Source organism: Arundinibacter roseus, from assembly GCF_004348825.1.
Classification (GTDB): Bacteria; Bacteroidota; Bacteroidia; order Cytophagales; family Spirosomataceae; genus Arundinibacter; species Arundinibacter roseus.
Map to the genome: position 1 here is coordinate 115,343 of NZ_SMJU01000006.1, position 230,686 is coordinate 346,028.

Here is a 230,686-nt window from a genome sequence, read left to right on the forward strand (position 1 = left end):
AAATCTTGAAATTGGATATTTATTTGAGGTACAGCCTTTTCTTTTAGCAAAATATGACCTGTCGTCACTTTCTGTGGAAGGTGGAGCAAGCGTGACTTATAATCAACGCTTTTGGGCCGGAGCTTCGTTTCGGCAGGAAGATGCTATCATCGCTATGGGAGGAGTAAACTTGCTGGCCGATCAGTCGATGCGACTTTCAGCCGCCTATGACGTGGTTTCGTTTGGAACTACCGCAAAATCGCCTTCGTCATACGAAATATTACTTTCGTATCGACTACCTGCTCCGAAAATGGGTAAGAAAACGATTGTACGGACACCAAGATTTAGATTTTAACCAGAAAGCGGGATTTTGCCAGGTGTATTTTTACTTTTGGCGTAATTGTTGTTAGTCACTTTAAAAAGCAAGTCCTATATTTGAAGGATTTATTAAAAAAAATGCATTTTCATACCAAAAAAAGGCACAATGCGTTAAAGACGAATAACTTTGTACTGGAAATGCATTCTTTAAAAAACAGGAATTTTTCTAATATACTATACCACAAGCAGTAATCGTTTTTATACGGATATTAATCAAAAACATAGCACAAGCCATCATGAATGTTAACGTGTTCTATCGTAATGGAGTCAGGAGTCTGCTCGTAGTATCCTCAATAATGCTCATGCAAAGTTGCGGATTCATAAAAGAGCGCTTCGGCAAAGGGAAAGGGGAAGAAACCGGCGTAGCCAACGGTGAAGTTGTTGCTACTGCCCGAAAAGGATACCGGCAAACAACACCTGCCGGGATGGTGATGATTCCCTCAGGTTCTTTTGTGATGGGGCAGGCCGATGAAGATTTGGCCGCGACAATGGTCAACATGAACAAGCGGGTTACGATTAGCTCTTTTTACATGGACGATACCGAAATTACCAATCATGAGTATCGTCAGTTTGTTACTGCCCTTCTCATGGATTCAATTTCCGTCCTTGGAGAAGAAGAAATTATGACCAAATACTACCCTGATACAACTGTCTGGAAAAAGGATTTTGCTTATTCCAATGGAGATCCGATGGTAGAGTATTATTACATGCATCCATCATTCGATACTTATCCCGTAGTTGGAGTAAGCTGGACAGCTGCGAAATATTTTACTGAGTGGCGTTCCAATTTGTACAATGACTATCGTTCCAAAGAAGGTATGTTTAACTCTCCAAATTTCAGGTTACCTACCGAAGCTGAATGGGAATGGGCAGCTCGAGGTGGTCGTGCCGGTGCAAAATATCCCTGGGGAAATCCGTATACAATGAATGGTAAAGGCTGCTTCCTGGCAAACTTTAAACCACAAAGAGGAAATTACGATGCGGATGGCTATCCGTATACTGCTCCTGCAAATGCCTACAATCCAAATGAATACGGCCTTTATAATATGTCAGGCAACGTCTCAGAATGGACGCTTGATGCTTTTGCTGACAATGCCAATACGATTCTTTGGGATATGAACCCAGAAAATGACGATCCCAACGAGCCACGAAAAGTAATTAAGGGTGGTTCGTGGAAAGATGTGGCTTACTACCTCCAAACCGGTACCCGTTCTTACGAGTTTGAAAATCAGCGACGCGCCTTTATTGGATTCCGTTGTGTGATGGACAACTTTGACGGACGCCGGGGCGCCACGGGCCGGAGACGATAAACATTAGATTTTACACCCAGGTGAAGCAGCGAAAGAGGCTGCTTCTTTTTTACCCTGTAAGCTTGAAAACCCAACTTTAAATAAACCAATAATTAACTGTAAACAATCAGAATTTGTATGGCTCAGAAAAACGGCTCTAATTTTTTCTTTGATAAAGTATTGCCAACTTTATTTAGTGCTGGTGCGGTTCCGGTAATTTTAGGAGCATTATTCAAGATTCAGCACTGGGATGGCGGAAGTGAAATGCTTACGATCGGACTTGGTACGGAAGCGGTTATTTTCGCCCTATATGCCTTCCAATCGTTCGTACAACCTGTCGAGAAACAACCTGCCTGGGAACGAGTGTACCCCGAACTGGCTGATGATTATAATGGACCTGTTGCTTCAAGAGCATCCGGCCCCGCTGCCAATGGCTTAACTGCCGGAATGGATTCGATGCTGGCAAATGCTAAAATCACTCCTGATATATTTGATAGCCTTGGAAAAGGGTTCCGTAATCTTACGGAGTCGGTAAGCAAAATTGGTGAAATTACTGATGCTGCCGTTGCTACAAACGACTATGCCAAGAATGTTAAAAGTGCCTCGAATGCCATCAATGATATGAACAAATCGTACGGTGTTGCCATCAATGCTATGTCTTCTATGGCAGACGCTACCAAAGATGCACAGGCGTATCGGGATCAGTTCCAGCAAATTACCAAAAACATGGGCGCACTTAATGCCGTGTATGAAATGGAATTGCAGGACACTACTAAGCATTTGAAAGCAATGAACGCTTTTTATGGTAACCTAACGGTAGCTATGGAGAATATGTCTGATGCTACCAAGGAATCTCAGATCTTCAAAGGTGAGATGACCAAGTTGACAAAAAATATCACATCGCTCAACAGCGTATATGGTAATATGTTAACCGCAATGCGTGGCAACGCCTAATCTCTTAAAACAACTAACTAAATAAATCCTCACACGATAACCGATCACTGAATTCTATGGCAGGTGGAAAAGAAACGCCCCGTCAGAAGATGATTGGGATGATGTATCTCGTACTGACCGCTATGCTTGCCTTACAGGTAAGTTCAGCCATCATCGAGAAGTTTGTCCTTTTGAACAATTCATTAGAATTATCTTCCGGAGCAGCCAACAAAATAAATCAGGAAACCGTCTTAAAAATTAAAGCAGCGGTTGAAAAGTCCGGAAATCGGGCTGCTGATGTAGCCGTAATCAAACAAGCGGAAGAGGTTCGTAAATTGTCCGCTGACATTGTTAACGAATTGAATAGTCTCAAACAAGAGATTATTACCGTAGCTGGTTCTGGCCTTACCGAAGACGGAAGCATCAAAAACCCTCAGGAAGAAGAAAAAGTGGCGCAACTCATGATTGGCGGTCAAAAGAACGGTAAAGCTTACGCTTTGAAAAACCGCCTGAATGATTTCACCCAAAAATTGAACGGGTACAGCGAACAGAAATTTCAGCCTCTGGCATTGGACGCAAAGGATGATCCTATTTCCCAAAAGAAAGCTGATCAGCGGAACAAGGATTTTGCTGAACTGAACTTTGCTCAAACTCCGGTTGCTGCGGCATTAGCCGTTTTGAGTCAAAAACAAACCGATATTCGCCGGATGGAAGGTGAAGTTTTGAATTACCTCGCCGGTAAGGTTGGTGCGGCCGATATTAAATTTGACCGGATACTTGCCATGATTTCTTCTGAATCACGGGTAGTGGCAGCAGGTACCAAGTTCAAAGGTGAAATGTTTATCGCAGCTTCTGCCTCAGGCATTACTCCTCGTATGAGTCTAAACGGTTCACCAATCCGGGTTGAAAACGGCAAAGGACTTATTGAATTTATCGCTCAGGGCGGTGGCTACAATGCCGAGGGGTTGGCACGTCGGGTTTTGCAGGGAGTTATTTCGTTTCCAACACCCGCCGGTCGTGATACTACGGTTCGTTTGGAGCAGGAATATTTTGTAGCTAAGCCTACTTACCAAATCGAAACTGGAACACTTCCTCCCTTGTATCTTGGATGTTCTAATAAATTGAGCATTCAGAGCCCGGCTTTGGGAGCTTTGTGGGCACCTAATTTCTCTGCCGACGGCGCTGAAGTTATTCCAAGCGGACAAAAAGGACGGATTACGATTGTACCTAGCAAGGCGCAGGTGAACCTGACAGTAAGCAATCAGGGCAATGTACTCGGTACTGAAACTTTTAGAGTTCAACGTGTACCAAAACCTACACTTGAATTGCGTGTAAATGGCGCAGCATACGACGGACGCCGGGGTACTGCAGCAGCGGGGGCTCGCTCGATTCAGGTAGTAGCAGTTTCGGACGAGAGTTTCAAGAATTTCTCGCCCGAAGATGCTAATTTCAGGGTAGCCCAAATTCAGGTTTCTTTGGCCCGCGGTTCTCGTCGGGTAGCTGGTCCGTTGTCGCTTGCAGGCGGTGGTTCTATCTCGTCGTTGGCAACTAATGCAGAGCCGGGAGATCGCTATGTAGTTGAAATATTAAGCGTTCAGCGCCGCAACTTTAAAGGTCAGGTAAGTGACGTGGAAGTTGGTAAACAAACTCTTGAAGTAAGTTTGAACTGATCCTGTTAGAATATACTGAGTTAGAGCTTGTAAGCGTTATAAAGGAAATTATTAAACACAAAGTGTTATGAGAATGAACGGAAAAGTGGTGGCCTTATCAATTGTGTCTCTGGCATTGGGGGCAACCTCGGTCTACGCTCAGGAACGTGATGAGTCCAAGATGAACGAGCTTTCGGCACGTCCCATTGACGATCATGATGTCATGATGAAGCGTACCTTGTGGCGAAGAATGGATCTGAATGAGAAGCAGAATCTGCCGATGTTTTCAAAGAATAACGAAATCACCCGTTATCTTTTGGAAGCAACCAAAGCAGGCCTGCTCGATGCGTACGAGAATGATTCCTGCACAACCAAACTTACACCGGAGATTCTCCGCAAAAAACTCCTGATACCGAATCAGGAAGGTGGATTGTCGGCAGAAGAAATTGCGGCAGGTTTTGGGCAGCCTGCAACCACCGGTGGTGGATGGGATGATCCTGCTCCAAAAGCGGCCGCAAAGACAGAAACCGAGGATGATGGATGGGGAGCGCCAAAAAAAGATACCAAGAAAACAGCCGCCGTGGAAGATGATGGCTGGGGACCGCCTGTGAAAAAGACAACTTCAAAGACACCTGCCAAGAAAGGTGCTAAAACGGAAGTAGCGGCCGCAGAACCCGTTGTGGAAGAACAAAAGCCCGATGAGTTTTCACAGCAACTTTCCACGCTTGTTCCAGAGGAGGAGTTTTATCCAAATCAACTTAGCATCATGGAAGTGAAAGAAGACTGGACCTTTGACAAGAAACGGTCAAGACTTTATATGGACATCCAAACCCTGACTATTTATCTCCCCGCTGATCAAAATACAAGTACAGGATTGGAGATTCCAATCGCTTCTTTTAAGTACAAGGATGTAGAGCGGCTATTCCGGAGCGATAGTAAAAAGTATATTTGGTATAACACACAAAACGTGGCACAGCATAAAAATCTCGCTGACGCCTTTGATTTGCGTTTGCCATATGGCCGCATTACCAAATATTCTAATCCAGAAGACAAGTCTTTCATAGACATCTACAAAGGTGAAAAGCAAGGTTTGATGAAGTCGGCTCAGTACGAGCAGGAACTTCTGGAACTGGAACACGGTCTTTGGGAATATTAATATCTCGTCGATTACAGTTTTTCAATACACTAAAAAAGGAACGCTCAGGCGTTCCTTTTTTAGTGTATATTACCTTGTCAGAATTAATTTTCGGAAGTCATATTGTCAAAATACAGCTTCACTTTTCGGGCTTTATCAGGTCCAACTACTGCGGCCAATGTTTCGAGTGAACTCTCCCGAATTGCTTTTACTCCCCGAAAATGTTTAAGCAGAACCGCGGCTGTTTTTTTTCCAATTCCTTCCACATTTTCCAGTTCACTTACGAGGCTGTAACGACTCCGTTTATCGCGGTGGTAGGTAATGGCAAATCGGTGTGCTTCATCCCTAATTTGTTGAATTAACTTCAATGATTCTGACTTTTTATCGATATATAAGGGCAGCGAATCTTCGGGGTAGTATATTTCTTCAAGTCTTTTGGCAATTCCAATGATTGGAATCTGACCGTACAAATTCAGCTCTTTTAGGGCATCACATGCCGCGCTCAGCTGCCCTTTTCCTCCGTCGACTACAATTAGATCCGGCAACGGCTCATTTTCCTGCAACAAACGGGCATATCGCCTTCCTACAACTTCATTCATGGAAGCAAAGTCGTTGGGACCAATGACGGTTTTTATGGTGTAATGCCGATAATCTTTTTTGGACGGTTTTCCTTCTTTAAAACAAACCATGGCAGCGACTGGATTTGTGCCCTGAATATTGGAATTATCAAAACATTCTATGTGTCGTGGCAGGCTTTTGAGTTGTAAATCGGCTTTCATTTTTATCAGAATCCGGTCACGCTTTGAAGTTGTGGCTGAGGCTTCAACGGCCCTGCGTTCGGCTTTCTCCCGACGAAAAAACAGAACATTCTTCAAGGACATATCAAGCAATTTTTTCTTATCGCCAATTTGTGGAATCACCACCTCAATTTTCAGATCTAAATCAGGTTTCAGATTTGAAATCAACTCCTTGGCCTCACTTCCGTAGGTTTCACGCATTTCCACAAGCATCATTGCCAAAAGCTCTTCGTCGGGTTCATCCAGCTTTTTCTTGATATCAAACGTTTGGGTTGCTACCACATAGCCGTTGGTAATCTTCATGAAATTGAGGTAGGCTGCTTCCTCATCCGAGACAATCGTCAGCACATCAATATCCCCCATACGAGGATTTACGACAGTGGCTTTGCTTTGAAAATTTGAAAGGAGCTCAATCTTCGTTTTCCATTCGTGTGCCGCTTCAAACGCCATTTTTTCGGCAGCCTGTACCATTTGTTCTTTAAAATACTGCTGCGGCAGCGTCAAATTCCCTTTCAGGATTGATTGTATCTGATCGATTTCTATATCATATTCATTTTCCGAAACCCGACCTTCGCAAGGCCCTTTGCAATTGCCCAAATGAAATTCCAGGCAAACTTTAAACTTCTGACTTTCAATATTCTCAGGTGAAAGATTCAGGTGACAGGAGCGCACCGTAAATAGCTCCCGGAACATATCCAATAAGGCATACATTGCCCGCTGATTGGCAAAAGGCCCAAAATAGGTTCCCAATTTTCGGTCCACCCGGCGGACAGTCAGTACTCGGGGAAAGGGTTCGTGCGTGATACAAATAAAGGGATAAGATTTATCGTCCTTTAAAAGGATATTGAACTTCGGCTGAAACCGTTTGATCAGTTGATTTTCCAGCAAAAGTGCGTCCCATTCGGTGGGTACGATGGTAAATTCCAATCGATTGATCTGACTTACCAATCGTTTTGTCTTACGGTCGTGTTGGTTAGACTTGGCAAAATAACTACTGACCCGATTGCGCAAATCCTTGGCTTTCCCTACATAAATCACCTCTCCAAGTTCATCAAAATACCGGTAAACTCCGGGCTCATGCGGTATTTTTGAGAGCTCAACCTTCGCGTCAAAATCAGCCATTTTTCTTATTCCTTAATCATTTTTTTATGGTGGAAGAACAAGCTCACCAACTGAAAAGTTGCTTCCCGTACCAGGGGAAAAGTTTCCTTTTGAGCTTGTTCCAGGCTCATGGGCCGGTTTATGGCTGACATTGCAAAACTCAGACCAACCTTCTTTATGTCTTCGGAAGAAATAGCCAATGTGCCACAAACCGCAGCCACAGGGACCTCATATTTTTGACAGATTTCTGCCAAACCTTTGACAAGCTTTCCCTGTAAGGTCTGTTTATCCATTTTACCTTCTCCGGTGATGACCAAATCTGCTTCCTTAATATAGTCTTCAATTCGGGTTTGCGTAAGCACAATGGATGCTCCGGGTTGGAGAGTTGCGTTCAGGAACCAACGTGCTCCGGCCCCTACTCCACCAGCCGCACCGGAACCCGGCTCCTGACTTACGTCGAAGCCAAATGTTTTGGTAGCAATTTTTGCCAAAATAAATAACCCTTTGTCCAACAGCTGAATCTTTTCCATCGTGGCCCCTTTTTGTGGTGCATACACGTAGGAGGCGCCTTCGTGACCGTACAACGGATTCGTCACATCGCAAGCCACCGTAATTTTTGCATAGTCGAGGCACGGGTTCGCATTGGCGCAATCAATGGAATGGATATTGATCAAATTCTCGCCGTTTGGTGGGAGTTCCTGTCCGGTGCTATTCAAAAAACGATATCCTAATGCAGCGGCCATTCCAATACCGGCGTCGTTCGTAGCACTCCCACCAATGCCAAGAATTATTTTCTTCACACCCCGACGAAGCGCATCGGCAATTAATTGGCCGGTTCCATAAGAAGTAGTTTGGGTTGGGTCTCGTTCATCGAGATCAAGCAACCAAAGACCGGAAGCAGAGGCCATTTCTATAAAAGCAGTGGAATGGTCCGGGGAAAGTCCGTACGTTGCGTCGATTGGTCTTCCAAGGGGATCAAAAACAGGAATGGTAATAAATTCTCCCTTAGCCTGAAGAGTCAGAGCTTTGGCGGTACCTTCGCCACCATCCGCCAACGGAACGGATAGTACTTCCGCATCAGGAAATGCTCCCAAAATACCTTCTTTCATGGCTTTACAAACTTCATCGGCTTCCAGCGAACCTCGGAATTTATCAGGAGCAACAACAATTTTCATTTAATTGGTCTAAGGTAAGATTCAAAAAAAAGGTTGTATATACAAAAGGGTTGTGTAGCACAACCCTTTTGTAGTTTTATTAATTTATAATCATTTAAAACAAAACTCCTTCGTCATCTGACAATGAAGGGGGGACATAGGTATCGGTACTATCGGTATACACTCCTCCACAATTGAGGCTAAAATTGGCAGGCATATTGAATTTTCCTTTCCGGTATTGCAACAACGTTGGATCGGCATAAACTTTTTGCATATAAAGCCCCCACGCAGGCATCGCTATCCGCCCCCCTTGCCCGTAGGCCATCGTGCGAAAATGTATGCTTCGATCTTCACCGCCTACCCAAATACCCGTCACAAGACTGTGCGTCATACCCATAAACCACCCATCCGAATAGTTAGAGGTTGTTCCCGTTTTAGCAGCAATTTCATTGCCTTCAGTTACGCCATACTGCCGAAGCCGGCCAGCCGTTCCACCGGGGTCCTCTACGGCACCTTTCATGAGGTAAATCATGCTGTAAGCCATATTTTCACTTAATTCCTGATTGGCTTTTGGAAAAAATTCCTGCAACAGATTTCCGTCCCGGTCTTCAATCCGAACGATAGCCATGGGCTCAGTACGGTGCCCGCTATTGACAAATGCACAGTATGCGCCTACCATTTCATAAACCGACACATCACTCACACCCAGGCAAAGGGCTGGTTTAGCGTCCAGTTTGCTGGTAATACCCAGTTTGTGGGCATATTCAACCACGGTGTTAGGTCGTACCATTTTCATGATGTGTGCACTCACCGAATTGACTGATTTTCCAATTGCCTGCCGTAGGGAGAGTGATTGGTACGAATACTTTCCATTTGCGTTTTTGGGTGTCCAGCCACCGGGCACGCCATCAGCTAAAGTAAAGGTAACGGGCCGATCAACGACATGATCGCAGGGAGTCAGGAAATTTTTATCCAGAGCAGAAACATACACAAATGGCTTGAAAGTTGAGCCCGGCTGCCGGGCTCCCTGCCGTACGTGATCGTATTTGAAATATTTAAAATTAATACCGCCAACCCAGGCTTTTACGTGACCGTTTCGCGGATCCATTGATACCATGCCGGTTCGCAAAAAGTGTTTGTAATATTTAATGGAATCGATGGGGCTCATCATCATTTCTTTTTCTCCTTCCCAGCTGAACACCTTCATTTTGTAGGGGGTACGCATTACTTTCCAGGCTTCTTCCTCACCAACTTCTTTTACTAAGGCCCGATAACGGGGAGAAATTCTGACCGCACGCTCCACAAATCCTTCGATTTCTTTTCCATTCATATCCGTCCATGGATTTCGGTCTTTCCAATGCTCAAAGAATAGTTTTTGCTGCGTTTTCATATGCTCCGTTACTGCTTCTTCTGCATACCGCTGCATACGAGAATCAATGGTCGTATAAATCCGTAAACCGCTGGTATAGAGATCATACTCCGTTCCGTTATCTTCATTATACTCTTCTACCCAATTTTTCAAATAGTTCCGCATAGACTCCCTAAAATAGGGAGCAGGGCCAGTATTATGGCTTTCGATCGTAAATTTCAAGCTCAACGGCAACTTTCTTAATTCCTGATGTTTTTCAGCCGTAATAAACTCATATTTATGCAACTGATCCAACACAGTATTCCGGCGATTGAGAGCATTCGTCGGCAATCGAAGGGGATTGTAAAGCGTTGGATTTTGAAGCATCCCAACAAGCAATGCTGCTTCGTGCACCTCCAAATCCCAGGCTTCCTTATCAAAATAGGTCTTGGAAGCCACCTTAATTCCGTAGGTATTATTTCCAAAAGACACCGTGTTCAGGTACATCATCAGAATTTCCCGTTTGGTATACTTTCGTTCAAGTATCACCGCCAAAATCCATTCCTTCGTTTTGGCAATCACCGTGCGCACCAAAGGAATATGGCCAAGTATGCCACGGTATTTTTCAGATCGTGTCTGAAATAAATTTTTTGCTACCTGTTGTGTAAGTGTACTTCCCCCACCCGAGCCAGTATTTCCAGTTATAATCCCCTTGGCAACCCGAAACAAACTTCGCAGGTCAATGCCGGAATGTTTGACAAATCGGGCATCTTCGGTTGCAATGAGAGCTTCAAAAAGTCGGGGTGAAACCTGATCGAACTCAATACGAGCCCGGTTCTCAACGATATACTTACCCAAAGATTTTCCATCCTGTGAAATCAACTCAGAGGCAAGCACACTCTTGGGATTTTCAAGTGTTTTCAAATCCGGCATTTCTCCGAAGAGCCAAAAGAAATTAAAGCTAACGGCGACAATATAAAAAATGAATAATCCCAGGCCGAGTGCGGCAAATCGCCAAAGACGGATAATCTTCTTTCGGTATTTTCCTGGCTGCAATTCTATCATAAGTTTCTTTTTTTTAAACTATTAGTGGTTAGGGAAAGGTAGTAAATGAACGATGACGCAAGTTGCAAGGTACTATTTACAAGGCTGACGTCCAGAGTTTCATCGGGAATTGATTCCCGCAATTTGCAAATATATAAAATTTCAAAATTTGCGTGGAAGAGAGGCTTGGCCCGTCACTTCCAACATTTCCTGCACCCGCGGAAGAAACTGACTTTCAGGATATAAACGAATAAATTCATTGATTGCCTGCAAGTAGGCATCTCGTCCCCGAACTTTCCCGATGAGAAAAATACGCAGGAGTGCAAATTTGTCAATCAGTGCATGATCGCGAAAGTAAGGAAGCACATTTTCAATTTGCGCAAGGGCCTCTGTATAATTTCCGCTATCATAGAGAGCATACAACCCTTCGTAAGACTTGCCTGCGTTCGTTGGTTTCCCAGCAGTCGGGACATTTGTCTCACCGAATGTTCCCTGATTCAGAAGTCGGGCATAGGTTGCATTGGGAAATTCCGTCATGAGTTTTTCTTTCCAAAGCGGTTTGTTCTTATTGGAATCGTCGAGTGATAAATATATCAGATAGTACGCTTCTTCGCGGTAGTCCGTTTTGGGGAATTCTTTTAGTAAATGCGTGAACGTGGTTACGGCTTTTTCAGGTTCTTTAAGATCAAACCGGTAAATTTTACCTAGTCTGTACAATGCATCCTCTTCTCTTTTTTGTGAACTGGCAAATGCAGCTCCGCTAAGAGGAACCGATTTGCGCAATTCCTCCCGTCTGCTCCGCCATTCTTCCGAGTCTTTTTTCATCGGTTCAAGTACACCCGTTGCAAAGGAAACACCACTCAGGGAATCGGGCGTCCCGGCGGTTGTTTGAGCAACACTCGCAAACGAAGAATTATCCTTAACTACCCGGCGCCAGTTATCTTCCAAAGGGCGATTTCCCCAAATCCGGACAAACTCCATTTTTGCCTGACTTATCAGGGAGGGATCATATAGCTCCCACCGACGTCCATTTCCTGACAGGTTCGGCACGCCAATATCTGCCGCTGATGGGCGATTGGCATTGGCAAGGGCTTCTTTGGCAGCCAGCAGAAGCTGTTGTTTTTCATCTTCCTCGGCTTCAATGATTGCATCCAATTTTCGATCCAAAGCAGCCGGATTCATCTGTGCCAATTGTTGCAGACTATCTTCGGTACGCACGATATTGATTTGGGTTACGAACTCATCAAGTGCCTTTTTGCGGTCGTTAGCAGACAGAAATTCTTCGGATTGAGGTGGCAGGCTTACCAGTGCGCTATCGTAATAAGCCTTGGCAAGTTCATAATTTTCCAACCTGTCGTACTGAATGCGGGCAAGTTCGAGATAAGTATACGGAACCTGAACTGTGTTCGCTCCCGCAGTTTGAATTGATTTTTGTAAAAAGCCAATTGCCTCCGGATAACGTTCCCGACGCTCCGCCAGCAAACCCATTGTGTAATAGATACGGTCCCTCAGATCATTATTCTTTCGATCCCTAAGCATTTTATCAAAACCAACCCGGGTCAAATCTACTTTGGGATCAAGCAGTACCTGATTTTGCAGGGAACTCATCGTTGCATAAAACGACAGATCGTAGGTGGGCTTATTTTTTCCAACTGCCTTGTAATGATCGTTCGCAAGTGCAAATTGTCCCAGTCGGTCATACAACTGCCCGGCAATGTAATGCAAACGAGCGGCTTGTTGATTTTTTTTCAGTAATGGAAAAACCTGCTCCAAAATAGCAACGGCGGTCAGGTACTCGCCCTGTTCCTGATGAATGTATGCTTTCGCAAGATAAAACTCCCGGGTAGCTACTTTATTTAAAGGCTGTTGCCGAAGGTACTCAGCTACATTAAGGGCGTTGGAATAATCCTTTTTTTGGGTATAAGCACGCATGAGCCACACAAGAGCGATATTTTTATCATCCTCATCCCGACCATTCGTAAATACATAGCGCAGGGCTTCCACGCCGTCATCGTATTGTCCCAAATACAAACGAGCTTTTCCGAGTAGCGTATAACTATCATCGAGCCATTTACTGTTTTGGTGTCTTTCAGCAACGATAGACGCTTTTTTTATTCCATTTTCCAGCTGTGGCCGCACCTGACTGCCCATAGTCGAATCCAGCGGCATCAAAATTGGTAACCGTTGCGTATACAAATCACGATATTTCTTTTTCATCGCAGCTTCTGCCGAAGAAATTTCGGATTGGGCGATGTAATAGGCATTAAACCGTGCGGTTAGGTTGTGAAAGGCAATACTTCCCGGACGATTGCTATATTGCGAGCAACCAAGGCTCATGCCAAGAATTGACACAACCATACAACTACGGATAAAAGGGAATAGAAGTCGGGTTAGCACAAACGAAGCCTTTGATGGGTAATAGGTTAAAAAGTATGACGCTTTCGTAAAAACGTTTGATCCACTATTTACGTATCGAATATAGTGCCATTTCATTAATTTGGGACAAAATTAGCATAAATTCACGTACAGGGCCTATTCCTTTTTTTATGAGCAAGCCAAAACCCAATCCCCAAAAAAGCAGTGGCCGCCCTGCCAATTCCTATGCACGCTATTCAGGGCTTGCTTTTCAGATGCTGGGCACCATCCTGCTTTTTACGTATGCAGGTTATAAGCTCGATGAGTGGCAGGAAAATCAAATTCCGCTTTGGACCCTTCTTTTTTCTCTTGGTTCAATAGCTGCCTCACTCTACATGTTTATACGTTCTATATCTAAGGAAGAATAGTTGCGGGAAATCCGGCCTTTGACAAAACAGTAGAATAATCGGTCATTTCTCCAAAACTCCGTACCTTTGTGCACCAAAATCACAGTTTTCATAACTTTATCAATGCTTCGAAGTTTGCTTGCAACCGTGCTACTCGGAATTGCATTTTTTTTAGCCCGTCATTACCATATTGACCAATGGTTTCATGCATTTGTTCCGTATATGCTGGTCTTTTTCCTGGCTGTTTCTTTCCTCATTCACCGACTCATGGAATTTGGATTTAGGGATAAGCGGGATAAATTCGTACAATTTTACCTTTCTACCGTTGTTGTTCGTCTGTTATTGTGTATTGTTTTTGTAGGTATAAGTCTCTATATAGGAATTGAAAATGTAAAGATATTTATAGCTAACTTTTTTGCACTCTATTTATTTTACACAATTTTTGAAATATACGGTTTGTATCGTAACTTGCGCCGCGATTCGTAACGCCTAGTACACTTTACAATTATGTTGACATACATACGCCGCATTTCTACCTATTTTTTCGTTGCTGCCTCACTCTCATTCAGTGCTGTTTATGCTGATGATCAACCCGATCACGACGGGCATTCGGGCGCAGACAAAATCAACGAAACCGAGCATGCTATCGAAAACAACCTCGAAGCGCACGAAGAAGAATTCAATATTGGCCAAATGATTATGCATCACATTGCCGACTCGCACGAGTGGGAATTTGCGCATGGAGTTGTTTTGCCTTTACCCGTGATTTTGTACTCACAGGATCGTGGTCTTGAAGTATTCTCTTCGGCCAATTTCCACAACGAACATCATGAATATAACGGATATCATTTGGTTCATGGCGATGCTGAAACTATCGAGCCGGTAGATCAATCTCGTACAGTGTATGATTTTTCTATCACCAAAAACGTAGCCTCGATGTTCATCAGTGCTATTCTTTTGCTGCTTATTTTTACCAGCGTGGCCAAGTCCTACTCTACACGTCAGGGCAAAGCGCCGAAAGGTTTGCAATCGGCCATGGAGGTTTTAATTCTGTTTATTCGGGATGAAGTGGTGAAACCAAACATTGGCCCTGGCTACCAGAAATACCTTCCGTACATGCTCACGTTGTTTTTCTTTATTCTGATCAACAACCTGCTGGGATTATTGCCAGGTGCTGCCAACGTAACCGGAAATATCGCCATCACAATGACACTTGCGGTTATCACCTTTATCATCGTGCATATTAATTCCAACAAACATTATTGGATGCACCTTGTAAAGCCCACCGGTGTGCCGGTAGCCCTGCTTCCCATTATGATTCCTGTTGAAATCGTGGGCGTTTTCATGAAGCCATTTTCACTCATGATTCGTCTTTTTGCCAATATGACAGCCGGTCACATTATTCTACTGAGCTTGTTCGGGCTGATCTTTATATTCAAAAGCATCGCCATTGCTCCGGTTATTTCCGGCTTTGCGCTTTTCATGAACTTCATCGAAATCATGGTGGCCTTTATTCAGGCATTCATTTTCACCCTGCTTTCGTCGATGTACATTGGCAGTGCCATTGAAGATCATCACGAAGCCGATCACGGTCATTGATAATTTTTTTGCAATCTTTTGTTCTCTTTATTTTTTAAATTTAAACTGTTTTTAAGTTATGTTATTTCAACTATTGCTTCAAGCTGCTGAACAAAGCGGTGCAGGTTTAGCTGTTATGGGTGCTGGTATTGGTGCAGGTCTTGCTGCAATCGGCGCAGGTATGGGTATCGGTCGCATCGGCGGCAGCGCCATGGAAGGTATCGCCCGTCAGCCAGAAGCAGCCGGTCGTATCCAAACTGCCATGCTTATCATCGCAGCTCTTATCGAGGCGGTTGCACTTTTTGCAGCGGTAATTTGTCTGCTTATTTCTTTCAAGTTGTAATAGACTTGCAACGAGAACCTATGATTTGGGCCGCATGAGGCAGTCCGAGGAGGTTAAAAAAACATTCCGGGAAAGCATTAGGTTTTCCCGGGCTTTTTTCAAAAGATTGACCCCAAACGGGAAACTACATTTCCTGCTTATAAAGACTTTAAAACAAATTATCTTACAAACTCATGGCACTACTTACTCCTGCCCTCGGACTTATTTTCTGGATGCTGGTGGTATTCTTACTGCTGGTCTTTATCCTGCGTAAGTTCGCCTGGAAACCTATTATTGACGGCCTGAATGCCCGTGAAAAAGAAATTCAGGGTGCACTTGACCTGGCTGAGCAAACCAAAGCCGAAATGGCCAAAATGCAATCGGACAACCAAAAGCTTATTGCAGAAGCAAACGCTGCCCGCGATCAGATTATCCGTGAAGCGAAAGAAGCATCTGAACGTATGATTGCTGAATCCAAAGATAAAGCAATTGCCGAAGGTCAGAAAATGATCGATAGCGCCCGCGAAACTATTCGCAACGAACAACAGGCAGCTATCGCAACGATGAAAAAAGAGGTAGCTACGCTATCGCTTCAAATTGCTGAGCAAGTGCTCCGTCGCGAACTTTCGGACAAAGCCTCTCAGGAAAAATTAATTGCTGAGCTTGCCTCCGGCGCTCGCCTGAATTGATTCTTTTATACTTTTTAGATAAACACTCATGTCGATAGGAACTGTCGCTTCCCGCTATGCCAAATCATTAATTGAACTGGCTCAGGAAAAGAAAGTAGTGGAAGAAGTATATCAGGATATGGTTTTATTCAAATCTGTGGCTACCCAAAATCGGGGAGTAATGCTGGCTCTTTCCAGCCCCGTGATTCGCCACGAGAAAAAACTCGGTATCCTTAAAGCTATTTTTCAAGATAAAGTAAATCCGGTTTCGTATACCATCTTTACCATTATCACCAAAAAAAATCGGGAAGCTATTCTCGAAAGTATTGCAGATGAATTTGTTAAACAATACAACCTGCTAAAAGGCATTCAAAAGGCTGTCGTTACCACTAGTATTCCACTTGATGCCGCGCTGCGTGCTCAGTTCAATGCGATGGTGAATAAAATGACGGGGATGACTGTTGAACTGGAAGAAAAGGTAGACGAAAAACTCATCGGTGGCTATATTCTGAGGGTTCAGGATCAACAAATTGACGCCTCTTTGAAAAGCCGTCTGAATAATCTGAAACTTGAATTACTCAATTAAAGACTTTACTTTTTATCTGTATATTTTGAAAGACTTTGCGGCTTTGCGGCAAAGTCTTTTTCTTTATACGGGAATTAGCCAACATTCAGGTATTCTTATTTCTTCATGATAAATATATTACAGGAGACTCGTAAAGTTGACATTGTTCAGGTTGTTCAGGATTTGGGTCTTGATATACACGAACATCGAAAAATCCTGTGCCCTTTTCATGAAGAAAAAACACCTTCCCTATACTTATATCCGGGTACCAATACCTACTATTGCTTTGGCTGTGGTAAACACGGAGACGTTATTCATTTTTATGCAGGATTTGCTTCTATTGAGTATAAAACTGCCATGCACGAATTGGCTCATTTGTACGTACAAGGCTACATTCGGAAAGGTAATACGCCCCCGCCTCGCGCTGGTAAAAGGCCAGAAATAGCCGCAGACAATCTGCCTGATACCAAAGAATATGTGTATCAATCGATACATTCAGAGATTTACGAATCTTTCAAAACATACTGTGAAACTCAACCTGACACAGAGACCAGTCAACAAGGTCTTGCGTATCTTCACCAAAGAGGATTTTCGGAGCCGACGTTGAGAAGTTTTGGTATTTTTGTAATAAAGGATTACCATTCAGCCAATTACTTTCTACGTTCGCAGTATGCATTGGCTGATCTACGTGAATGTGGACTGTATAATGAAAAAGATAATTTGGTGTTTTATAGGCATTGCCTGATTATCCCCTACTACAAACAAAACAGAATTGTCTTTTTGCAGGGACGGATTATTGGTTCTCCGGTCGACAAAACACCCCGCTATCAGTTTCTAAGCGGCGTACCGATTCCTTTATTCAATAGCGACATGCTTGCCCGAATCCGAACCGGTAAGGTTGTATACGTTACCGAAGGCGCATTGGACTGCATGACGCTTGTGCAACAAGGCCTACCTGCTGTTAGTTTGGGCAGTGTAACGATGTTTAAGAAAGAATGGGCCAAACTTTTTCAGCGTTTTGAAGTCTGTTTTTGGTTCGATAATGACAAAGCCGGGCAACAAGCTGCCAAATCCTATCAGATGCTTTTTGAAGAAGCAGGAATCAGCAGCCATGAGCGTAAGGTAAAAGACGGCTTTAAAGATGTCAATGATTATTTCAGCAAGCGGGATCAAGGTGAACTATTTGGCTAGTATTTTTCTTAACTCCTTGACATTTCCAAGTAATATCAAGTGATCGCCCGGCTGTAATTCACGATCAATGCCAGCTTCAAGTTCGAGTTTCTTTACTTTTCGGGTATATCCTACAATACTTTTCTCATTTTCTACGTGTACGTAAGCCACCACTTTCAAGCCCGGTGAGCGAGTGAGACCGGTTTCAGAAAGTTTTTTATAGTAAAAACGCTGTGGAATCCGAAGCTCCATCATGGCCGATTCTTCACAAATTTCGTAGGAGTTTACGAGCTCGGGAATAGTCAGACGCTTGGCCACTTTTTCTGCTGAATCCTGCTCGGGCAGCAGCAGCTCATCCACTCCCAATGCTTCCATAACGGTACGGTGTAGATCGTTAAAAGCCCGACCAAGCAGCTTTTTGACTTTCATCTGCTTCAAAATAGCCGTTACGAGCACCGAGGCCGCAAAGTCTTCACCAATGGCCACCACCACAATATCCATCTCCCGCAAGGGAATCGTATTGAGGTTGTGAATGTCGGTACAGTCCATACACACGGTGTGCGTAATCCGGTTTTTGAGGGAATCAATTTTATTCATATCGACATCAGCCCCGATTACTTCGTGGCCCATTGCCGTGAGTTTCACTGAAAGGGTGGCGCCAAAATTGCCTAGCCCAACTACAAAAAATTTCATAAAAATACCTTAGTTAATAAAGATTGTTTCGCTGGGATAGCGATAGTTTATCGCCTTGGTTTGCCGGATAAACGCAACAAACAAGGTAAAGCTGCCTACCCTGCCAATAAACATAATAATGACTAAAACAATTTTTGCTCCCTCAGAAAGCTCCGACGTAATGCCCAACGTTAGACCGACGGTACTAAACGCCGAGAAACATTCAAAAGCTATGCTGATCAGTTGCTTGTCTGGTTCAAGAACGGTAATAATCAGAATTGCCGGACCGATAATCAGGAGTGAAAGGCTAATGGTTGAAAATGCCCGACGAACGGACTCCGAGGGGATTTGCCGCCGCCGGAATTCCACGCGGTCGCTGCCCTTGGCCAAGCTCAGAATATTGAGAATAGCTACCGCAAAGGTGGAGGTTTTGATACCGCCGCCTGTTGACGCTGGCGAAGCACCGATCCACATCAGGAGAAGATAAATCAGGATGGTAGCCGGCTGCATGAGGGTCATATCAAAGGTGTTAAACCCGGCGGTTCGTGGGGTGACTGAGGCAAAAAAGGACGTAATAAGTTTGCCGTACCAGGTCGTGTGCTGATACAATATGCCGTAATACTCAGTAATAAAGAAAGTAACTATGCCTACGACAAGCAACAGAAAGGTCGTCAGTAGAACAATAGACGAATTGGCACTTACCGTCCGGGGTAAGTGACGAATCGGCTTGCGCCTGATTACCCAGGCTCCGAGCTGAACTACATAATGCTTACCATAGTAATATATATCGGTCAAAATCGGAAAACCCAGACCTCCAATGATGATGAGAAAGCAAATGACGAGCTGAAAATCATAGTCCATTCGTAGGTACGAATTAAATAGTCCATTGGGAACGGTAGAAAATCCGGCGTTACAAAAGGCAGAAATTGAATGAAAAATTGAAAAACGCAACCGCTGCCCCCAGGTAGCAAAGGCCTCATCTCCAACGGTGAAATAGATCCCGACCACGCCGATAATTTCGACCAGCAACGTAATGACAATAATTTGAGAAAGTGATTTAAATGTATCGCTTACTTTTTCGGCGGTAACGAAATCTTTTAGAAACAGCTGATTTTCAATTGAAAAACCACCTTTGTACAAATAACCAAAGAAACTTGTAAATGATAGCACGCCCAATCCTCCAAGTTGGATCAGCATGAGAATGAAGAATTTCCCTAAACGAGTAAATTCGGTAGCTGTATCAAGCGTACTAAGGCCTGTTACACATACAGCACTAACGGCAGTGAAAAGAGCATCTGTAAATGAAATACCATTGACCGTAGCGCGTGGCAACATGAGTAACCCGCAGCCCATCAACGACAGCATGACAAAACTTAGGATAAAAGCCAAAGCCGGGTTGAATCGCTTGGTATAAATTTGGAGAACCTTACGCGATGAATCCAGCAGTATCAATACAAAGCATAGAACAAGGCCACCGTAATAGGAATAGGATTTAAAGTCAGGCTTTAATTGTAAAACTGTAAATTTATAGTAACAGAATCCGGCTAGTAAAAGAACCGGAATCCACTGCAAAATCTTGTTTACTACGCCTGAAGGCGGATAGCGTAACGTTCGCAGGGAAAGGGTAATGGCAAACGAAGCGAGATAAATAAGATAAATTGCTCCAAAATACAGATACTTGATAACGTGCGGAAAGCCAACATCATACACTACCAGCAACAAGACAAACAGGCCAAAATAAAAGGAGAAATCTTCAAAAAAATCGTGCAGTCGACGCACAATCCGTTCCTTCACCTGACTAAAATTCCAATATTTTTTGCGTGTGTTGCTCATGAATTAAAAAGAGGATTTGTCTAAAAAAGTGTTGAATCACCTTTTGTAAACCTTTCGCCGAAAACTTAGTAGTGCCATTTTTCATTACCTTCCAGAGGTTTCCATGCATAGCGAGGTTCAAAGTGATTCCATAAAATGGCCGACAAGGTACGCAAAAGTACGTAACCTTCATTATCGGCTTTCCAGCGTTCATCTTTTTGGTTTTTGGTGGTAATGCAAAAAACGTAGTCGCCATGAGGGGCATGTACATACACTACTTCTGACTTGGCCCGATTGACTGCGCCGTTTTTTGCCGCAACTTTAATTTCGGGAGGAAGCTGAGAAAGCGCCTGCCCATCCCAAAACTGCCGGCCCAGCAAGCGATACATCCGTTCGCTAACATCAGGGCTTATTGCTCCACCAAACCGAATCAAAGTCATCAGTTCCGCCATTTCCCGCGGTGTCGTTTGGCCCCATCCGTAAGTTCTCTGCGCATCCGCACGACCCGGCGTCCGTGAGTTCACACGCGTATGTACAAAACCCTGTTTCTGCAGCCAATTATTAATTGTTGCACCACCACCGGCCAATGCCTGCATCCACAAACTACCCGTATTATCTGAAATCGTCTCCATGAGCATCAGCACATAGCTCAAAGGGATTTTGGCACTATCCCGCAAAGAACCCACAATTCCATCGTCGTACCGTAGCGAATCTCGATAAATCAGGACGCTGTCATAGGCAAGTTGGCCACTGTGAAGCTTGTCGAAAAGACCACAAAGTATCGGAATTTTGACCATACTTGCCGTAGGAAAAACTGTATCAGCCTGAATCTCAACTACTCTATTTTTCTTTATATGATGAACGTATACGCCCACATCACCACCAAATCCGGCAATTGCCTGTTCTATTTTTCGGGTAAGTTCACGATCCGTTTTTGGCTTAACTTCTGCTTTTTGGGCAAATGAACCGGTCGCAAATAGCGAGCAGATTATAAACAATAAGAAACTACACGGATTTTTCTTAAAACACAGTAAACCTGAAAACATATGTAAAGCGGTTTGATTATCAATTCTTTGAATTAAATAAATAGGTTGGTGTGTAGATTTACGAAATGCAACTTTAAACAAAAAAAATCAGAGAGGAAAATCCTGCGGATGTGCTCGCAGGTAAATTGCCATCAATGATTTCTTTTCAAAGTTTAAGCAACAAAATAACCCGTACTTATTCTAACTTTTTCATGAAAAAACTCTTTTCAATACTTTTCATTTTCTGTTTTTCATTCGTATCTGCCCAACAAAGCCCCAATACCCGATGGACAGAAGCGCAGGCTGACGCATGGTACGCAAAGCAGCCATGGCTGTTTGGCTCCAACTATAATCCGGCAAGCGCAATCAATCAATTGGAGATGTTTCAGGAAGATACATTTTCACCCGAAGAAATAGATAAAGAATTGGGCTGGGCCGAAGATATGGGTGTAAATACGGCACGAGTGTATTTACATGACCTCTTATGGGCTGATTCAGAAGGCTTCAAAAACCGTCTCAATCAATTTTTGGATATTTGTGCCAAACACAACATTCGTCCGGTGCTGGTACTTTTTGATTCCTGCTGGGACCCTCACCCAAAATCAGGCCCTCAGCGAGCTCCTCAACCCGGAATTCATAATTCGGGGTGGCTGCAAAGTCCGGGCGCAAGTGCGCTAAACGATCCGTCGCAACACCCCCGTCTGGAAGCCTACGTAACAGGTGTGGTGGGTGCTTTTGCCAACGATTCGCGCATCTTGATGTGGGATGTCTGGAATGAACCCGACAATACGAATGACAACAGTTATGGTAAAAATCACCTGAAACAGGAGCCTGAAAACAAACGAGAAAAAGTTGCCATGCTCCTGCCCCGCGTCTTTGCCTGGGCTCGGGCGGCGCAGCCTTCTCAGCCGCTGACCTCCGGCCTATGGATTTTTAATAAAAATCGTGATATGAGTATCCCTGAAAATTGGAGTACAACGGAGAAAATACAGGTTGAGAATTCTGACATTCTTACGTTTCATCACTATTCAGATGCAGAATCCTTTGAAGGCGTAATCAAACAACTACAAACGCTGAAACGCCCGATGATTTGTACGGAGTTTATGGCTCGTGGAGCCAATAGTTTGTTCCAGACGCATTTGCCAATCGCCAGAAAATACAACGTCGGTATGATCAATTGGGGATTTGTGGCGGGAAAAACGCAGACCTATTTGCCCTGGGATAGCTGGCAAAAACCCTATATAAATGGCCGGGTGCCAAAAATCTGGTTCCATGAAATTCTAAAAACGGACGGAACGCCTATCGATCCGGCTGAGATTGCGGCAATTAAAGCAGCAACCGGAAAAACAAAGTAATCAGGAAAAGTAACACATAAGAAATGGTCTGAATTTTAACTTTCTGGAAGTTTAAATTCAGACCATTTTATTTTCTTGACTGCTGGTCAAAAACTTATAGCTGACGTGTGAAAAATTTTACTCCTTTGTGAGGATTGTAGTTATAAGGTTGCGTTTCCAGAAATCCGTAACGCTCGTATAACTTCACGGCTCGCGGCATTTTATAACCAATCGTATCCAATTTCATCGTGGAATAGCCAAGTGCTTGCGCAGTTTCGATCGCCTTTTCCATGAGCGCACGTCCTATGCCAATACCTTGAAACGGAGGTTTAATATACATCCTTTTCAACTCACAGGTTTGGTCATTTTCAATTTGTCGCACACCTGCACATCCGATAAAATCCTGCCCGGATTGTACCAGAAAGAAACATCCCGTGGGCCTACCATACATCGTAGGTAAAAGCGACCGCTCCTGCTCGACATTTTGAAAGCTCAGATCAAAATCGAGCGATGAAATGTACTCTGAGAATAACTCCATAGCTGCCTCAAAATGAGCTGGTTCGGTGGCTTCCAGAATTTTCCAGTCCACCAGCAAATTATCCAATCCAGCTGAACTCATAGCTCAATTCAGGGACTTTGGTTCGATCTGCAACCCGACGTAAACGCGCAGGCAATGCCAGCAAATAATCCCTGGCTTTTTCGGCTTTTTCGTTCAAATCGCGCATGTGCTCAATCTGCCATTCATCCAAAAGTGAATCCAGAATTTCGATATAATCGTTGGTAGTGTACACGCCTAACCGCTGCGCAGCGTCGGAAAAATGGGAGAAAGTATCTCCCATACGAACGCCGGTTTCGCGTAAAAAATGAGCAGGCATAACAATCTTCTTTCGCATCATATCTTCCAGAGCAAGCATCATTTCGGACGCGTCAACCTCAAAGATCCTACTTACAAATGACTTATAGGCCTTGGCATGACGCATTTCGTCCGCAGCAATGACCCCGCAAATTTTTGAAAGATGCGGATTTCCAAACTGCTTGGCCAACGTGGCCGTCCGGCGGTGCGATACGTTGGTGGCGAGTTCCTGAAACGAGGTATACACGAAATTACGGTAGGGATCGCGGCCGGTTCCAATATCAAATCCATCAGCGATAAGGTATTGTGTAGAAACCTCCATCGCCCGCATATTTACCCGCCCTGACAGGTACAGGTATTTGTTCAATAAATCACCGTGGCGGTTTTCCTCGGCAGTCCAGGCCCGCACCCACTGAGCCCATCCTTTGGGATCATGAACCTGATCAACGCCGATTACGTCCATCAGCCAGGATTCATAGGTTGGCAAAGCTTCTTCGGTAATTGTATCACCGATCAAAACGGCTACATAATCATAGGGAAGTTCACGGGCACTTTCTTTGAGCAGTTTTACCTCCTCCACAAAATTTTCCTTCGAGAAATCCGGCAGGAAATCAGAGGGTTGCCAGTTTTCCTCAATAGGTTTGAGGTAATCTGTAAGAACTGAATCAAGTTTCTGACCAATAAACTGCATCACCTCGATACGTAAGGCTGAGAGTTCTTTATGCATGAGAATAAGAGTTAAAGTAGTAAAGACAAAGTTCGTGATATTACTTTAAGATACGTAATAAATAGCGAATTTCGTAATCTGCTATCCTTTTGAGTACTTTTGCAAAAAAAATTGAACCCGATGAAAAAAATCCTTGACTACGTTTTAAGTATCCTATATTTACTCTATTTTGGTCTAACCCTCCTGCTGTTTCACGCCGTTCAAATTGTTTGTTTCAATTTATTTGGGCCCAAGATTCATCAAAAATCGGTTGAGGTTTTTAACTTTTTCATAGCTTACGGCTGGTATCTCACCGGCAGCAGTATTTCGTTTTCATCGCTCGCAAGCCTACCCGACAATCGTCCATTGATCTTTACTGCCAATCATCAGAGTATGTTTGATATTCCGGGCTTAATATGGTTTTTACGAAAATACCATCCCCTTTTTGTGTCAAAAATAGAACTTGCGCGTGGCATTCCGGGGATTTCCTATAATCTTAGAAAAGGCGGCGCTGCCCTGATTAATCGCAAAGACAGCAAGCAGGCCATCATGGAAATTGCGAAATTGGGCAAACGCATTCATGATACCAAAGGTGCGGCGGCCATATTTCCGGAAGGCACCCGAACGGCCTCCGGTACCATGCGCCCTTTTGCGGCAGGCGGGCTGTCGGCGCTGTTAAAAAAAGCTCCCGATTCACTCGTTGTACCCGTAGCAATTCAGGGAACGGGGCATTTCAATCCCAAAGGTCTTTTTCCACTTCGGTCATTTTCCAGGATGTCGTGGACGGTTCTGCCGGGTGTTGAACCTGCGGGCAAAACACCTGATGAGGTTGCCCGGCTTGCCCAGGAAGCAATTCAGGATTTTCTCAATACGTAAAAGAAATGAATTAAAATTCTAACTTAAACTAACTCTCATTGGCTCTAAACGAGCTTTTTCACCCGTTAACACTCGTTAACATATCTCCATTTAAACCAATGATTGGCGTGGCTCTCTAACCAACGAAAACCATAAAATTATAAGAGCCATGAAAAATACCATCACAGTAGCCGCCTTTTTCTTATTGTTTGCAACCGGTGCTTTCGCCCAGGGATACGGTAAATCTCAGTATCCCGATAGAGGGCGGGAAAACTCACGAATTGATCCACGCGATCGGCAGGATCTTCGGCAGATTAACGACTTAAAACGGCAGGCTCGCCTTCGAATTTCTGACGGAATTGCGAACGGTACACTCACCAACCGGGAGTCGATCCGATTGCTGAATGAACTCGAACGTATACAGATTAAGGAACGCCGGTACTTGTCTAACCGCTCGCTGAACAACCGCGAAACCCGGGAATTAACACAGGATTTACATATTCTGATCAGGGGCATTCATTACGAAAAAGCGGACTCGGAGTACGAAAGAAATCGCTATTCTCAGCGCCGTAATTATTAGAAGAAAATAGTTAGTTGAAGGTTTAGGGTAATTGGAAAGGATACTTCATTTTGAGGTATCCTTTTTTATGTTTAGCCTTTCTTGAGATAAAACCGAACCACCCGTGGTTGCTCAATTTTCATGATCAGAAAACGACAGCACAAGCTTAAAGTGAGATTTAAGAAAGCCTTCGCGCTCGTAAAAACGATGCGTTTCCAGGCGAAGGCGATTGGTTGTAACTTCCAACTGAATGCCGTTATGTGAAAGAACAAACTTTTGGATTTCGTGAATAAGTGCCCTGCCAATGCCTTGTGAACGTACAGAGGGCTGCACATACATTTCCTGAATTTCTCCCACCGGGCCCGCATGATGTAACAATAATTGTACATGACAGCTCGCCATACCCACAATTCTCCCTGCCTGCTCAGCTATGAAATAGCGGATTTGGGGTTGGGTAAGATTTTTTTCAAAAACAGACGTAAAACTCTTCTTGTTAAGCTGTTCATTTTCAAGATCGCACAGCATTTGATACAGTTCGTCACGATCAGAAGCACGTGCAAGTCGAATTTTTAGTCCATTTTCAGAATTTTTGTAACTCATCTGACGTATGGAAGAATACCCCTTTATGTGGTTTTTGTGCCAAAGCGAACATCGCCCGGGCGACTTTAACAGAATCAATTGCCCGGTATTTCAGGAGCGGACCAACCATAAGTGGTCCAACTGCTTTCATCACTACCTCTCCTATCTTCTCCCCTAGTCTTCGTTCGGTACGATCGCCCAACAATAGGGAAGGCTGTAAAATATGTAAGGTTTCAAATTGCAAGGCCCGCAAATCTTCTTCAATTTCGCCTTTAACCCGATTATAAAAAAAAGTGGATGATGCATTTGCTCCCATCGCAGTCACGATCAAAAACTTTTCGGCACCATTCAGGAGCGATAATCTCGCTATTTGGAGTGGATATTCGTAGTCAACCGTGAAAAATGCTTCTTTGGAACCTGCTTTTTTCATAGTTGTACCCAAACAACAATAAATATCCTGAGCTTTTACCAGAGAGGCATCCGGCTTATCAAAATCATACCGAATTTCCCGCAAACGGGGATGAACTATTTTTAGCGAACTCCGGACCAAAACCTGCACTTCACTATAATAGCCTGACTCTATCAGCAGTTGTGTCAGCTGTTTACCAATCAAACCGCTGGCACCGACGACTAAGGCCGTTTTCTTTTCATCGTTTTTCATACCTTTCAAAAGGTTGTGTCAAAATTTGTAAGGTCTAATTTAGGGTTATTTTTTTAGTAAAATTTGTAGCCTTCTTCTATTTTGTAAAATCTTTCAATAGTTGTCATTACATTTATAGTCTACCTAATTATATCATTCAATTAAAAACCCTTTATGCAAAAAAGAAAATACTACCTGCTTCTCCTTCTTAGTCTGAATCTATGTTTACCGGGACTTGCCCAGAAAAAAGACAAAAAGGACAAAAAGAAGGAAGAAACTACCACTCCCGCAAAACCTGCCGCCGCTGCTGCGAGTAAAGGACCCAAGCCCTATAAAGAAGTAATTACAAATAAAGCCAAATCTGATTCCGGCTTGTTTGTTGTGCACAAAGTTGAAGACTCCTATTTCTACGAAATTCCCGACTCACTTTTTAATCGTGAGATGTTACTTGTGACCCGTATCGCCAAAACTGCCGATAACATCGGCTATGGTGGGGAGGAAATTAATACATCGGTAGTACGCTGGGAATTGAAAGATAAAAAAGTTTTGCTTCGGGTGGTTTCTTATCGCAATGTAGCAAGCGAAGAACTGCCAATTTATCAGGCAGTTAAAAATTCCAATTTTGAACCCATTGTGGCTTCATTTGATGTAAAAGCTGTCAAAACCGACAGTACAAATACGGTCATTGAAGTAAATGATCTTTTCATTACCGATGTAAAAATGCTTGGGCTGGAACAACGTCGCCGGACGCAATACAAAGTGACAGCGCTGGACAGCAAACGTACATTTCTGGACACCATTCGGAGTTATCCGCTCAATGTAGAAGCAAGAAACATCCTGACCTACAACGCCTCCGAGCCGCCCTCTACCAGCGAAACGGGTTCTATTTCGCTGGAAATGAATCATTCGTTGATTCTGCTTCCTAAAAAACCAATGATGCCTCGTATTAAGGATACACGGGTAGGATATTTTTCAATACGTCAGAATGATTATGGTTTGGATGAACAAAAAGCCGACAAAAGGGAATATATCGTTCGGTGGCGGCTGGAACCCAAAGACAAAGCAGCCTTTGAGCGGGGCGAACTCGTAGAGCCCGTTAAGCCGATTGTGTACTATATTGATCCGGCGACTCCTGAAAAATGGCGGCCTTATATCAAGCAAGGTGTGGAAGACTGGCAGGCGGCATTTGAAAAAGCTGGTTTTAAAAATGCCATTATTTGCAAATATCCACCAACTCCCGAAGAAGATCCCGAGTTTAGTCCGGAAGATATACGGTACTCCGTAGTACGGTACTTCGCATCCGATATTCAGAATGCCTACGGCCCCAATGTACACGATCCCCGATCGGGCGAAATTCTGGACAGTGATATCGGCTGGTACCACAACGTGATGAACCTGATTCGTAACTGGTTTTTTGTACAAACCGCGGCCATTAATCCTGATGCCCGTTCTCCAAAATTTAAGGACGAAGTAATGGGCCGATTGATTCGGTTTGTTTCCTCACATGAGGTTGGCCACACCCTTGGCCTGCCGCACAATATGGGTTCAAGTGCTGCTTATCCCGTAGATTCTCTGCGTTCGGCAAGCTTTACGACGGCCAATAACGTCTCACCTTCCATCATGGACTACGCACGATTCAACTACGTAGCGCAGCCGGAAGATGCAGGGGTTTCGTTGATGCCAAATGTAGGAACGTATGATAAATACGCCATTGCATGGGGCTATCGGCCTATTTTGAGTGCTACTAAACCTGAGGATGAAAAAGAAACGCTGGATTCCTGGATTATGGCACATAGCGGCGACCCGGTGTATCGCTATGGTCGGCAGACGGCCAACCCGGTGGATCCTCGCTCGCAAACCGAAGATTTGGGCGACGACGCCATGAAGTCGAGTGCGTACGGAATCGAAAATCTGAAACGCATTGTTCCGAATTTAATGACCTGGACAACCGCCAAAGGCAAAGATTATGCTGATCTGGAAGAATTATATGGACAGGTACTCGGACAGTGGAATCGCTACATGGGACACGTGGCCAGTAACGTAGGCGGGATTTATGAAACCTACAAAACCTTTGATGAAGAAGGCGCGGTATACACGCACGTAGAAAAAGAAAAGCAGGAACGCGCCGTTGACTTCATTACGCAACAGGCCTTTAAAACTCCAACCTGGATGATCGATACGGATCTGCTGAGCCGTTTCGAAGGTGTAGGCATGATTGAACGAATTCGTGGCGCACAGGAACGCGTACTGAACAATTTGCTTGATCCGGGCCGGATGGCTCGCCTCATTGAAAATCAAACGCTTAACGGCCCCAAAGCGTACACAATGCTGGATCTGATGGGCGATTTAAGAACCGGAATCTGGACGGAGTTAAAAGGTGGACAAGTAGCTGATACGTACCGTAGAAATTTACAACGGGCCTACCTCGAACGTATGGAATTTTTGATGACCAAAGAACCCGCAACGGTACCTGCCGGAGCGCGGGCATTTGTCAACTACGTTCCGGTGCGTGTGGGGCAATCGGACATTCGTGCGGTCGTTCGCGGAGAATTGATGCAGCTTCAAACAGAAATCAAAAAGGCAATTCCAACGACAAAAGATACGCTGATGAAGTATCATTTGCAGGATGCGCTCGTTCGGGTTGAAAAAATACTTGACCCAAAAGAATAAGTTTCTATTGATCATCTTGAAAAAGCCTTCTGACTCAGTTTTGAATCAGAAGGCTTTTCTTTATGACAGCTTCCATGTTGATTTATGTCCGAGTTTTTCAGCGCCCCCCGTTTACCGCTTATTCCCAACTGAATCATATACAACCACTTTCTCCCATAGATGCGCGTAGTCTTCCACAAATTTTAGGTGAATCGGGTCGGTCTGATACATTTCTTCTTCAATCAGATTCTTAAAAAAACAGAGCCAGGAAACAGCATATCCTTTTTCGATAACCGAGCGGTTGGTAGATGCCGGTCTTCCGATATGTACCATTTGGATGGTAGAAACTTTACTCAATTTTTCGAGTCCTTCCAGCAACTTTGCTTCGTCCTGTGCGCTATCGGGGTTTTTGAGGTAGAAAAAAACGTGATGAACAAATAGTTCTTTTTTCTTTTCGGGTTGTGTAAATAAGCTCGGCCCGGCTGCTGCGGCTAGACCGGCTTTTTGTAAAAAGGAACGACGTGATGCTTTTTTCATATATTTGCTTTAAGTAGTAATACCACCGAATATACAGACTTTGGAGTTCGTGCCTACCTTATCAAGTAAATTAACTTCATTTTTTACTACCTTTTCAGGTAATATTCACAGCTACCTTTTTCGACTTTCTTCCCCAATCCAGCTCATGATTGTTTCGACCACCCGAGCCGTCAACAGCACGGCACTCCCATAGGGGCGGTTTTGTGGTTTTGCATGACAGGATGCGGCATTGCCCGAAACGTGAATTCCGACAAGCTGCATGCCGGTGTTGTGCTCCGCCCAAATAGGGGACCCGCTGTTCCGTTTAGTAGTAGTGAAAGAGTGCAACAGGCATTGACTTGTAATTTCTACAATATGTCCCCGCTCTTCCCAAAGTTCAAAATCAGGTTTATCAATCGGATAGCCGGCCATTCGGATAAGGTCATTTTCTTTCACCCCGGTATGCCCCGGCTCAAAGGGCTGCCAGTCAAAATGAAAGGTATCTGGTGAAATAATTTTATCTTTTTTCAGGAAAATAATCCCAAAATCATCCTTTACGTAGCAAAACGGATTGTCATATTCAGGCACTTTTCGGATGACAAAATCTGTGGATTCCACTCGGACCTTGCGTTCTGATTTCTGAGGAGAATTTTGATAAGGATATATTTCTATGCGCTCAATGACCGTATCTTTTTCACTCAAAGAATGCCCGGCAGTGACAAGCACATTGTCAGCAATTAAAAATCCGGTAGACCGATTGACGAAAGAAACGGCATCTCCGCTCTTGCTTTTTCGGTACATTTCCAGCAGACATATGGAAGAAAATGGAGCATGATGTGCATGAAGAACACGATTTCTGGACATAGTTTACCTTTGGTTCCTTGACGAAATACCGAAACGTCAGCCTATTCGTTATGGTTCATAAATTAATTCTCCTAACATTTTACAACATGCAAAAAACAATTTTTCTGTGGGCTATCAGCTTAGGTTTGTCCGTCGGTTTTTGTTCCTCAGTTCAGGCTCAGAACCGGGAGGTTGAAACTGAAATCAGTCTTGAATTTAACGAACGGCAACTTGAAAAGCATTTAACTACGTATAAAGAACAGCTGAACCTGAGCCGCCGTCAGGAACGGAAAATTAAGGCCGTACAGAAGCGCTATACTAAAAAAGAGGAAAAATTAGCCCAGGAAAAAGGCTTGAAATTGGGACAGAAACGAGCCTTACAAAAAGAGAAGGCGGAAGCGCTGTTGTTTATTCTGGATGAAGAGCAGATTGAAAAACTCAACTCACTTGCCGGAAGGAAAGGACTTTTCAAGAGAATTATTTAGAAACAGGATTAAAAAAAACTACGCCCCGAATGTTTCGGGGCGTAGCAGGTGCGGAATATGAACGAGTCAAAGAATGCCAATAGGCCAGGGATTACTCGCACTTGTCCAGAATTTTGCGTACTAATTTTTTTGCCATTTCCTGGTTTGAAGCCGAATCCTCACTTAGCTCGGCATATACTTTAAACTCCGTTTTACCAACCAATACAATCAGGGCATTATCGGTAGCATCCCATGCAGCCGCATCGCCAATTCCATCAACCGAATCAATTTTAATATTGTCCATCAAACCGCCTGAAACCCCTTTGCCTACGTTTTTTTGAGTTTCCGTTAGTTTTTCACCTTCCTTGTTTTCATACTTATCCAACTCTTTGTCCAGGTATTCTCTGGTTTTTTGAATCTCTTCTTTTGTCGGGGTACGATACGACATTTTAAACAACTTTAACGCATCCTGATCCTCCTTATATTGTTTCATACTCCCTATTGCAATTCGATTGCTGACGGGCACATCTATATTCATATTTCCAACTTTCAATTTTTTTATCCGGTCGGTTTTCCAGCTATATTCCATTTTATGATAGCCTTTTACAACTTTACTATATTCCTTTTTGGCCTCAGCCGGCAAGGCATATACCTCGTCGATCATCTCTTTTGTGAGCAACTCATCTAATTTCAGGTCATAGTCAAACAGACATTCTCCGGCTTTTTCTGAACCAGCACCGATCAGGGCAGATGCCTGTGCAACTGTCGCATTTCCTTCACTTTCAGTATTTTCTGATTTACCACAGGCCGACATTAATCCCACGCCCACTAAAAAGAGGTACTTTTTCATTGTATTTTCTGGTTTAAATTAAATCTTTTTCAAGTCCAAATAAATACAAAAGACCCATTAAATTGAACTGGAAATTATTCCTTCGTTCAATCGAATGAGTCTGTATAACTTCTGACCGGATAACCGGTAGTATTACTGACGGATTACCGTTTCTTCCAAAATTTTGCTGCTCAATCGCAGCAGTTCAACTTCTGCAAGTTTGGCGCTATATTCTGCTTCAATCAAGCGGGTTTCGGCAGCCACGGTGTTGCGCTGTACTTCGCGAAACTCGTAGGCTGTAGCATTTCCAACGCGATAGCGCTCAAAGGCAATATCAACATTTTGTCGGGCAATTTTGAAATTCGCTTCTTCAATTGTAACCAATTGAAGGCTATTTCGATAAGTCAAATAAGCCCGGTCAAATAAAGCCATCAACTGATTGCGCACATCCGCTTCCTGATCTTCAAAAATAAGTGCGTTAATTCGGGCATTCTGAATTCGGCGGCGTTGGTTAAGACCATCAAAAATATTGACGGACACCCGCGCTCCGTAGCTCCACACATCGTTTCGGGCTCTTCGCACCCCAAATCCTGCCTGATTGTTGGTAGTATTATAGTTAAAGCCTCCCAAAAGGTCCACCTGCGGGTATTGTTGGGCAGACAGAGCTTTTACATCCAATTCGGCAATACGCCGTTGCTGAGCAGCAAGTACTAAATTAGGGTTTTGTGCCATCAGGCTCTGACGCAACTCATCAGGCTGAATATCACGACGGGTGATGATGGTATCAGGTACGGTAAAAGCAATATCGGGATCTCGGGAAAGAAGCGAATTCAGATCAATTTTAGCATTTTGCAACACTTGTTCCTGAGCAATGTAAGCGGCAGTATCACCATTATAATCGACTTGTGCATTGATGTAGTCAACCTTTGAGCCATTTCCAACATCATAAAAAGCTTTGGACAATTCGAGCCGATCTTTTGAAATATCGAGAGCGTTGCGCAGCGCACGTACGCGCTGATACTGCCGGATGATTTCGTAGTAAGCCGTGCTAACCTGAGCTACGGTATTCTCAATGGTAATTTTTGCGTTAGTTCGTCCGGCAGCTTCCAGCTCCCGAAGCCGATCCTGAGATATAAACATCCCTAAACCATTAAAAATAGTCCAGTTCATGGCTATTCCTGAATTGGAGTTGTTGTTATTGACCCCCGATCGATCAAGAGGCGCCTGAAGGGCGTTAAAAAAGTCCTGACGCAAATGGCTGGACGTGTAGTTTTTTTGGGCTGCCGCTGTAATAGTTGGCAAAAACCCAGCATTGCCATAGGTGTTTTCATTTTTGGCAATTTCAATTCTTTTTTCGGCAATCCGAATGGAGTAATTTTTTTCCAGGGCAATGCTGATAGCCTGTTGAAGGGTTAGGGGTTCCTGAGCGTGGGTAGTAGCGGCAATAAGACTCAGTAGCAGAGTGATCGTAGCAAAACTTGTGACCTTTCTACGAATTTGAGTAGTCATTTTTAATAACATGTATTTGTTTTTGTGCGTTAACTGCGATTAATTTAACATTCCCTTCACAACATTACTTAATTGTTTCAACAATTTACTACCAAAGCTACAACCAACTTATGTGTAAGCCCTTTTTTTCTGCCCTTCTTTTTCTCTTTTTATTAAATTTTTTTTCTAACTGTCAGACTAGTACCCAAGTTGACCTTATTGTGCACAATGGCACGGTCTATTCTGTGGATTCCACGTTTACGGTACATGAGGCATTTGCCGTGAAAGATGGAAAGTTTGTAGCAATCGGCAGTTCGGAGGAAATCCTCGCCCGCTTTTCGGCGGACTCTGTGCTTGACGCCAAAGGAAAGGCAATTTTTCCCGGATTCTACGATCCCCACAGTCACTTTTTTGGCCTTGGTTCCAAGCTTAATTCAGCCGATCTCGTAGGTACTTCATCCTATGAAGACATCATTTCCCAACTAAAAGCATTTCGTGCCAAACATCCCGACCGAGCCTGGCTAATCGGTCGGGGCTGGGATCAGAACGATTGGGAAGATACCCGTTTTCCTGATAAATCACTTCTGGATCAGGCTTTTCCAGATATTCCCGTTTTTCTTACCCGAATTGATGGGCATGCAGCACTTGTTAATTCCAAAGCACTTGAACTGGCAAATGTGTCTACAAACAGCACCATAGAAGGTGGTCTTGTGGAAGTCAAAGGTGGACAATTAACGGGAATTTTGGTAGACAAAGCTCAGGGCTTAGTACAGAAGGTTATTCCGGAAAGTTCGGAAAAAGAGAAAATGGACATGCTGTTAGCGGCTCAAAAAGAGTGTTTATCACTTGGGTTAACCACTGTTTCGGATGCAGGTTTAAGCCGAAGCACGATTGAACTAGTCGAAAATATGCAAAAAGAAGGTTCGCTGAAAATCAGAAATTACATTATGATTAGCGCCACGCCCGAAAATCTCGATTACTATTTGGCAAAAGGACCGATTCAAACAGAGCGTCTGTCTGTCTGCTCCTTTAAAGTATATGCGGATGGCGCTTTGGGCTCGCGGGGCGCTTGTCTTTTGGAGCCATATGCTGACGCACCAACTTCTGGTTTTCTTTTGTCTAATGCTAAAACGCTTGAAACTATTACGGCCCGCATTGCCGAAAGCAGGTTTCAGGCAAATACGCACTGCATTGGCGATTCTGCCAATCGGTTGATCCTGGATTTTTACGGAAAATACCTGAAAAGTAAAAACAACCGTCGTTGGCGAATTGAACACGCACAGATCGTTTCAAAAGCGGATGTACCTAAATTTGGAAAATACTCCATCATCCCATCGGTTCAGCCAACGCACGCCACCTCAGACATGTATTGGGCGGAGCAACGCCTGGGGCCGGATCGCGTCAGAACCGCTTATGCATTTAAACACCTGCTGGATCAAAACGGGCTCATTGCCCTTGGGAGCGATTTTCCCGTTGAATCGGTCAATCCACTGTATGGATTTCATGCAGCCATAGCTCGTGTTGACGCCAAAGGTTTTCCGCCCGGCGGCTATCAAATGGAGAATGTCCTGACCCGCGAAGAGGCCTTGCGCGGAATGACGATTTGGGCAGCCTACGCTAATTTTGAAGATAAAAACAGGGGAAGTATTGAACCCGGCAAGTTGGCCGATTTTGTGTTACTCAACAGTGACATTATGAAAATACCGCTGGATGAAATTCGTGATGTAAAAGTGCTCAGAACGGTCATTGGCGGCGAAAGTCTGCACGTTGTAGCTCCCTAACCTAACCCTCATGAATACCTTCCGAAAACAAGTACATTATGCACTTGCCATAAGTCATAAAAAGAAAAGGGGAATACCTTTGGCAATCAATCTGTTTATTTTCAGTTTGATCGCCCTGAATTCTTTGGCCATTGTGTTGCATTCCGTACCGGAATATCAAACACATTCTGAACTATCGTCGTTTTTTTCAAGCTTTGAATTTTTCTCAGTAATTCTGTTTTCGATTGAATACATTTTTCGGGTATGGTCCTGTGTAGAACAGGAAGAATACAGACATCCTTTTTGGGGTAGAATCAGGTACATGCTTTCAGCCTGGGCGCTTATCGATCTGTTGGCAATTTTCCCGTATTATCTGACATTTTTCACCACCGACTTCGGTTTAATTCGTATGCTGAGAATCCTGCGCATTGTTCGTTTATATCGATTTAGCCGATACTCACATGCATTACGTATGATTCAAAAAGCCATACTTTATACCAAGGAAGAATTGATTTTGAGCTATACCTTCGTTTTGTTTGCGCTGATGATTGCATCAAGTATTATTTATTTTCTTGAAAATCCAGCTCAACCCGAAGCTTTCCCGAGCATTCCGGCATCAATTTGGTGGGGAATAGTAACAATGACTACCGTAGGATACGGAGATGTATACCCAATTACTGCTTTAGGTAAAATTTTCGGTGGTTTTCTGGCAGTGTTGGGAGTCGCTTTATTTAGCTTGCCTACGGGTATTTTGGCTTCGGGGTTTATAGAACAAATCAACGAAACCAAGCGGAAGAGAAAGGCTTCAACCCCGACCAAATGCCCGCATTGTGGTCAGGAGATTGAACACGAACACTAGTTGCGGTACTTTGCAATAGATGCTTTAATTTGTTCGGTACGATTAGCCGGACTTGGGTGCGTGCTGGAAAATTCTGCGGGACTATTTCCACCTGAGGCGGCTTCCAGCATGTTCATTACATCCAGCAATGCCTCCGGCTGATAGCCGGTTTGAATCATATATTTTACCCCAAAGTCATCTGATTCCAGCTCATCATCCCGGCCATATTTTAGATTGACCATGTTGGCAATATACTGCGCCATGTAAGCACCGCTCGCACCGGAATTGGGATCCGAAACGGCAACGGAAGCCGCGCCAGCCAGGCCCTTAAGCATTTCCTGTTTGGCCATTTGCTCCGCCGAATGACGACCGATCACATGTCCGATTTCGTGGCCTAGAACACCCGCAAGCTGATCTTCCGTTTTGAGTTGTTTGAGCAAACCTAAGGTAATAAATATTTGACCACCCGGCACCGCAAAGGCATTAATCGTAGTTGGATCCGCCAACACGTGAAAGTCAAATTGATAAGGAGAACGCGCAGCATCCGAATTTTTCACGAGCTTATGCCCGATCCGCTTGATGAGTTGCTGGGTTTCCGGGTCGCGGTAAAGCCCGCCAAACTCAGCAGCCATTTGCGAAGCACTTTGCAGACCAAGCGCAATTTCTTCCTCAGGTGTAAGATTTACCTGCTGTTTTTCACCCGTTACAGGATTTACCTGAGTTTTGCTAAAATATCCAAATAGCGTTACTACCACCAAAACAAGGGCAATAAGCAAGCGTCCGCCGGTCCGTCTCATAGGTTGTATTGAATTAGAAAAAAGGAAATTTATACATTAATTTCCAATAAAATTAAATCCGAAATAATTATCCGACGCAACCATTCAGGCGGGTTGTAACTTCCCCTTGTTTTCCTGCCAGGCGCGGATCACTTGTGATAATTGCTTGTATTCAATCAAAAAACCATCGTGACCATAAAGCGAGTCAATTTCCTGATAATCAGCCACTGGAATATGTCGGGCCTGAAACTGCTGCTCAACAACCGGAAAAAGCATGTCGGATTTTATTCCCAACACCAGCGTTCGGGCTTTGACCTGATTGAGCGTATGCACAATGCCGCCACGGTTTCGACCTACATTGTGTGAATCCATGACTTTGGATAAAATCCAGTACGAATACGCGTTGAAACGTTTCATGAACTTGTCTCCCTGATACTGCTGATACGATGACGCCCGGAACTCATCCGTCTGATCAGGATTATCACGGGCCTGGGTAAAATTGTAGGTGTCATAGTTCCGGTACGATAGCAGCGCAATCGAACGAGCCGCACGCATACCCATGATCCCCGCCTCCGGATTCGACTGTTTCCAGGAAGCATCAGCCGCAATCGCCATGCGTTGAGATTCATTAAAGGCAATGCCCCAGGAAGAATGTACGGCATTGGAAGCAATCAGAATCAACTCTTCAAAAAGATCCGGTTCCTGAATCGCCCATTCCAGCGCCTGCTGTCCGCCGAGTGAGCCGCCCAGGCAAATGCTGATTTTGGTAATTTCAAGCTCCTGCCGAAGCAAATCAAGCGCACCGACCACATCCCGAACCGTCAATACCGGAAAATCATGATAGTACGGTTCCTGCGTCAAAGGATTTATGGACAGTGGCCCCGTAGAGCCATAGGCCGACCCTAGGACGTTGGCACAAACAATGAAATGACGGGCAGGATCAAAATACATGCCTGACCCGACAAGCCCATCCCACCATTCGGCAGCATTGGCGCTTCCGGTCAGGGCGTGACACACCCACACAATGTTATCGTCGTCAGCGGAGCGTGTTCCGAAGGTTGTATACGCCAATTCAAAGCCGGGTAATTCCCGACCTGATTCAAGGGAATACGTATATGGATATTTAAATATTTTTTTTTCGGGTTGCATACGTGCCCTGGCACTTGGAAGTAAATACTAAAAATAGATGACTCCGGCCACTGCCGGAGTCGTGACAAACCTATCAGAGCGGTTTAGAGTTGGGCAAAGGCCTGCTCAAAATCTCCTTTAATATCATCAATATGTTCGATGCCCACAGACACACGAAGCTGTCCGGCAATTACACCGGCAGACTCCTGTTCAGCGGCAGACAGCTGCGAGTGCGTGGTGCTTGCCGGATGTATAATAAGCGTTTTTGAATCTCCAACATTGGCCAGGTGGCTCACCATTTGGAGTGAATTTACCACTTGATCGGCGGCTTCTTTTCCTGCTTTTAGTTTAAAGGAAAGAACGGCACCGTATCCTCTTGTCAGATACTTTTCGGCTTTTCCCTTATATGGGCTTGAATCCAGACCCAAATAGTTAACAAACTCAACGGCCGGGTGCTGTTCGAGCCACTGCGCCAGCGCAAGGGCATTTTCGCACGCTCTCTCTACCCGCAGGGTCAGGGTTTCTAGGCCCTGAATGAGCATAAAAGAGTTAAACGGACTTTGGCTCGGGCCCCAGTCACGCAGGCCTTCTACACGAGCGCGAATGATGAACTGAATATTTCCGAAAGGTCCATTCACACCAAAAACATCATTCAGTACCAGCCCATGGTAACTTGGAGAAGGCTCCGTGAACTGTGGATATTTTCCATTGCCCCAATCAAAAGTACCGGCATCAACGATAACCCCTCCCATCGTGGTTCCATGTCCACCAATCCATTTGGTAGCAGACTCCACCACGATATGAGCGCCCCATTTGATGGGCTGGCAAATTGCTCCACCGGCACCAAAAGTATTATCCACGATAATGGGCAAATCATGCTTTTTGGCCAACTCGGCAAACGCCTCAAAATCGGGAACGCTAAAACTTGGGTTTCCGATGGTTTCGAGGTATATGGCCTTGGTGCGATCATCAATCAATTTTTCAAAACTCGACACATCGTCCCCGTCCGCAAAGCGCGCCTCAACGCCAATATTCTTGAACGAATTCTTGAATTGATTGTAGCTACCGCCATACAGAAAAGAAGTAGTTACAAAGTTATCACCAACGGTTGTGATATTGTTGATAGCCAGAAACTGAGCGGCGTGGCCCGAAGCCGTGGCCAAAGCAGCCACTCCACCTTCAAGAGCAGCTACACGCTTTTCAAAAACATCATTCGTAGGATTCATGATTCGGGTATAGATATTTCCGAATTCTTTCAGCGCAAATAGATTTGCGCCATGCTCCGAATCATTAAAAGTGTAGGAAGTTGTTTGGTAGATAGGTACCGCCCGTGACTTGGTGACCGGGTCGACTTCCTGACCTGCATGCAGCTGCAGGGTTTCAAAACGTAACGTTTCTTGTGACATGGTAGTTGAGTTAAATAGGGTAAGAGTGTAAATTGGAATACTAAATGGAATCATCCGACGACACAAAACCGGGCTTCGTGCACACAGTTTCGGGAAAGATCAGATTACCTGCACATTCGGCACCAAAGGCCAAAGCAATTGGCAGGAGCCGAAAATGAACGGTACTGAACGAGTGGGCTGACAGCGACAGCTCCGAAAACGGATGATGAGTTCTTTTTTTTCATGCGCGTTTGAGTTTATATTTCCTAAATTGATTTAGGTGGGAGTTAGCACCTTGTCCCGGTTGCGCTTGGGATAGGTTGCCAGAGGTTCTATGAGCCCATTCTCTAGCCTCTTCTTTATAAATCAACCGCTGAAACGAGAAGCAATTGACTTGATGACGCAATATTAAGGCCCATTCCATGGAATTGCAAATACTGATTCTATTTTTTTAGGAAATGGTTTCCGACCTAATTTGGGACATTTCCCATCAGCTTGTTTTTTTGACCCTAAAAAGAACTGATGTTGGCCGGTGGCAAGGTTATTTATCCAAACACATATTCTGTATATTTGTGTAAAGCAAAAAATCCAATGGCTCAGTATTACAAATTTGACAAAGCAAAAGCATCCCGCAAACCTGGCATAACTCCGCTCAAAGAAGCTATTGAGCAGATGTTTAACTCCTACAAAATCAAAAACAGGTTTGATGAAACCTACCTTTCGGCGCATTGGGCCAACATCATGGGGCACACGATTGCTTCCCGAACTCAGAAGGTATACGTGCGGGATCGCGTCCTTTATCTGCAAATAGAATCGGCTCCTCTACGCAGTGAGCTGGTGCATGCCCAAAAGAAAATAATCGAACTGATTAACCGCGAAATGCAAACAGACCTGATCGAGGAGGTGGTATTTATTTAATGGTTCATTCTCTCAACAACAGCGATTTGCGTCCTGAATACATTTTTATGTCAAAATCTTTGATTGCTCCTCCCTTCTTAAAAGCAGGTGATACCGTGGGTGTGCTGGCACCGGCTAGCAAAATTGACTACGAGGACTGTTTGGAAGGGCTCCGAATTTTGCGGGAAGACTGGAAATTAAATGTGGTAGAAGGTGCTACCTTAAAAAGTCAATTCTACCAGTTTTCGGGAACCGATGAACTTCGCCGGCAAGACCTGCAAAGCATGCTTGATAATCCCGAAATAAAAGCCATTCTGGCCGTTCGTGGTGGCTACGGCTGCTCCCGCATGATGGATCAACTTGATTTTTCGGCCTTTCGCCAATCGCCCAAATGGCTGGTAGGTTTTAGTGATTTGACTGCGCTTCTTGCTCATTTTTATACCATTGGCTATGCTTCAATACACGGGCCAATGGTCAAACTTTTTGCCAAAGAAAATGGTGAAATCGCTTTGGAAAGTTTGCGAAAAGCTTTGTTTGGCGAGCCAATTTCCTATGTACTTCCCGCTCATGCCTTCAACCGTTTGGGAGAAGGTTTTGGTCCGGTGGTTGGTGGAAATCTTTGCTTGCTTGCGCATCTGACGGGTTCGGTTTGGGAGGTTGATATGGCTGGAAAAATTCTGTTTATTGAAGATATTAACGAATACCTCTACTCCATTGACCGCATGATGATTCAGCTAAAACGGGCCGGGCAACTAGAAAACCTGAGCGGATTGCTCGTCGGTCAGTTTAGCGATGTGCGGGATAATCCTGAGCCTGTTTTTGGAAAAGAAGCCTACGAAATCATACAGGAACACACAAGTAATTACAACTATCCGATCTGTTATGATTTTCCAACCGGACACGTTGCTGACAACCGGGCGTTGCCCATCGGGCTCACCGCTTCGTTGGCGGTTTTGCCGGGCGAAGTTCGACTCGACTATTCTCTAATTCCCAAACCGATTCTCTTCTAAACCAGACATTTTTTGCATGACGTATTTTACCAATAAAGTAGTTTGGATTACGGGCGCTTCCTCAGGCATTGGCGAGGCATTGGCTCTTGAACTTGCGCTTCAAGGTGCAAAATTAGTGTTGAGTGCCCGAAGGCAGGATGAACTTGAACGCGTGAAAAAACTTACAAATCTTGCCGCTGATGCGGTACTTGTATTGCCTTACGATGTCACAGATTTCTCTATTGCCGAATCAAAAACTTCACAGGTTTTGGCCCATTTTGGCAGGCTCGACTGTGTCGTACACAATGCCGGAATCAGTCAGCGCTCACGGGTTAGCGACACCCCGCTTGATGTTTATAAACGATTGATGGACGTGGATTTTTTTAGCACCGTAGCCCTGACCAAAGCTGTATTGCCCGGAATGATTCAGCAAAAAAGCGGGCAGTTTATTGTGATCAGCAGCGTAGCCGGAAAAGTGGGTACTCCGCTACGCTCAGGCTATAACGCTGCCAAACATGCTTTGCACGGTTTCTATGACTCCCTGCGCTCCGAAGTATTTGACGATAACATTCGGGTAAATGTCGTTTGTCCGGGATATATCCGAACCAACGTATCGGTGAATGCCATCACCGAAAAAGGCGAGAAGTTTGGCCAAATGGATGCCAATCAGGCCAAAGGAATGCCGGCGGACGAGTGCGCCAAAAAGATTTTGGCGGCTGCGGCGAAGGATAAAAAAGAAACCTTTATTGGTGGAACCACCGAAATGGCGGCCGTTTTTCTTCGGAGATTCTGGCCGTCGTTACTTTTCAAAATGGTTCGTAAAAATACGCCTAAGTAGTAGTTAGGGCCGCTCATCCGGCCCTAACTATTTTCCTGTTCTTATTTTTTTACAGGGTGTTTTTCCATGTAATCGACCGTCAGGCGGCTTAGTGCTTTTACGCCCAAAAGCATCCCGCTTTCATCAATATAGAAATCGGGTGTGTGATGAGGTGCGGCTTCGGACGGTTTTTTCCCTTTGGGCATTCCCCCCAGAAAAAAGAAAAAACCGGGGACTTTTTCCTGAAAAAATGAAAAATCCTCGGCACCCGTTTGTGCCGGAGTCAACACTACTTTATCAACACCTGCGAGTTCACGCAGCGTCGGAATCATCTCTTCGGTCAACGTTGGGTCGTTATAAGTAATCGGATACAGCACATCAATCTTTACATCAGCGGTTGCGCCTGCGCTCTCGGCAATGTTTGTGGCAACTTCCCGGATTCGGGTATGTACTTTTTGGTGCATCGCCTCGTCCAAAGTCCGAATCGTACCAATCATTTTTACTTCTTCCGGGATAATATTCTGTCGAATTCCGCCATGAATTGCTCCAATTGTGATGACCGCCGGAGCCGTTGTAAGTTCCAGATTGCGACTCACGATAGTTTGCAGACCGGTGATGATTTGAGCAGAAGTAACAATCGGATCTACGCCCGACCAGGGTGCTGCCCCATGAGTTTGCTTGCCTTTCACATCAATTGACAACCAATCCACCGCAGCCATTGTAGCACCGGGCCGGTATTTAATACTACCTACTTCGGTTTGTGAATTGATATGGAGTCCAAAAATGACATCAACATCCGGATTTTTCAGCACATTTTCTTTCACCATCAGCTTGGCTCCCCCCTCTTCTCCGTCAGGTGCACCTTCTTCGGCGGGCTGAAAAATAAACTTAACGGTACCATTCAAATCCTTCTGAATCCCCGCCAAGACCTCTGCAACAGCGAGTAAGATGGATACATGTGTATCGTGCCCACAAGCATGCATGACTCCGGTTTTCTGGCCGTTATACTCAGTCGTTACCGTTGATTTAAATGGTATGTCAACTCGCTCAGTTACAGGCAGTCCGTCCATATCGGCCCGTAAAGCGACAACGGGTCCGGGCTTGGCACCTTTCAAAACCCCGACAACACCCGTATGCGCCACGCCCGTAATCACCTCAATACCAAGAGATTTCAAATGATTTTCAATGATTTTGGCAGTTCTAAATTCCCGATTCCCGAGTTCGGGATGTTGGTGAAAATCACGACGCCAGTCGATTACCTTGTTTTCCAGGTCATTTGAACGTTTGTCAATGATCTCAGGAATCGAGGTTTGGGCAGAAGCTGTGACAACGAATAAAAAGTTCGCAAAAAGTACTGAAAAGGATACATTTTTCATAGAGGAAATTTTGTAAAATTTGAAAAAAACAACACAATATAGCTGTCAATTAATTAATTGCTAAAACAAATTTTATTAATATTGCGGTCAAATAAGTAATCGTTCGTTTACAATTAGAAAAACCAATCAATCAACTAAAACCAACTAAACATGAGGAAACTATTACTTTCACTCATTGGAACCTGGCTATTTGTCGGAATGGCAATTGCTCAGGAGAAAATGGTAAGCGGGACCGTTACCGACGAATCTGGTTCAACCTTGCCCGGAGTTAGCGTGCAGGTCAAAAACTCGACCCGTGGAACTACCACGGACGCAAGTGGCACCTACCGTATCAGCACTGCTACTAACGAGGTGCTTGTTTTCAGCTTTGTGGGCTTTGGCGCCAAAGAAGAAACCGTTGGCAACAGCAACACAGTAAACGTAAGCCTAACGCCTGACGTGCGTCAGCTTCAGGAGGCAGTTGTCGTGGGCTATGGTACTCAATCTAAAAAGAGTATTACAGGTTCGCAGACGCAAGTTTCGAGCGAACAGATTGAAAACACCCCCCTTCCTTCGGTAGATCAGGCGTTGCAGGGAAAAGTGGCTGGTTTACAGTCAATTTCTTCCTCGGGTCAGCCGGGCGCCAATCAGCAGGTTCGTATTCGCGGAATTGGCTCAATCAACGCAAGCTCACAACCTTTGTACGTAGTTGACGGTGTACCCATCAACGCTGGTGATGCTTCACGGCTTACTACCTCGGCCAATACACTTGCGGGCCTAAACCCAACGGATATCGAATCGATTACCGTATTGAAAGATGCCGCTTCGGCTTCTATCTATGGGTCAAGAGGTGGTAATGGCGTTATTCTGATTACTACCAAGAAAGGTCGTTCGGGAAAAACCAAATTCCGTTTTGATATGGAAACTGGTACTACGGACATCGCTCTTAGCGATCAGGCTCGCCCGTTGAGCCGGGATGAATATCTGGAACTTACCCGCGAGGGTCTGGTCAATATCGGTCGTACTGAAGCCAACATTACTTCGGTTCTTAATTCTTTGGGAGCTAACTCTGGCGCTTCTACCGACTGGTACGACGAAGTTACCCGCAAAGGGACTCAGCAACAGTACAACATTTCGGCCTCAGGCGGCGATAACAAAACTCAGTTTTTTGTTTCAGGTGGCTACTATCAGCAAATGGCTCCTGTAATTGGCTCTGAATTCAGCCGTTTAACCGGAAACCTGAACGTAAGTCATAACGCTACCAAGAAGTTATCTTTCAAGGTCGGCTTAAATGTTGGACATACAGAAGCCAATGCCCCAAGTACGGGTGGTGCTTTTGCAAACCCAATTTTATCTTCGTTCTTTCTGTTGCCTACCCGTCCTGCGTACGATGCTGAGGGAAGAGCCAACTTTTCACTCGCTGATTTCCCAAGCATTTACAACCCTGTTGCGTTAGTTGAATACAATAAGCGCGAGTTTGCTTCACTCCGCGGTTTGGCAAACATTGGCGCCGATTACCGGATCATGAACAACCTGACGTTTAGCACCAAACTGGGTATCGATGCCAATAATCTGGAAGAACTTACTTACGACAACCCGTTTTTTGGTGATGGTCGTAACTCCAACGGACGTTCATTTACCTATTATACCCGATTGTTCAACTGGAACTGGACTAATATCCTGGACTATCGTCTGGACTTCAACGAAGCGAAAGACATGTACCTGGATTTAAAACTAGGATACGAATCACAAAAATCAACAACTTATGGTATCTCTGCCCGTGGCGATGGATTTCCACCTACTACGGCTTTATACTTGCCAAACGTAGCCGCAACGCCCGTGACGGCATCCGCTTTTGGGAGTGATTACGCATTTAACTCCATCCTAAGCAGCGCGGCTTTCAATTACAAAGATCGCTATTCAGTAAGTGGTAGTTTCCGTCGCGATGGTTCTTCCCGATTTGGATCAAATAATCGCTATGGTAATTTCTGGTCCGTAGGTGCTGCCTGGAACCTGGATGAAGAAGCTTTTCTGAAAGACAATAATATCATCACTGCCGCCAAACTACGTACATCCTACGGTGTAAACGGAAATGCCGGCATCAACAACTACGAGTGGCAGGCAACCTATGGCTACGGCGCCAACTACAATCGTCAGCCCGGTAGCGTACCCTCAGGAATTGGTAACAACAACTTAACCTGGGAGCAGAACAAACCATTTGACGTAGGACTGGATTTTGGTATTTTCAATAACCGTCTATCGTTTGTTATTGACTATTACGTACGTAAAACCGACCGTCTATTGTTGCAGGTTCCTTTGTCACGGACATCTGGTTTTTCTTCCATTCTTGATAACGTAGGTGCGATGGAAAACCGTGGATGGGAATTTACGGTCAATGCGGTTCCGTTTGAAGGAGAATTCAAATGGGATATCAACTTCAATATTGCGTTCAACAAGAACAAGATATTGAACCTCGCCGACGGACAGGATGAATATATCGACGGCGTGTTTATTCGTCGGGTTGGCGAAAACTTCACAAGCTTCTATGCGCGCGACTGGGCAGGAGTAGATCCTCAGACAGGTGCGCCACAGTGGTGGAGAGATGCGGCAAGAACTGAAAAAACTTCTAACTACAATCAGGCGGAGCGTGTAATTATTGGTAGGGCAACGCCCGACGCTTTTGGTGGATTCTCTAACGTGCTTTCATTTAAAGGCATTACCCTTGATGCGCAGCTGAACTACGTGTTCGGAAACTCAATCAATAGCATTTGGGCTCGTTACACCGAAAGTGATGGCTGGAACCCCGGATTCAACAAATCACGAAAAATGCTGGAACGTTGGCAGCAACCGGGCGACATTACGAACGTTCCAAAGTATACCTACAACAATACGACTCTATCGCAGGAATATTCAAGCCGCTTTATTTATGATGGTGATTACCTGCGTCTGCGTACATTGACGCTCTCCTATGAACTGCCTAAGGTAATAACCTCACGTATCAAAATGGACAAAGTAAGTTTCTTTGCCCGTGGTTTGAACCTCTGGACCTACACCTTCGACAAGGAAGTTACATTCGATCCCGAGGTTGGTGTAAACAGTCAGGAAAACCTTGGTGTGTTCATTCCTAAGTCATTAACATTTGGACTAAACCTTGGATTTTGATTTTCTGAGTAGTTGAGTTATCCTTTAATTTTGAAGAAATAGTATATGAAACATAAATTAATTGCCTCAGTTAGTCTTGCAGCCCTTCTTTCGCTGGGCTCCTGCAAAGATTCTTTTCTGGAATTAAGTCCCTACGACGCCCTACCCGCGGCCACTGCAATCTCTACGGCTGCTGACATGGGCGTAGCTGCCAACGGGATGTACTCAGGTATGCGAAACATTGGGCTATATGGCCGCACGCTGCCTTTGTCAAATGATTTAATGGCCGACAACGTGTACCTTTCCGTACAAAATTCGGGTCGGTATCTGGCACAGTTCAACTATTCCATCAATTCCCAAAATGGTGACGTGACGGGTACGTGGAACGCTGGCTATGTAGTCATTCTGAGAGCTAATAATATCATTAACTCTACCGTAGCTCAATCTACCGAATCAGATCAGTTCCGTGGAGAGGCACTTACTGCCCGGGCTCTCATGTATTTTGAACTGGTACGGGCTTTTGCTAAACCCTACACAGTAGATGCAAACGCTCCCGGCGTTCCGATTGTACTCGAATTTGATCCTTTACTGAAACCGGCGCGCAATTCTGTACAGGAAGTGTATGCCCAAATAATCTCTGACTTGAATCAGGCATTCGGATTGATGACCAATACTTCCAAAAATTCATCGTATTTCACGAAGTATGTAGCAAAAGCGCTTCTATCCAAAGTGTATTTTTACATGGGAGATTATCCAAAAGCCATTCAGGAAAGCCTGGCCGTGGTAAACGAAGGAGGCTATAAACTGGTACCGGCCGCAGATTACGGAGCGTACTATCGCAATCCAGCTCCGGTTGCGAACAAAGTTGAAACCATTTTTGAGGTAGCTTCGGACGGAACAAACAACGCTGGTTTTGATGCACTCGTGAATATGTATGCGCAGGCAGGCTATGGAGATGCGTTGGTTGCAGACGATTTGTTTGGTCTCTATGCTGATACCGACATCCGGAAATCAGTAATTATTCCCGGAACCCGTGCTGGCGAAAGCGTGAATATTGTTAACAAGTATCAGAACATTGCCAATGCGGATGATAAAGATGACACCAAGGTGTTGCGGTATGCGGAGATTTTGCTCCAATTGGCCGAAAGCTATGCACGCACGGGTGATGAAACCAATGCTTTGAATTATCTGAATCAGGTAGCCCAAACGCGCGACTCTGAGTTTCTTGGCTTTACCTCCACAGGTGCCGAACTCCTTGAAGACATAATCACGGAACGACGTAAAGAACTGGCTTTTGAAGGAAACCGTTTTGCTGACCTAAATCGTCTGGGCCGGGCAATAACCCGGAATGAGCAATTCCCCGCAGCAGCTCGTACAGTTGAGTTAACGGACTCACGACGGCAGGCTCCAATTCCTCAGGTTGAGCTTGACGCCAATAAAAACATCAACCAAAACCCTGGATATTAGAAAAATCATATTTAGTTAGAAACGCAAAACGCTTCCAGAGTTACTGGAAGCGTTTTGCGTTTTATAGATATACAAAACAATATCTGTCACTTTTATATACTAAATAGCTACATATAATATAATATTTTACGAAAAGAATATAACTCAAAATATTATTTTGGAAATAATGTATTACATGATTGTTACAACAACATAAACAAGTATATTTGCAACTTTAATTAATTCATAATAATCACATAACCTAATCGTATGAGGAAGTTTCTAGGACTACTACTGGGCGGTCTGTTTCTTTTGGGAACACAGACTTTTGCGCAGGACAAAATCGTGACCGGGAAGGTCACTGCTGACGATGGCTCGGCCTTGCCGGGTGTGAACATCTCGATTCAGGGTACTACTCGTGGTACCTCCACTAACGGAGATGGTGAATACCAAATCTCCGCTTCATCAACTTCAACATTGGTTTTCAGTTTCATTGGATTTACATCCACCGAAATCGCCGTTGGAAATCAGACAATCATCAACGTAACACTGCAATCGGACGTTCAGCAATTGAATGAAGCCATCGTGGTTGGTATTGCCGGTACCCGTGACAGCAAAACGGTAGGCCACGCCCTGCAGCAAATTGGCTCTGACAAGCTGACGTTTTCCAAAGAAACGAACCTTGCGAACTCTCTTGCCGGTAAAATCGCCGGTGTACAGATTCAGGGAGCACCATCTTCTTCTTTCCGTAGCGCCAACATCCGTATTCGGGGTGTAAACGGTCTGTCGATCTATGCAAACCCGCTGTATATTGTGGATGGTACACCCATCGACAATCTGGATGCGGTTAACATGGACAATGTCGAAACTATTACTGTTCTTAAAGGTGCCTCTGCAACAGCGATCTACGGACAGCGTGCTGCCGAGGGTGTAGTTGTGGTAACTTCAAAGAAATCAGTAAAAGGCAGAATTCAGGTAGATATCAACTCAGCTATCACCCTGGATAAAGTTTCTAACCTGCCCAACTATCAGAACGAATACGGTGGAGGTTACTCTCAGGAATTTGCCAAGTTTGAATACAATCCGGCGATTCACCCTGCTGCATGGCAGGCGTTCGAAGGCCAAAACCTGCCCGACTATTCTGCCGATGAAAGCTGGGGTCCAAAAATGGACGGAACGCTGTATCGTCCGTATTATAGCTGGTTCCCATCAAATCCTGCGTTCGGACAGTTGGCACCTTTCAACCCAAATCCTGACAATGTAAAGAATTTCTTCGATACCGGTCGTACGTACAACAACAACGTTTCGATCAGCGGTGGTAGCGACAAAGCTAATTTCCGGGCATCTGTTACCAACCTTTCCCGTAATTTGATCATCCCAAATACAAAGCAGGATCGTACGTACATTAACCTGGGCGGCAGTTACGAAATATCTAAAAAACTGACTTTCTCAACCAATATCAATGTCGTAAACGAAGATCAAACAGGACGTCCACTTGAAGGATACGGACAAGGTTTGACGGGTAGCTTTAACCAATGGTTTCAGCGCCAAATCGACATGGATATTCTCCGCGATTACAAAAATCCGGACGGATCGTATAATTCATGGAACATCAACGGCCCTGAAAATACAAAGCCTTTGTACTGGGATAACCCCTTCACCGATGTATACGAAAACCTTTTCCACAGCAATTCCGATCGTATTTTTGGTGATATTAGCCTGGCCTATAAAGTGGCTCCCGGCATTACCCTTACCGGTTGGGTACGCGACAACGTAGTAACAAGCCGTTACGATTTCCGTATTGCCTCAGGTACGTTGAATCAGGATGGTTTCTTTACCGGATTTAATAGAAACCGCGAACGCAACTACGAATTTTTGGGTACCTACAACAAAACGTTTGGTGAATTCAGCTTTGATGCAAACCTGGGTGCAAACATTCGTCGCAATACCTCGCAAGTGGTCAATCAAAGTACTAACGGTGGGTTGAGCATTCCGGATTTTTACAACATTGCGGCTTCCAAAGATCGGCCAAATGTTAATAACTCAACCTTTGAAAGAGAAGTACGCAGTATCTATGGTACCGCTTCTATTGGCTACAAAGGATTCATCTATCTGGACGGATCGTTGCGTAACGACTGGTCATCTACCCTGCCCGCTGCCAACAATTCATACCTCTATCCTTCGGTATCAGGTAGTTTTGTATTCAGTGAATTTTTGCAGGGACAAAATATCCTGTCATTTGGTAAGTTAAAGGCAGGTTGGGCACAAGTTGGTAGCGATACTGGTCCTTATCAAATCTTTAATACTTACGCGGTTGGAAACCCTTATGGTTCTTTGCCTACTCAAAATCTACCTGACCTATTACCAAATTCAGTTTTAAAACCAACGCTATCTACGTCATACGATTTAGGTGCTGAGGTTAAATTCCTGGATAACCGTATAGGACTGGACTTTACGGTATATAGCCGTAGAAATACCGATCAGATTCTACCACTTAGTGTATCAGCAGCTAGTGGCTATACACAGGCAATGGTAAACGCCGGTGAAATCACCAATAAAGGAATTGAAATAGCTGCCACTTTTGTACCTGTCCGTGCGAACGATTTTGACTGGACTGTAAACTTTAACCTTGCAAGAGCTCGTACAGAAGTAGTTGAACTTGCTGATGGATTGAACAACTACGTATTGCCAAACTTTGCTGTGTACTCAGCTGGTTCAAACGTATCAGGATCAAGCGTAGCTTTCGGACCTACGGTAAACGCCAAAGTTGGTGAGCCTTTCGGTATGCTTGTGGGCCGTGCGTTCCGTCGTGATGAAAACGGTAACCGCCTTGTCGGTGCCAACGGTGCATTCCTTTTTGACGATAACGTAAATCTGGGATCGTATTTGCCCGATTGGTCAGGTGGTGTTATTAACACCTTGACTTACAAAGGTTTCACCATGAATTTCAGCATTGATTTCCAGAAAGGTGGTAAAATCTATTCTGTAACGCAGATGTTTAATGCCTATTCAGGTTTGGGTGAAGCAACAGTTGGAGACAACGATCGTGGGGTTGCTCAGCGTGATCCAGTAGCTGATGGCGGCGGTATTCGGGCTGACGGTGTATTGGCAGATGGCACCCCAAACCAGAATTATGTAGAAGCAATTAACTATTACAAGTCACTGTTCCGTTTGCACGAAGCCTGGCTATATGATGCGAGCTATGCGAAACTACGTGAATTGAGCATTGGCTACCAATTGCCAAGCGCACTGTTGAAAAAAGCTAAAATTCGTTCGGCTTACGTTGCTTTGGTTGGTCGTAACCTGTGGCGTATCTCTCAGCCTGTGCAAGGTATTGATCCTTCTGAAATCGAAGGCGTATGGTCGGAAGGTGGTCAGCTACCCGGCACTACTACTTTTGGTGTGAACGTTAAGCTTGGATTTTAAGTAACATTCTCTTAAAAGAACAATTATTATGAAAAAGAATATAAAAATCTCCCTGATGGGTGCTCTAATGGCTACTGCGCTCGTTGCGTGCGAGCCGAGTGACTTTGGGGACATGAACATCGACCCAAACCGTCCATCGGTACCCGTAACGTCCAATCTGCTTACTGCATCTCAGCAAGGATTGATCGGACCAATCACTGATTCACAACCAACGCTGTATTCACAACAGATTTCAGAGAAGTTTTATACTGAAAACTCTCGCTATGGAACAGCGCAGTTTAGCTTCAATGGTTTTTATTCAGGCCCTTTGGCTAACCTTGAACTGATTATTCAGCTCAATACCGATGAAGCTACCAAAGCTGTAGCGGCTCAAAATGGCGCCAATAACAACCAAATTGCCGTAGCACGTATCCTGAAAGCGTTTATGTACTGGCACATGACTGACCGTTGGGGCGATATTCCCTACTCTCAGGCTTTGTTGGGAAGAGAGAACTTTACTCCTGTTTACGATTCTCAGGAAGCTATTTACAATAGCCTTTTTACCGAATTGAAAGAAGCTTCTGCCCAAATCACATCTGGTACAATTGCCGGAGACATGCTATTGAAAGGCAATTTGAATTTGTGGAAGAAATTTGCCAACACCATTCGTCTGAACATGGCTTTGCGTCTTTCGGAGGTTAGTCCTGCAAAAGCAAGAACCGAATTTGCAAGTGCCTTTGCAGATGGTGTTATTTCCAGCAATGCTGATAACGTGGTGTTTGCTTTCCTTGCTGATGAAAATAACGATAATCCCTGGGAAGATCGTTTTCAGACCCGTCTGGATTTTAACGTAAGTAAGCCTATGGTTGACTTGCTTAAAGCTAACAACGATCCACGTTTGCCCATTTTTGCTGATAAAGCAGTATTAACACAGGAGTATGTGGGTATGCCTTACGGACTGGAACAAGGTGCTGCCGGTGCGATCCCCAACGGACAGGTTTCCTTTTTAGGTATAGCTATGCGTCGTCAAACGTCACCCGGCTACCTGATGACCTACTCGCAAACTCAGTTCATGCTGGCCGAAGGTGCTCTGCGTAACTGGATCTCGGGTGATGCTGAAACATTCTATAATGAGGCTATTAAAGCTTCGTTTGACCAATATGGCGTAAACTCAGGTACAGTACATGCGGATTACATTGCTCAGTCGGGTGTTGCATTTGATGCATCCAAAGGCCTCGAACAAATCATTACTCAGAAATGGGTGGCTTTGTTCCTGAATGGCTACGAGGCTTGGGCCGAATGGCGTCGGACAGGGTTCCCGGTTCTGACTCCTCCTGCAAGCACTATTTCGCCTAGCGGTATCATCCCAACCCGTCAGGGCTACCCAACTACGGAGCGTGACCTGAATGGTATAAACTACAACGCCGCTCTGCAAGGATTAGGCGGAAAAGATGACCTCGACGGAAAAGTTTGGTGGGATAAGTAATCGTCTTATTAGACTTTCATCCATAAAAAAATCACCCGGAGACTCCGGGTGATTTTTTTAATTTTCGGGTAGGTTTTCACCTTTTTAAACTTCTTTAAAAACCTGCTTGTTCTAACAAGTAATGCCGTAAATTTGCCAGATCAAACCAAGTTCTCCTTTTCCTTTTTTCATGAACAAACTTACTAAACGCTTACTAACCGCCCTGATCATTCTGGTGATTTTAGGGCTTGTATTTTCACCCCGAATCAAAGAATATCTGGCATCCAAAGACCAACCGGGCAATTCTGCCGAAACATCAGGCCCTAAACCCGGCGGCAAAACGGTTGTATCCGTAATGGTGATCGAAGCCACAAATCTAAATGATATTGTCAAAACCACCGGCACCGTTCTGGCCAATGAAGAAGTCGAAATCAGAAGTGAAGTTTCCGGGAGAATTACCAGGCTTTTCTTCAAAGAAGGACAAGTAGTACAGAAAGGAACCGTACTGTTCCAAACCAACGACGATGACCTTCAGGCGCAATTAAAAAAATTGGAACTAAGTAAAAAACTCGCCGAACAAAACGAATTTCGTCAGCGGCAGTTATTGGATAAAGAGGCGATCAGCCAACGCGAATATGACATCAGCCTTACGTCGGTAAAAACGATTGACGCTGATATTGAAAATATCAAAGCCCTGCTCGACAAAACCACCGTGCGTGCTCCATTTTCAGGAAGACTCGGATTACGGTACGTGAGTGAAGGCAGCTACATTACTCCTGCTTCCCGCATCAGCACTCTCACAAACACCAATCCTGCCAAGGTTGAATTTTCTGTTCCTGCCAAATATTCTGAAAAAATCAAGGTAGGGAGCATTTTACAATATGTGACCGAAAGCTCAGCGGCTGAACATACTGGCAAAGTGTATGCAATAGATCCAAAAATAGACCCTCAAACCCGGACCTTGCAAATGCGCGCCACAAGCCCCAATCCAAATGGAGCGCTTCTACCCGGCGCCTTTGCACGCATTGAACTCATTATCGGTAGCAAAGGAACGGCGATTACGGTACCTAACGAGGCCGTGATTCCGGAGGTGGACGGGCACAAAGTTTTTTTGGTAAAAGGTGGTAAGGCAACTCCTCAAATGGTGAAGGTCGGCCTTCGTGGTGCTACCGACATGGAAATCATGGGGGGCCTCGCCGTTGGCGATACGCTGATCACGACCGGAATTTTACAGGTAAAACCCGGCGGACCAGTTGATGTACGAAACATTAGAAACAGTGCAGGAGTTGAAGTGGCGGCAAAACCCACTGAATAAAGTAATTTATTTTACATTCATTTTACAGGTTTAAGTATGGCAAGTTTATCGGATGTAAGTATTAAAAGGCCTGTGCTCGCGATTGTGATGTCATTGGTCATCATTCTTTTTGGCGTCATTGGATTTCTGTACCTTGGCGTCAGAGAATTTCCGAGTGTCGATCCTCCCGTGGTTACGGTTAGTACAACCTATACAGGGGCGAATGCCGAAATTATTGAATCTCAAATTACCGAGCCACTCGAAGAATCCATTAACGGAATTGCCGGGATTCGCTCCCTTTCGTCGTCAAGCCGCGACGGACGAAGCAGCATTACCGTAGAGTTTAATCTAGGGGTTGACATGGAAGCAGCCGCTAACGATGTACGCGACCGCGTTTCAGGTGCACAGCGAAATCTCCCACCTGATGTAGATCCGCCAAACGTAGCCAAGGCCGATGCGGATGCCTCACCGATCTGGTTTATCAACGTAAAAAGCGAAACCCGACCGTTGTTGGATCTGAATGATATTGTGACGCGGCAGATTAAAGAAAAATTTCAAACCATTGAGGGCGTGAGTAGCGTACAAATGTGGGGCGAGCAAAAATATGCCATGCGCCTGCGTATCGATCCGGCAAAATTAGCCGCCTATCGCCTCACTTCCATTGACGTGTCACAGGCCTTGGCCCGTCAGAATGTAGAGTTGCCTTCGGGTAGCATCGAAGGTCAAAACATGGAACTTACCGTTCGCACGCTGGGTCGCCTGCGTACCGTGGAGGATTTTGACAACATGATTGTTAAAGAAGAATCAAATCGTATCGTCCGGTTCAAAGATGTTGGTTTTGCGGAATTAGCCTCCGAAAACGAGCGGACTTCCTTCAAAAGAGACGGAATTCCGATGGTAGCGGTAGCCGTAATTCCACAACCCGGTGCGAACCACATTGCCATTGTAGACAATCTGAACGTTCGTCTGGAACAAATTAAAAAGGATTTGCCTGCGGATATTCAGGTTGAACTAGGTACAGACTATACTCGTTTTGTGCGGGCCTCTATTGCCGAAGTAGAAGAAACCATCCTGATTGCGTTTATTCTGGTAGCCCTGATCATTTTCGTTTTTCTCCGCGACTGGCGCTCCACGCTCATCCCGCTTACGGCAATTCCTATTTCGCTGATTGGTACCTTTTTTATCATGTACCTGTTCGGTTTTTCGATTAACGTACTCACGCTTTTAGGAATTGTACTGGCCATCGGTCTTGTGGTGGATGATGCCATTGTGGTACTTGAAAATATTTATGCAAAAGTGGAAGAAGGCATGAGCCCCGTTCAGGCTGCTTTTGCAGGTGCCCGTGAAATTTACTTTGCTGTTATTTCTACAACCATAACATTGGCCGCGGTATTTTTGCCCGTAATTTTTCTTGAAGGAGTTACAGGAAGGCTATTCCGGGAATTCGGCATTGTGGTAGCTGGTTCGGTGATCATTTCGGCATTCGTGTCGCTTACGTTGACCCCAATGCTCAGTTCCAAGCTACTAAAAACCAGAGCCCGGCAGCCGTGGCTTTACCGTAAAACTGAACCATTTTTTATATGGCTGACCGATGGATACAAATCTTCACTTGAAGGATTCATGAGTGTTCGTTGGGTGGCATGGGTGTTGATGATTGGCTTTGTTGGTATTGTATTTTACCTCATGACCGGCAAACGGATTCCTTCTGAACTTGCTCCTCTCGAAGACCGAAGTAATTTACGAGTAAACAGTACAGCTCAGGAAGGCGCTACTTTTGAATATATGCAGGCGTATATGGATCAAGTGGGGCAGTTTGTATACGACTATCTCGAACCTAACGAACGCGCCGGGGTAGTGACGATTACATCTCCGGGCTTCGGTTCAGCGTCCAGCAACTCCGGTTTTACGCGCGTCACCTTAACACCCCCTGATCAGCGGACACGGTCGCAACAGGAAATTGTGGACGATTTAACAATTAAGCTGAAACAATTTACTGGCGCACGTACAATTGTTTCTCAGGATCAAACCATTAATGCCGGACGGTCGAGAGGTCAGCCTATTCAGTATGTGATTCAGGCTCAAAACTTTGATAAGCTGAAAGAATTTTTACCCAAGGTTTTGGAAAAAGCGCAGGCAAGTTCCAAACTGGAAGGTGTAGATGCTAACCTGAAATTTACTAAACCGGAAATTCGGGTAGAAATTGATCGTGAAAAAGCGCAAAGCCTGGGGGTCTCGATTCAGGACGTAGGACAAACACTACAACTCGGGCTAAGTGGCCGTCGCTTTGGCTATTTTATTCAGGATGGCAAGCAGTATCAGGTCATCGGCCAAATCGAACGAACCGACCGCAATGACCTGACGGATTTGAAATCGTTGTATTTGAAAAGCAGTACTGGTGAAATGGTTCAGCTGGATAACCTTGTGAAACTTACCGAGCAAAGCACTCCGCCGCAGCTACTTCGTTTCAATCGCTATATTTCAGCTACGATTTCGGCCAATACCGCCAAAGGAGTAACGTTGGGAGAAGGCATCAGCGAAATCGAACAAATTGGGAAAGAAGTACTCGACGATACTTTTACCACGGCTCTTGATGGAAACTCCCGTGAATTTCGTGAAAGCTCCAATAGCCTTTTGTTTGCTTTTGTACTTTCCCTGGTACTAATTTTTCTGATTTTGGCCGCTCAGTTTGAAAGTTTTATTGACCCAATTATCATCCTGCTTACCGTACCACTTGCGGTTTGCGGGGCCTTACTATCCTTGTGGGATTTTGGTCAGACGATGAATATTTTTAGCCAAATCGGGATTATCGTTCTTGTGGGTTTGGTGACTAAAAACGGGATTTTGATCGTGGAATTTGCCAATCAGCGCAAGGAAGAAGGTTTCAATAAAAAAGACGCCGCAATTGACGCCGCAGTTTCGCGTTTCCGGCCCATTTTGATGACTAGCCTTTGTACGATTCTTGGTATTTTACCCATTGCATTAGCACTTGGTGCTGGCTCTGAAAGCCGGGTTTCTATGGGTATTGCGGTAGTTGGCGGCATGCTGTTTTCGACCGTTCTGACGCTCTACGTCATTCCGGCGGTTTATTCCTACATGTCTCGTAAATACGTGGCACCACCCGTAGAAGAACCACACGAACCTGCAATGGTCGAAGCTTAATTAGTTTAACACAGATTCAAAACAAACGGACAGGCAGTGGTGCCTGTCCGTTTTTGGTTTTTTGAAATAGGATAAATTATCTTGAAAAGCACCAAAAATTGATTTTAACAAAGAAGAGAACTTGCGGGCCTGTTAAATTTTCAAGGATTATCTTTCATGTGTACCTCATAATAAACCAAAGGTGTTAATTTTGCCTTTTGTCTGACACTAAAAATACAACTAATGGAATTGATTAAAGAGTTTGATAAGCAGGGAAACTGGCTTTTCAAATACCGGGGAATTCTACCACTTATTATACTGGTCCTGGGATTGGCCGTTTACGCTTACATGGTTTGGGAACATAGTCGGGTTTCACCTTCTTCAACGCCCTACTCATCAGATACCTATCAATTTCTCTGTCTTGCGGTAGCCCTCTTTGGTCAGGTAATCCGTATTCTGACGGTAGGCTTTACGCCCAAAAACACCTCCGGTCGCAATACCGAAACGCAGGTTGCAGATACGCTCAATACTTCCGGGATTTATTCAGTAGTACGGCATCCGCTGTATGTTGGCAATTTTTTTATGTGGCTGGGCGTAGCTATGCTTACCCAAAATACCTGGTTTATTGTAGCTTTTGTGTTGATGTACTGGATGTACTACGAGCGGATTATGTATACCGAAGAGCGGTTTATTGAGGGCAAATTTGGCGATGCGTTCCGCACATGGGCAGCCCGTACTCCGGCAATTATTCCTTATTTGAGTCAATGGAAAAACCCGAATTTAGAATTCAGTTTAAAGAAAGTATTGCGTCAGGAGAAAAACGGATTTGCTGCTATTTTCCTGCTTTTCCTGCTCTTTGATGTGACAGGCGAGTATATTCTTTTTGGCGATGTTGCGTTCAGAAACCAGCATTGGGCCATTTTGGGTGTAGCAAGCGGAATCCTTTACCTTATTTTAAAGGTATTGAAAAATAACACCACGGTACTTTCCGGGGATGGCCGGTAGTTTTCCTGCCACTAAAATCTATCGGGATTAAAAGGGGCAATATCCATGCTCCTTTTTTTTCCGGAAACAATCTCAGATACCAATTTTCCCGTAGCAGGTCCCAGGCTTACACCCATCATGCCGTGCCCCGTGGCGAGCGTCAGATTTGACAGGTGCTTTACCCGCCCGATATACGGCAAACCATCGGGTGAGCAAGGCCGAAGCCCCCGCCAAACAGATTCTTTCTCCGGAAATGGGATTGATAACTCGGGATAGTAGTTTTGAATAGAGGAGTGAATCCCACGTACCCGGTTCATGTTGACAGACGTATCGGTTCCGGCGATTTCGAGCGTGCCGGCAAACCGCAGTCCTCCTCCCATAGGCGTTGCCGTGGCCCGGGCTTCCAGCAAAATTGATGGAATCTGAATGCTTTGCGACTCTGGTTTTGCCATGAAACTATACCCTTTGCCGCCTTGTAAGGGTAAACTAATGCCAAGCTTTTGGGTCAAATCTGCTGACCACGCCCCGGCAGCCACTACCACTTCGTCAAAACAATACCTCCCATTCGACGTGTCGACGGCCTGCACTTTTTTATTCTGTATATCAAAATCCTGTACCGCAACATTTTCCAATATCCTGACTCCTTTGGCTTTAAGGACTGCCAATAAATTCCTGACCAATTGATTGGGATAAATATGAGCATCTCCCGGATAGTACAAACCGCCGGCTACATCAACCCGGACGTTGGGTTCGAGTGCCTGCACTTCATTACCAGAAAGAAGCTGAGCTTCCAACCCGGCCTGTTGCGCCAAATGTGCTTCTTCTTTCATTTCGGGCAGGGCGTGGGCATCTTTAAACAACATGAGTAAACCTTTTTCTTTCCACCCAAAAGCCACTTCGTGTTCCATGGCAAGTTCCTGAAACAACCTTTTACTCAATAAACTAATGTCCCGAAGTACCGGAATGGAATAGCGTACGTGCTGCTCGGTAGAGTGTTTCCAGAAAAGGTATCCCCACTTGACCAAGGACCCACTCAAACGAGGTTTAACGTAAAAAGGGCTATCAGAGCGAAGCATCCAACGCAGGCCCTTCGCAATCATTCCCGGTTGCGCCAATGGAATAATATGGCTCGGCACTATCATGCCTGCATTGCCAAAGGAACACCCATCCTCAAAATTCCCTTCTTCTAGAATTGTTACCTCTACATTTTCCTTAGCCAGATAATAGGCCGAAAACAAACCACTTACTCCCCCACCAATAATTCCTACGCTTTTCATTTGTTGTTGATTTTTAAATCTGTGACTTTGGTTGGCAACCACACCTGCATAGGGGTTTTGCCACGGTTGCACCAGCTATAATACGGAATCGCCGTAATCGTAGCTTTTTCTGAAACAACTTCTGTTCCATCATTACTTGCCCGAAAACGAATGGCATCAGATTTTATATTCATAACTGGCTCTTGATCAACCATAAATGAATTAATTGTAAACTTCGGATTGGGTGCCATAATGAAGTTCCAGGCTTGCCCCCCATTGTCTACGCCTTCTACACAATAGACTAGTGGCCCGCGCTGAATCGCTACGCGTTGCTGATTGTAGGTAAGTTCAGGTCGCGATTTTACCGTACGAACCTCCATTGGAAGCGTAAAGGTAACCACATCGCCCTTTTTCCAGGTTCGCTCAATGACTGCATATCCCGATTTACGATCAAAGGCAACGGAATTACCATTCACAAGTACAGTCACTTTTTGGGTAGGTTCGGCAGTAAAATCATAGAGATTACCCGGTGCCGCGGAGTTCTCGGCCCAGCCCGGAATGCGCAGATGAAGTGCAAATTTTTGCTGTTTTTCAGGTGAAACCGACAGTTCGACAGCACCCTCCCAGGGATAGGCCGTCTTTTGACGAAGGTTTACTGCACCAGCGGTCAACGGTAGATTAGTTTCGCTTTCAACAAAAAGATTGACCCAAATGGCCTCGTCAGAATTTCCGTAGATATAGTCGCCCAAAGATGCCACCAATCGGGCAATATTGGACGGACAACAGGCCGTTCCAAACCACTCGCGCCGCTCATGCGTGCCTTGTGAAGCCAGCGGATTTCCATAAAAGAAATGATCGCCGCTGAGCGATAATCCGTCCAAAGCACCATTGTACAGGCTCCGTTCCAGCACATCTACGTACTGACTTTCGCCCGTCAGGAGATTCATCCGCTGATTCCAGAATACCATTCCGACAGAAGCGCAGGTTTCGCAGTAAGCCTGCTCATTCGGCAGATCGTAATCCAGCCCAAAGCCTTCGTTTCTACCCGAAGCACCAATGCCGCCGGTGATGTACATATTTCTAAATACAACGTCCTGCCACACGGTTTTCATTGCATTCATATAGGCCTGATCGCCCGTCAGGGCGGCTACGTCGGCGGCTCCCGTGTACAAATACATCGCCCGCACCGCATGACCGGTTATTTCTTTCTGATCTTTAACCGGCACAAAATCCTGAGCGTAGGCGGGGTCTTTCCAATCGTCCCAAATATAACCTTTGCCGTGGCCGTGGCCGCGCTCTTCCAGCAGCCAATGCGCCAGAGTTACGTATTTTTTATCCTGCGTGATGCGATACAATTTTATTAGCGCCAGTTCCAACTCCTGATGCCCCGTGACCCAATGCCGCTTGTTTGGCCCAAAAAGGGAATCAAAATGGTTGGCCCATTTGGTAGCTACATCCAGCAATTTTCGTTTACCGGTAGCGTCAAAATAAGCAACGCCTGCTTCAATTAAGTGCCCGCCCATGTAGGCTTCGTGCATACCCATGTCGGTCCAGCGCTTACTCAGATCCGTCAGCGAATAGTAGGTACTCAGGTAACCGTCGGGTTCCTGTGCTGCGGCAATCTTGTCGATCCAATCATCCGCTTTTTTTTCCAGCGCAGCATCCGGTTTGTTTTTCAGGGAATAGGCAATTGCTTCCAGCGCCTTATACACGTCCGAGTCGTCGTAATAAATACCCTCATGTTTTTCGCCCTGTTTTCGTGCTGTTTTTTCAAAATTGCGGATACGGCCGGTTTTTTCTTCCGTTTGGAAAATGCAGGCCTGTAATGTAGCCGTGGCTACTTTTTCCATTTTTGGTTTCCAGAAAGCATCGGTAATGTTGACTTTGGAAAAATTGACGGGTTCAAAATGCCGCTTTACCTGTTGTGCCTGAATTTGAAAAGTCAGGAAAAATGCACTAGTCAGAACAAATAGCTTTTTCATAGGGTCAGGAATAGTCAGTATTTTAAGAAAAGGATTCGGGTACGCTATATTACCTGAAATCCATGGACATACGGATCTTCTTCATCAAAAATCAAATGATTGTAGCCATGAATAATCGCCCAGCCTTCAATCGATGGAATGATGGCCAGTTGACCATTTAGGGTGGTTTCCTGTTCGATTCTTCCAATAAATTTTGACCCGATAATACTTTCATGAATGAAGGTATCCGTTGGTGTAAGTTTTCCCTGTGCGTGCCACTGCGCCATGCGCGCCGAAGTTCCCGTCCCGCAAGGCGAACGATCAATTGCTTTGTCGCCATAAAAAACGGCATTTCGGGCGGTGGAAGTGGTATCGAGCGGTTCGCCTGTCCACAAAATATGGCTCAGGCCCTGAATCGACGGATTTTCGGGATGCACAAACGTGTGCGTTTCGTTGAGTCGTTGGCGCATACTCCTGGACCAGGCAATGAGCTGTTCGGCCTTGAAATGCTGCAACCCTGGAAAATTGGTTTGCGGGTCCACAATCGCATAAAAATTTCCGCCGTAGGCAACATCAACGGTAAGAATGCCCAGATCCGGGCATTCGACCGAAATATTTTCAGCCGCCAGGTACGATTTGATATTCGTGATTTTTACTGACTTCACTTTTTTCCCCACTTGCGTATATTCAGCCGTAATGACTCCGGCGGGAACTTCCAGGGACAGTTTGCCAGGGGTTTTTGGGGTAATAAGGCCTTGTTCAATAGCTACCGTTACGGTACCAATAGTTCCGTGGCCGCACATAGGCAAACAGCCGGACGTTTCGATAAACAGAATCCCCATGTCATTGGCAGGATCGGTCGGTGGGTACAAAATACTCCCCGACATCATGTCGTGGCCGCGAGGCTCGTACATTAGTCCCTGCCTGATCCAGTCATACTCACGCATGAAGTGCAGACGCTTTTCGCTCATGGTAGCTCCGCTCAACTGCGGAATGGAACCGCCCGTTACTACCCGCACCGGATTGCCGCACGTATGGGCATCGATGCAAAAGAAATGCTGATCAGCCATGGAATTATAAAGAAAGGTAGTCGGGCAACTCAGGCCGAATGGAAATTCCATGTTCGATCAACGTTCGGATGCGCTGACGTTCTTCACCGACGAGTGGTAAGCGTGGCAAACGTACCTGTTCGGTACCAATTCCGCACAAAGCTTCCGCCAGTTTGATGTATTGCACCAGTTTGGAGTGAAGGTCAAGTTCGAGCAAAGGCATAAACCAACGATATATTTCACGTGCTTCTTCCAACCTTCCAGCTTTTACCAGACGGTAAATTGCAACTGTTTCGCGAGGGAAAGCGCACACCAACCCGGCTACCCAACCATCTGCACCCATCACAAGTTCTTCCATAGCAAGCGTATCTACGCCACAAAGAATGCTGAGACGATTGCCGAAGCGATTGCGCAGGCGCGTCACATTTGAAATATCGCGGGTCGATTCCTTAACAGCCTGAATGTTGTCCAACTTCAATAATTCTTCAAACATATCGGCCGTTACATCAATTTTATAATCCACCGGATTGTTGTAAATCATGATCGGAAGGTGCGTCGAGTGGGCTATATCCTTGAAAAAAGCCACCGTTTCGCGGTCGTCGGCTTTGTAACGCATGGGGGGTAGCAGCATCAGCCCACTCGCTCCAAACTCAGAAGCCGCCTGAGCCAAATGAACCGCCTCACGAGTAGAGCCTTCGGCAATGTTCAAAATCACCGGTACTTTGCCATCCACTTGCTCAACAGCATATTTTACCAGCATTTCCCGCTCAGCGTTGGTCAGCGTGCTTGCTTCTCCAAGAGAACCACCCAGAATAATGCCATCGACGCCAGCGGCCAGTTGAGCCTGCAAATTGAGATTAAACGTTGCTAAATCCAGGGTATCATCCTGGGTAAATTTAGTTGTAAGGGCCGGAAAAACCCCTTGCCAGGTTACATTCATGACTTTTTGATGTTTATAGGAAAAACCGAAATTGTATACTCTCTTTATTTACAACAAAGGTAGCTTTCAAAAAAAGCGTTTGTTTGTCAAAATTAGGTGAGTATTGATGGTATATTGACCTAATTTCTTTTATTTAGAGTTTATTTTCGTATAAATCACATCAATTGAAGCCAATTTCATTTCATATTCCACGCACCCAACGGGAAGTTTTCAGGATTCAGGCCGAACGCCTGCCGCATTTTTACGATCGGCTGCACCTGCACGATGAAATTCAGTTTACGCTTATTGTGAATGGAGCCGGAACGCTCATTGCGGGTGATTTTGTGGGGCGTTTTGAGCCGGGCGATGTATTCATGATTGGCAAGCAACTCCCCCACGTGTTTCGCTGCGACCGAAGGTTTTATGAAAGTCCGGAAGAAGTCGAAAGCATTTCGGTGTTTTTTGATGAAAGCTACGCGGGAACAGATTTTTGGGAAACGGCAGAACTGCAACTAACCCGGGAGTGGCTGCAAAGACTAGGTCAGGGAGGCCGTTTGACGGAACCTTCCCGAACGCAGGCTGCGAGTTATCTTCAAAATCTCGCCAATCTGCAAGGACTTGACAAGTTGATTGAAGGATTTCGGTTGTTGAAATATATGGAAGAAAGTACGGATTCAGAACCGCTGTCTGTACAGGAAGGGGGGCAATTTTCGAAGGAATTACTTGGAGACCGAATGAATAAAATCGTGAGTTTCACTTTTCATGAAAGTCATCGGGCAATCTCTATTGAAGAGGTAGCCGATTTAGTGGCCCTAACCCCCTCCGCCTTTTGTCGCTTTTTTAAGCTAAGAACCCGCAAAACGTATTTCACTTTTTTGAATGAAATCAGGATCAGCCATGCGTGTCGACTTTTGCTGACGACCGATTGGCCCGTAGGAACAATTTGTATGGAAAGTGGCTTTTCAAACCTCTCTCATTTTAATGTGTCGTTCCGAAAATCTACGGGTGTTACACCCAAAGCCTACCGAATGAAGGTTCGGTAAATAGTGTTTCTGGAAATTAATGAATTTGCCCGGATCGCAACTGACGCGAAAGTCGCAGCATTTTTTCAGAGATGGCAGACGTAGTAATTTTTGTTTCTGATTTTGGAAATTCTTTGGATAAACCGAGTTTTCCTTCCACGTAGTAAGCAGCGAAAATCCCCCCAAATAGGCTGATAAAGAAAAATAGCAAGAGTTCCATATTTTTATGTCAGGTTAGGTATACGGTCTATTAGACAAATGTTATACCTGACAGGTCACACCATTTTTCACAAAAAAACACCTCAAAAAAGAGGTGCTGTTTCCACAATTTTTAATACAGACACTTATCATTGATGATTTTTATCACAGGCTCTCCTGCGTTATCTCCAACGGAAAGCTCAGCGTAAATACCGTTCCGATTCCTTCTTCCGACTGAACATCAATACGTCCTTTGTGCGACTGTACAATGTTAAGCGTACTTGCCAGACCGATGCCCATCCCGGATTTTTTTACTGTAAAATAAGGCTCAAAAATTTTAGTCATATTGGCCTCACTTATGCCCGAGCCATTGTCCGCAATCAGAACCTGCACTTCCTGATCTGTCTGTCGGGTGATGATCCGAAGTGTACCTTTACCATTTTCCATTGCTTCTATGGCATTGGTAATCAGGTTTAGCAGGGCTATTTTAAATGTATTTTCATCCAGTAAAATAACCGCATCTTTTTCATGGTAATGCTTTTCAACCTGAATCGATTTCAGTTGCAGTCGATCGATAGCAGAATCAAGAGTTTGGTCCAGAATAGCATGTAGTGACCCGGGACTTAAATTTAATTCCTCTGAACGAGACGATTGCAGAAGCTGCGTAATCAGGTCGTTGATCCGGCTACAATTTCGCTTAATGATGTCAATGTAGAAGATTAGGCCTTCGTCTTCGATTTCGGATTCGAGTTGCTCTGCCGATAGATTTACGTTGGTTAATGGATTCCGAACTTCGTGCGCCAGCATTCGCACCAACCGGCTGGTAACGGCGAGTTTTTCAGAAAAAAGTCGCTCACGTTCCGATTGTTTTTGGAGCGTTACGTCATGAAAGCGTCCCTGAACGTAGGTAAATTCGAGATCCTTTTCGATGGTGGCCGAAAAAATCCCGAACCTCTTTTCTCCCTGCTTAGTCACTAAGCGCACCTCCTGATCGATCAGATCTTTTTGTTCGCGAATATTTTCCCAGAGAGTTTGCATTTCGCCTTCTTCGAAAAAATCCGGGATGGTTTTAGACTGTAATTCTGCTTCCGAAAAACCCGTCAGAGAAAGAGACGCGGCATTGAAATCGAGAATATTTCCCTGTAAATCGGAGATAAACAACATATCCTTGGATTCTTCAAAAATCCGTCGGTAACGTCGTTCGCTTTTGCGCAAGGCTTTTATAACCTTCGTCCGTTCGAGAGCGTAGCGCAGGCTTCGTTCCAGAATCGTGACTTCCAGCTCACTTTTCACGAGGTAGTCGGCTGCTCCTACGCGTAAAGCTTCCAGGGCGATTTTTTCATCGCCTTTGCCGGTAAGTAAAATGATCGGTTCCTGGCAATTTTGGGCGACTGCCTCTTCAATCAGGTCGATTCCTGTGCGCGACCCCAGCAGATAATCAAAAATGTAGATGTCGTGTCGGCAGTTGGTCAGATAATCTACCGCGCGCTCGTAGGTGGGGCACCATTGGATTTTAAAATTCCAATTTGTTAAATCCTTAAAATACTCGCTTGTCAGCAAAAAATCGTCTTCGTCGTCATCAACGAGCAGGACATGAAGAGGTTCATCCTGATTCATGAATTGGTAGGGTTAAGTCGTGTTAGTATGAATTAGTCAGGAAGAGGAAACAGGTAAAATTCAGAAGAAATTTCAGGACACCCGGATTCCCTGTGAAATCGGAAATACCATCGTAAACGAAGCTCCTTCGCTAGGTTTTCCGTAAGCCATAATAATTCCGGAATGATTTTCTGCTACTTTCTTACAAACTGCCAGTCCGATGCCCGCTCCTTCATATTCTGATCTGCCGCGCAGACGCTGAAAGAGAGTGAAAATTTTACTGGATTCGTTGTTTTCAAACCCAATGCCATTGTCTGAAACCGTAATTCGGACGTATTCCCTGTTGGCAGGCAATCCGTAATTCAATTGATCACTTTTCGATAATCGATCCGACTGTATGGTAATTAACGGAGTTTGATCTTCGTTGGTAAATTTCAGGGAATTTGATAATAGATTCATGAACAACTGCGACATCTGACTTGGAATTGCATCAATAACGGGCAGATCTTCTACCTCAATTTGTGCATTCTGCCGTTGAATGGCAATTTCCAGATCGCTCATGGTACTTTTCAGAATCTGGTTCAAATCCGTTTTTTTGAATCCTTCCCGAGAGCGGGTTACGCGCGAATATTCCAGCAGGTTATTGATCATGTCCTGCATCCGACGGGTTGCATTCAGAATTCGATCCAGATATAGCCCCATTTCCTCATTGAGTGCGCCTTTGGAGCGCAGTTCAAGCCGTTCACCGAAAGACACGATTTTGCGGAGCGGCTCCTGCAAATCGTGCGATGCAACGTAGGCAAATTGTTCCAGATCAAAATTGGAACGATTTAAGTCAGCAACTTTCCGTTCAAGTTCGTTCTGAATACTTTTTATGGAAGTCAGGTCAAACGCACAACCGATGGAGGTAGCGGCGCGGGTATGATCACCATCGTTAAATTGTCCACGACTGACCAGGTATTTTTCTTCCCCCTGCACCGTCATGATGCGGTATTCAACGCTAAAAGAAGCTTTGGTTTTAAATGAGTTTTTTACTGCTTCGTCGAGCTGTTGTACATCATCCGGATGTACGTGCGTCAGATACAACGGGTAGGATGCCTCCATTGTAGCCATTTCGGCAGGCGAATAGCCAAGTATAGAAAAAATACCGTCTGACCATTCCAGTTTGTCATTTTCGAGGTCCCACACCCAACTTCCAAACTGCATGGTTTGCTCGGCATCATGCAGAATATTTTTCACCAGCGCTTCCCGCTTTTCCAGTTCTTTGCGGGGGGTGATGTTGGTAAGCGTACACATAAAATGGTGCGCATCCACCGGCACATTACTTGCCCGGCACCAGGTATTGGACTGTTTGAAATAAATTTCAAGATCCTGGCGGGGCAGCAATTCTTCATTCAATAATTCTACATCGGCAATATCGTCCCAATTTTTCCCCGCAAGACTCTCCCAACCCGTGAGAGATTTGGCCGCGGCATTATCTACCGTGCAGACATACTTAACTCCTCCACCTGTATTGGACCGATCCTCTTTGAAAAGGAGCAGCCCGCTGGTGGAAGCGTTAAGGAGATCATTGATCCCAAATGAATGAAATATTTTTTTCAAATCAGTCATTATGTCAAGCGTGTTTATTGCATATCAAACTGCTTCATCTTATTGTAGAGGGTTTTTCTATCAATATTCAGAAGACGAGCAGCCTTACTTTTATTATAATTTACCTGCCGAAGCACCTGCATAATCATGTCGTACTCTGCTTCATTGGCTACCGTTTTCAGGCTTGGGTTCAAATCCAGGTCTTGTACGGGCATGGTGATTGGCATGGTGGTAAACTCCTCATCCATTTCTTTCAGTTTCTGGAAATTGGCAATTTCAAATGGCAACGCTTTCTCTTCCAGGTATTCTGTATTGGATAAAAGCGTAGCACGTTTAATCACATTTTTCAGTTCTCTGAGGTTACCCGGCCAATCATAATTCATAAAATCCTGTACCACTTCATCCGAAAACCCCTTGATATTCTTGGCAAGTTCTACATTTGTGGCTTGCAGGAAGGTCTCGGCAAAGAGCATAATATCCGCTTTCCGGTTTCGCAGGGCGGGTACTTCCATACTAAATTCGTTGAAGCGATAGTATAAATCTTCTCTGAATTTCCCTTTTTTTGCTGCTTCCAGCAGGCGTTCATTACTCGCTACAATGATGCGTACGTCCAGATCTATTTCTTTATTTCCGCCGATTCGGCGTACTTTTCGCTCCTGCACTACGCGCAAAAGAGCCATCTGAATCTCGTAGGACAGGTTCGCAACTTCGTCCAGAAAGAGCGTGCCGCCATTGGCCATTTCAAAATGTCCGATTTTGGTTTGAAGAGCTCCCGTAAACGATCCCTTTTCGTGGCCAAATAGCTCACTTCCGGCCAGTTCTTTGGAAATTGCTCCACAGTCCATAGCCACAAACGGTTTGTTGCGGCGGTTCGATCGGTTATGAATCTCATGGGCGATTGCTTCTTTTCCGGAGCCACTTTCGCCGTACAGAATCACACTGAAATTGGTAGGAGCCACGAGGTCAATCTGACGATAGAGTTCGTCCGAAACGGCACTTTGGCCAATCACATATCCCGACGCCGACTTGGGAGCTTTGCGGGTAGCCGGACTTCCATTTTGAGAGGGCTGCGTGGTTTCGGTATAATTGAAACTAACCTCAGGAGTGTTTTGAGCATCGGCAAGCGCTTTACGTACGGTCACCAAAATTTCATCAGGAAACAACGGCTTTGTGATATAATCGTAGGCTCCTTGCTTCATCACGTTTATCGCCGTCTTGATATCCGAGTAACCCGTGATGATGAGTACCGGTACATGCGGTAATTTTTTCTTTATACTTACCAGGAGTTCAGAACCTGTCAAATCTCCAAGCCGAAAATCTGTCATAACCAGATCGGGCTTAAACTCATCTACCAGCAGCAAGCCTCGCTTTCCGGTTTGCGCTGTTTCTACTTCAAAGCCATTCTTGGACAAAAACCGCTTCAACAGCATACAAATATCGCCTTCATCATCAACTACGAGTATTTTTTCCATTAAGATGCTAGTGCTTTTAGGTTCAAATCTGTATTCATAGCCAGTACCAGGAATACTTTACTTTTGTACTAATTATTTTTTCAACCAATCTCTACTCTCAGGCGCGAAGTAGGGATATTCAACTGTTCGCGGTACTTGGCCACTGTCCGGCGCGCCACCAGATAATCACGTTCGGCCAGCAGGTCTGTTATCTGCTGATCGTTCAGAGGATGTCGTTTGTCTTCCGCTTCTACAATCTCGCGGATCGCTTCCTGAATCGCCCGATTTGACACCTCCGTGCCGTCTTCACGGGCTACTCCCTCTGTAAATAGGTCTTTTAATAAAACAATGCCAAAAGGAGTCTGCACATATTTATTAGTGGTTACTCTTGACACTGTCGAAATATCCATATCAATTATTTCGGCAACATCTTTCAGAATCATCGGTTTCAGCTTTTTGATATTTCCTGTTTGAAAATAATCAAACTGCAACTTCACGATTGCCCGCATCGTATTGAGCATCGTATTTTCGCGCTGCTTGATGGCGTCGATAAACCACTTGGCCGAATTGATCTTGTTTTTTAAAAATTGACGGGTAGCCCGGTCATTTTTTTCTTCCGCCATTTGCGTAAAAACCTTGTTCATCCGCAGTGCAGGGCTATTTCCCCAGGCTAGCTGTACCTCAATATTGTCATCATCAAGGTATCTCAGCAAAAAATCCGGCTTGATACTTTCATTAATCGTGCTATCGTTTCGCAGTCCGGATGCCGGTTTGGGATTCAGTGAAACAATGCAGTGCAACGCTTCTTTCAAGTGCTCTTCATCAATTTCCAGCACGCGCATGATTTTATCATAGTTGCGTGCACCTAGCTCATCAAAACAATCCGTGAGTATGCGGTTGGCGAGGTTCCAGGATTCAGGACGGTTACTCATGCGATTGAGCTGAATGCGCAGACTTTCCTGCAAATCGCGGGCGGCGATGCCGGCGGGTTCCAATTGCTGAATCACTTTCAGCATCTCTTCCACGTCAGCTGCGTCAATAAAAATGCTGTTGGCGAAGGAAATATCGTCGGCGATAATGTCGCAATCTCTTCTCAAAAAACCGTCTTCATCCAGCGAATCCAGGATAAAATCGGCGATAAGTTGCTGCCTTTCACTCAAACGCAGAAAATGAATTTGTTCTTTGAGCTCATCTCTAAACGAAACCGTTTCAACCACGGGCCGTGTATAAAGCTCATCGTCAGGCGTATAGTTGTTAGAGTAGGTTTTGTAATCAGGTACATCATTATCTCTGAACTCGTCCCAATCGTAGTAATCCTGCATGGAAGGCGCCTCGTCGTCGCCTACCCCAACAGTTTCTCCTTTGTCCAAAAAATCCTCCACACGCTCACTTTCTGCGGGCTCCTCATCCTTGTCTTTTCCCTCTTCCAAAACCGGATTTTCCTCCATTTCCTCCTTGATCCGATGTTCCAGTTCAAGCGTTGTCAGGTGCAGCAAATTGAGCATCTGAATTTGTAAAGGGGAGTATTTCAACGTTTGACGTTGAACTTGGGCTTGTCTCTGCATGTGCTAACTTTTGTTCTTAGAGTGTAATTTCACACTAGTTGTTAAAAAAACTGATTCCAGGCTTGCATACTTGTCACACGAATGGTCCTGATTATCTTACACAGGCTTGCTTTTTATAGGAAGTGTAGGGCTAATTCTATCGTTCTCAACATATATAGCAAGGAAAATGAGCAATATTTATCTACTATCAGAAAGTAAACGGATTAGGCATCCTTTTATCAACAATCGCACCCGCGTTAAAATTTCCCCAATCTGTGGAAAAATATCCACCCTAATCACTGTGTGAAGTTTTCTCTATGAAGAATCTTTCTTCTGTCCGCATGTTGACTCGTATATTGAACGAAGGGCAACTATCGTGGGCCATTCGTTTGCTGTTTATCGTTTCCATATTCCTGATTATTATTCTTTCATTCAGCTACCATTCCATTAATCGGGAATTAATTTTCTATTCCGAACGCGTGGATCACACGCATGATGTTTTGGATAAAATTAAGGATATAAATTCGAAATTACACGAGGTGACATACTACGGACGGGGTTTTCTTATCATGGGCGATTCGTCGAACAAAGAACAGATGTTGCATAAATTAGGCGTAATGCCTGCAATGGTCGATGAACTAATGCAGCTTTCGGAGGATAACGTTGTTCAGCAGGAAAAAACCAAATTACTCAGGCAGGCAATTGAAACCTTCGGTAATCGGGTCAGAATTTATGCTCAGGAAAATCCCCTGATTTACACAAATGAACAAAAAAAGAGCCTGTTGATGGCAGGCTCGACACGCACACTGGAAGTAGTGAGGATTTTGAATGAAATGTCAGAGACAGAAACCAAGCTGATGGCCAATCGGTTGCAAAGCCGAAATAATTACAAACAACAGATTTTTCGATTCAATTGGGTAATCATGGGCGTTGCGCTCATTTTTCTGGTTTCTGCCTTTATCTTACTCGAACGTGAGCTTGCCCAAAACAAGATGTATAAGGCTGAACTTGAAAACAAGGTTGATAATCTGAACCGTTCCAACAGCGAACTGGAACAGTTTGCGTACGTTGCGTCGCATGATTTACAGGAACCTTTGCGAAAAATTCGATCATTTACCAATCTTCTGGTTACACGAAATAGTTCGCATCTCAATCAGGATACCATGCAATTATTGGAGAAAATTGATCGATCAGCCAATCGGATGCAATTGTTGATTGATGATCTGCTGGCGTTTTCCCGGGTAATTGATATGTCACAAAATGCCGAAGAAATTGATTTGAACGATATTATGGACGAAGTAAAGACCAATTTGTCGTCTATCATTCGGGAAAAATCGGCGCAAATCAATCAGCAAATTTTACCTACTATTGTGGGGTATAATATTCAAATTTTGCAACTTTTCCAGAATCTCATTTCTAATTCATTGAAATATAGCAAGCTGAATGAGAGGCCGGTTATTGATATTTTTGTTCAGGAAGTTTGGGGATATGAAATTCCGGGGGTAAAAGAATCACAGCAGGACTTGCCTTTTTACTGCATCAAAATTTTTGATAACGGAATTGGATTTAAAAAAGAATATGCTGAGAAAATTTTTGTAATTTTCCAGCGGCTACACGGTCAGGAGAAATTCCAGGGATCAGGCATTGGTCTGGCAATTTGCCGGAAGGTCATTTCAAATCATAACGGCTACATTATCGCAGATGGGAAAGAGCAGCAGGGGGCCAGTTTTTTTGTATATTTGCCCAAGCAAACACTTCAATCGTAATCCAGACGACATAACATGCTAAGTCAAAATATTATCATGGCAGACGACGATGCTGATGATCGTTTTCTGGTTCAGGCTGCGTTTGAAGATAATAAAATAAATCAGAAAATTTTATTATTTGAAGACGGAGAACAACTTCTCGAACACCTTTATAATCAATCAACTTTGGGAGATACCCGGTTCATTTTATTGGACCTGAATATGCCTAAGCGTGATGGTCGTGAAGTACTTCGAACGCTTAAATCAAACAAAGAGCTAAGCAAAATACCCATCATTGTATTTAGTACATCCAAAGCTCCTGACGACATTAATTCCTCCTATCAACTCGGTGCCAATAGTTACGTGGTAAAGCCATCAAGCTATGAACATTTGAAAGAGGTAATTCAGAAAATCAGTGATTTCTGGCTTGATACTGCTGTCTCGCCCTATTAAGCAGAATCAGGAAACTGTGCCGGGATTGGCTGGCACCACAGGTATTATTTCTTCCTGTCTGCTGTCAAATTCACCCATAGAGGCAGCTTCCTTTTCAATCAGCTTCACTTCGGGTTCTTTTTCATCGGTCACTTTTTTGACCCATTTCAGCCCGGCAATCAGCCAATCTCTGCCATTTTTTTGAGTATAGTTGATCGCCACATTTTCGAGCACATGCGGCAAAAGAATGTTCAAAGGCATTGGCAGCCGGCGTAAAGCCGTGCGCCCGATCAAGGTATTCAACCCAAGTTGCAGCCCATTGCCGAGCAACCCTTTCTTTCCACTGCCGACCAATTTATTTGTAAACATCTGCCGGGCAACCGATGAAACCAACCGCAGAGGTTTTACTTCTTCCTGCCAATTGCGGGAGTCAGCTATAAGTCTTGACTTCGCCACCTGTAAATCGTTGTGGGCCTGTGCGCGCTGCGCTTTCAGATCATCATACGAGTTTATCATCCTGATTTCGATATAATAGTTTTAGAAAATGATTCATTATGGGCATAAAAAGCAGCTTTTTACGGTTTGCATACAGCACACCGCCAACGATGCCATACAGCGCTGAGACAATTAGAAAACCCAACGGATAGCTTACGAGCAACTCTCCTACCCAAAGTGCGAGTGAAACACTGATAAAGAATAGAAAAAATATTGCTAAAATAGCCAGGCAGAGAGACATAACTACGGTAGTGGCAATGTTGGCCGTACGATCAGACACTTCCAGTGCAATCATATTCCAGCGCGCCTCTACATAATCTATCAAATGTTGATAGGTCTGTTCAGCCCTTTCTTTTGCGTCTTGTAGTAACATAGTTTCAAATAGTTAAGGGTAAGGTGATGGATAAATTTTATGGAAAGAGGTAACACTAACAAAATTAAGTAGCATTACCTCTCTCCTGAAACTAAGAAATATCCTACTCTTAGTTCATTTTATTTATCTTAGTTCGAGCATCGCCCAGTCTTTCGTCGGCTGTTTCGACAGCTTCATCTTTAAGAGCGGCACCATTTTTAACCAAACGGTCGGCGGCATCCTGCACTTTTACCTTACCTTTTTCCAGTGAATCAAGTACGTCGGAAGCCCAGTCATTCGCCGATTTCTTGATTTTTTTGCGAGTTTGATCTCCTTGTTCAGGAGCAAAAAGCATCCCGATGGCGGCTCCCGCTGCTGCTGCAGTCAATATGCTCCAAAATACTTTGCTATTTGTCATGATTAAATGGTTTTAGTTAATTGAAATTGATTTAACGTATATTATGGTCTTATGTAAACAGTAGTAAAAAAGACTGTTCCAAAGGCTGTATGGCCATTTGCAGCAAAAAAACGGAAAGATTGCGTGCAGGGTTTTCTACACCCTGTGGAATCTGCTTCTAAAAAAAAACAGATATTAAAAAAAAATAGAAAATAGTGTCATCCGTGGCAAGGTTCTTTTAAATGCTCATTTTGCAAGCAGTTAACATGTTTACACATATAGCAACTCACTGCGAGTAATAAGTTACTTTAACATCTTTATAGTCATGTTAACACACTGAATTCAGTATGAGAATTGTAATAATTGAGGATGAAATCGAATTGGGTCATTTGATACAGAACTTTTTACGTAAAAAAATTCCGGGAAAAGATCCTAATCAGATCAAAATTGCGACTAACATTCGGGATGGTTTGCACTTTATAGAAGAGATGCATCCGGATTGGATTTTTCTGGATAATAATTTGCCCGATGGCAAAGGCATTAATATTATTGAAAATATCAAGCAGTTTGGTACTTCCCGCGTCATTATGATGAGCGCTATGAGTAATCTGAAAGAAGAAGCCCTGAAACGCGGCGTTGATTACTTTATGGATAAACCCATAAGTTTTGTAGAAATTCAAAAGATTTTGAATGAAAACAATGGCTTTACTCCTTCATTATCCTAACTTCCATTGGAGTCGGTAAGCCTTTGATTACAAGTGAATTCGTGGCTCCAAGCCTTGGGGAAGTGGCTCAATCTGAGCATCTTTCAGGGCTGTTACTATTGGTTCTTCGTCCTTATTTACGGCCTGTTCAATAGCCTCTTCTTCCTGATCAGAAAATACAAACGGTGGTTCGTCGGGTGAAGGTTCGCCCAAAATATAACCAAAGGCTTTTAACCGCTCTGAATGATCGAGAATCACCTTCAATATAGCGATCATTGGAAGCGCAAGCACCATACCGGCAATTCCCCAAAGCATTCCCCCGAGAAGTAAAGCCAAGATTGCCATCAATGGATTGATGCTGATTTTGGATCCGACGATATAGGGCGTTATGAAATTTCCTTCCAGAAACTGTATCAATAAAAAGGAAGCTCCCACTCCTACGGCGTACATGGGCGATTCTTTGGTAACAAGCGCCATCATGATGGGCAACGAGGAGCCAATCATGACTCCAATGTAGGGAATCAATAGTAGCAATGCTGCGAAAAATCCAAAAAATACGGCATACTGAATCCCGAGTACCAACAGACTGATGGTGTTGAGCGCACCTACAATAACCATGACAATGAAGAGCCCCGCCAGGTAATTGTGGACGACATCATAGATTCGGAAAAGTATCCGATTAATTCGCTTTTTTTCGTCTTTACCGAGAAGCCTATACAGAAACGTACAAAAGAAGTTTCGGTAATACAGCATAAAGAACATGTAGAGCGGAATGAGTACCAAATCGGCCAGGATAGAAGTAGTTTTGAGCAAAGCCGTGGAGCCATTGTCTTGTAAAATCCGGGCAGACATATTCCCTAAATCGTTGACGGCTGAGGGCGATTTGAAGCCAAATGTTTGACCAATCCATACCCTAAACTCCTGAAACATGCGCTCTGCCTTGATCCGGAAACCAGGCCACATATCAATCATGTCTGAAATCTGTATAAAGGATATATACAGGATTCCGGCAATAAGACCTAAGAAAAGAATGAGCGTAAACAAGATCGAAGGGACCTTGCCAAAACCTTTGCTTTCAAAGTGAAAATTGATCGGAGAAACCAGAATTGAAAGCAAAACTGAGACTAAAACCGGAACTAAAAAGGGTCGCAAAATAACCAACCAATAGACACCAATTGTAACCACAATCATCGTAATACACGTGCGGATAAGTTTGGCATTGGCTGACACAATCGGCTGATTCATACGGGCGGTTATTCTCCTTTAATAATACAATTTTCTGATGTGCCGAAAGGCTTGTAAAGATAACGTGATTTGCAGGATTCTATTGAGTCAAAAAATCTACAAATTGTTGACTTTGATGAATTTTATACAAATGCTTTAGGACAGGTCACAATAAATGATCGGACGAGCTGTCCGATCATTTACTCTCCTTAACCATAAACCACCACATCATACATAGTGAAAAGTTGAATATTTTCGGTAGTAAGTATGCGATAAGAAGAGTTGCTAAATAGTCGTACCAAACAAAACGTTGCAATATTGCCTGACAATCACCGTGTCAAAATGTATTTTGTGAATTTCTGTTCCCTACTTGCTCAACAGTCGGGCATCCATTTCTACAATCAGTTTTTTGCGGGGTCGGGTCTTTATTAAAGGCAAAAAAGCAAACGCTGACCCTATACGTTTGGCTAAGTTTAAAATTTTTGTTTTCAAAAACATACACAGGTATTGTTCTTTTAGAACTATTGGTAATAAACAGAAAATTTGCACAAAAATTAACACGTCAATTATGAAGAAGATCACATTAACCGGAATATCACTCATTTGCGCAGGTTTCCTCTTCCTGTCGTCCTGCACCCCACAAGATCGTAATCAGGCAGAAAACTCTGCCGAGCGAGTTGAGAATGAGATGGAAGAAGGGTATGATGAAACCAAGAGTGATATAAATCAGGCTTCCAACGAGTTTAAGGCAAATTGGAAGGAAGATAAGGCCAAGCTCCAGGCAGAAGTGAACCAGACGATTGACAGGCTTGACCGTAAAATCGAGGAAACCGATGCGAAATTGAAAGAAGCTACAAAGGAAGAAAAAGCTCGCTGGCAGGAGCGCAAAAAGGAATTGCGTGAAGAACGGGACGAGTTGAAGTCTTCGCTGGCAAATGTTAAGGATGAATCTGAGGAAGATTGGACGGCATTTAAGAATAAAGTCCGCAGCAGTGTCAATAAGATCGAAGCTGATCTTGAAGATTAATCCTGAAACAAAATTAGGATGGGTTCATCCAGGCGTGAGCCCATCTTTTTAGTCAACTATATCCAACTATTTATTCTTCAATAGATTAACTTGCGAAAGCAGGAATAAAAATGATACGCAGATGAATTCTTTATTTTCAAGAAAACCGATTCGTATTTTTCTCATTTCCTTGTTTGTGATCATTATGGGAATGACCGTTTTGTTACATCAATACTCCAACCGGCAACCTACCCCAACCAATATGCAGGGCGTAGTGGCATCGGACACGATTTCAGGGGACATAATAAAATCTGAACAATCAAAACTTCAACAGTAGCGTCCAACCATCAATTTATGGTGGTTGGACGCTACCAACTTTTCAGCTCTGCGTGTACAGGCAGGCAGAATAAGGCGGCAGGCCTAGACTTGCAAACTGCGGTTTTTGATCGCGGGAACCTTCCGCTGTATGTACAGAACCGATCATTTTATCAGTAAATTCTGCATCATAACCTTTCCAATCGCTATTGAAACGGGCATGCCACTCGCCGGGATGTGGAAAACCAACTTCGTAATGATCGTACGCCTGCGCTGAAAAATTGAGCGCAACCACCACATCGTCGCCAGGGCCACCTTCTTTCCACCGATGATAAATCAGAATCTTTTTCTCCTCATCTATCCGCAAAATTTCCACATGCTGCCCCATGAGCCCAGCTGTATTTCCATCAAAATTGCGACGCAGCCGAATCAGATCCCGGTGCAGATTGACAAAACCGCTGAACTTGTCCAACCGGCTCCAATCCAACGGATCCGTATCCGAAAACCATTTATCTTCCAGCGAAGGTTGCCCCTGAAAAATCATAGGAATGCCGGGAGTCGTCAGGACAAGAGCCATGCCGAGTGCAGCCCTTTTTTTGGAATAATAGTTATTGACATCGTCAAATGCGATTTCTTCGGCAACCCTCGCCTTCCCATTTGCTACTTCATCGTGAGACTCCGTGTACACGATCCGCTCAAAAGCATCTGAATTATAGCGATGCAAAACCGCCTCAGCAACGGCAGTCATGCTACGGTCCTGATCGTGGGCAGTAATAATTGCTTCGCGTACCGGATGCACAAACTCAGCGTCCCACTGTGCGCCATATCCCCAGCCACCATTGCTGATTTTTTCAGTAATGGCTTCCAGCGAATGCATGTCTTCGGCAATCGTCAATTTGTGAGGGTATTTCTCCCGAATCTCACCGTTGATCCACTGAATCAGGTCCTTGCCTTCCGGAATATCATTTCCGGGATTACCATCGGCCTTTACGTTCCGAATATAAGGTACCATGTCCATGCGGAGTCCATCCACACGATATTCCTCAATCCACATCATCGCATTGTCCCGAATGTAGCGCCGCACCTCTTCGCGGCCAAAGTCCGGTCGGGTATTTCCCCAGGGAGTTTCTGAACGCCAGTCGTTATAAAAATAAATGCCGCCACCGTCATTTTCAGACCAGCCGTCAAACTGCCAGAGATCCATGTCTGAGGGGCCAAAATGATTATAAACCACATCCAGAATCACGGCAATACCATGCGCATGTGCTGCTTTAACGAAGGCCTTGAAGCCATCAGGCCCGCCGTAATCTGACTCAATAGAAAACGGAAAAGCGGGATTGTAACCCCAGGAGGTTGAACCTGGAAATTCAAATACAGGCATTAATTCAATGGCATTGATACCGAGTTCCTGCAAATAGGGAAGTTTATCAATCGCTGAATAAAAATTCCCCGTAGGTTCATTTTCACGAACATGAAAAGTACCTACGTGCATCTCATAAATTACGAGCTCGTTCCAGGAAGGCATCACATAATCATCATCTTCCCAATCAAAAGCCGATTGATCATAAATAACACCGTTGCCGATTGAATTGGTGAGTTTTAGTGCATATGGATCATTTTTGTATAGATCACCCGAGGGAGTTTTAAGTAAAAACTTATACTCATCGCCTGGTTTTGCTTCATCTACCTGCCCGGCCCAATAGCCTCCGCCTTCCGACATCAAGAGATGCTTATCGGTATCCCAATTTGAAAAACTTCCAATAACCTGCACTGATTTGGCATGAGGTGCCCACACTCTGAAAAAAACACCTGACGAATGTGGAAGCGCTCCCATACCGGGAATTGAAATTTGATGGTCTTTTTCCTTTTTTTTACTGGTACTAATAGTCGTTGAAGCCATATATAACTTAGTGGTTTTTTTAATGGTTAAATACGTTATTTTAAAACGAAGCAAGGGACGATCCGCAGACCCTCCCTTTCTTTATGGTTTTTGTACTATTGCTTTATTAATCGGCATGCGCATGTAAAACCGCAATGCGATTTTTGGCCGCACGCAATTCTTCCAATTGATTGGTAAGCACAGCATACAGAGCATCCGGGATGCGAACATCATCGTCGTCAAATTTCAGCGCGTCCTCATACGATCCGACGATTGTCTGCTCACCAAATTCGCAGGAACTGAGCACTGTTTCGCGGTCTTTCCCGGTTACGGCAGCTTTCAAATCCATCCATGCTTTGTGGATATCGCCCAAAAATGTATTATCAGAAGGCAATTCGCCGCCATATTTTACAATCTCAGCATTCAGATCTGCCCGAAACTGCCGGCTTTGCTGTGCATAAAAACTAAATAGTGCCAGCAAATCTGCATCTGTGGTGTCGTCCTTAGCACGCTCATACCCCTCAATTCTGTCATAGTGCAGCTTTATAAGCCGCTTCAACACGCTTTGCGCTTTCTCCATTGTATTTTTCATGATAAGGATTTATTTATTGATGAATTATTTTTTCAGGGAAAATAAAAAAGCCTTACCAAATCGCTTTTGACATTATTTGGGGAATAGCCCGGCTAATTTATACCTTATGGGAAAGTGAATTGAGCACAATTTTCTACAAGATTTGATGTGCAAGGCTATACGTTATAGTCTCTTTAAAGTACAGCTGATTCTACTTTCCAGGGTATAAATCAAAAAAGTCACCTTCGTAACTAACCGAAGATGACTTTAAAAAAAATAACGTAAGGTCTCTTTTTGTTCTATTTCAAAGGCAAATGAATTTCAGCCATCATGCAGCGGGCCGAGCCACCACCATTTCCTTCAATTACTGACAAATCAGCGTGAACCAATGCGGCATAATCGTCCAGAGCATCCCGCTGCTGTTCAGTTAAAGCATGAAATGCTCTTGACGACATCATGAGCACTTTTGTCTCTTTTTGGGTACGAACCAGCAGCATGTTCCCGGCAAAAGCGGCCATTTGATCCAGTGTAATTTCAACAATATACTTTCCAGTTTCTTCCAAAACTGACCGCACCAGATTTCTTTCATCGGGATTTTTTATGGCTTCCAGGCATATCACTGCAAACACGTCGCCCACACACATGAGTACATTTGTATGGTAAATAGGTACGTTCCTGCTGTCGACGGCTTCAAACTGAACAATCTCGTAGCCCGTAGCGTCGGCAAATGCCTGCAATACTTCCGGGTGTGTGCGGGGCGAAAGACAGGCGTAGGCAATCTTAAACCGTCGGTCGAGCACCATACTGCCGGTGCCTTCGAGGTACTTTCCTTCCTGCTCAAAGTGTGTCAGATCAATGATTTCTTCTACATGATAGGTTTTTCGCAACTCGTCGATAATATCCATGCGACGCTCTGCCCGGCGGTTTAGAGCCATCATGGGATACAGCACAACTTTTCCGCTTTGATGCAGCGAAATCCAGTTGTTGGGAAATATCGAGTCCGGCGTAAAGGGCTGTGGGGTATCATCAAAGACAGTGAGCTGCACACCCGTAGATGTAAGCACATGAACCATTTGTTCAAACTCCTCGGCAGCTTTTTGATGGGCTATTTCTGCCGTAGATTCGGCAAACTGTACATCCTGAAACTCGTTGCTCCCGGCTGTTTCGTCATTAAACGTAAAGCGAACCGGACGAATCATCAGGATCCGGGAGGTCGACTGCGGCTGCACGTGCGTGGACGTATGAATAACTCGCATAGGTAATATATATTAAAGTTGTATGGTCAGGTTTTGCTAATTTACTAGTCAGATCAATGGATTACAACTCAATCTTTATCAGATCTTTACCAGGCTATATGTGTATTTAAAGTTGCTCGCGAAAAATCGGCATGCTCATGCAGTGCGATCCGCCGCGGGCGCGCGAGAGTTCAGCCGATGGCAACATAATGAACGTATCTGTCAGAGTATCCGGGGAAAGTTCATCAGCCTCAAATTTTTGTAGCAGATCAGCCGCCTTAATGACCCGAAACCCCTGTTCCCGAAAGGCGTCGAGAGTTTTGTCATTACGGTCGTAGCCAATAACCACACCATCTTTAAGAGCCAGCAAATTGCAGGAATCAGTCCACTGTTCGCGGTCGCCAAAAGGGAATTCGTTATTTCCGGAATAAATAAACTTTACTTCCTCGCGGCATTCCAGGTCATTTCGGCTAATATCTGCCAGCAAATCTTCCAGATTTTCAATCTCAATGGGCTTGTGTTCCAGCCCCTTAATAAACTGTAATATTTTCAGATCCTGATCAATGGCTTTGGGGGCAAAAAAATGGAGCACATCTTTTTTCCTCGAATCATCGCCCACCCGGCCCAGGGTACTGAGCAAAACCCACATATTTTTCTTAACCTGAGTAAAAATCGTGTCAATATGCATATAATCACGTTTCTTCGGGATTTTGACAATCGTGATGGTATCAACAACATTTTTCTCAAAAAGTATTTTCATGGTTTGCTGTGCAGCGTAGAGTGTCGTCCGCTCGCTGCACCCGATCAGCAGGTGCCGGGGTGCCACCATCATTACGTCGCCGCCTTCCAGCGTTGAACGGTTATAATCGCTGTGCTTTTCGTCTTCGGGCAGCAAAAAATGCTTTTCATTATCCGGAATCTCAATGATTTTATCCCGGTAAGATTCAAAGACAGGATGGTAAAAGAAAATGTACTGCGCCAGTAAAGACTCCCTTGTGCGGGCAGTTTTCGCCGGTTTGTTGAGCAGAATGTGATCATTAATTATGATACCGATGTCGCGTGTAAATATCAGGTTGGGAAGCGGTGCAAAGAGCATCTGTTTATTTGGAAGCGAACCTGAAATAAAGATCATGGAAAGTGTAGCCGGTTCGACGCTCTTTAATTCCTGCTGCGTACGAAAAGAACAGCGCTCAATGCCACATATGGCTGCAATCAGCTGCGTGCGAATACCTTCATCTTCCAGAATGTAGGTGAGCATACTTTGCAGATCCATGACCTTGTCAGAATTAAAATAGCCTTCTCCGCCAGGTTTGTAGAATGCCCTCGTTGGGTCAGCATCAATAGACGCAATTTTTCCCCGAACTTTGTCAGGATCCAGAAAATAGAGCAGCAATTTTACGTAATAATCGTATTCATCACGACGCATCGTGTCCAAATGCACAATATCTTCAAACAGCCAATCCTGCGCTTTGGATGGTACAACTTTGCCCAAACCACCGTCGGGGCTATGGATCAGCAGACGCCTGAGCCGTCCTACTTCTGACGAAACATTGATTTTTTCTGAGGTATTATCCAGGTTTATCATAGGGTTTTTAGTTGCAATGGATGTGTCTACAAAATAAACAGTTTTTTATTTAGGAATCAGGATAAGCGCCTGAACCACGCTACACGTAAACAAAGCGCTTTCACAGGGAACAACCGCACGCTCATATTAGTTATAGAACATGGAACAGTTGTTTAGAAAGGTTCTAATCACAATTTCTTTTAACGGGCAAAGCTTAGTACTTTTGCGCAAATTACTACCCATCTATTTTTAATATTTCATGATGCTCAAAATTAACGACTTACGCGCCTCAATTGAAGGCAAAGAAATACTTAGAGGAATAAATCTGGAAGTTAAAGCCGGAGAAGTACACGCCATCATGGGTCCCAACGGATCAGGAAAGAGTACATTGGCTTCTGTATTGGCTGGCCGGGAAGAATACGAAGTAACAGGCGGCGAAGTACTTTTTGATGAAAAAGACCTGCTGGACCTCGCCCCCGAAGCACGGGCGGCAGAAGGCATTTTTCTGGCTTTTCAATATCCTGTTGAAATCCCAGGCGTTACCACAATCAATTTTCTCAAAACTGCGGTTAACGAAATCCGTAAATATAAAGGTCAGCCACCTCTGGACGCTGCTCAGTTTTTGAAAATGGTTCGTGAAAAGGCCAAACTTGTCAGTATGAATGATTCTCTGCTAAAAAGAGCACTCAACGAAGGATTTTCGGGTGGAGAGAAAAAAAGAAATGAGATTTTTCAAATGGCAGTTCTCGAACCCAAATTGGCCATTTTGGACGAAACAGATTCAGGACTCGATATTGATGCCCTGCGCATTGTGGCCGAAGGTGTAAACACGCTGCGCTCACCCGAGCGTGCTACAATCGTGGTTACGCACTATCAGCGCCTGCTTGATTATATAGTACCCGACTACGTTCACGTACTATACAAAGGTCGTATCGTAAAATCGGGCACCAAAGAACTGGCTCTCGAACTGGAAGAAAAAGGCTACGACTGGATCAAAGCCGAAGTAGACGCTACAATGGCCTGATTTTCTTTTTTTTCTATTTACTTTTCTCCGATTTGACATGAGTACCGAAACCATAGATCTTAAATCACAGCTTATTGCCGATTTTAATAGTCGGGAGAAAGCTATAAACGGGAAGGCTCAAACGTCCTTTCATCAAGCCAAACGCAAGGCTTTACATACATTTGAAACGCTCGGATTTCCAACTCCCCGAAACGAAGAATGGAAATACAGCAACGTCAAGAATCTGATTAGTCAGACTTATGATTTTGAGGCTGCACATGCCATTACTGCCGACTTGCTGAACGATGTCCGCATTCCAAATCTAAGCGGAAACGTACTTTTTTTTATTAATGGAAAATACGAAGCCGGACTTTCAACGATCGTTTCTCCTGCCGAACAGCTAACTATTTTGCCGTTACAGGAAGCGGTCGAAACACAAGCGGAGGTATTTGAGGCTCATTTTGGGACGCTTGCCGATGCTACCACCGAAGCCTTCACGGCACTCAATACGGCTTTTGCCGGCGAGGGCTTGTTTCTTCACGTTCCGGCAGGAGCAGTGGTTGAACAACCCGTGATCCTGCATTTTATTAATGATACCCGGCAGCAAAATGTCGGCACGCAGCCTCGAAATCTGTTTATCATTGAGAAAAATGCCGAACTCCTCATCACCGAAACCTTCATGACCGTTGGCGATGCGCATTCGTTTACCAACAGTGTGACCGAAATTCACATGGCGCCCGAAGCGCGTGTACAGTACTATAAGGTACAAAACGAAAGCGATCAGGCGTATCACGTCGGAACGACGCAGGTGCGGGTTTCGGACAATGGACATTTTTATGCCGCAACAGTTTCGCTGAACGGTGGGTTTATCCGGAATAACCTCAATATTGCTCTGGACGGTGAGCATTGCGAGGCTTTTATGTACGGACTTTATTTCCCAGACGGCAAGCAACATATTGACAATCACACAATTGCTGATCACCGCAAGCCAAACTCCCAAAGCAACGAGTTGTACAAAGGGGTTTTGAGAGGCAAATCGACGGGAGTGTTTAATGGTAAAATCTTCGTGCGTGAAGACGCTCAGAAAACCAACGCTTTTCAATCCTGCAAAAACGTGGTCCTTTCTACGGAAGCAACGATGAATACAAAACCTCAGCTGGAAATTTTTGCGGATGATGTAAAATGTTCACACGGTACAACTACCGGACAGCTGGATGAGGAAGCGCTGTTTTACATGCGTTCGCGGGGAATTTCAAAACCAGAAGCGCTTAGCCTGCTGATGTTTGCCTTTTGCGAGGACGTGATCAGCCAAATAAAGATCGAATCCATTCGGGAATATCTCGAAGGAATAATTCTAAAAAAACTTTCCTGAACCTGTTGAGAATCAGGCCGGGAATACTCCTTGAACAGGATCTGAAACATGTCAGAAAACTTGAATATTCAACAAATCAGAGCGGACTTTCCGATTCTGAATGAAGTTATAAACGGGAAACCGCTGGTCTATTTTGACAACGCAGCTACTACCCAAAAACCCCGGCAGGTGCTCGACGCCCTGCTGGGTTATTACGAGCACAGCAACGCCAATATTCACCGCGGCATTCATCATTTGGCCGAAAAAGCCACGTCTGAATTTGAAGCCACACGGCGTCGCATTCAGGAATTTTTAAATGCCCGGCTTTCGGAGGAAATTATCTTTACCTACGGCACAACCGACAGCATAAATCTGGTGGCGCAGACCTACGGCAGAGCATTCCTGAAAGCTGGTGATGAAGTGATTATCAGTACGATGGAACATCATTCCAATATTGTACCCTGGCAAATGGTCTGTGAAGAAACCGGCGCCGTTCTACGGGTCATTCCCATTAATGACGAAGGGGAATTGCTTATGGACGAATACGAAAATATGCTTTCTGAGCGCACTAAATTTGTGTCAGTAGTACATGTATCCAACGCATTGGGCACCATAAATCCTGTGGCTGAGATTATCCAAAAAGCGCATGCAGTTGGTGCCAAAGTACTGATTGACGGGGCGCAGGCAACGGCACACATTGATTTGGATGTGCAGGCGCTTGATTGTGATTTTTATACATTTTCGCTTCACAAACTGTACGGCCCCACAGGCATGGGTACGTTATATGGCAAAAAGGAATTGCTGGACGCTATGCCGCCGTATCGGGGTGGCGGAGAAATGATTAAGGAGGTTACGTTTGAAAAAACTACCTACAACGAACTTCCTTATAAGTTTGAAGCCGGTACGCCTAACATTGCGGACGTAGTGGCAGCCAAAGCCGCTTTTGATTATGTAGATACGCTTGGCAAACCACACATTGCTGCTTACGAACACGAATTGCTCACCTATGCCACGGATGCCCTGCAAGACATTGACGGTCTGCGGATTGTGGGACAGGCAAAGCAAAAAGTAAGTGTCGTTTCCTTTGTTATGGAAGGTATTCATCATCAGGACATTGGTGTTTTACTCGATCAGCAGGGAATTGCCGTCCGTACGGGACATCATTGTACGCAGCCACTCATGCAACGATTTGGGATTGCCGGAACCACCCGTGCCTCGTTTGCTGTTTACAACACAACCGAAGAAATCGATCGGTTGGTGCAGGGCCTGCACAAAGTTAAAAAGATGCTGGGCTGAGTTTCATTGCCCTTTGAGTACAATAGTTGACTAAAAAATCATGCAGATAAACGAAATTCAGGACGAGTTAATCGAGGACTTTTCGCTCTTTGACGAGTGGGAAAGCAAATACGAGTACATCATTGATATGGGCAAACAGCTCGCTCCCCTGAATGAAGCGTACAAAACCGAAGAAAATATCATCAAAGGCTGTCAGTCACGTGTATGGCTGCATGCCTATATTGAAGATGACGTGTTAAAATTTGAAGCGGATAGCGATGCTATTATCGTAAAAGGGCTCGTGAGTATGCTTGTGAAAGTACTTTCAGGACATAAACCCGAAGAAATTGCTCAGGCAGATCTATACTTTATGGAGCGTATCGGCCTGCATCAACACCTGGCTCAAACCCGATCAAACGGTTTGGCGAGCATGGTTAAACAAATGAAAACCTATGGCCTTGCCTATCAAAGTATTAACCAATAGAACCTATACCTATGGAAAATAGCACCCTGACCGAAGCGGAATTGAAGGAGGAAATTGTGAAGGCAATCAAGTCGGTCTACGACCCCGAAATTCCGGTGGATGTATACGAGCTTGGGCTGATTTATGACCTCAAAATTTTCCCAATTAATAATGTATACGTTTCTATGACCCTTACATCGCCTTCGTGCCCTTCCGCTGGAAGTTTGCCGGGTGAAGTAGAACAGAAAATCCGGGAAGTACCGGGCGTCAACGATGTAAGCCTCGAACTGACCTTTGACCCGCCCTACTCTACCGAAATGATGTCAGAAGAGGCAAAGCTCGAATTAGGATTTATGTAATCCCCTAGTAATCCTTTATTTATACTTTATAAATTTTTCATTTTACTTCAACCTTAAACAAACATACTATGTATCCTCCCCACTTAGTGGCTCCTATGAAGGCCGAACTAACAAGCGTAGGTTTTACCGAACTGCTTTCTGCCGAAGACGTAGACAACTACATGGCCAAAGCTGAGGGCACGACTCTCGTGATGATTAACTCCGTATGCGGATGCGCAGCCGGGGCGGCTCGTCCGGGTGTGAAAGCCGCACTTTCCCGTAGCGAAATTAAGCCTGATCATCTGGTAACCGTTTTTGCCGGTGTTGATGGAGAAGCCGTTAGCAAAATGCGCGAGTATACCTTACCGTATCCTCCCTCGTCGCCTGCAATTGCGCTTTTCAAAGACGATGAACTGATTCATTTCATTGAGCGTCATCATATTGAAGGTCGCTCAGCCGAAATGATCGCTCAGCATCTTCAAATGGCATTTGAAGAGTTTTGTGGAGAAAAAGCCTGATTTTACTTATGTTTAGTGGTAGAAAGGCGACCTTTGAGGTTGCCTTTCTGCTTTTTGAAGCATGGGTTTTTGCTTGAACAAAATCTTGTGTAAACCAAACAAGTAGTAAATTCGTTAAAAAACGAAGAACATCTCACCTGATCCAAATCTCTACGAATACTATGCTTGGACATCATTTTTCAAAATATATTCCCGAAGAACAAGGCGCCAATAGCAAGTTTGATCAACTGCTGTCCATTTTTCAGCAACTGCTCCTGATGTCGTCCGGCAACGTGTCTGACGCTATGTCGTGGCTAAGCGAACTGGATCGCCGCTACAATCTGACGAGTGACCAATACGGAATTGGCGATTTTTATGATGAACTGAAACGAAAAGGGTACATTACCGAAAAGGATGGCGAAGGGCAGGTATCAATGACCGCCAAAAGTGAACAAAGTATTCGTAAAAGTGCTTTGGAAGAAATTTTTGGTAAATTAAAACGCTCAAAATCCGGCGGAAATCATCACACACCATTTACCGGTGCTGGCGATGAGCTAAGCAGCGATGTACGATCCTATCAATTCGGAGATACACTCGATCAGATTTCTATGACGGAATCTATCAAAAATGCACAGGTAAATCACGGCATTGGCGATTTTACTCTTATGGAAAATGATTTGGAAGTAGTTGAAAAAGAGCAGAAAACAACTACATCAACCGTGATGATGATTGACATTAGTCATTCCATGATTTTGTATGGAGAAGATCGCATCACTCCGGCAAAAAAAGTAGCGTTGGCACTGGCAGAGCTGATCAAAACGAAATATCCGAAAGACTCACTCGAAATAATTGTTTTTGGAAATGACGCCTGGCAAATTCAGATTAAAGATCTTCCTTTCCTGGAAGTTGGGCCTTATCATACCAATACCGTAGCCGGAATTGAGCTGGCAATGGATTTGCTCCGGCGAAAGAAAACCCGAAACAAACAGATTTTTATGATTACGGACGGCAAGCCGACCTGTCTGAAAGAAGGGATTCGTTACTACAAAAACAGCTTTGGACTGGATCGCAAAATTGTCAGCAAAACGCTTACACTGGCCGCCCAATGTCGCCGTCTTGATATTCCGGTTACGACCTTCATGATTGCGTCTGATCCTTATCTGAAAGAATTTGTACAGAAGTTCACCAAAGTAAATAACGGTCGGGCCTATTATAGCAATTTGCAGGGATTGGGGGGATTTGTACTGGAAGATTTTCAACGAAACCGACGGAAGAATTTTAAGAACTGATTTTTTACCATTAAAAAAGGGCTTTGCACGAATGCAAAGCCCTTTTTTAATGCCTGTTACTCTACTTCTTACAAAGCAGGAATACGCAAAACCTGACCCGGATAAATCTTGTCAGGATGCGAAAGCATAGGCTTGTTTGCTTCAAAAATGACCGGATATTTCATCATATCATTGTAGTATGTTTTCGCAATTTTAGAAAGCGTATCGCCTTTTTCAACCGTATGATACTGCGCTTCGGGAGCAGGTTCGGCAACGGTCATGCGGTTGTCCACAACGGCAACTCCTTCTACATTTCCAACGGCCAACGCAATTTTCTCTGAATCTTCCTGCTTAGCGGTTTCACCTTCCAGAATTACTGTATCGCCTGCCGTTTTTACGGCAATTGTATTATAAGGCAAACCAAGTGCTTTTACGTGAGCAAGCAAGGCACTGGCCCGTAGGGGTTCAACTTCGGGAGTAGCCGCAACGACTTCTTCCTTCTTGAATATTTTTTCTCCTACTCCTTTAAAAAATGACATCAATCCCATGAGTTCTTTGTTTTTAGTGTATTATTAGAAAATGTTTTTCCAAATCTAGGTCTTTTCAGGTGCCCTACAATTCCTTAGACTAAAAAAAAACAAATCGTCACAGATAAATTACATCTTTATGTAATTTCCAGTGCGGCTGCAAAAGACCGAAAATCTTTTTTGAATTGCCGGTAATTCTGATCGTAATAAAACATTTCTTCCCGTAAATACTTAAAATCTTCCTTCAATTCGTTTTTGGGTACAGGTTCAGCTCTAACTTCCATACACATCAGCTTTTCATTGGATGAAATTTCGGCCAGAAGATTATTGACCAAACGAACAAAGTGGTGGAGTTCACCGACTAATTCCGCCCGTTTATGAGGCAGGATTTTTTCTTCTCTTTGGGTTAAAAAACGCTCAAAAATGGCAAGTTCGCGGCGGTTAAATTCCAGCTGATTTTGCCAGAGCATGTGCTCAAAATGCATGTTTTTAATGGTTTTCATCGTTTCCATACGCTGTTGATGTTAAAGTAATTCCCATTCACTTGACGGTAATTCTTCCGACGAATCGGAGACGTTCTCAGTAAGCACCAAAAGGGGTACTTCGGCCTGATAGGCAAGAATTCTGCTTGTGCTTCGATTTAACAGTACATCCCACAGACTCCGGTTATGAGAAACTGTTACCAGTAGATCAGTATGATGATTCGACAAATATTCTTCGATTCCTTCCAGGGTCGAGTCATCTTTCATAAAAAAATGAAGAGGTTCAAAATCTTCAAAGTATTGATTTAAAAGCGCTTGCCTTTCCTGATCTACCTCTTTTGCAGACTGTTCAGGTTCCAGAATGCTCAAAAAAACCAGCTTTGATTTTCCAGCCTCCAACACCTCCGCCACAGGCTTAAACAAGGTTTGCGATTTGAAATTGGAATAGTCCGTTGCAATTACAAAATCCTGAAGCGGCCGCAGTGCAGCAGATATTGGCACCACCAAAACCGGACAAGGAGCCGTTCGGATGATTTCGGTTGCCACACTTCCCAGCCAAATACTATCACCATTGCCCGTAGCTCCCACAACGACAAGTTCGCTTGGCTGCTTGGCGTACAATTCACTAACGGCAATGTATATATTACCTCCAATAGCCGTTCCCGAAAGTGCGTGGTACGGATTTAGTTCATATTCTTTCTTGAACCCTTCTACATAGTCGTTCATCATCGCCTGAGCATCTCTGCCAATCTGATCGTCCAGAAAATCTGAGGCTTCGGGAAGCTGCGCATAGCTATGCAGGAGGCTGAACTCACACGCCTGTGCGTGGTACATGTGCATGGCAAACAACAGCGCATGACGGGCTGCCGCAGAATAGTCGGTCAGTACTAGTATTTTTTTCATGAGTTAAGTTCGTCCAAAATTTTAGTAAGGACTTCTGTTTAGGAATAAAGAATAATAACTTTACCCAAGATACATTTTTTTAGTATCCGTAAAGCCTGATGCCTTTTCAAAGCTACCTTTTGCCTACTTTTTTTTTCATGATGCCCCTCAATTAGAGGACTGAAATTTATCATTCTTATGAAAATCGCACTTTTTAGTACCAAGTCTTACGACCGCGAATATTTTGATCGCTATGGCCAAGACTACCCGCATGAGATCACATACTTTGACAATCGGCTCACAAGTCAATCGGTCCCGCTTGCGGAGGGATTTCGGGCAGTTTGTGCGTTTGTGAACGACTCGCTCGATGCCGAAGTCATCGAAAAACTTTCTGCACTAGGCGTTGAATTGCTCGTACTTCGCTGCGCAGGCTACAATCATGTAGACCTTGATGCCGCCAAGAAAGCCAAAATGGCCATTGTACGAGTGCCGGCGTACTCGCCTCACGCTGTGGCCGAACACGCCGTGGCGTTAATTTTGACTTTGAATCGAAAAACCCACAAAGCCTACAACCGGGTTCGGGAGGGGAATTTTTCGTTGGATCGGCTGGATGGTTTTGATTTGTATCAGAAAACCATTGGAGTGATTGGTACGGGTAAGATCGGTCAGGTTTTTTGTAAAATTATGCAGGGATTTGGCTGCAAAGTACTGGCCTATGACCCATTTCCGAACAAAGAATTAATTGCGCAGGGCATCGTTTACAGTTCGATGGAAGAGTTACTTAAAACATCTGATATTGTTTCTCTACATTGCCCGCTGACTCCGGAAAACTATCATCTGATTCAGGCCGATACGTTAGATAAAATGAAAGAGGGTGTAATGATTATCAATTCCAGCCGGGGTGCGTTGATTGATACCAAAGCCATTATTAAGGCCTTAAAATCTAGGAAAGTAGGGTACTTGGGAATTGACGTGTATGAGCAGGAAGCCGATTTTTTCTTTCAGGATCATTCTGAAACGATCATTACTGACGATACACTGATGCGTTTGATGAGTTTTCCGAATGTATTGATTACTTCTCATCAGGGATTTTTTACGGATGAAGCCCTTGCCCAAATTGCAATTACCTCGCTCGAAAACCTGACTGCATTTGAAAAAGGCGAATTTATTGAAGAAAACACAGTATTACGAGCCTAAGGGTGTAAGGGGTTTCTTTCTAAACAGGAGAAGCCCCACACCTACCAATAAGACCACACTAGTTATTAAAGTAGCACCCCATTTGATCTGATTGGCAGCAGATGTAAGCCAAACTACCGGATCGGAAAAGTTAGGAAAAGTAGTAATGAGCGTTATAATCCCTACGTTTTCCAGGTAATCAGCTAACAAAATAAACAATGGTACGAGGTTAATCCATCGCCAGTAACTTGCCGGAAACAAAATCTTTTTATAAATAAGGGATAAAATAGATAAAAAAAGCAGCGTGTAGAGAATTGGATATATACCGTCTGCCAGTAGCTCCGTCCAAAGATATATTTGCCGTCCATTTTCACCCAATATAGTTAGAACTTCCATTGCCTCCGCTTTGGTAAATCCAATGTGTAAATCAAGAACATCAGCTGCGGCTCCCTGCCCCATTTTAGTTTGGAGAGCCGGAAATAAAAGTACGTTAATCCCGATTACCAAAACGAGGAACAGCAGCATTCTCCGGGTAGTGAGGTGCGTATAACACCAATCAGAAAGGATAAAAAGTGTTTTCATGAATGCACGTTTGAAATATTTAAGTACTGTAAATCAGAAAGTTCAAAAAATCTACTTTCCATGAATACAGAATAAATAGTTTGATTCAAAGACCCGATTGTTCAACCTTCCCCTTAACCTAAAAAAACTCCACGATGTCTGAAACCTATCGCTATCCACACGGCGACCGGCTGTTGGTTGCCATTGACTGTATCATTTTTGGCTACGACGAAACCGGCCTGAAAGTTTTGCTCGTCAAACGACACATTGAGCCTGGAAAAGGTCAGTGGGCGCTGATGGGTGGACTGCTCAATGCACAGGAAACGCTGGACGAAGCTGCCCGGAGAATTTTGATTATATTAACCGGTATGCACGATGTGTATCTGGAAGAATTGAAGGTTTTCAGTGAGGTAGATCGGGATCCCGTAGAGCGCACAATTTCGGTAACTTATTTTGCATTAATTAATATTCATAATTACGAGCATCAGATTTCGACAGACTACGAAGCCCGGTGGTTTTCGATCTCACATTTACCTGAACTTCTGTTTGATCATGCACATATGATCACCTATGCCAAGAATAAGTTGAAGTATAAAGCAGCACTTCATCCCATTGGTTTTGAATTACTTCCTGAAAAATTTACCCTGACACAACTGCGAAATCTATACGATTCCATTTTTGAGACCGAATTGGATAAAGGTAATTTTCGACGTATGATTCTTGCCTCAGGCCTTCTGATTCAATTATGGGAAAAAGACAAAAGTGCGTCCAAAAAAGGCGCTTACTTTTATCAGCTAGACGAAAAAAAATACAAAGAAAAATTCAATAGCTTCCTGAATCTGACGCCGAACAGCAAAACAATATCCTGGCAATAAATGCTCGATTTTTGCAAAAAAAGAGCCTGTTTCCAATGACTTTTGTAATCTTTTTATCTTTATTTTTTGAATTTGGTTTTTAAAAGTTATTTTTACTTTTAAATCCTTAATTATGCTGATTCAAGATTTTTTCTCATAGGTTAATTGATAATGGTTAGACGCTCCCGAATTTGTCGGGGGCGCTCTTTTTTTTGTTGTGAAAATATTGACAATCGTCACCTAATCCATGCAATCAGTTCTTAAACCAGAAGATCTCATACTTTGGAAAGACTTCAAAAACAGCAGTTCAGAAGCTTTCTCACTCCTATATTCTACCTATTTCCCTATTCTCATAACCTACGGAAAACGGCTGGGTGCTGATCCAATGGCAGTTCAGGATGCTGTTCATGACCTTTTTCTGGATTTGTGGCGCATGCGGGAAAATCTTTCTGATTCGGTGTCAATACAATTTTATTTATGCCGTTCCCTGCGACGCAGGCTGCATATACAGGCAAAAATGCTGTTGCCAATACTTGAAGAATCGCCGGAGAGGCAGCCACAGACCGAGTGTTTTGAATCTGCGCTGATTCGGGAAGAAGCGGCGCAATATGCCTGCTTGTTTTTGGATAAAATGCTGGAAGTACTTTCCCGTCGGGAAAAAGAAGTTGTTTTATTGAAATACTACAAAAACAATTCCGTACGTGAAGTAGCTAATTTGCTGGCTATAAAAGAGCAAACTGTTCGAAATCTGATGCATCGGGCTATGCTCAAATTAAGGAAACAATCATTTAACGCATCATCTCTATACGTTTAACTTTGAACGTTCCTCCCCGATCGCTTCTTTTTTTTGCACTTTAAAAGAGTGTAAATTTGTGGCTTACTCCTGCTTTGCTCATTTACTGCATATCTATGAATCGCCCCAAAAATGTAACGCAACTCTCCACTGAAACATTCGACATTTGTATTATCGGCGGAGGAGCGAGCGGGGCCGGATGTGCCCTCGATGCTGCGCTCAGAGGCTACAAAGTGGCTTTAATAGACCGTAAAGATTTTGCGTCAGAAACCTCTTCCCGATCTACCAAACTCATACATGGCGGCGTACGCTATTTGGAGCAAGCCTTTATGAAACTGGATTTAGGTCAGTTAAAGCAAGTTCGGCATGGGCTGGAAGAACGCCGGATTGTATTAAAAAATGCCCCGCATCTAGCGCATCCTCTGGCTTTACTTACACCAGTATTCTCCTGGTTTGAAGGACTTTATTATGGCATTGGATTAAAAATATACGATTGGTTTGCCAATGATTCTACGCTCCCCAAAGGAAAATGGCTTACCAAAAAGGAAGTACTGAAACGTATGCCTACACTTCGTAAAGAAACCCTGCACAGCGCGGTATTGTACTACGACGGTCAGCTGGATGACGCTCGCTACTGCCTGGCGCTTGCACAATCGGCCTCCGAAAAAGGTGTTGTGGTAGCCAATTATGTAGAAGTAACTGGTTTTGTAAAAAATGAAGATTCACAGCTTTCGTCTGCATTGGTCACGGATACACTTTCCGATCAATCCTTTGCTATCCAATCACGTATATTTATTAACTGTACAGGTACATTTGCCGATACCATTCGACACATGGCCAATCCAAAGCTTCCTGTTCGTATGCGGCCAAGTAAAGGCGTGCATGTGGTACTGCCATTTGAAACGCTGAACAGCACCGATGCGATGCTGATTCCAAAAACGAGCGATGGTCGGGTGGTGTTTGCGATTCCATTTGAGGGAAAACTGCTGGTTGGTACTACTGATACAGAGTACAAAAACCCTGAACTGGAACCGATATTGATTGAGGAAGAAGTCGATTTCTTGTTGGAAACATTACGACCTTATGTAAAAAAACTACCGGAACGACAAGACGTACAGGCGGGATTTGGCGGGTTGCGACCCTTGTTGGCGGCTGACCCCACAAAATCGACCAAAAGATTGACGAGAGATCATGAAGTGGAGCACGACGACGTTTCAAATTTGGTAAGTTTATTAGGTGGAAAATGGACTACCTACCGCCTGATGGCGAAAGATACGCTGGATAAAGTTGATGAATTATTTGGCGAAAATAAGGCTTGCCTTACAGCAGACTACCCGCTTGCCGGGAGCATTGGCTACGAGCCGGAAGCCTGGAAATTGATTAAAGAACAAACTGCCCTGAGCGAGGAAACCTGCCGACAGATCAATGGAAGGTATGGTTCGCGGTATCCCGAAATTATAACTTTGATCACTCAAAACCCGGATTTGGCGCAGCGATTAGTACCTGCTTATCCGTATCTGTGGGCAGAGGTTATATACGCAGTTCAGCATGAAATGGCGGTCTCGCCGCGTGACATCCTTGCCCGTAGGCTGCGACTGGAAATTACCGACTGGCAAGCCACGCTACAATGCCTGCCTGTGGTGTGTGATCTGATGGAAAAAGAACTGAACTGGTCCTCCGAAACCCGCGAAAAAATGGAAAAAACCTACGCAGAGCAACTCCAAGTATACTGTAAAAGTGCCGGACTTTTGTAGCCTGAAAATCTATTTCATTAGTTCAGTCAGGATTTTTTGAGCAGCAATGGAAATTATGGTTCCAGGCCCAAAAACACCTTTAACTCCGGCATCGTACAAGAACTGATAATCCTGCGCGGGAATCACTCCTCCCGCAATGACCATAATATCTTCCCGACCGAGTATTTTCAATTCCTCAATCAGCTGAGGAACAAGGGTTTTGTGTCCTGCTGCCAAACTGGAAGCACCAACTACGTGAACGTCATTTTCGGTAGCCTGTCGCGCCACCTCAGCAGGTGTCTGAAAAAGCGGCCCCATATCCACATCAAATCCTACGTCAGCAAAACTCGTAGCGATAATGTGTGCGCCCCGGTCGTGGCCGTCCTGCCCCATTTTCGCAACCATGATTCGGGGTCTGCGACCTTCCAATTCGGTAAATTGATCAGCCATTTCTTTGGCCAATCTGAAATTTTCGTCGTCTGAAATCTCTGCTTTATACACGCCTGAAATGGATCTGATTGTTGCTTTATACCGACTAAAAACGCTTTCCATGGCATCGGAAATTTCTCCCAAAGTTGCCCGACAACGGGCAGCTTCGACGGCCAAAGCCAGCAAATTGGTTTCAAGCTGCGTGCCGCCTTCGCCAGTGCAGGCATCGGTAAGTGCACGCAATGCTTCTTGTACTTTTTCTACGTCGCGGCTTGCTTTTATTTGCTGCAACCGCTCAATTTGAGACATTCGAACAGCCTGATTATCTATGGACAATACGTCAATTTCTTCTTCACTATCTGGTCGGTATTTATTTACACCCACACAAATACTTTTTCCCGCATCAAGCCGCGCCTGTTTGCGGGCGGCCGCTTCTTCAATTCTCATTTTAGGCAATCCCGTTTCGATCGCTTTCGCCATCCCTCCAAGTGCCTCTACTTCTTCAATGAGCTCAGTAGCTTTTTTTATTAGCTCATCTGTCAAATATTCTACATAGTATGAACCACCCCAGGGATCGACGGAACGGCAAACGTCGGTTTCATGCTGTAAAAAGAGTTGCGTATTGCGAGCAATTGCCGCCGAAAAATCTGTGGGCAAAGCCATGGCTTCGTCCAGCGAATTGGTATGCAGAGACTGCGTGTGCCCCTGCACGGCAGCGAGGGCTTCCAGAGTTGTTCGGGCAATATTATTAAATGGATCCTGTTCTGTCAGGCTATATCCACTCGTTTGGCAGTGTGCCCGCAAAGCCAGCGACTTATCATTAGTTGCACCCAGAGATTTTACCAGTTGTGCCCACAAAACCCGTCCGGCACGAAGCTTGGCAATTTCCATAAAATAGTTCATGCCAATTCCCCAGAAAAACGAAAGACGAGGCGCAAACTGATCAATCTGCATCCCGGCCCGCAACCCGGTACGGAGGTATTCCAGCCCATCTGCCAGCGTATAGGCCAACTCCAAATGAGCCGGCGCACCTGCCTCGTGCATGTGATACCCGCTGATACTAATGGAATTGAATTTTGGCATGAATTGGGCGGTATATGAAAAAATATCGCCAATAATGCGCATCGAAGGTTCGGGTGGATAGATGTACGTATTGCGCACCATGAACTCCTTCAAAATATCGTTCTGAATAGTACCCGCTAATTTTTCGGGAGAAACACCCTGTTCTTCGGCCGCAACGATATAAAATGCCATAATCGGGATCACGGCTCCGTTCATGGTCATGGAAACCGACATTTCGTCCAGCGGAATCTGATCAAACAAAATTTTCATATCTTCCACCGAATCAATGGCAACACCCGCTTTGCCAACGTCGCCTTCCACGCGCGGATGATCCGAGTCGTAGCCGCGGTGCGTCGCCAGATCGAAAGCCACGGAAAGACCTTTTTGGCCTGCCGCCAAATTGCGTCGATAAAAAGCGTTGGATTCTTCGGCGGTTGAAAAACCAGCGTATTGCCGAATCGTCCAGGGCCGCTGCAGGTACATGCTCGCATAGGGTCCGCGCAAAAATGGCGGAATACCCGCTCCAAATCCAAGGTGACTGGCATTTAGAGTATCATTTCCAGCATACCATGTTTTCAGTTTGATTCCTTCGGATGTTGGAAATGGTTTTTCTGAATTATTTCCGCCATCATTTTTTTGTTGATCACCCGGAAAAAGAGGTTTAAATAGTGGTTTCATAGCCGAAAGGTTAGGCAAAAAGGTCATCCAGTGTATAGGATGGAAGAAGGTTTAGTGTAGAAATCAGAACCGAAGATCTTTTATTTTCCTTACGCTCCGGCAATCCTGTTTCCGACAAAGTGTGCTGTTTGGGTTGGCCAACGATTCGTTTTTCGGTTGATTGATAGGCAGCTTTTTGGTCAGTCCAGGCAACAGCTAGCCTATCCTGAATAAAATTTTCCTGGAATGCAGGTACCAAACCGCCTTTTTCTTCTATTTCTAAAAATAAATCCCAGCTCGCAGTAGCTATTTTTTGGGTAAGGAGTTCCAGGTAATACGCACCGCCGGCGGGGTCAGCCACTTTTTCCAGATAACTTTCATGTTTCAAAACCAGCGAAATATTGCGGGCGATACGTTCTGAAAACTCACTGGGCTCGGACGAAGCCTGATCAAACGGCAAAATCGTGAGGGCATCGCAACCGCCCGAAACTGCGCTCATGGCCTCGGCGGTGTGCCGCACCAGGTTTGTATGCGGGGCATGTACAGACTGATAGAACCGCGAGCTCTGAGCCTGTATAAATGCCTGACAAAGTTCGTCAGGCAAGCCGTATGCCCTCGTAACCTGCCGATACAGATAGCGCAGGGCACGTAGTTTAGCTAGTTCGGTCAGGTAGTTTGTGCCGATAGCTATTGAAAACACCACTCGGTTTGCCGCCAATAGAGCTGAAACTCCCTGCCCGGTGAGCAAATCCATATACGTCACAAAAGAGGCCATGGTAAAGGCCAGCTCCTGCACTACATCAGCGCCTGCTTCATGAAACACATGACTTTCAACTTTATAGGATCGAAATTCTTTCATCGCTTTGGTGAGCGACATTCCTTCTGCCACGGCTTGCACAGCTGCTTCGTAGGGTTTGCCGTGCTTCATCCAGTTGGCTAATGGATCATACACAAGACCGCCTTTGAGGTAATAAGCAGAATTACGGCTAAGTTCGGCTATAAGTTGTGAGGGGTTTTCGGATGAATCCAGAAAAATGGGTGTATCCGTCAGGCGGATAGTGTGTAGGGTTTTTGAAAGTTCTAAATTCAGGAGGCCGGTTTCACTGGCTGAGATCCACATCCCGTCTGCCCCACGGTCAAGTTGATAGCGCATCAACTCATTGGTAACTTTTGGATCATTGAATCGGATGGATGGAATAGTCAACCAACCCGGATTTTTCTTCTGACAAGCCCGAATATCCGCAATTAAGGAGTTGTTTTCAGTTTCATCGGCGACAAAATAGGGTTCGAGGGACACATTTTTTGCCGGTTTGTACCACGTGTCTTCGTAGGTTCTGCCGCGCAGTTCCTGTTCTACCTGCTTTTTCCAGGAAGATTTATCTGCTTTTCCAAAATCGGACACTAACGAAAAACTCATAAAAAAGTAAGAAAAAATTGCACCAACTATTCATCCAGACAAATCTACAAATTTGATATTACATTTTTTTGATTGCCTCCTAGGCCGATTTTGATTTGGCCTTTTACCATGTTGGATTATTCCGTTAGTTTTAGGGAGAGGCTTGATTTAGGAAAAAGGGAATGTTAAATTCATGGCAGTTTTGAGAGACACTTGATCTATTTACTATCTTTGCGCTCCCTAAAATTGAACATGACACCAGACCAGCTAAGTATCACCTTGGAAAGAGTTGCACCTCCGCGCGAAGTGGACCTTGTATGGGGTAAGTGCCTCCATGTAATTCAGGAGAATATACCGGATCAAAGCTTCAAAACGTGGTTTGAGCCGATTCGTCCCCTGAAATTAAATGGGAAGGTACTTACTATTCAGGTACCTAGTCAGTTCTTTTACGAGTGGCTGGAAGATAATTACGTACACCTTTTACGGAAAGCACTCGACTTTTCGATCGGGCGTGATGGCCTGCTCGAATATTCCATCATCGTTGATCCGGGGACAGAGCGGCACAAGCCCCGTACAGTTAATGTGCCAACCGTAAAAACTCCCCAAAACTCCAAACCTGATAATTTTCAGACAGATCCGCGACTTGGTTCAACTGCACCCAAAGATCAGGACTCGCTGCAACTCGATACGTATCTAAATCCTAACTACTCGTTCGACAATTTTATTGAAGGAGATTGCAACCGATTGGCCCGTTCGGCAGGCTTTGCCGTAGCCCAACGGCCTGGTTTGACATCATTTAATCCATTGATGGTTTATGGTGGTGTCGGTTTGGGAAAAACACACCTTGTGCAGGCAATCGGCAATTATATCCGAAATCATTTTGAGGATAAGGTGGTGATGTACGTTTCTTCCGAAAAATTCACGAATCAGTTTATCAACTCTATTCGGAATAATGTTTTGCAGGATTTTACCGACTTCTACATGAAGGTAGACGTGTTGGTGATTGATGACGTGCAGTTTTTATCAGGAAAAGAAAAAACGCAGGATACGTTTTTCCATATTTTCAATCACCTGCATCAACTTGGTAAACAGATAATCATGACAAGCGACCGCCCTCCCCGCGAATTGCAGGGATTGCAGGATCGTCTTTTGTCGCGCTTCAAATGGGGATTAACGGCAGATTTGCAAACTCCTGATTTTGAAACCCGGATTGCTATTATCCAGAAAAAATTACAGGCAGAAGGTATTTTTATTGAATACGATGTAATTGAGTACGTGGCACATAGCGTCAACACTAACGTGCGGGAACTTGAAGGTGTCATTATTTCGCTGATGGCACAAGCATCCCTTACGCGTCAGAATATCGACGTGGAGCTCGCAAAAAATACGCTCAAAAACATTGTGATGAATGAGGAAAAAGAAGTCACAATTGATACCATTCAGGAAATCGTAGCCGACTTTTTTACCATCAGTATTGCCGATTTGAAGAGTAAAAGCCGGAAAAAAGAGAATGTGTATCCGCGCCAACTAGCCATGTTTTTGGCCAAAGAATTTACGGATCTGCCCTTAAAATCCATCGGCTACCACTTTGGCGGTCGCGACCACAGCACGGTTATTCACTCGATTCAGTGCGTCAATGAACTGATGGGTTCGGATTCGGATGTGGAAGAAACAATTCTGAAACTACGCAGCTATTTCAAATAGTGACGGAGCCCATTTTGTTGAAGCGGCAGGAAATAAATGACCACGCCTGGAATTCGCTTTTGACAAAATCCGTCTATCAATCTCCCTACGCATATACTGGTTACCTAGACTGTGTATCACCCAATTGGCAGGCACTTGTGTGGCCTTCGACCACGCAATACAAGATAATTCTACCACTTCCGATCAAAAAAAAATGGGGAATTACCGTCATTCAACAGCCGCTGTTTTGCCAGTTTTTGGGTTTTTTTTCTGAAAAAGATCTGGAAGTAGAACAAGTACTTTCATTTTTGAAAGTACTGCACAGGCATTTCAGATATATCTCGCTGTATGCATTTCATCCCTTGCAAACCAACCTGCTCGCTACTATTTTACCATCTTATCCATTTACGCAGGTTGGTTTATTCTCTACACACTGGCTATCATTAAATCAATCCTATGATGATATATATCAAAACTATAAACCGGATCGTAGAAAAAACCTGACACGGGCGGTTCGCTGGGATTGGCATTCAGAAGTTTCGGAGGATATTGAACCGTTGATTGCACTATTTGAGCAAAACCACGCCGAAAAACTCCCCTCGGGGGTTCATCCCGAAGCGTATCACATACTCCGTACACTTTCAGAGTATCTTTTATCAAACGGAATTGGGAGGCTTTTGTATGTAAGAAAAAATGGGGAAGTATGTGCCGGAATTTTACTAATTGAGACAGCGACCTGTGGGATTTATATCTTTAATGCTGCCGACAACTCGGGAAGAAAAGGAAATGCCCGTTCTTATTTATTAAATGAGTACTTTAAAGAAAAGGAGAATTTAAATCTGATTTTTGACTTTGAAACTCCTGAAATAGAGAACATTGCGAATTTTTACGAAAGTTTTGGCGCAAAGAAAATGGAGTACTTAACGCTCAAAAAAAATAATCTGCCGTTTCCTTTCCGACAGATTCAGGAATTAAGAAAATGGATTATTTCTGAATAATAAATTCATTTCGCAAACCGCGGTACGATTTAAGATCCATTTCCAGCGCACCGATCCACAAGTCTACTTCGGCTTTTACAGGCACTTTGTTTTCATCATCCGATACCCAAATCCGAATGGAATTCTCGCCTTTAAACAACTTATTCTCAGGCATTACCGGATTCAGTTTTAACACTTTCATCCTTCCAAACTTAGTTTTTATTACTTCTTTTCCACGGTATCGCACCCGCATTGGAAACACCTCATCCGAAAAGAACGTAGGAAGTTCTACAATTTGCCCTTCACTAATCTTGTCAAAATTTATGGTTCTAAGAAAATAGTAGCCGCTGATGACATCATGTATATTGTCGGGAACTTTATACGATTTCTTTTCCCCTTTTTCTTCTGCATAAACCACGTCGCTGCCGTGATTAAATGTCAGGGTTTCTTCTTTGCGGTAGCTATTTTCCTGAATATTCCGGTAAAACATTTGTGGTAAAATCGCCGAAGTATCAATGTACGATCGCCACTGATCACGTACACGCGAGACAAGATCAAACGCACCTACCGTACGACCGGTCACATTGACGCGGTAGCAGGGGCGATTGTTTACCTTCACAATCGAATTGCTCACTTCTACCTTAGCTTCAGCCGCATTGATAAAACCATAGTGTACCCTATATTCGAGCCGTTCGCCTTTACCAAAGCTATTGTTGGGCACGCGCCGGTAGCTGTCGCGCATGGTAAAAGCCATGACGCTAAGGCCAGCCATAATCAGGAGTACCAACAGGTAAAAACGACGATTATTATTTACTTTGGAAATACTCATAGAGAAGGATATTTTTCCTTTAAATACAATAAATACTTTCTAAAGTCACGATTAAATTTGTTCTCAAACTCATCCCGAAAGATATTCTGCCTGGATTTATATGTCTTGTACGCAATAAAATACGCATTATTAGGCAGTTTGGTTTCTTCCGATGGCTTTTTCTTATTCAACGTCAGCGTTCCCCCAAGTAGTGTATCGGCCGAAGTCACAATCTGTTGGATGAGTCGGTATTTGAGTGAATCTTTCTTCGACAAACTATCAACTCCTGGCAGACGTTTGTATAAGCTATCAAGTTGCCGGGCACCGCGCAGCACATGCTGTGCGTAAGCATCGTTATATTTTTTAGAAAATTCATATTTTTTCAATTGAACCGATTCGGCACCGTATTTCTGCGTCAAAAACCGAATTGCGCCCCAATCGCCGACAAAGCTTGCCAGGTTTTCATTGAGTTCGAGGTTGTCTTTGACGAAAAGCGTTCCGTGAGTCAATTCGTGCAAAATAAGGTTGGCCAAACTACCTTCCGAACGGGCAAGCATGCTGGACAGAATGGGATCTTTAAGGTAGCCGAGGGTCGACCATGCCGAAACTTCACTAATTTCAGTATCAAGTCCTTCGGCCATAAGCGCTTTTTCTTCCTGTACGGCTCGGGTTGAGTCAAAAAAGCCTTTATAAGAAAATGTGCCAATAATTGGAAATTTCCATTCCCGGGCTTGCAACTGATACTTTTCCGAAGCAGTTAGTACCCACAAAATTGGTTTTCCGTGCTGATTATAGAATGTGGTGTAATTTTTTGAAGGATTCAGACCAAGCGAATCAACGCCAAATTGTTTGATTTCTTCAATGAGTCGAATTTTCTGTTTAAGCGAATCCGGGAAAGAGGCATCATGTAAAACATCCTCAACATCCGTTACATTCATCAGTATTTTTACCTGCCCGCTTGCCTGCATCCATGCATAACTAACGAGGTTGCGGTAAAATAAGCCTACTAAAAACAGCACGAGCAAGAGAACTGCTATGGTTTTTTTTATCATAAAAAATCGTTTTGAAAGCCAGGAAAGGCCTGTGCGTTTGGGTAAAAATTAATTTTTTAACCCTTGCACAAGCCTTTATCCCCTTGCTCAAAACGATAGATGTGGGTGTACTTGTTCCCCACCAAATAAAATCAGATACTAATACTCCTGGAAACTACATATAGTGTAGATCGTTATTAGGCTTTAATCGAATGATTTTCAGGGCATGAAGTAATTTTATGAATGGATACGTAGGATCAAATTCAAACCAGCGAACACCGAAATTTGCCCTTCCACCAAACTTATGATGATTGTTGTGATAAGATTCGCCCATCATCAAAAAATCAAAAGGAAGCAGGTTTTTGGCCGTATCGTCTACTTTAAAGTTAACGTATCCATACCGGTGCGCATACCAGTTAATAATAACTCCATGTACGGGCCCCATCAAAAAATGAATGGGCAACAGCAAAAACATCCACCACTCAGTGGCAAATTGTACATAAAACCAGATGTAAAAAACACCCCAACCAAGCCGTGACAACCAATTATCGCCAATTTTTTCAATAAATGCCCAATGAGGAACACCCTTCTTGAACTTTGCTTCAATGGAATCGCGGTGATGCAGGATATTGTTGTAATAATTCTTCGTTTTCCACATCATATCAAACAAACTACTCGAAAAACTGGGAGAATGCGGATCTTCTTCGGTATCTGCGTGAGCATGATGCAGGCGATGCATGACGCCGTAAGCATAAGGGCTCAAAAAGGATGATCCCTGAAAAATCCATGTTAGGGTGTAAAAGATTTTTTCCCAGGTTGGGCTCATCGTAAACATTTTGTGAGCCGCATAACGATGCAGAAAAAAGGTTTGCATCAGTAAAGAAAGATACCAATGCGCAACAAAAAAGAGGAAGATTTCCATTTAAATTAACATTTTTTGACTACTAATTTTTAGCAAAAGTACGGGGCTTTAATTTTGCAAAAGATGAGCAGGATCAGTTTTGGAGGTTTTTTTGTTCTTTCAGGAGATTTTCTTTGAGTGTATAGTGCAGGTAAATACCTTCGGAATGTTCTATTTTTCGAGTTTGCAGATCCAGCGTAGGTTCCAGACGGGCAGTAAGGCTCAGGCCTCCGCCAAGTTCAACAGTTTTTGAGAAACGCAGCATGAGCCAATTTCGGTGCGGTTGCCAAAATGAAGGCGAATTAAGTCGTCGGGAATCTGAAATAAACAAATCACCGCCGTAGTCGGAGCGGTAACGGGTACCGTTCCAGTAACTCAGCATGAGGTCTACCCATCGGGTTTTAAGTGACGAATTTATGTAAAACGCTTGTCCATTTCTATGAGTGGTAGTTCCATCCAAATTCCCCAGCAAGTAAGGTTCCAGATCAAGTGAAGAAAAAAGTGGCGATGAGAAAAAACGCCTGCAACGAAAACCGATGGCACCTTGTGTAGTTGTACGGACCGGAAGATTGGTACGAATGCCCTGACCGCCGGCATGGAAAACTGTCACGTGCGGTAACACCAAAAACTCCCAGGCTGTATATTTTACAAGCGGAATCTGAGCTGATAATCCTCCCCAAAAATGTTCCTGACGCACATAGCCCGGAAGCGTGTTTTGCGGATAGCTGATCCAAAAATCAAAAAACGAAGCAGGACTCACATAATTAATTTGCAGACCGTTTTCAATGGGTGACGTCAACCCTCTCTCAAAATTATATAGAGGTTCCGGCAATCGGTGACTAAGATTACCTTCCAGCGTCCCAAAGAGGAAATTCCAATTGGAATGAGAAAGCTTGAATGTCAGCAGTGGTTGAAGGACAGGACGACTAGTTTCACCAAAATCATTTCGCCAAAAAACACCACCTTTCAGTAAGATTGCAGGAGAAATGCGGTATACAAAAGCTGGTGAAAGCTGTGTTCCCCAAAGCGTGTAGCCGTCCTGATGCGAATTAAAATATTCGTTGTTTTTTACAAAACCCAGCATATCCACCTGAACATCTAAACGCCGGGTAGAATCAAGGGAAAGGCGATTTTCAAACGCCCGATTGTCAGGCTGAGCACGCGCAGGCAGTGAACCTCGATACCCTATCAGAAGGAAAATAAGCACAAGTAGGAATGGTATTTGCAAGGGATCTTTCACAGCCAAAAAGTGTTGATTATAATACAAAAAGCAGTTGCCTATATCAAAAATAAATCATATATTTACACTATAATAAAGAAGCAAACAAGGCTGTTAAGCCATTACTTGATTGACCAACAAAAATAACTTTTCAAACTTCCTTTATGGCACAAACTGTTGATGCAGACAGCAAATTAAAGGCGCTGCAAACTACACTCGAAAAACTAGACAAAACCTACGGTAAAGGTACCGTCATGCGTCTCAGTGACAGCAAAGTACTGGACGTTCCCACAATTTCAACCGGCTCTCTTGGCCTTGATTTGGCCCTCGGAATCGGTGGTGTGCCCAGGGGAAGAATCGTAGAAATTTATGGTCCGGAATCTTCCGGAAAAACGACGCTTGCCATGCACTGCATTGCGGAGGCTCAAAAAAGAGGCGGCCTTGCGGCTATCGTAGATGCAGAGCACGCATTTGACCGCTCCTATGCGGAAAAGCTGGGCATTGATACCAAAAATCTGCTGATTTCTCAGCCTGATAGCGGCGAACAGGCTCTTGAAATTACCGAGCATTTGATCAGCAGCGGCGCCCTTGATATTATCGTAATTGACTCCGTTGCGGCTCTTGTTCCGCGGGCTGAGCTTGAAGGCGAAATGGGCGATAGCAAAATGGGTTTGCAGGCACGTTTGATGTCTCAGGCACTGCGTAAACTTACCGGTGTTATCAGTAAAACGGGTTGCTGCTGTATTTTTATCAATCAGTTGCGTGAAAAAATCGGAGTTATGTTCGGGAATCCTGAAACAACTACCGGTGGAAACGCCCTGAAATACTATTGCTCCATCCGTCTTGACATTCGTCGGGTAGGTCAGATCAAGGAAAGTGCTGACAATATTCTTGGAAACCGCACGCGAGTGAAGGTTGTCAAAAATAAGCTCGCACCTCCTTTCAAAGTAATTGAGTTTGACATCATGTATGGTGAAGGTATTTCCAAGGCCGGAGAAATAATTGACCTTGCGGTTGAGCTGGAAATTGTAAAAAAATCCGGTTCCTGGTTCAGTTACGACGGAAATCGGCTTGGGCAGGGACGTGATGCGGTGAAAGCGCTCATCAAAGACAACCCCGAGTTGATGGAAGAGCTCGAAGCCAAAATCAAGCTTAAAGTAAATGGTGATCCCGATGCGTTGATTGATACGAGCGAACCAAATAAAGTAGATGATGGTGCTCCGGAATAGTTGTTAAAAAAATGTTATTACAAGAAATGCCCGACCAAATTTTGGTCGGGCATTTCTTGTAATTGAACTATCAAATCATCTTTCTATTGAGCCGTCGAACCGACAAATCATTTAAAACGGACGGTTGGTATCGTCATCGTCGTCATCATCAAAGTCAAATCCAAATTGATCGTCATCGTCTTCATCATCAGGTCCGGAAAACATACTGCTTACCAAATCTTTAAAATGCATGCCCCGATCCAGAGCCTGCTTGCCAATCAGCGAATATTCGGCCATGCCATGAAGCGCAAACTCCATCATAAAAAGTTTTTCTTCCTTGCCCAAACGCGACGTAAACTCGTCCACAAAATCGTCCAATCCTTCAATAGTTTTCAGACGTGCTTCATATTCCCGGTTACTCATGTCGCTCATGAGATCCATTTCATTGGAAGCTCCAAACCAATCGACTACTTTTCCAAATGGATTTTTCTTTGCTTTCTTGGCTTTTTCGGGATTTGGGAAAAAGTTTAAAAACTGAGTACGAATAGCTTTCCCAATCAAATTCTGCGCCACGATTACCGGACCTTCCACTTCACCTTCATATACCAGCTCCACTTTTCCACAGATTGCGGGAACGACGCCGTAAAGGTCCGAAACGCGCACGTGCGTCTCTTTTTCGCTATTCAGCAAAGCTCGGCGCTCGGCTGCGCTCAACAGGCTCTCATAGGCCGAAATCGTCATTCGGGCTGATACTCCGCTCTTACTATCTACGTATTCACTTTCACGAGCTTCAAACGCAATCTGTTCGATTAATACTTTTATGAGCTGATTCGTACGAATCATTCCCTTTTGTTCAGCTTTTACTACGGCCTCCTGCTCGGTAATTCGCTGACCAATTTCCAGAGTTTTTGGATAGTGGGTTACAATTTGACTGTCAATCCGGTCTTTCAGAGGCGTTACAATACTTCCGCGGTTGGTATAATCCTCAGGATTGGCCGTGAATACAAATTGAATATCGAGCGGTAAGCGTAGTTTAAACCCACGGATTTGAATATCCCCTTCCTGTAAAATATTAAACAAAGCCACCTGAATCCGCGCCTGTAAATCGGGAAGCTCGTTAATGACAAATATACCACGGTGCGAACGAGGGATAAGACCAAAGTGAATCACACGTTCGTCTGAATAAGGGAGTTTCAAAGTAGCAGCCTTGATAGGATCCACATCACCAATCAAATCCGCAATTGATACATCCGGTGTAGCTAATTTTTCGGTATAGCGCTCAGAACGATGCATCCACGAAATAGGCGTTTGATCGCCTTTCTCTTCTACCATATCTTTTGCCATTCGGGAGAGAGGCTCCATCGGATCGTCGTTCAGATCTGTGCCTTCCACAAACGGAATATATTCGTCAAGCAAATTGACCATCATGCGGGCAATTCGCGTTTTGGCCTGCCCTCTAAGTCCCAGAAGGTTAATGTTATGCATCGAAAGAATCGCTCTTTCAACATCCGGAATAACCGTATCCTCATAGCCCCAAATTCCTGGAAAAACTTCTTCTTTCCGTTGAATTTTATGGATAAGATTATCCCTCAATTCCTGTTTGATAGGTTTAGGGCGATAGCCAACGGCTTTTAGTTCCCCTAATGTATGAATGGCAAGTTTCTGTTTTGAATTGAGATCGGCGTAGTTCATGTAGGAATGATAAAATGAATCAGGATTGATACGTTAGGCTAACAAAGCCACAATTGAAATGGTTTGAAATCACATGCCATAAAACCTCATGAGCAGGAATTCAAAAAAACGTTGGGGCAGGATAATTCGTAACCAAACCGTGGCTCGCTGCACAATTGGCCCAACGGTATAATGCAATCTTGGCTTTGGGGTATGTATGATTTTTTCAATAGCTCTGGCAATAATGATGGGTTGTGCCGCGTGGCTGACTTCGTCATTGATCTGCCGATGTACTTTTGAGAATTTGGCAGCATACACTGAATCTTCCCGAAGATTCGCAACCAGTCTGTGACTGTTAATATTGGTAGAAATATCGCCCGGCAAGACGCTGCAAACCTGAATGTTAAATTCTTTTAATTCCATGCTCAAAGACTCTGTCATGGTTTCAAGTGCTGCTTTACTTGCTGTATATATCCCACGAAAAGGGAGCCCCATGCCCGACGCAATCGAACTGATGTTCAGAATAAACCCGTGTCGCTGCTTTCTAAAAATCGGGATTACGCTTCTACATACTCGCAAAACACCCAGCACATTTGTATTGAAAACGGTATTGACCAACTCATCGGTTGTTTCTTCAAGCGGGCCTGCTAACCCAAGTCCGGCATTGTTAATCAGCACATCAATTTGGCTGGTCTGAGCCAGAATCTGTTGTACAGCACTTTTTACCGACTCCTCCGAAGTAACATCCATACAGACCCATTCGAAGGTGACATTTTCTGGCTGACTTCTGCTAGCGCCAAATACCCGATGTCCTTTACTTGCCAGATATTGGGCAGTAGACAGTCCAATTCCTGACGAGGCCCCGGTAATCAATATTACTTTGGATTTGGTTAACATTACAGTGTAAAAAATCGGAAGTCAAAGTTAAATGGAGAGAATGCCTTGTTCAACTTCATGGCGCAGGTAGGGCAAGGATGTATAAAAAAACCTATGACTCTTTCCAAAGTCATAGGTTTTTTTATGAAAAATAAAATTAACGAGCGTACGCTACTGAACGCATCTCCCGGATTACGGTAATTTTGATTTGTCCGGGATACTGCATTTCTTTTTCAATTTTTTGTGAAATATCAAAAGACAGCAAACTTGCTTTTTCGTCTGTTACGTTTTCTGCATCCACAATTACCCGAATCTCACGACCGGCCTGAATCGCATAGCATTTTTCAACGCCGTCAAAGGCTGTGGCAAGATTTTCAAGGTCACGCAAACGCTTGATATACGACTCCATCATTTCGCGACGCGCCCCCGGTCTTGATCCGGAAATGGCATCACAAACCTGAATAATGGGTGAAATTATACTCGTTTTCTCGATCTCATCGTGGTGGGCACCAATGGCGTTGCATACTTCGGGGTGTTCCTTATATTTCTTGGCAAGCTCCATACCCAGCAAAGCGTGAGGCATTTCGGATTCTTCGTGCCATACTTTTCCAATGTCATGCAGCAATCCGGCACGTTTGGCAAGTTTGGCATTCAAACCAAGTTCGGCGGCCATCGTGGCGCAAAGTTTGGCTACTTCGCGTGAATGTTGCAATAGATTTTGTCCATAAGACGAACGGAAACGCATCCGCCCAATCATCTTGACAAGTTCAGGATGCAACCCGTGAATCCCCAAATCGATCACGGTACGCTCCCCTATTTCTACGATTTCGTCTTCTATGTTCTTCCGGGTTTTGGCCACCACCTCCTCAATGCGAGCCGGGTGGATACGACCGTCCTGAACCAAACGATGCAGCGAAAGCCGGGCTATTTCGCGACGAACCGGATCAAATCCTGAGATCACAATAGCTTCGGGGGTATCGTCCACAATTATTTCTACACCGGTTGCGGCTTCCAGTGCCCGAATATTTCGACCTTCCCGACCAATGATTTTTCCTTTGATATCATCATTTTCGATATTAAATACCGACACACAGTTTTCAATTGCGTGCTCAGCAGCGGTACGCTGAATGGTTTCGATCACGATTTTCTTGGCTTCTTTGGTAGCCGTCAGACGAGATTCCTCCATCACGGATTTGATGTGGGAAGCGGCCTTTGATTCGGCTTCGGCCCGAAGCGCATCTACAAGTTGTTCACGTGCTTCTTCGGCGGTCAGATTCGCAATTTTTTCAAGCTGAGTCACTTGTTGGCTCAGCATTTTCTCGGCTTCTTCTCGACGTTTGGTGGCGACTTCGGTTTGTTGAGTCAGCGTATTTTTCAGTGTTTCCAGTTCATTTTCCCGGCGTTTATTTTGTTCCAGGAGTTGTGAGATATTCTGTTCACGCTGCTTCAACTTTTGTTCATTAGATTGAAGAATATTGCGTTTTTTATTGGCATCTTCCTCAAATTCAGATTTAAGCTTCAGGTATTTTTCCTTGGCTTCAAGGATACGGTCTTTTTTGATATTCTCGGCGCTAATTTCTGCATTACGAATTATTTCAGCGGCTCTTGTTTGAGCCTCAGCTTCTTTCTTGTCGAAAGATTTCTGAAAAATCATTTTCCCGAAAAATATCCCGATTGTCAAGGCAACGACATCGGAGAATAGTAGTACTAAAAAGTCTGGCATAATGAGGTCCTGTTAAATAGGGTTGTGTACCGTTAAATGTAAACAGGCAATTTAGATACCGAACTGTTGGATTGAAGCAAGTATATGTGAGAAATAAGACTTAATTCACAGGGCCTCCGAAACGGTGGAATCAAGATCATCTACCCGATCTTCAAGAGCAGCAATTAATTTATTGAGCTGATCCTGAGCCTTTTGAAGCGCCACCAAACAATCTATCGATGTAAGTGAAATGGCTTCTAATGGACTATACCCTTTTTCCTGGTGTATTTTTATCTTGTGCAAGAAAACTTCGTATCCTTCCCGGTAGTACACTTCGTGCTCTGCCGGTACGCTTAGATTAAACCCTTTATCAAGTATTTTGATGAATACGGTTGCATATGACTTTGGCTTACTATTATCCATCATAAGGTTTCTTCAAGCATTTCTATGCACTTATCAATCTCATGTATATATCGTTCAACTGAGTCTTTCAGTTCGGCTAAACCGTCTGTGGGTGTCAGCTTATTACTGACAATCTTAGCGAAATTTTTAGATTTATTAAAGTCTTTCTGCAAAGAACTGTAATTTTTCTGGATTTGTTTCACCTCGTCTGTCAGCTGTTTATTGGCTGCTCTCAACTCTGCATTTTCACGTTCAAGCTTTATCAGATCCCATTTTTGCTTATCCTTAATAGCAATTAAATGCCTAATTTTTTCTTTTAGGTCAATCAATTTTCTATTTAGGTTGTGAGTGGGATAAACGGCCATAGCATGAATTACTTTCGAATGATTGCACCCAATTCTTTCTCAAACGCAGCCATCAGTCGCTGCATAGTTTTATCAATAACTTTCTCTGTAAGTGTTTGTTGTGAATCCTGCAACAAAAAGCTGAGCGCGTAGGCCTTCTTTCCGTTCAGGGCAGCTCCTTCAAACACGTCAAAAACATTTACCTCTTTTACCAATTGTTTTTCGGTACGATTCGCTACTTTTTTTACCTGATCAAAGCTAATACTTTTTTCAAGCACAAGAGATAAATCCCGGCGAACTTCCGGAAAACGTGGTACTTCCCGGAACTGCACCATGGCATTGTATTGCTTCAAAAGAAAATCCCAATCAAAATCTGCATACCAAACAGGAATTTTCAGACCGGCTTTTTTGGTCAGTGCCGGATTTACCAACCCAAACTGCACAATTGGCTTTTTGTGAAGGATATACGAAATGGCACTTTGAAATATTTTGGAAGAACAGTCTTCCGTTTCCACGCCGCGCATTCGCATCGTGGCCAATACCTGCTGCACAGCACCCGATAGGTCATGAAATTCCAGTTCTTCACTTTTTCCCTGCCAGGTTTCGGCCTGTTTTTGCCCGGTCATAAAGAGGCACAAATGAGTCTTTTCTACGTATTTTTCTCCAACGAGGTGATACGTTTTGCCAAATTCAAAAAGCTTCAAATCGCTCTGCTTTCGATTCACATTGTATGCCACGGTTTCGAGCCCTGTAAAAAGCATCGTTTGCCGCATAACCGATAAATCTTCACTCAAATAATTCAGAATCTGAACCGGCTCACCCAGAAGTTCGTCCGAAAGCATATCCTGTCCGGCAGGCCGGGTCAGTGAGTTGTTAATGATTTCAAAAAAACCATTTCCAACCAGCAGCTCTCCACAGCGCAAACGGAGTTTGTCAGGATCGTTTAGGGGGAAATCGGATAAGAAATCAGAACTCATCGAAGCCGACAGCTCCACCTGATCGAACCCATAAATGCGTAATATCTCTTCAATCACATCTGCTTCGCGCTGTACATCCACCCGATAAGGCGGCACAACAGCCAGAAAACCCAGGTCAGTTTGGTTTTCAATTCGGATATCCAAACTTTCTAAAATCGAGTGCATCAGCGATCGATCCAGTTTTTTTCCAATCAACCGATCGACATTTTTATAGCTAACCGGAACCTGAAAATCCTGAATTGGATTCGGGTACAGGTCAATTACTCCGGATGCAATTGTTCCACCCGCCAATTCAACCAACAGCAAAGCGGCTCTTTTTAGGGCAAATACTGGCAAATTGGGATCCGTACCTCGCTCAAAACGAAAAGATGCGTCTGTTTTAAGACCAAAACGTTGGGCAGTTTTACGAACCCATGCAGGAGAAAAATAGGCCGATTCAAGAAAAATGGCTGTTGTTTCAGACGACACACCAGAGGTTTTTCCACCAAAAACTCCCGCAATGCACATCGGTATATCGCCATCGCAAATCATCAGATCAGTAGCAGAAAGAGTACGCTCCTGATCGTCAAGGGTGGTAAACTTTGTGCCTTCCGGCAAAGTTTTAACTACTACTTTGCCGCTACTGATTTTGGCAGCGTCAAAAGCATGCAGCGGCTGCCCAAGCTCGTGGCAAACGTAGTTTGTGACATCAACCACATTATTAATTGGACGCACGCCAATAGCTTCAAGACGTTCTTTTAGCCATTTGGGCGATTCTTTCACCGTTAGTCCGGTGAGCGTGACTCCACAATAGCGTGGCGATGCTTCCGGTTCTTCTACCGAAACGTCAATCGGTAATGTAGTAGCTGTTACGGAAAAGGCATCCACCGAAGGAAGTTTAATTTCCCGCTGTAAAACAGCCCGAAGATCCCGCGCAACTCCAACATGTGAGGCTGCATCGGCCCGGTTGGGGGTTAGTCCAATTTCTAAAACATGATCAGACTGTAAACCAAAATAATCCGCAGCCGGCGTGCCTACGGGTAAATCCGTTGACAAAACTAAAATTCCTTCATGAGAGTGGCCGATTCCCAATTCATCTTCCGCACATATCATACCTTCGGAAAGCGCACCTCTAATTTTGGCTTTTTTCATAACCAACGGCTGCTCACTGCCCGTTGGGTAAAGCGTTGCACCAATCGGCGCTACCACTACCATTTGCCCTGCAGCTACATTAGGTGCTCCACAAACAATTGACAGGATATTTTCAGCCCCAATGTCAACAGTTGTAAGGCTTAACTTATCCGCATCCGGGTGCTTTTCACAGGTAAGAACTTTCCCGATCACAACTCCCTTCAATCCTCCTTTTATAGTTTCAACTTCTTCAATTCCTTCAACTTCCAGTCCGGTGGCGGTTAGCAAGGCCCCAACTTCCTCGGGACTTTCGGGTATATCCAACAGCTCGCCGAGCCACTTATACGAAATCTTCATGCAATAATTAAATAAACGGTTCTTTTAGATACTAAAAAGAAAACGATTTCCCGAATCCTTACTTTACAATCTTCAAAATTAATGTTTTTCTTCTACATATTTTTCACCTGCTGCAATTGCTACTGTCAACGTATTTTCGGCAGGAGGCAGCGGACAGGCAAAATCGGGGGCGTAGGCGCAGTAAGGATTATAAGCTTTATTAAAATCTATAATCAAAGAATTATTCTGCATTTCTTCAACAGGAATATCAATGTAACGCCCTCCTCCATAAGTCTCTTCACCGCTCGTCTGATCCCGAAAAAGAACTGAAATCACGCTTTCGTTTTTCAATAAAAGCAAGCGTTGAGCTGAGCCATTGACTGTAAAATCTGCGTATGCGAGACGTTCATAGGTATCAGAAGTGCCGTCGGTGTACGAAATTTTCAATTCCTTTTCGGCTCCTTCGTAGGGTGTCAGTGTAGCTACAACCCGATGTGCCAGCGACGGCTCGTAGTAATGCAGGCCGTGAAAAGTAGCTTTTTCCTCAATTGGCGACTCTTCGGAAGTACGAAACAACTCATCTTTTTGTTTCCTTTGCAGTTCAATCTCTGCGGTATGCTCCTCAGCGGTTATATTTTCGTTCAAAGTACCCGCAGAAGAAGCAGTATTTGATTGAAAAGTTTCCACGAAAAAATAAGTCAAAATGGCAAGAAGCATCGCTAGGGTACTCCACCGAATAATTTTATTTTTAAACATTGTGTACGTAAAATTTATAGGGACAAAATTCAGATGTTATCCAGTGAATAGCAAATATTCTTTTGATGGCACTGGCAAAAATTTGTCATAATTTAATGAATCATTTATAATCCTACCCAAAAAAGTATGTTTACAGGCATCATCGAATCTATTGGAAGAATTGTTCAGAAAACGCAGGAAGGTACCAATGTTACGTTTGACGTGTGGTCGGAGCTTACGCATGAACTGAAAGTTGATCAAAGCGTGAGTCACAACGGCGTGTGTCTGACCGTCACTGACATTCAAAATGATACCTACCGGGTAACAGCCGTAGAAGAAACGCTGCTTAAAACCAATCTTGGTGCACTTGAAGCCGGCAGCCTTGTGAATTTGGAACGCTGCATGCCCGCCAATGGGCGCTTTGACGGGCATATTGTGCAGGGCCACGTGGATCAGACGGGACGTTGTACACAGGTTCAGGAACGTGAGGGAAGTTGGTTGTACGATTTCTGGTACGATTCCTCAATCGGGAATATTACGGTAGAAAAAGGTTCGATTTGTATCAACGGGGTAAGTTTGACGGTGTTTAATTCGCAGCCGGATGGTTTTCGGGTGACGATCATTCCGTACACCTATTCGCACACTAATTTTCAGGATTTACAGCCCGGCGACCTGGTAAACCTCGAATTTGACATTCTTGGAAAATACGTGCAACGAATAATGAGCCGCTAAACCGCCGGAATATTGGTGAGGTAAAATATTACTCCTATTTTTACCGTTCAGAACGAAATGCTCCTTACAAGCCCATGGCTAAAATAAGTACGAACTCCCGCAAGGACCTTTACATACATATCGGTATCATTATTTCTTTAATTACCGTTCTCTTTCTTGCCTTCTTTTTTCTTTACTTACCCATCCGAACCAACCACGGGGAATCTATCACTGTGCCGGACATTCGAAATATGAGCGCTTTGGAACTTGAAGATTTTCTGGACGAACGGGATCTGCGTTTTGAGGTAGACTGTACGTTCGTGCCCAATGTTGCTCCCCTCACCGTAGTGGCTCAATACCCGCAGCCGGGCTCCAAGGTAAAAGAAGGGCGTAAAATCTACGTAACCGTTGTCGCCCGCACCGCTCCGATGGTAAAAATGCCCAAACTTACGGATATGACACAACGGAGCGCCCAAATGATCCTGAAAAGTGAAGGGCTGGAAGTTGGGAATTTGCGGTACGTACCCGATTTGGCTCAGGGAGCAGTTTTGAAGCAACTGTATAAAGGTCAGGAGATTTTGCCGGGACAGCCGATTGCCAAAGGGTCAAAAATTGATTTGGAAATTGGCGATGGTTTGGGGGCAACTGCTTTTGATATGCCAAGCGTAGTTGGTATGATTTTGGATGAAGCTAAGTTTCAAATCGTGGGCGCCGGGTTAAAAGTTGGCCAAATTATGTATGTCGAGCAGGAAGGCGTAGAACCCGGAATGATTGTCAGGCAAAACCCGGAGCCGGGCAATAAAACCCGCATTGGCGACGTAATTGACCTATGGGTGGTAGGCCCGCTCGAAGAATCGCCTTCTGAAACTGATGAACAACCGCAATAATTTAACTCCGACTGGTCGCGCCTATCCTTCCCTGAAAATCCTGTGGCTTTGCCTGGGGCTTTGTTCTTTGATGCATCAATCTGCGCTGGCTCAGCTCGAAGTTGTGCCTTTGGGCAAAACCACTCCACGAGTGCAAGCAACGTCAGATGTCAGGTCAAGTCGGATTCAGGCTCTTTCTCTGCCATTTTTTGATGATTTTTCTACCTCTGCTACACAACCTGATCCACTGCTTTGGATGCCCGGTAGCGGGGTTTATATCAACAATACCCTCACTACCGGTCACCCGTCAATAAATGTAGCTACGTTTGACGGGTTGAATGCTGCGGGAATTCCGTATAATTTTGTAAACGAACTGGCTGAGGGTGATACCGATACACTTACTTCTGCTCCTATTAATTTAGGTGGATTAACAGCAGCCGATTCTATTTATTTAAGTTTTTACTGGCAGGCGCAGGGCCTTGGTGAACGTCCGGACGATTTGGACACGCTCCGCCTCGAATTTCTGACTGCTAACGGAAGCTGGGAATCGGTGTGGCAACGCCCTGGTGGCGACATAGATTCGGCATTTCAGCAATCGTTCATTCCGGTGCTCGCAACAAAGTACCTTCATGCTGCTTTTCAATTTAGATTCAGGTCTTTCGGGCGTCTTTCCGGTGCTTTTGATACGTGGCACCTGGATTATATTTATCTCGATAAAAACCGAACGCTGGCCGATCCATTCATTAAAGACATAGCCGTGCGCAAGCCGCTTACGCCTTTATTGAAAGGGTATACCTCCATGCCTTTCAAACAATATTATGCTGATCCTGCCGCCGCAACTGCCGATTCGGTACGTACCGACATTGTTAACCTGTTTAATAACTTCAACTTCACATCCTATACTTTTACCATCACGGATGAGGTGAGTCAGCGCGAAATTCAGCGTTTTCAGGAGCCTGTATCCAGTTTTATCGCTGCCAAACAGACTCAAACCAAGAGTATCGGAATTGCCCCTTTCACTAAACCGACAGACGGACAAACCCGCATGAGGCTCCGGTATACGTTCGATTTACTGACAACTGATGATCAAAACCCCACGATTCCTTCCGTTAATTTACGACGAAATGACACCATCAGCGCCGTAGCTGAACTCGCCGATTACTACGCATACGATGATGGAAGCGCGGAATTCGGCATTCGCATGAATCAACGCCTTGGCCGCACAGCCGTACGATTTGTCCTGCAACAACCCGACACACTGGGAGGTGTACGAATGGCAATGGTTCCCTTTCGGAAAGACATCGGCGGGCAGGGATTTACGATTCAGGTATGGAGCAATCGGGACGGCAGGCCCGACCGGGTTGTGTATCAAAAATCAGTGCCGGTTCGTTACGGGACCGTGCGCAATGAGTTTATTGACTATCCTTTTGATTTTGGTGTAGCTGTTTCGGATACGTTTTACATTGGCTGGCTCCAAATCAGCGAAGATGCGCTTTCGGTTGGTTTTGATCGAAATTCAATTTCTGGAAGTTCACAGATTTTTTCAAACCTTTCGCAAGATTGGGCCCAAAACACTGAAATTCAAGGGAGTATCATGCTTCGCCCCTACTTTGGCGGAAAAACGAGCGGTGTAATTACCGGTCCGGTCTTTACACCCGAATTCCGCTTGCAGGTATTTCCAAATCCTACTTCCGGAGTTATTCAATGGAACAATGAACTTACTCAAATTGATATTTTTGATATAAAGGGAACACGTGTGAAAACTATTTTGCCCCAAAACGGTCAAAAGGAAGCTGACCTTTCTGAACTATCCGAAGGAATGTACGTGTTTCGATTATCAGACGGCCTGCGCTGGTTTACACAGAAAATCGTTTTAAAAAAATAAATTTAAACCTCTCAAAACCATGGATATTACAGTACAAGAACTAAAAGAACGGCTGGATAAAGGTGAAAAAATTCACTTTTATGATGTTCGGGAAGAATATGAATATGAGGCTGATAATCTGGATGCGATCCTGATTCCGCTGGGCGACTTGCCCGACCGGATTGAAGAACTGGAACCGTTTAAGGAAGAAGAAATCATCATTCATTGCCGTTCCGGCGCCCGTAGTGGTAATGCCCAAAAGTTCCTTCAGGCTAATGGTTTTACTAATGTACGAAATGTACTAGGCGGAATTTTGGCTTATCGCGAACTGGAAGAAAGCGAAGCCTGATTTAGAGGACCAAATGGTTTTTCAATATAAATGGTCATGAGATTATGTATCTCATGACCATTTTTTTAGGTATACATTTGGTCCAAAATGTACTGCTTTAACTCCTGATACTGATCTGGATGAAACCACGTATAATTCCCCTGATGCCTGAACCAGGTAAGTTGGCGCTTGGCATAGCGCCGTGAATTTTGTTTAAGAATCCTAACCATTTCCTGATAATCATAATTCCCATCCAAAAAACCATACACTTCTTTATAACCCACTGTCTGCAAGGCATTTTGTGCACGATAAGCTTGAAATTGACGGGCTTCCTCCACCAGGCCATCCGCAAGCATTTGGTCCATTCGGGCTTCGATCCGTTGGTATAGCTCCGTTCGATCACGATCCAGGCCAATTAAGAGCTGTCGAAATGGTCTTTCTGCTTTTGCCTGCGAATGAAACGAGGACATCGGCAGGCCGGATGAGTAGTACACTTCCAGAGCACGTACTACCCGCTGGGGATTACAAAACTCGCTGGTTTGAGCAAAAAGCGGATCAACTCGCTGCAACTCGGCCTGTAAAAAATCGAGCCCATCTTCCCGAAGCCGCCGCGACAGCTCCTCCCGAAGGCCAGCCTCGGGCTGAGGCAAAAAGTCCAGACCTTCACACAAAGCTTTGATATAAAGCCCCGAACCTCCGGTAACTACAACGCAATCCTTGCGCGCAAAGATTTTGTCCAGCTGGGTTAGAGCATCCCGTTCAAAATCACCTGCACTATAAAGATTGGCGATTGATTGGGTGTTTATAAAATGATGACGTACCTGTTGAAGTTCCTCCCTGGTGGGCTTTGCGGTTCCGATTGTCAGCTCCTGATAGAACTGACGCGAATCTGCTGAAACTATCTCGGTATTCAGATCCTTTGCCAATTGCAGGCAAAGCGATGTTTTACCTACGGCCGTTGGCCCGGCCACTACAATCAGGTATTTGTCAGTCACGTTTGGGATTATCCGCTTTTTGTTGGAATTTTATTCGCAACAAATTTAGTAGACTATGGATTTCACCACGCTTCTTTTTTTTCTTATTTCACTGACCATAGGCGCAGGAGGTGGCATTGGCGTATATTATTTTTGGTCAGGAAGGCATCGTCAGAAATCTGAACCACAAAAAGAGGCAACGGTTTTACTGGAACGCATCGAAAAAGTATTTAAAGTCGTGATGGCCGAAGGATACTTTACCGAAATTTATACCTATCAGCACAATAAAGAAATTTGGCATCTTTTCCAGGACCGCAAAAAAGCGTTGGTGATTGCCAAAGCGAAAGTTTTGGTGGGGTTTGATTTTGGTAAAATGCGCCTGCATGTAGAAGGAGAACAGCGCAAAATTATTGTAGAGTTTTTTCCGTCTCCAGAGATTTTGTCAATGGATACTGATTATAAATTTTATGACATTGAGCAAGGCTGGATCAACCGCTTTCAAAGTGATGATTATACCGCAATTCTTTCGGAGGCCAAAATTACGATGAGCGAAAAAGCGATGGAAAGTGATTTACCACGCATTGCCAATAATCAGATTCAGTTGATGATGTTTCAATTGGCCGCTTCCATGAATTGGAAAATTGACCTGCAACTTTCTCCCGACAACCAGAAAATGCTCAGCAAGCTATCCACTTATCGGGAATTGGAAGCAGACATTGAACCTCTAAACGATTAATTAAAATTTAGTTGGAAATTATCGCCCGCTATGTTTTGCGATTTTTTGAAACAACTCCTTTGGGTTAAATGGCTTGGTAACGTAATCGCTCATGCCAATTTGAAACGCCAAATCCTGATTACTTAGCGTAGCAGAAGCGGTAAGTGCGATGATTGGAATTTTTATGTCCAGCTCCCTGATTTTTTCCGTAGCCGTGTAGCCATCCATCACCGGCATCTGAATATCCATCAGGATAAGATCATACTTTTGCGGCTCGTACATTTCGAGGGCGATTTTTCCATTTTCGGCCAAATCTACCTCAATATTCCAGCGTTCCAGAAACTTGCGCGCAACTTTTACATTCATAGGATAATCTTCCACCAGCAAAATACGCAGTCCTTTCAAGGTAAATTCATTGAGGTGATAAGTGCTCGACTCGTCCACTCGCACACGCTGATCGGCGCCCAAATCCAGTTCCAGCGTAAAGTAAAAACGTGAACCTTTGCCAACCTCACTTTCAATCTGAATTTCGCTCCCGTACAGTTCCAGTAGTTTTTTGGTAATTACAAGCCCTAAACCAGTTCCGCCAAACTCCCGGGTAGTTTGAGAATTTGCCTGCGTAAAGCGGTCGAATATAAGTTGTTGTTTGTTTTTTGGAATGCCAATTCCGGTATCTGTAACCGAAAAATCGAGGGTTACTTTTGTTTCAGTTTTACTTTGCAGAGAAAGCTCGATCGTGATACTGCCATTTCTTGTGAATTTCACCGCATTGGAAACCAGATTGGATATGATTTGTCCTAACCTCAGAATATCTCCCATCAATACCTGCGGCACATCATCATCAATCATCAATTTAATCTTATTCCCTTTTTCTTCGGCTTTGACCTGATTTGCCTTTTTGATGTTTGAAACCAGCTGTTTTACATCAAATGGTACTTTTTCAAGATCTACTTTCCCAGCTTCTATTTTACTAAAATCCAGAATATCATTGATCAGAACGTGAAGGTTATCGGTTGAGAATTGAAGAATACGAAGGTTTTCGGCCATATTGTGCGACACCTCCTCCTGTTGCATCAGGTACGTAAGCCCCACAATGGCATTGAGCGGCGTACGAATTTCGTGGCTCATCATGGACAAAAACTCGGACTTTGCGTGCGTTGCCAATTCGGCTATTTCCTTAGATTTTCGTAGCTCAGCCTCTACTTTTTTACGATGCTCAATTTGTACCTGAAGCACATCGACAAGAGCAAGTAAATTATTGGAATCGAGTGATTTGTTTATGAATTCATCCTGCATTTCCAGCGAGCGAATGGCCTCCATTAGTTTTTCAACCGATAGCCTTCGCTCATTTATTTCCTTGGTAAGTTTTGCATTGATTGAGGCGTACTCCTTTTCGTTCAATTGCGAAGAATGCTCAAATAATTCTTTATCACGTTCAAAGTTTCGATACGACTCGTTGACCACCCGAATAAAATTCTGAAAATGTTCGTTTTCTGCAATACTTTCGGGGAGATATTTACTTAGCTGTTTTCGTAACAGGGGATGAAAATTCGGTTGGTCCATTGGATCAATATTCTGAAAAAGTTGTGATAGTCATGGTTTGATTATGCAGCTCGCAAGATACAGAAGGATTCAATCGGGAAATCTCACCGTATGAATAAAAACCAGTAATTACGGTTTCCGGACCCACCATTTCTCTCACCGCTTCTACTTCCTCTTCGGTTCGCTGTCCCAATACAAGCTTCCGACCCACGCAACTGATCAGCAACGTTAATTGGGGAGGATTTTCAAAGTTACGAATCGAACTCGACGCCGCCGAAGAGGAAGCCTCAATGAGACGGTCAAAATTTGCCTTCATAAATCGTACCAATGCACCTTTGGGAACATCACCCGCAAACGTCATACTTTTTTTCTCTTCATCAATTGTCAAAATTGTTCGAACCACGGGTTCAGCATCTAAGCTCGTTCGCATCGAAAGCGGGAACAACAATGCTCCGGCCGGGAGCTCAGCAGCGAACCGACCGAGGTATTCTTTATATAAATCCAAAGCAGCTATATCACCAATAGAAAATAACGTATTGTACTCAGAATGAGTAACTTCCCGCTCGGGACCAAAAACATCCCAACCGCCATTTGTTCCATGACCCACAGTCAGACTATAGCCATAGAGCCCAATGCCAACCACATTGCCTGGTTCAGCTTCCTGATTCAGCCCAACGAGTGTTTTCTCGAACCGGGCTTCATCACCGGCCAAACCTCCGGAAATTGAGGTATTTTCCTTTACCTGAGCATTTAACGAAACCAGTAAGGCACTACCATTGACGCGGCTCCCGTCGGAAATTAACAAAATAGCCGCCAAATCATCGGCGGCCAATTCCTTCCCTATTTTTTCTCCTACGCTTCCGCTTTCGTAATGATCCTGAATTTGATATTGAACCGCCTTCACCTGCGTTTTCTGGAACTGAATGGCCGTGACAATAATCGTATAGTCATTAACGGTATCGTTGTAAATCTCTCCTGCTGTGGAGTTTATAACAATTTCAGCCTGCGGATATTTCTCACGAAGGAAGGCATAAGGCAGGCATTCTTCCAGGCAGTGCCGTTCTCCAAAGGCAAGCACAAGCTGGGCAGAATCGGCAGAAAAATCGGTAGGCGTAGATAAAACTTCCCATTCCTGATTGCGGTAAACAACCTGTTGAGTTCTCATATTTTTTTGAAAGAAGTAGGTTTAGGAAAAGCGTTTTAACTTGATGGAAAAAAGAGGATTCACTTTTGGGATAAATGTACAATTTTATGCACATTTTCGTAAATCTGTATTCAAAAAATACTGTATATCCGGTATTTAAAATGAATTTTGTTTAAGTTGTGCATGAAATAAAAAATCCTCAGCTATTCCCTTCACCCAAAGGCTCCACGAGAATAACTTCTTCTTTTTCAATTAATACAGCACCGGGAGGCAAACCCTTGGGTTTACGAACATATTTTTTGGGAGTTACAATTACCGGACACAGGCTGTCGGTTCGTCGTTTGGAGTAAAAAGCGGCAATTTGTGCGGCACGTTCTATGACAGGAACTGGAAAAGGTTTTCCGGCCTGATACTTTATAATGACATGCGACCCGCTCACATCCCGGGCATGCAGCCAAAGATCTTCTTTGAAGGCAAATTGCTGAGTCAGTAAATCGTTATTTTTTGCGTTTTTTCCTATCAAAATCACAAAACCCTGAAAGTCTAATTTCTTAAATAATTGGACCGGATCAATCGCTGTTTTTGCATGCGTAAATCCATTCTTTTTCAGGTATCCTCTCAGTTCTTTTAATAGTTCAATGGAGTCGATTGCGTTCAAATGCTGTTGAAGAGTAATCAATTCAGCTTCTCGTGCGGCTATACTTTCCTGCAATTTTTCAATTTCTATTTTCTCATTTTTTGCCTTTCGGTAGTAAACTTCTGCATTTTTTTGAGGAGAAAGATCTTTCTTTAATTTTATTATAATTGGTAAATCCCGGTAAAAATCATAGAGTTCTACCTGCGTGGATCGCTCGGAAATTTGATGTAAATTAGCCATCAGAATATGTCCCATTTCTTCATTCTTCCGCCCTTCTTCCAGCAAAATCAATTTCTTATATGAATTGGCCAGGTAATTTTCTGTTTGAACCAATCTTTTGCGGAGTTGCTTTGTCCAATCGGCCTTTTCTTTGTCAATTGTACTGCGCCGTGCAAAGGCATAATAAAATCTGTTTGCGGCTTCCAGCGGATCCGTAAATTCTTCCAGAATATGGCCCACCGGCAATAAAGAAAGTGTCGGAATATGGTTTAGTCGGGTTAAATAAAAAGTAGGATTTTCCAGCTTTTGTACTGTATTTTCTAACAATTCCCAGCACTCTTTGGGCTGTTCAATAGTTTTAAACTCTTCCTCTATATACGCTTTGACTACTTTCCCGAAGGTGGGAAAGATAGTTTCAAAAGCACCGTTGTTTTCCAGAAATACCTCGTAGGTTTGACTAAGCGGCCGATGAAGGTCTGTAAGCGAAAGATTTTGATCGCCGGTAAGTTTATTATTAAATAGATCAACCACAGCTCCCTGAGGATTGAAGTGAGCAATATTGGAGCGATTGCCAAATAATTTAAAAACTAGTAAGTCGCCTTTTTCGAGGTAAAGCCCGAGTGCACGCTCATTTAGAAATACCTCTACTTTTATCACAACCTGATCGTACAGGACCGTAAAAAGATCAATGCTATTGCGCCGGGCGCGATCAAATTGTTCCGGGAAACTCAGCGCCGAAAAATCAGGCCGGAGGGAAGCTTTCAAAAAGAAAGGTTTATAAAAATTGACCTTGCCACGGGCTTCGGCAAAAACCATCAGAAGCTCATCTTTTTCCTGACTAAACGCTTCTACAAATCGTTTGCCAACAATTTTTTGATGAATGTGGGGAGCTAGCTGCCGTAGGAAATAGTAGTTCTGATGCACTGAAATTGTTGGTTTTACAAATAGTTCCTGATACCCGAAAGCCGATCAGAGCGAAAGTCTCAACCCATCAAACGCTAAATGTACGTTGGGTGGTAATTCTTTTTCCACGGCATCATGGAGGCCCATTTTGTGGCTTAGGTGAGTAAGGTAGGCCAGCGGAATATTGAGCCGGTCGATGAGGTCCAGGGCTTGCGAAAGGGTAAAATGCGACAGATGCGCTTCGCGTTGCAAGGCATCCAAAACCAGTACGCGTGTTCCTTCAATCTTTTCAAGCTCAATTTCTGAAATATAGTTGGCATCGGTGATGTACGTAAAATCACCGATACGATAGCCAAAAACCGGCAGCGTATGATGCATCACTTCAATGGGTTGAAAAGCAACACCATCTACACAAAAAGGAGAATTTTCGATAGTATGTAACTGAAATCGGGGAACGCCGGGGTAGCGTTTTTCAGAAAAAGCATAGGCAAATTCTGTTTTTATCTGATTCAAAACTTCCTCCCTTCCGTACAGAGGCATGTCTTTTTTTTGCAGGAAATTGAAAGCCCGCACATCGTCAAGCCCGGCTGTATGATCTTTGTGTTGATGTGTAAAAACCACAGCATCAAGCTTATGAACATCGGCTCTGAGCATTTGAGCACGAAAATCAGGCCCGGCATCAATGACGAAAGTTTTTCCTTTTTCTTCTATCAGAACAGAGGCACGGAGCCGTTTGTCACGAAAATCCAGGGAACGACAAACGGCACATTCGCAGGCGATCACGGGAACCCCCTGCGATGTGCCTGTTCCAAGAAAGGTAACCTTCATGAACGTTATTCTGTCAAATTTGCCACCACTTCCACAAGGCGGTCAAAATTTAGGGGTTTCATGAGCGCATCGTTGAAGCCTGCTTCTTTGAAGTCACCATCTGTATAATTTTTGGCATTTCCAGTTATAGCCACAATCGGTGTTTTCGACTTTTTATCATCGCTCATGCTTCGGATTTTGCGGGCACATTCCATGCCATCCATGATAGGCATATTGATATCGAGCAAAATAATATCAAAGTCTTCTTTTTCAAGAAGCTGCAACACTTGCTCGCCATTTTTGACGGCCGTGATCTCGTAATTTTGAAATTCAAGAATTTTCCGAGCTAAATTTTGAATCACCGAGCTATCTTCGGCAATCAATACGCGTTTGGTGTACGACATGGGACGTTGATCGTGTTTTAAAGTTAATTTGGCATGGTGAATTTAGGTATAATTCTATAAAGAATACAAAAAAGGAGTCTATGAACCCAGAATTTCGTCCAAAAAAATATGTGGTAGGGGTCATTGGCCCGCGTGCCCTTCCAAAGAAATCTGCTGCCTATACGTTTGTAGAAAATCTGGGGAAAGCGCTTATCAATGAAGGTTTTAGTATCGTTTGTGGCGGGCGCACAGGCGCCATGGAAGCCGTGTGCAAAGGAGCCTGTGAAGCCGAAAGTTATTCGTTTGGTTGCACCATCGGAATTTTGCCGGGCAAAGAAAAATCATCCGCAAACCCATACTGTGACCTCGTCATTCCGACTGGAATAGGTGTCGCCCGAAACTTGATTCTGGTTCAGACCGCTGATATTTTGGTGGCAATTGGGGGAGGAAGCGGCACACTTTCCGAACTTGCGTTTTCATGGCAAAATGGCAAACACGTGATTTGCTGTACTAACTTCGGCGGATGGTCTGCTGAATTGGCGGGCCGTTCACTTGACCCGCATCATCAGAATCTTTTCCATCCGGCTTCCACGATTGAAGAAATTTTATCTTTGCTCAACCACTATTTACCTACAAAAAAATGAAGTCAGGGTTTACCGCAAAAATTACACTCGCTTTCTGCCTGACCTTCGGTCTGCTTGGAGTACATGCGCAGAGTTTTCAACATCAAACGGAGGAGCACCGTGAAAAATATAAACAGGAGTTTCTAACCTCAGAAAACTCTCCTTTAAAAGAAGCTGATCTGGAATTTTTGCGTTTTTTTGAACCTGATTCTTCGTTTCAGGTGCATGCCAAATTTGTAAAAACTACCGGAAGTGAGCCCTTTTCTATGCCTACGTACAGCGGACAACAAAAAGAGTATATCAAATTCGGAGAATTGCACTTCACTTTACATGGGCAACTGCTCACGTTAGCGATGTATCGTAGCCTGAGTTTAATGCAGGTAGCCGCCTACCGCGACTACCTGTTTGTTCCTTTTAAAGACCCTACCAACGGTGAGGAAACCTACGGCGGCGGTCGATATATGGATTTTAGGCTTAAAGATATCAGCGAAACGGGTGTTTTGCTGGATTTCAATAAAGCGTATAATCCTTATTGCGCCTATTCGGATGGCTATAATTGCCCGATTCCTCCGAAAGAAAATCATTTATCACTGGAAATCAGAGCCGGAGAAAAGGGATTTGGCAAAGAACATTAGCCTTGATTTTCCCCTTGGTTTATAGCCAATCATCCAGCCAACTTTTGTAATTTTCCAGGAATCGCCCGTATGCCTTTTGGAGTTGAGGCAAGGCCGTGGAAAGCGTTGAAGTGTCGTCATGTTTCAGACGGCCTTCGGCATCTTTGGCAATCTCGGCAACCTGCATTACACCAACGGTTCCTGCACTTCCTTTCAGCGTATGCAGGTGACTCTTAACCGTAGCCATATCACCCGTCTCAAAAGCGGTGATCGCCTCACCTACCAATTCGTTGGACTCTGTCACAAAATCTTCATACACCGACAACACAAGATCTTTCCCGCCGATTTGTTTCAGTTGATCCACAATCTCCCGATCCAGTACGGGCAGGGCCATTTCACGGGCAATAGCCAGCTGTTTTTCGCTCATTTTGCGTGTAGAAGCAGACCCAATCATTGCCTGAACTTTGGCGATCAGGTGCTGTGCCCGAATCGGTTTTGCCACGTAATCGTCCATGCCCTGATTCAAAAAACGCTCCCGATCTTCTTTCATGGAGTAGGCCGTCATTGCCACAATAGGTGGCAAGCCGGTTGCGTATTTTTCATGAAGCTTTTTGGTCGTTTCCACCCCGTCCATGTCGGGCATCTGAATATCCATGAAAATGATGTCATACATTCCTTTCTCTGCCGTGACTACATCCTCTACCTTTTGCAAAGCTTCAAAACCACTTTCTGCTGTTTCGACTACACAGCCGGCTTTTTTCAGGATTTCACTTGCCACTTTCCGGTTCACCATATTATCATCAACCAGTAAAATGAAGGGATGATAGGTCTCAAAAATATTATCAATATAGGCTTCTTCCTCATTTTCGACTACTGATGCCGGGGCAATTGAGGTCTCTTTGGTTTCAAACGTAAACCAGAACATGCTGCCTTCGCCCATAGACGAAACTACGCCAATATCGCCGTTCATCAGGTGGCACAACTGCCGAGAAATGGAAAGCCCAAGCCCCGTGCCACCATATGATTTGCGGGAAGAATTGTCGACTTGTGTAAAAGAAGTAAACAGAATTTTTTGATCTTCTTCCGAAATCCCTATTCCCGAGTCATACACTTCTACTTTGATCCGATTTTTCTTACCCTGCTTTTCCAGCAAATGCACTTTGATTTTCACGGCGCCATTATCCGTAAATTTCAGAGCATTGGATGTCAGATTTGACAAAATTTGCAGGAGGCGGGTTTGGTCGGCAATGATGTACCTCGGCACCTCAGGTGCAAGCTGATACGTGAGAGTAGTGTTCTTATTACGAGCCGTTTGGCTAAACAACGAAACCAGTTTTTCCAACAATTCCTGAATGGAAAGCGGCATTTCGTGCAGTGCCATTTTACCTGCTTCTATTTTGGACAAATCCAGAATATCATTTAAAATATGCAGCAGTGTTTCGGACGACCGTTTGATCGTTTGAATGTAATCGCGCTGTTCGTCGTTGAGTTTTGTATTAATCAAAAGGTCAATCATCCCAATCACGCCATTCATTGGCGTTCGGATTTCATGGCTCATATTAGCCAAAAATCCTTCCTTCACTTTCAACGAGTGCTCGGCCTGCTCCTTGGCTTTCAGCAATTCCAGTTCATTCCGTTTCAGCGCCGTAATGTCACGCGCCAGCACGGCTACTTCCGACGGTCTGCCTTTGTCGTTGGTGAACATCAGCATATTGAACATAAACTGCCGTTCACTGCCGTCTTTCACCCGCAGCGTTGCTTCTACGTTGCGCAGGCTTTTGTCGCGACGGAGTTTAATGAGCGATTTATGAATCAGTTTACGGTCAAAGAAAAAATCCGTAATAGGTCTGCCCATCACTTCCTGAGGCGTGTACCCTGTTCGTTTGAGCACCGACGGGCTGATCATCGTAATAATTCCCTGCCGATCCATGCGGCAATAAATGTCCTGCAAGTTTTCAAAAATCCCGCGGAACACTTCCTCACTTTGTCGCAGCGATATTTCGGCCTGCTTGCGACGGGTAATGTCCCGCGCAATACCCGAAACCTCCTCAATCAGTCCACCGGTATACAGAATCGGATTAAGGTAAAATTCAAGCCACATTTCTGAGCCATCACGGGTATCAATCTTCATCTCAAAGTACTGCAACTCACCCCGAAACGCCTGTCGATACCGGTTTTCAAGCGAGCGTCGATTTTGTGAACCCACCATTCGCCAGCCAAGTTTTTCGGTACTAACGTTCAAAGACGGCGCGGTATGTAATTGACTTTCAATTAAATCCGAATAATTTCTATTGAAAGATGTCAACTGCATACTCTTATTCACAGACCAAATCAGGTGCGAGCTACTGTCAAAAATCGCATTGAGGCGGGCGGCATATTTGTTAAGTTCTTCTTCGTTTTGCTTTCGGGCAATTGCCAGGGCTACCTGCCCGGAAATAAATTCGAGCAGTTCAAGGTCGCGGGCATCGTAGGTATTTGGGTTGTCATAGGACTTCACACCGATAATCCCTGTCACGCGGTCGCCGATGCGAAGCGGCACACACAGCAACACTTCCGGCGTAGAACCGTAAAGGTACAAACTGTTGGTAGTAGCAAGTTTCTGAATATCTTCTTTGTATAAAAACAGCGGACGATTCGAAGCAATTGCGTATTCAGTAAGCCCGTTTCCCAGGCGCCTTTTGGTAAATTTCAGATTACCTTTAAAATATTGATCAATATAGTATGGGAAATAAAGAAAGCTCTTGGATTGATCGTAGAGGGCAATAAAGAAGTTTTTTACATCAATAATTTTTCCCAATTCCAAATGAATATTGTGGTAAAATTCGTCCAGATTTTGGGTGCTTATGGTCCAGTTTGCAATGCTGTAATAGAGATTCTGTGCGCGTTCGGCTCTGATTTTTTCCGTAAAATCGTGTAAAATACATCGAAAAGCCGTTGGTGTTCCATTGTCAAACCGGCAATTGACGCTACCCGTCAGGAATATTTTGCGACCACTTTTACTCAAAAAAACCGTTTCAAAGTAAGGAATCTCCTCCCCTTTCTGAATGCGATTTAGTTGGCTCAACGTTTCGTCTTTAAACTTTGGATACAAAATATCTGCCAGAGTCATGGAGGCAATTTCGTCCAGCCCGTAGCCCAAAACCTCACGCCAGGCACGGTTTACGAAGATAAATTTACCGTCAAGCGTAATGAGTTGAATGAGGTCACTTGTGTTGTCGACCAGATCCTGTAACTGCGTATTGGACCGCGACAGTGCTGATTCCATCCGGAGACGGCGCGTGATGTCGTCACCCACAAGGGTGAATGATGCAGGTCTGCCGTTTTCATTTTTAAGCAAAACGGAATTAATGGCCACCGTCCGCATTCCTGCATTTTTAGATAAAATTGGAAACTCTCGCCGCTCAATTTTCACTCCACGGTAGAGAGCATCTTCCAGCAAATCCTGCACTTCTTCCCGTTCAAATTCAGGAATTAATACACTAAGCAGATTTTCACCGATGAGATCAATTTCCTGCCAGCCGGTTTTTTTCAGGGTATAAGGGCTAACAGAAAGTATTTTCAGATCAATATCAAGCGTGATACCGATCAGATTCAGGTGGTCAAGTGTCATGTTGACAGACTGCCATTCTTCAAAAGAACGTATGGTTTCCATGGGGTGTTTAGGAATACTGGTGAACGGGAGGAAATGCAAAAATCTTAACTGAACTAAATCTACTAATTTAGCCGTAATTTTAGGGTTAATTCGATCAAATTCAAATTTAGAGCCTTTTGAAAGTACGCGCAAAAAAACATCTTGGCCAGCATTTCCTCCGGGATCAGGCTATCGCTCAACGCATTGTGCAGAGTATGAGCCTTCATCAACAGTACACAAAAGTGCTGGAAATTGGCCCTGGCATGGGTGTACTTACGCAATATTTACTACCTAATCCGTCCTTTGAAACCTATGTTATCGAAATTGACCGTGAATCGGTAGTTTATTTAAAAGAACATTTTCCTGAGCTTACTCCCAGAATTGTGGAAGGTGATTTTTTAAACTGGAAACTGTCCGAACTTACAACCGAACCCGTCGGAATTATTGGCAATTTTCCCTATAATATTTCATCCCAAATCTTTTTCAGCGTTTTAAAACAACGCAATCAGGTGCCGGAAGTAGTATGTATGTTACAAAAAGAAGTAGCAAGACGGATTGCCTCGCCACCGGGCAATAAAGAATATGGAATTCTGAGCGTACTGTTACAGGCATTCTATGATATAGACTATCTGTTTAGTGTTCCTCCGGGCGCTTTTGACCCGCCACCGAAGGTACAATCGGGCATCATCCGGCTCCGGCGAAATACTACCGAAGAACTTGCCTGCGACGAAGCACTTTTTTTCCGAGTGGTTAAAACCGGGTTCAATCAACGTCGCAAAACCCTGCGCAATGCGCTGAAACCTTTGGGTGTGACCTTTGAGTCGGAATATCTTGACAAACGGGCCGAGCAACTGAGCGTATCTGATTTTGTGACCCTTACCCAAAGTATTGAAGCCGCTTCGGCAGATCTTTCCTAACCTCCGAGAAGCAGTAAATCCATGATTCAGCATGACTTTCGAACTTACCAAAGACTACCTTGACCATATCCTGGATCTGATTGAAAAGCAAGATTCGGCCACGCTCAAAATCGAAATGGAAGGGCTGTACCCGGCAGACGTCACGGGTATTTTGTACGAAATGGAGAGTCAGGAAGCCCGCTATCTTATTAATCAGCTCGACACAAAGATAGGGGCCGAAATTCTGGCCGACCTTGATCCGCCGGAGCGACGCGAGTTTTTAAAGAATTTTACTTCCGAAGAAATTTCCCGCTACGTCAATCTATTTGATTCTGATGATGCCGTGGATTTGCTGAACGAACAGCCGATCCGCGTACGCGAAGAAGTTATTGCCTTGTTGGAAGACCGCGAGCAGGCTCGTTTTATTCTGGATTTGCTGCACTACGACGAAGATGTAGCCGGTGGCTTGATGCAAAAAGAGCTGGTTAAAGCCAACGTAAACTGGAACATGAATCAGTGCATTGAAGAGCTTCGTAAGCAGGCCGAAGATGTCGAGAAAGTGTATGCCGTGTACGTGGTCGACGATCACGAACGTTTGCTTGGCTTACTTTCGCTGAAGAAAATTGTGCTGGCACACAAAAACACCAAGGTTGAAAGCATCTACGATCAGGACTTTATTTTTGTAGAAACCTACCGCCCTGCCGAGGAAGTTGCCGAACTCATGCAGCGCTATGACCTCGACGCAGTTCCGGTTGTAAATGTGCAGGGAAAACTTTTGGGACGAATTACGATTGACGACATCGTGGACGTCATTACCGAACAGGCAAGTTCTGACACGCTGGCAATGGCCGGTATTACGGGAGATGTGGAGGAAGACGACACCGTTTGGCGACAAACACAGGCCCGGCTTCCGTGGTTGCTGGTGGGTATGATGGGTGGAATTCTGGCTGCAAAATTTATTGGTTTCTTTGAAGGTGATCTCAAAATTGTTCCGGCAATGGCGGCCTTTATTCCAATTATTGGTTCTACAGGTGGCAACGTTGGCATCCAAACGTCTTCTATTATTTTACAAAGTCTGGCAGACAAATCGGGCCTCGACACGGGCGTTTGGCAGCGGCTTATACGAATGTTCGCGGTGGCGCTCATCAATGGACTTATTATCAGTCTGATCGTTTTCGGATTCAATTTGCTTATTGGCAATGAATTACAATTAGCACTCGTGGTTTCTTCCGCTTTGTTGTCGGTAGTTTTTCTGGCCTCATTCATGGGGACGGTCACGCCGTTAGCTTTGGACAAGCTGGGAATAAATCCTGCGGTTGCTTCTGGGCCTTTCATCACCACCGCCAATGACCTCATCGGCTATGGAGTTTATTTTGGTCTTGCTCATTTGCTACTTGACCTGTAAATCAGTCCAACAAATTAGAAATCCTGAGCCATTCCAAATATGGACATTGGCTCAGGATACAGGTCGAATTCAAGCCACCTCTTTTTTCTTTCCTTCCTCAATTTTGTAGGCCACGATTTCAGTTATACGTACCGTTTGATCTTCTTTATTCTGATATTGCCGGTAGTTGATTTTTCCTTCAACTGATATAAATTTCCCCTTCGCGACCAATCGCTCGCATTGCTCGGCCAATTTACCCCACGCCACCACCGTGTGCCAGGTCGTATTAGTCACTTCCTCCTGATTCTTATTCAGGTACGTTTCGTTGGTGGCTACGCTAAATGATGCTACTTTGCCATTGTCAAATTCGCGAACGGTTACTTCACGTCCTACATTGCCCATTAATTTTACGGTATTCATAGTTTTGATTGTTAAGTGGACTAGCCACGGTGAAAATGAGTTGATTAACTGATGGGACAAAGGTGCAGGGTTCTGGAAAAATAAGTCGGTTCGTAATTGTTTATAGTCGGATAAAAACAGTTGTAGTCGTTTGCAAATGGATAATAGTTTTGTACATTTAGGAAAAAACGAATCAAAAAACATTAATTAAATCGTATCAGTTTTTAACTAAATCTCCCTCTAAATGAAAACCTGCCTTGAATGTGGTGTGGCATTTGCCGGTCGAGCCGATAAAAAATTCTGCTCCGATATGTGCCGCAATGCATACAACAACAAGCTCAATTCGGATTCGTACAATGTGATCCGAAATACCAATAATCAGCTACGGCGAAACCGCCGGATTCTGGAAGAGCTCTGTCCGCTGGACAAATCCAAAACTACCCGTGCTGTTTTACTTTCCAAAGGATTCGATTTTTCACTTTTGACAAGTCAGCGCATTACCCAAAAAGGCAACATATACTATTTCGTGTATGACTATGGATATCTGGAATTAGATCATGATTTTTTTCTGATCGTGAAAGATAGTCGAAGCAAACCCGAGTAAATTTCTGAAATCTCCACCTATCTTTGGCCTATTTGCTGGCAAAATGCCTCATTTCTCAAACTTATGATTGCCGTAATTCAACGTGTAAGTGAAGCATCCGTAACGATTGACGGACTTCTAAAAGGACAAATCAATACCGGACTTCTTGTTTTGCTGGGTATTACAACTACTGATTCCATGGAAGACATCGAATGGCTCGGTCGTAAAATTACCAATCTCCGCATTTTTAGTGATAATGACGGAAAAATGAATCTGGATTTAAAAGCGGTTGAAGGCTCAATTCTGTTGATAAGCCAATTTACGCTTCATGCAAGCACCAAAAAGGGCAATCGCCCTTCGTTTATTGAAGCCGCCCGACCCGAAATTGCTATTCCGTTGTACGAGCAAATGATCGGTTTTTTATCACATGAGCTAGGCAAACCCATCCAAACCGGAGAATTCGGAGCGGATATGAAGGTAAGATTACTGAACGACGGCCCGGTGACGATCTGCATTGATTCTAAAAATCGCATTTAATTTTACACTTTACTTTTCCAAAAATATTTATTTATGACTCTGAATGAAGCACAAGAGCAGGTTGACAGCTGGATTAAGGAATACGGTGTCCGTTATTTTTCGGAACTGACCAATATGACAATTCTGACCGAGGAAGTAGGCGAACTGGCCCGAATTATGGCTAGAACCTACGGGGATCAATCTTTTAAAAAATCAGATTTGGATCGAAATCTGGGCGACGAGATGGCCGATGTTTTGTGGGTTTTAATTTGCCTGGCCAATCAAACGGGCGTAAACCTGACCGAAGCTTTTGAAAAAAACATGGCAAAAAAAACCATCCGTGATCACGATCGGCACAAACAAAATCCCAAATTATGAGCTGATGGTATAGTTTTTTAGCCGGTTGCGAATAAACTTTATTTCCCAAAAAATTAATGAATTCATTTACGGCTGATCTTTGGAAGGTCCTGAATATCTACTATTTAACCTTTGTGCGGGTTCTTCCCCGCTTAGCTTTGGCAGTGGTAGCATTGGTTATAACGCTGTTTGTTGCGCATTACATCCGCAAGCTAATCCGTTTTAAATTACTAAAACATACCGATGATGTTCTGCTGACAGGATTTCTGGCTCAGCTTACCTATTGGGTTTTCCTGCTCATCGGACTTTCCATTTGTTTGGGAGTGGTTGGTCTTGAAGGTACGGTGTCTAAAATACTCGCAGGTGCAGGTTTATCTGCATTTATTCTTGGATTTGCGTTAAAAGACATTGGAGAAAATTTCCTTGCAGGCATACTATTGGCTTTTAAACGACCCTTTAAAATCGGTGATTTGGTCGATACACAAGGCGTTCATGGCCGAATCATTGGCCTGAATCTGCGTGAAACGATTATAAAAACACTTGACGGAAAAGATGTGTTTGTCCCAAATGCGCTAATTCTCAAAACACCTTTGTTCAACTATTCGGTAGATAATTTTCTCAGGCTTGAATTTACGCTGAATCTTGACCGGGAAGTCGAACATAAAAAAGCAATTTCCTTAATAAAGAGCACTTTGCTGGAAATAGATGGTGTATTAAATGAACCTTTGCATCAACCCCTGGTTCACATCGAAGACATAGACGCTACGATTTTATATATCAAAACTAGTTTCTGGATTAAAAGTAAAGAGGCCGAAATAAATGCTCCAATCATCAAAACACGGGTAATTGATCAGGTTTTGAGCGCTCTTAAACAAGAGAAATTTACCTATCAATCACCAAAAGAAGATTCTTTGAAATAAAGCGATTGATGGTTGCTTTATTTCAAAGAATTCCAGAACCGAAAGAAGTTTAAAATCCGTAAGTATCAATCAGATAAATCATAGCTGCCATGGAAGCAGCGCCCATTTCGAGTTCTCGTTTACTGATTGCTTCAAAAGTATCGGATGCTGCGTGGTGGTAATCAAAATAGCGCTGTGAGTCAGGAATCAGACCCAAAAGTACGGCTCCCTGCTGCCCCAGCGGGCCAATATCAGCCCCTCCACCGCCTTTTCCAAGCTCATGCAAACCATAAGGGGAAAAGAGCGGCTGCCAGGAAATAAGCCGGGTCTTTTGTTCTGCCGTACCGACAATACCAAATCCCAGGGGTGTAAAGCCTCCCCGATCCGACTCAATGGCAGCCAAATGCATTTCTTTTTTTGCACTGGCCGAATCCGCATACGTAATTCCTCCACGCAGACCATTTTCTTCGTTCATAAACATGACCGCACGCAAGGTCCGTTTAGGCGTATATCCCAGCTTTTTTAGCAGTCTCAATGCTTCAATTGCCTGCACACAGCCACTTCCGTCGTCGTGAGCACCCTGACCCAAGTCCCAGGAATCAAGATGACCGCCTACGACAATAATTTCGGAAGCGTGGGTGCCTCCTTTCATTTCGCCAATGACGTTGTGAGAATCGGCCATGGGGAGAGTTTCACAATTTTGCTGAAAATAAAATTGTGTTTTGGGATTTTCCCGAAGACTTTTACTTAATAATTCCGCTCCATTGGTACTGATTGCTGCCGTGGGTATGAGCGGCACCCCTACCCCATAGCGCATACCTCCCGTGTGCGGAAAGTCATCGAGGCGCGTAGTCATTGAACGTACAATTGCACCCACAGCGCCCAGTTTGGCAGCCTCGGTAGCTCCATTACCCCGTTGATCTACCGCACCGGCATAGGCATCGAAGGTATTTAGTTTGGTTGGGTCCATAGGCCGATTAAAAAAGACAATTTTGCCAGCCACTTTCTCTTTTCCCAGAGCACGTAATTCCAGAAAATTCTGTACCTCGATCACCTCGGCCTGAATGCCTTCCACAGGTGTGGCTACGGAGCCTCCCAAGGCGGCAATTGGCACGCTAATCTTTTTATCATTGACAAAAATGAAAGCAGTTTCTGCTTTTCCTCGAACCCAATGCGGTACTTTAACCGGTTGCAGAAATACCCGATCAAAGTTCTCTTCTTTCATCACTTTTTCGGTATACGAAACGGCCTTCGCTGCACCTTCCGACCCGCTCAACCGTCCACCAATATCTGTTGATAAAATTCGCAGCCATTCATACGGTTTTCCATTGGTCAGCGCTTCATCAAATATTTTTTTTATAAAAGTTGAATCTTTTTGAAAGGAAGATTGAACAAAAGAAGGTTGGGCAAATACTGCTGTTACCAGCAAGAATGCCGGGCGTATAAACTTGATCATAGAATAAAATTTTGAGTTTTCGACAAAAATAAAAATCCCGCATCAAACGACACGGGATTTTTAGCTATTTCCACAAAATTCACAAACATTCATACTCAAATTTATACACCTGCGTAGTGGCACCTCCGGTGGGCCGAAAAATGGTAGTACTTGCCTGAGTTGGAAAATTCTTTTCGTTATACTCATACGTAACAATTCCGGTTTGAGAGGGAGTTGGTGTTCCCAAATAGAACTTAAAACTACCGGGATTTGCTTTACTGCTACCTCCACCTGCCACTAAATTGATCAGTTGAGCAGGGTAAACATCAGAATAAATATTTTCTTTTTCATCGTAATTGTCATATTCCGCCACCAGAATTTCCTGGTTGATTACCGATGTAATTTTGGCAAACCATTTAGTCAGATTCCCTGCATCATCATATTCATATCGCCAATAATTTTCTCCCCATGCATAGGTTGTTATTCTTTTTTGGGCGTCGTAGGTCAGGATGTAAGTTTCGATGAGTCTGGGTCCGGAATTAAACACCTGGTATTTTCTGATGGTGTCTAAGGTAGATTCCGACGAATATATCAGCTCATATTGATAATTGATAAAAGGGCTCAACAGGTTGGTTTCCCGGAACGTGGCAACTCGTCCGTCTAAATCGTAGTCAAAAGAAAAACGTTTTTCCAGCTTGTTCGGGGCTTCACTTTGGTATTGTTGAATCCTGAATAGTTGGTTATTTTCTGCATATTCATACAGACGATAAGGAAGGTCATTGATCGTTTCCCCGATCATTAAACATCCGGCAGGTTCGGGAACAGGTTCATCCTTTTCCTCTTTTTTGCATTGAACCAGTAAGCAAATAAATACGAAAGCTATCAGTAGTTTCTGAGCCATACAACATTCATTTTTTTATGTAGAGCAATATTGATGCCGAAAGTAACAAAAATAGCCTGACAAAATTGTCAGGCTATTGGAATATAGATTTGCGCTTACTTTCAACGAATACGTTGATCAAAAGCTATTTAAAGTTCAAGCAATAATCGTGTTGGATCTTCCAGTAACTGTTTAACCCGTACTAAAAAGCTTACCGAATCCCGACCATCAATTGTCCGGTGGTCATACGAAAGTGCTACGTACATTATGGGTCGAACGACGATTTCACCATTGACAACTACGGCTCTTTCAACAATATTATGCATCCCGAGAATTGCCGATTGAGGCGCATTAATGATCGGGGTTGATAGCATGGAACCAAATATACCGCCATTGGTGATTGTGAAGGTCCCGCCCGTCATCTCATCAATGCCAAGCTTTCCGTCCCGTGCACGTACAGCCAACCGGATGATTTCTTTCTCAATTTCGGCAAAAGACATTTTTTCTGCGTTCCGAATAACCGGAACAACCAGTCCGCGTGGAGTAGATACAGCAATCGACACATCACAGTGGTCGTTGTACACGATATCATCTCCATCAATGTAGGCATTTACTACCGGAAAATCTTTTAGGGCCACACAAATAGCCTTGGTAAAGAAAGACATAAAGCCCAAACCGACTTCATGCTTTTCTTTAAATTTATCTTTAAACTTTCCTCTCAAATCCATGATTGGCTTCATGTCTACTTCGTTAAAAGTAGTGAGCATTGCCGTTTCATTTTTAACGGCAACCAACCGACGGGCTATCGTTTTACGCAGCGATGACATTTTCTCCCGACGCTGTCCACGGCTTCCCTCTACCGGTGCGGCAGGCGCAGGTGCTGCAGCTTTTGCAGGGGCGGCTTTGGGGGTTTCGGCAGGCGCTTTTTCTGAGGATGCGGCTGCTTTCTGAGCGTTAAGTGCATCTTCCTTCGTAATTCGTCCACCTGCTCCGGTTCCATTCACATTTTTAGGATCAATGCCTTTTTCAGCAAGAATTTTTGCGGCAACCGGTGATGTATGCACCGAAGTGCCTTCGGATTCAGATTCCGCGGCAGCCGGGGCAGGGGCAGCACTTTCAGGGGCCTTGGCAGCTCCATTACTTCCTGTTTCAATCCGGCAAATGACGGCGCCAATATCGAGTGTTTCGCCTTCGGCGGCTACGATACGTAAAGTTCCGGCAGCTTCTGCGGGCAATTCAAAAGTCGCTTTATCCGATTCCAGTTCACAAATTATCTCATCAAGCTCTACGGCATCTCCATCTTTTTTGTTCCATGAAGCAATCGTAACCTCGGTAATTGACTCTCCTACGGTTGGTACTGTCATTTCGATCACTTTTGCAGCAGCAGGTTCGGCTTCCTTAGCCGCGGGCTCGGCAACAGGCTCAGCCTGTGCTTTGGGTGTCTCTTCTTTTGCAGGTGCAGGCGCAGCTCCATTGGCAGCGGCAGTTTCTATGGTCGCAATGAGGTCACCGATAGCGAGCGTATCGCCTTCCTGCGCTTTTATGTGCAGAACACCATCGGCCTCTGCGGTTAATTCAAATGTAGCTTTGTCTGAATCTAATCCGCAGATTACTTCATCCATTTTAACAGTATCCCCTTCATTTTTAAACCAGGTTCCAATGGTTACTTCGGAAATTGATTCGCCTACGGGAGGTATTTTTATTTCTAATTCAGCCATGTTATTTCTTATTTGAGCAATGAATTCTTTGGTTTTTCTGGATGGTTATTCAAAAGCATGACGAACGATTTCGGCTTGTTCCTGAGCGTGAATTTTTGCAAAACCAGTTGAAGGTGATGCACTTGGTCTGCGGGCAATCACTTCCAGCGGTTGTTCAGGATACATTCGCAACATAAAGGTCCAGCCGCCCATGTTAAAGGGCTCTTCCTGAACCCAGAAAACTTTGGCCTTTTTATACTGCCCGATGAGCTTGTTCAGTTGGTTTTTCGGGAAAGGATGCATTTGTTCTACCCGAATGATTGCTACATCGTCACGACCGTCTTTTTGCTGTTTTTCAAACAATTCGTAATATAATTTCCCGGTACACAACAGCACCTTTTTTACCTTTTTAGGATCTGCGTAGGTATCACCGATTGTTTCCTGAAAACGACCATTGATCAAATCATCAAGTGGCGAAACGCACAGCGGGTGGCGAAGCATAGACTTGGGACTCATCAAAATCAGTGGCTTACGGAACGGGAAAGCCATTTGCCGCCGCATCATGTGGAACAGATTGGCGGGTGTTGTTACGTTAGCCAGGATAATATTGTTATTAGCAGCTAATTGCAGGAATCGTTCCGGACGAGCGTTGGAGTGCTCCGGCCCCTGTCCTTCGTAGCCATGAGGCAAAAGCATTACCAGGCCAGTCCAACGATCCCATTTGGTTTCACTTGATGAAATGAACTGATCGATCATCACTTGTGCACCATTGGCAAAGTCGCCAAATTGTGCTTCCCAAATCACAAGAGCATTGGGATTTGCCATTGAATACCCAAATTCAAACCCTAGTACTCCATATTCAGAAAGCAGCGAGTTATAGATCATAAATTTCCCCTGCTCCTCCTGAATAAAGTCAAGATTGCTGTGGGCAACATTGGTTTCAGCATCGGTCAGGACGGCGTGGCGGTGCGAAAATGTACCACGCTGTACATCCTGTCCACTCAAACGAACCGTTTTGTTTTCTGCCAGAATAGAACCGTAGGCCAGCAATTCGGCAGTAGCCCAGTTGACTTGCTTGGCATCAAAAATCATCTGTTTGCGATCTTTGAGAAGCTTGTCAATTTGTTTTAAGGTCGTAAAGCCTTCGGGGATAGTTGTCAGCGCTGTACCGATTTTATTCAGTATTTCCACAGGAACGCCGGTTTCCGGGGATTGCTCAAAGTCTTCTGCTTTTGCATTTCTCAGACTTCGCCATTCCAGTTCCAGTTTAGGCATCGCATAGGGAAGCGCTTTTTGCTTCACCATATCGAGTCTTTCCTGTAACAAACCTTTAAACTCTTTGTCCATTGTGGCAGCAAGAGCGGCGTCTACATCTCCACGTTCGGCTAGTGTTTTTTGATAGATTTCCCGTGGATTCTGATGATTTTCGATGGATTTATAGAGGACCGGTTGAGTAAATTTAGGCTCATCCGATTCGTTGTGCCCGTGCCGACGGTAGCACACCATATCAATAAAAATATCTTTGTTGAACTTCTGTCGGTATTCAACCGCAAGACGCATACAATATACTACGGCCTCGGGGTCGTCTCCATTGACGTGGAATACAGGTGCATCGATTATTTTGGCAACATCTGTACAATAAATACTTGATCTTGCATCTTCAAAATCTGTGGTGAAACCTACCTGATTATTGATCACAAAATGAATTGTCCCACCCGTATAATACCCTTCCAGGCCCGACATTTGGGTTACTTCATAGACAATTCCCTGTCCGGCAACGGCAGCGTCTCCGTGAATAAGAACTGGTAAAACCCGGTCATAATCACTTTCATACATCCCGTCTGCCCGTGCCCGAATAAATCCTTCTACGACGGGATTTACCGCTTCAAGGTGGGAAGGATTAGGGGCAAGTTTCAGGTAAACCTGCTCACCGGTATCGGTAGTAATCTGCGATGAAAAGCCCATGTGGTACTTTACGTCACCATCACCCCACACCTGATCCGGAAGATTGCCTTCAAATTCATTAAAAATCTGCTCATACGTCTTGCGCATGATATTGGCAAGTACGTTCAGTCGTCCCCGGTGGGCCATCCCGATCATTACTTCCACGACCCCCATTTCGGCGGCTTTGTTGATCATTGCATCAAGTGCAGGAATCGTTGTTTCGCCACCTTCCAGCGAGAAACGTTTTTGACCGAGGTATTTTGTATGTAGAAAATTCTCAAAAACAACGGCCTCATTTAGTTTGGACAGAATATGTTTTTTCTCGTCCAAAGTAAAATCCATTGTCAATGCTTCTTTCTCAATTTTCTCGCGTAACCAGCTTTTTTGCTCCCGGTCACGTATGTACAGGTACTCAAAACCTATATTTCGTGTGTATATTTTTTTGAGGGCCTCTACAATATCCCGCAGCTTGGCAGGTTTACCAAAAACTTCCGTACCGGCTTCAAATACAGTATCAAGATCGCTTTCAGAAAGTTTAAAATCGGCTAGATCAAGCCGTGGTTTGCGATCAATTCGCTCGCGAATCGGATTGGTTTTTGCTAAAAGGTGACCTCTTGAACGGTACCCGCGAATAAGATGGACAACTTCCATCTCTTTTTGAATTTGTTCTTTATCTACTTTTGTTCCGGCAGTCGGAGCTCCTGCGGAAGGCTGCCCCGCAGCTGCACCGTTGGAATTTCCATTGAGCGGATATTTTTGATAAAAATCAAATCCTTCAAAAAATTTTTGCCATCCTTCATCCACAGAAGAAGGATTTTGTTTATAGGAATTATACAATTCCTCAATGTAGGCACCGTCTGAATTAGCTATATATGAATAATTGTCCATTGCACTTGGCATTTTACTTTTATTCGGCAAAGTTACGAGATGTTAGTTAAACAAGACATAAAAAAAAACTTTTTACGGAATACCGAATTTATAGAAGACTTAAAAGTTGTATACATTAATTTATATGGAATCGAGAAGGATTAGGAGTAAATTTCAAAAGAATCTCATGTAAACTTATAGGATTATTATTTTGAGAAACAATCGTCGTTTCAATTGCTTTTGAATTATAAACATATCCCACCCGAATATTTCCCGACACTTGAACTTCACCTGAAAGCTGAACGTAATTGATACGAGCCATTCTATAAAAAACGCCCACCCCTACCTTTTCATTGTACCATCCACGAGCACCAGCATCCAATCTCAACTTCTGATTTTTTTCCTGAACAATCAACACGCTAGGTATCAGCTTGATAGATTCATCAGGTTCAAGGGTGAGGCCGGCAGTTATGTATAATGGTTTTCTGTAATCAAACTGACTTTGGGTACTTCCATAGCGTTGTGTAAAAAGTTCAGGCTTGGAGATTCCAAGATATACCTGATCAGAATGAACCCAAAGGCCTGCCCCAAGACTCCCCAAGGCACGATTTTGAAAGGTATTGCTGCCAAAATCATAGACAGGCAATACATTGATTCCTCCTTGTAGTCCAACCGACACTTTCCAGGCGACTGTGGCATCCCAATGATACGCGGCTGAACCATACACTCCGGTTGTGAAAAATGCAGACATTCGATCATTCAATGCCTGCAAACCAAGTCCGATTTTGCCGTCAGCCACCGAACCGTCCATGGCAAAGGTTTGGGTAATTGGAGAATTAGGAATGGAAAACCAGCGCCTTCGCAAGGTGACCAACATATTGAAATCTTCCCGAATACCTGTAAATGCCGGATTTATGGCCATCGGATTTTGGAGGTATTGCTCATAAAGAACCTCTTTTTGTGCAAGACTTATGGAAGAAATACCTGACAAGAGCGCCACTATGAAAAGACTTCGTATGACGCTGAAATATTTTTTTGTGCTTTTCATGCAATTTTTTTTCAAGTGTAAGCAACCTTTTTGGACAAACAAAAGAGCAGGTGAAAAAAATCACCTGCTCTTTCAAAACTTTCTATCATTCACTACTTCAAATTTAGAACCTTGATTTCGGTTCGACGATTTTTCTGATGCTCTTCATCCGTACAATCTGCCTGATCTCCGCAGGAATTAGTTAGCTTGCTTTCGCCATACCCTTTGGAAATAATTCTCTTTTCTGAGATTCCTTTGGATACTAAATACTGCTTGGCAGACTTTGCCCGATTGTTCGATAATGTCTTATTATACCGTGCACTTGCCCTGCTATCGGTGTGCGAACCCAGCTCTATCTTCATGGATGGATACTTTTCCATTACATCAACTACTTTATTCAGCTCAAAAGCTGCATCCGGTCGTATGTCCCATTTATCAAGGTCATAATATATATTCTCAATATTGATAACCGCACCCTTTTCAAACATCAGCAGGCTTAAATCGATATCCTTTTCCGGGGTATATCCAACAATTTTTTTCCCAAATGTGCCATAATCTTTCAATTCACCATCAATACTGTAATTGTGACCTGGAATTGCCTTAAACGTGTATTCACCAGCCGCCCCGGTCAGAACCTCCTGAACAGTTCCATCTGTCTCGTCTTTTATGAACACTTTCACGCCTGCCACGGGGGCGTTCGTATTTTGTGATAGAACAACTCCTTTTACTTCTGTCCCAGCATCTGCACTTAATTCGTCCTCAACTTCTATTTTTTTCAGCGGAATTTCCAGGAGAGTCGGTCGGTCATCTTCAAATGCTGATGTACTAAAACCGATCGTATTATTTTGAAAACCCTCATTGGAGGCAATCAGCATGAAATCATTTTCTGCTGCCAGGCATAACATAACATTGCCAGAGCTGTCGGTTCTTAATTGTCGGATATTTTCAGAACTATTCTTGTTTTCAATTTGAACCAGAGAATTAGTCAATGGCATTTTTGTTTTTTCATCGTACACCAGAATTGTAAGGTCCCGACAGGCATACATAGGTCCTTCTCGTCGAAAACGAAAAATGTCATCATCTTTTCCACCATTTTTACGGTTACTGCTAAAATAGCCAACTGTGCGCTCGGTGTCCGTTATAATTCCAAAATCGTCTTTGTTTGAATTAATTGGCGCGCCCAGGTTGAGGCTCTTTTTTGGCTTTGCGGGACCTTCCATAGCAGCAAAGAATATATCAAGATCGCCTAGTCCCGGCCTGCCATCGGATGAAAAATACAAATTTCCGTTATTGTCTACAAAAGGAAACATCTCATTCCCCTTGGTATTTACTTCGGGGCCAAGATTAACCGGCTCTGACCAGGTACCATTTTCAAATCGGGATAAGTAAATATCAGTTCCTCCAAATCCTCCGGGCCTGTCAGAAGCAAAATACAGCAATGTATTATCAAAATTTAGCGTTGGATGGCCTGTCGAGTAGTCATCGCTATTAAATGGCAACTCTTTACTTGGTCCCCAACTTCCATTTACAATTTCCGATGTATATAATTTTAGTTTATTAATTCCATCCTGACTTTCCTTATATTCTCCGTTATTATAGTTATTCCGGGTGAATATAACCCGACTGCCGTCCCGCGTAAATGTAGCGGGGCCTTCGTGGTATTTTGAGTTCAACGTTTTGCTGAAAGCTTCTGAATCTGTCAACGGTCGTTCGTCATAGCCCATTGTAGTATTGTAGCTACTGCCCGTAAAGAAACCTACTTTTCTGGAATCATTAGAGGTAAGTGCGGTATAGGAATCCATACCTAACACACTCTTTCGTTTGCGTACTGAGCTTTTGGGTGCAATGTCCCCCCCAAGCGATGAGGCACTTTTACCCTTAATTTTTGTCAAATCAGACAAAAAGTATAAATCCAGGAATGGCGTATCATTCCAGTTAAATACCCGTTTAATATTTAAAGGCTCTGTTCTTCCTGAGACAAAAACCAACCCTTCTTTGTAATACATTGGACTAAAATCAGGAGCAAGACTATTGATTGTCAATTCCTCAATTTTGTAGGAGCCTGAATTTTTTGTAAGTAGTCCAACATTATTATAAAGTTTTGAAAAACTGACTCCCCTTTTGTCCTCCTCCTGAATACTGCTGTATTTTGCGTAGGTGTCCTGAGCTTCCTTGTATTTCCCATTGCTTGCCAATGCCTGGGCAAAGTAGAGATAACAAATCGAATATTCAGTAGGCAAATCTTTCCCGTAGCTACTGATCATCTCCCGAAATACATTCTCAGCGTTTGGTGTATCCTTTAATTGCCGGTAGCAATAAGCCAATTTAGCTCTTCCGGAAAGCAACTCGTTTTCGTTCAGATTCTTATTTTCAAGGTATTTCTGATAAAGTTCGGAGGCTTTTAAATAGGCTAATGAATTGTATTGATTATCAGCTTGAGAAAGAATAGATTGTGCCGATACAGGCAAGATTAGAATACTAATAAGAAGGAGAATATAGACATGTTTCATAGCATTTCTTTTAAAATTTGGACAAAAAAAAGGTATATCCTCACTGAGACTGCCAAAACAGAATGTAGGGAGAATATACCTTGATTGAAGAAACCGCAGTGTATTTAGAAATAGCGCGGCGTCAGTATTTTACTTTTTCCGTAGCCGAATTCGTAACGTAACATAACTTCATGGCTACCAGAATTGATACTAAGATTACTTTGCTTTAAGCCATTTAGCATCATATCGTAGGCATATCCTAATCGAAACTGATCCGTTAGCTGAATTTCGACCATTCCAACAACGGCATCACTCACGTAGTCTTTCATCGAAACACCGCTTCCGCTGCTATTATTCAAAGTACTCCACTGATTGTGACGATAAGAAGTACCAATGGCAAAACGGTCATTGATCCACAAATTCAGGTTTCCATCCAGTCCCAAGGGTGCACCTTCTGCATATTTTACGAGTAGCGAAGGTTTCAACTTCAACGTATTTCCGAGACCTACCACGAATCCTGACATCAGGTACGCATGACGTTTTTGCTTGGCGCGATTATCACCGGTATTGTATTCTGTCAGGTTGTTGGCAATAAGCTGTGGCACCGAAACGCCAAGGTAGCTTTTGTCATTGCTGATATATACACCGGTTCCGAAATTGGGGAGGATCTTTGAGATATTTGAATTAAATACCGGATCACTTCCACCACCCGGTGATAGGACAGCTTCGCTGAGGTTCCAGCGAAAGCTTGTAGCACCCGCCTGCAACCCAAGTGCCAAAGTAGAACGCTCACCAACCCGAATACGGAAGGCATAGGAGGCATAAATCCCGGTTTCATTCTGCAATCCGATTTGGTCATTATAGACTTGAAGTCCCAGACCTACCCGCTCCTTATTTATCGGAGCATCGAGTGTAAACGTCATTGTTTTTGGCGCACCTTCTACGTTCACCCATTGGTTTCGATAAAGACCCGTGGCGCTTAACACATCACGACTTCCTGCATAGGCAGGATTTAATGCCATCATGTTAAACATGTACTGCGAGTACATCTTATCCTGCTGGGCGAGGACCTCCGTACTACCGACTCCAAGAGTCAGTAGTACGAATGCAGTCCATTTTTTGATTTGCGAGAACTGTATCATTATCTTATCTGGTTATTGTCAGGAATCGTACGTATTGGCGACCGTTTTCAAGTTTCACCACGTAGAAGTAAGTTCCATCAGGTAGTCCCTGAGTAGTGCTTCCAACACGCAGGCCATTGTTTGTGGTGCCATCCCAATCATTCTGATAATCGTTGTTCTTGTAGACAAGGTTCATCCAGCGATTGTAAATTTCCAGCGATACTTTCTGACCACCAGCGTAACGAATCACGAAGTAATCATTGATACCATCCCCATTAGGTGAGAAACCTTCAGGAATAAATATTTGGTCACCACCAGGTATTACAATCGGAGTTGGCTCACTTTCCAGTTCTTCCGTTGGATCGTTATTTCCATTGATATCCGGCAATAATCCATTAGTTGATATGTCAGACACCACAATCTCACCTGATTTAGCAAATGCATATGCCTGATTGAGATATGGAGTTTCGCGACCATCTGTTGCAACACTGATTGTGAAAGTAAGTGTATCGCTTGCACCTGCGTTCAACCTGCTATTTGAACTAATCAATAATTCAAAGTCATTCACCCCGTCGAAGTCTGGATTGATAGCCAACTCACTTAAATCACTTGCAATTGGCGTGCCAATTTTGCGGAAGGTTGCACCCGTTTGAGTATTAAATACTTTTGACAACGAATCTGTAACCTGAACATCGGTAAGAACCGTGCTTCCGAAGTTTTTCACGATTGCCATGTACGTAATGTGGTAGCTTCCATCCGACTGCCGTGTTGTGTCTTTCACCGACAGAGCAATACCAATGCGTGGCTGTCCCGGAACATTGTTCAGAACAATTGGAGTTGGCTCAGAATCATTTCCTGGATCCAGGTCATTGTTTGGATCAGGATTACTTCCGGAAGTTGAAGTATCAGACACCATAACACCTCCAGCACCCAGGGCTGACCCAAAAGCGATGTTGTTGAAAGTGGTAGTTGATGCCGAATTTATATCAATCCGAACCGTTAGCTTAATATCCCGAGTTTCACCTTTTGGTAGTGTGCTTAATGAATCAACCAGCAGGTTTACAAATTCACCCTGACCTGTGTATGCAGTATCTACCGTAAAGCCTGTATCAGCCGTTAGTGAAATACTACCCGGAACGATGATTGCACCGTTACCAAAGGTTTGTGACAGATCATCAACTACCTGAACCTTGGTAAGATCATTCAGACCTAGGTTTTTCACCATAATAGTGTACGGCACATCGTATACTCCATTCTCAATTTCCACCGGAGTTCCAGCCAATTTAGCTATACCAATAGAATTTGGCTGGTCAAAGCGAACTGGTGTTGGCTCATTCTTACTTGGCGTTGTGTCAAAGCCATTGTTAGAGAAATCTGTAATGGTACTGTCACCAGAGGTTCCGGATGCACTAACAGAGCTATAGAACGGCCCCATGTTACCATTAGGCATAACGCGTACAAACAAGGTTATTGTCTGCTGTTGCTTGGCACCTAACGTACTTGCAGAGTTTAACAGCTTGATTTGAGTTTTACCATTGAAGGTTGGATCAACTACCAGAGAACTACCTGAGCTCACTTCTCCAGAACCCAAAACCTGGAATTCAGAAGGTGAAGGGAACGCATTCCACAAACTATCATAAACCTGAACATTTGTCAATTCACCGTTGCCATAGTTTTTCAGTGAAATCTTATATGTCAGAATAAATGAGTTGTCTGTAGAAGGTTCTACGTTAGTCAACGCGAGTGCTACTCCTAATCCAAGCGAATCTGAGGTTTGTGGTGCCTGTGTCGAAACGATACCCACAGATGACTCGTTGTTGGCAAGATTGCTATCTACCTGATCCAGGTTAGCTATTCTGGCAACGTTCAGGATAGATCCTGTACCAGTAACCTTCACTGCACATGAATAGACAACGCTATCACCAGGGGCAAGGGCAGGTATCGTACCTTTAATAACATTCCCCTCAATTGAGTACCCAACACCGGCTACATATTCTAGTCCTTCCGGCAGGATGTCGATTACGGAGATATTAGTTGCCGCCTTAGGTCCATTGTTTTTCACTTTAATGGAGTACGTAACTTCTCCACCTACCTGTACTGTTGCTTTATCAACCGTCTTGTAGATAGCAAGGTCAGCTTTCACTGTATCAATTGCGCAATCAAAGATTGAAACATCAACTTTTGCAGGAGCACTAAAACATCCAGCAGCTGATTTTTCAAATACGTAGTAGGTTCCGGCACCAACTGCCTGAGGTGAGGCCACTTCATCAGACAATGGTGAAGTGCCAATTCGATAGATATATTGTCCGCCTTGTGATGGATTGCCAAGAATCGCCGTTGACAGATCCACTGTTATTGCAGGGCAGGTATTTCTCTTGTTAGATACAACAGGTGTCGAAATTGGCGCAGCGACTGTTACAACAACCCTTGCTGAATTAATCGAACAGCACGTGTTGGCATTCACCAACTTCACCATGTAGCTACCGCTTTCTCTCACCACAAATCGATTGGAAGGAGTTGAATTCCCTTCATTCCATTTGTAGGTATAAGCAGCACCATTAGCATCGACCAGGTCAGTTGCAGTAAGGACTACTGAGTCACCTGCGCAGATCGTCAGATAGGTTGGTAAAGTGTCTTGCTTAACCACCCCATTGATCGCAATATTCGGGCGGAAGTTAATTGATTCAATTGTGAGTTTCATTTGGTCCGAAGCGGACTGGCAAGGGCCAGTTCCGTCCGGATCATTTGTTGTCAGTGTAAGAATCACTTCACCATTAATTAGGTCCTGCAAAGAAGGATAGTAAGTAGCCCCAAGTGTAGCAGGATTATCAAAAGTTCCTGTTCCACTTGTAGTCCAAACTGCACTTGTGGCAGAACCAGCGATGGAACCTGTCAATTTATAGGATATAGCAGCGCATATTTTCGCATCCTGACCGGCAGAAGCCGTTGCAGGATTTGTCTCGCAAGGTGTTGCATCGTTGCAATTAAGTATCGTTACGATGATCACCGAAGGTTCGCTGAAACAGCCCGTGGCAGTTTGTTCAAAGACATAGTAAGTACCGGCACCGGCAGCAGCAGGATTCGCTACGACAGGGCTTTGTGGAGTGTTACCCGTTCTGAAAACAAATACACCACCTGCACTCTTGACAGAGCTCGTTATTCCAGTTGAAAGGTCAACAGTGGTGAACGGACAGGTATTGGTTAGGTTCTGCGTCAGAGGTTTGATAACCTTTGGTGCTACTGTTACGGATACTGCATTTGACAAATCACTCTTGCAATTGGTCGATGTGCAGCATTGAGCAGTAAATGTACTTGTAGAAGCAGGCGTTATGGTGATTGAGTTACCTACCAGGCCATTAGACCAGATGACGTAACCGTTTCCATTGCATCCGCTTGCCGTCAAGGTAACTGACTCTCCGAAGCAAACTGTATTGGCAGAAATCTGAATTGAAGGTGCCGTAGGTTTACCAACACTGATTATGCACGCCACTGATGGCTGACTTACGCAGCTACCTAAACTACAAGTAGCAGTGTAAGAAGCCGTTGCCGTTGGATTCACATAAATGCTCGCACCGGTTTGACCGTTAGACCAGGTGATATTACCCTCACAACCATAGGCTGTAAGTTTTACAGTATCGCCGGTACAAATGGTTTTGGAGCTTGCCGTTACCGTTGGAGCACTTAGTGATATGACGCTAACTGTTACTGCATTGGATGGTGTACTGATACAAGTCTCGGACTTCTTACAAGTTGCTGTGAAGGTTGTAGAACTATTTAGAGCTACTGTAATGCTAGTTCCTGTCTGACCATTCGACCATACAACCGTTTCGTTACAACCAGTAGCTGTAAGTGTTACATTACCACCCAAACAAACGGTTGGTGTTGAAGCAGAAATTGATGGTTCTGCAACAATACACTCGTTAACAGTGATTGTAATTTTAGCCGTATCGCTGCTGCATTCTTTAACCATACATACAGCTGAATAGGTAGTCGTGGCAATTGGAGACATTGTGATGCTCGTACCCAAGGCTCCGTTAGACCATATAACAGATCCGTTGCAGCCTGTCGCCGTAATTGTGGTAGACTCACCCTTGTTAATTGGGTTTGCCGAAGCAGTAAGCACTGGTTTCACAGGTTGAACTACCGTGATGGTATAATTTCCTGAAACTGGACTCGTACAGCCATTTACTACACATCTTGCTGTATATGATGTAGTAACCATCGGTGAAACAACTATGGCATCAGCTGTTTCACCAGTTGACCATAGCGCAGTTCCAGCACAATTCTCAATGAAGAGCGTTAAACTTTCTCCTTTGCAAATCGTGTCAGCAGTACAGATTACTGTTGGTGCAGGGACAGACGTCACCGTAACTGTAACGCTTGCAGATGCACTTACACAAACTCCACTTTCGCAAGTTGCAGTGTAAGTTGTCGTAGCAGCAGGTGTTACGTTAATGCTTGCACCTGACATGCCATTAGACCATTTAACTGTACCAGCACATTGGGTAGCGGTAAGTGTAACACTTTCTCCAACACATATTGATGCTTTTGAAGAAGTAAGCGTAGGCGGAGTCAAAGGACTAACTGTAATAACTACAGTATTCGATGCGCCGCTTGCACAAGTTGATGAGGTCGCTTTACAGATTGCTGTATAGCTGCTGGTTGCAGTTGGGGTCACTTTAATAGAAGCCCCCTCCTGTCCATTTGACCACTGAACCATTCCGATACAACCGGTCGCAGTTAAAGTAACTTCTTCACCTGAACATACTGTTGATTTACCAGCGGCAATTACAGGTGCCTGACCACTCGTATTTACGTTAATGGTTACGGTATTAGAAGAACCGCTCACACAGGCATCAACCCCGCAAGTTGCAGTATAGGATGTTGTAGCATTTGGCGATACCGTGATGCTTACACCTGTCATTCCGTTTGACCAGGTAACCGTACCACTACAACCGGTTGAGGTTAACTGTACAGCGTCGCCCGAGCAGATAACGGTCTTGTTACTTGCAATGATTGGTGCATTTGGTGCAACTACATTAACTGTAACCACATTTGATTCACCACTTTCGCAGGCATCCGTTTTACAAATTGCAGTGAAGCTCCTTGTAGCATTCAGGGTTACCGTAATTGAACTTCCTGTCATACCGTTTGACCATGAAACATTTCCGTCACAACCAGAAGCGGTCAATATTGCACTGCCACCAGGACAAATAGTTAGTTTGTTTGTCGCAATGATTGGTGCAACAGGGGTAGTAACAGTTATTGTATGAAGTTCAGATTCTTCACTTACACATGTTCCATTTACGCATTTGGCAGTGTAGGAAGTCGTTGTCATTGGACTAACAGTTATAGAATTTCCTGTAATTCCATTAGACCACTGCACTACACCTTCACATTCATGTGCTTCAAGTGTTACACTTTCACCAGGACAAATCTCCATTTTACCACAAGTAACCAAAGGTGCAGGACCTGGCTGAGTTACGTTTATGGTGATTGAAGCTACCGGGCTAACACATCCGTTCTTGGTACAAGTTGCGGTGTAAGTTGTCGTTGCAACTGGGCTTACCACAAGTGGAGATCCAGTAGCACCCGTTGACCAGGTAAGGACGCCATTACAATTGGAAGCAGTTAAAGTTGCGCTTCCGCCCACACAAAGTGAGCTAACATTACTTGTAAGCGTTGGAGTAACAGGATTTGCTACATTAATCGTAATTGGGTTAGAAGCAGCACTTTCGCATTCACCTTTGTCACAGACTGCCGTAAAGGTAGTGGTCTGATTCAAGGTAATCGTAATTGAAGCACCTTCCATTCCATTGGACCACTTTACAGTTCCATCTTTACAACCAATGGACGTGAGTGTTACTGATGCACCTACACAAATATTTGTTGTGGCGCATGCGATTAACGGAGGCTCTATGGTTGGACAACCAACATTTACTGTTACAGAGGCTTCGTCATCTTCACCGTTGTTATATCCATTTCCAGGAGAAGAATCAGGATCGCTCTGATCTGACTTGCTGATTTGAGCGATATTTTTAACTGATCCTGTTCCTGTCAATTTCGCAGTAAAGGTCAACGATTTGGTTTGACCGGCCATGATGCTGGCAATGCTTCCTTTCAGGATATTTCCAGTTTTAGAGAAATCTGCACTCGCTACAAATTCCAAACCTGCAGGCAACTGATCCAGCACTTCAACATTGGTAGCTGTCTGTGGTCCTTCATTTGTCACTTCAAGAGTGTAGGTGATTGTTTCGCCAACTACTGCATTGAGTTTAGAAGCTTTTTTAATCAGGCTCAAATCTGCAACCGGAATCACCTCAATTGTTACACTTGACGTATCGTTAGAAGTATTTCCTGGATCGTTGTCCGGGCTGCTGACAATTGCTGTATTGGTAATGCTACCAGTTGCGTTGGCCTTGATGGTAGCAGCGATAACAAGCGTACGGTTAGAATTGGCAGTTAGATTTCCAATAGTCCAAATTCCGGTAGCATTGTTATACTCTCCTGCTGGAACTGCACTCACGTAGGTCAAAGCAGCTGGGAAAACTTCGGTTACTTTTACATTAGTTGCATTTCCAACTCCCAGGTTCTTAACCGTAATCGCATAATTAACTGACTGACCGGGCGAATAGGGTCCGGGGGTCAATATGGTTTTTACTACTTCAAGATCAGAGAAGCAAGGCTGTACAATCACTGTAACTGGTGTTCTTTCTGCACTAATACAACCTTTATCGCTAATTGTCTCAGCATAATATGTGGTTGTTCCAGTTGGAGTAACTGTAAGTTTTCCACCACTTAATGTGGTACCAATGGCTGTGCCACCGGAGGCTGTCAAATACCATTTGATAGTAGAACCGGGAGCAAATCCTATAAGCTTTGTGCTTTTTCCTAAGCAGACCAAAGTATCATCACAAGCAACACCAAAGGCTGGGGCTGGTTGAGGATTAATCGTTATTGCTACAGCATCAGATTTTGGTACACAAATACCCTGGGCATCAGGATCGTTTGTCGTTGCGGTCAGGATTACATTTCCAGCCGCAATGTCAGCGATTGATGGAGTATAAGTAGTCGTTAGTGCATTTGAATTTGCGAATGTACCTGAACCGGTTGATGTCCAGGTAACACTTGTTGCAACTCCTGTTACAGCAGCAGAAATAGATACTGGTAAACCAGCACAAACTTCCTGGTCCGCACCTGCATTAACACTATAAACTAGCTGGCAATCACATGGAATGATGTTAACACTCACAACCATTGGGTTGCTGTAACATCCGGCAGGTGATTTTTCAAATAGATAATAAGTACCGGCATTCACCTGCGTTGGATTTGTTACCAAAGCTGAGGTTGGTGAAGCTCCGGTGCGCCATTCAAATACTCCTCCTACGATTGAGATTGGAGAAATAGTAATAGCTGTAAGGTCAACTGTCGTAGCTGGACATGTATTTTGTACATTACCTACACAAGTTGGAGTTGCAGGTTTAGCATTAACAATAACCGTAATTGGCGTACGTGGGCTCTTACATCCAGTTGCACTTACAGCTTCAAGGTAGTAAGTAACAGTAGACGTTGGGCTTAGCGTTAAATTTTGGCCACTTGTTGTAGTTACGAAAGGCGTACCGCCAATCGCCGCGTAATACCAATTAATTGTAATACCGGTTGCTGTGGTAGATGCACCTAAAAGAACTGATTCACCTACACAGATCTCTTCGTCGGGGCTGACAGTCAGTGCAATGGTCGGACAATCAACAGTTATAGATTCGCTGTCGTCGTCATCTTCTCCGTCGTTAAAGCCACTGCCCGGCTCGGAGTCAATGTCCGTCACGGGGTTGCCGTCTCCATCTTTCGCATCCTGTATCTGTGCGTAGTTCGTCAGCGTACCGTTCGTAAACGACTCGCTTACTTTTACTGTAATATCAACAAAGGTCGATGCACCGGGAGCCAAAGGTCCGGCTATCGGTACGTTCAATGTAGCAATGTTGCCAGAAGCCGTCCAGTCTGTATCCTGCAAGGTCATACCCGTTGGCAATGAATCTGTTAGCGCAATCTGCGTTGCCGCTACGTTGCCCTGATTCGTTACCGTCAGACGGAAAGTTACCAGCGCACCAGGATTTACATTCGATACCTGACCCGGAGCCAATGTCTTGGCAATCGCTAAGTCAAACACCGGTGTGGGCGATACATTAACTGGCTCGCTGTCGTCATCATCCTCTCCGTCGTTAAAGCCACTGCCCGGTTCGGAGTCGATATCCGTCACTGGGTTGCCGTCACCATCTTTCGCATCCTGTATCTGTGCGTAGTTCGTCAGCGTACCGTTCGTAAACGACTCGCTTACTTTTACTGTAATATCAACAAAGGTCGATGCACCGGGAGCCAAAGGTCCGGCTATCGGTACGTTCAATGTAGCAATGTTGCCAGAAGCCGTCCAGTCTGTATCCTGCAAGGTCATACCCGTTGGCAATGAATCTGTTAGCGCAATCTGCGTTGCCGATACATTACCTTCGTTCGTTACCGTCAGACGGAAATTTACCAGCGCACCAGGATTTACGTTCGATACCTGACCGGGAGCCAATGTCTTGGCAATCGCTAGGTCAAACACCGGTGTGGGCGATACATTAACTGGCTCGCTGTCGTCATCGTCCTCTCCATCGTTAAAGCCACTGCCCGGCTCAGAGTCAATGTCCGTCACTGGGTTACCGGCACCATCTTTCGCATCCTGAATCTGTGCGTAGTTGGTCAGCGTACCGTTCGTAAACGACTCGCTTACTTTTACTGTAATATCAACAAAGGTCGATGCACCGGGAGCCAATGGTCCGGCTATCGGTACGTTCAATGTAGCAATGTTGCCAGAAGCCGTCCAGTCCGTATCCTGCAAGGTCATACCAGCAGGCAATGAATCTGTCAGAGCAATCTGCGTCGCCGCTACATTACCTTCGTTCGTTACCGTCAGACGGAAGGTTACCGCCGCACCAGGATTTACATTCGATACCTGACCCGGAGCCAATGTCTTGGCAATCGCCAAGTCAAAGACTGGCGTAGGCGATACATTAACTGGCTCGCTGTCGTCGTCATCCTCTCCGTCGTTAAAGCCACTGCCCGGCTCAGAGTCAATGTCCGTCACTGGGTTACCGGCACCATCTTTCGCATCCTGAATCTGTGCGTAGTTGGTCAGCGTACCGTTCGTAAACGACTCGCTTACTTTTACTGTAATATCAACAAAGGTCGATGCACCGGGAGCCAATGGTCCGGCAATAGGTACGTTCAATGTAGCAATGCTGCCAGAAGCCGTCCAGTCTGTATCCTGCAAGGTCATACCAGCAGGCAATGAATCTGTTAGAGCAATCTGCGTTGCCGCCACGTTGCCCTGATTCGTTACCGTCAGACGGAAAGTTACCAGCGCACCAGGATTTACGTTCGATACCTGACCGGGAGCCAAAGTCTTGGCTAGCGCAAGGTCAAATACTGGCGTGGGCGAGACAAAAACAGGTTCGCTGTCGTCGTCGTCTTCTCCATTCGTAAAGCCGTTGCCCGGTTCGGAATCAATATCCGTCACTGGGTTACCGGCACCATCTTTCGCATCCTGAATCTGTGCGTAGTTGGTCAGCGTACCGTTCGTAAACGACTCGCTTACTTTTACTGTAATATCAACAAAGGTCGATGCACCGGGAGCCAATGGTCCGGCAATAGGTACGTTCAATGTAGCAATGTTGCCAGAAGCCGTCCAGTCTGTATCCTGCAAGGTCATACCAGCAAGCAATGAATCTGTTAGAGCAATCTGCGTTGCCGCCACGTTACCCTGATTCGTTACCGTCAGACGGAAATTTACCAGCGCACCAGGATTTACGTTCGATACCTGACCGGGAGCCAAAGTCTTGGCTAGCGCAAGGTCAAATACTGGCGTGGGCGAGACAAAAACAGGTTCGCTGTCGTCGTCGTCTTCTCCATTCGTAAAGCCGTTGCCCGGTTCGGAATCAATATCCGTCACTGGGTTACCGGCACTATCTTTCGCATCCTGAATCTGTGCGTAGTTGGTCAGCGTACCGTTCGTAAACGACTCGCTTACTTTTACTGTAATATCAACAAAGGTCGATGCACCGGGAGCCAATGGTCCGGCAATAGGTACGTTCAATGTAGCAATGCTGCCAGAAGCCGTCCAGTCTGTATCCTGCAAGGTCATACCAGCAGGCAATGAATCTGTCAGAGCAATCTGCGTTGCCGCCACGTTACCCTGATTCGTTACCGTCAGACGGAAATTTACCAGTGCACCAGGATTTACGTTCGATACCTGACCGGGAGCCAGAGTCTTCGCTAGCGCAAGGTCAAATACTGGCGTGGGAATCAAACCCGCATCAATATGTGGATTATTCCTTAAAGTATCCGAAGGAAGTTTAGAAGTATCAATTGTAATTAAATGTGTTAACCCATCGAGGCCTGCATCACTATCCTGAGTATCATCACCCGCGTTCGATAATGTGAATACATTTCCAGTAGGCGCAAGAAACTTAACACGATATTTTCCAGAAGGCAGGCTATCAAATAAGTATTTACCTAACGGACCCGTTACGGTGGTGGCTAAAAGATTACCGGCACTATCTAATAACTGTACAGTTACACCAGACACTCCCTCTTCCAAAGGATCCTGAATGCCATCCTTATCCGTATCAAACCAAACAAAGTCTCCAATAGAACCCAGCGGACCAGGTACAATTTGAATTGCACAACAGCCAGTGGCTGGACAAGAAACACCAACGGTAGATGTAAATGTATAAGAACCCGGACCTTTAATAGTCAGGGTTGAATCAAGATTTACGACAGCAACAGTAAGACCACCAACAATTATTGAATCGGTAATTGCAATACCATTATAAAACCATTGAATACCTTTATAACCCGTAGGAACGCTAACTGTAAATTCATCTCCAACGTACCATTCTATAGGTACAGAAAAACAAGTGGATGCAAGATCATCCTGATCAAGTGCACCGTCACCGGGCCATGAGTCAGAATCATCCTGATCCATAGTCATGATTTCGGCAACGTTAAAAAAGACTCCCTGTGCAAGCACAAGTGCCTCTATTTCCAGGATAGCAGAATCGCCAGGAGCAACTGTGCCTACATTCCAAATTTTAGTAGCGGCGTTAAAACCAATTCCACCTCTGATTAAAGAGTGGCTTAGGTAACTAACGCCACCCATAGGAAGGCTGTCTTTGACAGTGACGCCGGTTGCTTCAAGAATCCCACTGTTCTTAACCGTAACCGTATAAGTAACAGTTTCGCCAATACTGGGCTGTCCCTTGTCAATATTTTTAGAAAGACTAAGATCCACCTGAGCGAATGAGGTGCTGCTCAAAAACAGCAATCCAACAATCAGGAATAGGTTAATCCCTAAAAACAGGTTGAATTTTGATCGACGTGGGGCAACTTCCTGGCCTCCTGTCGTAAATGGTGAGAGTTTCAAAAGCGAAGTCTTCTCTCTAAGTAAAGGCATGTTCTGAGAAAACAGAAGCTGCCCAAGTGTACTCATGAAGATCTTCAACTTTACAAGTAGAAGTGGATTGCTCATAGAGATGGCATTAAGATGACCTGTATTATTATTTATTAGTGTGTAGTGTATAGCATCTTCAACAGGCGGACCTTCTCTATTCATTAATAACCTGCAAAGTCTAACTATTATCAAATAATGTAACTTTAACAGGAGTATTTTGAGGAATTTCCCAAATACTTTTATTTGTGAATAGGATGCATCACTTTTTTTGCCAAATATAGCAAAAATCTGAATGAATAATCTCACTATTGAACTACTACCCAATAGCTTATTCATCGGAGGAATAATGAGATTTGGCATTTTTATACGGCTAGTTGAAAAATGAATACCTTTCATCTGTTCGGTATTATTGAAAATTTAGTTTTTATTACACCTTATAAGCAACACAAATTATGCCAAAGTACGGGGAGTGCCAGTTTGAAATCAAAATTTACGCGTATGCGCTACTATTGAGGTTTTTAGGAATGAGGAGACCTATACGTTCCTCTATAAAGCAGGTGCAAGGAGAAATGTGAGGGCAGTAGGAGAATGAAAAAGCCCGGGAAAATAACCATAGCTAAAAAAGTGCCAAAAATCGAATTCAGTGTTTTAGGTTCATTAATTTGGTCTGTGTACCTAAACTCTCCGTTCAATCAAGATTACTGTTTTACTAAAAAAGGGCTGAACCATTACGATTCAGCCCTTTTTCATGAAACCAAAGAAATGCTTAAAAATCGTAGCCCAAGGTGACGTATGGAACCGCCTTATTTGTGATTCCATTGTCTATACCCCATGCGTAATCGAACTTCACATAGAATCCGAACAGCATAGTTCGTGCTCCAACACCGTATCCCATGAGGTAAGGATTTCTAAAATTTGTAACCGTTGCTCGAAAAGGATCTGTACCTCCGCCGATGATTTCGGTGTTTAAACTATTCTCTTCACTAAATGGCCCTCGGCCTGTCCAGGCGGTTCCAAGATCTGAAAATCCAATGATCTGAAAATTTCTCAGGAAATTAGATGTGATTGGCCCGCGGTATAAATATTTAACAAGCGGAATCCTAAGTTCAAGATTTGCCAGGAAATAATTTGTACCAGCCAAACGATTCAAATTAAACCCTCGAAGATTGGTGGCGAATTCCGCGAAAAATATATCGCGATTATCAATTCCAGGTCCAAAATCCAGCGGGTCGTTAGTATTTGGGGAGTCCTTCCGATTCGCTACCCAATTCTCCATACCGCCCATAATACTTTGCTTTGGTGCACGTCCACCCGAACGACTAAATGCTAACCTACCAGCCAATATGAGATCGCGATGTACTTTTTGGTACCTGCGCAAATCAATACTTAATCGGTTAAAATTCTGATATGCCTGCCCAATACCAAGATATGATTCATATCTGACCTTCAATCGGGTACCTTCCACCATGTTCATGCCATTAATAGTGGTATTGTCCACCACAAATTCACTTCTCAAACCACCATATTGTGTAGACCGGTCAGGCTCGGAAATGAGGCCAATATCTACCAATCGGGTTACGGTAAACATTGGTGTTAGGGTAAATCGGGCATGCGCTGAAAAGGGATAAGATGCCGAAAGCTGTACCTGATTGAATCTGTATCGTTGAATTGCATTTTCAGAATCTATGTAAAGGCTCTTTCGTTCCACCCTTGCACCAAAATCTACCCGATAGGTATTGTTGTTATATTCAGCAAATAAATCGCTGTTTCTGAAAGTAGTAGAGATAAAAAATCCGGCTTTTATCACGTGATTTTCGAGTAGATCATTCATCGAAATAGACTGTGCGTAGCCAAATCCGCGTATGGGGTCAATTCGCCAATCCGATGTTGCATCGTTGGCAATAAATAAACCTCTGTAATCATATGGACCCTGAATCGCTATATTTTCTCTTTTCCGGGTCTTTGGAATTAACGTAGGAACATTAGCTACACTGCCTTTCTTTTGCCTGAACTCAAACGTCTTTAAGATATCTTCATCAAACTGATAGTTGTCTGTATCAACCTCTCCTTCTCTCAATTGTATTTTTGAAGCAAGTTGATTCCCATCAAGTGTGTCCTTTTTTACTTGCTTTTGGCCGGGAATTGCTGATTGTTTAGGTTCAACTTTTGGTGCGCCACGGGAAATAACCGGTGTTTCAAAGGTGGCATTTATATTGAAACTATTCAGGAAGTTCATTTCAAACAACCCATTACTCAACTTAGAATAAACGATTCCTCCGTTCCCCTCGACCGTCATATCTGCGCTACGGACCGAGAATGGATAGTTGGTAAGCTGAGATATTGCCTGTAATTGACGATCATATTTAAAGACATTGCGAATTCCTTTGTGGTCTGATAAAAAATAGACAAAGTTTTCATCCGCAGAAATGGCAGACATGGCCGTACCCAAAGAATCCACAAGCCGTGTTACAGTTTCAGCTCTTGGAGATCCATCGTGTTCGAACAGGCTGATAGACGCTTGAAGAGTTTTGTAATTTCCAGCATCTGTACCCAAAGAATCTGTGGTACGATTGGACGAGAAAACAACTTTTCTTGACGAACCGGACACGAATTGAGGATGGAGATCGTCGTACAAGTCATTAGTCAAAGCGATAACTGATGCACGCGACACACTAACAAGGTATAGGTCATTTTTACCACCTTTGTCTGCACTTACCGCCAACATCGTTCCGTCATCCGATATGTCCATCCACTATCTGATCCAATCCGCGAATCTGACGTTTAACCCGAATGACAGGTCGTTTTGTATCGAGCTTATCAAAGATGAATAGGTTTTGCCGGTTATTTTCCTCTACTACCACGGCAAGCGTATTGTATTTCGTCCAGGAAATTAATGGTAACATACTACTCTGCTGAGAGTTACCAATCTGCACTCCCCCTTGCCGCACCACCATATTTTTCCCGGTTTCGAGGTTAAATACCGTTACTTTATATCGATTTTTACGAAGCTCGCTCACTGCAATCCATTTTTTATCAGGCGATAATTTAATTGAAGCATTGCTTCCTGCTTCATTAAACTCATGCATGCGGTACGTCCAGGTGGGTGTTGGTTCTTTGTACCCAACATTAACTTTGGCTGTTTCTGCACCGTAAAATTCCCGCCATTCACGCAAAAATCGTGTGTAAGAAGGTATACCTAAGGTACTTGTAATACTAGTTTGCTCGGTTCTGATAATTCTGGTCAGGTTCAGAATATTGGAAATATTATCCCGCCCATAGCGTTCAGCAATGTAGTTCCAGATCGATTGGCCCACGAGCGTGGCATCTTGCCCGGTTAGTAACGCAGGCTTTTTAATTTGACGATTTTGCGTGTTGTCACGCATGTAGTCACTCAATTCTGGTGTCCAGCCTTCGGAAATATAGGCGGCAATTCCTGCCATAAACCATTCTGGAAGTGTAAGAAGTAACGAGCTTTGAAGGGCATCTTTCAAATTTCCTCCGTATAGCATATCGTACACGAACAATCGGGATATTTCGGCTATTAACTTTTTACGAAAGCTGATCTGATCGCCTGTAAATGCTATTTCAATGCGGGATTGGGCCAAATCCAATTCCTGATCATCCAAATCTCCAAACGTTGAAAGGCCCATGTTGCTTTGCATGAGCTCGCCGGGGGAATTGTACAGGAAGATTTTTATCCGATTGTAAGGTGTATACCCAAGAAGCTCGGTAACCCGATCAAACTCACTTTCGGCAAATTGAGCGGTGAGGCGGGCCATGTTTACACCTCCTTGATAATGGTATACTTCAAAATTAGAAGTTCTGAAAATTTTCCAGTCAAAAGTCCGGTATTGAATCCGGTTTTTTCCAAATTCCTCCTGAGATGGATACCGCTGAGCTTTGGCTGTGGGCCCGCACAACACAAAGAAAAGTGCTAGCAAGGTCACATATTTGATTTGCAAAAATATCTTCATTTGTGTTTCAGGCTTTCTTTTAACGGTAATATAACGAAAAATACCGGGCAATATTCACTTCTGGATTCAATTCTTTTCCATGTTCCAGGTGCTCTACAAACTCATTTGCAAAATACGGAGCCAAGGTTACTCCTTTGGTTCCCAGGCCATTAAATACTCCCAGTTGCGGTTTTTCAGGATGCAACCCAACCAATGGTCGTCGGTCCTTGCAGGAAGGACGTATACCAGCCCGCTGACCATGAATGGTGTAAGAACCTTCAATCAATGGTTGTAGCCTTTGTTCGAGGTATGCTTTTCCATCTTCTGTAATTTCCCAGTCAAGGTCATGCCACGAATAGGTCGCACCTACTTTATATATGTCTCCTTCGGGCATTGGCAATATAAATATTCCCTGATTCACGATTTGCCTGGCAAAATAGCTATCAAACCTCACGTCCAGAATTTGCCCTTTCACAGGATTGAACGGCAACCAGTCAAATAATGAATTCTCGCGGGCATCTACACCTTGACAAAGTATTACTTTTCCAATTTCATTTCCTTTCCACTCAACACAAGAATCATTGAATTTCAAATCTTTAAAGTCAAAATTTATTTCTATGTATTGATTATTTTCAAGAAATAATTCTTTACTTTTTTCAATAAGTAAACTTAAATCTACCCACCCAGAGCCTGTTACTTCTAAACCACCAAGCGGATTGTTTAATCCTTTAACTTCATTAGTTGCCGTAGAGTTTGAGGATATATACTGCGAAATCTCCGATTCGGATGTGTATTTAGTATAATTATTTTGCTCATCCTCAGACCGATAGGGTCGGTAGATTGCAAGAGGATACACTAATTTCTCTCCTAACTTTTTTTCTAAACCCTCATAAAAATCTTTTGCATACGGAAATATAGTATCTGCCATCCAGGTTTTAACCAACTTGCGCCCTGTAAGCGGATTAAAAATACCAGCTGCTACAAGCGAGGCCGAAGGCAGGGAGGAATCATTCACAACAAGCACCTGCCGACCGGCCTCTATCAGGTGCCACGCCAAACTTGTGCCCGCTATACCTTGCCCAACGATCAGATAATCGTACTTTTTTGAGTTCATTTTTTTGTATCCTCCCGCGACCGCAATTTTTGCCCGATTTGTTCATCCGCTAACCGAACAACCAATTCTACCTGTTCGTCAATTGTCATAAACGTATTATCCACCAAAACGGCATCTGCTGCCTGAACTAACGGACCTTCTGCCCGATGCGTATCTATATAATCCCGTTTTTCGAGATTGGCAATAATTTCCGGCAAACCAACCATTTCACCTTTTGCCAGAAGTTCTTCCTGCCGCCGCGAAGCACGCATCAGGGGATCGGCAGTCATGAAAATCTTCAATTCAGCTTCCGGAAACACAACCGTACCAATATCCCGGCCATCCATCACGATCCGTTTGCTTTTACCCATCCGCTGCTGTTGAGCCACCATGTCCCTCCTTACTTCGGTAATCGCACTCACCTCACTCACCCGGTCTGATACATACATTTTCCTGATTTCGCTTTCTACGTTCATTCCGTTGAGAAACGTATCGTTGCTGAACGTTTCGGGATGAAGTCTAAAACCTATCTGAATGTCATCCAGGGCCTTACGCACTTCTTTTGGATTGGTTAGCGTAATATGATTTTGAATAAAAAAAAGGGTAACTGCCCGATACATCGCACCAGTATCTATGTAGGCGTAATGCAGCTGCTTTGCTACCAACTTTGCCGTGGTGCTCTTCCCACAACTCGAATAGCCATCGAGGGCTATGATTATTGAAGACATAGTAGGGTTTCAAGTGATCAAACTGCAAAGTAAAGCAAACTCCTTATGCATGATAGCCTCGCGGGCGAAACTTTACTAAATATTCTCTCTCCTAAATCAAAAACAGGATTGTTAAAATGACTATTCCCTTTTTAACAATCCTGTTCAGGCATTTCCCTTCATACGACAATTCTCTTACAATTTGAATGCCTGACGTGCCAAAAGTTGCCAGCCGTCTTTGCCCTTTTGCCACACTTGCAGCACACCAAGTTTTGGCGTAATTGTCGAGCCATCCTCCATTTTAACTTTTGCATCCATCTGATGCCGGACAAGCGCAGTATTGCCAACCATTGTGATGTTCATTTTGGTCAGTTCAAGTTCCTGATAGACTTCTTTCCTGGAATCAATCGTATTGATAAACGAAACTTTTGTATCCATTTGCCCATTTGAGTGTCCGTAGGTCATTTCTTCGGCCAATAAAGAATAAAGCGCAGCCGCATTTTGATTGATTAGTGCCACGCGCCAGGTTTCGATCCGTTCCCGAACGGCTTTTTCGTCCTTGCTTTGGGCCATAGCAGCCATCGAAAGGATGCCAAAAATGAAAATTAGAAGCAACTTTTTGTTCATATTCAGATAATGTTAAGGGTATAAGATGAGATAAAGGATTAAGAACTTAATTTAAATTGAAGTAAGAAAGGAAAAAATTGGGCTAGGCTACCGAGTCAAATTGTATTTTATAAACAATCTTCATGGCCCTGTAAATAAACGTTGTATTATTCTAAGGCATTCATTTATTAAATAAACAACTTTTAAATATTAAAAATTTATCTATTTCATTGTATTTCAGAATACTATACTTTTGAATCACAAAGTTTTTCACAAAAGGGAATCGGAGTCTGAATCAAGTTTATAAAACTTTTTTTAGAATCTACAAACAAATAACTCTTATGAAAACAATTAATTATTTCTCAAAAGCCGCCTTATTAGGGCTGCTTGCTGTACTTTTTGCCAGCCCTTTGGCGGCGCAATCAACCGACGTATCTGACAAAACTGCTCATGCGACTCCACAAACGCACCTGCACGTTACTCAGAGCAAACCTATGCAATTCCGTGTTTCTTATATCAATCCAAACGCAAACAAAATTATCGTACGAATTCTTGATGCGCAAGATGTTATTCTCTTCAATGAGACTAGCTCCATCGAATCGAACTATGTAAAATTCTTTGATCTTTCTCCCCTGCTTGATGGTACTTATACCTTCGAGATTTTGGACGGAAAAGAGAAGCATAGCCAGTCGTTCGACATCATGACGCAGACTCGTCGGCTCGTTTCGGCAATCAACTAAGCCAACCGACAGCCTGCTTCTCAGATTCTGAAATCCAGAAACTTTGTATAATTCCGATACCATTCAGGTGTCGGAATTTTTTTTACCAGAATTCAAATGTCGCCATAATTGGAAAATGATCAGAGGCCGTCGGGAAGTCTTTTATGACAGTATATGACTTTACCCGAATGCGGGTGTTTTTTAAAGCCATCAGATAATCAAGTCGGTCGCCCGAAACCCCCTCAATCCAGGTCGGCAATAAAGAGCCTTTTGCAGCATCAATCCAGGAGTTCCGATAGGAAAAGTAGGGCTGTTCATTGGGCCTTGCCCCCATATCCATAGCTAAAATTACCGGCTGAACGCTTTGTCCAAGTACCTGATTGATGTAAGCCGATTGTAAGGCGCGGTCAAAGACAGAGGCATATTCAAGGCGGGCGCTGCATATTCGGAAACGTAAATCATCAATGGGATTCAGCAGGGCACACACCATGGTACGTGGATCTGCCCCTTTGGAGGTGGGCAATTGCAGGTTTTGCGTTTTTTCAAGCGGCCATGTTGACAAAATACCTACGCCGTGGCTGCCATTTGAGAGGCTATCCGAAGCGCCATACACGTAGTACATGCCCGTTTGAGCCGCTATTTGGCGGATTTGATGCGCAACAATTCCATTTTCGACCAGGCTGTCTACCGCCTGCAATGCCACTATATGTGGCTTATGAAGTTCAATGAGTTTTATGACCTGCCGCAGATTAGATTTTCCCCACAAATCTTCTCCATGATGCATATTGAAACTTATAACCCTGACTTCCAATGCCTTTTTGACCGCAGAGCTCCTGAGAGCTGTGCTTGTGATCAGAATAAAAATCAGTAGAATTATACGTTTCAAAATAGCTTGTTGGGGAAAGTTACACAGAACGGTGGCGTGAGTTTAGGCAATGCTTTTTTGTAAATCAAATATTTTTTTGGTTAATACCCATTTTTCACCCGGTTTGGCAGTCGGCAAAGCTTGTTGATAGGTCCACATGAGTTGCTCCCACTGCTGCACCCGTAGATTGTTTTCATCAAGAAGCTCTTTCAACTTGAAATTGAAGCGTTCATTTACATCCATAATCATAAACAGTCGGGTGTGGAACCGATAAATCTCCATTTGCTCAATCCCCGGCTCGACAATACTTTCCAGAATTTCGGGCCACACGGCTCGGTGATGAGCCTCATATTCAGCAATTAATTTAGGATCATCCTTCAAATCCAGTGTGAAACAATATCTCTTCATACCAAAGTCATGTTACAGCTAGTGTAATTTATTTCCAGAAAGCTATTTATTTAAAATGTCAATTTTTGCGCCTGTTTAAAGTTCAATTTTATAAAATTTCCTGGCATTTTCTCCCCAAACGGCCTGCTGTTCTGTGGCAGAAAAAGTACTAAAATACGTATTTATTGAATCTTTTACCTGCTTATATTCAGCAGCTACCAAACATACCGGCCAATCGGAACCAAACATCAGACGTTGAGTTCCGAATGCTTCCACAACAACATCTAAATAAGGCGTCAGATCAGAAGGCTGCCAATGCTGCCAGTCAGCTTCTGTAACCATTCCTGAGATTTTACAAGATACATTTGGGAACGATGCCAGTCTCTTAATCCCTTTTGACCACTCCGCAATCGCTCCTGTTCTGATATCAGGCTTTGCGAGATGATCTACCACAAACCGCACATCCGGCAATTGACTCACAAAAAAAGCAGCCGCCGCCAATTGTGAAGGATAAATCAGAATATCGTACGAAAAATCAAACTCGGATAAGTGACGAACACCCTGAACAAAATCAGTTCTTGTCAGAAAATCATCAGGCTCGGCCTGAACAATGTGCCGAAACCCTTTTAATTTTTCAAATTGAGAAAAATAATCAAGCCTTTTATACACATTTTCATCTCGGAAATCGACCCACCCAACGACCCCTTTTACAAAATCGTGGGCATCAGCCAACCCTAGTAAAAATAGTGTTTCTTCCTCAGTCTGATCTACCTGAACAGCCACGCAACCCTCTATATCATTCTTTCTCAGGAGAGTACCTAAATCTTCCGGCATAAAATCCTGACGAATTTTGGCCATTTGCGGCGTAATCCATTCGTGACGTAGCGAATCGTAGTTCCAGAAATGTTGATGGGCGTCGAGCGTCATAGGTTTTTGCCAATAAGTCAGGAGTTTTTACATTTGAGCCGTCCAAATCGTTTTGAGGGAAGGCCAGGTCGCAAGAATTTATCAATTAAACCATGGAAAGTCGGTTTTCTAACCATCATCTACCCTATGTTATTCAATAGCTTTGAGTTTGTGGCACTCGTGCTCGTTTCACTTTTCGTATATTATTTGCCTTTTGTACGAAAAGTACAGGTTCCGGTGTTGATTGCTGCCAGCTTATTTTTTTACGGATATACCAATCCGGCATTGCTGATACTATTTTTAGTGTCGGTGGTAATCAACGTTACCACTAGCTATTTGGTAGTGCACGGCCTGCCTGCTCGCAGACGGCTATACGCTACTCTTGGGGTTGTAATAAACCTGCTGATTCTCGCTTTTTTTAAATACAGTCCGCTGGTAGGTCGCACTTTTTTCCCGCCCGGCCATAGTGTGGGTGAATTTTTGACTTATGTGCCGCTTCCCATCGGTATTTCGTTTTTTACTTTTGAAGGAATCAGCCTTGTAGTAGACGCTTACAAAGGACGTGATATTCCGGCGTATCGCAGTTTGGTGGCAAAATCGGTGGTCAAACATACCATCAATACCACCTTTTTCGTAGCCTTTTTTCCGCATCTCGTAGCCGGTCCTATTCTGAAAGCGCATGATTTTATTCCTCAAATTCGGGAAAAATTCTTTACCGAAATCGATTGGACGTACTGCTACAAGGCCTTGGTTACGGGCTATTTCCTAAAAATGGTTATTGCCGATCAGCTCAATCATCATACATTCTGGATTCAGTATCCATATTTTGAAACCCATTCATCCTTTGTGCTTTTGACGCTTTTGTTTGGCTACTCCATTCAAATCTTCGCCGATTTTGCGGGATATTCGCTCATTGCCATTGGCGTGGCCGGGCTATTTGGGTATCGATTGATGCAAAATTTTAACTATCCCTATATTTCCACCTCTTTCTCCGAATTCTGGCGTCGGTGGCATATTTCGTTATCCACATTTTTGAAAGAATATCTTTACATCCCGCTAGGTGGAAATCGTAAGGGTCCTTATCGTACGTATTTCAACCTCATGCTTACGATGGTTTTGGGAGGATTATGGCATGGCGCTGCATGGAGTTATGCGGTTTGGGGCACTTTTCATGGCCTCGCGCTTGCGCTCGAACGCTTTTGGCGTGATCGTCATCCGGCGCCCAAAAATCCATCCCTGGTGTATCAAATTGGCTCCGGGTTTGTAGTTTTCTTCTTTGTTACCTTTGCCTGGCTTCTGTTTAAGCTCACGGATTTCAACCATGTCATACAATACATTCAGGCCATTTTTAACAATACCGGTATGTCAAGCTATATGGCGATTGTCGTGTATGTAGCGCTTTATACTTTTCCGGTAGTCTTGTATCATTTCTATTATCTTTTCAAAATGCAGTATCCTACCCATCGGCTTTCGCAAACCTTTGAGCCTTACCTGTATGGATTTATGTTTTTCATGATCGTAACCAACAGTGGCATTGGTACAGATTTCATTTACTTCCAATTTTGACCCTGAACCGATGCTAAAAAAATCACTTTTAACAGCACTCCTGCTTCTGATAGGATACGAAGTTCTGATGCGTTCGGTGGATGCGTGGTGGTCTACGGGGCAAAACGCACCGCAAAGCAGCGTGGTGAGGGCACATAATTTTATATATTCCCCACAAACCTACGACCACATCATGGTGGGTTCGTCTATTGGTAATCGCATTACTTCCAAAGTTCCTGCGGATAGTTTACCGGATTCCTTTTACAATCTTTCGTTTGGCGGTCAATCTATTTTTGATGGATTATTAATTCTTCAAAACATGGATTATAAACCTAAGGTACTGTTTATCGAAATGAACGTATTGATGCGAAATGCCGATCCGGAATTGCAGGCTTCCCTGTTTTCTCCCATTATGTATCCGGTCAAACGGGTGATGCATTCCTGGCGCGAGCGTAATCAGCCTTTGGGTGTCCTCGCACGGTTGCCGCTTGCGTTCGATGGAAATCCTGACTTGCAGCCCGCGGGTGTAATTACGGGCCTTGAACGCTCCGAAGATGCGTATAAAACGATGTTGGGAGTTCAAATGGAAAATCAGCAAAATGCGTATCCTGAAAATTATGTGACGGATCAAATAACCAAATTAAAACCGTTTGTGGAATACTTTCAGAATATTGGCACAACGGTTGTGTTTTTTGAAGTTCCTGTTGATCCAAAAATTTGTGAACTGGCTGCGCCTGTGCAGCTTCGAACCAAAATTAAGGAGGCGTTTCTTCCGCTCAACTGTAAATTTATTGACATGCCCGCCTGTGATGATTACCTGACGACCGATGGTACTCACCTCGAAAAAATTAGCGTGTATAAGTATCTTCAATACTTTCGATCAGAAGCTAAAAGACAAAATATTTTGTAAAAAACAGGGCTCGAAAAATTTAATTTTCGAGCCCTGTTTAGTTATAAAAAGCGATTTTCTTACAAGCTTATTCCCAGGCCACAGCTTCCTGCCGCTGCGTACCCAACCCCTCAATTCCCAATTCAATTACGTCGCCGGGTTTCAGGTAAACAGGCGGTTTCATGCCTAAACCAACACCTTCGGGAGTTCCGGTAGAAATCACATCTCCTGGCAACAGCGTCATAAAATGGCTTAAATAGCTGATCAGTTTTGGAATATAAAAAATCATGTCAGCGGTATTTGAATTCTGTACCTTTTGACCATTGACCGACAGCCACATCGGCAGATTGTGTGGATCCGCTATTTCGTCTTTCGACACAAAATATGGCCCCAAAGGTGCAAATGTATCGTTGCTTTTGCCTTTTACCCACTGACCGCCGCGTTCCAGCTGAAACTCACGTTCCGAATAATCATTGTGAAGCACATAACCAGCCACGTAGTTCATGGCCTCACTTTCTTCAATGTAGGAAGTTTTGGTACCGATCACGACGGCAAGTTCTACCTCCCAATCCGTTTTCACCGAGTTTTTGGGTATAATCAACTCGTCATTTGGTCCACAAAGAGCAGAGGTAGCTTTAAAAAAAACAACCGGTTCTTTGGGTGGCTCCGCGCCAGACTCGGCGGCATGCCGCGCATAATTGAGGCCGATGCAGATAATTTTGGACGGACGCCCAATGCACGAACCCAACCGCGACTTCTCGGGAACTTCCGGGCAAGTATCAGCCTGTGTTTGCAGCCATTCGGCCAAACGGGACAGGCCATCTGTGGCAAAAAAATTCTCGGAATAATCTTCTCCAAAAGCTGACACATCCAGCCATTTTCCATCGGGCATAAGTACTCCCGGTTTTTCCTGCTCAAAGGCGCCGAAGCGAAATAATTTCATTGGATCGTTTTTCTAAAAAATGGATAAGAAATATAGACTAAGCTGACCTTCAGGACATACCTGAATGAGTCTTTTAATTATTCAATTTTTCAAAACCGCCATCAATCAGGTAATCACAACCCGTGATGAAAGCGGCTTCGTCTGAACACAAATAAAGTGCCAATCCGGCAATTTCTTCGGGCTTGGCCATGCGCCCAATGGGCTGGGTTTTGGATAGTTTTTCAAACATCTCTTTTTCCTGACCCGGATACGTTTTGGCAATGAAGCCATCCACAAAAGGAGTATGCACCCGCGCCGGAGAAATACTGTTGCAGCGAATATGATCGCTCAGATAATCTCTTGCCACCGAAAGCGTCATCGTATAAACTGCCCCTTTACTTGCTGAATAAGCAAAACGATCCGGAATACCGACCGTAGCCGCAATTGACACCATGTTCAAAATGACGCCGCCTCCGTTTTTTTGCATATGGGGAATCGTAGCAAATAGACAATTGTACACACCTTTAATATTCACATTGACAATTCGGTCAAAGTCTGCCTCCTGCGTGGTATGGGCTTTACCAATGTGCGCAATTCCGGCATTATTGACCAAAATATCGATCGGATTTTCTTTGGCAATACCATCAATCACTTCAAGCACATGCTGCTGATTGGAAATGTCAACGGCATGTGCAAAGGCCGTGCCTCCCTCCTGCCGGATCGTTTCGGCGGTCTGCTGAGCGAGGGATTCATTCACTTCCAGAATATGAACCTGTGCCCCTTGTCTGGCAAAAATCGTAGAAATGGCCAACCCAATGCCGCTTGCTCCGCCCGTAATCAGAGCCACTTTATTATCTAATCGAAACATGTTTTTTCTATCGAAAGGTTAAAATTTAAGTAAGGGTTTTACGCCAGTTGTACGTCCTATTCTCAGGCTATATGGTAGTAGGGCCCAAAAATTTGACTTTTGCACAGCCAAAACCGACGTAAAGTTGTGTAATAAAGACTATGTATTGAAAGTATTAACCGTGCAGTCCGTTATTTTTTCAAAATGGCCGGTTCCAAAAATGGCTTTTTATCCTTTTCTTTGGTTATTCAGTACATCAAATAAAAATTAGTTACACAAATGAAGGCCAATATTCTAAATCTCTTTGACCGCACCATTCAGGAATCTACATTAGAACTGGAAAATGGCCGAATCATAAGCATCGTTGCACATGGCAGAGAAAACCCTGCACTCCCCTATATTTTACCTGGATTCGTCGATGCGCATGTTCACATCGAAAGTTCAATGCTCACCCCGAGCCAATTTGCGCGTTTGGCCGTAGTTCATGGTACGGTGGGCTCCGTTTCCGACCCGCACGAAATCGGCAATGTCCTGGGCATTCAAGGTGTTCAGTTCATGATCGAAGACAGCAGGCGTGTTCCGTTCAAATTTAGCTTTGGCGCGCCGTCCTGCGTACCTGCCACCCCTTTTGAAACCGCAGGAGCCGTTATTGGCCTTAAAGAACTTCGCACACTGCTCAGCATGAAGGAGGTGGGATATTTGGCCGAAATGATGAATTTTCCGGGTGTGCTCAATCAGGACCCTGAAATCATGGCCAAACTTCTGCTAGCTCAGGCGTTCAATAAACCGGTAGATGGTCACGCACCCGGTCTTCGGGGCGACTCCGCCAAACGCTACGCAGAAGCCGGAATAAGCACTGATCATGAGTGCTTTACGTACGACGAAGCGGCTGAAAAACTTGCGCTTGGCATGCATATTCTGATTCGGGAAGGAAGTGCGGCTAAAAATTTTGAAGCATTAATCCCGCTTTTGGCTGACTTCCCGGAAAAAATCATGTTCTGTTCCGACGACAAACATCCGGATAGTTTGGTAGAAGGACACATCAATAGCCTTGTCAAGCGGGCTTTGGCCAAAGGACACGATCTGTTTGATATTTTACGTGCAGCCTGTCTTAATCCTATACTGCATTACCGCCTGCCCGTGGGACTGCTGCGCGAAGGTGACCCTGCTGATTTTATTGTTGTAGACAGTTTAACACAATTTACCATTCTCCAAACGTACCTGAACGGCGAAGTAGTGGCAGAAAACGGTATTTCCAAGATCCCGGATTTACGCAGCGAATTCATTAATAACTTTACTTGTTCGCCCCGGCAGCCTGCCGATTTTCAGTTTATGATTAAAGAATCTAATCCGAAGCTGCGGGTTATTGAGGCATTGGATGGACAGCTGATCACAAATACGCTACTCAAAGAAATAGCTGTACCAGAAGGTCACAATTTTGAGAGTGATCTAACCCAGGATATTTTGAAAATAGTGGTCATCAATCGTTACCAGGAAGCGCCTCCAGCGGTTGCCTTCATCACAAATTTTGGTTTGATCAAAGGTGCAATTGCGTCTACAGTCGGGCACGATTCCCACAATATTATTGCCGTTGGCTGCGACGACGAAAGTCTTTGCCGGGCTGTAAACGCCGTAATTGAGGCAAAAGGTGGGATTTCGGCAGTCTGTGAGTCGTCCGCGCACCTTTTACCGCTGCCTATCGCCGGATTAATGACTGATGAAGATGGATATTATGTATCTGAAAGATACACTGAAATTGATCTTTTTGTTAAGGATATAATGGGTAGCGGGCTCAAATCGCCCTTTATGACCCTTTCATTTATGGCATTGCTTGTAATTCCTTCTCTTAAACTTAGCGACCTTGGACTATTTGATGGAGATGATTTTAAGTTTGTAACTCCAATTTATAGTTAAGACTAATAAAGTGCCCGGTAGAAATCTTTTCGTGTCGAATAAGAATTTTCTACTTAAAATATTTTTTTTTAATGTTTTTTTATAAATATATTTACAAGTGTAAATTTGACCTTTATTCCTAAACACGTAAAAATTCCTTAACCATTCCTAACCTACCCAATGGCCTACGTTCGATATAAACAAGAAGAAGAGCTGCGTTACTGGAACCAGTTCAGAACTGGCGACGAAAACGCCTACGCCTGCCTGTATCAATCTTACGTTCACATTCTGTATCAGTATTGTTCTCAGTTTACGATCGACAAACCTTTGATTAAGGATTGCATTCATGATTTGTTTGTAGAACTCTGGAAAAACCGCAACACAATCGGTGACACTACGTCAGTACGGTTTTACCTGATGGCCTCCATCAAGCGTAAGCTCGTAAGGCATCTCAACGCGCTTCAAAAGCATACAAGCAATGAGGACATCCCGGTAGAATACTGGCACATTCATACGGCTTCTCATGAGCATAATCTAATTGCGGAAGAAGAGTTTGATACAACCAATCGCCACCTGAACAAAGCGATTAACCACCTGCCCCGCCGGCAACGGGAAGCCATTTTTCTGAAATTTTATATGAATATGAATAATCAGGAAATTGCAGATTTGATGAAAATTAATATTCAGTCCGTTTACAACCTGGTTTTTGGGGCATTGAGCAACCTCAAAAAAAACATGACACTTGAAAGGCTAACCCTTTGAAGTGTAAGCAAGTAGTCGTTCGTTTGGATAACAGTTGAAGATCAACAATTCTCATAGCATCATTACTGGCGCGGCCTCTGGAATAGGCCGCGCTTTTTTGTATGAGCTATGCAGCTACAAAAATTTGACGATTTTGGTGGCAGACATAGATGAGACGAGCTTGCAGGCAACATTACGCGCACTTCCTGAGAATTCGCATCGTTGGGTGCCCTTCACAGGCGATTTATCCCAAAAAGAACAAATTGATGCCTTGTTTGAAAAAGCCAAAAACGAACTGGGCACCGTGGACTTTATGGTGGCAAATGCTGGTTTTGCCTATTACGAATCTTTCAAGTATGAAGATTGGGGAAGAATGCAGAAAATCTTCGATTTGAACGTACTTTCACCGCTATACAGCCTTCAAAAGATGAAGACGCTGAATGGCCCAAAACCACATTATACCTTAATTACATCCTCGGCAATGGCCAAACTGGCAATTCCCGGCTATGCGCTGTATGGTGCCGGGAAGGCAGCGTTGGATCGTTTTCTGGATGCATATCGTTTTGAATCGCATGATTCAGGCAAAGTAGGAATGATTTATCCAATTGCTACCCGTACCAATTTTTTCCAGGAAGCAGTGGCAGACTCCGCGCAAAAACCCGTAGTTCCGTGGCCATCTCAAACCCCTGAACAGGTGGCCAAAGCCATGATACAGGGAATAGTACACGAAAAACGCCACATATATCCCTCACTTTTTCATCAGGTGACACGCTTTCCGCAGCAGCTGTACGAGTGGCTTCTGTATCCCTATCAGGCGTTTTATGCCCGTGAACTCAAAAAATGGGAGAGTCGTTTCCAAAATAGAAGATAATCGGATTGATCAAAAAAGCAGCGCCCGATGATTAACGTTGCACACCTACTGCCAAATGTATGAATCCTACGAGTATTCCTTTGCCGGAGCGGATGCGTCCCCGCTCTTTAAATGATTTTGTTGGTCAGGCAAAATTGGTCGGCCCAAACGGCCCCATTCGCCGGGCAATAGAAGCGAATGCGCTGCCTTCTTTGCTTTTGTGGGGGCCGCCGGGTGTGGGCAAAACGTCGCTCGCGTTATTGATTGCCGAACTCACCAAACGTCCTTTTCATAGTTTAAGCGCCATTAATTCGGGAGTGAAAGAACTAAGGGAGGTACTTTCCAAACCTATGGGACTTTTTTCTCCCATTTTATTTATTGATGAAATTCATCGGTATAATAAAAGTCAGCAGGATGCACTCCTTGGTGCCGTAGAAAAAGGGCAGATCACGCTCATAGGAGCAACTACCGAAAATCCATCTTTTGAGGTTAATTCCGCACTCCTCTCCCGCTGTCAGGTCTATATTCTGGAATCGTTGGGAGAAGAAGAGTTAAAATTACTGGTAGAACAAGCGCTTACAAAAGATAGTTTTTTGAGGAAAAAACACGTGCAGATTGCTTCGTATGATGCGCTCTTTCGGTTGTCGGGTGGCGACGGACGTAAGCTTCTTAATCTGCTTGAAATGGTGGTGTTGGGACAAGGCGAAGTGGAAAGCATTGCGATAACTGATGACCTTGTTACGCAGGTTGCCCAACAAACAACGGCGCGGTACGATAAGTCAGGCGAGCAACATTACGACATCATTTCGGCCTTCATCAAATCTATGCGCGGGAGCGATCCCAATGCAGCGTTGTACTGGCTGGCGAGGATGATTGTGGCTGGTGAAGATCCCATTTTTATAGCCCGACGTATGCTTATTCTGGCATCCGAAGATATTGGAAACGCCAATCCGACGGCTATGATTATGGCAAATGCCTGCCTGCAAGCCGTAAAAGTGATGGGCTATCCCGAATGCCGCATTATTCTTTCGCAGGTAGCCGTATATCTGGCAACTTCACCCAAAAGTAACGCATGTTACACGGCTATTGATGACGCGATAGCTTTGGCCGAAAAAACGGCACATTTGCCTGTTCCGCTTTCGCTACGAAACGCTCCTACCAAGCTAATGAAGCAAATTGGTTACGGAAAGGAGTATAAATATGCTCATGCCTTTGAAGGTAATTTTGCGGCCCAAAATTTTTTACCCGACGAGTTAAAAGGACAGGTGCTGTATCAACCCGGCAACAACGCCCGTGAGGAAGAACTTCGCAAGCGCCTGCGGCATTTGTGGGGCGATTGGTATGGGTATTGATAAAAGAAACGAGTCGCTGAATTTTTCAGCGACTCGTTTCTTTGTGTTTGTGCACCCGAAGGGATCCGAACATTGATTTTACTTGCAATACAGTTAAAGTAAATACTACTCATTATCAGTAATTTATCAGTTGTTCTTTCTATTCCGTTCTTTGAATAATACAGTAAAGGAAGAAAAAAACGTCCCCCCGAGCGTCCCCCGTTCAAATTTTGGTGTATATTTGGTCAATTGTTCGACTGAAAAAAATATACATCAATGGCCAACTTCACAAACAAGGCACGTTTTGTGCTCAAAGAGCCTAGTTCACAGGCACCAACTACAATCTATTTAATTTGCCGCGGTTGTACTCCCAGACTGAAATATTCGGCAGGGATTCAGATTTCACCTACTCATTGGGACGCATCCACCGAACGGCCAACCGTTGAAACAAAAGGTTTCGACCGGAACCTAAAACGCCAACTTAGCGAAATCACCCTGCACCTCAACAGGATGAGCGAATGTATCGACGGTATCAATTCCCGAATACTTACCGAACGGATTACCCCAACGCCCGAATTATTCAAATCTACACTGGATGAGCAATTCAGATCCAAGGCAGCAAAACCAGAAATCAAAAAACTTGATTTTTTTGAATGGGCTGAAGAATTTATTTCAAAAGTTGAAAGTGGGGAAATTACAATAGCCCGCAGCGGGAAAAAGTACTCAGAGAGCGCACCGAAAAACTACCGGAAAATTGTCAATCATTTGACAGAATTTCAAAAGGCTACCGGATTCAAGGTGACTTTTGATAGTATTGACCTGCACTTTTACCAAAAATTCATCAACTACCTCAACAGGCAAAGTAAGGCCACAAACACGATAGGAGACCTGATAAAGAATGTAAAGGTTTTGATGAGGCAAGCCATGAAACAAGGCATGCACACGAATACAGCATTTCAGGATCAGGATTTTATCAAGCCTACCGAAGAAGTAGAAAACATTTACCTGACCGAAGCTGAAGTCAACACAATTTATGCTCTAGACCTCAGCGGCCGGCCCGGACTTGATAGAGTACGCGATGTATTCATCATTGGCTGCGGCACTGGATTAAGATTTTCAGACCTCCACCAAATACAGAGAGAAAATATTTCTTCAGACGGGAATTTCATCACAATCAGGACTCAGAAAACCAATAAGCCCGTTTACATTCCCCTCAACCCGAAAGTGAAATCCATACTTGAAAAATACGATGGCACCATACCAAGGGTACTAACAAACCAACGAATGAACGATCATTTGAAGGATATAGCCAAACTTGCCAAACTTGATGAGTCCGTTTCCCTGACAATGACCCGAGGCGGGAAAAGGATCATTAAGACGCTCAAAAAATGGCAATTGGTAACAACCCACACCGCCCGGAGATCCTTTGCCACAAACGCATATTTGGCCGGGATACCGTCTATTGACATCATGCGTTTGACAGGCCACAAAACCGAAACCTCATTCATGAAATATATCAAAGTCAGTAACGAGGAATTGGCTATCAGAATGGCAACACACGAATTTTTCAAAGGCAGTGCATTAAAAATCGCTAACTAACTAAACCCCAAATACATATCATGAAATCAAACTTAAATCTACCCGACATTTCAGAAGTTTACCTTGAACTCATTCAGGCACTATCAACAGACGATTTTACAAACATTGGCGACATAGCCGAAGTAAGTTGGTGTCACTATGAATATTTTTTTTCATACCTAGGCCACTACCCGAGGGAGTTATGGTATCCGTCTTTTGTAAACTACATGGAAGGTGTAGCACTATCCAGAAATGAAAAATTTTTTTCATACATAGCTCATTTCCGTTCCTTAGAATTCCTCCAAATGATGTTAGGGGTTGAATCAAGAATGACTAATTTTTTTCAATAGGTATGAGCAATTTTGAAAATTCAAAGGAAGAAATTCAACAGTTCCCCGAATGGATAAAGACCCTGTTAGGTAGTTTTGAAAGGAAATTGAATCAGATTTTAATTGATGACAATCAGGCCATAAATCTGCTATTGAGTAGCTATCTATCAGTTTTTAAATCTGAAATTCACAATAGCCAAATGGTATATAAAGACACTTATTTGCAAAAACTTCATATAGCTGAACGTATTCAAAAAGTTGAAAAGGATCAGCTATTATTACTAAAGGGAATTCAGCAATCAAAATCTACACAGCGAAAAATTGAGCAGGAAATTAAAAATCTAACTGGCAATGTATCAGAAAATATGATTCTGCTCAAGGCTGAAAAGTTGCACGAGGTTCTCAATGAATTGATGTATGATTTTTACGAGGGTTTCAGAATCGAAATGAGTAACCCTAAACAAGCACCGAAAATAAAGAACAAAATAAGTTTTTTTCTTATACTCTGTTTTCTTGGAAAATTAAACTTTGTCAATGAGTTTAAGATCGATGGCTCTCGAGATGAGGAAACTATCGAGATGCTAAGAAATGCAGCTATTTGGGCAATGAAAAAATTTAATTATGAAACAAACCTTGATTCTCTTGAAACATACCTTTCAGATGTAAGGCCAAAATTTTATAGAAATATCCCAAACGCTACCGAAGTAGTTAGTTATCATTTCCCAGAAAGAATAGAGGAAATAAAGAGAATTGAAACTGAATTAAAATTAAAATATGAATCAACTAATACGGATAAGAAGATAAAACTATGAAACATCAAAAAATTCAAAAACTCTCATTCTTTCAAATATTGGTAGTGGTCGTGATTTACCTACTTATCATATCAATTTTGTAAAACGTGTTTTCTCCTTTTTTCTCCCAGATTACACAACCCTCACTTTTGCAACGTCCGGGACAAACTTCCCCCCGGACGTTGCAAACATGCTCACACAGCAAACAACGACTGTTTTAGTACAAATTGAACCTTCAGCACTGGAGGAACTGATGCGTCAGGCCGTAAGGTCTGAACTTGCTACTTACATTCCCCCGACTCCTTCAAAACCGATGCCCGACTTCCTTACTCGTAAAGAAGTGGCCACACTCTACCGGGTTTCACTTACTACCCTCAACGAATGGGATAAACAAGGTTTCCTACCTGACCGAATCAACGCCAACGGTAGAGTACTTTACAGCCGAGCCGATGTAATATCGACTTTGGAATCTATAAAAGGGATGAAGTACAAAAAACGGGTCTGCTGATGTATAACTACAAAAAACTGACCTACCAACTTGATCGGGGATCAGGTTGGTACAAACTCCAATTTGCTCCCGTCACTGCCTCAACATTGCCCGATGAATTGAAAGTTGAGGAACGTTTAATGCCCGGAATCAAAGCTGATATAATTGTTCACGGCAGGGAAAGAATAGCCAAAGAAATTGACCCAAAACGTCCGTGGAAATGGTTTACCGGACTACGGCCAACAAACCGAATTGGCTACCATTCAGGACATTTCCGTACCTCAACACGCTACAAAGGAATTTTCAAAAGACACTTTTGTTTATTCAAATTTTCGCCCAACTCTGACCAATTGACCCTATACTTTTTTGAAGGTTTGGAAAGGCCGTTTGGTGATGTAGAATCAATCATTAAATACTTGTGAAAAAATATTGTCAGACTGTTTTTTTTCAAAAATTGAATTTAGCCAAAGTTTAAACAACCTATGGTTACATTCAAAAAAAGGGTCTGGATTTTTTTGCAAACGCAAGGTGGTTTTACAGGCCCGAGGGAGTTATGAAAAAAGGGGTGTATAGGGTCACTTTTGACAGCCCTATTAATTGCGCGCGAGGGAATGGGCACAAATGCATAAGGTTTACTGGTATCCAAAAATCAATATTCACAATTAATTTATTTGACATGAAAAAGTCACGAAAGGAGTTGAGGAAAGTGCATAATAGTGAACACGATAAACTATGTAGAAATACACTTCAGGTAATAGCTGATTGGGAAAGGGACATGGAAGCATCCGAGCGAATTAGCAAGGAGTATACCACCGAACCAACGGAGTTTCCACCATTCGACGAAGAACCTTTTCCACCATTCACCACCGAATAAATCAGTCACACCAAACGATAAAGGCCACAAAAACGATTTGTGGCCTTTATTCTAATTGTTCGACTGGTACACAAGTGCACCAACAAATCAAAGGTACTACGATGTTTGACGGGATAAAAATATTGAATGCGGACGCTGACATTCAGAAACTTATGTATAGTTCCGTATTAGATTGGAACTCAGTCGTTAATGACGGGACAGGGGAAGTTGTAGGCCGTACTGCTGAATACAATAATTTGACCCTTACAATTAAAGAAGAAACATCTTTGGTAAAGGTTACAGGCTCATTACATAAATACGCCAATGCAGGCATACACAATGCCGATGACTTTACTCCGGAAAGATTAGCCGGTGTACTGGATAGCATTCAAAAACTAGGTATAGGCATAAATAGTGCTCTGAATAACTTAGAATTCGGTGTGAACATAGAAACACCATTTCCCCCGGCAAAGTTGTTAGAACGCCTAATTTGCCACCAAAGAAGGGAATTTACCAGACATGTCAGCAAAGGTTTTGAATACTATCAGTGCGAACATGAAAGACAGTTTGTAGTTAAAATTTACGACAAAGGAAGACAGTTTGGGTTGCGTTCAAACTTGTTACGATTTGAAATCAAGGTGCTCACCATGCAAGTATTACATAAAAAAGGAATTGGCATCTACACACTGTCAGACCTGCTAAACCAGAAACTTTACCCCAAAATCGGCAACCTGCTGATTCAATGTTTCAATGAAATACTTTTTGATGAACCAACCATTGACACTACCAACCTCAGCAAAAAAGATTCCGACCTACTGATTAATGGCAGGAACCACAAATTCTGGAGGCCGTTCAGTGAATCGAACTTTGAAACAAAACAGAAATACGACACCGCCCGAAAGATGAGGTATAGGCAGGAAAAAAGGTTCAGGCAGATGATTGATTCGAGTCCGACGGCTGAACGTCTGCACAAACTAGCTGCTGAATTGATTGCAACGAAATGGGAGATACTTTCTAACCCTATTGTCCCATTATTACACTATACCTTAAATGTAGAAATGGGACAATCCATCATTCCGACGGCAAAGGAATGCCCCATCACCGGAATAGATATTTCTGACCAAAAAGGCTCGAGCCGATACCTCAGCGAACGCACCCTAAAAAGTGATCCTGAACTACTGAAATCTTTACCCGTTACCATTGGTCAACAACGGAGACGAAAACACCACCACCCCGAAGAATACTATGTAGCCCACAACATCCGAAATGCCGCAAGTAATCCGAGGAACAGTATCAAAAGGAGAATTGAAAGAGCCGTAAAAAATACGCCACTATTCCAGGCTGATGAGGTAATACGATTGACCGACGAACAAAAGAAAATTCTTCAATCCGTCCCCTCAAACGTCCCCCGAAACAAAAAACCCCGCTAACTATCTGAAAGTCAGTGGGGAGTTGTGCACCCGAAGGGATTCGAACCCCTATCGTCGGTACCGGAAACCGAAATTCTATCCATTGAACTACGGGTGCTTGTATCGGGCTGCAAATATAGGTCTAATTTTAAAATTCAGGCAATAGTTTGTGCGAAGATTCCTATAAAAAATTTAGCTTTCTCGAAATCAACAACTTATAATTTTGCTAATAAATCCCAATCACCCTTTTCTTTTAAATACATGTAGTTTAGCAGAAGTCCGTTGCTATTGGTAATGAGCTGATGCCCTTCCACAAACGGCACAACATGCGTCGTGATTCGCTCGTGGTCAGAGACGACGCCCTGAGCCTGATTATGATACCGGGCAATTTCGGTGGCAGAAAGCTCCAATTCACAGTAAAAAAAATACATCGCTTCATCGCTCGTTCCGGTGGAAGGATAACACACACGATCCAAAAGCCTATGTAACTGACTTTGCTGTATCGCTATACCGGTTTCTTCCTGTACCTCCCGTGCTGCCACCGCTGCGGCGTCACTTTCACTATCAAGCATTCCCGCCGGGTGTTCAAAACTTAGCGATCCGTCGCAGATTCGCCTTTGCTTGACAAGTAAAAGGTATTTCTCCCGACTTTCGGTATCAATAAAGCAAACCAAAACAGAAACAACCTCTCCCTTCATGAAACAAATAGGTGGAATTTTGTCACCTTCCGGTGTGAGGGCATCGGTCATCAGTAAAGAAAAAAGCACTTCGCCTTGCTGATTTCGACGGGTAAAAACTTCTTCTATCTGATTGATAATTAATCCATTAGATTCTAATCTATTTTTCCAGAGCAAGTATTTATGCGAATCAATGAGTTTTTCGGTCATTTCTATGTTTGATAAATAGTCTCTGTTTATTCGGCAGTTTTGTTAACTGCCGAATGTCTTAATTAATTATCTACCTTATGGAATTAACGCTGAGTACACCTGCGCTGCTCTTCTCCACAGTTTCTTTACTGATGATCGCTTTTACCAACCGTTTTTTGGCAATTGCGAATTTAATCAGAGACCTGCATAAGCAATTTCAAATTAATCCGGAAGGAATCGTGGTGGCCCAAATAAAGAATCTGCACATGCGCTTACGGCTCATTCGGACTATTCAGGCGCTTGCTGTTTTGAGCCTTCTTTTGAGCGCAATTTGCATGCTTGTTTTGTTGTATGAGCAAACGGTTTCGGCCCGGATACTTTTTATCGGTGCGTTGGTTTTGCAGATCACGGCGCTTGGCTTATCAGTCATCGAAATATCAGTTTCAATTAAAGCGCTTCAATTTGAGCTCAATGATATGGAAGAAGCGCTTGGCAAACGGCGTTTTGATATTTTCAATATTCTTTCTAAACCAGAGCCAATCCCTGATAAAAAAGAATCCAATCCTTCTGCAAACGACTAGTTATACAACGGGAAAGCAGCGGAGATGTACGGCATCTGATAACCAAAAGAGAAACGTCTTTGTCCGTTATTCAGCGCATTATCGGCACGGTAGGCAACACGGCCCACTACATAGCCCAACTTTATACCAACCCGCTGAGTTACCCAAATTCTCAGGAACGCTTCTGTCTGACCATTGTTAGCCTGATACAATGCCGGAATAGCATTCAAATTTGTAGGCGCAATTCCAATTTCTGTCCCGTTCAGGGCCTGAATTGAATCAGGTGCCGTCAATGGATTTCCAAGGGAATACAGGGCATTTCTGCGCTTTCCAAAGGCGATTCCAAACAAATCGGTATTGACGCCAAGATCAACCCGCTGAGCGAGGTGAAAATTTACGCCAACCATAAAGTTAGCACCAACGGCTGTCACCCGGCTTAGGCTCATGACGTCATCCCGTGAAGTACCTGAGGGGGCGGTCAGTGAGCCATCATTTCCAAAATAGGACCAAACCCGCATGCCTGCACTGATTTGAAACCATGGTAAATTTCTAGGTGAAATTGCCTGATAGTATAGCAACGACGGGGCAAATTCATTGGTCGCAAATCCAGTGCCTACATCAACACCAGATGTTACCCGGGAAATACGCTGAGCCCAGGCAGATGAGCCAAGACAGGAAAAGAGCAGTGCGGCAAAAAGTAGTTTCTTCATGACTAGTATGTGAATTATTTTCAGGACAAAGGTATAAAAAAGGCAAAAAAATAAGGCCGATTGTTTATAAACCGGCCTTATTGTAGGGAACAAATTAGATTTTTTTAAGAACGATCGCTCCAAGCGGTGGCAAACTAACCTGAATAGACTGTGGTTTTCCATGCCACTGTTTGTTGTCTGTTTGCAGCGGTGCCGGGTTTTCGATCCCGCTACCACCAAAGTCGTGCGAATCAGAATTGAAAATTTCTTTCCAGCTACCTTCTGACAAAACCCCTACCCGATAGCCTGAGCGGGGAATTGGTGTCAGGTTCAGCACGATGACCACATTTTGGCTTGGATCTAGACCTTTTCGGGCATAAATCAGCACTGAATTTTCGCGATCCTGCGTATCAATCCACTCAAATCCCTGAGGAGAAAAACTATAATCAAACAAAGCTGCTTCTGTGCGATACAGGCTGTTCAGTGATTTAACGCAGTTTTTGATACCCTGATGCTGTGGAGAATCAAGTAGGTGCCAATCCAGACTTTTCTCAAAATTCCATTCGGAAGGTTGTCCAAACTCACACCCCATAAACATCAACTTAGTGCCGGGATGCGTAAACATATAGCTATAAAGTAAGCGAAGATTAGCAAAGCGCTGCCAGGCATCGCCGGGCATTTTGTTGATCATCGAGCCTTTGCCATATACTACTTCATCGTGCGAAAACGGCAGCATGTAGTTTTCAGAAAAAGCATACACCAAACTGAACGTCAGTTGATCCTGATGCCATTTTCTGAACGACGGATCTTTTTCAAAATATTTGATGGTATCATTCATCCAGCCCATCATCCATTTCATGCCAAAGCCCAGGCCACCCACAAACACCGGACGAGACACTCCCGGGAATGCAGTAGATTCTTCGGCAATCGTTTGAATATCAGGAAATTCTTTATATGCTGCTTCGTTCATTTCGCGCAGCAAAGAAATTGCTTCCAGGTTCTCGCGTCCACCAAACTCATTGGGAATCCACTCGCCATGCTTTCTTGAATAATCCAGATACAACATTGAGGCCACCGCATCTACACGCAGGCCGTCGGTATGATAGCGATCCAGCCAGAAGATAGCGTTGCTGATCAGAAAGGAGCGTACTTCATTCCGACCATAATTGAAAATATAGCTTTTCCAGTCGGGGTGGTAGCCTTTTCGGGGATCTTCATGCTCATAAAGCGAGGTTCCATCAAATCGGAATAAACCATGGGCATCGCCCGGAAAATGCGACGGTACCCAATCGAGATATACGCCTATACCGGCCTGATGCAACCTGTCGATCAGTGACATCAGTTCCTGAGGTGTTCCCAGGCGGGAGGCCACCGAAAAATAGCCAGTGATCTGATATCCCCACGAAGGCGGGTAGGGATGCTCCATAATGGGCATAAACTCCACATGCGTGTAACCCATTTCCTGAATGTAAGGGATTAGCGCATCCCCAATTTCATGGTAAGTAAGGTACCTTTCCGGATCGGACGGATCGCGGCGCCACGAGCCCAGGTGCATTTCGTACACCGAATGTGGAGCATTTAGCTTGTTGACATCTTTACGTTTGGCCATCCAGTCGGCATCCTGCCATTCGTACCAGGTGTCCCACACCACCGAAGCAGTTTTTGGAGCTACTTCGCACCAAAGCGCAAAGGGATCTGATTTTTCAAGCTGCTGACCTGTGTTGGAAATTATAAAATACTTATACAATTCACCACGACCGATATTGGGTATCCATCCTTCCCAGATTCCGGATCCATCCCAGCGAGGAAAAAGTGGATGAGCGTCGCGGTTCCAGCCGTTAAAATTCCCGATAACTGATACCGAACCGGCATTCGGCGCCCAAACAGCAAAGTAGGTACCAACCACGCCCTTATGCTCCATGACATGAGAACCCAGTTTTTCATACAATTTGAAATGCTTTCCTTCTTTAAAAAGGAATATATCAAACTCAGAAAAACGGCTGATACTTTCTATGGCATTCAAAGCGAGGGATTCTGTAACAGGCTCCTGCTTTTCTGGTTCGATTTGTTTCTTCCCGGCGGTTGTCTTCGTGGTATTTTTTGCCATTTTGTATCCTTATGATAATTAATTGTATTTATTCTCTTGCCAAAGTAAACATCTTTTTAGATGTACGCCAACATTGGCTCCTTATCCATGCATTTTTTCGATTTCCCGAATCACGTCGGCAATACCTTTCAATGGAATTTTGACCCAATCGGGCCGATAGCTTAACTCGTACCCCAATTCATACACCGCTTTTTCGAGCAGATAATACAACAAAAGGGAGTTGATTTCATTTTGATCCTTAAACAAAGGATGCGGCCAGCCCAAAGCCTCCATGTAGGCATCCAGGTATGTTTCTTTCATCAATCGGTACCAGCGGTCTGTTACAACCAAAAGTTTTTCAGGGCTGATGTGGCGCGTTTCATCACTTGTAAAGACCTTGGATGATACAGCGTAATGGTAACTGCGGATCATTCCAGCGACATCTTTCAACGGCGAGTGTTTGATTTTACGATCCTGAATAGAAGCCTCCGGTTCTCCTTCAAAATCAATCAGGATAAAATCATGATCAGCGCTCAGCACCTGTCCCAGGTGATAATCTCCATGAATCCGAATTCGGAGTGAATCAAGCGGCTGTTTCAATAAATCCTCCGAAAACTCATCGATGAGTTCCTTAGCTTCCATAAACTTCCAGGCCAGGCGTTTGGTTGGCTCGTCAAGGCTTAGGTATTTGTCAATCAGCAGCGTGTAGCGACTATTCAGCAAATGAGACAAACGCTGTTGCAAAAAACGGCGGTAGCCTTCGGTAAAGGGTTCAGGTGAAAAATTAACCTCAGCCTGTGGATTATATAGTGCAGCGTGCATCTCGGCAGTTCGCTTGCCCAAAAGAGCCACTTGTTCAAAAACATTTTCCTGAATCGTAAAAACTGCATTTGGAACGGCGTACAAAAACTCGTTGAGGTAGTCGCCCGTCAGGCTCCAGTTGTCCATCCGTGCTTCCACTTTTCCCTGCATCATGCCCAGGGTAATATCCGTTGCCCCGGCCCGGCGCCAGGTCATGCTGCCACAAAAAGGAGGAATCTGCGTGAAGTCCGAGTTTTCGGTAATAAACTGTACCATTTCTACTTCCGGGTTAGTTTCCCGAAATAATTTTCGATACAATTTAAAGAAATATTTCTCCCCAAAAACTAAGGCAGAGTTGCTGCTGTCAACAGCCAAAACCCGACTTGATATATGCTCAGGAACATCCTGAATTTGCAATCCTTTACCCGTCGTGAACGTCAGAGCTTCGTCCTTATCGCCATGAAAAACCCTGGAATACAGCACATTTCGGAAAGAATCAGTATAAATTGCATCAACTAATAACCCTTTTTCCGTTTCAGTAATAAGCGTCTGCTCTGCTGGGTTGTCGGGCAGTTTTTCTACCAAAGCCACCGGTAATTGATACGTTTCTTTGTCACCTTCTTCGTAGGCTACTTCCAAAATCCAGATCCAGGCATCTCCTACCGGAATCTCGTGTTTTACCATACAGGACTCAACCTGCCGGGCTTTTCCGGCAAACCACCGGCATTTTTTTAGATAGTCAAGCAGAACAGGAGTTGAAAGTGACGCAATCATAAAATATATTTTTGTTGAGTAAATGGTCCATTTTTACTTACATTTTCTGGGCAATTTTTTCGACCTCCGTCAAAACCCGCATCACATTTTCGCCCCATATTTTGCGAATATCTTTGGCCGAATACCCCCGGCGTACCAGTTCTTCGGTGATACTTCCAATTTCTGAAACATCCCGACACCCCTGTACCAGTCCACCTCCATCCATATCCATGCCAATGCCTACGTGGTCGACCCCTACGAGCTTTATGACATGCTCGATATGATTAACGGCTTCGGCCACGGTAGGGACATCTTTAGCGTATTTCTCGCGCATTGCTTTCATTTCTTCCCGAAGTGCCAGTTTATCCGCTTCTGATAAGTCAACCTGCCGCATTTTCAGCCGGATGGCTTTCATGGAAAGTTCCTGCTGCTCAGAGGGTTTTTTAACAAAAGAAGGAACAAAATTAATCTGAATAACCCCTCCGTTTTTGGCCAACGCCCTGATCATGTCGTCGGTCATATTGCGGGGATGATCGCACAAGGCCCGGCAGGAAGAGTGAGAAGCAATCGCAGGTGCTTTGGTCAGACGCATGACATCATAAAAAGTTGAATCTGACACGTGAGAAATATCCACCATGATTCCCAGGCGATTCATTTCCTGCACGACTTCTTCTCCAAAAGCGCTCAACCCGTTGTATTCCGGCCCATCGGGGTCAGTCGATGAGTCACAAATATCGTTATTGGCCGAGTGAGAAAGGGTTATGTACCGAAGGCCAAGGTCATAGTATTGTTTGAGATTGGCCAGATCATTGCCAACCGGCCAGCCATTTTCCATCCCAAAATACACAGCTCGTTTGCCTTGTTTTTGCAATTCATACCCATCTTTGGCGGTAGTGGCAATTCCGGCTATGTCAGGATTATCGCGCACAGCCTGATGAATTTTATCAAAAATAGCCAGTGCCCGCTGTTTTGCCTCCGCCGTTGCTTCTGCACTTCGCATACCCTGCCCCAGATACACCGCAAAAAACATCGCATCCATTCCGCCCTTTTTCATGCGGGGAAAATCAATCTGCGAACCATCCGTTTCATAGTCATGCTCCTGCGCCACATCAAACCCTTCTTTCATCATATTGATGGGCACATCGGCATGTGTGTCAACGGTAAACGCCTCCGCATGAATTTTAGCCGCTTTTTGTTTTTGTTTGTCCGTAAGAGGCTGCGCCATTGCAACGGCTACACAACCTGTTAGGAAGAAAGTCATTAGGCACCGTGTAATCATAGAATAGAGTTTGGAGAGGGGTTGCCTCTATGTGGAAAAATAAACTACATCTGTGCGGCCAGACTATCTTAATTTCTGAAAATGAAATTCGTTATCAGTTGTATCGGTCAAAACTTCAATTTTTCTGTCAGTTTGGTAGAAAATAGCTAATTCTCGAAGTCTATTCATTACAACTTCTGCTTTCGTTTTGAAATTTATGTATTTAGAAAACTTGTCCCTGTTCAACACCTCTACATACTCAGCAAAAACTTCTTCTGAAAGACAAATTTTGACTTTTTCAGTTAGCCCTAATTTGCATCTCTTACTGCTTTGATTTCAGCGTTTATTTCGTCCATTGTCATTTTGGAAAGTCCAACCTGTTCGGCTATTTCGTTGCATTCCAATAATGCTTTGCGTGCATATTCACGGCTTATTGCTTCTATCAAGTCAGTAAATTTGATTTCCCCACTCCCCAAATTATACTTTTGGAAGTCGGTTTCGCTTACTTTTATCTGAACTGTTCGCATATTCTTATTTGTTTGATTTTCTGTTACCACAATTTCAAGCAACAACTAAATATCTTCAATCCTAAACAAATGAAAAGGTAAAATACCAGGGTTGAGCTCCACGTAATTCCACTCTCCTTTCCAGGTATACATTGCTCCTGTCACGAGGTCGTGCACCCGATAATCTTCCCCGGCTGTTTTCTTGATTAGGTGCAAAGGTACCTGCACCCACCCTGCCTGAGTGGTATACCCATCGAGATTTACGACACAAAGCAGGCGGTTTCCGTTGGCGTGAATTTTAGTGTAAGCTACTAAATTCTCATTTTCTATGGAACAGAAGTGAATATTGTTTGTGTATTGCAGCGCGGTATTTTCCTTTCGGATGGCATTAATCATCCGAATCAGGTAGGTTAACTTAGTTTCGTGGCTCCAATCCCAAAGCTTAATTTCATATTTTTCCGAATTCAGATATTCTTCTTTTCCGGGAAAGGCCTCATGCACCATAAATTCGTAGGTAGGACCAAAAATACCATAGTTGGAGGAAAGCGTTGCAGCCATAAAATACCGGCTCAGAAAATACGCCTCATGACCACTTTGCAACAAATACGGGTTTATATCGTGCGTATTGGGCCAAAAGTTGGGTCGGAAATAATCCTTCATTTCCGTTTGGGTCAGCTCGGTCATGTACTCAATGAGTTCCTGTTTGGTATTTCGCCAGGTGTAGTAGGTATACGACTGCGTGAAGCCAACTTTGGCCAATTGCCGCATAACTTTGGGGCGGGTAAACGCTTCCGAAAGAAAGATCATATCGGGATATTGTACCTTAACCTCAGCAATGACCCATTCCCAAAATGAAAATGCTTTGGTATGCGGATTGTCCACCCGAATCATACGAATGCCCCACTCGGCCCACAGGAGCAAAATCCGGCGCATTTCGAGCCACAGCGCCTGCCAGTTTTCACTTTCAAAGTTGATGGGGTAAATATCCTGATACTTTTTGGGCGGGTTTTCTGCATACTGAATGCTGCCATCCGGGCGAATTTTGAACCACTCGGGGTGGTCTTTCACCCAGGGATGATCCGGCGAACACTGAATGGCCAAATCCATGGCAACCTCCATCCCATGCAGCTGAGCGGCAGCGATAAGCGCCTGAAAATCTTCCAAAGTTCCCAAATCAGGATTGATGGCATCATGCCCGCCCAACTCACTACCAATAGCGTAAGGAACGCCGGGATCAGTTGGTTCCGATTTGACCGAGTTGTTTTTTCCTTTTCTGAATTGATGTCCGATTGGATGAATCGGCGGAACATAGAGTACATCAAATCCCAAATCGGCAATGCGGGGAAGCAGCTCAATCTGATCCCGGAAGGTACCGTGGGTGTTGGGTTGTTTGGAAGCTGAGCGTGGAAACATGCTGTACCAGGCGCTAAACCCTGCCCGTTGACGGTCTACATACAGGGGCATTTCGCGATAGCGGGTTGGATACTGCCGCTCGGGGTAACGATGCAGCCATTCAGTAATCCGAAAACTTGTTGCCAACGTACAGGCATCATCATGACGATGCTCATCGCGCAGAAGCCGGATCGCATCCTCAATCAACGGTTTGTCTTCGGCAGAAGCCTTATCCAGCATTCCTTCCAGAAACTGCGCACCCATCAAAAGTTCCAGCGGAACGCGTTGTCCATCCTTAATTTTCAGCGCCGTTTCGTGCTGCCAGGTATCTATATGGTCTACCCATGCTTCAATGGTATAGCGATAATGCCCTGGTTTTTCTACCACAAAATCCGCTTCGTAGCGGTCGTTGGTCAGCAGCGTCATGCCAATTTCTGACCATTCTGAGTCTGTGGAATGTTTGTAAAGCAGGCGGGCGGCTACGTGGTCGTGGCCATCGCCAAATATATCGGCTTCCAGGTGAATGCTATCGCCGGGGATGGCTTTTACGGCAAATCGGCCTTCGTTTATTTCGGGAGTTACATGTTCAATAACCACCCGGCGGCGGCCTTCGGTTGTGGTCGGAATCAGGTTTTTTGCGGTCTTTGCCATAGGAGCACTTTTCAGGATCATAGGTTTCTTTTCTTGTGGGCAAATTAAGAATTTTATATGGGCCAACGAGCAGCATCCACATTTTTTATCCCCCACGTGGGGAGTGTTTCAACTTCTTTTTCAAAAAATCACGCCCGTTCTACCCAAAATGCCCCGATGTTACCAAACTATTACTTTTTAAATTTCGGGTAGTCCAATTGCCTTTTTTCCAAGTATTTTGTGTCAATAACGTGCTTACTTTCCTGGATTAAACTTTTCCTGACAATTCATCATTTCTTCAAAAATATGCTTACAACATCTTCAAAATCATCACGCCGCGATTTTCTTTCGCTGGCAGGAAGCGCCTCGCTGGGTTTTCTGGGTTTGTATCAGTTTGTGCATACTCCTTTGCAGGCGGCGGGTTTTTCCCAAAGACCCGGCATGGGCTATGGCCCGCTACTTCCTGACCCAAAAGGGATTCTTAATTTACCCAAAGGATTCACGTATGACATAATTTCCAGCAAAGGCGACCTCATGAGTGATGGATTTTATGTACCGGGAGCTGCCGATGGCATGGCTACTTTTAGGGGTCCAAAAGGCAAAACTATCCTGATCCGCAATCACGAAATGAGCCCTGACCCAACCAAAGGAGGCGCTTTTGGGAAAAATAATGAGCTGTTCAGTAAAGTGAAAAAGGAATTGCTGTACGATGCCGGGAAAGGGCAAAAACCAGAGCTTGGCGGCACTACGACACTCGTCTACGATCATGCTAGCGGAAAAGTTGAAAAGCAGTTTTTGAGCCTTGCCGGAACTTCCCGCAACTGCGCCGGTGGCCCTACACCCTGGAATTCGTGGATTACCTGCGAGGAAACTACGATTGTGCCCAAAGATGACAACTTTTGTGAAAAAGAACACGGGTATAACTTTGAAGTACCCGCTACCACCAAAATCCAATTGAATCAGGCCGTCCCGCTCAAAGAAATGGGGCGAATGAACCACGAAGCTGTGGCCGTCGACCCCCGAACGGGCATTGTGTACCTGACCGAAGATGCAGGCGATAGTCTGATATACCGCTACATTCCGAACGTTCCCGGCAAGCTTCACAAGGGCGGAAAATTACAGGCTTTGAAAATCAGGGGACATGCCTCGCAGGATACCCGAAACTGGAAAACTCTGAAAACGCCCGTCTTTCCTGTGAATACAAAATTTGACGTCGAATGGATTGATATTCAGGATGTGGAGTCACCTAAAAATAACCTTCGGTATCAGGGCTTCGACAAAGGTGCCGCCCGATTTGCCCGCGGCGAAGGTATGTGGTATGGTACCAATGAAATTTACTTTGCCTGCACAAACGGCGGCAATGCCGGGGCCGGACAGGTGTTTCGGTATATTCCCAGTGCACAGGAAGGAACCGCTCAGGAAACTCAGGCGCCCGGCACGCTCGAACTTTTTGTGGAACCAAACGACCGCGACATTGTCAAAAACTGCGACAATCTGACCGTCGCGCCATGGGGCGATGTCATGCTCTGCGAAGATCATCCGCATCCGTTTGTGGTCGGAGTTACGGCCAAAGGCGAGTTTTATAAACTAGCCGAAAACGTAGGCTACGAGTCAGAGTTTGCCGGAGGCGTATTTTCCCCGGATGGCAGCACCTATTTTGTCAATATTCAGGGCCCCGGCCTTACGATCGCGATTCGTGGTCCATGGCGAACGATCTGACCTGGACTTTAAACATTTATTCAAGCTCAGGCTACCGCAGCCTGAGCTTTTTTTGTCTTTTATGTAAAGAATCTTTCCCCAAAGCCCGAACGTGTTTCAGCGTACAGGGTCAAAAGATCAAGACTTCGTCCTTTCTTCGGATAGAGTAAAATTCATGTATTTTCGATTTTTAAATTATAAATAATAAGTTACTTAATTAACACTCTGAATGAAACAACTTCGGTACGTTTCGCTGCCTGTACTTGCACTATTACTTGGTTTAATCAACTGTACCCGGACGCAGCCCGGCAGTACCGCCGCCACCGGACACTCTACTCAACCCGCACCGGGACATGGCAAAGAACTTTTCACCACGCATTGCGTTTCCTGCCATTCGTTAACCGATGATGGAATAGGTCCGCGGTTGGGTGGAATTACGAAATTAAAATCGGAACAGGCTTTGCTTGATTTTATCAAAAATCCGGCAAAAGCTATTGAATCTGGGGATTTGCGGGCTGTGAGTCAATTTCAGAAATACAAGCTAATGATGCCTCCTTTTGACTATTTGGACGATGCTTCGCTACGATCAATTGTGGCTTACATCGACAAGGAATCTACGGAACGAAACCTTACGCCGCTTGTAGTTGAGACGAAGGATGTAGCCAAAAATGCCGCCCCTGAAAGGCTTATTGCGCCTGTCCAAAAAAGTAATTTGAAAATAGAACTGGAAGATTTCGTAACATTTCCGGCTACAAGCCCAACACCGCCCAAAACCCGAATTGCTACCATGCGTTCGCATCCTTCGGCCAACGGCTCCCTTTTTGTGAGTGACCAACGCGGCATTATTTACCGCATCAATCAGCAGCAGATTCATACATTTCTGGATATTCGGCCTTTACTGGAAAATTATACCAACGTGCCCGGGTTGGGCACGGGGTTGGGGAGTTTTGCTTTTCACCCGGATTTTTTGGAAAATGGCCTGATGTATATTACGCATACTGAAAAGTTTGCCGGAAAACCCGCCGACTACGAGTTTCCCGATTCCATTAAAGTTGCCCTGCAATGGGTGTTGTCCGAATGGAAAATGAATTCAATTCAGGATACCGTGTTTCAGGGCGAGCGTCGGGAATTGCTTCGCATCAACGTGCCGGGCTCTGTACACGGAACGCAGGACATTGGTTTTACACCCAATATTCCTAAAAATGATCCTGACTATGGCATGCTGTACATTGGAACCGGAGACGGCGGCTCCACGATTGGCAAGCATCCCGAATTGACACACACTCTTCGTTCGCTGTTAGGAACTATTATCCGAATTGATCCCCGAGGAAACAATTCCCGCAATGGGAACTATGGAATTCCTGCCGATAATCCTTTTGTAAACAATTCAGAACCGGGCGTTTATAAGGAAATTTGGGCATACGGTTTCCGGAATCCTCATCGCCTGGCGTGGCATCAGCACAAGGGCGAACGAATCCTGCTCAGTGCCGAAGTAGGTGAAGTGAATGTTGAAGAAATTAACCATATCGTAAAAGGTGGGGACTATGGCTGGAATCAGCGGGAAGGTTCTTTTGGAATTTCAACCAAAAATCTGAAACAGATATTCCCCGTAGAAGACGCTCCAAATGAGCATTTTATTAAACCATTTGCTCAGTATGACCATATCGATGGCAACGCCGTCAGCGGCGGGTACGTATACGAAGGTGCGTTGAAGGAGCTACAAGATCTCTATATTTTCGGGGATATTGTCAGAGGGCGTTTGTTTTATCTTTCGCTCGAAAACGGACTTACTGACCCTGTGATTCGTGAATTATTTATTACACAAAATGGTCAATTAACCGATCTGGTAAAAATGACCAATACGAAACGGGTAGACTTGCGGATTGTGTACGATGAGAAGAAAAAAGAAATGTTTATCATGACCAAAAGCGACGGCAAACTCCGGCGCATCAGCAAAGCGTATCGAGAGTAATCACATCAAGCTCTACTTATAGTTTCTCACAAACCTGCTACATATTTTTGCCCGCCTAATGCCCGCATTTGGCGGGTAATTTTTGTGGTTCGACCTACGACATAGGACGAAGGATTTTTGATTGAAAAACGAATGGGATTGGGCAAAACAGCCGCAATCCGCGCTGCTTCGTGCCGGGTCAAACTTGCCGCCGATTTGCCATAAAAACGCTGAGCAGCAGATTCTACGCCAAAGGTCATTTTGCCAGTTTCAGCTACGTTCAGATACACCTCTAATATCCGCTCTTTGCCCCAAATTATTTCAATCAGCACCGTAAAGTACGCTTCCAAAGCCTTGCGAATGTAGCTTCTTCCGTGCCACAAAAATACGTTCTTGGCGACCTGCTGCGAAATCGTACTTGCTCCGCGGGTACGTTTCCGGCTCTCGGTCAGCGCGTCGTACATTTGATCAAAGTCAAATCCCCAATGCGTAGGAAACGCCTGATCCTCAGAGGCTACTACGGCCAAAGCGGCTTCCTTGGAAATGGATTCGTAGTTTTTCCATTGATGATAAATCTTCGTTTTTTCACCTTCACGGGCTGCTTCCATTTTCCGGCCAATCATGTGTGGAGTGATCCAAACCGGAACGAATTTCAGGAGGACTACCCAAAGCACCGAGACGAGTAGAAAGTAAAGCGTAAGTTTTATTAGAAAACCCAAAATGAGCCGAATCATAGACAGTTAAAAGTAGGTCGTGTAAGAATAAAATTGTCAGCAAAGTTCGTAAAGAAAAATGGGAGAATTTTAGGTTTTTGTTTATACTTGTAGCAATTCCTCAACACTTTTCCTCCTCGGGTATGAACGAAGATTTTTTAAGTTTTGTGTGGCGATTTCAGTATTTCGACACCACAGATTTACAAACACAAGGCGGAGAATCGCTGCAAATTCTCCGAACCGGCTATTTGAATACGGACGCCGGACCCGATTTTTCGGAAGCGCGCCTACTGCTCAATGGCATTGAATGGGCCGGATGCGTCGAGCTGCACGTCAAATCTTCCGATTGGGCTGCCCACAAACACCCTACTGATCCTGCCTACGAAAGCGTGATTTTGCATGTAGTTTGGGAAGACGATTTGCCCATAACTCATCAGGATCGAACGCTTGTGCCGACGCTCGTTTTAAACAAAAGAGTCGGTGAGTCCATTTTCTCCCGCTACCATGAGCTGATGGATCAAACCGATGATATTCCCTGTGCGAGTCTTTTTGACCAGGTCTCTTCGCTGCAAAAACTTACGATGCTTGACCGCGTTCTGCTCGAACGCCTCGATGCCCGGGCTCAGCAAGTACGCACGCTGTGGGAAGCCAACCAACGCGATTGGGACGAAACAGCTTACCAATGGCTGGCGCGGCACTACGGTTTCAGGCTCAATGCACCGGCTTTTCAACGATTAGCCGAACTTATTCCGTTAAGAATCATTCAGAAACACCGGAGTTCTTTGCTACAAATCGAGGCACTTTTGTTTGGCGTAGCCGGACTTTTACCCGAAATTCCGCAGGATGACTATGAACGAACCTTGATCCAGGAATATCGTTTTTTGGCCGCTAAATATGATCTTTTGGATAAGCAAATGGCAACTCACGAATGGAAATTCCTGCGACTGCGTCCTGCCGGTTTTCCAACGGTTCGTTTGGCGCAGTTGGCCCTTTTTCTCCAAAATCAGCCCCGGATTTTCAGCGTGTTGACCAACCCGGAAAGCCTGACCGTACTGCGAAATAATTTCAGGGTATCGCAGTCAGACTACTGGAAAAAACATTACCGGTTTGGCAAAACCTCAGCCGTGGCTGTTCCTTCGCTGGGAGCCGATGCGGCTGATTTATTGGTTATCAACGGCGCCATTCCGCTGTTGGTTGCTCATGCCCGCCACCTGGGTCAGGAGTCGCTGCTAGACCGCGCGATTGAATGGCTGGAACAGTGCCCGGCTGAAAAGAATCATTTGATCACAGAATGGGAAAAGTTGGGCATGTCAGCCAAAACTGCTTTTGATACACAAGCACTTATGGAATGGCACAAAAACTATTGCAGCCCCAAACGCTGTCTTGAATGTACCGTTGGCGCGGCCCTTCTCAAACCCTCGGCATCCTAAGTACGGCTGATCAGATTAACTCCCGAAAGCAAAAAGACAGTACCGACCAAAAACGGTACAAGCGATTCCCATTTGGTTACGGACAAACCCAAAACCGGTTTGTTGTCTGATAAAAACGCAACGCAGGCAAAAAGAATAACGATAATGCCCAAAATGGTTAGTAATGAGGCAAAAAAGCGTTTAAATCGAGTATTGTCCATAAATTTATAAAGAGTGAATGGTTTATTTTTCTTTGGGAAAAGTGACGGGCGAGAGGCCAAGTTTGCTGCCCTCCTCGACCATAAAGGCAAAGGCCGGCTCGTATTCGTTCGGAATAATGCCTTCCAGAATAGCCTCCCGAATGGTTTCTTTAAGTACACCGATAACTTTGGAAGGAGTCAGGGCAAAAGTTTCCATGATGATTTCGCCGGTAATAACGGGCTGAAAATTACGTAATTTATCCTTTTCTTCCAGCTCGATCAACTTCTTCTCAACAAGGTCAAAGTTGCTCAGGTAGCGTTTTACTTTTTCAGGATTCTTGGAGGTGATATCGGCCCGGCAAAGCTTCATGAGCGATTCCAGATCGTCACCCGCCTCAAACAGCAAGCGTCGCATGGCCGAATCGGTAATTTCTTCTTTGGAAAGTACGATAGGCCGCAAGTGGAGCCGAACGAGTTTCTTAACGAAGCGCATTTTTTCGTTCAGCGGAAGTTTTAACCGACGAAAAATTCCGGGCACCATGCGCGCGCCAAGTTCCTCATGATTATGAAAAGTCCAGCCTGCCCGCTTATCAAAACGTTTGGTAGCAGGCTTGGCGATGTCGTGCAGAATAGCCGCCCACCGCAGCCATAAATCATCGGTATGAGGCGCAAGGTTGTCGAGCACTTGCAGCGTATGATAAAAATTATCCTTGTGTCCCCGACCTTCAATAATTTCTACACCGTGTAGCGCCATCAATTCCGGAAAAATATAGGGCAAGAGACCGGCCTGATAAAGCAACTTAAAGCCATACGACGGCACCGATGATAAAACGATCTTGTTCAGTTCATCTGAAATACGCTCCATCGAAACAATCTCAATCCGGTCTTTCATGGCCATAATGGCATCAAACGTATCCGGCTCAATGTCGAAATTGAGCTGAGAAGCAAACCGAATGGCCCGCATCATGCGCAAAGGATCGTCTGAAAACGTCAGGGAAGGTTCGAGCGGGGTACGGAGCATTTTCATACGCAAGTCGCGCACTCCGCCGAAGGGGTCGATGAGTTCGCCATAATCCTCATCATTCAGGCTGATGCCCAGAGCGTTGATAGTAAAATCGCGACGGTTCTGATCGTCTTCCAGCGTACCATCTTCCACAATCGGCTTGCGAGACTCTGAGCGGTAAGATTCCTTGCGGGCACCCACAAATTCAACTTCCAGATCGCCCTGTTTTAGCTGTGCCGTACCGAAGTTTTTGAAAACAGACACATGTACATCCGGTCCCAAATCCAGCGCCAGGCGATTTGCCAGAGCAATACCACTTCCTACACACACAATATCAATATCCTTGCTGTTCCTTTTGAGCAGCAAATCTCTCACAAACCCACCAATGACGTACGCCTTTACCTGCTCATCCCGTGCCGCCTGCGCAATACGTTCAAAAAGGGGAAAGGCATCTAATTTATCCTTCAAATTCATGCCGCAAAGGTACAATTTTGGTACGTGAATTTTGAAAGATTTCAAAAATACGGTCGTTGTACTTGCTGTACAAAGGGCTTCTTTGTTACTTCGTCGGTTTAATCAACGAGATTCTCATGAGAAAAACAGGTTTTTGTTTTTTTATTTTCCTCCTTCCGGTAATCCTTTCCGCCCAAAATCGTGGCCCGGCTTCGGGGCAGCCGTCGTGGCAAAAACTGTATATCATCAAAGATAAACGCTTCATTTCACAGGGAGCCGATAAGGTTTTTTTCTGGATGGGCGATACCGCCTGGGAACTTTTCCATCGACTCACGCGGGAAGAAGTGGAATATTATCTCAAAAATCGGGCAGAGAAAGGGTTCAATGTAATTCATGCATCTGCAATTGCCGAGTTTAGCGGACTGACGCAACCCAACGCCTACGGACAACTTCCCCTGATCAATAACGACCCGGCTCAGCCCAACGAAGAGTATTTTAAACACCTTGACTTTGTACTGGATCGAGCTGCGCATTACAACATGTTCATAGCCTTGCTGCCAACATGGGGCGATAAATTCAATAAAAAATGGGGAGAAGGACCCGAGATATTTACGCCCGAAAATGCCCGCCGATACGGCGAGTTTCTGGGCAAGCGCTATCAGGCAAAAAATGTAATCTGGATGCTGGGCGGCGACCGAAATCCGGAAAATGAACAACAGTACCTCGTCGTGCGAGCCATGGCCGAAGGACTGACAGCCGGGCACGGAGGCGCACGACTCACGACCTATTACCCCACGGGCGACAGCAATTCGTCGGCTTTTTTTCATCAGGATTCCTGGCAAAACATCAACATGTTTCAGTCTGGACAGGAATCTCGTGATAAAAAGAATTATGTCATGATGCGGCAAAACCACTACCTATTTCCGGTAAAACCCAGTCTTGACGGTGGGCCACGGTATGAAGACGGCCCCGTTAACTGGAAACCGTCCATCGGCTATTTTACTGATTTTGACGCCCGACAAGCTGCGTGGTGGTCGGTAATGTCGGGAGCTTGTGGCCATACCTACGGCTCGCACAATGTGTGGCAATTCTTTGATCCTGACCGCAATCCGCCGATTTCTTATGCACGCACGCACTGGAAACGGGCGCTTGATTTGCCGGGCGCTTTTCAGATGGGTTATCTGCGCAAACTGATGGATTCGCACCCGTGGTGGCGGCTCATGCCTGAACAACGGGCCATAAAAAACGCCAATCCCGAAGATCAGGGGTACCAAATGGCAAGCCTTTCGGAAGATATGAATTTTCTGTTTGCCTACACGCCCGCCGGTCGCCCGCTTCGCATTGACCTTTCCATGCTCACAGCCGCGCCGCGCCTTGTGGCCTACTGGTACAACCCACGCGACGGGATGAGCATTCGCATTGGCGAGGTAAAAAATGAAGGCGTTGTGGAGTTCAAGCCGTATGCGAGCGGGCCGGGCACAGATTGGGTGTTGGTTTTGGACGATGTTACCAAACCATGGGCAGGTTTTGGGCTAAAAAAATAAACACTATTCGTAGCGTAAATGCTTCACCGAGGCACCTGAATTTGCCAGTTCAGTAAGTGCATCAATCCCAATGGCGAGGTGTTTTTCGACAAACTGCGAGGTAACTTTCTTATCGCTCTCTTCTGTTTTGACTCCTTCCGGAATCATCGGATTGTCGGATACCAACAGCAGCGCTCCGTGAGGAATGGAATTGGCAAAACCCACAATAAAAATAGTGGCCGTTTCCATGTCGATAGCCATCGCCCGAATTTCCCGTAAATAATCCTTGAATTTTTCGTCGTGCTCCCAAATCCGGCGGTTGGTGGTGTAAACCGTGCCCGTCCAATAGTCCATTTCGTGGCGCGCAATGCTCGACGAAACCGTCCGTTGCAAACGGAAAGATGGCAAGGCCGGAATCTCCGAAGGCATGTAGTCATTGCTTGTTCCTTCGCCCCGAATAGCCGCAATGGGCAGTACCAAATCGCCAATCTGTGTCTTTTTGAGTCCACCGCATTTACCCAAAAACAAAACGGCTTTGGGCTCGATTGCCGACAGCAAGTCCATGACCGTAGCCGCCATTGCGCTTCCCATGCCAAAGTTTATAATCGTAATATTGTTGGCAGTAGCCGTTTGCATGGCCCGGCCAATGCCTTTTACTTCTACGCCAAACTGTTCGCCAAACATCGTGACGTAGTTGATAAAATTGGTCAATAAAATATACTCGCCAAATTCTTCTGTGGGGGTTCCGGTATATCTTGGGAGCCAGTTTTTTACAATTTCCTCTTTGGTTGTCATGCGTTAATTCGTAATTTAGTTGATAAAGTTCAGCGTTTTTTTCTCATGCACGTGTTAAATCTCCCCCCCTTTGACCACAAAGTTATTGACCGAAACGGGAAACCCCATATTTACGACCTGATTCGTAAAAAATACATCATGCTCACGCCCGAAGAATGGGTTCGGCAGCATTTCATTCATTTGCTGATTAATCAGTACAACTACCCAAAATCCCTTTTCGCCGTCGAAACCGGCCTTTACTACAACAAACTGGCCAAAAGATCAGACATTATGATCTTAAATACCAACGGATTACCACATCTTCTGGTCGAATGCAAATCGCCGGATGTGGCTATTTCGCAGCTTACATTTGCCCAGATTGCCCGCTATAATTTTACGCTTCGTCCCGCTTTTCTGGCTATTTCCAACGGGCTTACGCACTATTGTTTTTCCGTGCAACATGGAGAAATAGAATACCTGAATGATTTCCCGGCTTTTGAAAGATTCTGAAACACAAAAAACGTCCGCTTGCTGTATGCAAACGGACGCTGAAATTTAGATAGAATCAGGTTTACCAATTACTTTTTGGCTACAAGATTCACCTCAATCGTAAAATCATCGTACACCAACTTGTCGCCAAGTGTTGCTTCATCAAAGAATGACTTTGAACGAAACTTCATGTCATATTTTGCACGATCCACCACCATTGTGCCTTTTACGCTAGCCCCGTCTTTGGAAGGTGAAACGGTCACGGGAAACGAAATGGGCTTGGTAATTCCTTTAATCGTCAGGTTGCCGGCCACATCAATCGTTCCGTTTGCTTTTGGAGTTGCTTTGGTCAATACAAAAGTAGCCGTAGGGTGCTTTTCAACCGAGAAAAAATCATCTGATTTCAAGTGGCCCAGCAGCTTTCCATTGTATTCTTTATCGGTAATATCCTGAACCACAATGCTGTTCATATCAGCAACAAACGAACCTGCGGTTAATTTCGCTCCATCCAGGGAGAAAGAACCTTCTTTCAAAGTAATTACTCCAAAGTGCTCGCCAGTAACTTTTTTTCCGTTCCATTTCAGTTCACTTTTGGATGCATCTACTTTATAGGTAGTTGCTTTTTTTCCATCTTCTGCCATTGTTACACTTGCCGTCAAAAGGATGGCAGCCAGCATTCCTGCAAATTGTTTTCCGAGTTTCATAAATAAAAGATTGATTTGTAAGTAGTTTGGTAATTGAATTGTAAAAAAATTTGTGTGTATACTATGGATTAATCTTGTCAGGCTGACTCCCGGATTCTGTCCAGCAACAGACTCATTTCGTCCGCTTGTTCAGGAGTGATTGCGTGCATTGTTTTTTCCCAATCGTCAATAATCGGATCGAGGATTTTGAGTAATTCCTGACCTTTGTCGGTGATCAGAATATCTACCGCCCGGCGGTCGGCAGAGCACGAATTTCGTTCCAATAATTCTTTGGCTAAAAGCTTATCAACCAATCGCGACGTATTGGACGTTTTGTCAAGCATGCGTTCCGAAATGGCATTCACCTTGATGGGCTCAGGAAAATGTCCCCGCAAAATCCGCAAAACGTTATATTGCTGAGGCGTCAGATCATACTGACGGAGCAAGTCCAGCTGCTGATACATCATCCAATTACTGGTGTAAATCAAATTCAAAGCGAGCCGCTGATACGCTGACCTGAATTTTTTTTGCTTAATATCGTTTTCTATGGACATACCTCATAAATTTCTCTCTACAAAATTAATGTATTTACATTTAATGTACAAACATATATTTTTTGGCTTTTGTTCACTTACTCCAAACGCAAATGATAATTATTTAGCTAACAACGACTTATCGTTAAGTTCTGTTACAAATATTCAACGCCTGAACCTTTCCTTCATTCTAATTTTGAGCACATAATTCACTTTTACCTTATTTCCCAAGCATCAAACTTGCATGAATATATCGCTTACCCGCCCGCTGATTTTAGCATCAAACTCTCCCCGCCGCCGACAGTTACTGTCCGACATCGGCTGTACATTTACGGTTGACGTCCGACCCACGGATGAGCATTTTCCCTCAAACATGATGCCAACCGACGTGCCCGGTTACCTGGCTCAGGAGAAAGCGCGCCAATTTGTCCACGATTCATCCAACGCGCTCATTCTCTGTGCCGATACGATTGTGGTGATCAATTCTCAAATCCTGAACAAACCCGCCAATGAAGCCGAAGCCCTCGACATGCTCCGCAGCCTTTCGGGTCAGGTGCATCAGGTCATTACGGCGGTTTGCCTGCTTTCAGATGGGGTGTACACCACGCGCACCGATTCAGCATCGGTTTATTTCCGAACGCTGTCCGAGGCCGAAATGCTGGCGTACATTCGCACGCAACGCCCGTTCGACAAAGCCGGAGGGTACGGCATTCAGGAGTGGATTGGCATGGTGGGGATTGAGCGCATTGAAGGCTCGTATTACACCATTATGGGCCTGCCCACGCACCTTGTGTATGAACTCCTGATGCCCTATTTTGCCTGAGTATTTTGTGTAAAACCCCTCGAAATCCATGTTTGTTACCCCTGATGCAGCACCCACACCACGGGTCTGCTACGAAATATTTATCCGTTCCTTCTGCGACTCCAACGGCGACGGCATTGGCGACCTGAACGGCATCACGTCCCGCCTCGACTACCTGCATGAGCTTGGGATTGAGGCGATTTGGCTGACGCCCTTTCATCCGTCGGGGAGTTACCACAAGTATGATGTAAACAACTACTACGAAATTGACCCGGAATATGGCACGCTGCACGATTTTCGGCGGCTGATGCACGCAGTACACGCCCGGGGAATGAAGCTGTACATGGACCTTGTGATCAATCACACGAGCATTCATCATCCGTGGTTTCAGGAAGCCCGCAAAGGGGCGGACAACCCGTACCGTAACTACTATTGGTGGATGCTTCCCGAACGAATTGAGGCGTTGGGCGTAGAAAAACGGGAAGAAACCGCCGATGCGCACGTTATTTTTCCCTGGCACGACAACCCCGGCGATCCCGAAAAGTACTACGCGATGTTCTGGAATGGCATGCCCGACCTCAACTACGACTCAACAGAACTAAGAAAGGAAGTCTATGACATCGCCCGCTTCTGGCTGTCCGACATGCAGGTAGACGGCTTTCGGCTCGATGCCGCGCGGCACATCTATCCGCCATGGCTGCGGAGCAAAAACATTGAATTCTGGCAGGAATTCGGGCAGGTGGTGGAGCGAATCCGCCCGGATGCGTACACCGTGGGCGAAGTGTGGGCGAAGGCCGCCGAAGTGGCGCCCTACTTCAAAGGCCTGAAAGCAAACTTCCACTTTGACCTTTGCTTTGCACTTCAAAAAATGATTCAAAGCGGGAAACAGGAAAACTTTGTGGAATCGCTGCGGCAGGACTATGCGATTTTTGGCAGTGAAAATCCCGACTTCATTGACGCCACGATGCTCAGCAACCACGATCAGGTACGCATTGGCAGCCTCGCCGGAGGCTCGATTGACAAAATGAAATTGGCCGCCGCGCTGCTGCTCACCCTGCCCGGACAACCCTATATTTACTACGGCGAAGAAATTGGCATGCTGGGACAAAAACCCGATGAGCGGATTCGGGAGCCGTTTGTATGGACCGAGCACCGCCACGACCCGCAGCGGGCCCTGTGGATCAAACCCCGCTACTCACGCCGGGGTACGGTTCGTCCGTTAGCCGTGCAGCAGGCCGATCCTGCTTCGCTCTACAACCACTACAAACGACTGATTGCCCTCCGCAAAACACTCCCCGCCCTCGGGCAGGTACACCGCCCCAACCTGCAAGCGGCTGATACAAAAGACAAAGAACTCGTCGCCTTCATCCGCTCCCACCCTACCGAACCCGTGTTCGTGGTTCATAATCTATCCAAAAAGGTAAAACAATTGACCCTCAGCCCTAAGGAACAAGCTTTTACACAAATACTTTTCCAAACTTTTGATGCTACACATGTACAGCCGGGAAAGTTGACGCTGCCGGGATTTGGGAGTGTGGTGCTGGGGATGGGGTGATGCGTGAGAGGTAAAGGGAGTTAATAGTTCTGGATTTGAATCAAAGCAGGGTTATGACACTTTACCACGACATTAGAGATTCGCTACTTTATGAGCCCAATCAAGTCTAAATCTTACTTTTTATTGCGGTTATACATCCAATCTGAAATATAACTTCATAAATCCCATGAAGATTAGCAGAATTACACACCGGGAACAGCAACGAATTAAAATCGATTTCCCATTTAACCATCATATTTCAGGACTTATCCGGCAGATTGCGGATGCGCAATGGAGCAAATCCCACCGTGCCTGGCATATTCCCGACACCGCAGAAGCACTATTAAAGCTTAAAACGCTTTTCCCCGAAATTACCTTTGCTGAACTGGAAACAACTGAGGCTGCCCCGCAACCTAGTGCGGAGGCATCAACTCCCAAAACTCAACAACCCCAACAAACTCAACAACCCCAACCGATAACGCCTACTACATCCCAAGGGAACGAAGGGAAACGAACCTCGATTCATGTTGAGGTGATCGGAAGAAAGATTATTCTCCGAATGCCTAAAAATGAAGCAGATGTGAAGTTTATCATCACCCTGAGATTTAGTAAATGGGATAAGCAAAACTACTGTTGGATTATCCCGCATTATCCGGGCAATTTAGAAATGATCCAAAATTATTTCGGAAAAAGACTAACCCAAGTAACTGTACATGAGCTGCTTGAAGTAAAGAACAAGGAACATAACTACACCATCCAAAAAAATGAAGTACTGGTGTTTCAAACAAAAGCCAAACGCCTGAAACTGATCTTTGGCTACATCCCCGAACTTTCAAAAGCTATAAAGAAAATTCCGTTTCATACCTGGGACTCCAAAAATAAATGGTGGAGTGTCCCTTACTCAGAACAATTCTTGCAAGAAATAAAACGTAAAATTGAGGAGTTGAAACTAACACTAAGGTATGAAATCGAACCTGACCCGGACAATCGGGTGATGCGGGTCACTCCCTATGACATCCCGAATTACAGAAACTGCCCCGATGAATACCGGATGAAATTGATTGAGCTACGGTATAGTAAAAACACCATCAAACTCTATACGGGACTGTTTGAGGAATTTATCAATTACTATCCAACCTTTGACATACACACAATTGATGAAACTCAGATTATCCAATTTCTTCGCTTCCTCGTAACCGAGAGAAAGATTTCTACCACCTATCAAAACCAATCCATAAACGCCATAAAGTTCTACTACGAAAGAGTATTGGGCGGACAGCGCAAATTCTATTTCATTGACCGCCCCAAAAAAGAAAAAACGCTGCCTTCTGTGTTGAGCACAGAGGAAGTACTTGCTACACTTAAAGTTACAACCAATGTAAAACATAGGGCAATTTTGATGACCATATACTCGGCGGGATTACGGATAAGCGAGGCGGTCAATCTGAAAATTAAAGACATAGACTCCCATCGTATGCAGATTAGAGTCCAACAATCCAAAGGGAAAAAGGATAGATACACCCTATTATCACACAAAACATTAACAATCTTACGCACCTATTTTCAGGAATATAAGCCCAAAGAATGGCTCTTTGAAGGCCAACAAGCCGGAGAACCATATACCGCACGAAGCATACAGGCGATATTTGGAGCAGCAGTACAAAAAGCAGGTATCACCAAAAAAGTAAGCGTACATACCCTAAGGCATAGTTTTGCCACACATTTGCTGGAAAACGGTACCGATTTACGCTACATCCAAAGTTTATTGGGTCACGAGAATTCAAAAACTACGGAAATCTATACTCACATCACTACCAAGGGTTTTGACCAAATAAAAAGCCCGTTAGACACTTTGGATATTTAAACAAAACTCACTAAATAGACTAATAAAATAACTATGCGAGGGTTAAATAAAGTTACACTTATTGGCAATTTAGGGAAGGACGTAGAGCACCAAACCCTGGAAGGAAACATTACGGTGGCTAAGTTTTCCTTGGCTACATCAGAAAGCTACAAAGACGAAAAAGGGCAACTGCATACCTCGACCGAGTGGCACAACATCGTATTATGGCGTGGCTTAGCCGACCTTGCCATAAAATATTTAGCGAAAGGCAGTACTATATATTTGGAAGGAAAACTAAAAACTCGTTCATATCAAGATAAAATGGGAGGAAGACGGTACGTAACCGAGATCATCGGCGAAAGCCTGATCTTGCTTGACAAGCCGGAACAGATGAAACTATAATGAATATAACCGCAACTGACTGATATAACCGCAATAGAAAAGAGGAGGATTGCGGATATACGATCGTTGGCAGATATTTTGAGAAAAACCGATAAAAACAAGAACATTTTATGGAATTGACAACAATAAAAAATATTCGTGAAATTCGTGATGAAATACGAGAAAAAATAAAATCGGTTGACTACAACGCAAACAAAAACAATAATTATGGAAGTGAAAACGAGTATAGTTATAAAGGAATTATTGGTGGAATTGATTGTTTACTAACTGACATTTCAACTTTAACAAAAGTTCCAAATAAGTTTATTGCCATCTCAACTTATGATGAAAGAAGCAACATTTATAATTATTTAAACAGAATCAATACATATTTTGAAACTCCAAACAATTTTATTTCGCATTTTGAAAGTCTTAAATTATTAATTAGAAATTATAATATTCGAGGTATTTCTGATAGACAAATTGAATTTGAAAATGAAATAAGTAATCTAACAAAAATTAAACTTTCAATTCAAGAAGAACTTAATGAAGTAAAAAAAATAAAAACTGAAATTGAAAAAGAAAATGAATCATTAAAAGAAAAAGTAGAATCTAGTAATGAAAAATTAAAAGAAATTGAAGATGAATTAGAAAATATTATTTCGAAAAAAACTGAACTAATAAAACAAACTGAAAATTTAAAAACATATAATGATGATTTAATATTATCGAAAGAACAAGCAGACGAAAATTTAGAAGAAATTGTAAATTCACTAAATGAAAGCAAATCAAATGAAAAATTAATTACTTCATTCGCAAATAAAGTTCAAGAAAGAGACAAAAGATTAAGTGAGTTAGAGATTTTGACAGAGAGAAATAGCCAAAAGCTAAAAGAGTATGAAACTGAAAGAAAAGAAATTTTAGCAGAATCTAAAAAATTAATAGAATCAGCTAAAACAGCACTTAACTATAAAACTGCCGAAGGAATAAGTGCATCTTTTCAAGTTCAATACGAAAATGCAAATAAAAAAATTGTTTTTGGCAGTTGGATACTTGGAGCAATTATATGTTTATTATTAACAATTGGTTTAGGAATTTGGATTCTTCAAAATGTTCCAAATGATTTGGTTATCTTGTTTGCAAGAATTTCACTTTTACCATTACCAATAATTGGAGCAATATTTTGTGCAAATCAATATACAAAACAAAAAAATATCATTGAAGATTATGCTTATAAAATGGTTCTTGCAAAATCAATAGTCGGATTTTCAGAACAACTCAAAAAAAATGGGACAGAAAATAATGAAGAATATATTCATTACATTAAAACTGCATTAGAAGAAATACATAAAGATCCATTAAGAAAGCGAAATAGTTCAAACAGTAAAGAACCGAAAATTGAACCAACAAATCTGACACAAATTGGAGAATTAGTAGAAAAAATATCCAAACTAATAAAAGCTGAATAAAAACATCTGCCAACAGCAGTTTGGCAAAATGGCGGGTTCACTGCTAAACTCAACGGCAGATTTTCGATTGAACTTTTGTGCAAAACTGAACATTTGTGCTTCGATTTCCGCCACTTCGCCAAGCTGCAAAACGTTAGCACCAATAATAAAAAACGACAACTATGCCAGCAGGAAAACCGACAAAAGAATTTCACGAATATTTATGTGACGCGACTAATTCTCACGTTTCACACCAAGACTATTTAGTATCACCTGCGACAACTTTTTTGAAATATACAATTGAAGCTAAAAGTGCAATCGACTTGTGTATTAGGAAGTTTCCAAAAAAGCAAAATGGACAATTCACTTCTGACAGTTTAGACAGTTTACAACATTTGGAAACGGCTACACTTCCTGCAATTATGGGACATTTTGAAACATATCAAAAAAGTCTATTTGCAGGTATGTTTGACCTGACAGTTTATTCAACCGCATTTAAATTGGAGCCATTCATAAAAAAACTCAATGACGGAGAAGTTAAAATTGACTTGACACGACTTTCCGCATATAGAAATATTGGAACGTCTTCTGTTGGACACATTGTGGCTGACAGCTTAAATGGTTGGCATAGTCCTGAAAAAGTGAACAAACATTTTGGTGCATTTGGTTTTAACTACCAGTTTTACTCAGCAGACGACATTAAAAGATTAAAAGTATTATGGCAATTGAGACACTCAATTGTTCATACGGGCGGAACACTTACTTTACCTGACGCACAAAAAGTTGAAAACTTGAATTCATTTGGAAATAGAAATATTGCTTTTGAAAAGAATTTCATTTACGAAGTTTCAAGAAAATTTCACCCTATTATTAAACGCTCAACAGAAGGAATTGGACAAGCATTTAAGAATACATTGTTACCAAATTTACCACAAGACACTATTAACCGCATTGACACATTTTTTAAAGTTAAATCGAGTATACACGTATGGTTGACATAGACGAAAAAAGAATTACTGGTGCTAACAGGCGTTTGGCAAAAAAGCGGGTTCAGTGCTTAAATGAAGTTTTGTGCTTCGTATCAAGTTCAGTGCTGGTAGACAGTTTAGTACTTCGAAATCCGCTTCTTCGCCAAGCGCCAAAACGTTATGTGACACCTTATAACAAAAAACACCAATAAAATGAAACAACTTATTTTTATAATATTGACTTTGATTATTTTGTCTTGTGAAAACAAAACTCAAAAGTCGGAATCAACAACTTCAAAACTTGAAGACACTTTAAAACTTGAAAAAACTGAAAAGAACCAAAATTCAAATTCAAATAAAAAAGTTGCAATCGACTTTAAAGAAAACAAAGACTTGCTTGATATTATTTTACTCTTACCCGATAGTGCTTTTCCGAGTTGGGAATGGAAATTAAATGATAGAATCAAATGGTATAAAGAAATCGAAGAAAACAATTTTTATATTGACGAAAATCCTGATTATTTTAACCAATCATATTTTGAACCCAATAAAGCAGGTTTTACAATTGTCGATGGTTTTTGGTCAATTAACATTTATAAGACAGCTGAAAATTCATACATTGTTATTACAGACGATATTGTTGGAGACGGAAATTCTTTAAATTTTTACGAAGTAAAATCTAATATTATAAATAAATATTTAGACGAAAAAACTATCTTTTCAGACTTCACAGAGCTAATAAAGAAAAAAGAAAATACAGAAAATTGTGGAGAGAAATTTGAAGAAATGAACGACCCAATATTTGAGTTTGATTTTACAAATAAAAATAAAGTAGAAATTGAAAGTTCTTGGTATTTAACAAAGGATGATTATGAAAACTGTTTAATTGGAAACTCAATAATTTATAGCTTTAACCCAAAAAAAAGAAGTTTGAAATAGAAAAAATATATTGGAAACCAAAGAAAAAAGAATAAAGGCGTCACATAACAGCACCTACCCAAAAGGCGGGTTTTCGTGTTCCAAAGACAGTTTTGTGGTGAATGAAACATTAGTTTTTCAAATCAAGTTTTGTGGTAAAAGTCCCGCCCTTCGGGTAGCTGCAAAACGTTGGCGGTAAGTTTAAAAAAGCACTCAATGACATTCAAATATTACGACAAACCAGAACTTTTCACAGGACTTCGGGACAAAAAAACGACCTGCGACACTTGCGGAGAAGAGAAATTTTGCTTTGATGCTGAGGCTTTTTATGGTACAGAGGACCTAAATTCAATATGTCCAGACTGTTTATCAGGCGGACAATTGAACAACAAAGACGTATTTACTTGTTGCGGAGATGTTAAAGAACTCAAACGACAATTAAAAGTTCTCAATCCAACTTTGTCTGAATTAGAAATTGAAAATATCGGGCAACAAAAAACAACCGAATTAGAAAAAACAACGCCAAAATTGATAACTTGGCAAGATTGGAATTGGCCATGTGCGGACGGAGATTATTGCAAATTTATCGGCTTCGGTTCAAAACCTTTTTATCAAAATTTGGCCACAAACTTGCCGACAGAAGACTTTTTCAAAAACTCGTTTTACGACAGCGACTCGGACACTGATTATTTATGGAAAGAAGCCTTGCCAAATAAAGAAATTAAAAACTATGAGGACAGTAATAATTACGGAACACTTTTTTATGTTTTCAAAAGCCTGAACTCGGACAAGATATTAACAATTTGGGACTGTGACTGACGACACGGACGAAGAAGAAAACCTACCGCCAACATTGTATTTATGAAAAAGGGGGCGGACGGAAATAATTGAACATCAGAATATTAATAAACATTTGCATCAGCGAACGGAATACTATGAAGCAGTTGGAAGAAACTCAACTTTGGAACAAAACCCAGCACCAGTTACGGGCGGACGAGTTCCAAATTCCCCCTTCTTCATAAATACTTGTAAGTTAGCGGTCAGCTTAAAAGACGACACCGAAAAATGAAAAGCAAAAAAGGAATGAAAATATTTGCAGAAACTGAACGACTAATTTTGAGAGAAATTCTTCCGACAGACATTGACGGGATGTTTGAACTTCATTCTGACCCAGAAGTCCATAGGTTTTTAGGGAATAAAACAGTGAAGAACAAAGAAGAGACTAATGACCTCATAAACTTTGTCAGAAAGCAATACATAGACTTTGGGATTGGACGATGGGCTATAATTGAGAAAAACACAAATAATTTCATTGGTTGGACAGGGTTGGAATTAGTTACCGAACCTATAAATAACCATAAAAACTATTATGACCTTGGATATAGACTAATCAGAAAATATTGGGGACAAGGAATTGCAACAGAATCAGCAGTTGCCTCATTGAAGTACGCATTTGAAAAACTTAAAACGGACGAAGTTTTCGCAAGGGCTGACAGCGAAAATATAGGTTCAGACAAAGTATTAAAAAAAGTCGGGTTAAAACTTATCGAAACTTTTGACCTTGACGGAATAAAGCATAATTGGTATAAAATTGATGGAAATGACTACGACAAAACAAAGCCGAACCGCTAACATCACCTATACGCAAGCAGGGGTTTCGTGCTTCGTAGGACAGGAAAGTGCTAAATTTGAAGTTCAGTTCTTCGTAGGAAGTTCAGTGGTAAAAATCCCTGCCTGCGTATAGCTGCAAAACGTTAGCACCAATTTTAAAAAACGACAACAATGACAGAACAAACAACAGAATTAACATTTCTAAAATCAAGCAGAAAAAGACGAATTGCGGCATTCATAATTGACCATTTCGTAATGACATTTTTAATGGTTTCAATTTTATTTATTGCACTTGGACCAAATTTTATGGACGAAAATAATCCAAGTAAAATGATGACAACAATGTTGTTTGTTATGATACCTGGTTTCATTCTTTATTTTGCAAAAGACAGCTTGAAAGGAATTAGTGTTGGTAAATGGATTATGGGAATTATGGTTCGAGACGAAAATAACCAGAATGAAACCCCTTCATTTGGACGACTTTTTTTACGAAATTTATTTATAGTTATTTGGCCTGTTGAATTTATTGTTTTGGCAACTAACGACCAAAAGAAAAGACTTGGAGACAAAGTTGCAAAAACAGTCGTGGTAAAAAATCCAAATAAACCGGCTAAACTTCCACGTATTTTAGCACTTATTGGAGTTGGAGTTACATTCTTTGTGTTTGTGTTTTTATTCGCTGGAAGTGCTATGAAGAATTCCGAAGCTTACAAAGTAGCGACAAAAGAAATCGAACAAAATAAAGAGATTATTAAAGAAACTGGCGGAATAAAAGGATACGGAATGATGCCAACAGGAAATGTAAGTATATCAAACGGACAAGGACAAGCACAGTTTGAAATTAAAGTTTTAGGAAATACAAATGACCTAAATGTTAGTGTTTACTTGGAGAAAAAGCCAAATGGACAATGGAAACTAATTGAAATGCAAAAATAGAAACTGGTGCTAACAGCAGTTTGGCAAAATGGCGGGTTCAGTGCTAAATTGAACATTCGGAATTCTAATGAACTTTAGTGCTAAAATGAAAGTAAGTGCTTCTAAATCCGCCACTTCGCCAAGCTGCAAACCGTTAGGCGTTATTAAACTAAAAATATGAAAGTATCAGTAATTATGCCCTCATTCTTAGGTGAGTATGAAAACTGTGCAACAAATAGAGTTCAGAAATTCCATCGTGCTATTCAATCATTCCTAAAACAAAAGTATTTAGATACTGAATTGATAGTTATTTCTGATGGCTGTCAAATTACTATAAATATTTGCGAGAATGACTATAATAGTTATACCAATATAAAACTAATTAAAGTCCCAAAGCAAGTTACATTTGCAGGTATTACACGTCAATTAGGTATAAATCAAGCGTCAGGAAAAGTAGTATGTTTTTTAGATACAGACGATTTTATAGGTAAGAATCATATTTTAAACATTGCTAATCAATTTGACAATAATATAGATTGGGTTTTCTGGGACGATTATGTGGTAATGCTAAATAGATTAGAAGAGAGAGAAACTTATTTTCAATATGGTCATTGTGGGACTTCAACAATAGCATATAGGAAGAAATTAAATATTTCTTGGGAAGATTGTAATGGTTATGGACACGATTTTAAGTTTATTAGCCAATTGACCAACTATGGAAAAGTAAAAAAAATTATTGGATGCGAATATTATTGTTGCCACGTTCCTAACTATACAGACGTATGAATATAATTACTAATCCGACAGCAACTATATTAATAACTACTTTCAACGAAGGTAAATTGATTGAGCGTGCTATTAATTCTGTTTATTATCAAGTATCCAAATATAATACAGAGATAATTGTTATAGATGATTGCAGCGAGGATGCAGAAACTATCAATATTTTGACTACTAAACTTCCTAAAGAAATAAAAATTTATTTTAGCAGAGAAAATATGGGATTATCGTATAGTAGAAATTTAGGTTTTAATATGGCTAATTCTGATATAATAATTCCCTTAGATGGTGATGATTATCTTCCAGACAATTCGCTCAACCTAATTATTGAAACTTTCCTTCAAAACCCTGATATAGATTTTATTTTTGGTAATTACTCTAAAATAGAGAACAAAAAAAGAGAAATTATTGATTGTTCATCTATATCAGAAGATGGTAAATTAGACTGTTTCAAACTAGCAAAAAAGTGGATTTTGTTAGGGACAAGCCCCTGCAAAAAAAGTCTTTGGAATCGTATAGGTGGTTATGACCTTACATTTTCTTATACGCTACAAGACGTTGATTTTTGGATGCGTGCTTTAATAAATGATGCTAAAGGGCTTTATTTACCTGATAGTATTTATGTATGGGAACGAAAGCCAAGTGGATTAAATAGCAATATACCTTGGAATGCTTACAGTGATTTAAAAGAAAAAAATCATAATTTCTTTACTAAATTCAAATGCAGTCTATAAATATATACTCTGAATTTTTTTTATCCATATCAGCAGAGAGAAATGCTGAAATACTTTTCTGCATTCAACAAAATGTGATTAACAACTTAGTTGATAAAATAAGTTTATTCGTTGAAGAAAAATATTATGAAAAAGCCTTTTCATTGTTTCAGGATATTCGTAAGATAAATTTAGTGAGTGTAACAGTTAGACCAACTATAATGGTAATAATTAATTACATCAATAATAATACTTTGGATTCTGATATAAATATCATATCAAATTCGGATATTTTTTTTGATAAAACACTCAATACCATACAAAAATTAGAGAAAAACTATTGTTTTGCTTTAAGTAGAAAAGAAATTGTAGTAGTTAACAACCAATATATTATAGGAAATTTAATAGAAGGGTATAGCCAAGACGCTTGGCTATTCAAAGGTCAAATAAGAATAAATTATTTTCCTTATTATTTGGGTTTTAAAGGTGTAGACAATGCTTTTGCTTTTACAATAAGAGAATCAGGATATAAAATTTATAACCCAAGTAAATCTATAAATGTATTTCATTATCACGAATCTAAAATAAGAAATTCAAGTAAAGAGGTAGTCCCACCACCTTATCTGTTCTTACACAATATCTATATTAGTGAGTTATCAAAAATTGATGAATTAAACTCTTTTTATGAAAGTGATATATTTTTCAATGTTTTTTTGAGCAAAACAAATGAAAAAATAATTTTAATTGATAAAATCCAAGAGTATTTGAATCAAAATTATCCAAAAGATAATTTAACTTTCGTAGATATAGGGGCGGGTTACGGAACAATAATAGAAAATATTTGTACTTTATTAGAAAAATCTACTTTTTTTTTCATAGAGCAATCACAATATTTGTACTCTATATTTAAACAAAAAGTTGAATGTTTAAAATGGACTAATGTTTTATTAGAAAACAATCTTGCTCAAAATACAAACATCCCATTTTTTGATTTTGCATTGCTTTCTCATATTTTATTTTATGTAGATAATATTTCAGATTTATTAGATAAAGTTTTGACTAAAATGAAAGAGAAATCAGTAATATTAATTGTTAATTCTAATTACAAGTCATTACAAAGCATAAAAGACACCAAGAAAGAACAAAAAATAAGCGAAGAAATAAGAAATTATTTTTACAATAAACAAGACCTTAGTTGTAAAATTGAAATTGTTGCATCCAAAATAAATGTAACAGATATATATCAAAAAACGAAAAATGGTGAACACCTTTTACAATTTTTACTGCAGAAAGAATCTATATCATCTGTTGATTTGGAGAGATTTGTATTAAATAATAAATATATAAGTTACCAAAATGAGCAAATATTTCTTAGTACAAGCGAAGAATATTTTTGGATTACCAAACAGTAAAAATTAAATTATGATTGATATTATAATGCCTGTATATAACAGCGAGATGTATATCTATGAATCGGTAAGCAGTATGTTAAACCAAACATACGAAAATTTCAGATTGCTAATATTTAATGATGGAAGTACGGACAAAACTAAGGAAATTATACATAAATTTAATGATAAGAGAATTATATATTTTGAAAGTAAAAAAAACATTGGTTATACAAATGCAATCAATATATTATTAAATTTTTCTAATGCAAAATATATAGCACGAATGGATGCTGATGATATTTCGTTACCTAAAAGATTAGAGTTACAATTTAATTTTATGGAATCTAATCCTGAATATATATTATGCGGTACGTGGTTTCAGACATTTGGTTATTATGAAAAAGAGGTGCATTATCCCGAAAATAGTGAAAAAATTAGAGTAAATCTTTTATCAAACTCTTGTATTGGACACCCAACCGTAATGTTTAAAAACGGAGTTCTTTTATATGATAGTAAATATGAACCTGCAGAAGACTATAAGGCTTGGGCTGTTTTATCAAAAAATAAGAATAATTTAATGACAAATATTCCAGAAATCCTACTTAAGTATAGAATTCACCAACAACAAGTAAGCGAATATAGAAAAAATAAGCAACTACAAATTTCAAATAAAATTAAGAAAGAACTTTTACGGAATATAAGTAAAAATTTTAGTCATAGAGAAATAAATACATTTTTATTTCTCACAAATACCTATTACAAAAACTACAATTTTAACGTAAATAAAATCAAAAATCTTATAGATAAGACTATTTTATTTAATAATAGTTGTGAGTTGTATAACAGTCAATTTTTAGAAGAACATTTACAAAACTGCTTAAAAGTAATTGTAGAAAAATATGGAATTTAAATTTGCTATCATCATATTAACCCATAAAAACCTAAATCAAGTAGTTGATTTAGTAAAAACCTTAACACACCCAAATGTTAATATTTACATTCACGTGGATAAAAAAGCAAAATCTGAAATGAAATGCTTAGATTATTTAGCAAACTATAAAAATATTACAATAATTTCAGAAATTTACTGTAAATGGTCTCATTTCTCAGTTGTGGAAGCAACTATGTTATGTTTAAGTAAAGCAATAACAGACAAAAATAATTATATAAGTTTAATTAGTGGGCAAGATTTACCATTAATCAATATAAATAAAATATATGATTTTTTCAAGAGAAATTATACAAAGAATTTTTTTGATTATTATGAATATACAAATTATTTTTTTGAAGATTATTTAATTGCAGATAGTTATTTTTTTCATATCAAAAATAAAATTATAGCATATCCGTCTTATGAATTACCAAAATCTATACATCAATATATAATTCACCATATTATTGGACTATATGTAAATCCTAAAAAAAGAGATTTTAGTTTGTATTATGGTCAACAGTGGTTTAATATATCATCTGAAAGTGCAAAGAAAATTATTAATGTTTGGAATAGTAATAATAAATTCCAAATTTTTTTTAGGCATTCTTTTACACCTGAAAACTTTTTTGTACCAACCATAATTAACTACATAGAAGGATTAGAAAATGTGGAAAATACTTGTTTGCGTCTTGTTGATTGGGATAGATTGACTCAAAGTAATATTCCAATAATAAAAGACGATTGGAATAAGCCAAGAATGAGTAATCACCCACACATTTTTACAAAAAATGATTGGGATTTATTGACTGAATCATCAAAAAAAGGAATTCTGTTTGCAAGAAAATTTGATTTATCAGTTGATGAGGATATATTTAACTTGGTTAGAAACAAATTGTGCTGCGAATAAATTAACAAACGCCTAACATTGCATTTGTGCAAGGTGGGCAAAAATGCTTTATTGAACTTTTGTGCTTTTTATTGGGTTAAGTACTTTGTGGGGCAATGGTGCTATCAAGCCCGCCCTGCACAAATGCTTTTCCGTTAGCACCAATATACGCAACCATTACCAAAAGATTACGCTACAAAACATTTTTCAGACAAATAATTTGAAACCTTAGAGTGAAAAAAATACTCATTATTAACGGACACCCAAACAGTGATAGTTTCAATTTCGGGCTTTTTGAAGCTTACAAAAAAGGGGCCTTGGCTTCGGGAGCAGACATTAAAGAAATTGTAGTTAAAGATTTAAAGTTCAATCCAAATCTGGAATTTGGTTATCAAAAAAGGACAGAGTTAGAGCCGGATTTATTAGACGCCTGGGAAAAAATAAAATGGGCTAACCATTTAGTTTGGGTTCATCCTGTTTGGTGGGGAGGACTTCCTGCAATAACGAAAGGTTTTATTGACAGACTTTTTTTGCCTGGTTTTGCATTTCAGTATAGGGAAAATTCTGTGTGGTGGGACAAACTATTGGCAGGCAGAACCGCTCATATTATTACAACCCTTGACCAACCGTCCTGGTATTATTGGTTTGCATTTGGACGACCAAGTGTTAACCAATTAAAGAAATCTACTTTGGAATTTTGTGGAATTAAGCCAGTTAAAGTAACTTATATTGGACCAATAAAAAACACAGAATTTTCTCTAAGAAAAAAATGGTTAGGCAAGATTGAGAAATTAGGAGAAAATCTTAAATGAAAACTGACGATAAAAAAACAACGAACCGCTAACACAGGCCTGGCAAAAGTGACGGTTCAGTACTCAGCAGACACATTTGTGGTTAATCAACGTTTGGTTCTCCGGATCAATATTTGTCGTGAAAATACCGCCTTCACATTGCGGCAAAACGTTAGCGTTCATCTTAAAAATTTAATATGAAAAAAATTATATTACTAATTGCAATTTTGGCAATAACCCAAACAGTACATTCACAAGTTTATACTGAAAAACAAACTAGACACAGGTTTGCCCAATTGAATTTAGGTTTTGATTTTCAATCAACTATCGGGGGTTCAGCAAGGTATCTTGATACGCAAGGAAATACTCAGTCCTTAAACTTGTCCAATAGTATCTCGCCAAGATTGCTAATTGGTGGTACTCATTTTTGGGGTCATGCTGATTTCTATATAGGCATTCCTCTGTCAGCCTCTACGTCAAAAAAAGAAAACCAAGAAGTTACTGCTTTACGAGGCGTTGAAACAGTTTTTAAGTATTATCCGCTGCGTATTGAACATAATAAAGTAAGACCTTACATCGGTACATCATTAGCCCCATTTTTCTATGAACAACGAAATAATAATTTTGAACATCCGAGTGGTCCTGAATTAAACCATACTAATTTTCCTTTACTTGGAGGTATTACATTTAACTCAAAAAAGCATCTAGTTGAACTTGGAGCAGCCTGGAATTATGCAAACAGACAAAACTACTTCATATCCCGAACGCAAATTGAAAAAATAAATACCCCACCTATATATCTTACTTTATCGTATAGATATATGCTTGAAACTACATTAAGTGCTGAAAAGGACTGGGAATCTGGACGTACTAAAAAAGTTACTGATATATTAGCAAACAAAGGGAAACTAAATGGATTTTTTATAGGTGCAGGTATTTCTTCTGCTTTTTGGCTAAAACAAAGCGACTATAACAAGAGTCAAAGACCTTATATCGGCAGGTATAGTACATCCCTAATGCCAGATTTTACTTTCGGCTACTATTTACATAAACCAGATATTAATTTGTCAGTAGGTTACAGAGGGTATGGTACTTCTACTAATGCTTACGGTGCTATACAACTATTGAATAGAAAATCTTTTTTATTCGAAACAACCAAATACTTATTTGATTATCATGGCTTTACACCTTTTTTAGGACCAACTATTAGTTATGAAAAATTATTATTTTGGGAGAATTTTGAAGGTTCAAAAACTATTGAGACAACAAATAACAGAATAGGATATGGTCTTACTTTTGGATGGGATATTAGACCCAACAGAATACAATCCTGGATTTTAAGAACCAATTTAAGGTGGTACCCGAATCTATTCTTAAATGTCGAATCAGAAAACAAAGTATCATTTGATAACTTAGAATTTAACTTCATTCAACTCATTATTTATCCGAATCGAATAATTAAACGAAAGTCGAACCGATAATATGCGTTTGGCAATAAAGTGGGTTCAGTGCTTAGATGATGTTTTGTGTAACGCATCAAATTTAGTGCATGAATACAGTCTCGCTCCGAAATCCGCCACATTCGCCAAGCCCGAAATCCTTACCCATCATCATATAAACCATAAAAAAAACAAATGACTCAGGAAGAACTAGCACAACTGACCGATGAGGAATTGCTCGAAGTAGCAAAAAACAATAAACCATCACCCATCCTTGATGCATTTTTTATTGGGTTTTTAGTCGGGATAATCTTTTTTGGTGTTGCCGCAAGTGCGTGGGGGTTTACTATCCTAATTCCTTTGTTTCTGATCTATCTATTTTTGAAGAAACCAAAGAAATATGAAGCCCTGAAAAAAGAATTGGAAAAACGAAACTTGCACTAACTGTCAGTTGGTTTTCAAAAGTCACCCCTCTATCCCCCTCATTTCCTCCATCCGCCTGTGCAGCAACCCACTGCATCGCCCGTCTCTTACAAAGATCTCGTAAGAAGTTAGTACTTTGTGGCAAAGCGTTCAAAGTACTAACCAACAAAATGCCATGAATTGGATTATTTTGATACTAGCGGGATTATTTGAGGTTGCTTTTGCCTACTGCCTGGGAAAAGTAAAAGGCACCACCGGCAATGAAATGTTGGGCTGGTACGCAGGCTTCGTCCTTACCCTTACCATCAGCATGACCCTCCTGATTCGAGCAACACAAACGTTGCCAATCGGCACAGCCTATGCCGTGTGGACGGGTATCGGTGCCGTTGGGACCGTTTTGGTAGGTATATTCGTCTTCAAAGAACCGGCAACCTTTTGGCGCTTATTTTTTATCACTACCTTAATCGGGTCAATCGTCGGTTTAAAGGCAGTTTCCTGATTAAAAAAGACGATTTTGAACATACAACTTTTGGAATTCTACTAGTCTCGTTTCAGGAGTATAAGGAATTCATTTTTCTATGTAAGACGATGATTTCTAAGGATTTGACATGCAATATTTGAAAGAGAGTAGGTAGATTTGTAGCAGTTAGAAAAAAAATGGAGAATCGATTTTCGGACATCATTCAGCTAATAAAGCAATCCCGGTCTAATGCGATAAGAGCCGTAAACGCTGAACTCATAAACCTTTACTGGACTATCGGCGAATATATCAGCAAGAAAATTGAAGGTTCAGAATGGGGCGACTCGGTTGTGGCTGAGATAGCCCACTATATACAAACCAACGAACCCGAAATAAAGGGCTTCTCTGACAAGAATATTTGGAGAATGAAGCAGTTCTACGAGACTTACAAGGATTTTCCAAAACTCTCACCAGTGGTGAGAGAAATAAGAATAAAAAATATCATTCCTAAACCTGGGAAAGCAGAATGTCCCAATCGAACTTCGTAACCCATTTTGTATTAGTATTCCCCACAAACCCCTAAACCCAACTGACTCCATGAAAAATCTATACATCATCTTTACACTCCTTACAAGTATGAGCATTTCTCAGGCGCAACCTGTATACCCTACCCTCGGGCGGGTGCAGTACGATAGTCCCGAACTGGAAAAACTACTTCCCAAAAGCAGTACAATTGAGGTACTTGCTTCTGGCTTTGTGTGGTCCGAAGGTCCTGTTTGGGTCAAAGAAGGTGGTTATTTACTCTTTTCGGATGTTCCGGCCAATACGGTCTTCCGATGGAGCGAGAAAGACGGGCTGTCTGAATTCCTTAAACCTTCGGGCTATACCGGACGCGGCGAATACAGCGACGAACCCGGTAGTAACGGATTAATCATTGACTCACAGGGCCGGCTCGTCAGTTGTGAGCACGGCGACCGGCGGCTTTCGGCTATGCCACTGACGGGCGGCGGCAAAATCACCCTTGCCGATCGGTTTGAAGGAAAACGCTTCAACAGCCCTAATGACGTGGCGCAGCACCCGACCAATGGCAGCTACTATTTCACCGATCCGCCCTATGGTTTGGCCAAAAAAGACAAAGACCCTACCCGTGAAATCAAAGAATTTGGGGTATATCGGGTCACAGCGGACGGCACGGTTGTTCGCATCATCGACAACCTCACAAGACCAAACGGGCTGGCTTTTTCACCTGATGCCAAAACGCTGTATGTAGCTCAGTCTGACCCTGAACGTGCCATTTTGATGGCTTATCCGGTTTTGGAAAACGGAAATGTGGGGGCCGGAAAACTGCTGTATGACGCTACTCCGCTCGTTAAGAAAGGATTGAAGGGCTTGCCGGATGGCCTGAAAGTAGATCAGGCGGGCAACCTGTGGGCCACCGGGCCGGGCGGTGTCCTGATTCTGACCGACACGGGCACTCTGCTTGGAACCATTCAGACCGGACAACCGACTGCCAACTGCGCCTGGGGCGACGATGGCAGCAGCCTGTACATCACGGCAGATGGCTACTTGTGCCGCATAAAAACCGCCACAAAAGGAGCGGGATGGGATTAAAAAGTATTGATGATGTTCCTTTGATAAATGATTCTATGTCACGAACTTCGTGCATAAATATGTGAGAAAAGGTTATTTCCGGGAAGAATGCTTGATAATCGTCGTTTTGTTATTTTTGGTTTTTTTGGGTTGATTGGTTTCGCCTACATTTTTCGTCTGCTTTATCTTCAGGTACTGGACGACAGCTACTCCATCGAGTCGTCGAGCAATTCGATCAAACGTGTCATTGAGATTCCCTTTCGCGGGCAAATTTATGACCGAAATGAGAAGCTGATTGTCTATAATACGCCTGTGTACGATTTGCTGGTTACGCCCTACAAAGCCAAAATTCAGGATACGCTTACTTTTTGCAAGCTCCTGAACATCGAACGCCCCACCTTCGACAGCCTGATGAATGCCGCAAGGTCTTACTCACGCGTGAAGCCGTCGCTGTTTTTGCGGCAGCTATCCAAAGAAGATTTTGCACGGATCCAGGATGTCATGGTCGATTATCCGGGATTCGAGTTTTCCAAGAGTTCGCTCCGTACCTACAACGCACCTACGCTTGCCAATACGTTGGGCTACGTGAGTGAGATTACCCGTGGGCAGCTCGAAAAACAGGAAGGGTACTACTACCAGCAAGGCGACTATATCGGGCAAAATGGCCTGGAAAAATTTTACGAAGATCAGCTCCGCGGGCGACGAGGCATTAAGTTCGTGATGCAGAATGTTTCGGGAGTGATGAAAGGCTCCTGGAAAGATGGCGAGTTGGATACAATGGCAGTAGCCGGTCAAAACCTTTACACCGGCATCGACCTGGATCTGCAACAGTATGCCGATAGTCTGATGCGCAACAAGGTAGGAAGTGTCGTGGCGATTGAGCCCAAAACCGGTCAGATTCTCACGATAGTTTCTGCCCCGAGCTACGACCCCAACATCCTGGCTAGCCGGCATTTTTCAGAAAACTACCGCAAACTCGCCAACAACCCTTACAAGCCTTTGTTCAATCGTCCGGTGATGGCGAGCTACCGGCCCGGATCTACCTTTAAACTGATTCAGGCGCTTACTGCTTTACAATCCGGGGTCATTACGCCCGGCACGGGTTTTGGCCATGCCGGCATACCCATGAAATGCCACTGTGGGGGCCGTGCCAACAGCGTGGAACACGGCATTCAGTTTTCGTGTAATCCCTATTTCTATCAGGTTTTCCGTCGCATTATTTATGACAATGACATCAAAGATACCTACAAAGCCTCTGCGTACGGTCTCAACAAATGGAACGAACAGGTTAGTAAGTTTGGCATCGGCGAGCGCTTAGGTGTGGATCTGCCCAGTGAATACAAGGGGAATTTGCCGAATGATTCGTACTATGACAAGATTTATGGAGAAAAACGCTGGAAATTCTCCAACGTCTATTCGTTGAGTATCGGCGAAGGTGAATTGCTGATTACGCCCTTAAAAATGGCGAACGTAGCTGCTATCATTGCGAATCGGGGGTACTATTACACGCCGCACGTGGTGTCAGGTGTAGGAAAAAAGAACAACCCGTTGCCAGAATACCTCGTTCGGCACGAAACCGGGATTGAGCCCCGGCATTTTGAAACCATAATTCCGGGCATGATTGGTGCCGTTGAGGCTGGCACCGTAATGGGCATGGCCCGTATGGCAGGCATTCAGATTGCCGGGAAAACCGGAACTTCCCAAAACAAAAAAGGACCCGACCATTCAATTTTCATTGCCTTCGCTCCTGCCGACAATCCGACGATTGCCATTGCGGTTTTTGTTGAAAACGGAAAATGGGGAGGCTCAGCTGCCGCGCCGGTAGCGAATTTGCTGATTGAGCGGTACATCAAAGGCAAAACAGAAAACAAGGCCATGGAGAATTATATCATCAACAAGAACTTCATGCCCGATATGCCCAAAACAACGCCTAAAAAAGCCACGAAACCTGATTCGAGTAAGAAGAAGGACGTACTGGCACCACTTGCAAAACAAACAGCTCCCAAAGAAAAATTCACCGCTGCATCCGGGATATAATTATTCCTCTCCATGTTGGCACTTAAATAAAGATATTTCTCCTTTTTCATGGCCCGAAATCAAAATAATTTAACCCAAAATCTCGATTGGGTGGCAGTGTTGATTTACATCCTTTGTGTACTTATTGGATGGTTCAATATCTACGCTGCGGTGTATAGTCCCGAGGTTCCGATGAGCATTTTTGATTTGTCGCACAATGCCGGAAAGCAAATCATGTGGATCGGTACGACAATTCTATTGATTATATGCATTTTGGTGGTAGACTATAAATTCTACGAAACATTTGCATTCATTATTTACGGGTTCATCATCTTCATGCTGATACTCGTTTTGTTTGCGGGTTCAGAAATAAACGGCTCCCGATCCTGGATAAAAATTGGCGCATTCTCCCTGCAACCTGCCGAATTTGCCAAGTTGGCCACAAGTTTGGCCCTTGCCAAGTATCTGAGCGACCCGGCCATTAGCCTGACGCGTTCGTGGAAAGACTATCTGCCGATTGCTGCTATCATTTGTCTGCCGTCGTTGCTCATTCTACTTTCCAACGAAACGGGCTCCATGCTCGTATTTGCTTCCTTTGCCATCATGCTTTACCGGGAAGGGTTACCGGGTTTTATACCGGCGATTGGTATTGTTATGGCCATTTTACTGATCCTGACCTTGCTGTTTGTCAAATGGTACATAGCCATCGGAATAATCATCGTAGCCATAATTATCTGGTCTTTGATGTCAAAGTCTACGCGTAGAAGTGGTGGAACTATGGCTACAATTGTGGTTTCGGCACTGATGATTGCCGTAGTATTTGGTGTAGATTTTTTTATCAATAATATCCTGCAAAAGCACCAACGCAGCCGAATTCTGGTTTTGCTGGACCCCGATTCCGATCCACGCGGCGCAGGCTGGAACGTGATTCAATCCAAAATTGCGATTGGTTCCGGGCGGCTGTCAGGAAAAGGATTTCTGGAAGGAACTCAAACTAAATTCGACTTCGTACCTGAGCAAAGTACCGATTTTATTTTCTGTACCGTTGGCGAAGAACACGGCTTCATCGGGGCTGCCCTTGTGGTTTGTCTATTTATTGGGCTTATCACACGTCTCATTACGCTGGCTGAGCGACAGCGCACGCGCTTCGCACGTGTGTACGGCTACTGCGTGGCGGGAATTATCTTTTTCCACTTCATGATCAACATCGGTATGACGATCGGCCTCATGCCCGTGATTGGTATTCCTCTGCCATTTTTCAGCTACGGTGGTTCGTCGCTCTGGTCATTTTCAGTTCTTTTATTTATTTTTCTGAAAATTGACTCGCAGCGTCCCTACACCCTTTCCCGAACCTGATTATGGCCCTCATTAGTAGAAAAAAAGTACCCTATCCGATCAATTCCAATTTACGGGAGTACCTCGTCAAATACCAGCGGGAAGTACCTTTGAAAATCCACTATACCGATCTGCTTCGGTTTTCAAACGCAATTTCCCTGTACGATCCCAAAGGAAATGATACCTTATGGCTGTCAGTTTTTTATGATCCGCAGGATACGGCTGATATTTTTCAGGCGCTCAAAACCATTTATGCCCATTTAAAAGTTGACGGCGATTTGTCCATTCTGAATCACCTTTCGGTAGACCGCGTCGATCTTTGTACCTATGGAAACACGCGCCCGTTTCGGGTACGTATCGTCAATCAGATCAATGACAACTTCGATTATTTTTACATAAAAAATGCCGATGCTTCCCGCGTGTACGGCCTCGAACTGGAAGATATCTTATCGCCCAATCAGGTGAGTTATCTTACGAGTGGGGAGTCGCTCGTGGAAGAGCACATTGCCGGAATACCGGGAGACATCTTCATGAAAACCCAACTGGGTGATTTGAATCTGAACCCGATTCGCTTGTGTAAAGAATTTGTCAAGTTCAACGAACGTTGTTTTGTTCGCCTGCTTGGCGACATGCATTCGAGCAATTTTGTGGTAGATATTACACCTGACTTTGAAGAAATTTACTACCGATTTCGGGCCATTGACTTCGATCAGCAGTCGTATGAAGGAAAGAAAACGGTGTACATGCCGCAGTACTTCAAACAAAACAACCTCATTATTGAGTTGGGCATGAAATACATGACGCCCGAAAGTGTACGGCAGTATCAAATTGAGGAGCGTTCGCAAATTGCCACCCGCATGCGAATCGAAAAATCGCGGGCAGATGATATTCTGGACGTGATGTCAGATGATATTATTTCAACGTCTGAATATGTTTCGCTGCTACGCAAAGATCTGGCACGTCATTACCGTCATCAGGCCTTCATGCAGTGCCAAACAATGGGCCAAATCGTGCGTACAAGTTTGCGGTTGTTGTCTACCCACAGCCAAACGTACTTTTAATTTGTAGCGTAAACTACTATACATCAGGCAAATTTTCCGGCAGCAACAAAAAGCATCACCCAACCCAAAATCAGCAACATGCCACCGATTGGGGCTACGGCGCCAAATTTGGTTATTCCTGTAAAGCAAATCGTGTATAATGAGCCGGAGAAAATCAGAACTCCTACAGCAAAAGCATACCCTGACCAATGCAACCATTTTGCAGCCGAAGCATCCGCTTTGGAAAGCAGAACTCCGATCAAAACCAGGGCAATGGCGTGGTAAAATTGATATTTAACGGCTGTTTCGAACGTATCCGCCCGGCCGGAAGCTTCCAATGTAGCTTTGAGAGCGTGCGCACCAAAGGCACCTAATGCAACGGCAATAGCACCCAATAAGGCGCCGGATTGTAACATAAATTTCATAATTCAGAAGAATCGTTTTCCGTACTTTTGATTCAAAGGTACAGGCAAAGCCTCCGCTAAGCAATATCCCTTTGGATTTTCTTGCGTAACTTGCAGGCGCAAACCGGAATTACACACATGGCTTTGGAACAATTTATTGCCCTTTGGACGCATCGCTACCACAAGTACTCCCACATTGCCCGGGCCCATCGAAAAGCCTGGCAGGCATGGAGCTATTTTTTTTGGAAAAAACAAAGTTTTCCCGCTGGTAAACAGCTCATTGCTATTATCCGTACGGAGCATTTTGGTGATATTATTGCCACAGAACCTTTGTCCAGGCATATTCGGGAAGAATTCCCAAACGCTCATCTTGTGTGGTTTGTAAAGCCGGTTTTTAAAGAACTGATTGAAACAAATCCTCATGTTGACGAGGCTTTTCCAGAATTCTGCGTCACACAGCGGCAAACCCTGCTCAAAACCGGCGTTTTTGATCAGATATTTGAGCTTCAATTCCGTAATAATAATCATTGCGCAACCTGCGATGTGTACGTAGAAAATCCACTCGCTGAGGCCAAAGGGGTAAATGTTCATACCTATTTTAATTTCGGAAATTTGCTCAGCGTTTTTGCGCAGATTGCCGGACTTTCGCAGCCAAGAGACGATCAGCCCCGACTTTATTTACAGCAACGACATCAGCTAAAAGTTGATGCCCTTCGTCTGCCCGATTCATTTATCGTAATTCATTGCCAATCCAACTACACTCCCAAAGATTGGCCAAAAGAGCAGTGGAATCATCTGATTTACTATCTGTTGGAGCAGTATTCCTTTTCAATTGTTGAAGTTGGATTGAGCTCAAATCTTTCGGTTAGGCATCCAAACTTTCATTCGTTAACGGGCAAATTATCCATTTTGGAAACTGCGGAAGTCATCCGCCGAGCCGATTATTTCATCGGACTCGACAGCGGACCTTCCCATTTGGCCAACGCGGCCGGCACTTTTGGCTTTGTTCTGATGGGTTCCCTAAACGATTTTCCGGCTTACAACCCGTTTTCGGGCTCGTATGGCCGGCAGGAAAACTGCGTGTTGATTCGGCAGGAAGGGATTCCCTGCGCACAATTACCGTTTGAAACCGTCGTTGAAGCCATTCATGCGCACATGCCGGCACAGGTAAAATCGTAAGGAGAAATCAATTTCTCTTCCCAAAAATAGCGCTCCCGACCCGCACAAGGGTACTGCCTTCTTCGACTGCAATTGGAAAGTCACCGCTCATGCCCATAGATAGCTCAGCCATAGACACTCGCGGATGTGACCACTCCCTCAGCGATTCAAAAAACGCCCGAAGGCTCCGAAACTCCGCCCGTATCTGCTCCTGATTGTCGGTATCGGTGGCCATGCCCATAAGTCCCACAATCTGAATATTTTTAAGATTTTCAAAATCAGGTGATTGCAGGAGTTGAATGGCCTCTTCTTCGGAAAGTCCAAATTTCGTATCTTCTTTCGCAATATAGATTTGTAGCAGACAGGAAATAACCCGATTGTTTTTCAAGGCCTGTTTATTGATTTCACTCAGTAACTTTAAGCTGTCCACCGAATGAATCAAAGCCACAAAAGGTGCAATGTATTTGACCTTATTTGTCTGTAAATGACCGATCATGTGCCAGTCAATATCTTTCGGCAAAGCTTCGTATTTGTCAGTCATTTCCTGCA

The 230,686-nt window shown here is 43.6% G+C and carries 199 protein-coding genes, 1 tRNA gene and 1 riboswitch (2 of these 201 cut by a window edge); of the genes, 104 read left to right on the forward strand and 96 right to left on the reverse strand.

Annotated elements, in window-relative coordinates:
* From EZE20_RS10490 to porN, 5 genes are all read left to right on the forward strand, one after another.
* Positions 1–334 carry the end of a PorP/SprF family type IX secretion system membrane protein gene (locus tag EZE20_RS10490; RefSeq protein ID WP_132117307.1) on the forward strand. It extends 620 nt beyond the left edge of the window, so 334 of the gene's 954 nt are visible here — the last part of the coding sequence; the start codon falls outside the window, past its left edge; it ends in the stop codon at positions 332–334.
* Positions 335–593: 259 nt separating this feature from the next.
* Positions 594–1,667, forward strand: a complete 1,074-nt coding sequence (porK, locus tag EZE20_RS10495) for a T9SS ring complex lipoprotein PorK/GldK (protein WP_132117309.1) — start codon at positions 594–596, stop codon at positions 1,665–1,667.
* A gap of 117 nt (positions 1,668–1,784) precedes the next feature.
* Positions 1,785–2,600, forward strand: coding sequence for a type IX secretion system motor protein PorL/GldL (gene porL / locus EZE20_RS10500; RefSeq protein WP_132117311.1), 816 nt, complete (start codon positions 1,785–1,787; stop codon positions 2,598–2,600).
* A 56-nt stretch (positions 2,601–2,656) separates the two neighbouring features.
* Complete coding sequence (gene porM / locus EZE20_RS10505) at positions 2,657–4,249, forward strand: type IX secretion system motor protein PorM/GldM (RefSeq protein ID WP_132117313.1); 1,593 nt, start codon at positions 2,657–2,659, stop codon at positions 4,247–4,249.
* A gap of 73 nt (positions 4,250–4,322) precedes the next feature.
* The gene (gene porN / locus EZE20_RS10510; RefSeq protein ID WP_132117774.1) at positions 4,323–5,384 is read left to right on the forward strand and encodes a type IX secretion system ring subunit PorN/GldN; all 1,062 of its coding nucleotides are present in this window, start codon (positions 4,323–4,325) and stop codon (positions 5,382–5,384) included.
* A gap of 83 nt (positions 5,385–5,467) precedes the next feature.
* On the opposite strand, the gene uvrC is transcribed toward porN, so the two are convergent.
* The 4 genes from uvrC to porW form a co-directional block, all read right to left on the reverse strand.
* On the reverse strand, positions 5,468–7,282 hold the full coding sequence (gene uvrC / locus EZE20_RS10515) for an excinuclease ABC subunit UvrC (protein ID WP_132117315.1): 1,815 nt from the start codon (positions 7,280–7,282) through the stop codon (positions 5,468–5,470).
* Between the two features lie 5 nt (positions 7,283–7,287).
* Positions 7,288–8,436, reverse strand: coding sequence for a glycerate kinase (locus EZE20_RS10520; RefSeq protein ID WP_132117317.1), 1,149 nt, complete (start codon positions 8,434–8,436; stop codon positions 7,288–7,290).
* Positions 8,437–8,530: 94 nt separating this feature from the next.
* Entirely contained in the window at positions 8,531–10,828 is a 2,298-nt protein-coding gene (locus EZE20_RS10525; protein ID WP_132117319.1) for a penicillin-binding protein 1A, read from the reverse strand.
* 141 nt (positions 10,829–10,969) lie between these two features.
* Positions 10,970–13,165, reverse strand: coding sequence for a type IX secretion system periplasmic lipoprotein PorW/SprE (gene porW / locus EZE20_RS10530; protein ID WP_228713684.1), 2,196 nt, complete (start codon positions 13,163–13,165; stop codon positions 10,970–10,972).
* Between the two features lie 188 nt (positions 13,166–13,353).
* Here porW and EZE20_RS10535 point away from each other — a divergent pair, with 188 nt between their 5' ends.
* The 6 genes from EZE20_RS10535 (at position 13,354) to EZE20_RS10565 (ending at position 17,893) form a co-directional block, all read left to right on the forward strand.
* Positions 13,354–13,590, forward strand: a complete 237-nt coding sequence (locus EZE20_RS10535) for an AtpZ/AtpI family protein (protein ID WP_132117323.1) — start codon at positions 13,354–13,356, stop codon at positions 13,588–13,590.
* 486 nt (positions 13,591–14,076) lie between these two features.
* Entirely contained in the window at positions 14,077–15,168 is a 1,092-nt protein-coding gene (gene atpB / locus EZE20_RS10545) for a F0F1 ATP synthase subunit A (RefSeq protein ID WP_132117325.1), read from the forward strand.
* 58 nt (positions 15,169–15,226) lie between these two features.
* Positions 15,227–15,490 carry an ATP synthase F0 subunit C gene (gene atpE / locus EZE20_RS10550; protein WP_132117327.1) on the forward strand — a complete coding sequence of 88 codons (264 nt, stop codon included), beginning with the start codon at positions 15,227–15,229 and terminating at the stop codon, positions 15,488–15,490.
* A gap of 173 nt (positions 15,491–15,663) precedes the next feature.
* Positions 15,664–16,158, forward strand: coding sequence for a F0F1 ATP synthase subunit B (atpF, locus tag EZE20_RS10555; RefSeq protein ID WP_199879889.1), 495 nt, complete (start codon positions 15,664–15,666; stop codon positions 16,156–16,158).
* Positions 16,159–16,186: 28 nt separating this feature from the next.
* Positions 16,187–16,723, forward strand: coding sequence for an ATP synthase F1 subunit delta (gene atpH / locus EZE20_RS10560; RefSeq protein ID WP_132117329.1), 537 nt, complete (start codon positions 16,187–16,189; stop codon positions 16,721–16,723).
* 105 nt (positions 16,724–16,828) lie between these two features.
* Positions 16,829–17,893 carry a CHC2 zinc finger domain-containing protein gene (locus EZE20_RS10565; RefSeq protein WP_132117331.1) on the forward strand — a complete coding sequence of 355 codons (1,065 nt, stop codon included), beginning with the start codon at positions 16,829–16,831 and terminating at the stop codon, positions 17,891–17,893.
* Here the strand turns inward: EZE20_RS10565 and EZE20_RS10570 are convergent.
* The 3 genes from EZE20_RS10570 to EZE20_RS10580 all read right to left on the reverse strand — a co-directional run bounded on the left by EZE20_RS10570 (position 17,882) and on the right by EZE20_RS10580 (position 21,402).
* The gene (locus tag EZE20_RS10570; RefSeq protein WP_132117333.1) at positions 17,882–18,565 is read right to left on the reverse strand and encodes a potassium channel family protein; all 684 of its coding nucleotides are present in this window, start codon (positions 18,563–18,565) and stop codon (positions 17,882–17,884) included. The genes EZE20_RS10565 and EZE20_RS10570 overlap by 12 nt on opposite strands.
* Before the next feature lie 9 nt (positions 18,566–18,574).
* Positions 18,575–20,377: a TrkH family potassium uptake protein gene (locus EZE20_RS10575; protein ID WP_132117335.1), complete on the reverse strand. Its 1,803-nt coding sequence runs from the start codon at positions 20,375–20,377 to the stop codon at positions 18,575–18,577.
* Positions 20,378–20,442: 65 nt separating this feature from the next.
* Positions 20,443–21,402, reverse strand: coding sequence for a serine hydrolase (locus tag EZE20_RS10580; RefSeq protein WP_132117337.1), 960 nt, complete (start codon positions 21,400–21,402; stop codon positions 20,443–20,445).
* A gap of 191 nt (positions 21,403–21,593) precedes the next feature.
* On the opposite strand from EZE20_RS10580, the gene EZE20_RS10585 reads away from it, so the two are divergent.
* Positions 21,594–22,736: a cellulase family glycosylhydrolase gene (locus EZE20_RS10585; protein ID WP_132117339.1), complete on the forward strand. Its 1,143-nt coding sequence runs from the start codon at positions 21,594–21,596 to the stop codon at positions 22,734–22,736.
* Positions 22,737–22,830: 94 nt separating this feature from the next.
* Here the strand turns inward: EZE20_RS10585 and EZE20_RS10590 are convergent, their stop codons facing one another.
* Both EZE20_RS10590 and EZE20_RS10595 read right to left on the reverse strand, forming a co-directional pair.
* Positions 22,831–23,334, reverse strand: a complete 504-nt coding sequence (locus tag EZE20_RS10590) for a GNAT family N-acetyltransferase (protein WP_132117341.1) — start codon at positions 23,332–23,334, stop codon at positions 22,831–22,833.
* Positions 23,312–24,259, reverse strand: a complete 948-nt coding sequence (locus tag EZE20_RS10595) for an acyl-ACP desaturase (protein WP_199879895.1) — start codon at positions 24,257–24,259, stop codon at positions 23,312–23,314. The genes EZE20_RS10590 and EZE20_RS10595 overlap by 23 nt, the downstream gene beginning before the upstream one ends.
* 156 nt (positions 24,260–24,415) lie before the next feature.
* Between EZE20_RS10595 and EZE20_RS10600 the strand changes: the two genes are divergently transcribed.
* Together EZE20_RS10600 and EZE20_RS10605 are read left to right on the forward strand one after the other, a co-directional pair.
* Entirely contained in the window at positions 24,416–25,150 is a 735-nt protein-coding gene (locus EZE20_RS10600) for a lysophospholipid acyltransferase family protein (RefSeq protein WP_132117345.1), read from the forward strand.
* Positions 25,151–25,298: 148 nt separating this feature from the next.
* Entirely contained in the window at positions 25,299–25,709 is a 411-nt protein-coding gene (locus tag EZE20_RS10605) for a hypothetical protein (protein WP_132117347.1), read from the forward strand.
* 111 nt (positions 25,710–25,820) lie between these two features.
* Here the strand turns inward: EZE20_RS10605 and EZE20_RS10610 are convergent, their stop codons facing one another.
* On the reverse strand, positions 25,821–26,288 hold the full coding sequence (locus EZE20_RS10610) for a GNAT family N-acetyltransferase (protein WP_132117349.1): 468 nt from the start codon (positions 26,286–26,288) through the stop codon (positions 25,821–25,823).
* Complete coding sequence (locus EZE20_RS10615; protein ID WP_132117351.1) at positions 26,269–26,928, reverse strand: NAD-dependent epimerase/dehydratase family protein; 660 nt, start codon at positions 26,926–26,928, stop codon at positions 26,269–26,271. Before EZE20_RS10615 ends, EZE20_RS10610 begins: the two co-directional genes overlap by 20 nt.
* Before the next feature lie 153 nt (positions 26,929–27,081).
* Here EZE20_RS10615 and EZE20_RS10620 point away from each other — a divergent pair, with 153 nt between their 5' ends.
* The gene (locus EZE20_RS10620) at positions 27,082–29,577 is read left to right on the forward strand and encodes a zinc-dependent metalloprotease (RefSeq protein WP_132117353.1); all 2,496 of its coding nucleotides are present in this window, start codon (positions 27,082–27,084) and stop codon (positions 29,575–29,577) included.
* A 111-nt stretch (positions 29,578–29,688) separates the two neighbouring features.
* Here the strand turns inward: EZE20_RS10620 and EZE20_RS10625 are convergent, their stop codons facing one another.
* Positions 29,689–30,093: a Dabb family protein gene (locus EZE20_RS10625; RefSeq protein ID WP_132117355.1), complete on the reverse strand. Its 405-nt coding sequence runs from the start codon at positions 30,091–30,093 to the stop codon at positions 29,689–29,691.
* 111 nt (positions 30,094–30,204) lie between these two features.
* Complete coding sequence (locus EZE20_RS10630) at positions 30,205–30,936, reverse strand: trypsin-like serine peptidase (protein ID WP_132117357.1); 732 nt, start codon at positions 30,934–30,936, stop codon at positions 30,205–30,207.
* An 86-nt stretch (positions 30,937–31,022) separates the two neighbouring features.
* On the opposite strand from EZE20_RS10630, the gene EZE20_RS10635 reads away from it, so the two are divergent.
* Complete coding sequence (locus EZE20_RS10635; protein WP_132117359.1) at positions 31,023–31,400, forward strand: hypothetical protein; 378 nt, start codon at positions 31,023–31,025, stop codon at positions 31,398–31,400.
* Positions 31,401–31,491: 91 nt separating this feature from the next.
* Here EZE20_RS10635 and EZE20_RS10640 read toward each other — a convergent pair whose 3' ends face one another.
* Both EZE20_RS10640 and EZE20_RS10645 read right to left on the reverse strand, forming a co-directional pair.
* The gene (locus tag EZE20_RS10640) at positions 31,492–32,229 is read right to left on the reverse strand and encodes a hypothetical protein (protein WP_132117361.1); all 738 of its coding nucleotides are present in this window, start codon (positions 32,227–32,229) and stop codon (positions 31,492–31,494) included.
* A 132-nt stretch (positions 32,230–32,361) separates the two neighbouring features.
* Complete coding sequence (locus tag EZE20_RS10645; RefSeq protein WP_165933454.1) at positions 32,362–33,717, reverse strand: TolC family protein; 1,356 nt, start codon at positions 33,715–33,717, stop codon at positions 32,362–32,364.
* Between the two features lie 110 nt (positions 33,718–33,827).
* Here EZE20_RS10645 and EZE20_RS10650 point away from each other — a divergent pair, with 110 nt between their 5' ends.
* Both EZE20_RS10650 and EZE20_RS10655 read left to right on the forward strand, forming a co-directional pair.
* The gene (locus tag EZE20_RS10650) at positions 33,828–35,477 is read left to right on the forward strand and encodes an amidohydrolase (RefSeq protein WP_132117365.1); all 1,650 of its coding nucleotides are present in this window, start codon (positions 33,828–33,830) and stop codon (positions 35,475–35,477) included.
* A gap of 10 nt (positions 35,478–35,487) precedes the next feature.
* Positions 35,488–36,315 (forward strand): ion transporter, encoded by an 828-nt coding sequence (locus EZE20_RS10655; RefSeq protein WP_132117367.1) that lies wholly within the window; start codon positions 35,488–35,490, stop codon positions 36,313–36,315.
* Here the strand turns inward: EZE20_RS10655 and EZE20_RS10660 are convergent.
* From EZE20_RS10660 to EZE20_RS10670, 3 genes are all read right to left on the reverse strand, one after another.
* Complete coding sequence (locus EZE20_RS10660) at positions 36,312–37,091, reverse strand: M48 family metalloprotease (protein ID WP_132117369.1); 780 nt, start codon at positions 37,089–37,091, stop codon at positions 36,312–36,314. The genes EZE20_RS10655 and EZE20_RS10660 overlap by 4 nt on opposite strands.
* 84 nt (positions 37,092–37,175) lie before the next feature.
* A complete protein-coding gene (locus EZE20_RS10665; protein WP_132117371.1) occupies positions 37,176–38,219 on the reverse strand; it encodes a homoserine O-acetyltransferase family protein in 1,044 nt (347 codons plus the stop codon).
* An 83-nt stretch (positions 38,220–38,302) separates the two neighbouring features.
* Positions 38,303–39,604, reverse strand: a complete 1,302-nt coding sequence (locus EZE20_RS10670) for an O-acetylhomoserine aminocarboxypropyltransferase/cysteine synthase family protein (RefSeq protein ID WP_132117373.1) — start codon at positions 39,602–39,604, stop codon at positions 38,303–38,305.
* Positions 39,605–39,837: 233 nt separating this feature from the next.
* Positions 39,838–39,951: riboswitch (SAM riboswitch) on the reverse strand.
* A 223-nt stretch (positions 39,952–40,174) separates the two neighbouring features.
* On the opposite strand from EZE20_RS10670, the gene EZE20_RS10675 reads away from it, so the two are divergent.
* The 3 genes from EZE20_RS10675 to EZE20_RS10685 are packed head-to-tail and all read left to right on the forward strand — an operon-like array spanning position 40,175 to position 42,307.
* Entirely contained in the window at positions 40,175–40,501 is a 327-nt protein-coding gene (locus EZE20_RS10675) for a DUF721 domain-containing protein (protein ID WP_132117375.1), read from the forward strand.
* A 47-nt stretch (positions 40,502–40,548) separates the two neighbouring features.
* Positions 40,549–41,490, forward strand: a complete 942-nt coding sequence (locus EZE20_RS10680; protein WP_132117377.1) for a S66 peptidase family protein — start codon at positions 40,549–40,551, stop codon at positions 41,488–41,490.
* Between the two features lie 16 nt (positions 41,491–41,506).
* Complete coding sequence (locus tag EZE20_RS10685; RefSeq protein WP_132117379.1) at positions 41,507–42,307, forward strand: SDR family oxidoreductase; 801 nt, start codon at positions 41,507–41,509, stop codon at positions 42,305–42,307.
* Positions 42,308–42,348: 41 nt separating this feature from the next.
* Here the strand turns inward: EZE20_RS10685 and EZE20_RS10690 are convergent, their stop codons facing one another.
* Entirely contained in the window at positions 42,349–43,662 is a 1,314-nt protein-coding gene (locus EZE20_RS10690; RefSeq protein ID WP_132117381.1) for an amidohydrolase, read from the reverse strand.
* A gap of 150 nt (positions 43,663–43,812) precedes the next feature.
* On the opposite strand from EZE20_RS10690, the gene EZE20_RS10695 reads away from it, so the two are divergent.
* The 7 genes from EZE20_RS10695 (at position 43,813) to EZE20_RS10725 (ending at position 58,535) form a co-directional block, all read left to right on the forward strand.
* A complete protein-coding gene (locus EZE20_RS10695) occupies positions 43,813–46,803 on the forward strand; it encodes a SusC/RagA family TonB-linked outer membrane protein (RefSeq protein ID WP_132117383.1) in 2,991 nt (996 codons plus the stop codon).
* 45 nt (positions 46,804–46,848) lie between these two features.
* On the forward strand, positions 46,849–48,249 hold the full coding sequence (locus tag EZE20_RS10700) for a RagB/SusD family nutrient uptake outer membrane protein (protein WP_132117385.1): 1,401 nt from the start codon (positions 46,849–46,851) through the stop codon (positions 48,247–48,249).
* A gap of 249 nt (positions 48,250–48,498) precedes the next feature.
* The gene (locus EZE20_RS10705; protein ID WP_132117387.1) at positions 48,499–51,654 is read left to right on the forward strand and encodes a SusC/RagA family TonB-linked outer membrane protein; all 3,156 of its coding nucleotides are present in this window, start codon (positions 48,499–48,501) and stop codon (positions 51,652–51,654) included.
* Between the two features lie 28 nt (positions 51,655–51,682).
* Entirely contained in the window at positions 51,683–53,119 is a 1,437-nt protein-coding gene (locus EZE20_RS10710; RefSeq protein WP_132117389.1) for a SusD/RagB family nutrient-binding outer membrane lipoprotein, read from the forward strand.
* 169 nt (positions 53,120–53,288) lie between these two features.
* A complete protein-coding gene (locus EZE20_RS10715) occupies positions 53,289–54,413 on the forward strand; it encodes an efflux RND transporter periplasmic adaptor subunit (protein WP_132117391.1) in 1,125 nt (374 codons plus the stop codon).
* Between the two features lie 36 nt (positions 54,414–54,449).
* Entirely contained in the window at positions 54,450–57,551 is a 3,102-nt protein-coding gene (locus tag EZE20_RS10720; protein ID WP_132117393.1) for an efflux RND transporter permease subunit, read from the forward strand.
* 222 nt (positions 57,552–57,773) lie between these two features.
* Complete coding sequence (locus EZE20_RS10725) at positions 57,774–58,535, forward strand: methyltransferase family protein (RefSeq protein WP_132117395.1); 762 nt, start codon at positions 57,774–57,776, stop codon at positions 58,533–58,535.
* A gap of 11 nt (positions 58,536–58,546) precedes the next feature.
* On the opposite strand, the gene EZE20_RS10730 is transcribed toward EZE20_RS10725, so the two are convergent.
* From EZE20_RS10730 to EZE20_RS10745, 4 genes are read right to left on the reverse strand one after another with little or no spacing between them, the layout of a single operon-like run.
* Positions 58,547–59,791 (reverse strand): NAD(P)/FAD-dependent oxidoreductase, encoded by a 1,245-nt coding sequence (locus EZE20_RS10730; RefSeq protein ID WP_132117397.1) that lies wholly within the window; start codon positions 59,789–59,791, stop codon positions 58,547–58,549.
* Positions 59,788–61,752: a glycoside hydrolase family 127 protein gene (locus EZE20_RS10735; RefSeq protein ID WP_132117399.1), complete on the reverse strand. Its 1,965-nt coding sequence runs from the start codon at positions 61,750–61,752 to the stop codon at positions 59,788–59,790. Before EZE20_RS10735 ends, EZE20_RS10730 begins: the two co-directional genes overlap by 4 nt.
* 44 nt (positions 61,753–61,796) lie before the next feature.
* Complete coding sequence (locus EZE20_RS10740) at positions 61,797–62,801, reverse strand: 4-hydroxyproline epimerase (RefSeq protein WP_132117780.1); 1,005 nt, start codon at positions 62,799–62,801, stop codon at positions 61,797–61,799.
* Between the two features lie 4 nt (positions 62,802–62,805).
* Complete coding sequence (locus EZE20_RS10745; RefSeq protein ID WP_132117401.1) at positions 62,806–63,720, reverse strand: dihydrodipicolinate synthase family protein; 915 nt, start codon at positions 63,718–63,720, stop codon at positions 62,806–62,808.
* Between the two features lie 164 nt (positions 63,721–63,884).
* Between EZE20_RS10745 and EZE20_RS10750 the strand changes: the two genes are divergently transcribed.
* Positions 63,885–64,742, forward strand: coding sequence for a helix-turn-helix transcriptional regulator (locus tag EZE20_RS10750; protein ID WP_132117403.1), 858 nt, complete (start codon positions 63,885–63,887; stop codon positions 64,740–64,742).
* A gap of 16 nt (positions 64,743–64,758) precedes the next feature.
* Here the strand turns inward: EZE20_RS10750 and EZE20_RS10755 are convergent, their stop codons facing one another.
* From EZE20_RS10755 to rpoN, 5 genes are all read right to left on the reverse strand, one after another.
* Entirely contained in the window at positions 64,759–64,941 is a 183-nt protein-coding gene (locus EZE20_RS10755) for a hypothetical protein (RefSeq protein ID WP_132117405.1), read from the reverse strand.
* 143 nt (positions 64,942–65,084) lie between these two features.
* Positions 65,085–66,536 (reverse strand): hybrid sensor histidine kinase/response regulator, encoded by a 1,452-nt coding sequence (locus EZE20_RS10760; protein WP_132117407.1) that lies wholly within the window; start codon positions 66,534–66,536, stop codon positions 65,085–65,087.
* A gap of 72 nt (positions 66,537–66,608) precedes the next feature.
* On the reverse strand, positions 66,609–68,126 hold the full coding sequence (locus tag EZE20_RS10765) for a sensor histidine kinase (RefSeq protein WP_132117409.1): 1,518 nt from the start codon (positions 68,124–68,126) through the stop codon (positions 66,609–66,611).
* Between the two features lie 14 nt (positions 68,127–68,140).
* Positions 68,141–69,577, reverse strand: coding sequence for a sigma-54-dependent transcriptional regulator (locus tag EZE20_RS10770; RefSeq protein WP_132117411.1), 1,437 nt, complete (start codon positions 69,575–69,577; stop codon positions 68,141–68,143).
* An 80-nt stretch (positions 69,578–69,657) separates the two neighbouring features.
* On the reverse strand, positions 69,658–71,121 hold the full coding sequence (gene rpoN / locus EZE20_RS10775; RefSeq protein ID WP_132117413.1) for an RNA polymerase factor sigma-54: 1,464 nt from the start codon (positions 71,119–71,121) through the stop codon (positions 69,658–69,660).
* A gap of 296 nt (positions 71,122–71,417) precedes the next feature.
* On the opposite strand from rpoN, the gene EZE20_RS10780 reads away from it, so the two are divergent.
* Entirely contained in the window at positions 71,418–72,866 is a 1,449-nt protein-coding gene (locus EZE20_RS10780; RefSeq protein ID WP_132117415.1) for an ATP-binding protein, read from the forward strand.
* A 15-nt stretch (positions 72,867–72,881) separates the two neighbouring features.
* Positions 72,882–73,298, forward strand: a complete 417-nt coding sequence (locus EZE20_RS10785) for a response regulator (RefSeq protein ID WP_132117417.1) — start codon at positions 72,882–72,884, stop codon at positions 73,296–73,298.
* A gap of 6 nt (positions 73,299–73,304) precedes the next feature.
* On the opposite strand, the gene EZE20_RS10790 is transcribed toward EZE20_RS10785, so the two are convergent.
* The 3 genes from EZE20_RS10790 to EZE20_RS10800 all read right to left on the reverse strand — a co-directional run bounded on the left by EZE20_RS10790 (position 73,305) and on the right by EZE20_RS10800 (position 74,542).
* Positions 73,305–73,793 carry a hypothetical protein gene (locus tag EZE20_RS10790; protein ID WP_132117419.1) on the reverse strand — a complete coding sequence of 163 codons (489 nt, stop codon included), beginning with the start codon at positions 73,791–73,793 and terminating at the stop codon, positions 73,305–73,307.
* On the reverse strand, positions 73,777–74,145 hold the full coding sequence (locus EZE20_RS10795) for a phage holin family protein (protein ID WP_132117421.1): 369 nt from the start codon (positions 74,143–74,145) through the stop codon (positions 73,777–73,779). The genes EZE20_RS10790 and EZE20_RS10795 overlap by 17 nt, the downstream gene beginning before the upstream one ends.
* 109 nt (positions 74,146–74,254) lie before the next feature.
* Positions 74,255–74,542, reverse strand: coding sequence for a YtxH domain-containing protein (locus EZE20_RS10800; RefSeq protein WP_132117423.1), 288 nt, complete (start codon positions 74,540–74,542; stop codon positions 74,255–74,257).
* A gap of 326 nt (positions 74,543–74,868) precedes the next feature.
* Between EZE20_RS10800 and EZE20_RS10805 the strand changes: the two genes are divergently transcribed.
* A complete protein-coding gene (locus EZE20_RS10805; protein WP_132117425.1) occupies positions 74,869–75,246 on the forward strand; it encodes a response regulator in 378 nt (125 codons plus the stop codon).
* Between the two features lie 27 nt (positions 75,247–75,273).
* Here EZE20_RS10805 and EZE20_RS10810 read toward each other — a convergent pair whose 3' ends face one another.
* The gene (locus tag EZE20_RS10810) at positions 75,274–76,470 is read right to left on the reverse strand and encodes an AI-2E family transporter (RefSeq protein WP_132117427.1); all 1,197 of its coding nucleotides are present in this window, start codon (positions 76,468–76,470) and stop codon (positions 75,274–75,276) included.
* A gap of 547 nt (positions 76,471–77,017) precedes the next feature.
* Between EZE20_RS10810 and EZE20_RS10815 the strand changes: the two genes are divergently transcribed.
* The gene (locus EZE20_RS10815; protein ID WP_132117429.1) at positions 77,018–77,476 is read left to right on the forward strand and encodes a sll1863 family stress response protein; all 459 of its coding nucleotides are present in this window, start codon (positions 77,018–77,020) and stop codon (positions 77,474–77,476) included.
* A gap of 358 nt (positions 77,477–77,834) precedes the next feature.
* Here EZE20_RS10815 and EZE20_RS10820 read toward each other — a convergent pair whose 3' ends face one another.
* The 4 genes from EZE20_RS10820 to EZE20_RS10835 form a co-directional block, all read right to left on the reverse strand.
* Complete coding sequence (locus tag EZE20_RS10820; RefSeq protein WP_228713687.1) at positions 77,835–79,670, reverse strand: alpha-amylase family glycosyl hydrolase; 1,836 nt, start codon at positions 79,668–79,670, stop codon at positions 77,835–77,837.
* A 106-nt stretch (positions 79,671–79,776) separates the two neighbouring features.
* Positions 79,777–80,241 carry a ferritin-like domain-containing protein gene (locus EZE20_RS10825; RefSeq protein WP_132117431.1) on the reverse strand — a complete coding sequence of 155 codons (465 nt, stop codon included), beginning with the start codon at positions 80,239–80,241 and terminating at the stop codon, positions 79,777–79,779.
* A 278-nt stretch (positions 80,242–80,519) separates the two neighbouring features.
* On the reverse strand, positions 80,520–81,476 hold the full coding sequence (gene ctlX, locus EZE20_RS10830; RefSeq protein ID WP_132117433.1) for a citrulline utilization hydrolase CtlX: 957 nt from the start codon (positions 81,474–81,476) through the stop codon (positions 80,520–80,522).
* A 106-nt stretch (positions 81,477–81,582) separates the two neighbouring features.
* Positions 81,583–83,040, reverse strand: a complete 1,458-nt coding sequence (locus EZE20_RS10835) for an arginine deiminase family protein (RefSeq protein ID WP_132117435.1) — start codon at positions 83,038–83,040, stop codon at positions 81,583–81,585.
* Between the two features lie 241 nt (positions 83,041–83,281).
* On the opposite strand from EZE20_RS10835, the gene sufC reads away from it, so the two are divergent.
* From sufC to EZE20_RS10870, 7 genes are all read left to right on the forward strand, one after another.
* Complete coding sequence (gene sufC / locus EZE20_RS10840) at positions 83,282–84,043, forward strand: Fe-S cluster assembly ATPase SufC (RefSeq protein WP_132117784.1); 762 nt, start codon at positions 83,282–83,284, stop codon at positions 84,041–84,043.
* Positions 84,044–84,080: 37 nt separating this feature from the next.
* On the forward strand, positions 84,081–85,394 hold the full coding sequence (gene sufD, locus EZE20_RS10845; protein WP_132117437.1) for a Fe-S cluster assembly protein SufD: 1,314 nt from the start codon (positions 84,081–84,083) through the stop codon (positions 85,392–85,394).
* 48 nt (positions 85,395–85,442) lie between these two features.
* Positions 85,443–86,669 carry a cysteine desulfurase gene (locus tag EZE20_RS10850; RefSeq protein WP_132117439.1) on the forward strand — a complete coding sequence of 409 codons (1,227 nt, stop codon included), beginning with the start codon at positions 85,443–85,445 and terminating at the stop codon, positions 86,667–86,669.
* A gap of 40 nt (positions 86,670–86,709) precedes the next feature.
* A complete protein-coding gene (locus EZE20_RS10855) occupies positions 86,710–87,132 on the forward strand; it encodes a SufE family protein (RefSeq protein WP_132117441.1) in 423 nt (140 codons plus the stop codon).
* Between the two features lie 26 nt (positions 87,133–87,158).
* A complete protein-coding gene (locus tag EZE20_RS10860; protein ID WP_132117786.1) occupies positions 87,159–87,470 on the forward strand; it encodes an SUF system Fe-S cluster assembly protein in 312 nt (103 codons plus the stop codon).
* A gap of 68 nt (positions 87,471–87,538) precedes the next feature.
* The gene (locus tag EZE20_RS10865; RefSeq protein WP_132117443.1) at positions 87,539–87,967 is read left to right on the forward strand and encodes a BrxA/BrxB family bacilliredoxin; all 429 of its coding nucleotides are present in this window, start codon (positions 87,539–87,541) and stop codon (positions 87,965–87,967) included.
* A gap of 161 nt (positions 87,968–88,128) precedes the next feature.
* Positions 88,129–89,235 (forward strand): vWA domain-containing protein, encoded by a 1,107-nt coding sequence (locus tag EZE20_RS10870; protein WP_132117445.1) that lies wholly within the window; start codon positions 88,129–88,131, stop codon positions 89,233–89,235.
* 68 nt (positions 89,236–89,303) lie between these two features.
* On the opposite strand, the gene lysM is transcribed toward EZE20_RS10870, so the two are convergent.
* From lysM to EZE20_RS10885, 3 genes are all read right to left on the reverse strand, one after another.
* Complete coding sequence (lysM, locus tag EZE20_RS10875) at positions 89,304–89,762, reverse strand: peptidoglycan-binding protein LysM (RefSeq protein WP_132117447.1); 459 nt, start codon at positions 89,760–89,762, stop codon at positions 89,304–89,306.
* 116 nt (positions 89,763–89,878) lie between these two features.
* Positions 89,879–90,253: a hypothetical protein gene (locus tag EZE20_RS10880; protein ID WP_132117449.1), complete on the reverse strand. Its 375-nt coding sequence runs from the start codon at positions 90,251–90,253 to the stop codon at positions 89,879–89,881.
* 12 nt (positions 90,254–90,265) lie between these two features.
* Positions 90,266–91,126 carry a universal stress protein gene (locus EZE20_RS10885; RefSeq protein ID WP_132117451.1) on the reverse strand — a complete coding sequence of 287 codons (861 nt, stop codon included), beginning with the start codon at positions 91,124–91,126 and terminating at the stop codon, positions 90,266–90,268.
* A 177-nt stretch (positions 91,127–91,303) separates the two neighbouring features.
* Here EZE20_RS10885 and EZE20_RS10890 point away from each other — a divergent pair, with 177 nt between their 5' ends.
* Positions 91,304–92,302, forward strand: coding sequence for a 2-hydroxyacid dehydrogenase (locus EZE20_RS10890; protein WP_132117453.1), 999 nt, complete (start codon positions 91,304–91,306; stop codon positions 92,300–92,302).
* Here EZE20_RS10890 and EZE20_RS10895 read toward each other — a convergent pair.
* Positions 92,291–92,863, reverse strand: a complete 573-nt coding sequence (locus EZE20_RS10895; RefSeq protein WP_132117455.1) for a hypothetical protein — start codon at positions 92,861–92,863, stop codon at positions 92,291–92,293. The genes EZE20_RS10890 and EZE20_RS10895 overlap by 12 nt on opposite strands.
* A gap of 134 nt (positions 92,864–92,997) precedes the next feature.
* On the opposite strand from EZE20_RS10895, the gene EZE20_RS10900 reads away from it, so the two are divergent.
* From EZE20_RS10900 to EZE20_RS10910, 3 genes are all read left to right on the forward strand, one after another.
* The gene (locus EZE20_RS10900) at positions 92,998–93,717 is read left to right on the forward strand and encodes an NUDIX hydrolase (protein WP_132117457.1); all 720 of its coding nucleotides are present in this window, start codon (positions 92,998–93,000) and stop codon (positions 93,715–93,717) included.
* 226 nt (positions 93,718–93,943) lie between these two features.
* Complete coding sequence (locus EZE20_RS10905; protein ID WP_132117459.1) at positions 93,944–94,510, forward strand: RNA polymerase sigma factor; 567 nt, start codon at positions 93,944–93,946, stop codon at positions 94,508–94,510.
* Between the two features lie 95 nt (positions 94,511–94,605).
* A complete protein-coding gene (locus EZE20_RS10910; RefSeq protein ID WP_132117461.1) occupies positions 94,606–96,243 on the forward strand; it encodes a glycerol-3-phosphate dehydrogenase/oxidase in 1,638 nt (545 codons plus the stop codon).
* Positions 96,244–96,252: 9 nt separating this feature from the next.
* Here EZE20_RS10910 and scpA read toward each other — a convergent pair whose 3' ends face one another.
* Both scpA and EZE20_RS10920 read right to left on the reverse strand, forming a co-directional pair.
* Entirely contained in the window at positions 96,253–98,391 is a 2,139-nt protein-coding gene (gene scpA / locus EZE20_RS10915; protein ID WP_132117463.1) for a methylmalonyl-CoA mutase, read from the reverse strand.
* 10 nt (positions 98,392–98,401) lie between these two features.
* On the reverse strand, positions 98,402–99,787 hold the full coding sequence (locus tag EZE20_RS10920) for a methylmalonyl-CoA mutase family protein (protein WP_132117465.1): 1,386 nt from the start codon (positions 99,785–99,787) through the stop codon (positions 98,402–98,404).
* 231 nt (positions 99,788–100,018) lie between these two features.
* Here EZE20_RS10920 and dnaA point away from each other — a divergent pair, with 231 nt between their 5' ends.
* Complete coding sequence (dnaA, locus tag EZE20_RS10925) at positions 100,019–101,470, forward strand: chromosomal replication initiator protein DnaA (RefSeq protein ID WP_132117467.1); 1,452 nt, start codon at positions 100,019–100,021, stop codon at positions 101,468–101,470.
* A complete protein-coding gene (locus EZE20_RS10930) occupies positions 101,470–102,447 on the forward strand; it encodes a GNAT family N-acetyltransferase (protein WP_165933455.1) in 978 nt (325 codons plus the stop codon). Before dnaA ends, EZE20_RS10930 begins: the two co-directional genes overlap by 1 nt.
* On the opposite strand, the gene EZE20_RS10935 is transcribed toward EZE20_RS10930, so the two are convergent.
* From EZE20_RS10935 to EZE20_RS10950, 4 genes are all read right to left on the reverse strand, one after another.
* Entirely contained in the window at positions 102,434–103,255 is an 822-nt protein-coding gene (locus EZE20_RS10935; protein WP_394345647.1) for a DUF3108 domain-containing protein, read from the reverse strand. The two genes, EZE20_RS10930 and EZE20_RS10935, sit on opposite strands and share 14 nt — an antisense overlap.
* Positions 103,252–104,286, reverse strand: coding sequence for an aminopeptidase (locus EZE20_RS10940; protein WP_132117471.1), 1,035 nt, complete (start codon positions 104,284–104,286; stop codon positions 103,252–103,254). Before EZE20_RS10940 ends, EZE20_RS10935 begins: the two co-directional genes overlap by 4 nt.
* A gap of 154 nt (positions 104,287–104,440) precedes the next feature.
* Positions 104,441–105,187, reverse strand: coding sequence for an acyl-CoA desaturase (locus EZE20_RS10945; RefSeq protein WP_132117473.1), 747 nt, complete (start codon positions 105,185–105,187; stop codon positions 104,441–104,443).
* 73 nt (positions 105,188–105,260) lie between these two features.
* Complete coding sequence (locus EZE20_RS10950) at positions 105,261–106,373, reverse strand: hypothetical protein (protein ID WP_132117475.1); 1,113 nt, start codon at positions 106,371–106,373, stop codon at positions 105,261–105,263.
* A gap of 176 nt (positions 106,374–106,549) precedes the next feature.
* Between EZE20_RS10950 and recA the strand changes: the two genes are divergently transcribed.
* Positions 106,550–107,614 (forward strand): recombinase RecA, encoded by a 1,065-nt coding sequence (gene recA, locus EZE20_RS10955; protein ID WP_132117477.1) that lies wholly within the window; start codon positions 106,550–106,552, stop codon positions 107,612–107,614.
* A 111-nt stretch (positions 107,615–107,725) separates the two neighbouring features.
* On the opposite strand, the gene EZE20_RS10960 is transcribed toward recA, so the two are convergent.
* The 7 genes from EZE20_RS10960 to EZE20_RS10990 form a co-directional block, all read right to left on the reverse strand.
* Positions 107,726–109,285 carry a P-loop NTPase family protein gene (locus EZE20_RS10960; protein WP_132117479.1) on the reverse strand — a complete coding sequence of 520 codons (1,560 nt, stop codon included), beginning with the start codon at positions 109,283–109,285 and terminating at the stop codon, positions 107,726–107,728.
* A 69-nt stretch (positions 109,286–109,354) separates the two neighbouring features.
* On the reverse strand, positions 109,355–110,161 hold the full coding sequence (locus EZE20_RS10965) for an SDR family oxidoreductase (RefSeq protein WP_132117481.1): 807 nt from the start codon (positions 110,159–110,161) through the stop codon (positions 109,355–109,357).
* Positions 110,162–110,297: 136 nt separating this feature from the next.
* Positions 110,298–111,863 (reverse strand): ribonuclease Y, encoded by a 1,566-nt coding sequence (gene rny / locus EZE20_RS10970; RefSeq protein WP_132117483.1) that lies wholly within the window; start codon positions 111,861–111,863, stop codon positions 110,298–110,300.
* Positions 111,864–111,968: 105 nt separating this feature from the next.
* Complete coding sequence (locus EZE20_RS10975) at positions 111,969–112,268, reverse strand: cell division protein ZapA (protein ID WP_132117485.1); 300 nt, start codon at positions 112,266–112,268, stop codon at positions 111,969–111,971.
* A complete protein-coding gene (locus tag EZE20_RS10980) occupies positions 112,265–112,609 on the reverse strand; it encodes a hypothetical protein (protein WP_132117487.1) in 345 nt (114 codons plus the stop codon). The genes EZE20_RS10975 and EZE20_RS10980 overlap by 4 nt, the downstream gene beginning before the upstream one ends.
* An 8-nt stretch (positions 112,610–112,617) precedes the next feature.
* Positions 112,618–115,032: a phenylalanine--tRNA ligase subunit beta gene (pheT, locus tag EZE20_RS10985; RefSeq protein WP_132117489.1), complete on the reverse strand. Its 2,415-nt coding sequence runs from the start codon at positions 115,030–115,032 to the stop codon at positions 112,618–112,620.
* 78 nt (positions 115,033–115,110) lie between these two features.
* Complete coding sequence (locus tag EZE20_RS10990; RefSeq protein ID WP_132117491.1) at positions 115,111–115,767, reverse strand: DUF1684 domain-containing protein; 657 nt, start codon at positions 115,765–115,767, stop codon at positions 115,111–115,113.
* A 126-nt stretch (positions 115,768–115,893) separates the two neighbouring features.
* Here EZE20_RS10990 and EZE20_RS10995 point away from each other — a divergent pair, with 126 nt between their 5' ends.
* From EZE20_RS10995 to EZE20_RS11010, 4 genes are all read left to right on the forward strand, one after another.
* On the forward strand, positions 115,894–116,478 hold the full coding sequence (locus EZE20_RS10995; RefSeq protein ID WP_132117492.1) for a riboflavin synthase: 585 nt from the start codon (positions 115,894–115,896) through the stop codon (positions 116,476–116,478).
* Positions 116,479–116,552: 74 nt separating this feature from the next.
* On the forward strand, positions 116,553–117,344 hold the full coding sequence (locus EZE20_RS11000) for a PASTA domain-containing protein (RefSeq protein ID WP_132117494.1): 792 nt from the start codon (positions 116,553–116,555) through the stop codon (positions 117,342–117,344).
* Positions 117,328–119,208: a T9SS type A sorting domain-containing protein gene (locus EZE20_RS11005; protein WP_228713689.1), complete on the forward strand. Its 1,881-nt coding sequence runs from the start codon at positions 117,328–117,330 to the stop codon at positions 119,206–119,208. Before EZE20_RS11000 ends, EZE20_RS11005 begins: the two co-directional genes overlap by 17 nt.
* Positions 119,209–119,227: 19 nt before the next feature.
* Positions 119,228–119,536 carry a rhodanese-like domain-containing protein gene (locus EZE20_RS11010; protein WP_132117496.1) on the forward strand — a complete coding sequence of 103 codons (309 nt, stop codon included), beginning with the start codon at positions 119,228–119,230 and terminating at the stop codon, positions 119,534–119,536.
* 65 nt (positions 119,537–119,601) lie between these two features.
* Here the strand turns inward: EZE20_RS11010 and miaA are convergent, their stop codons facing one another.
* Positions 119,602–120,510, reverse strand: a complete 909-nt coding sequence (miaA, locus tag EZE20_RS11015; protein ID WP_317129166.1) for a tRNA (adenosine(37)-N6)-dimethylallyltransferase MiaA — start codon at positions 120,508–120,510, stop codon at positions 119,602–119,604.
* Positions 120,511–120,565: 55 nt separating this feature from the next.
* Here miaA and EZE20_RS11020 point away from each other — a divergent pair, with 55 nt between their 5' ends.
* Complete coding sequence (locus EZE20_RS11020; RefSeq protein ID WP_132117500.1) at positions 120,566–121,225, forward strand: DUF4230 domain-containing protein; 660 nt, start codon at positions 120,566–120,568, stop codon at positions 121,223–121,225.
* Positions 121,226–121,243: 18 nt separating this feature from the next.
* On the opposite strand, the gene EZE20_RS11025 is transcribed toward EZE20_RS11020, so the two are convergent.
* From EZE20_RS11025 to EZE20_RS11045, 5 genes are all read right to left on the reverse strand, one after another.
* Positions 121,244–122,767, reverse strand: coding sequence for a response regulator (locus EZE20_RS11025; RefSeq protein WP_132117502.1), 1,524 nt, complete (start codon positions 122,765–122,767; stop codon positions 121,244–121,246).
* Between the two features lie 4 nt (positions 122,768–122,771).
* Positions 122,772–123,911, reverse strand: a complete 1,140-nt coding sequence (locus EZE20_RS11030) for an FIST signal transduction protein (protein ID WP_132117504.1) — start codon at positions 123,909–123,911, stop codon at positions 122,772–122,774.
* 178 nt (positions 123,912–124,089) lie between these two features.
* Positions 124,090–125,670 carry an NFACT RNA binding domain-containing protein gene (locus EZE20_RS11035; RefSeq protein ID WP_132117506.1) on the reverse strand — a complete coding sequence of 527 codons (1,581 nt, stop codon included), beginning with the start codon at positions 125,668–125,670 and terminating at the stop codon, positions 124,090–124,092.
* A gap of 45 nt (positions 125,671–125,715) precedes the next feature.
* A complete protein-coding gene (locus EZE20_RS11040; RefSeq protein ID WP_132117508.1) occupies positions 125,716–126,477 on the reverse strand; it encodes an MBL fold metallo-hydrolase in 762 nt (253 codons plus the stop codon).
* Between the two features lie 5 nt (positions 126,478–126,482).
* On the reverse strand, positions 126,483–126,860 hold the full coding sequence (locus EZE20_RS11045; RefSeq protein WP_132117510.1) for a response regulator: 378 nt from the start codon (positions 126,858–126,860) through the stop codon (positions 126,483–126,485).
* Between the two features lie 80 nt (positions 126,861–126,940).
* Here EZE20_RS11045 and EZE20_RS11050 point away from each other — a divergent pair, with 80 nt between their 5' ends.
* Together EZE20_RS11050 and EZE20_RS11055 are read left to right on the forward strand one after the other, a co-directional pair.
* Complete coding sequence (locus EZE20_RS11050) at positions 126,941–127,483, forward strand: TIGR00725 family protein (RefSeq protein WP_132117512.1); 543 nt, start codon at positions 126,941–126,943, stop codon at positions 127,481–127,483.
* Positions 127,480–128,097 (forward strand): DUF1684 domain-containing protein, encoded by a 618-nt coding sequence (locus EZE20_RS11055; protein WP_132117514.1) that lies wholly within the window; start codon positions 127,480–127,482, stop codon positions 128,095–128,097. The genes EZE20_RS11050 and EZE20_RS11055 overlap by 4 nt, the downstream gene beginning before the upstream one ends.
* Before the next feature lie 19 nt (positions 128,098–128,116).
* Here EZE20_RS11055 and EZE20_RS11060 read toward each other — a convergent pair whose 3' ends face one another.
* Positions 128,117–131,728 (reverse strand): PAS domain S-box protein, encoded by a 3,612-nt coding sequence (locus tag EZE20_RS11060; protein WP_132117516.1) that lies wholly within the window; start codon positions 131,726–131,728, stop codon positions 128,117–128,119.
* 116 nt (positions 131,729–131,844) lie between these two features.
* Between EZE20_RS11060 and rsmA the strand changes: the two genes are divergently transcribed.
* Positions 131,845–132,624: a 16S rRNA (adenine(1518)-N(6)/adenine(1519)-N(6))-dimethyltransferase RsmA gene (gene rsmA, locus EZE20_RS11065; protein ID WP_132117518.1), complete on the forward strand. Its 780-nt coding sequence runs from the start codon at positions 131,845–131,847 to the stop codon at positions 132,622–132,624.
* A 31-nt stretch (positions 132,625–132,655) separates the two neighbouring features.
* Positions 132,656–134,008: a magnesium transporter gene (gene mgtE / locus EZE20_RS11070; RefSeq protein WP_132117520.1), complete on the forward strand. Its 1,353-nt coding sequence runs from the start codon at positions 132,656–132,658 to the stop codon at positions 134,006–134,008.
* Between the two features lie 69 nt (positions 134,009–134,077).
* On the opposite strand, the gene EZE20_RS11075 is transcribed toward mgtE, so the two are convergent.
* A complete protein-coding gene (locus EZE20_RS11075) occupies positions 134,078–134,407 on the reverse strand; it encodes a single-stranded DNA-binding protein (RefSeq protein WP_132117522.1) in 330 nt (109 codons plus the stop codon).
* Between the two features lie 223 nt (positions 134,408–134,630).
* Between EZE20_RS11075 and EZE20_RS11080 the strand changes: the two genes are divergently transcribed.
* From EZE20_RS11080 to EZE20_RS11095, 4 genes are all read left to right on the forward strand, one after another.
* The gene (locus EZE20_RS11080) at positions 134,631–134,990 is read left to right on the forward strand and encodes a hypothetical protein (protein ID WP_132117524.1); all 360 of its coding nucleotides are present in this window, start codon (positions 134,631–134,633) and stop codon (positions 134,988–134,990) included.
* Positions 134,991–135,053: 63 nt separating this feature from the next.
* On the forward strand, positions 135,054–135,506 hold the full coding sequence (gene dtd, locus EZE20_RS11085) for a D-aminoacyl-tRNA deacylase (RefSeq protein ID WP_132117526.1): 453 nt from the start codon (positions 135,054–135,056) through the stop codon (positions 135,504–135,506).
* A 33-nt stretch (positions 135,507–135,539) separates the two neighbouring features.
* On the forward strand, positions 135,540–135,863 hold the full coding sequence (locus tag EZE20_RS11090) for a nucleotide pyrophosphohydrolase (RefSeq protein ID WP_132117528.1): 324 nt from the start codon (positions 135,540–135,542) through the stop codon (positions 135,861–135,863).
* Between the two features lie 56 nt (positions 135,864–135,919).
* Positions 135,920–136,762, forward strand: coding sequence for a mechanosensitive ion channel family protein (locus EZE20_RS11095; protein WP_132117530.1), 843 nt, complete (start codon positions 135,920–135,922; stop codon positions 136,760–136,762).
* Between the two features lie 49 nt (positions 136,763–136,811).
* On the opposite strand, the gene EZE20_RS11100 is transcribed toward EZE20_RS11095, so the two are convergent.
* The 13 genes from EZE20_RS11100 to EZE20_RS11155 form a co-directional block, all read right to left on the reverse strand.
* The gene (locus tag EZE20_RS11100; protein WP_132117532.1) at positions 136,812–138,197 is read right to left on the reverse strand and encodes a M28 family peptidase; all 1,386 of its coding nucleotides are present in this window, start codon (positions 138,195–138,197) and stop codon (positions 136,812–136,814) included.
* 79 nt (positions 138,198–138,276) lie between these two features.
* The gene (locus EZE20_RS11105) at positions 138,277–139,077 is read right to left on the reverse strand and encodes a hypothetical protein (RefSeq protein WP_132117534.1); all 801 of its coding nucleotides are present in this window, start codon (positions 139,075–139,077) and stop codon (positions 138,277–138,279) included.
* Between the two features lie 128 nt (positions 139,078–139,205).
* Positions 139,206–140,774, reverse strand: a complete 1,569-nt coding sequence (gene odhB, locus EZE20_RS11110) for a 2-oxoglutarate dehydrogenase complex dihydrolipoyllysine-residue succinyltransferase (RefSeq protein WP_132117536.1) — start codon at positions 140,772–140,774, stop codon at positions 139,206–139,208.
* Positions 140,775–140,819: 45 nt separating this feature from the next.
* A complete protein-coding gene (locus EZE20_RS11115) occupies positions 140,820–143,585 on the reverse strand; it encodes a 2-oxoglutarate dehydrogenase E1 component (RefSeq protein ID WP_132117538.1) in 2,766 nt (921 codons plus the stop codon).
* A 115-nt stretch (positions 143,586–143,700) separates the two neighbouring features.
* The gene (locus tag EZE20_RS11120; protein ID WP_132117540.1) at positions 143,701–144,612 is read right to left on the reverse strand and encodes a PorP/SprF family type IX secretion system membrane protein; all 912 of its coding nucleotides are present in this window, start codon (positions 144,610–144,612) and stop codon (positions 143,701–143,703) included.
* Between the two features lie 92 nt (positions 144,613–144,704).
* Entirely contained in the window at positions 144,705–147,101 is a 2,397-nt protein-coding gene (locus EZE20_RS11125; RefSeq protein ID WP_132117542.1) for an OmpA family protein, read from the reverse strand.
* A gap of 104 nt (positions 147,102–147,205) precedes the next feature.
* Positions 147,206–148,222: a PorP/SprF family type IX secretion system membrane protein gene (locus EZE20_RS11130; protein WP_132117544.1), complete on the reverse strand. Its 1,017-nt coding sequence runs from the start codon at positions 148,220–148,222 to the stop codon at positions 147,206–147,208.
* A 4-nt stretch (positions 148,223–148,226) separates the two neighbouring features.
* Positions 148,227–160,082 (reverse strand): DUF7507 domain-containing protein, encoded by an 11,856-nt coding sequence (locus EZE20_RS11135; RefSeq protein ID WP_132117546.1) that lies wholly within the window; start codon positions 160,080–160,082, stop codon positions 148,227–148,229.
* 370 nt (positions 160,083–160,452) lie between these two features.
* Positions 160,453–162,435 carry a hypothetical protein gene (locus tag EZE20_RS24585; protein WP_317129167.1) on the reverse strand — a complete coding sequence of 661 codons (1,983 nt, stop codon included), beginning with the start codon at positions 162,433–162,435 and terminating at the stop codon, positions 160,453–160,455.
* Positions 162,419–163,660: a hypothetical protein gene (locus tag EZE20_RS24590; protein ID WP_317129168.1), complete on the reverse strand. Its 1,242-nt coding sequence runs from the start codon at positions 163,658–163,660 to the stop codon at positions 162,419–162,421. Before EZE20_RS24590 ends, EZE20_RS24585 begins: the two co-directional genes overlap by 17 nt.
* A 19-nt stretch (positions 163,661–163,679) precedes the next feature.
* Positions 163,680–164,753, reverse strand: a complete 1,074-nt coding sequence (locus tag EZE20_RS11145) for an NAD(P)/FAD-dependent oxidoreductase (RefSeq protein ID WP_132117548.1) — start codon at positions 164,751–164,753, stop codon at positions 163,680–163,682.
* On the reverse strand, positions 164,750–165,460 hold the full coding sequence (gene cmk, locus EZE20_RS11150) for a (d)CMP kinase (RefSeq protein ID WP_132117550.1): 711 nt from the start codon (positions 165,458–165,460) through the stop codon (positions 164,750–164,752). The genes EZE20_RS11145 and cmk overlap by 4 nt, the downstream gene beginning before the upstream one ends.
* A gap of 174 nt (positions 165,461–165,634) precedes the next feature.
* Positions 165,635–166,066 (reverse strand): nuclear transport factor 2 family protein, encoded by a 432-nt coding sequence (locus EZE20_RS11155; RefSeq protein WP_132117552.1) that lies wholly within the window; start codon positions 166,064–166,066, stop codon positions 165,635–165,637.
* Between the two features lie 320 nt (positions 166,067–166,386).
* Between EZE20_RS11155 and EZE20_RS11160 the strand changes: the two genes are divergently transcribed.
* A complete protein-coding gene (locus tag EZE20_RS11160; RefSeq protein ID WP_132117554.1) occupies positions 166,387–166,785 on the forward strand; it encodes a hypothetical protein in 399 nt (132 codons plus the stop codon).
* 82 nt (positions 166,786–166,867) lie between these two features.
* On the opposite strand, the gene EZE20_RS11165 is transcribed toward EZE20_RS11160, so the two are convergent.
* From EZE20_RS11165 to EZE20_RS11175, 3 genes are all read right to left on the reverse strand, one after another.
* Positions 166,868–167,650: an endonuclease/exonuclease/phosphatase family protein gene (locus EZE20_RS11165; protein ID WP_228713691.1), complete on the reverse strand. Its 783-nt coding sequence runs from the start codon at positions 167,648–167,650 to the stop codon at positions 166,868–166,870.
* A 42-nt stretch (positions 167,651–167,692) separates the two neighbouring features.
* Positions 167,693–168,037 carry an L-rhamnose mutarotase gene (locus EZE20_RS11170; RefSeq protein WP_132117556.1) on the reverse strand — a complete coding sequence of 115 codons (345 nt, stop codon included), beginning with the start codon at positions 168,035–168,037 and terminating at the stop codon, positions 167,693–167,695.
* Between the two features lie 75 nt (positions 168,038–168,112).
* On the reverse strand, positions 168,113–168,943 hold the full coding sequence (locus EZE20_RS11175; protein WP_132117558.1) for an amidohydrolase family protein: 831 nt from the start codon (positions 168,941–168,943) through the stop codon (positions 168,113–168,115).
* A 126-nt stretch (positions 168,944–169,069) separates the two neighbouring features.
* Between EZE20_RS11175 and EZE20_RS11180 the strand changes: the two genes are divergently transcribed.
* Together EZE20_RS11180 and EZE20_RS11185 are read left to right on the forward strand one after the other, a co-directional pair.
* Complete coding sequence (locus EZE20_RS11180; RefSeq protein WP_132117560.1) at positions 169,070–170,488, forward strand: MBOAT family O-acyltransferase; 1,419 nt, start codon at positions 169,070–169,072, stop codon at positions 170,486–170,488.
* Positions 170,489–170,498: 10 nt separating this feature from the next.
* The gene (locus EZE20_RS11185) at positions 170,499–171,377 is read left to right on the forward strand and encodes a hypothetical protein (protein ID WP_132117562.1); all 879 of its coding nucleotides are present in this window, start codon (positions 170,499–170,501) and stop codon (positions 171,375–171,377) included.
* Between the two features lie 67 nt (positions 171,378–171,444).
* Here the strand turns inward: EZE20_RS11185 and EZE20_RS11190 are convergent, their stop codons facing one another.
* Both EZE20_RS11190 and EZE20_RS11195 read right to left on the reverse strand, forming a co-directional pair.
* Complete coding sequence (locus EZE20_RS11190; RefSeq protein WP_132117564.1) at positions 171,445–172,299, reverse strand: fumarylacetoacetate hydrolase family protein; 855 nt, start codon at positions 172,297–172,299, stop codon at positions 171,445–171,447.
* Between the two features lie 73 nt (positions 172,300–172,372).
* Positions 172,373–173,146 carry an SDR family NAD(P)-dependent oxidoreductase gene (locus EZE20_RS11195; protein ID WP_132117566.1) on the reverse strand — a complete coding sequence of 258 codons (774 nt, stop codon included), beginning with the start codon at positions 173,144–173,146 and terminating at the stop codon, positions 172,373–172,375.
* 258 nt (positions 173,147–173,404) lie between these two features.
* On the opposite strand from EZE20_RS11195, the gene ade reads away from it, so the two are divergent.
* The 10 genes from ade to EZE20_RS11245 all read left to right on the forward strand — a co-directional run bounded on the left by ade (position 173,405) and on the right by EZE20_RS11245 (position 183,408).
* Entirely contained in the window at positions 173,405–175,039 is a 1,635-nt protein-coding gene (gene ade / locus EZE20_RS11200; protein ID WP_132117568.1) for an adenine deaminase, read from the forward strand.
* 159 nt (positions 175,040–175,198) lie between these two features.
* On the forward strand, positions 175,199–175,780 hold the full coding sequence (locus EZE20_RS11205; RefSeq protein WP_132117570.1) for an RNA polymerase sigma factor: 582 nt from the start codon (positions 175,199–175,201) through the stop codon (positions 175,778–175,780).
* 34 nt (positions 175,781–175,814) lie between these two features.
* A complete protein-coding gene (locus tag EZE20_RS11210) occupies positions 175,815–176,630 on the forward strand; it encodes an SDR family NAD(P)-dependent oxidoreductase (protein ID WP_132117572.1) in 816 nt (271 codons plus the stop codon).
* A gap of 59 nt (positions 176,631–176,689) precedes the next feature.
* On the forward strand, positions 176,690–177,961 hold the full coding sequence (locus tag EZE20_RS11215) for a replication-associated recombination protein A (RefSeq protein ID WP_132117574.1): 1,272 nt from the start codon (positions 176,690–176,692) through the stop codon (positions 177,959–177,961).
* A gap of 255 nt (positions 177,962–178,216) precedes the next feature.
* Positions 178,217–179,539, forward strand: coding sequence for a site-specific integrase (locus EZE20_RS11220; protein WP_132117576.1), 1,323 nt, complete (start codon positions 178,217–178,219; stop codon positions 179,537–179,539).
* 331 nt (positions 179,540–179,870) lie between these two features.
* Complete coding sequence (locus EZE20_RS11225) at positions 179,871–180,659, forward strand: hypothetical protein (RefSeq protein ID WP_132117578.1); 789 nt, start codon at positions 179,871–179,873, stop codon at positions 180,657–180,659.
* Between the two features lie 232 nt (positions 180,660–180,891).
* The gene (locus EZE20_RS11230) at positions 180,892–181,146 is read left to right on the forward strand and encodes a MerR family transcriptional regulator (protein ID WP_228713693.1); all 255 of its coding nucleotides are present in this window, start codon (positions 180,892–180,894) and stop codon (positions 181,144–181,146) included.
* Positions 181,146–181,547 carry a hypothetical protein gene (locus EZE20_RS11235; protein WP_132117582.1) on the forward strand — a complete coding sequence of 134 codons (402 nt, stop codon included), beginning with the start codon at positions 181,146–181,148 and terminating at the stop codon, positions 181,545–181,547. The genes EZE20_RS11230 and EZE20_RS11235 overlap by 1 nt, the downstream gene beginning before the upstream one ends.
* 254 nt (positions 181,548–181,801) lie before the next feature.
* Complete coding sequence (locus tag EZE20_RS11240; protein WP_132117584.1) at positions 181,802–181,999, forward strand: hypothetical protein; 198 nt, start codon at positions 181,802–181,804, stop codon at positions 181,997–181,999.
* Positions 182,000–182,625: 626 nt separating this feature from the next.
* Entirely contained in the window at positions 182,626–183,408 is a 783-nt protein-coding gene (locus EZE20_RS11245; protein WP_132117586.1) for a hypothetical protein, read from the forward strand.
* Between the two features lie 25 nt (positions 183,409–183,433).
* Here the strand turns inward: EZE20_RS11245 and EZE20_RS11250 are convergent.
* A tRNA-Arg gene (locus EZE20_RS11250) sits at positions 183,434–183,505 on the reverse strand.
* Between the two features lie 97 nt (positions 183,506–183,602).
* Positions 183,603–184,274 (reverse strand): NUDIX hydrolase, encoded by a 672-nt coding sequence (locus EZE20_RS11255; protein ID WP_132117588.1) that lies wholly within the window; start codon positions 184,272–184,274, stop codon positions 183,603–183,605.
* A 77-nt stretch (positions 184,275–184,351) separates the two neighbouring features.
* On the opposite strand from EZE20_RS11255, the gene EZE20_RS11260 reads away from it, so the two are divergent.
* Positions 184,352–184,834, forward strand: coding sequence for a DUF2721 domain-containing protein (locus EZE20_RS11260; RefSeq protein WP_132117590.1), 483 nt, complete (start codon positions 184,352–184,354; stop codon positions 184,832–184,834).
* On the opposite strand, the gene EZE20_RS11265 is transcribed toward EZE20_RS11260, so the two are convergent.
* The 7 genes from EZE20_RS11265 to EZE20_RS11295 all read right to left on the reverse strand — a co-directional run bounded on the left by EZE20_RS11265 (position 184,831) and on the right by EZE20_RS11295 (position 192,949).
* Positions 184,831–185,523, reverse strand: coding sequence for a hypothetical protein (locus EZE20_RS11265; RefSeq protein WP_132117592.1), 693 nt, complete (start codon positions 185,521–185,523; stop codon positions 184,831–184,833). The genes EZE20_RS11260 and EZE20_RS11265 overlap by 4 nt on opposite strands.
* A gap of 94 nt (positions 185,524–185,617) precedes the next feature.
* Positions 185,618–187,609: a 1,4-alpha-glucan branching protein GlgB gene (glgB, locus tag EZE20_RS11270; RefSeq protein ID WP_132117594.1), complete on the reverse strand. Its 1,992-nt coding sequence runs from the start codon at positions 187,607–187,609 to the stop codon at positions 185,618–185,620.
* A gap of 81 nt (positions 187,610–187,690) precedes the next feature.
* Entirely contained in the window at positions 187,691–189,163 is a 1,473-nt protein-coding gene (locus tag EZE20_RS11275; protein ID WP_132117596.1) for a putative maltokinase, read from the reverse strand.
* 37 nt (positions 189,164–189,200) lie between these two features.
* Positions 189,201–190,421 (reverse strand): dipeptidase, encoded by a 1,221-nt coding sequence (locus tag EZE20_RS11280; protein ID WP_228713695.1) that lies wholly within the window; start codon positions 190,419–190,421, stop codon positions 189,201–189,203.
* Positions 190,422–190,484: 63 nt separating this feature from the next.
* On the reverse strand, positions 190,485–190,688 hold the full coding sequence (locus EZE20_RS24625; RefSeq protein WP_132117796.1) for a hypothetical protein: 204 nt from the start codon (positions 190,686–190,688) through the stop codon (positions 190,485–190,487).
* Positions 190,689–190,708: 20 nt separating this feature from the next.
* Positions 190,709–190,927 carry a hypothetical protein gene (locus EZE20_RS11290; RefSeq protein ID WP_132117598.1) on the reverse strand — a complete coding sequence of 73 codons (219 nt, stop codon included), beginning with the start codon at positions 190,925–190,927 and terminating at the stop codon, positions 190,709–190,711.
* Positions 190,928–190,972: 45 nt separating this feature from the next.
* Entirely contained in the window at positions 190,973–192,949 is a 1,977-nt protein-coding gene (locus EZE20_RS11295) for an alpha-1,4-glucan--maltose-1-phosphate maltosyltransferase (RefSeq protein WP_132117600.1), read from the reverse strand.
* Between the two features lie 285 nt (positions 192,950–193,234).
* Here EZE20_RS11295 and EZE20_RS11300 point away from each other — a divergent pair, with 285 nt between their 5' ends.
* The gene (locus EZE20_RS11300) at positions 193,235–194,647 is read left to right on the forward strand and encodes an alkaline phosphatase PhoX (protein ID WP_132117602.1); all 1,413 of its coding nucleotides are present in this window, start codon (positions 193,235–193,237) and stop codon (positions 194,645–194,647) included.
* 208 nt (positions 194,648–194,855) lie between these two features.
* On the forward strand, positions 194,856–196,598 hold the full coding sequence (locus EZE20_RS11305) for a PQQ-dependent sugar dehydrogenase (protein WP_132117604.1): 1,743 nt from the start codon (positions 194,856–194,858) through the stop codon (positions 196,596–196,598).
* A 26-nt stretch (positions 196,599–196,624) separates the two neighbouring features.
* Here the strand turns inward: EZE20_RS11305 and mtgA are convergent, their stop codons facing one another.
* Positions 196,625–197,311: a monofunctional biosynthetic peptidoglycan transglycosylase gene (gene mtgA, locus EZE20_RS11310; protein ID WP_132117606.1), complete on the reverse strand. Its 687-nt coding sequence runs from the start codon at positions 197,309–197,311 to the stop codon at positions 196,625–196,627.
* A 122-nt stretch (positions 197,312–197,433) separates the two neighbouring features.
* Here mtgA and EZE20_RS11315 point away from each other — a divergent pair, with 122 nt between their 5' ends.
* Positions 197,434–198,720, forward strand: a complete 1,287-nt coding sequence (locus tag EZE20_RS11315) for a DUF2851 family protein (RefSeq protein ID WP_132117608.1) — start codon at positions 197,434–197,436, stop codon at positions 198,718–198,720.
* Here EZE20_RS11315 and EZE20_RS11320 read toward each other — a convergent pair.
* Both EZE20_RS11320 and EZE20_RS11325 read right to left on the reverse strand, forming a co-directional pair.
* Positions 198,717–198,920, reverse strand: a complete 204-nt coding sequence (locus tag EZE20_RS11320) for a hypothetical protein (protein ID WP_132117610.1) — start codon at positions 198,918–198,920, stop codon at positions 198,717–198,719. The two genes, EZE20_RS11315 and EZE20_RS11320, sit on opposite strands and share 4 nt — an antisense overlap.
* A gap of 22 nt (positions 198,921–198,942) precedes the next feature.
* A complete protein-coding gene (locus tag EZE20_RS11325) occupies positions 198,943–200,376 on the reverse strand; it encodes a CCA tRNA nucleotidyltransferase (protein ID WP_132117612.1) in 1,434 nt (477 codons plus the stop codon).
* A gap of 116 nt (positions 200,377–200,492) precedes the next feature.
* Here EZE20_RS11325 and EZE20_RS11330 point away from each other — a divergent pair, with 116 nt between their 5' ends.
* Complete coding sequence (locus EZE20_RS11330) at positions 200,493–201,899, forward strand: glycoside hydrolase family 140 protein (RefSeq protein ID WP_199879890.1); 1,407 nt, start codon at positions 200,493–200,495, stop codon at positions 201,897–201,899.
* 3 nt (positions 201,900–201,902) lie between these two features.
* Here EZE20_RS11330 and EZE20_RS11335 read toward each other — a convergent pair whose 3' ends face one another.
* Entirely contained in the window at positions 201,903–202,673 is a 771-nt protein-coding gene (locus EZE20_RS11335; RefSeq protein ID WP_132117614.1) for an AMP nucleosidase, read from the reverse strand.
* Positions 202,674–202,718: 45 nt separating this feature from the next.
* On the opposite strand from EZE20_RS11335, the gene EZE20_RS11340 reads away from it, so the two are divergent.
* Positions 202,719–203,162, forward strand: coding sequence for a type I restriction enzyme HsdR N-terminal domain-containing protein (locus EZE20_RS11340; RefSeq protein ID WP_132117616.1), 444 nt, complete (start codon positions 202,719–202,721; stop codon positions 203,160–203,162).
* 68 nt (positions 203,163–203,230) lie between these two features.
* Here the strand turns inward: EZE20_RS11340 and EZE20_RS11345 are convergent, their stop codons facing one another.
* Positions 203,231–203,845 (reverse strand): YceI family protein, encoded by a 615-nt coding sequence (locus tag EZE20_RS11345; protein ID WP_132117618.1) that lies wholly within the window; start codon positions 203,843–203,845, stop codon positions 203,231–203,233.
* Positions 203,846–203,922: 77 nt separating this feature from the next.
* Complete coding sequence (locus EZE20_RS11350; RefSeq protein WP_132117620.1) at positions 203,923–204,378, reverse strand: MarR family winged helix-turn-helix transcriptional regulator; 456 nt, start codon at positions 204,376–204,378, stop codon at positions 203,923–203,925.
* Between the two features lie 223 nt (positions 204,379–204,601).
* Here EZE20_RS11350 and EZE20_RS11355 point away from each other — a divergent pair, with 223 nt between their 5' ends.
* The 24 genes from EZE20_RS11355 to EZE20_RS11470 all read left to right on the forward strand — a co-directional run bounded on the left by EZE20_RS11355 (position 204,602) and on the right by EZE20_RS11470 (position 228,596).
* Positions 204,602–205,180 carry a Maf family protein gene (locus tag EZE20_RS11355; RefSeq protein ID WP_132117622.1) on the forward strand — a complete coding sequence of 193 codons (579 nt, stop codon included), beginning with the start codon at positions 204,602–204,604 and terminating at the stop codon, positions 205,178–205,180.
* A gap of 28 nt (positions 205,181–205,208) precedes the next feature.
* Positions 205,209–206,714 (forward strand): alpha-amylase family glycosyl hydrolase, encoded by a 1,506-nt coding sequence (locus EZE20_RS11360; protein ID WP_132117624.1) that lies wholly within the window; start codon positions 205,209–205,211, stop codon positions 206,712–206,714.
* A 166-nt stretch (positions 206,715–206,880) separates the two neighbouring features.
* Positions 206,881–208,557, forward strand: coding sequence for a tyrosine-type recombinase/integrase (locus EZE20_RS11365; protein WP_228713697.1), 1,677 nt, complete (start codon positions 206,881–206,883; stop codon positions 208,555–208,557).
* A gap of 33 nt (positions 208,558–208,590) precedes the next feature.
* Entirely contained in the window at positions 208,591–208,938 is a 348-nt protein-coding gene (locus tag EZE20_RS11370) for a single-stranded DNA-binding protein (RefSeq protein ID WP_132117626.1), read from the forward strand.
* Between the two features lie 110 nt (positions 208,939–209,048).
* Positions 209,049–210,386 carry an AAA family ATPase gene (locus EZE20_RS11375; RefSeq protein WP_132117628.1) on the forward strand — a complete coding sequence of 446 codons (1,338 nt, stop codon included), beginning with the start codon at positions 209,049–209,051 and terminating at the stop codon, positions 210,384–210,386.
* A gap of 161 nt (positions 210,387–210,547) precedes the next feature.
* On the forward strand, positions 210,548–211,366 hold the full coding sequence (locus tag EZE20_RS11380) for a HEPN domain-containing protein (protein WP_132117630.1): 819 nt from the start codon (positions 210,548–210,550) through the stop codon (positions 211,364–211,366).
* A 180-nt stretch (positions 211,367–211,546) separates the two neighbouring features.
* The gene (locus EZE20_RS11385; RefSeq protein WP_132117632.1) at positions 211,547–212,272 is read left to right on the forward strand and encodes a hypothetical protein; all 726 of its coding nucleotides are present in this window, start codon (positions 211,547–211,549) and stop codon (positions 212,270–212,272) included.
* Positions 212,273–212,467: 195 nt separating this feature from the next.
* On the forward strand, positions 212,468–213,070 hold the full coding sequence (locus EZE20_RS11390; RefSeq protein ID WP_132117634.1) for a CbrC family protein: 603 nt from the start codon (positions 212,468–212,470) through the stop codon (positions 213,068–213,070).
* A gap of 246 nt (positions 213,071–213,316) precedes the next feature.
* Positions 213,317–213,883 carry a GNAT family N-acetyltransferase gene (locus EZE20_RS11395; RefSeq protein ID WP_199879891.1) on the forward strand — a complete coding sequence of 189 codons (567 nt, stop codon included), beginning with the start codon at positions 213,317–213,319 and terminating at the stop codon, positions 213,881–213,883.
* A 150-nt stretch (positions 213,884–214,033) separates the two neighbouring features.
* On the forward strand, positions 214,034–214,798 hold the full coding sequence (locus EZE20_RS11400; RefSeq protein ID WP_132117636.1) for an RDD family protein: 765 nt from the start codon (positions 214,034–214,036) through the stop codon (positions 214,796–214,798).
* A gap of 156 nt (positions 214,799–214,954) precedes the next feature.
* Complete coding sequence (locus EZE20_RS11405) at positions 214,955–215,563, forward strand: glycosyltransferase family 2 protein (protein ID WP_132117638.1); 609 nt, start codon at positions 214,955–214,957, stop codon at positions 215,561–215,563.
* On the forward strand, positions 215,560–216,291 hold the full coding sequence (locus EZE20_RS11410; protein WP_132117640.1) for a glycosyltransferase family 2 protein: 732 nt from the start codon (positions 215,560–215,562) through the stop codon (positions 216,289–216,291). Before EZE20_RS11405 ends, EZE20_RS11410 begins: the two co-directional genes overlap by 4 nt.
* The gene (locus EZE20_RS11415; protein ID WP_132117642.1) at positions 216,279–217,682 is read left to right on the forward strand and encodes a hypothetical protein; all 1,404 of its coding nucleotides are present in this window, start codon (positions 216,279–216,281) and stop codon (positions 217,680–217,682) included. Before EZE20_RS11410 ends, EZE20_RS11415 begins: the two co-directional genes overlap by 13 nt.
* 10 nt (positions 217,683–217,692) lie before the next feature.
* Positions 217,693–218,571 (forward strand): glycosyltransferase family 2 protein, encoded by an 879-nt coding sequence (locus EZE20_RS11420; protein ID WP_132117644.1) that lies wholly within the window; start codon positions 217,693–217,695, stop codon positions 218,569–218,571.
* Positions 218,561–219,502, forward strand: a complete 942-nt coding sequence (locus tag EZE20_RS11425; RefSeq protein WP_132117646.1) for a beta-1,6-N-acetylglucosaminyltransferase — start codon at positions 218,561–218,563, stop codon at positions 219,500–219,502. The genes EZE20_RS11420 and EZE20_RS11425 overlap by 11 nt, the downstream gene beginning before the upstream one ends.
* 212 nt (positions 219,503–219,714) lie before the next feature.
* Positions 219,715–220,293 (forward strand): NAD(P)H-dependent oxidoreductase, encoded by a 579-nt coding sequence (locus tag EZE20_RS11430; protein ID WP_132117648.1) that lies wholly within the window; start codon positions 219,715–219,717, stop codon positions 220,291–220,293.
* 176 nt (positions 220,294–220,469) lie between these two features.
* Positions 220,470–221,753: a hypothetical protein gene (locus EZE20_RS11435; protein ID WP_132117650.1), complete on the forward strand. Its 1,284-nt coding sequence runs from the start codon at positions 220,470–220,472 to the stop codon at positions 221,751–221,753.
* 153 nt (positions 221,754–221,906) lie between these two features.
* Positions 221,907–222,155 carry an FUSC family protein gene (locus EZE20_RS11440; RefSeq protein ID WP_132117653.1) on the forward strand — a complete coding sequence of 83 codons (249 nt, stop codon included), beginning with the start codon at positions 221,907–221,909 and terminating at the stop codon, positions 222,153–222,155.
* Positions 222,156–222,309: 154 nt separating this feature from the next.
* Entirely contained in the window at positions 222,310–222,633 is a 324-nt protein-coding gene (locus EZE20_RS11445) for a DMT family transporter (RefSeq protein WP_132117655.1), read from the forward strand.
* 158 nt (positions 222,634–222,791) lie between these two features.
* Entirely contained in the window at positions 222,792–223,142 is a 351-nt protein-coding gene (locus tag EZE20_RS11450; RefSeq protein WP_199879892.1) for a DUF1016 N-terminal domain-containing protein, read from the forward strand.
* Between the two features lie 49 nt (positions 223,143–223,191).
* Positions 223,192–224,205: an SMP-30/gluconolactonase/LRE family protein gene (locus EZE20_RS11455; protein WP_132117657.1), complete on the forward strand. Its 1,014-nt coding sequence runs from the start codon at positions 223,192–223,194 to the stop codon at positions 224,203–224,205.
* A gap of 87 nt (positions 224,206–224,292) precedes the next feature.
* Positions 224,293–226,221 carry a penicillin-binding transpeptidase domain-containing protein gene (locus EZE20_RS11460; protein ID WP_132117659.1) on the forward strand — a complete coding sequence of 643 codons (1,929 nt, stop codon included), beginning with the start codon at positions 224,293–224,295 and terminating at the stop codon, positions 226,219–226,221.
* A 48-nt stretch (positions 226,222–226,269) separates the two neighbouring features.
* Positions 226,270–227,556 (forward strand): rod shape-determining protein RodA, encoded by a 1,287-nt coding sequence (gene rodA / locus EZE20_RS11465; RefSeq protein WP_132117661.1) that lies wholly within the window; start codon positions 226,270–226,272, stop codon positions 227,554–227,556.
* 2 nt (positions 227,557–227,558) lie between these two features.
* Positions 227,559–228,596, forward strand: coding sequence for a hypothetical protein (locus EZE20_RS11470; RefSeq protein ID WP_132117663.1), 1,038 nt, complete (start codon positions 227,559–227,561; stop codon positions 228,594–228,596).
* 23 nt (positions 228,597–228,619) lie between these two features.
* Here the strand turns inward: EZE20_RS11470 and EZE20_RS11475 are convergent, their stop codons facing one another.
* A complete protein-coding gene (locus tag EZE20_RS11475; RefSeq protein ID WP_132117665.1) occupies positions 228,620–229,000 on the reverse strand; it encodes a DUF423 domain-containing protein in 381 nt (126 codons plus the stop codon).
* 117 nt (positions 229,001–229,117) lie between these two features.
* On the opposite strand from EZE20_RS11475, the gene EZE20_RS11480 reads away from it, so the two are divergent.
* Positions 229,118–230,158, forward strand: a complete 1,041-nt coding sequence (locus EZE20_RS11480; protein WP_132117667.1) for a glycosyltransferase family 9 protein — start codon at positions 229,118–229,120, stop codon at positions 230,156–230,158.
* Positions 230,159–230,165: 7 nt separating this feature from the next.
* Here EZE20_RS11480 and EZE20_RS11485 read toward each other — a convergent pair whose 3' ends face one another.
* Positions 230,166–230,686: the 3' portion of a YggS family pyridoxal phosphate-dependent enzyme gene (locus EZE20_RS11485; RefSeq protein ID WP_132117669.1), read on the reverse strand. 148 nt of this gene lie beyond the right edge of the window; 521 of the gene's 669 nt are visible here — the last part of the coding sequence; its start codon lies off the right edge, out of view; it ends in the stop codon at positions 230,166–230,168.

Coding starts and splice junctions, on each gene's coding strand:
- porK (WP_132117309.1), top strand. CDS start 594: ATGAATGTTAACGTGTTCTATCGTAATGGAGTCAGGAGTCTGCTCGTA.
- porL (WP_132117311.1), top strand. CDS start 1,785: ATGGCTCAGAAAAACGGCTCTAATTTTTTCTTTGATAAAGTATTGCCA.
- porM (WP_132117313.1), top strand. CDS start 2,657: ATGGCAGGTGGAAAAGAAACGCCCCGTCAGAAGATGATTGGGATGATG.
- porN (WP_132117774.1), top strand. CDS start 4,323: ATGAACGGAAAAGTGGTGGCCTTATCAATTGTGTCTCTGGCATTGGGG.
- uvrC (WP_132117315.1), bottom strand. CDS start 7,282: ATGGCTGATTTTGACGCGAAGGTTGAGCTCTCAAAAATACCGCATGAG.
- EZE20_RS10520 (WP_132117317.1), bottom strand. CDS start 8,436: ATGAAAATTGTTGTTGCTCCTGATAAATTCCGAGGTTCGCTGGAAGCC.
- EZE20_RS10525 (WP_132117319.1), bottom strand. CDS start 10,828: ATGATAGAATTGCAGCCAGGAAAATACCGAAAGAAGATTATCCGTCTT.
- porW (WP_228713684.1), bottom strand. CDS start 13,165: ATGGTTGTGTCAATTCTTGGCATGAGCCTTGGTTGCTCGCAATATAGC.
- EZE20_RS10535 (WP_132117323.1), top strand. CDS start 13,354: ATGAGCAAGCCAAAACCCAATCCCCAAAAAAGCAGTGGCCGCCCTGCC.
- atpB (WP_132117325.1), top strand. CDS start 14,077: ATGTTGACATACATACGCCGCATTTCTACCTATTTTTTCGTTGCTGCC.
- atpE (WP_132117327.1), top strand. CDS start 15,227: ATGTTATTTCAACTATTGCTTCAAGCTGCTGAACAAAGCGGTGCAGGT.
- atpF (WP_199879889.1), top strand. CDS start 15,664: ATGGCACTACTTACTCCTGCCCTCGGACTTATTTTCTGGATGCTGGTG.
- atpH (WP_132117329.1), top strand. CDS start 16,187: ATGTCGATAGGAACTGTCGCTTCCCGCTATGCCAAATCATTAATTGAA.
- EZE20_RS10565 (WP_132117331.1), top strand. CDS start 16,829: ATGATAAATATATTACAGGAGACTCGTAAAGTTGACATTGTTCAGGTT.
- EZE20_RS10570 (WP_132117333.1), bottom strand. CDS start 18,565: ATGAAATTTTTTGTAGTTGGGCTAGGCAATTTTGGCGCCACCCTTTCA.
- EZE20_RS10575 (WP_132117335.1), bottom strand. CDS start 20,377: ATGAGCAACACACGCAAAAAATATTGGAATTTTAGTCAGGTGAAGGAA.
- EZE20_RS10580 (WP_132117337.1), bottom strand. CDS start 21,402: ATGTTTTCAGGTTTACTGTGTTTTAAGAAAAATCCGTGTAGTTTCTTA.
- EZE20_RS10585 (WP_132117339.1), top strand. CDS start 21,594: ATGAAAAAACTCTTTTCAATACTTTTCATTTTCTGTTTTTCATTCGTA.
- EZE20_RS10590 (WP_132117341.1), bottom strand. CDS start 23,334: ATGAGTTCAGCTGGATTGGATAATTTGCTGGTGGACTGGAAAATTCTG.
- EZE20_RS10595 (WP_199879895.1), bottom strand. CDS start 24,259: ATGCAGTTTATTGGTCAGAAACTTGATTCAGTTCTTACAGATTACCTC.
- EZE20_RS10600 (WP_132117345.1), top strand. CDS start 24,416: ATGAAAAAAATCCTTGACTACGTTTTAAGTATCCTATATTTACTCTAT.
- EZE20_RS10605 (WP_132117347.1), top strand. CDS start 25,299: ATGAAAAATACCATCACAGTAGCCGCCTTTTTCTTATTGTTTGCAACC.
- EZE20_RS10610 (WP_132117349.1), bottom strand. CDS start 26,288: ATGAGTTACAAAAATTCTGAAAATGGACTAAAAATTCGACTTGCACGT.
- EZE20_RS10615 (WP_132117351.1), bottom strand. CDS start 26,928: ATGAAAAACGATGAAAAGAAAACGGCCTTAGTCGTCGGTGCCAGCGGT.
- EZE20_RS10620 (WP_132117353.1), top strand. CDS start 27,082: ATGCAAAAAAGAAAATACTACCTGCTTCTCCTTCTTAGTCTGAATCTA.
- EZE20_RS10625 (WP_132117355.1), bottom strand. CDS start 30,093: ATGAAAAAAGCATCACGTCGTTCCTTTTTACAAAAAGCCGGTCTAGCC.
- EZE20_RS10630 (WP_132117357.1), bottom strand. CDS start 30,936: ATGTCCAGAAATCGTGTTCTTCATGCACATCATGCTCCATTTTCTTCC.
- EZE20_RS10635 (WP_132117359.1), top strand. CDS start 31,023: ATGCAAAAAACAATTTTTCTGTGGGCTATCAGCTTAGGTTTGTCCGTC.
- EZE20_RS10640 (WP_132117361.1), bottom strand. CDS start 32,229: ATGAAAAAGTACCTCTTTTTAGTGGGCGTGGGATTAATGTCGGCCTGT.
- EZE20_RS10645 (WP_165933454.1), bottom strand. CDS start 33,717: ATGACTACTCAAATTCGTAGAAAGGTCACAAGTTTTGCTACGATCACT.
- EZE20_RS10650 (WP_132117365.1), top strand. CDS start 33,828: ATGTGTAAGCCCTTTTTTTCTGCCCTTCTTTTTCTCTTTTTATTAAAT.
- EZE20_RS10655 (WP_132117367.1), top strand. CDS start 35,488: ATGAATACCTTCCGAAAACAAGTACATTATGCACTTGCCATAAGTCAT.
- EZE20_RS10660 (WP_132117369.1), bottom strand. CDS start 37,091: ATGAGACGGACCGGCGGACGCTTGCTTATTGCCCTTGTTTTGGTGGTA.
- EZE20_RS10665 (WP_132117371.1), bottom strand. CDS start 38,219: ATGCAACCCGAAAAAAAAATATTTAAATATCCATATACGTATTCCCTT.
- EZE20_RS10670 (WP_132117373.1), bottom strand. CDS start 39,604: ATGTCACAAGAAACGTTACGTTTTGAAACCCTGCAGCTGCATGCAGGT.
- EZE20_RS10675 (WP_132117375.1), top strand. CDS start 40,175: ATGGCTCAGTATTACAAATTTGACAAAGCAAAAGCATCCCGCAAACCT.
- EZE20_RS10680 (WP_132117377.1), top strand. CDS start 40,549: ATGTCAAAATCTTTGATTGCTCCTCCCTTCTTAAAAGCAGGTGATACC.
- EZE20_RS10685 (WP_132117379.1), top strand. CDS start 41,507: ATGACGTATTTTACCAATAAAGTAGTTTGGATTACGGGCGCTTCCTCA.
- EZE20_RS10690 (WP_132117381.1), bottom strand. CDS start 43,662: ATGAAAAATGTATCCTTTTCAGTACTTTTTGCGAACTTTTTATTCGTT.
- EZE20_RS10695 (WP_132117383.1), top strand. CDS start 43,813: ATGAGGAAACTATTACTTTCACTCATTGGAACCTGGCTATTTGTCGGA.
- EZE20_RS10700 (WP_132117385.1), top strand. CDS start 46,849: ATGAAACATAAATTAATTGCCTCAGTTAGTCTTGCAGCCCTTCTTTCG.
- EZE20_RS10705 (WP_132117387.1), top strand. CDS start 48,499: ATGAGGAAGTTTCTAGGACTACTACTGGGCGGTCTGTTTCTTTTGGGA.
- EZE20_RS10710 (WP_132117389.1), top strand. CDS start 51,683: ATGAAAAAGAATATAAAAATCTCCCTGATGGGTGCTCTAATGGCTACT.
- EZE20_RS10715 (WP_132117391.1), top strand. CDS start 53,289: ATGAACAAACTTACTAAACGCTTACTAACCGCCCTGATCATTCTGGTG.
- EZE20_RS10720 (WP_132117393.1), top strand. CDS start 54,450: ATGGCAAGTTTATCGGATGTAAGTATTAAAAGGCCTGTGCTCGCGATT.
- EZE20_RS10725 (WP_132117395.1), top strand. CDS start 57,774: ATGGAATTGATTAAAGAGTTTGATAAGCAGGGAAACTGGCTTTTCAAA.
- EZE20_RS10730 (WP_132117397.1), bottom strand. CDS start 59,791: ATGAAAAGCGTAGGAATTATTGGTGGGGGAGTAAGTGGTTTGTTTTCG.
- EZE20_RS10735 (WP_132117399.1), bottom strand. CDS start 61,752: ATGAAAAAGCTATTTGTTCTGACTAGTGCATTTTTCCTGACTTTTCAA.
- EZE20_RS10740 (WP_132117780.1), bottom strand. CDS start 62,801: ATGGCTGATCAGCATTTCTTTTGCATCGATGCCCATACGTGCGGCAAT.
- EZE20_RS10745 (WP_132117401.1), bottom strand. CDS start 63,720: ATGAATGTAACCTGGCAAGGGGTTTTTCCGGCCCTTACAACTAAATTT.
- EZE20_RS10755 (WP_132117405.1), bottom strand. CDS start 64,941: ATGGAACTCTTGCTATTTTTCTTTATCAGCCTATTTGGGGGGATTTTC.
- EZE20_RS10760 (WP_132117407.1), bottom strand. CDS start 66,536: ATGAATCAGGATGAACCTCTTCATGTCCTGCTCGTTGATGACGACGAA.
- EZE20_RS10765 (WP_132117409.1), bottom strand. CDS start 68,126: ATGACTGATTTGAAAAAAATATTTCATTCATTTGGGATCAATGATCTC.
- EZE20_RS10770 (WP_132117411.1), bottom strand. CDS start 69,577: ATGGAAAAAATACTCGTAGTTGATGATGAAGGCGATATTTGTATGCTG.
- rpoN (WP_132117413.1), bottom strand. CDS start 71,121: ATGCAGAGACAAGCCCAAGTTCAACGTCAAACGTTGAAATACTCCCCT.
- EZE20_RS10780 (WP_132117415.1), top strand. CDS start 71,418: ATGAAGAATCTTTCTTCTGTCCGCATGTTGACTCGTATATTGAACGAA.
- EZE20_RS10785 (WP_132117417.1), top strand. CDS start 72,882: ATGCTAAGTCAAAATATTATCATGGCAGACGACGATGCTGATGATCGT.
- EZE20_RS10790 (WP_132117419.1), bottom strand. CDS start 73,793: ATGATAAACTCGTATGATGATCTGAAAGCGCAGCGCGCACAGGCCCAC.
- EZE20_RS10795 (WP_132117421.1), bottom strand. CDS start 74,145: ATGTTACTACAAGACGCAAAAGAAAGGGCTGAACAGACCTATCAACAT.
- EZE20_RS10800 (WP_132117423.1), bottom strand. CDS start 74,542: ATGACAAATAGCAAAGTATTTTGGAGCATATTGACTGCAGCAGCAGCG.
- EZE20_RS10805 (WP_132117425.1), top strand. CDS start 74,869: ATGAGAATTGTAATAATTGAGGATGAAATCGAATTGGGTCATTTGATA.
- EZE20_RS10810 (WP_132117427.1), bottom strand. CDS start 76,470: ATGAATCAGCCGATTGTGTCAGCCAATGCCAAACTTATCCGCACGTGT.
- EZE20_RS10815 (WP_132117429.1), top strand. CDS start 77,018: ATGAAGAAGATCACATTAACCGGAATATCACTCATTTGCGCAGGTTTC.
- EZE20_RS10820 (WP_228713687.1), bottom strand. CDS start 79,670: ATGGCTTCAACGACTATTAGTACCAGTAAAAAAAAGGAAAAAGACCAT.
- EZE20_RS10825 (WP_132117431.1), bottom strand. CDS start 80,241: ATGAAAAATACAATGGAGAAAGCGCAAAGCGTGTTGAAGCGGCTTATA.
- ctlX (WP_132117433.1), bottom strand. CDS start 81,476: ATGCGAGTTATTCATACGTCCACGCACGTGCAGCCGCAGTCGACCTCC.
- EZE20_RS10835 (WP_132117435.1), bottom strand. CDS start 83,040: ATGATAAACCTGGATAATACCTCAGAAAAAATCAATGTTTCGTCAGAA.
- sufC (WP_132117784.1), top strand. CDS start 83,282: ATGCTCAAAATTAACGACTTACGCGCCTCAATTGAAGGCAAAGAAATA.
- sufD (WP_132117437.1), top strand. CDS start 84,081: ATGAGTACCGAAACCATAGATCTTAAATCACAGCTTATTGCCGATTTT.
- EZE20_RS10850 (WP_132117439.1), top strand. CDS start 85,443: ATGTCAGAAAACTTGAATATTCAACAAATCAGAGCGGACTTTCCGATT.
- EZE20_RS10855 (WP_132117441.1), top strand. CDS start 86,710: ATGCAGATAAACGAAATTCAGGACGAGTTAATCGAGGACTTTTCGCTC.
- EZE20_RS10865 (WP_132117443.1), top strand. CDS start 87,539: ATGTATCCTCCCCACTTAGTGGCTCCTATGAAGGCCGAACTAACAAGC.
- EZE20_RS10870 (WP_132117445.1), top strand. CDS start 88,129: ATGCTTGGACATCATTTTTCAAAATATATTCCCGAAGAACAAGGCGCC.
- lysM (WP_132117447.1), bottom strand. CDS start 89,762: ATGGGATTGATGTCATTTTTTAAAGGAGTAGGAGAAAAAATATTCAAG.
- EZE20_RS10880 (WP_132117449.1), bottom strand. CDS start 90,253: ATGGAAACGATGAAAACCATTAAAAACATGCATTTTGAGCACATGCTC.
- EZE20_RS10885 (WP_132117451.1), bottom strand. CDS start 91,126: ATGAAAAAAATACTAGTACTGACCGACTATTCTGCGGCAGCCCGTCAT.
- EZE20_RS10890 (WP_132117453.1), top strand. CDS start 91,304: ATGAAAATCGCACTTTTTAGTACCAAGTCTTACGACCGCGAATATTTT.
- EZE20_RS10895 (WP_132117455.1), bottom strand. CDS start 92,863: ATGAAAACACTTTTTATCCTTTCTGATTGGTGTTATACGCACCTCACT.
- EZE20_RS10900 (WP_132117457.1), top strand. CDS start 92,998: ATGTCTGAAACCTATCGCTATCCACACGGCGACCGGCTGTTGGTTGCC.
- EZE20_RS10905 (WP_132117459.1), top strand. CDS start 93,944: ATGCAATCAGTTCTTAAACCAGAAGATCTCATACTTTGGAAAGACTTC.
- EZE20_RS10910 (WP_132117461.1), top strand. CDS start 94,606: ATGAATCGCCCCAAAAATGTAACGCAACTCTCCACTGAAACATTCGAC.
- scpA (WP_132117463.1), bottom strand. CDS start 98,391: ATGAAACCACTATTTAAACCTCTTTTTCCGGGTGATCAACAAAAAAAT.
- EZE20_RS10920 (WP_132117465.1), bottom strand. CDS start 99,787: ATGAGTTTTTCGTTAGTGTCCGATTTTGGAAAAGCAGATAAATCTTCC.
- dnaA (WP_132117467.1), top strand. CDS start 100,019: ATGACACCAGACCAGCTAAGTATCACCTTGGAAAGAGTTGCACCTCCG.
- EZE20_RS10935 (WP_394345647.1), bottom strand. CDS start 103,255: ATGAGTATTTCCAAAGTAAATAATAATCGTCGTTTTTACCTGTTGGTA.
- EZE20_RS10940 (WP_132117471.1), bottom strand. CDS start 104,286: ATGATAAAAAAAACCATAGCAGTTCTCTTGCTCGTGCTGTTTTTAGTA.
- EZE20_RS10945 (WP_132117473.1), bottom strand. CDS start 105,187: ATGGAAATCTTCCTCTTTTTTGTTGCGCATTGGTATCTTTCTTTACTG.
- recA (WP_132117477.1), top strand. CDS start 106,550: ATGGCACAAACTGTTGATGCAGACAGCAAATTAAAGGCGCTGCAAACT.
- EZE20_RS10960 (WP_132117479.1), bottom strand. CDS start 109,285: ATGAACTACGCCGATCTCAATTCAAAACAGAAACTTGCCATTCATACA.
- EZE20_RS10965 (WP_132117481.1), bottom strand. CDS start 110,161: ATGTTAACCAAATCCAAAGTAATATTGATTACCGGGGCCTCGTCAGGA.
- rny (WP_132117483.1), bottom strand. CDS start 111,863: ATGCCAGACTTTTTAGTACTACTATTCTCCGATGTCGTTGCCTTGACA.
- EZE20_RS10975 (WP_132117485.1), bottom strand. CDS start 112,268: ATGATGGATAATAGTAAGCCAAAGTCATATGCAACCGTATTCATCAAA.
- EZE20_RS10980 (WP_132117487.1), bottom strand. CDS start 112,609: ATGGCCGTTTATCCCACTCACAACCTAAATAGAAAATTGATTGACCTA.
- pheT (WP_132117489.1), bottom strand. CDS start 115,032: ATGAAGATTTCGTATAAGTGGCTCGGCGAGCTGTTGGATATACCCGAA.
- EZE20_RS10990 (WP_132117491.1), bottom strand. CDS start 115,767: ATGTTTAAAAATAAAATTATTCGGTGGAGTACCCTAGCGATGCTTCTT.
- EZE20_RS10995 (WP_132117492.1), top strand. CDS start 115,894: ATGTTTACAGGCATCATCGAATCTATTGGAAGAATTGTTCAGAAAACG.
- EZE20_RS11000 (WP_132117494.1), top strand. CDS start 116,553: ATGGCTAAAATAAGTACGAACTCCCGCAAGGACCTTTACATACATATC.
- EZE20_RS11005 (WP_228713689.1), top strand. CDS start 117,328: ATGAACAACCGCAATAATTTAACTCCGACTGGTCGCGCCTATCCTTCC.
- EZE20_RS11010 (WP_132117496.1), top strand. CDS start 119,228: ATGGATATTACAGTACAAGAACTAAAAGAACGGCTGGATAAAGGTGAA.
- EZE20_RS11020 (WP_132117500.1), top strand. CDS start 120,566: ATGGATTTCACCACGCTTCTTTTTTTTCTTATTTCACTGACCATAGGC.
- EZE20_RS11025 (WP_132117502.1), bottom strand. CDS start 122,767: ATGGACCAACCGAATTTTCATCCCCTGTTACGAAAACAGCTAAGTAAA.
- EZE20_RS11030 (WP_132117504.1), bottom strand. CDS start 123,911: ATGAGAACTCAACAGGTTGTTTACCGCAATCAGGAATGGGAAGTTTTA.
- EZE20_RS11040 (WP_132117508.1), bottom strand. CDS start 126,477: ATGAAGGTTACCTTTCTTGGAACAGGCACATCGCAGGGGGTTCCCGTG.
- EZE20_RS11045 (WP_132117510.1), bottom strand. CDS start 126,860: ATGTCGTACACCAAACGCGTATTGATTGCCGAAGATAGCTCGGTGATT.
- EZE20_RS11050 (WP_132117512.1), top strand. CDS start 126,941: ATGAACCCAGAATTTCGTCCAAAAAAATATGTGGTAGGGGTCATTGGC.
- EZE20_RS11055 (WP_132117514.1), top strand. CDS start 127,480: ATGAAGTCAGGGTTTACCGCAAAAATTACACTCGCTTTCTGCCTGACC.
- EZE20_RS11060 (WP_132117516.1), bottom strand. CDS start 131,728: ATGGAAACCATACGTTCTTTTGAAGAATGGCAGTCTGTCAACATGACA.
- mgtE (WP_132117520.1), top strand. CDS start 132,656: ATGACTTTCGAACTTACCAAAGACTACCTTGACCATATCCTGGATCTG.
- EZE20_RS11075 (WP_132117522.1), bottom strand. CDS start 134,407: ATGAATACCGTAAAATTAATGGGCAATGTAGGACGTGAAGTAACCGTT.
- EZE20_RS11080 (WP_132117524.1), top strand. CDS start 134,631: ATGAAAACCTGCCTTGAATGTGGTGTGGCATTTGCCGGTCGAGCCGAT.
- dtd (WP_132117526.1), top strand. CDS start 135,054: ATGATTGCCGTAATTCAACGTGTAAGTGAAGCATCCGTAACGATTGAC.
- EZE20_RS11090 (WP_132117528.1), top strand. CDS start 135,540: ATGACTCTGAATGAAGCACAAGAGCAGGTTGACAGCTGGATTAAGGAA.
- EZE20_RS11095 (WP_132117530.1), top strand. CDS start 135,920: ATGAATTCATTTACGGCTGATCTTTGGAAGGTCCTGAATATCTACTAT.
- EZE20_RS11100 (WP_132117532.1), bottom strand. CDS start 138,197: ATGATCAAGTTTATACGCCCGGCATTCTTGCTGGTAACAGCAGTATTT.
- EZE20_RS11105 (WP_132117534.1), bottom strand. CDS start 139,077: ATGGCTCAGAAACTACTGATAGCTTTCGTATTTATTTGCTTACTGGTT.
- odhB (WP_132117536.1), bottom strand. CDS start 140,774: ATGGCTGAATTAGAAATAAAAATACCTCCCGTAGGCGAATCAATTTCC.
- EZE20_RS11115 (WP_132117538.1), bottom strand. CDS start 143,585: ATGGACAATTATTCATATATAGCTAATTCAGACGGTGCCTACATTGAG.
- EZE20_RS11120 (WP_132117540.1), bottom strand. CDS start 144,612: ATGAAAAGCACAAAAAAATATTTCAGCGTCATACGAAGTCTTTTCATA.
- EZE20_RS11125 (WP_132117542.1), bottom strand. CDS start 147,101: ATGAAACATGTCTATATTCTCCTTCTTATTAGTATTCTAATCTTGCCT.
- EZE20_RS11130 (WP_132117544.1), bottom strand. CDS start 148,222: ATGATACAGTTCTCGCAAATCAAAAAATGGACTGCATTCGTACTACTG.
- EZE20_RS11135 (WP_132117546.1), bottom strand. CDS start 160,082: ATGAAAGGTATTCATTTTTCAACTAGCCGTATAAAAATGCCAAATCTC.
- EZE20_RS24585 (WP_317129167.1), bottom strand. CDS start 162,435: ATGGACATATCGGATGACGGAACGATGTTGGCGGTAAGTGCAGACAAA.
- EZE20_RS24590 (WP_317129168.1), bottom strand. CDS start 163,660: ATGAAGATATTTTTGCAAATCAAATATGTGACCTTGCTAGCACTTTTC.
- EZE20_RS11145 (WP_132117548.1), bottom strand. CDS start 164,753: ATGAACTCAAAAAAGTACGATTATCTGATCGTTGGGCAAGGTATAGCG.
- cmk (WP_132117550.1), bottom strand. CDS start 165,460: ATGTCTTCAATAATCATAGCCCTCGATGGCTATTCGAGTTGTGGGAAG.
- EZE20_RS11155 (WP_132117552.1), bottom strand. CDS start 166,066: ATGAACAAAAAGTTGCTTCTAATTTTCATTTTTGGCATCCTTTCGATG.
- EZE20_RS11160 (WP_132117554.1), top strand. CDS start 166,387: ATGAAAACAATTAATTATTTCTCAAAAGCCGCCTTATTAGGGCTGCTT.
- EZE20_RS11170 (WP_132117556.1), bottom strand. CDS start 168,037: ATGAAGAGATATTGTTTCACACTGGATTTGAAGGATGATCCTAAATTA.
- EZE20_RS11175 (WP_132117558.1), bottom strand. CDS start 168,943: ATGACGCTCGACGCCCATCAACATTTCTGGAACTACGATTCGCTACGT.
- EZE20_RS11180 (WP_132117560.1), top strand. CDS start 169,070: ATGTTATTCAATAGCTTTGAGTTTGTGGCACTCGTGCTCGTTTCACTT.
- EZE20_RS11185 (WP_132117562.1), top strand. CDS start 170,499: ATGCTAAAAAAATCACTTTTAACAGCACTCCTGCTTCTGATAGGATAC.
- EZE20_RS11190 (WP_132117564.1), bottom strand. CDS start 172,299: ATGAAATTATTTCGCTTCGGCGCCTTTGAGCAGGAAAAACCGGGAGTA.
- EZE20_RS11195 (WP_132117566.1), bottom strand. CDS start 173,146: ATGTTTCGATTAGATAATAAAGTGGCTCTGATTACGGGCGGAGCAAGC.
- ade (WP_132117568.1), top strand. CDS start 173,405: ATGAAGGCCAATATTCTAAATCTCTTTGACCGCACCATTCAGGAATCT.
- EZE20_RS11205 (WP_132117570.1), top strand. CDS start 175,199: ATGGCCTACGTTCGATATAAACAAGAAGAAGAGCTGCGTTACTGGAAC.
- EZE20_RS11215 (WP_132117574.1), top strand. CDS start 176,690: ATGAATCCTACGAGTATTCCTTTGCCGGAGCGGATGCGTCCCCGCTCT.
- EZE20_RS11220 (WP_132117576.1), top strand. CDS start 178,217: ATGGCCAACTTCACAAACAAGGCACGTTTTGTGCTCAAAGAGCCTAGT.
- EZE20_RS11225 (WP_132117578.1), top strand. CDS start 179,871: ATGAGCAATTTTGAAAATTCAAAGGAAGAAATTCAACAGTTCCCCGAA.
- EZE20_RS11230 (WP_228713693.1), top strand. CDS start 180,892: ATGCGTCAGGCCGTAAGGTCTGAACTTGCTACTTACATTCCCCCGACT.
- EZE20_RS11235 (WP_132117582.1), top strand. CDS start 181,146: ATGTATAACTACAAAAAACTGACCTACCAACTTGATCGGGGATCAGGT.
- EZE20_RS11240 (WP_132117584.1), top strand. CDS start 181,802: ATGAAAAAGTCACGAAAGGAGTTGAGGAAAGTGCATAATAGTGAACAC.
- EZE20_RS11245 (WP_132117586.1), top strand. CDS start 182,626: ATGCAAGTATTACATAAAAAAGGAATTGGCATCTACACACTGTCAGAC.
- EZE20_RS11255 (WP_132117588.1), bottom strand. CDS start 184,274: ATGACCGAAAAACTCATTGATTCGCATAAATACTTGCTCTGGAAAAAT.
- EZE20_RS11260 (WP_132117590.1), top strand. CDS start 184,352: ATGGAATTAACGCTGAGTACACCTGCGCTGCTCTTCTCCACAGTTTCT.
- EZE20_RS11265 (WP_132117592.1), bottom strand. CDS start 185,523: ATGAAGAAACTACTTTTTGCCGCACTGCTCTTTTCCTGTCTTGGCTCA.
- glgB (WP_132117594.1), bottom strand. CDS start 187,609: ATGGCAAAAAATACCACGAAGACAACCGCCGGGAAGAAACAAATCGAA.
- EZE20_RS11275 (WP_132117596.1), bottom strand. CDS start 189,163: ATGATTGCGTCACTTTCAACTCCTGTTCTGCTTGACTATCTAAAAAAA.
- EZE20_RS11280 (WP_228713695.1), bottom strand. CDS start 190,421: ATGATTACACGGTGCCTAATGACTTTCTTCCTAACAGGTTGTGTAGCC.
- EZE20_RS11290 (WP_132117598.1), bottom strand. CDS start 190,927: ATGCGAACAGTTCAGATAAAAGTAAGCGAAACCGACTTCCAAAAGTAT.
- EZE20_RS11295 (WP_132117600.1), bottom strand. CDS start 192,949: ATGGCAAAGACCGCAAAAAACCTGATTCCGACCACAACCGAAGGCCGC.
- EZE20_RS11300 (WP_132117602.1), top strand. CDS start 193,235: ATGCTTACAACATCTTCAAAATCATCACGCCGCGATTTTCTTTCGCTG.
- EZE20_RS11305 (WP_132117604.1), top strand. CDS start 194,856: ATGAAACAACTTCGGTACGTTTCGCTGCCTGTACTTGCACTATTACTT.
- mtgA (WP_132117606.1), bottom strand. CDS start 197,311: ATGATTCGGCTCATTTTGGGTTTTCTAATAAAACTTACGCTTTACTTT.
- EZE20_RS11315 (WP_132117608.1), top strand. CDS start 197,434: ATGAACGAAGATTTTTTAAGTTTTGTGTGGCGATTTCAGTATTTCGAC.
- EZE20_RS11320 (WP_132117610.1), bottom strand. CDS start 198,920: ATGGACAATACTCGATTTAAACGCTTTTTTGCCTCATTACTAACCATT.
- EZE20_RS11325 (WP_132117612.1), bottom strand. CDS start 200,376: ATGAATTTGAAGGATAAATTAGATGCCTTTCCCCTTTTTGAACGTATT.
- EZE20_RS11330 (WP_199879890.1), top strand. CDS start 200,493: ATGAGAAAAACAGGTTTTTGTTTTTTTATTTTCCTCCTTCCGGTAATC.
- EZE20_RS11335 (WP_132117614.1), bottom strand. CDS start 202,673: ATGACAACCAAAGAGGAAATTGTAAAAAACTGGCTCCCAAGATATACC.
- EZE20_RS11340 (WP_132117616.1), top strand. CDS start 202,719: ATGCACGTGTTAAATCTCCCCCCCTTTGACCACAAAGTTATTGACCGA.
- EZE20_RS11345 (WP_132117618.1), bottom strand. CDS start 203,845: ATGAAACTCGGAAAACAATTTGCAGGAATGCTGGCTGCCATCCTTTTG.
- EZE20_RS11350 (WP_132117620.1), bottom strand. CDS start 204,378: ATGTCCATAGAAAACGATATTAAGCAAAAAAAATTCAGGTCAGCGTAT.
- EZE20_RS11355 (WP_132117622.1), top strand. CDS start 204,602: ATGAATATATCGCTTACCCGCCCGCTGATTTTAGCATCAAACTCTCCC.
- EZE20_RS11360 (WP_132117624.1), top strand. CDS start 205,209: ATGTTTGTTACCCCTGATGCAGCACCCACACCACGGGTCTGCTACGAA.
- EZE20_RS11365 (WP_228713697.1), top strand. CDS start 206,881: ATGAAGATTAGCAGAATTACACACCGGGAACAGCAACGAATTAAAATC.
- EZE20_RS11370 (WP_132117626.1), top strand. CDS start 208,591: ATGCGAGGGTTAAATAAAGTTACACTTATTGGCAATTTAGGGAAGGAC.
- EZE20_RS11375 (WP_132117628.1), top strand. CDS start 209,049: ATGGAATTGACAACAATAAAAAATATTCGTGAAATTCGTGATGAAATA.
- EZE20_RS11380 (WP_132117630.1), top strand. CDS start 210,548: ATGCCAGCAGGAAAACCGACAAAAGAATTTCACGAATATTTATGTGAC.
- EZE20_RS11385 (WP_132117632.1), top strand. CDS start 211,547: ATGAAACAACTTATTTTTATAATATTGACTTTGATTATTTTGTCTTGT.
- EZE20_RS11390 (WP_132117634.1), top strand. CDS start 212,468: ATGACATTCAAATATTACGACAAACCAGAACTTTTCACAGGACTTCGG.
- EZE20_RS11395 (WP_199879891.1), top strand. CDS start 213,317: ATGAAAAGCAAAAAAGGAATGAAAATATTTGCAGAAACTGAACGACTA.
- EZE20_RS11400 (WP_132117636.1), top strand. CDS start 214,034: ATGACAGAACAAACAACAGAATTAACATTTCTAAAATCAAGCAGAAAA.
- EZE20_RS11405 (WP_132117638.1), top strand. CDS start 214,955: ATGAAAGTATCAGTAATTATGCCCTCATTCTTAGGTGAGTATGAAAAC.
- EZE20_RS11410 (WP_132117640.1), top strand. CDS start 215,560: ATGAATATAATTACTAATCCGACAGCAACTATATTAATAACTACTTTC.
- EZE20_RS11415 (WP_132117642.1), top strand. CDS start 216,279: ATGCAGTCTATAAATATATACTCTGAATTTTTTTTATCCATATCAGCA.
- EZE20_RS11420 (WP_132117644.1), top strand. CDS start 217,693: ATGATTGATATTATAATGCCTGTATATAACAGCGAGATGTATATCTAT.
- EZE20_RS11425 (WP_132117646.1), top strand. CDS start 218,561: ATGGAATTTAAATTTGCTATCATCATATTAACCCATAAAAACCTAAAT.
- EZE20_RS11435 (WP_132117650.1), top strand. CDS start 220,470: ATGAAAAAAATTATATTACTAATTGCAATTTTGGCAATAACCCAAACA.
- EZE20_RS11440 (WP_132117653.1), top strand. CDS start 221,907: ATGACTCAGGAAGAACTAGCACAACTGACCGATGAGGAATTGCTCGAA.
- EZE20_RS11445 (WP_132117655.1), top strand. CDS start 222,310: ATGAATTGGATTATTTTGATACTAGCGGGATTATTTGAGGTTGCTTTT.
- EZE20_RS11450 (WP_199879892.1), top strand. CDS start 222,792: ATGGAGAATCGATTTTCGGACATCATTCAGCTAATAAAGCAATCCCGG.
- EZE20_RS11455 (WP_132117657.1), top strand. CDS start 223,192: ATGAAAAATCTATACATCATCTTTACACTCCTTACAAGTATGAGCATT.
- EZE20_RS11460 (WP_132117659.1), top strand. CDS start 224,293: ATGCTTGATAATCGTCGTTTTGTTATTTTTGGTTTTTTTGGGTTGATT.
- rodA (WP_132117661.1), top strand. CDS start 226,270: ATGGCCCGAAATCAAAATAATTTAACCCAAAATCTCGATTGGGTGGCA.
- EZE20_RS11470 (WP_132117663.1), top strand. CDS start 227,559: ATGGCCCTCATTAGTAGAAAAAAAGTACCCTATCCGATCAATTCCAAT.
- EZE20_RS11475 (WP_132117665.1), bottom strand. CDS start 229,000: ATGAAATTTATGTTACAATCCGGCGCCTTATTGGGTGCTATTGCCGTT.
- EZE20_RS11480 (WP_132117667.1), top strand. CDS start 229,118: ATGGCTTTGGAACAATTTATTGCCCTTTGGACGCATCGCTACCACAAG.